General features: G+C 69.2%; 195 protein-coding genes, 1 tRNA gene, 1 pseudogene and 1 CRISPR repeat array (2 of these 198 running past the window's edge). Of the genes and pseudogenes, 90 read left to right on the top strand and 107 right to left on the bottom strand.

The features are described from left to right. The 4 genes from BZB76_RS32770 to BZB76_RS32755 form a co-directional block, all read left to right on the top strand. Nucleotides 1-121, top strand: the 3' portion of a protein-coding gene (locus tag BZB76_RS32770) for a bifunctional cytidylyltransferase/SDR family oxidoreductase (protein ID WP_121438300.1). It extends 1298 nt beyond the left edge of the window; 121 of the gene's 1419 nt are visible here — the last part of the coding sequence; its start codon lies beyond the left edge, outside the window; it ends in the stop codon at nt 119-121. Between the two features lie 108 nt (nt 122-229). Then, nucleotides 230-2026: a CDP-glycerol glycerophosphotransferase family protein gene (locus tag BZB76_RS32765; protein ID WP_170180877.1), complete on the top strand. Its 1797-nt coding sequence runs from the start codon at nt 230-232 to the stop codon at nt 2024-2026. A 60-nt stretch (nt 2027-2086) separates the two neighbouring features. Then, complete coding sequence (locus BZB76_RS32760; protein ID WP_121438298.1) at nt 2087-4042, top strand: glycosyltransferase family 2 protein; 1956 nt, start codon at nt 2087-2089, stop codon at nt 4040-4042. A gap of 19 nt (nt 4043-4061) precedes the next feature. Next, nucleotides 4062-4682 carry an acyltransferase gene (locus BZB76_RS32755; protein WP_121438297.1) on the top strand — a complete coding sequence of 207 codons (621 nt, stop codon included), beginning with the start codon at nt 4062-4064 and terminating at the stop codon, nt 4680-4682. 12 nt (nt 4683-4694) lie between these two features. On the opposite strand, the gene BZB76_RS32750 is transcribed toward BZB76_RS32755, so the two are convergent. After that, entirely contained in the window at nt 4695-5237 is a 543-nt protein-coding gene (locus BZB76_RS32750) for a hypothetical protein (protein ID WP_121438296.1), read from the bottom strand. Between the two features lie 20 nt (nt 5238-5257). Continuing rightward, on the bottom strand, nt 5258-6634 hold the full coding sequence (locus BZB76_RS32745) for a glycosyltransferase (RefSeq protein ID WP_121438295.1): 1377 nt from the start codon (nt 6632-6634) through the stop codon (nt 5258-5260). Between the two features lie 224 nt (nt 6635-6858). Here BZB76_RS32745 and wecB point away from each other — a divergent pair, with 224 nt between their 5' ends. Beyond that, on the top strand, nt 6859-7956 hold the full coding sequence (wecB, locus tag BZB76_RS32740) for a non-hydrolyzing UDP-N-acetylglucosamine 2-epimerase (RefSeq protein WP_121438294.1): 1098 nt from the start codon (nt 6859-6861) through the stop codon (nt 7954-7956). 34 nt (nt 7957-7990) lie between these two features. Here the strand turns inward: wecB and BZB76_RS32735 are convergent, their stop codons facing one another. The 7 genes from BZB76_RS32735 to BZB76_RS32705 form a co-directional block, all read right to left on the bottom strand. Beyond that, nucleotides 7991-9577, bottom strand: coding sequence for a glycosyltransferase family 4 protein (locus BZB76_RS32735; protein WP_211343306.1), 1587 nt, complete (start codon nt 9575-9577; stop codon nt 7991-7993). 93 nt (nt 9578-9670) lie between these two features. Beyond that, nucleotides 9671-10162: a hypothetical protein gene (locus BZB76_RS32730; RefSeq protein WP_121438293.1), complete on the bottom strand. Its 492-nt coding sequence runs from the start codon at nt 10160-10162 to the stop codon at nt 9671-9673. Next, nucleotides 10159-11361, bottom strand: coding sequence for a glycosyltransferase (locus BZB76_RS32725; RefSeq protein WP_246007366.1), 1203 nt, complete (start codon nt 11359-11361; stop codon nt 10159-10161). The genes BZB76_RS32730 and BZB76_RS32725 overlap by 4 nt, the downstream gene beginning before the upstream one ends. Before the next feature lie 38 nt (nt 11362-11399). Further along, nucleotides 11400-12695, bottom strand: coding sequence for a nucleotide sugar dehydrogenase (locus BZB76_RS32720; protein ID WP_121438292.1), 1296 nt, complete (start codon nt 12693-12695; stop codon nt 11400-11402). A gap of 3 nt (nt 12696-12698) precedes the next feature. Further along, on the bottom strand, nt 12699-14321 hold the full coding sequence (locus tag BZB76_RS32715) for a glycosyltransferase family 2 protein (RefSeq protein WP_121438291.1): 1623 nt from the start codon (nt 14319-14321) through the stop codon (nt 12699-12701). Then, a complete protein-coding gene (locus tag BZB76_RS32710; RefSeq protein ID WP_121438290.1) occupies nt 14311-15327 on the bottom strand; it encodes a Gfo/Idh/MocA family protein in 1017 nt (338 codons plus the stop codon). Before BZB76_RS32710 ends, BZB76_RS32715 begins: the two co-directional genes overlap by 11 nt. Next, a complete protein-coding gene (locus BZB76_RS32705; protein ID WP_121438289.1) occupies nt 15324-16427 on the bottom strand; it encodes a DegT/DnrJ/EryC1/StrS family aminotransferase in 1104 nt (367 codons plus the stop codon). The genes BZB76_RS32710 and BZB76_RS32705 overlap by 4 nt, the downstream gene beginning before the upstream one ends. A 309-nt stretch (nt 16428-16736) precedes the next feature. On the opposite strand from BZB76_RS32705, the gene BZB76_RS32700 reads away from it, so the two are divergent. Next, nucleotides 16737-20114 (top strand): NACHT domain-containing protein, encoded by a 3378-nt coding sequence (locus BZB76_RS32700; RefSeq protein WP_170180876.1) that lies wholly within the window; start codon nt 16737-16739, stop codon nt 20112-20114. Between the two features lie 98 nt (nt 20115-20212). Then, nucleotides 20213-20923, top strand: coding sequence for an AfsR/SARP family transcriptional regulator (locus tag BZB76_RS32695; protein ID WP_121438287.1), 711 nt, complete (start codon nt 20213-20215; stop codon nt 20921-20923). A 17-nt stretch (nt 20924-20940) separates the two neighbouring features. Here the strand turns inward: BZB76_RS32695 and BZB76_RS32690 are convergent, their stop codons facing one another. The 3 genes from BZB76_RS32690 to BZB76_RS32680 form a co-directional block, all read right to left on the bottom strand. Continuing rightward, nucleotides 20941-21609, bottom strand: a complete 669-nt coding sequence (locus BZB76_RS32690; RefSeq protein ID WP_121438286.1) for a response regulator — start codon at nt 21607-21609, stop codon at nt 20941-20943. Beyond that, the gene (locus tag BZB76_RS32685; RefSeq protein ID WP_420534841.1) at nt 21606-23612 is read right to left on the bottom strand and encodes a sensor histidine kinase; all 2007 of its coding nucleotides are present in this window, start codon (nt 23610-23612) and stop codon (nt 21606-21608) included. Before BZB76_RS32685 ends, BZB76_RS32690 begins: the two co-directional genes overlap by 4 nt. 172 nt (nt 23613-23784) lie before the next feature. Further along, entirely contained in the window at nt 23785-24543 is a 759-nt protein-coding gene (locus BZB76_RS32680; RefSeq protein ID WP_147449642.1) for a hypothetical protein, read from the bottom strand. Nucleotides 24544-24609: 66 nt separating this feature from the next. Between BZB76_RS32680 and BZB76_RS36510 the strand changes: the two genes are divergently transcribed. Both BZB76_RS36510 and BZB76_RS32670 read left to right on the top strand, forming a co-directional pair. Further along, nucleotides 24610-27981, top strand: coding sequence for a helix-turn-helix transcriptional regulator (locus tag BZB76_RS36510; RefSeq protein WP_337959802.1), 3372 nt, complete (start codon nt 24610-24612; stop codon nt 27979-27981). 7 nt (nt 27982-27988) lie between these two features. After that, on the top strand, nt 27989-29275 hold the full coding sequence (locus tag BZB76_RS32670; RefSeq protein WP_121438282.1) for an SDR family NAD(P)-dependent oxidoreductase: 1287 nt from the start codon (nt 27989-27991) through the stop codon (nt 29273-29275). Here BZB76_RS32670 and BZB76_RS32665 read toward each other — a convergent pair. Continuing rightward, nucleotides 29265-30851 (bottom strand): hypothetical protein, encoded by a 1587-nt coding sequence (locus BZB76_RS32665; protein ID WP_121438281.1) that lies wholly within the window; start codon nt 30849-30851, stop codon nt 29265-29267. The two genes, BZB76_RS32670 and BZB76_RS32665, sit on opposite strands and share 11 nt — an antisense overlap. A gap of 117 nt (nt 30852-30968) precedes the next feature. Between BZB76_RS32665 and BZB76_RS32660 the strand changes: the two genes are divergently transcribed. Then, nucleotides 30969-32045 (top strand): isoaspartyl peptidase/L-asparaginase family protein, encoded by a 1077-nt coding sequence (locus BZB76_RS32660; RefSeq protein WP_121438280.1) that lies wholly within the window; start codon nt 30969-30971, stop codon nt 32043-32045. Here BZB76_RS32660 and BZB76_RS32655 read toward each other — a convergent pair. The 14 genes from BZB76_RS32655 to BZB76_RS32600 all read right to left on the bottom strand — a co-directional run bounded on the left by BZB76_RS32655 (nt 32042) and on the right by BZB76_RS32600 (nt 47468). Further along, nucleotides 32042-33214 (bottom strand): CaiB/BaiF CoA transferase family protein, encoded by a 1173-nt coding sequence (locus BZB76_RS32655; RefSeq protein WP_121438279.1) that lies wholly within the window; start codon nt 33212-33214, stop codon nt 32042-32044. The genes BZB76_RS32660 and BZB76_RS32655 overlap by 4 nt on opposite strands. Next, nucleotides 33196-34929: a urocanate hydratase gene (gene hutU, locus BZB76_RS32650; protein ID WP_121438278.1), complete on the bottom strand. Its 1734-nt coding sequence runs from the start codon at nt 34927-34929 to the stop codon at nt 33196-33198. The genes BZB76_RS32655 and hutU overlap by 19 nt, the downstream gene beginning before the upstream one ends. Nucleotides 34930-34956: 27 nt before the next feature. Then, nucleotides 34957-35835: an enoyl-CoA hydratase/isomerase family protein gene (locus BZB76_RS32645; protein WP_121438277.1), complete on the bottom strand. Its 879-nt coding sequence runs from the start codon at nt 35833-35835 to the stop codon at nt 34957-34959. 12 nt (nt 35836-35847) lie between these two features. Further along, complete coding sequence (locus BZB76_RS32640) at nt 35848-38019, bottom strand: acetate--CoA ligase family protein (protein ID WP_121438276.1); 2172 nt, start codon at nt 38017-38019, stop codon at nt 35848-35850. Then, entirely contained in the window at nt 38009-39151 is a 1143-nt protein-coding gene (locus BZB76_RS32635) for an ABC transporter ATP-binding protein (protein ID WP_121438275.1), read from the bottom strand. Before BZB76_RS32635 ends, BZB76_RS32640 begins: the two co-directional genes overlap by 11 nt. After that, on the bottom strand, nt 39148-40005 hold the full coding sequence (locus BZB76_RS32630; protein ID WP_121438274.1) for an ABC transporter permease: 858 nt from the start codon (nt 40003-40005) through the stop codon (nt 39148-39150). The genes BZB76_RS32635 and BZB76_RS32630 overlap by 4 nt, the downstream gene beginning before the upstream one ends. Continuing rightward, nucleotides 40002-40880, bottom strand: coding sequence for an ABC transporter permease (locus BZB76_RS32625; protein ID WP_121438273.1), 879 nt, complete (start codon nt 40878-40880; stop codon nt 40002-40004). The genes BZB76_RS32630 and BZB76_RS32625 overlap by 4 nt, the downstream gene beginning before the upstream one ends. 115 nt (nt 40881-40995) lie before the next feature. Beyond that, a complete protein-coding gene (locus BZB76_RS32620; RefSeq protein ID WP_121438272.1) occupies nt 40996-42120 on the bottom strand; it encodes an extracellular solute-binding protein in 1125 nt (374 codons plus the stop codon). Between the two features lies 1 nt (nt 42121). Beyond that, the gene (locus tag BZB76_RS32615; RefSeq protein ID WP_121438271.1) at nt 42122-43600 is read right to left on the bottom strand and encodes an amidase; all 1479 of its coding nucleotides are present in this window, start codon (nt 43598-43600) and stop codon (nt 42122-42124) included. Between the two features lie 339 nt (nt 43601-43939). Then, complete coding sequence (locus BZB76_RS35070; protein WP_170180875.1) at nt 43940-44110, bottom strand: hypothetical protein; 171 nt, start codon at nt 44108-44110, stop codon at nt 43940-43942. Next, nucleotides 44107-44316, bottom strand: a complete 210-nt coding sequence (locus tag BZB76_RS34430; protein ID WP_147449641.1) for a hypothetical protein — start codon at nt 44314-44316, stop codon at nt 44107-44109. The genes BZB76_RS35070 and BZB76_RS34430 overlap by 4 nt, the downstream gene beginning before the upstream one ends. Further along, on the bottom strand, nt 44313-45179 hold the full coding sequence (locus tag BZB76_RS32610) for a TauD/TfdA family dioxygenase (protein WP_147449640.1): 867 nt from the start codon (nt 45177-45179) through the stop codon (nt 44313-44315). Before BZB76_RS32610 ends, BZB76_RS34430 begins: the two co-directional genes overlap by 4 nt. Next, on the bottom strand, nt 45176-46180 hold the full coding sequence (locus BZB76_RS32605) for a TauD/TfdA family dioxygenase (RefSeq protein WP_121438269.1): 1005 nt from the start codon (nt 46178-46180) through the stop codon (nt 45176-45178). Before BZB76_RS32605 ends, BZB76_RS32610 begins: the two co-directional genes overlap by 4 nt. Before the next feature lie 124 nt (nt 46181-46304). Then, nucleotides 46305-47468, bottom strand: a complete 1164-nt coding sequence (locus BZB76_RS32600) for an acyl-CoA dehydrogenase family protein (protein ID WP_211343303.1) — start codon at nt 47466-47468, stop codon at nt 46305-46307. 164 nt (nt 47469-47632) lie between these two features. Between BZB76_RS32600 and BZB76_RS34425 the strand changes: the two genes are divergently transcribed. The 6 genes from BZB76_RS34425 to BZB76_RS32565 all read left to right on the top strand — a co-directional run bounded on the left by BZB76_RS34425 (nt 47633) and on the right by BZB76_RS32565 (nt 52898). Further along, nucleotides 47633-48328, top strand: a complete 696-nt coding sequence (locus BZB76_RS34425) for an IclR family transcriptional regulator (protein WP_170180874.1) — start codon at nt 47633-47635, stop codon at nt 48326-48328. 19 nt (nt 48329-48347) lie between these two features. Then, complete coding sequence (locus BZB76_RS32585; protein WP_121438267.1) at nt 48348-49103, top strand: hypothetical protein; 756 nt, start codon at nt 48348-48350, stop codon at nt 49101-49103. Continuing rightward, on the top strand, nt 49096-49902 hold the full coding sequence (locus tag BZB76_RS32580) for an alpha/beta fold hydrolase (RefSeq protein ID WP_121438266.1): 807 nt from the start codon (nt 49096-49098) through the stop codon (nt 49900-49902). The genes BZB76_RS32585 and BZB76_RS32580 overlap by 8 nt, the downstream gene beginning before the upstream one ends. Continuing rightward, the gene (locus BZB76_RS32575) at nt 49899-51065 is read left to right on the top strand and encodes a thiolase domain-containing protein (protein WP_121438265.1); all 1167 of its coding nucleotides are present in this window, start codon (nt 49899-49901) and stop codon (nt 51063-51065) included. Before BZB76_RS32580 ends, BZB76_RS32575 begins: the two co-directional genes overlap by 4 nt. Then, a complete protein-coding gene (locus tag BZB76_RS32570; protein ID WP_121438264.1) occupies nt 51062-51478 on the top strand; it encodes a Zn-ribbon domain-containing OB-fold protein in 417 nt (138 codons plus the stop codon). Before BZB76_RS32575 ends, BZB76_RS32570 begins: the two co-directional genes overlap by 4 nt. 103 nt (nt 51479-51581) lie before the next feature. Next, on the top strand, nt 51582-52898 hold the full coding sequence (locus BZB76_RS32565; protein ID WP_147449637.1) for an erythromycin esterase family protein: 1317 nt from the start codon (nt 51582-51584) through the stop codon (nt 52896-52898). A 9-nt stretch (nt 52899-52907) separates the two neighbouring features. Here BZB76_RS32565 and BZB76_RS32560 read toward each other — a convergent pair whose 3' ends face one another. Next, the gene (locus tag BZB76_RS32560; RefSeq protein WP_121438262.1) at nt 52908-53498 is read right to left on the bottom strand and encodes a TetR/AcrR family transcriptional regulator; all 591 of its coding nucleotides are present in this window, start codon (nt 53496-53498) and stop codon (nt 52908-52910) included. Between the two features lie 106 nt (nt 53499-53604). Here BZB76_RS32560 and BZB76_RS32555 point away from each other — a divergent pair, with 106 nt between their 5' ends. Further along, nucleotides 53605-55155 carry an amidohydrolase family protein gene (locus BZB76_RS32555; RefSeq protein WP_121438261.1) on the top strand — a complete coding sequence of 517 codons (1551 nt, stop codon included), beginning with the start codon at nt 53605-53607 and terminating at the stop codon, nt 55153-55155. Here the strand turns inward: BZB76_RS32555 and BZB76_RS32550 are convergent. The 3 genes from BZB76_RS32550 to BZB76_RS32540 form a co-directional block, all read right to left on the bottom strand. After that, on the bottom strand, nt 55131-55685 hold the full coding sequence (locus tag BZB76_RS32550) for a dihydrofolate reductase family protein (RefSeq protein ID WP_121438260.1): 555 nt from the start codon (nt 55683-55685) through the stop codon (nt 55131-55133). The genes BZB76_RS32555 and BZB76_RS32550 overlap by 25 nt on opposite strands. 60 nt (nt 55686-55745) lie before the next feature. After that, nucleotides 55746-56381 (bottom strand): helix-turn-helix domain-containing protein, encoded by a 636-nt coding sequence (locus BZB76_RS32545; RefSeq protein ID WP_211343302.1) that lies wholly within the window; start codon nt 56379-56381, stop codon nt 55746-55748. A gap of 275 nt (nt 56382-56656) precedes the next feature. Beyond that, the gene (locus BZB76_RS32540; RefSeq protein WP_121438258.1) at nt 56657-57055 is read right to left on the bottom strand and encodes a peptidase inhibitor family I36 protein; all 399 of its coding nucleotides are present in this window, start codon (nt 57053-57055) and stop codon (nt 56657-56659) included. A gap of 522 nt (nt 57056-57577) precedes the next feature. Here BZB76_RS32540 and BZB76_RS32535 point away from each other — a divergent pair. Continuing rightward, nucleotides 57578-58003, top strand: a complete 426-nt coding sequence (locus BZB76_RS32535) for a hypothetical protein (protein WP_147449636.1) — start codon at nt 57578-57580, stop codon at nt 58001-58003. 108 nt (nt 58004-58111) lie between these two features. Here BZB76_RS32535 and BZB76_RS32530 read toward each other — a convergent pair whose 3' ends face one another. Beyond that, nucleotides 58112-58588 carry a hypothetical protein gene (locus tag BZB76_RS32530; RefSeq protein WP_147449635.1) on the bottom strand — a complete coding sequence of 159 codons (477 nt, stop codon included), beginning with the start codon at nt 58586-58588 and terminating at the stop codon, nt 58112-58114. Nucleotides 58589-58736: 148 nt separating this feature from the next. Here BZB76_RS32530 and BZB76_RS32525 point away from each other — a divergent pair, with 148 nt between their 5' ends. The 3 genes from BZB76_RS32525 (at nt 58737) to BZB76_RS32515 (ending at nt 61595) form a co-directional block, all read left to right on the top strand. After that, complete coding sequence (locus tag BZB76_RS32525) at nt 58737-59870, top strand: sensor histidine kinase (protein WP_170180873.1); 1134 nt, start codon at nt 58737-58739, stop codon at nt 59868-59870. Continuing rightward, nucleotides 59867-60499: a response regulator gene (locus tag BZB76_RS32520; RefSeq protein WP_170180872.1), complete on the top strand. Its 633-nt coding sequence runs from the start codon at nt 59867-59869 to the stop codon at nt 60497-60499. Before BZB76_RS32525 ends, BZB76_RS32520 begins: the two co-directional genes overlap by 4 nt. A gap of 82 nt (nt 60500-60581) precedes the next feature. After that, the gene (locus BZB76_RS32515) at nt 60582-61595 is read left to right on the top strand and encodes a hypothetical protein (RefSeq protein WP_121438254.1); all 1014 of its coding nucleotides are present in this window, start codon (nt 60582-60584) and stop codon (nt 61593-61595) included. A 186-nt stretch (nt 61596-61781) separates the two neighbouring features. On the opposite strand, the gene BZB76_RS32510 is transcribed toward BZB76_RS32515, so the two are convergent. From BZB76_RS32510 to BZB76_RS32480, 7 genes are all read right to left on the bottom strand, one after another. Further along, on the bottom strand, nt 61782-63392 hold the full coding sequence (locus BZB76_RS32510) for a solute symporter family protein (RefSeq protein WP_121438253.1): 1611 nt from the start codon (nt 63390-63392) through the stop codon (nt 61782-61784). Next, nucleotides 63389-63751: a DUF485 domain-containing protein gene (locus BZB76_RS32505; protein ID WP_121438252.1), complete on the bottom strand. Its 363-nt coding sequence runs from the start codon at nt 63749-63751 to the stop codon at nt 63389-63391. Before BZB76_RS32505 ends, BZB76_RS32510 begins: the two co-directional genes overlap by 4 nt. A 158-nt stretch (nt 63752-63909) precedes the next feature. Continuing rightward, nucleotides 63910-65640, bottom strand: a complete 1731-nt coding sequence (locus tag BZB76_RS32500; RefSeq protein WP_121438251.1) for a sodium/solute symporter — start codon at nt 65638-65640, stop codon at nt 63910-63912. Beyond that, entirely contained in the window at nt 65637-66029 is a 393-nt protein-coding gene (locus tag BZB76_RS32495; protein WP_121438250.1) for a DUF485 domain-containing protein, read from the bottom strand. The genes BZB76_RS32500 and BZB76_RS32495 overlap by 4 nt, the downstream gene beginning before the upstream one ends. Nucleotides 66030-66070: 41 nt before the next feature. Continuing rightward, nucleotides 66071-66862, bottom strand: coding sequence for a LytR/AlgR family response regulator transcription factor (locus BZB76_RS32490; RefSeq protein ID WP_121438249.1), 792 nt, complete (start codon nt 66860-66862; stop codon nt 66071-66073). A 91-nt stretch (nt 66863-66953) separates the two neighbouring features. Then, nucleotides 66954-68150, bottom strand: a complete 1197-nt coding sequence (locus tag BZB76_RS32485) for a histidine kinase (RefSeq protein WP_121438248.1) — start codon at nt 68148-68150, stop codon at nt 66954-66956. Nucleotides 68151-68195: 45 nt separating this feature from the next. Continuing rightward, nucleotides 68196-68543: a DoxX family protein gene (locus BZB76_RS32480; protein WP_121438247.1), complete on the bottom strand. Its 348-nt coding sequence runs from the start codon at nt 68541-68543 to the stop codon at nt 68196-68198. A 62-nt stretch (nt 68544-68605) separates the two neighbouring features. Here BZB76_RS32480 and BZB76_RS32475 point away from each other — a divergent pair, with 62 nt between their 5' ends. The 3 genes from BZB76_RS32475 to BZB76_RS32465 are packed head-to-tail and all read left to right on the top strand — an operon-like array spanning nt 68606 to nt 70329. Further along, nucleotides 68606-69535, top strand: coding sequence for a LysR family transcriptional regulator (locus BZB76_RS32475; RefSeq protein ID WP_121438246.1), 930 nt, complete (start codon nt 68606-68608; stop codon nt 69533-69535). A 60-nt stretch (nt 69536-69595) separates the two neighbouring features. Then, on the top strand, nt 69596-69964 hold the full coding sequence (locus BZB76_RS32470; protein ID WP_211343328.1) for a type II toxin-antitoxin system RelE/ParE family toxin: 369 nt from the start codon (nt 69596-69598) through the stop codon (nt 69962-69964). Next, a complete protein-coding gene (locus BZB76_RS32465) occupies nt 69961-70329 on the top strand; it encodes a helix-turn-helix domain-containing protein (protein ID WP_121438244.1) in 369 nt (122 codons plus the stop codon). Before BZB76_RS32470 ends, BZB76_RS32465 begins: the two co-directional genes overlap by 4 nt. Nucleotides 70330-70338: 9 nt before the next feature. On the opposite strand, the gene BZB76_RS32460 is transcribed toward BZB76_RS32465, so the two are convergent. From BZB76_RS32460 to BZB76_RS32440, 5 genes are read right to left on the bottom strand one after another with little or no spacing between them, the layout of a single operon-like run. Then, nucleotides 70339-71421: an acyl-CoA dehydrogenase family protein gene (locus BZB76_RS32460; RefSeq protein WP_121438243.1), complete on the bottom strand. Its 1083-nt coding sequence runs from the start codon at nt 71419-71421 to the stop codon at nt 70339-70341. Next, the gene (locus tag BZB76_RS32455; RefSeq protein WP_121438242.1) at nt 71412-72344 is read right to left on the bottom strand and encodes a VOC family protein; all 933 of its coding nucleotides are present in this window, start codon (nt 72342-72344) and stop codon (nt 71412-71414) included. The genes BZB76_RS32460 and BZB76_RS32455 overlap by 10 nt, the downstream gene beginning before the upstream one ends. Before the next feature lie 8 nt (nt 72345-72352). After that, nucleotides 72353-73111, bottom strand: coding sequence for an enoyl-CoA hydratase/isomerase family protein (locus tag BZB76_RS32450; protein ID WP_121438241.1), 759 nt, complete (start codon nt 73109-73111; stop codon nt 72353-72355). 43 nt (nt 73112-73154) lie between these two features. Continuing rightward, on the bottom strand, nt 73155-74387 hold the full coding sequence (locus BZB76_RS32445) for an acyl-CoA dehydrogenase family protein (protein WP_121438240.1): 1233 nt from the start codon (nt 74385-74387) through the stop codon (nt 73155-73157). Then, a complete protein-coding gene (locus BZB76_RS32440; RefSeq protein WP_121438239.1) occupies nt 74384-75970 on the bottom strand; it encodes an AMP-binding protein in 1587 nt (528 codons plus the stop codon). The genes BZB76_RS32445 and BZB76_RS32440 overlap by 4 nt, the downstream gene beginning before the upstream one ends. Before the next feature lie 290 nt (nt 75971-76260). Here BZB76_RS32440 and BZB76_RS32435 point away from each other — a divergent pair, with 290 nt between their 5' ends. Both BZB76_RS32435 and BZB76_RS32430 read left to right on the top strand, forming a co-directional pair. Continuing rightward, the gene (locus BZB76_RS32435) at nt 76261-77034 is read left to right on the top strand and encodes a phytanoyl-CoA dioxygenase family protein (RefSeq protein WP_121438368.1); all 774 of its coding nucleotides are present in this window, start codon (nt 76261-76263) and stop codon (nt 77032-77034) included. 144 nt (nt 77035-77178) lie between these two features. Further along, entirely contained in the window at nt 77179-77607 is a 429-nt protein-coding gene (locus BZB76_RS32430; RefSeq protein ID WP_121438238.1) for a DUF7144 family membrane protein, read from the top strand. Between the two features lie 116 nt (nt 77608-77723). Here BZB76_RS32430 and BZB76_RS32425 read toward each other — a convergent pair whose 3' ends face one another. After that, a complete protein-coding gene (locus BZB76_RS32425; protein WP_121438237.1) occupies nt 77724-78950 on the bottom strand; it encodes a hypothetical protein in 1227 nt (408 codons plus the stop codon). 203 nt (nt 78951-79153) lie between these two features. Between BZB76_RS32425 and BZB76_RS32420 the strand changes: the two genes are divergently transcribed. Beyond that, nucleotides 79154-80866: a BCCT family transporter gene (locus tag BZB76_RS32420; protein ID WP_121438236.1), complete on the top strand. Its 1713-nt coding sequence runs from the start codon at nt 79154-79156 to the stop codon at nt 80864-80866. Here BZB76_RS32420 and BZB76_RS32415 read toward each other — a convergent pair. Further along, the gene (locus BZB76_RS32415; protein WP_121438235.1) at nt 80857-81588 is read right to left on the bottom strand and encodes an isocitrate lyase/PEP mutase family protein; all 732 of its coding nucleotides are present in this window, start codon (nt 81586-81588) and stop codon (nt 80857-80859) included. The two genes, BZB76_RS32420 and BZB76_RS32415, sit on opposite strands and share 10 nt — an antisense overlap. A 129-nt stretch (nt 81589-81717) precedes the next feature. Here BZB76_RS32415 and BZB76_RS32410 point away from each other — a divergent pair, with 129 nt between their 5' ends. The 4 genes from BZB76_RS32410 (at nt 81718) to BZB76_RS32395 (ending at nt 86272) form a co-directional block, all read left to right on the top strand. Further along, entirely contained in the window at nt 81718-82746 is a 1029-nt protein-coding gene (locus BZB76_RS32410) for an alpha/beta hydrolase (protein ID WP_121438234.1), read from the top strand. 290 nt (nt 82747-83036) lie between these two features. Continuing rightward, entirely contained in the window at nt 83037-84590 is a 1554-nt protein-coding gene (locus BZB76_RS32405; RefSeq protein ID WP_246007350.1) for a M4 family metallopeptidase, read from the top strand. Between the two features lie 110 nt (nt 84591-84700). Then, complete coding sequence (locus BZB76_RS32400; protein ID WP_121438233.1) at nt 84701-85702, top strand: M28 family metallopeptidase; 1002 nt, start codon at nt 84701-84703, stop codon at nt 85700-85702. Between the two features lie 351 nt (nt 85703-86053). Beyond that, nucleotides 86054-86272 carry a DUF2277 domain-containing protein gene (locus BZB76_RS32395; RefSeq protein WP_121438232.1) on the top strand — a complete coding sequence of 73 codons (219 nt, stop codon included), beginning with the start codon at nt 86054-86056 and terminating at the stop codon, nt 86270-86272. A gap of 55 nt (nt 86273-86327) precedes the next feature. Here BZB76_RS32395 and BZB76_RS32390 read toward each other — a convergent pair whose 3' ends face one another. Beyond that, nucleotides 86328-87347 (bottom strand): aspartate-semialdehyde dehydrogenase, encoded by a 1020-nt coding sequence (locus BZB76_RS32390; protein ID WP_121438231.1) that lies wholly within the window; start codon nt 87345-87347, stop codon nt 86328-86330. A 96-nt stretch (nt 87348-87443) separates the two neighbouring features. Continuing rightward, entirely contained in the window at nt 87444-88595 is a 1152-nt protein-coding gene (locus BZB76_RS32385) for an acyl-CoA dehydrogenase family protein (RefSeq protein ID WP_121438230.1), read from the bottom strand. A 134-nt stretch (nt 88596-88729) separates the two neighbouring features. Between BZB76_RS32385 and BZB76_RS32380 the strand changes: the two genes are divergently transcribed. After that, a complete protein-coding gene (locus tag BZB76_RS32380; RefSeq protein ID WP_121438229.1) occupies nt 88730-89053 on the top strand; it encodes a PspC domain-containing protein in 324 nt (107 codons plus the stop codon). On the opposite strand, the gene BZB76_RS32375 is transcribed toward BZB76_RS32380, so the two are convergent. Further along, complete coding sequence (locus BZB76_RS32375) at nt 89054-90382, bottom strand: MFS transporter (protein WP_121438228.1); 1329 nt, start codon at nt 90380-90382, stop codon at nt 89054-89056. A gap of 88 nt (nt 90383-90470) precedes the next feature. Next, complete coding sequence (locus BZB76_RS32370) at nt 90471-90812, bottom strand: metallopeptidase family protein (RefSeq protein WP_121438227.1); 342 nt, start codon at nt 90810-90812, stop codon at nt 90471-90473. A 32-nt stretch (nt 90813-90844) separates the two neighbouring features. Here BZB76_RS32370 and BZB76_RS32365 point away from each other — a divergent pair, with 32 nt between their 5' ends. Both BZB76_RS32365 and BZB76_RS32360 read left to right on the top strand, forming a co-directional pair. Next, a complete protein-coding gene (locus BZB76_RS32365; RefSeq protein ID WP_246007349.1) occupies nt 90845-92443 on the top strand; it encodes a metallophosphoesterase family protein in 1599 nt (532 codons plus the stop codon). A 72-nt stretch (nt 92444-92515) separates the two neighbouring features. Then, nucleotides 92516-92591 (top strand) — tRNA-Glu (locus BZB76_RS32360). Here the strand turns inward: BZB76_RS32360 and BZB76_RS36800 are convergent. The 3 genes from BZB76_RS36800 to BZB76_RS32345 form a co-directional block, all read right to left on the bottom strand. After that, the gene (locus BZB76_RS36800; RefSeq protein ID WP_420534844.1) at nt 92551-93852 is read right to left on the bottom strand and encodes a recombinase family protein; all 1302 of its coding nucleotides are present in this window, start codon (nt 93850-93852) and stop codon (nt 92551-92553) included. The genes BZB76_RS32360 and BZB76_RS36800 overlap by 41 nt on opposite strands. A gap of 769 nt (nt 93853-94621) precedes the next feature. Further along, nucleotides 94622-95521, bottom strand: coding sequence for a TRM11 family SAM-dependent methyltransferase (locus BZB76_RS32350; protein ID WP_121438226.1), 900 nt, complete (start codon nt 95519-95521; stop codon nt 94622-94624). Beyond that, nucleotides 95518-96429 (bottom strand): class I SAM-dependent methyltransferase, encoded by a 912-nt coding sequence (locus BZB76_RS32345; RefSeq protein WP_121438225.1) that lies wholly within the window; start codon nt 96427-96429, stop codon nt 95518-95520. The genes BZB76_RS32350 and BZB76_RS32345 overlap by 4 nt, the downstream gene beginning before the upstream one ends. Before the next feature lie 519 nt (nt 96430-96948). Between BZB76_RS32345 and BZB76_RS32340 the strand changes: the two genes are divergently transcribed. From BZB76_RS32340 to BZB76_RS32305, 8 genes are all read left to right on the top strand, one after another. Then, nucleotides 96949-97842 (top strand): hypothetical protein, encoded by an 894-nt coding sequence (locus tag BZB76_RS32340; protein ID WP_121438224.1) that lies wholly within the window; start codon nt 96949-96951, stop codon nt 97840-97842. Nucleotides 97843-98145: 303 nt separating this feature from the next. Beyond that, nucleotides 98146-98508: a pilin gene (locus BZB76_RS32335; protein ID WP_211343300.1), complete on the top strand. Its 363-nt coding sequence runs from the start codon at nt 98146-98148 to the stop codon at nt 98506-98508. A 32-nt stretch (nt 98509-98540) separates the two neighbouring features. Continuing rightward, nucleotides 98541-100235 carry a TrbL/VirB6 family protein gene (locus BZB76_RS32330; protein ID WP_147449634.1) on the top strand — a complete coding sequence of 565 codons (1695 nt, stop codon included), beginning with the start codon at nt 98541-98543 and terminating at the stop codon, nt 100233-100235. Further along, complete coding sequence (locus BZB76_RS32325; protein ID WP_121438222.1) at nt 100232-101209, top strand: PrgI family protein; 978 nt, start codon at nt 100232-100234, stop codon at nt 101207-101209. Before BZB76_RS32330 ends, BZB76_RS32325 begins: the two co-directional genes overlap by 4 nt. 100 nt (nt 101210-101309) lie before the next feature. Beyond that, nucleotides 101310-103136 carry a VirB4 family type IV secretion system protein gene (locus BZB76_RS32320; protein ID WP_121438221.1) on the top strand — a complete coding sequence of 609 codons (1827 nt, stop codon included), beginning with the start codon at nt 101310-101312 and terminating at the stop codon, nt 103134-103136. After that, on the top strand, nt 103133-105595 hold the full coding sequence (locus BZB76_RS32315) for a type IV secretory system conjugative DNA transfer family protein (protein WP_121438220.1): 2463 nt from the start codon (nt 103133-103135) through the stop codon (nt 105593-105595). The genes BZB76_RS32320 and BZB76_RS32315 overlap by 4 nt, the downstream gene beginning before the upstream one ends. Further along, on the top strand, nt 105592-106512 hold the full coding sequence (locus BZB76_RS32310; RefSeq protein ID WP_170180871.1) for a replication-relaxation family protein: 921 nt from the start codon (nt 105592-105594) through the stop codon (nt 106510-106512). Before BZB76_RS32315 ends, BZB76_RS32310 begins: the two co-directional genes overlap by 4 nt. Beyond that, entirely contained in the window at nt 106503-107489 is a 987-nt protein-coding gene (locus BZB76_RS32305; protein WP_246007348.1) for a C40 family peptidase, read from the top strand. The genes BZB76_RS32310 and BZB76_RS32305 overlap by 10 nt, the downstream gene beginning before the upstream one ends. A 342-nt stretch (nt 107490-107831) precedes the next feature. Here BZB76_RS32305 and BZB76_RS32300 read toward each other — a convergent pair whose 3' ends face one another. Both BZB76_RS32300 and BZB76_RS32295 read right to left on the bottom strand, forming a co-directional pair. Then, nucleotides 107832-108017, bottom strand: coding sequence for a DUF397 domain-containing protein (locus tag BZB76_RS32300; RefSeq protein ID WP_121438218.1), 186 nt, complete (start codon nt 108015-108017; stop codon nt 107832-107834). Then, complete coding sequence (locus tag BZB76_RS32295) at nt 108008-108829, bottom strand: helix-turn-helix domain-containing protein (protein ID WP_147449633.1); 822 nt, start codon at nt 108827-108829, stop codon at nt 108008-108010. Before BZB76_RS32295 ends, BZB76_RS32300 begins: the two co-directional genes overlap by 10 nt. A 193-nt stretch (nt 108830-109022) precedes the next feature. Between BZB76_RS32295 and BZB76_RS32290 the strand changes: the two genes are divergently transcribed. After that, nucleotides 109023-109421, top strand: coding sequence for an ATP-binding protein (locus tag BZB76_RS32290; protein WP_121438216.1), 399 nt, complete (start codon nt 109023-109025; stop codon nt 109419-109421). A gap of 59 nt (nt 109422-109480) precedes the next feature. Further along, nucleotides 109481-109801 carry a hypothetical protein gene (locus BZB76_RS32285; RefSeq protein ID WP_121438215.1) on the top strand — a complete coding sequence of 107 codons (321 nt, stop codon included), beginning with the start codon at nt 109481-109483 and terminating at the stop codon, nt 109799-109801. A gap of 488 nt (nt 109802-110289) precedes the next feature. Here the strand turns inward: BZB76_RS32285 and BZB76_RS32280 are convergent, their stop codons facing one another. From BZB76_RS32280 to BZB76_RS32250, 7 genes are all read right to left on the bottom strand, one after another. Beyond that, complete coding sequence (locus BZB76_RS32280) at nt 110290-110679, bottom strand: ParB N-terminal domain-containing protein (protein ID WP_121438214.1); 390 nt, start codon at nt 110677-110679, stop codon at nt 110290-110292. A 106-nt stretch (nt 110680-110785) separates the two neighbouring features. After that, nucleotides 110786-111739, bottom strand: coding sequence for a MarR family transcriptional regulator (locus BZB76_RS32275; RefSeq protein WP_170180870.1), 954 nt, complete (start codon nt 111737-111739; stop codon nt 110786-110788). A gap of 684 nt (nt 111740-112423) precedes the next feature. Then, nucleotides 112424-112912 (bottom strand): ATP-binding protein, encoded by a 489-nt coding sequence (locus tag BZB76_RS32270; protein ID WP_121438212.1) that lies wholly within the window; start codon nt 112910-112912, stop codon nt 112424-112426. Nucleotides 112913-113667: 755 nt separating this feature from the next. Further along, a complete protein-coding gene (locus tag BZB76_RS32265) occupies nt 113668-113871 on the bottom strand; it encodes a hypothetical protein (protein ID WP_121438211.1) in 204 nt (67 codons plus the stop codon). Next, entirely contained in the window at nt 113871-114365 is a 495-nt protein-coding gene (locus tag BZB76_RS32260; RefSeq protein WP_121438210.1) for a hypothetical protein, read from the bottom strand. Before BZB76_RS32260 ends, BZB76_RS32265 begins: the two co-directional genes overlap by 1 nt. A gap of 73 nt (nt 114366-114438) precedes the next feature. Further along, entirely contained in the window at nt 114439-115908 is a 1470-nt protein-coding gene (locus tag BZB76_RS32255; protein ID WP_121438209.1) for a NucA/NucB deoxyribonuclease domain-containing protein, read from the bottom strand. A 15-nt stretch (nt 115909-115923) separates the two neighbouring features. After that, a complete protein-coding gene (locus tag BZB76_RS32250) occupies nt 115924-116439 on the bottom strand; it encodes a peptidase inhibitor family I36 protein (protein ID WP_121438208.1) in 516 nt (171 codons plus the stop codon). 410 nt (nt 116440-116849) lie between these two features. On the opposite strand from BZB76_RS32250, the gene BZB76_RS32245 reads away from it, so the two are divergent. Then, nucleotides 116850-117599 carry an FkbM family methyltransferase gene (locus BZB76_RS32245; RefSeq protein ID WP_121438207.1) on the top strand — a complete coding sequence of 250 codons (750 nt, stop codon included), beginning with the start codon at nt 116850-116852 and terminating at the stop codon, nt 117597-117599. Here BZB76_RS32245 and BZB76_RS32240 read toward each other — a convergent pair. From BZB76_RS32240 to BZB76_RS32170, 17 genes are all read right to left on the bottom strand, one after another. After that, the gene (locus BZB76_RS32240; protein WP_121438206.1) at nt 117583-121044 is read right to left on the bottom strand and encodes a protein kinase family protein; all 3462 of its coding nucleotides are present in this window, start codon (nt 121042-121044) and stop codon (nt 117583-117585) included. The two genes, BZB76_RS32245 and BZB76_RS32240, sit on opposite strands and share 17 nt — an antisense overlap. Before the next feature lie 116 nt (nt 121045-121160). Further along, entirely contained in the window at nt 121161-123884 is a 2724-nt protein-coding gene (locus BZB76_RS32235) for a BTAD domain-containing putative transcriptional regulator (RefSeq protein WP_121438205.1), read from the bottom strand. After that, nucleotides 123881-124273, bottom strand: coding sequence for a pilus assembly protein TadG-related protein (locus tag BZB76_RS32230; RefSeq protein ID WP_170180869.1), 393 nt, complete (start codon nt 124271-124273; stop codon nt 123881-123883). The genes BZB76_RS32235 and BZB76_RS32230 overlap by 4 nt, the downstream gene beginning before the upstream one ends. A gap of 62 nt (nt 124274-124335) precedes the next feature. Next, the gene (locus BZB76_RS32225) at nt 124336-124725 is read right to left on the bottom strand and encodes a TadE/TadG family type IV pilus assembly protein (protein WP_170180868.1); all 390 of its coding nucleotides are present in this window, start codon (nt 124723-124725) and stop codon (nt 124336-124338) included. A 53-nt stretch (nt 124726-124778) separates the two neighbouring features. After that, nucleotides 124779-125174, bottom strand: a complete 396-nt coding sequence (locus BZB76_RS32220; RefSeq protein ID WP_121438202.1) for a TadE/TadG family type IV pilus assembly protein — start codon at nt 125172-125174, stop codon at nt 124779-124781. After that, the gene (locus tag BZB76_RS32215; RefSeq protein WP_121438201.1) at nt 125171-125395 is read right to left on the bottom strand and encodes a hypothetical protein; all 225 of its coding nucleotides are present in this window, start codon (nt 125393-125395) and stop codon (nt 125171-125173) included. The genes BZB76_RS32220 and BZB76_RS32215 overlap by 4 nt, the downstream gene beginning before the upstream one ends. A gap of 35 nt (nt 125396-125430) precedes the next feature. Continuing rightward, complete coding sequence (locus BZB76_RS32210; RefSeq protein WP_121438200.1) at nt 125431-126321, bottom strand: type II secretion system F family protein; 891 nt, start codon at nt 126319-126321, stop codon at nt 125431-125433. Further along, complete coding sequence (locus BZB76_RS32205) at nt 126318-127199, bottom strand: type II secretion system F family protein (RefSeq protein ID WP_121438199.1); 882 nt, start codon at nt 127197-127199, stop codon at nt 126318-126320. Before BZB76_RS32205 ends, BZB76_RS32210 begins: the two co-directional genes overlap by 4 nt. 2 nt (nt 127200-127201) lie before the next feature. Next, on the bottom strand, nt 127202-128497 hold the full coding sequence (locus tag BZB76_RS32200; RefSeq protein WP_170180866.1) for a TadA family conjugal transfer-associated ATPase: 1296 nt from the start codon (nt 128495-128497) through the stop codon (nt 127202-127204). A gap of 53 nt (nt 128498-128550) precedes the next feature. Then, a complete protein-coding gene (locus BZB76_RS34420; RefSeq protein WP_147449632.1) occupies nt 128551-129297 on the bottom strand; it encodes a hypothetical protein in 747 nt (248 codons plus the stop codon). 65 nt (nt 129298-129362) lie between these two features. Further along, complete coding sequence (locus BZB76_RS32195; RefSeq protein ID WP_170180865.1) at nt 129363-129986, bottom strand: SAF domain-containing protein; 624 nt, start codon at nt 129984-129986, stop codon at nt 129363-129365. 845 nt (nt 129987-130831) lie between these two features. After that, a complete protein-coding gene (locus BZB76_RS34415; RefSeq protein WP_147449631.1) occupies nt 130832-131269 on the bottom strand; it encodes a hypothetical protein in 438 nt (145 codons plus the stop codon). Nucleotides 131270-133337: 2068 nt separating this feature from the next. Next, nucleotides 133338-134285: a type I-G CRISPR-associated protein, Cas3-extension family gene (locus tag BZB76_RS32190; protein WP_121438196.1), complete on the bottom strand. Its 948-nt coding sequence runs from the start codon at nt 134283-134285 to the stop codon at nt 133338-133340. Continuing rightward, nucleotides 134282-137086, bottom strand: coding sequence for a type I-G CRISPR-associated helicase/endonuclease Cas3g (gene cas3g, locus BZB76_RS32185; protein ID WP_121438195.1), 2805 nt, complete (start codon nt 137084-137086; stop codon nt 134282-134284). Before cas3g ends, BZB76_RS32190 begins: the two co-directional genes overlap by 4 nt. Beyond that, nucleotides 137070-138488 (bottom strand): type I-G CRISPR-associated protein Csb2, encoded by a 1419-nt coding sequence (gene csb2, locus BZB76_RS32180; protein ID WP_121438194.1) that lies wholly within the window; start codon nt 138486-138488, stop codon nt 137070-137072. Before csb2 ends, cas3g begins: the two co-directional genes overlap by 17 nt. A gap of 3 nt (nt 138489-138491) precedes the next feature. Continuing rightward, entirely contained in the window at nt 138492-139631 is a 1140-nt protein-coding gene (gene cas7g, locus BZB76_RS32175; protein ID WP_121438193.1) for a type I-G CRISPR-associated RAMP protein Csb1/Cas7g, read from the bottom strand. A gap of 128 nt (nt 139632-139759) precedes the next feature. After that, a CRISPR array of direct repeats spans nt 139760-140240; the repeat unit is 37 nt; unit sequence CCCGCAATGAGGACCGACCCCTCAGGGTCGGTGACAC. Nucleotides 140241-140975: 735 nt separating this feature from the next. Then, a complete protein-coding gene (locus BZB76_RS32170; protein WP_170180844.1) occupies nt 140976-141134 on the bottom strand; it encodes a hypothetical protein in 159 nt (52 codons plus the stop codon). A 133-nt stretch (nt 141135-141267) separates the two neighbouring features. Here BZB76_RS32170 and BZB76_RS32165 point away from each other — a divergent pair, with 133 nt between their 5' ends. From BZB76_RS32165 to BZB76_RS32130, 8 genes are all read left to right on the top strand, one after another. Continuing rightward, nucleotides 141268-143526, top strand: a complete 2259-nt coding sequence (locus tag BZB76_RS32165) for a GDSL-type esterase/lipase family protein (protein WP_121438191.1) — start codon at nt 141268-141270, stop codon at nt 143524-143526. Nucleotides 143527-144533: 1007 nt separating this feature from the next. Next, nucleotides 144534-145991, top strand: coding sequence for a 4-hydroxyphenylacetate 3-hydroxylase family protein (locus BZB76_RS32160; RefSeq protein WP_246007347.1), 1458 nt, complete (start codon nt 144534-144536; stop codon nt 145989-145991). A gap of 32 nt (nt 145992-146023) precedes the next feature. Further along, a complete protein-coding gene (locus BZB76_RS32155; RefSeq protein ID WP_121438190.1) occupies nt 146024-147052 on the top strand; it encodes an amidohydrolase family protein in 1029 nt (342 codons plus the stop codon). A 10-nt stretch (nt 147053-147062) separates the two neighbouring features. Next, a complete protein-coding gene (locus BZB76_RS32150) occupies nt 147063-148082 on the top strand; it encodes a DODA-type extradiol aromatic ring-opening family dioxygenase (RefSeq protein WP_121438189.1) in 1020 nt (339 codons plus the stop codon). Beyond that, a complete protein-coding gene (locus BZB76_RS32145) occupies nt 148075-148770 on the top strand; it encodes an RraA family protein (RefSeq protein WP_121438188.1) in 696 nt (231 codons plus the stop codon). Before BZB76_RS32150 ends, BZB76_RS32145 begins: the two co-directional genes overlap by 8 nt. Further along, nucleotides 148767-149432: an RraA family protein gene (locus BZB76_RS32140; protein WP_121438187.1), complete on the top strand. Its 666-nt coding sequence runs from the start codon at nt 148767-148769 to the stop codon at nt 149430-149432. Before BZB76_RS32145 ends, BZB76_RS32140 begins: the two co-directional genes overlap by 4 nt. After that, nucleotides 149429-150055, top strand: coding sequence for a 4-carboxy-4-hydroxy-2-oxoadipate aldolase/oxaloacetate decarboxylase (locus tag BZB76_RS32135; RefSeq protein ID WP_121438186.1), 627 nt, complete (start codon nt 149429-149431; stop codon nt 150053-150055). The genes BZB76_RS32140 and BZB76_RS32135 overlap by 4 nt, the downstream gene beginning before the upstream one ends. Beyond that, nucleotides 150052-151011: a flavin reductase gene (locus BZB76_RS32130; RefSeq protein ID WP_121438185.1), complete on the top strand. Its 960-nt coding sequence runs from the start codon at nt 150052-150054 to the stop codon at nt 151009-151011. The genes BZB76_RS32135 and BZB76_RS32130 overlap by 4 nt, the downstream gene beginning before the upstream one ends. Nucleotides 151012-151026: 15 nt before the next feature. On the opposite strand, the gene BZB76_RS32125 is transcribed toward BZB76_RS32130, so the two are convergent. Continuing rightward, nucleotides 151027-152214 carry a PucR family transcriptional regulator gene (locus tag BZB76_RS32125; protein WP_147449630.1) on the bottom strand — a complete coding sequence of 396 codons (1188 nt, stop codon included), beginning with the start codon at nt 152212-152214 and terminating at the stop codon, nt 151027-151029. A 147-nt stretch (nt 152215-152361) separates the two neighbouring features. Here BZB76_RS32125 and BZB76_RS32120 point away from each other — a divergent pair, with 147 nt between their 5' ends. From BZB76_RS32120 to BZB76_RS32090, 7 genes are all read left to right on the top strand, one after another. After that, nucleotides 152362-153822 carry an aldehyde dehydrogenase family protein gene (locus BZB76_RS32120; RefSeq protein ID WP_246007346.1) on the top strand — a complete coding sequence of 487 codons (1461 nt, stop codon included), beginning with the start codon at nt 152362-152364 and terminating at the stop codon, nt 153820-153822. Nucleotides 153823-153871: 49 nt separating this feature from the next. Further along, nucleotides 153872-154066: a ferredoxin gene (locus tag BZB76_RS32115; RefSeq protein ID WP_121438182.1), complete on the top strand. Its 195-nt coding sequence runs from the start codon at nt 153872-153874 to the stop codon at nt 154064-154066. Then, a complete protein-coding gene (locus BZB76_RS32110; protein WP_121438181.1) occupies nt 154059-155210 on the top strand; it encodes an NAD(P)/FAD-dependent oxidoreductase in 1152 nt (383 codons plus the stop codon). The genes BZB76_RS32115 and BZB76_RS32110 overlap by 8 nt, the downstream gene beginning before the upstream one ends. Before the next feature lie 31 nt (nt 155211-155241). Continuing rightward, nucleotides 155242-156423 (top strand): cytochrome P450, encoded by a 1182-nt coding sequence (locus tag BZB76_RS32105; RefSeq protein WP_246007345.1) that lies wholly within the window; start codon nt 155242-155244, stop codon nt 156421-156423. A gap of 15 nt (nt 156424-156438) precedes the next feature. After that, on the top strand, nt 156439-157497 hold the full coding sequence (locus BZB76_RS32100; protein ID WP_121438180.1) for an alcohol dehydrogenase catalytic domain-containing protein: 1059 nt from the start codon (nt 156439-156441) through the stop codon (nt 157495-157497). Next, a complete protein-coding gene (locus BZB76_RS32095; protein WP_121438179.1) occupies nt 157487-158725 on the top strand; it encodes a flavin-dependent oxidoreductase in 1239 nt (412 codons plus the stop codon). The genes BZB76_RS32100 and BZB76_RS32095 overlap by 11 nt, the downstream gene beginning before the upstream one ends. A 189-nt stretch (nt 158726-158914) precedes the next feature. Further along, complete coding sequence (locus tag BZB76_RS32090; protein WP_121438178.1) at nt 158915-159214, top strand: hypothetical protein; 300 nt, start codon at nt 158915-158917, stop codon at nt 159212-159214. Between the two features lie 41 nt (nt 159215-159255). Here the strand turns inward: BZB76_RS32090 and BZB76_RS32085 are convergent, their stop codons facing one another. Together BZB76_RS32085 and BZB76_RS32080 are read right to left on the bottom strand one after the other, a co-directional pair. Beyond that, complete coding sequence (locus tag BZB76_RS32085; protein WP_246007344.1) at nt 159256-160014, bottom strand: aquaporin; 759 nt, start codon at nt 160012-160014, stop codon at nt 159256-159258. Between the two features lie 612 nt (nt 160015-160626). Continuing rightward, nucleotides 160627-161124, bottom strand: coding sequence for a hypothetical protein (locus BZB76_RS32080; protein WP_121438177.1), 498 nt, complete (start codon nt 161122-161124; stop codon nt 160627-160629). Between the two features lie 855 nt (nt 161125-161979). Here BZB76_RS32080 and BZB76_RS34410 point away from each other — a divergent pair. Further along, entirely contained in the window at nt 161980-162222 is a 243-nt protein-coding gene (locus BZB76_RS34410; RefSeq protein ID WP_147449629.1) for a hypothetical protein, read from the top strand. Nucleotides 162223-162360: 138 nt separating this feature from the next. On the opposite strand, the gene BZB76_RS35065 is transcribed toward BZB76_RS34410, so the two are convergent. After that, a complete protein-coding gene (locus BZB76_RS35065; protein ID WP_170180843.1) occupies nt 162361-162513 on the bottom strand; it encodes a hypothetical protein in 153 nt (50 codons plus the stop codon). A gap of 187 nt (nt 162514-162700) precedes the next feature. On the opposite strand from BZB76_RS35065, the pseudogene BZB76_RS36795 reads away from it, so the two are divergent. From BZB76_RS36795 to BZB76_RS32025, 9 genes and pseudogenes are all read left to right on the top strand, one after another. Next, nucleotides 162701-162970 (top strand): annotated as a pseudogene (locus BZB76_RS36795) (type III-B CRISPR-associated protein Cas10/Cmr2); the annotation flags it as partial. A gap of 907 nt (nt 162971-163877) precedes the next feature. Next, nucleotides 163878-164645 carry a Cas10/Cmr2 second palm domain-containing protein gene (locus tag BZB76_RS32060; protein ID WP_420534839.1) on the top strand — a complete coding sequence of 256 codons (768 nt, stop codon included), beginning with the start codon at nt 163878-163880 and terminating at the stop codon, nt 164643-164645. Beyond that, complete coding sequence (locus BZB76_RS32055) at nt 164642-165691, top strand: type III-B CRISPR module-associated Cmr3 family protein (RefSeq protein ID WP_121438172.1); 1050 nt, start codon at nt 164642-164644, stop codon at nt 165689-165691. The genes BZB76_RS32060 and BZB76_RS32055 overlap by 4 nt, the downstream gene beginning before the upstream one ends. Then, on the top strand, nt 165688-166620 hold the full coding sequence (gene cmr4, locus BZB76_RS32050; RefSeq protein ID WP_170180863.1) for a type III-B CRISPR module RAMP protein Cmr4: 933 nt from the start codon (nt 165688-165690) through the stop codon (nt 166618-166620). Before BZB76_RS32055 ends, cmr4 begins: the two co-directional genes overlap by 4 nt. Continuing rightward, entirely contained in the window at nt 166617-167042 is a 426-nt protein-coding gene (locus BZB76_RS32045) for a type III-B CRISPR module-associated protein Cmr5 (RefSeq protein ID WP_170180862.1), read from the top strand. The genes cmr4 and BZB76_RS32045 overlap by 4 nt, the downstream gene beginning before the upstream one ends. Then, nucleotides 167035-167931, top strand: a complete 897-nt coding sequence (cmr6, locus tag BZB76_RS32040; RefSeq protein ID WP_121438169.1) for a type III-B CRISPR module RAMP protein Cmr6 — start codon at nt 167035-167037, stop codon at nt 167929-167931. Before BZB76_RS32045 ends, cmr6 begins: the two co-directional genes overlap by 8 nt. Next, nucleotides 167928-168845 carry a hypothetical protein gene (locus BZB76_RS32035; protein WP_121438168.1) on the top strand — a complete coding sequence of 306 codons (918 nt, stop codon included), beginning with the start codon at nt 167928-167930 and terminating at the stop codon, nt 168843-168845. The genes cmr6 and BZB76_RS32035 overlap by 4 nt, the downstream gene beginning before the upstream one ends. After that, the gene (locus BZB76_RS32030) at nt 168842-170338 is read left to right on the top strand and encodes a hypothetical protein (RefSeq protein WP_121438167.1); all 1497 of its coding nucleotides are present in this window, start codon (nt 168842-168844) and stop codon (nt 170336-170338) included. Before BZB76_RS32035 ends, BZB76_RS32030 begins: the two co-directional genes overlap by 4 nt. 13 nt (nt 170339-170351) lie before the next feature. Continuing rightward, nucleotides 170352-171542: an RAMP superfamily CRISPR-associated protein gene (locus BZB76_RS32025; protein WP_121438166.1), complete on the top strand. Its 1191-nt coding sequence runs from the start codon at nt 170352-170354 to the stop codon at nt 171540-171542. A gap of 757 nt (nt 171543-172299) precedes the next feature. Here BZB76_RS32025 and cas2 read toward each other — a convergent pair. From cas2 to BZB76_RS32010, 3 genes are read right to left on the bottom strand one after another with little or no spacing between them, the layout of a single operon-like run. Then, nucleotides 172300-172587, bottom strand: a complete 288-nt coding sequence (gene cas2 / locus BZB76_RS32020) for a CRISPR-associated endonuclease Cas2 (RefSeq protein WP_121438165.1) — start codon at nt 172585-172587, stop codon at nt 172300-172302. A gap of 7 nt (nt 172588-172594) precedes the next feature. Then, complete coding sequence (gene cas1 / locus BZB76_RS32015) at nt 172595-173470, bottom strand: CRISPR-associated endonuclease Cas1 (RefSeq protein ID WP_121438164.1); 876 nt, start codon at nt 173468-173470, stop codon at nt 172595-172597. A 3-nt stretch (nt 173471-173473) separates the two neighbouring features. Beyond that, nucleotides 173474-174511, bottom strand: a complete 1038-nt coding sequence (locus BZB76_RS32010) for a reverse transcriptase domain-containing protein (RefSeq protein WP_170180860.1) — start codon at nt 174509-174511, stop codon at nt 173474-173476. On the opposite strand from BZB76_RS32010, the gene cas6 reads away from it, so the two are divergent. After that, entirely contained in the window at nt 174498-175301 is an 804-nt protein-coding gene (gene cas6, locus BZB76_RS32005; protein WP_170180859.1) for a CRISPR system precrRNA processing endoribonuclease RAMP protein Cas6, read from the top strand. The genes BZB76_RS32010 and cas6 overlap by 14 nt on opposite strands. 1085 nt (nt 175302-176386) lie before the next feature. On the opposite strand, the gene BZB76_RS32000 is transcribed toward cas6, so the two are convergent. From BZB76_RS32000 to BZB76_RS31980, 5 genes are all read right to left on the bottom strand, one after another. Then, complete coding sequence (locus BZB76_RS32000; protein WP_121438162.1) at nt 176387-176596, bottom strand: ATP-binding protein; 210 nt, start codon at nt 176594-176596, stop codon at nt 176387-176389. Further along, nucleotides 176593-176796 carry a hypothetical protein gene (locus BZB76_RS31995; RefSeq protein WP_121438161.1) on the bottom strand — a complete coding sequence of 68 codons (204 nt, stop codon included), beginning with the start codon at nt 176794-176796 and terminating at the stop codon, nt 176593-176595. Before BZB76_RS31995 ends, BZB76_RS32000 begins: the two co-directional genes overlap by 4 nt. Before the next feature lie 826 nt (nt 176797-177622). Continuing rightward, nucleotides 177623-179542: a hypothetical protein gene (locus tag BZB76_RS31990; protein WP_121438160.1), complete on the bottom strand. Its 1920-nt coding sequence runs from the start codon at nt 179540-179542 to the stop codon at nt 177623-177625. Between the two features lie 206 nt (nt 179543-179748). Next, nucleotides 179749-181788, bottom strand: coding sequence for a hypothetical protein (locus BZB76_RS31985; protein WP_121438159.1), 2040 nt, complete (start codon nt 181786-181788; stop codon nt 179749-179751). Then, nucleotides 181785-182411 carry a hypothetical protein gene (locus BZB76_RS31980; RefSeq protein ID WP_121438158.1) on the bottom strand — a complete coding sequence of 209 codons (627 nt, stop codon included), beginning with the start codon at nt 182409-182411 and terminating at the stop codon, nt 181785-181787. The genes BZB76_RS31985 and BZB76_RS31980 overlap by 4 nt, the downstream gene beginning before the upstream one ends. Before the next feature lie 872 nt (nt 182412-183283). Here BZB76_RS31980 and BZB76_RS31975 point away from each other — a divergent pair. Further along, nucleotides 183284-183925 carry a hypothetical protein gene (locus BZB76_RS31975; protein WP_147449625.1) on the top strand — a complete coding sequence of 214 codons (642 nt, stop codon included), beginning with the start codon at nt 183284-183286 and terminating at the stop codon, nt 183923-183925. Here the strand turns inward: BZB76_RS31975 and BZB76_RS34405 are convergent. The 6 genes from BZB76_RS34405 to BZB76_RS31940 form a co-directional block, all read right to left on the bottom strand. Continuing rightward, nucleotides 183849-185348, bottom strand: coding sequence for a hypothetical protein (locus BZB76_RS34405; RefSeq protein WP_147449624.1), 1500 nt, complete (start codon nt 185346-185348; stop codon nt 183849-183851). The genes BZB76_RS31975 and BZB76_RS34405 overlap by 77 nt on opposite strands. 727 nt (nt 185349-186075) lie before the next feature. Continuing rightward, a complete protein-coding gene (locus tag BZB76_RS31960) occupies nt 186076-187278 on the bottom strand; it encodes an ATP-grasp domain-containing protein (RefSeq protein WP_147449623.1) in 1203 nt (400 codons plus the stop codon). A gap of 19 nt (nt 187279-187297) precedes the next feature. Next, nucleotides 187298-188725: a coproporphyrinogen-III oxidase family protein gene (locus tag BZB76_RS31955; protein ID WP_121438153.1), complete on the bottom strand. Its 1428-nt coding sequence runs from the start codon at nt 188723-188725 to the stop codon at nt 187298-187300. Next, nucleotides 188726-189961, bottom strand: coding sequence for an ATP-grasp domain-containing protein (locus BZB76_RS31950; RefSeq protein ID WP_121438152.1), 1236 nt, complete (start codon nt 189959-189961; stop codon nt 188726-188728). After that, nucleotides 189958-191274, bottom strand: a complete 1317-nt coding sequence (locus BZB76_RS31945) for a metallopeptidase TldD-related protein (RefSeq protein ID WP_121438151.1) — start codon at nt 191272-191274, stop codon at nt 189958-189960. Before BZB76_RS31945 ends, BZB76_RS31950 begins: the two co-directional genes overlap by 4 nt. Further along, nucleotides 191274-192671, bottom strand: a complete 1398-nt coding sequence (locus BZB76_RS31940) for a TldD/PmbA family protein (protein WP_170180858.1) — start codon at nt 192669-192671, stop codon at nt 191274-191276. Before BZB76_RS31940 ends, BZB76_RS31945 begins: the two co-directional genes overlap by 1 nt. 175 nt (nt 192672-192846) lie before the next feature. On the opposite strand from BZB76_RS31940, the gene BZB76_RS31935 reads away from it, so the two are divergent. The 5 genes from BZB76_RS31935 (at nt 192847) to pepN (ending at nt 199171) form a co-directional block, all read left to right on the top strand. Beyond that, the gene (locus BZB76_RS31935) at nt 192847-194025 is read left to right on the top strand and encodes an ATP-grasp domain-containing protein (protein WP_170180857.1); all 1179 of its coding nucleotides are present in this window, start codon (nt 192847-192849) and stop codon (nt 194023-194025) included. Beyond that, the gene (locus BZB76_RS31930; protein WP_121438148.1) at nt 194022-195263 is read left to right on the top strand and encodes an MFS transporter; all 1242 of its coding nucleotides are present in this window, start codon (nt 194022-194024) and stop codon (nt 195261-195263) included. Before BZB76_RS31935 ends, BZB76_RS31930 begins: the two co-directional genes overlap by 4 nt. After that, nucleotides 195256-195702, top strand: coding sequence for an adenosylmethionine decarboxylase (gene speD / locus BZB76_RS31925; RefSeq protein ID WP_121438147.1), 447 nt, complete (start codon nt 195256-195258; stop codon nt 195700-195702). Before BZB76_RS31930 ends, speD begins: the two co-directional genes overlap by 8 nt. Nucleotides 195703-195770: 68 nt before the next feature. Then, nucleotides 195771-196562: an AlkZ-related protein gene (locus BZB76_RS31920; RefSeq protein ID WP_246007343.1), complete on the top strand. Its 792-nt coding sequence runs from the start codon at nt 195771-195773 to the stop codon at nt 196560-196562. A gap of 74 nt (nt 196563-196636) precedes the next feature. After that, a complete protein-coding gene (gene pepN / locus BZB76_RS31915; RefSeq protein WP_121438146.1) occupies nt 196637-199171 on the top strand; it encodes an aminopeptidase N in 2535 nt (844 codons plus the stop codon). A gap of 54 nt (nt 199172-199225) precedes the next feature. Here the strand turns inward: pepN and BZB76_RS31910 are convergent, their stop codons facing one another. From BZB76_RS31910 to mtnA, 5 genes are read right to left on the bottom strand one after another with little or no spacing between them, the layout of a single operon-like run. After that, nucleotides 199226-200050: an S-methyl-5'-thioadenosine phosphorylase gene (locus BZB76_RS31910; protein ID WP_121438145.1), complete on the bottom strand. Its 825-nt coding sequence runs from the start codon at nt 200048-200050 to the stop codon at nt 199226-199228. Beyond that, nucleotides 200005-200760 (bottom strand): acireductone synthase, encoded by a 756-nt coding sequence (gene mtnC, locus BZB76_RS31905; protein WP_211343299.1) that lies wholly within the window; start codon nt 200758-200760, stop codon nt 200005-200007. The genes BZB76_RS31910 and mtnC overlap by 46 nt, the downstream gene beginning before the upstream one ends. A gap of 20 nt (nt 200761-200780) precedes the next feature. Next, nucleotides 200781-201359 (bottom strand): 1,2-dihydroxy-3-keto-5-methylthiopentene dioxygenase, encoded by a 579-nt coding sequence (locus BZB76_RS31900; protein ID WP_121438143.1) that lies wholly within the window; start codon nt 201357-201359, stop codon nt 200781-200783. Then, complete coding sequence (gene mtnB / locus BZB76_RS31895; protein ID WP_121438142.1) at nt 201356-201997, bottom strand: methylthioribulose 1-phosphate dehydratase; 642 nt, start codon at nt 201995-201997, stop codon at nt 201356-201358. The genes BZB76_RS31900 and mtnB overlap by 4 nt, the downstream gene beginning before the upstream one ends. Further along, complete coding sequence (gene mtnA / locus BZB76_RS36215; protein ID WP_246007342.1) at nt 201994-203520, bottom strand: S-methyl-5-thioribose-1-phosphate isomerase; 1527 nt, start codon at nt 203518-203520, stop codon at nt 201994-201996. Before mtnA ends, mtnB begins: the two co-directional genes overlap by 4 nt. A 1894-nt stretch (nt 203521-205414) precedes the next feature. Between mtnA and BZB76_RS31885 the strand changes: the two genes are divergently transcribed. Next, nucleotides 205415-206011 (top strand): restriction endonuclease, encoded by a 597-nt coding sequence (locus BZB76_RS31885; RefSeq protein ID WP_170180856.1) that lies wholly within the window; start codon nt 205415-205417, stop codon nt 206009-206011. A 3-nt stretch (nt 206012-206014) separates the two neighbouring features. On the opposite strand, the gene BZB76_RS31880 is transcribed toward BZB76_RS31885, so the two are convergent. Then, a complete protein-coding gene (locus BZB76_RS31880) occupies nt 206015-208912 on the bottom strand; it encodes a helix-turn-helix transcriptional regulator (RefSeq protein ID WP_281273940.1) in 2898 nt (965 codons plus the stop codon). Between the two features lie 551 nt (nt 208913-209463). Beyond that, nucleotides 209464-210132, bottom strand: a complete 669-nt coding sequence (locus tag BZB76_RS31875) for a response regulator (RefSeq protein WP_246007341.1) — start codon at nt 210130-210132, stop codon at nt 209464-209466. A gap of 215 nt (nt 210133-210347) precedes the next feature. Here BZB76_RS31875 and BZB76_RS31870 point away from each other — a divergent pair, with 215 nt between their 5' ends. The 6 genes from BZB76_RS31870 to BZB76_RS31845 all read left to right on the top strand — a co-directional run bounded on the left by BZB76_RS31870 (nt 210348) and on the right by BZB76_RS31845 (nt 215832). Continuing rightward, nucleotides 210348-210557, top strand: coding sequence for a hypothetical protein (locus tag BZB76_RS31870; RefSeq protein WP_121438139.1), 210 nt, complete (start codon nt 210348-210350; stop codon nt 210555-210557). Next, nucleotides 210554-211537, top strand: coding sequence for a dTDP-glucose 4,6-dehydratase (gene rfbB / locus BZB76_RS31865; protein ID WP_121438138.1), 984 nt, complete (start codon nt 210554-210556; stop codon nt 211535-211537). Before BZB76_RS31870 ends, rfbB begins: the two co-directional genes overlap by 4 nt. 54 nt (nt 211538-211591) lie before the next feature. Continuing rightward, nucleotides 211592-212710, top strand: coding sequence for a DegT/DnrJ/EryC1/StrS family aminotransferase (locus BZB76_RS31860; protein WP_121438137.1), 1119 nt, complete (start codon nt 211592-211594; stop codon nt 212708-212710). A gap of 47 nt (nt 212711-212757) precedes the next feature. Continuing rightward, nucleotides 212758-213495 carry a class I SAM-dependent DNA methyltransferase gene (locus tag BZB76_RS31855; RefSeq protein ID WP_121438136.1) on the top strand — a complete coding sequence of 246 codons (738 nt, stop codon included), beginning with the start codon at nt 212758-212760 and terminating at the stop codon, nt 213493-213495. Nucleotides 213496-213593: 98 nt separating this feature from the next. Beyond that, on the top strand, nt 213594-214322 hold the full coding sequence (locus BZB76_RS31850; protein ID WP_121438135.1) for an ABC transporter ATP-binding protein: 729 nt from the start codon (nt 213594-213596) through the stop codon (nt 214320-214322). Continuing rightward, nucleotides 214315-215832, top strand: coding sequence for a hypothetical protein (locus tag BZB76_RS31845; RefSeq protein ID WP_121438134.1), 1518 nt, complete (start codon nt 214315-214317; stop codon nt 215830-215832). Before BZB76_RS31850 ends, BZB76_RS31845 begins: the two co-directional genes overlap by 8 nt. Here the strand turns inward: BZB76_RS31845 and BZB76_RS31840 are convergent. Both BZB76_RS31840 and BZB76_RS31835 read right to left on the bottom strand, forming a co-directional pair. Then, nucleotides 215802-217079, bottom strand: coding sequence for a sensor histidine kinase (locus BZB76_RS31840; RefSeq protein WP_211343298.1), 1278 nt, complete (start codon nt 217077-217079; stop codon nt 215802-215804). The two genes, BZB76_RS31845 and BZB76_RS31840, sit on opposite strands and share 31 nt — an antisense overlap. Before the next feature lie 63 nt (nt 217080-217142). Next, the gene (locus BZB76_RS31835) at nt 217143-218360 is read right to left on the bottom strand and encodes a cytochrome P450 (RefSeq protein WP_121438133.1); all 1218 of its coding nucleotides are present in this window, start codon (nt 218358-218360) and stop codon (nt 217143-217145) included. A 301-nt stretch (nt 218361-218661) separates the two neighbouring features. On the opposite strand from BZB76_RS31835, the gene BZB76_RS31830 reads away from it, so the two are divergent. The 3 genes from BZB76_RS31830 to BZB76_RS31820 all read left to right on the top strand — a co-directional run bounded on the left by BZB76_RS31830 (nt 218662) and on the right by BZB76_RS31820 (nt 222066). Then, nucleotides 218662-219825: a nucleotide disphospho-sugar-binding domain-containing protein gene (locus tag BZB76_RS31830; RefSeq protein ID WP_147449622.1), complete on the top strand. Its 1164-nt coding sequence runs from the start codon at nt 218662-218664 to the stop codon at nt 219823-219825. Nucleotides 219826-219922: 97 nt separating this feature from the next. Continuing rightward, the gene (locus tag BZB76_RS31825; protein WP_246007340.1) at nt 219923-220915 is read left to right on the top strand and encodes a ketoacyl-ACP synthase III family protein; all 993 of its coding nucleotides are present in this window, start codon (nt 219923-219925) and stop codon (nt 220913-220915) included. Beyond that, entirely contained in the window at nt 220912-222066 is a 1155-nt protein-coding gene (locus BZB76_RS31820) for a DegT/DnrJ/EryC1/StrS family aminotransferase (protein ID WP_121438355.1), read from the top strand. The genes BZB76_RS31825 and BZB76_RS31820 overlap by 4 nt, the downstream gene beginning before the upstream one ends. Before the next feature lie 159 nt (nt 222067-222225). On the opposite strand, the gene BZB76_RS31815 is transcribed toward BZB76_RS31820, so the two are convergent. Continuing rightward, the gene (locus BZB76_RS31815; RefSeq protein WP_121438130.1) at nt 222226-222786 is read right to left on the bottom strand and encodes an allene oxide cyclase barrel-like domain-containing protein; all 561 of its coding nucleotides are present in this window, start codon (nt 222784-222786) and stop codon (nt 222226-222228) included. Between the two features lie 251 nt (nt 222787-223037). Here BZB76_RS31815 and BZB76_RS31805 point away from each other — a divergent pair, with 251 nt between their 5' ends. The 3 genes in view from BZB76_RS31805 to BZB76_RS31795 are tightly spaced (at most 53 nt apart) and all read left to right on the top strand, a layout consistent with a single transcriptional unit that may run on beyond the window. Further along, the gene (locus tag BZB76_RS31805; protein ID WP_121438128.1) at nt 223038-224081 is read left to right on the top strand and encodes a ketoacyl-ACP synthase III family protein; all 1044 of its coding nucleotides are present in this window, start codon (nt 223038-223040) and stop codon (nt 224079-224081) included. A 53-nt stretch (nt 224082-224134) separates the two neighbouring features. Next, the gene (locus BZB76_RS31800; protein ID WP_121438127.1) at nt 224135-229492 is read left to right on the top strand and encodes a type I polyketide synthase; all 5358 of its coding nucleotides are present in this window, start codon (nt 224135-224137) and stop codon (nt 229490-229492) included. After that, nucleotides 229489-230686, top strand: the 5' portion of a protein-coding gene (locus BZB76_RS31795) for an NAD(P)/FAD-dependent oxidoreductase (RefSeq protein ID WP_121438126.1). The gene runs 164 nt beyond the window's last position; 1198 of the gene's 1362 nt are visible here — the first part of the coding sequence; its start codon is at nt 229489-229491; the stop codon falls past the right edge of the window. The genes BZB76_RS31800 and BZB76_RS31795 overlap by 4 nt, the downstream gene beginning before the upstream one ends.

Here is a 230686-nt window from a genome sequence, read left to right as displayed (position 1 = left end):
CACGCTGCTCAGCGCCGACCAGGTCGCGCGGACGTCGCTGAACGTCCTGCTGTCCGGCCTGACCGGCCAGGTCATCGACGTCCGTCGCGAAGACCCCCTCACCGGTGGCCGCACCACCTGACGGCCTCCGCCGTCCCCCGTCCCCCGCGCATCCGCCACCCCCGCGGGGCGGATGCCCCCGACCCCTCATCGCCGCCCCCAGGCCGCGCTGACCAGATGGAGGTGTACCGTGCGGCGACTCGTCCCCCGGTACTCGAAGCTTCTGCGGTTGTCCACGGTGTTGTCCCTGCCCGTCACGCTCACGCTGCTGATCGGGGCGGCCGTGGCGGGATCCCCCGGCTGGTTCCTGGCCGCCGCGGTCGCGACGTACCTGGCCGAGCCGACCGTCTTCCGGCTGTTCGCGGAGGCCGACCGGCCACTGCGCTGGGGTGACCTGGGCGCCGGCGCGCGCCTCCTGATCCGGCAGGGCGCGTTCGTGCTGCTGTTCGCCCAGGCCGGCGGCGTCGGCGACGCCACGGTCGCGACCGCCGCCATCGGCCTGTTCGCCCTCGACTGGCTGCGCGCCGGAACGCTGATCGGCGCCACCGCCCTGCGGCGCGGCAACTCGCTCCCGTACGCCACCCGCAACCTCGGCGCGGGCGAACCCGCCTACCCGAAGGCCGAGCCCCGCTGGCATGTGCGGCTGATCGCCCTGGTCGAGAGGTACGCCGACGCCCTTCCCGTCCTGGCCGGCGCGGTCGGGCTGCTGGTGGACGTCCCCGCGCTGCTGGTCGCCGGACTGGTGCTCGCCGCCGCCACGATGCTGGGCTCCGTCGGCTGGCAGACGCCGAGGCTGAAGCAGATGCGCCGCCTGGCCAACGGCAAGCGTGTCGGACGGGACGTCCAGCGCCGCGTGAGCGAGTACGGGCCCGAGGTCGTCCTGTACTTCACCGGCACCGCCGTGAACGCCTACCAGGGCAACATGTGGTTGGAGACCCTGGAGCGCCTCAACCGCAAGGCGATGGTCCTCGTCCGGTCGCCGGAGGTCGTGGCCGCGCTCGCCCCCACCCGGCTGCCGATCGTGTGCATCTCCCGGGCCGAGGACATGATGAACTTCGACTGGACCACCGTCCGGGTGGCCCTGTACACCGGCAACACCGGCAAGAACCTCCACCTGCTCCGCGAGCCGGACATCAAGCACGTGTTCGTCGGGCACGGAGACAGCGACAAGGACTCCAGCTCCAACCCGGTCAGCAAGGTGTTCGACGAGGTGTGGGTCGCGGGCCCGGCGGGCCGCGACCGTTACCGCAACTCCGAGGCGGGCGTCCGCGACGAGGCCATCGTCGAGGTCGGACGCCCGCAGCTCGCGGGCATCACCCAGGGGCCGACCGGCAACGAGGTGCCGACCGTCCTGTACGCGCCGACCTGGGAGGGCTGGGACAGCGACCACAGCTATTGCTCGCTGCTCCCGATGGGCGAAAAGATCATCGGCGCGCTGCTGGCGCAGGGCCCGGGACTCCGCGTCATCTACCGCCCGCACCCGTACACCGGCACGCGCATGGCGTCCGCCGCGGCGGCGCACCGGCGGATCGTGGCAATGATCGAGCAGGCGAACCAGGCGGGCGGCGCGCACCGGGTCGTCACGGGGGCCGAGGCGTCCCTGCACGACTGCTTCAACCGGTCCGACATGCTGATCACCGACATCTCCAGCGTGATCTCCGACTACATGCCGAGCCTGAAGCCGTACGTGGTCACCAACCCGCACGGGGTGGACGACGCGCGGTTCCGCGCCGACTTCCCGTCGGCCTCCGCCGCGTACCTGCTCGGTCCCGGCTGCGCCGAACTGACCGACATCCTCGCGGTCGCGACGACGCCCGGCCGTGACCCGCTCGCCGACGACCGCGCCGAACTCCGCGACTACCTGCTGGGCCCCGCGGAGCCGGACGCGATGACCCGGTTCGCCACGGCCGTCGACACGCTCGCCGAGGCGGGTCCGCGATCAACGAAGTACGCGCTACCAACTCCGCGGGTGCCCGACCCGGCATAAGGTGTCGGTTGACGGGTCGAAGACCCGTCAACACCCCGCTGTGACCCTGCCGAGGCACCCATGACACAACCGCTGGTCAGCGTGATCACCCCGGTCTACAACTGCCGGGACACGGTCGCCGCGGCGCTGGAGTCGGCGTTCGCCCAGTCGTTGCCCCCCGAGCAGATCGAAGTGATCGCCGTCGACGACGGGTCGACCGACGGCAGCGCCGAGCTGCTGGACGAGCTGGCCCGCGTCCACGACCGGTTGACGGTCATCCACCAGACGAACACGGGTGGGCCCGGCGCGCCCCGCAACCGGGGCCTGGAGGTGGCGACCGGGGAGTTCGTGTTCTTCCTGGACGCCGACGACGCGCTCGGGCCCGAGGCGCTGGAGCGGATGACGGCGATGGCGCAACGCAACGGCACCGACATCGTCCTCGGCAAACAGGTCGGAACGGGCGGACGCCGCGTGCCGCCGATCTTCGAGGAGACGATCGAGCGGACGCATGTGCTCGACGAGGACTGCGACCTGCTCCCCAGAATGTCGATGGCGGCGCTGCAACTGTTCCGCCGCTCGCTGATCGACAAGGCGGAGCTGCGTTTCACCGAGGGCATGCTGTCCCACGAAGACCATCTGTTCACCACCGGCGCGTACCTGAACGCGAGCGGGGTGTCCCTCCTCGCCGACTACGACTGCTACTACTGGGCCGCCAGGGCGGACGGGACGAGCACCACCCAGCTGGGCGGCGCCTCGACCGCCGACGTCCACGCCGTCACGGCGGAGGCGATGGCGATGATCGCCAAGCGCACCGACCCCGGGGAGAAGCGGGAGCGTCTGCACTACCGCTATCTCCACCAGGAGGTGTTCACCCGGCTCGAACGGCGCTACCTGGACGCCTCCGACGAGGAGCGCGAGACCGCCCGGAAGGGGTGCCGGGAGCTGCTCAACGCCTGGCTCACGCCTGGGCTGTTGGCTCGTTACAACACCCTGCGCCGCGTGGTCGCCCACTGCGTCCTGCAGAATCTCGACGCCGAACTCGAAGAGATCCTGCGGTTCCACCGCGATGGGCGGCGTCCGGAAGTCCTTCTTGAGGACGGGCGCGCGTACGCCCTGTACCCCTATTTCCGGCAGCGGGGCATCCCCGACGAGAGCTACGAGACGCCGGTGAAACTCCGGGCCACCGTGACCGGGGTCGCGGGAGGGCAGGCGGGGCTGGTGGTCGACGGTACCGTCCTGATCCCGGGCGTCACCGAGGGGACACCCGAGGTCCATCTGATCGCGGAGCACAGCACGGGTGCCCGCCACCGGTTCCCCTGTACGACCGGTGCCGGCGACCTGTCCGAGGCGGGACGCGCGACGGCCTTCACTGGAACGATCGATCCTCCGGCGGCCTCCTGGCCGGACGGCCGATGGGCGCTGAGCGTGGAGGCGGTCATCGAGGGCCACACGCTCACCGCGCCGCTGAGCAAGCCTGCGGACGTGCCCGTCCCGCACGCCTTCCTGGTCCCCGCGGACGGCGACACCGCGCGTCTCGTCCGTCCCCAGCCCGCCACCTCGGGGCATGGCAGGCTGCGGATGAACGTCGGCGCCACGCTCACCTCCTCCGATCTACGCGACGTCGAGGTCGGCTGGATGCCGCGCCGCCGGCTGCGGGTGGCGGTCGAGGCGCCGTCCGGTCCGGGGGCCGACATGAGTGTGGTGCTCCACCGTCCCGGCGCCGCCGACGCCGCGCTTCGCGTTCCGCTGACACCCGACCCGGACCGTCCGGCACGCCGTGTCGCCGAGATCCCGCTCGCCGGTGTCCGGCCCGGGTCGTGGCGGGTGGCGGTCCAGATCGACGGATCGGGGGACCCGGTCAAGCTCCGCGTTCCGGGCGGCGAGATCCTTGGACCGGTGACCGCGTCCGTGTTGCCGCCGCGCCGTGTCCATGTCAAGCCCGATCCGATGACCGTGCTGGTCAGGGTGCCGCTGGCGGCCCGGCTGAAGCGGGTGCTGCGGCGCCTGTCCCCCGGGCGGGCGCGGTCGGTCCGATGAACGATGGGAAAGGCGGGGCATGAGCCGGATCATTCCGAGCGCGCAGGTCGACCCGAGCGCCGAACTCGGTGCGGGCACCACGGTGTGGGACCTCGCCCAGATTCGCGAGGACGCGCGGCTGGGCACGGGCTGCATCGTGGGCCGTGGCGCCTACATCGGCGCCGGTGTGCGGATCGGCGACAACGTCAAGATCCAGAATCACGCGCTGGTCTACGAGCCCGCCGTCCTGGAGGACGGTGTCTTCGTCGGCCCGGCCGTCGTGCTCACCAACGACCGGGAGCCCCGCTCGGTGGACCCGGACGGGAAGCTCAAGCGCGGAAGCGACTGGGAGGCCGTCGGCGTGCACGTCGCCGAGGGCGCGTCGCTCGGCGCCCGGAGCGTGTGCGTCGCGCCGATCCGGATCGGCGCGTGGGCGATGGTCGCGGCGGGGGCGGTCGTCACCCGCGACGTGCCCGACTTCGCGTTGGTGGCCGGGGTCCCGGCGCGCCGGATCGGCTGGGTCGGCAGGGCCGGGGCCCGGCTCGTCCAGCTTCCGGACGGGACGTGGGAGTGCCCCCGCACCGGCGCCCTCCACGTCGAGAGCCCGGACGGTTCCTCCGGCACGGTCCTGGCGGAGAAGGCGCCCGGCACGCGCCCATAGCCGGAGTCGCGGTCAGGCCCGGCCGTCGAGGGTCTTGTCCATCCGCATCGTCACCGGGACGTCGGGGTGCCGGCGGGCCAGCCGCCAACCGAGCGGCACCCCCCACCGGTCGGCCACGATGACCCGGACGACCCCGGTCATGTCGATGCCGGGCATGACCCGCCGCCGGGCGATCCTGGCCAGGAGCAGCGGCCGGATGTGCTTGTAGACCGGCAGGTACAGCTTGCGGTGGACCCACTTGCTGCTCTTGCTCCGTACGCGGTCGAGCTTCCTGCCGGGGCGGCCGAGCAGCCTCGTCGGCAGGAAGACGACCCGGGGCGCCCGGATGACGACGGCGTTCTCCAGCCACGTCAGCGGGTGCTTGGCCTCGAGTTCGTGAAGCTGGTGCAGCCTTGCCCGCTCGTCCAGTTCGTCCCAGCCTCGTTTGGCGGTGACCAGCTCGACCTCGGCGCCCTCGTCCAGGAAATGGGCGGCCATGTCGATGACCGAGTCGCGCCTGCCGCGTCCGGGGGCCAGGGCCAGCAGCAGCACCCGCGGAGCCTGCACACCGCTCATTACGTCGCCTCCCACCGTGGTCATCCTCGTACGGCGCGCTTGCGGGCGGCCAGTTCCGTCAGCCGTTCGACGAGCGGTTCCAGCGTGACACCGCGCTCGTAGCGGTCCGCGCAGGCACGGGCCGCGTCCACCTGCCGCTGGTCGAGCCCGGTCGCCGCCTTCGCCGCCTCGACCATCGAGGAGGCGATGCCCGCCGGGTCGAGCCCGCCGGGGTTGAACCACAGCGGATAGTCCTTCAGCAGCGCCTCGGCCGCCCCGCCCGGCGCGTGGACCGACACGATGGGCCGGCCGGCCGCCATGTACTCGAAGATCTTTCCGGTGGTGACGTACTTTCCGCCGCCGTTGAGGAACACCAGCACGTCGGAGTCGCGGTAGACGTCGACGAGTTCGGTCTTGGACACCGGCCCGCAGTACCGCACGCCCGGCGCGAGGACCTGCTCGTCCTCGGACATCTCGATGCCGGTCGCCTCGGCGAACCGCCGCCGGATGACCTCCACCGAGCCCCGGAAGAACCCGAAGTATCCGTACAGGTTGAGTTCGGCGCCCGCCACGTCGGGATACTCGCGGGCGCGGGCGAAGCCCTCCAGCATCTCCTCGATGGGCTGCACGTCGGTGACCGTGCCGACGAAGGAGAACCGGAGTGGACGATCACCAGGTGCCCGCGCGATCGGAGGCGGCTCGACATGCCCGGCGAGCGTGTCGGCGTCCCATCCGTTCAGGACGGTCATCATCCGGTCGGCCGCCTCGGGGTACCGCTCGGCGTGCCACTCCCGCTGCGCGTCGTTCACGTACACCGAGTTGGCCGCCGCCTTGAGCATCCGGCGCTCCCACCGCCAGGCCGGATGGTCGTCCTCGTACCTCGCCTCGCCCTTGAACTGGTCGAGCGTCCACGAGTCGCGGTAGTCGATGATGTAGGGGGTGCGGGTCAGTTTGTTGAACAGCCACGCCGCGCCGAACGACGCGAACGGGTTCCCCGTCGCCAGCACCAGATCGAACCTGCGCCGCGCGTGCATTCGCAGTGCCTTGGCGACGCTGGCGCGCGCCCAGGACAGGTACCGGTCCGGGAAGACGCTGTTCTGGCCCCACATGTGCAGGGAGTGCGCCAGGTGCGGGAACCTGCCACGGAAGCCGCTGAAGTCGCGCAGGTCCGTCTGCCACGTGTACCGGTTCAGGTTGGGCCGCACCAGCCTGATCCGGGGGTCGATGGTGTCCATCAACTTCTCGTCGACCGACCCGATGGTGTCGTACAGGAACGGCAGCGGCGCCGCGAAGACCGTGACGTCCCAACCCTCTTCGACGAGCCGGTTGGCGGTGGCGCGTGGCCGGTAGACACCACTGGCACGGGACGGCGGAAAATAGAAGGCAAGGTAAAGCAGGCGCGGGCGGCGACGTGGCATGAAACCAGATTTTACAGGTGTCCGGAATCACATATGACATCACCCGGTCTAGTAGGTGCCTATTTGAGGGCAAATTCAGGGCGTTGTCGTCCACTGTGCCCGAATCGTGGGGTTCTGCCGTCGGTGGACCGTGCCGCGCGGCCCCCGCAACGATGAATCCGAGAACCCCCATAGGGTGGGCAGCGCCCGGACGGACACGGTGAATTCCCTACGGAGAAGGCACGATGACCCTCACTATCCTCAGCATCGTCGGCGCTCGGCCACAGTTGGTGAAGCTGGCGCCGATCGCCTCCGCGCTGGCCGCGGAAGGCCATCGGCATGTGATCGTGCACACCGGCCAGCACTATGACGCCGACCTGTCCGACGTCTTCTTCGCCGGGCTCGGCATCCCCGACCCTGACGTCCACCTCGGTGTGGGCTCGGGCAGCCACGGTGTCCAGACCGGTGCCGTGATGGCCGCGCTGGACCCCGTACTGGACGCCGAGCGCCCCGACTGGGTCCTGGTGTACGGGGACACCAACTCGACGCTGGCCGGGGCCGTGTCCGCCGTCAAGCAGCACCTCCCGGTCGCGCACCTGGAGGCGGGCCTGCGCTCCTTCAACCGCCGTATGCCGGAGGAGCACAACCGGGTCCTCACCGACCATGCCGCCGACCTGCTGCTGGCCCCCACGGAGGAGGCGGTTCGCCACCTGGCCGCCGAGGGCCTGGCGGAGCGGACCGTCCGTACCGGGGACGTGATGGTGGACGTGTGCCTGCGCGTGCGCGACGCGGTCCTGGCCGGCCAGGCCCCCGCCCCCGAGCTGCCCGAAGGGATCGACCCGGCCGAGCCGTACCTGGTGGCCACGCTGCACCGCGCGGAGAACACCGACGAGCCCGAACGGCTCGGGTCGCTCGTCGACGCCCTCGCCGCCCTGCCCACGCAGGTCGCGCTGCTCGCCCACCCCCGCCTGGTGGCCCGTGCCGAGCAGCACGGGATCAAACTCGCGCGCGGCGCCGTCCGGGTCGGACGGCCGCTGCCCTACGCCGGGCTGGTCGCGGCCGTGCTCGGCGCGCGGGGCGTCGTCACCGACTCCGGCGGCCTCCAGAAGGAGGCGTTCCTGCTCGGCCGCCCCTGCACGACCCTCCGGACCGAGACCGAATGGGTCGAGACCCTTGAGGACGGCTGGAACGAACTGGTCGCCGACCCGGGATCGCTGAGTCAGGCCGCCTGGACGGCCATCGCGACGCGCCCCGCGCCGGACGCGCCGCGCGGCACTCCCTACGGCGACGGCCGCGCCGCCGAAGCCGTCGTGCGGACACTGGTCGAGCACGCGCGCCGCTGACCCGGCGGCCGGGGCGGGGGCCCCGGCCCCTGTGTCAGGCGGTGCTGGAGGCGGTCTGGGCGGCCTTGGTCGGGACTTCGGGGAGAAGCCTGCTGTAGACGGTGTTGAGGATTTCGGCCTGCGCGTCCCACGTCCAGCTCTTCAGCAGGTCGGGACGGTCGTCGTACACGCGCCGGTACTTGTCGGGGTCGGCCAGGATCGCCTCGACGGCCCTGACGTAGTCGGCCACGTCCCCGGCCTGGAACACCTCGCCCTGCCCGGTCTTCCGGACGGTGTCGGCCATCGCCTTCACATCGCTGACGATGATGGGCAACCTCGCGTGCGAGTACTCGAAGAACTTGGTGCTCAGCGCGATCTCGTGGTTGAGCAGTCCCTGGTGGAGCGGCTGGACGCCGAAGTCCGCGGCCGACAGGAACTCCACGACCTGGTGGAACGGCACATAGCCCAGCACGGAGATGCGGTCGGCCACGCCGAGTTCCTTCGCGCGGGCGCGCAGCTCCTGCATGTACTCGCCCTTCGGCCTGTTCACCACGAACGCGAGGTGCAGGTCGGGCAGCTTCGGCAGCGCCTCGATCATCACGCCGAGCCCGCGCTTCGGGCTGGCGACACCGCTGTAGATCCCGAGCGGGGTTGAGGCGTCGATGCCGCACAGTTCCCGCAGGTCGGGCGCGGGCCGTTGGTCGTCCGCGGGCTCGCCGACGCCGGCGATCTGGGGCGCGTTGAGGACGACCGTGGGACGCTTCTTCAGCCCGTGATGGTCGATCAGGAGATCGACCAGCGGTTCCGACACCGTGAGCACCTCGTCGGCCATGCCGGAGTACTCCCGCTCGGTCGCGACCATCGCCGGCAGCCAGCGCGGGTCGGCGACCCACGGGTTCATACCGGGCAGGAACTCGTGCGCGTCCCACACCAGCTTCACGTCCCGGCCCTTGGCACGGGCCCGCAGGACGGCGCGGGCGCCGACGCCGACCATGCGGAAGTCGTTGGCGTGGATGATGTCCGGCTGAAGCTTGTCGATCACCGGCCCGAACGACAGTTCCCAGTCCCACAGGCTCCGGTCCAGCACCCGCCAGCAGCGGTCGCCGAGCACCTTCTGCCAGAAACGGGCGCCGAGCCGGTCGAACGAGGAGTCGAGATCGCTGCGCGCCGCGGCGAGGGACTTGGTCTGGCGCTCGCGCAGCGCGACCCACTTGCCCTGGACCTTCGTGGCGACCCGGCGGGCCATCAGCACCGGCTGAGGCGGCGTGGGGAAGCCGTTCGCGCGCGCGAGACGGCTCGCGGCGAGGTCGGACCTGCGGGACCGGACGAGCCTGCGACGGTAGGCCGCGGTCTCCGGGGTCGCGTACGCCAGCGGGCGGCGGAACTGGGTGCGGACCCAGCTCCGGGGACGTCCCTGGAGGGTCATGGGGACGGGCACGAGCCGCACCTTCGCCTTGCCCAGCGTCCAGGTGCGCGCCCTCGTCCCCGACGTGCTGCCGATGAGATGGACCTCCCAGCCGGCCTCCGCGGTCGAGTGCGCCGCCTTCTGCACCCGGGAGTCGTTCGTGACACCGTTGTCGACGAGCATCACGATCCGGCCCCGCGACGCCGTGGCCTCGGCGCCCTCTTCACCCTGCACCATTTCGTACTCCTCCACCGCAGTTGCGGACCCGCGCTCCCCGCCGGGTCCGTGTGCGACCGGCCCGTGCGCCCGGATCCGGTCGGAATGCTTGTGTCACCGGCTGTAGAAGGCCACGTTGAGGCCGCGTCCGGAGTCCTTGGACAGCAGCTCGGCGGCCGGTGCCAGGGACTGCGCGTCCGCGACCACGAGCAGGTCCGGGGACGCGCCGGCCCGCACGGCCAGGTTGAGGACCTCGTCGGAGGGAAGCCGGTAGAAGCGGCCCAGCCGCCGGTCGATCGGATCGGCGATCCGGCGCCGGTAGGCCTTGTCCCACCGTTCCCGCCGCCCGCGCAGGGGGCCGGACAGGAACACGCGCAGCAGCAGCCGCGGCACGCGGAACAGCAGCAGCCCGATCAGGCGTGGACGGGCCCGCTGGAACCTGTCCAGTTCGACGACCTCGACATCGGCGGGAAGCGGATTCTCCGCCCAGGCCCCGGGCTTGCGGATCACCACCGTGGCCGAGCCGCCGCCCGCGATGACCTTCCGGGTCTCGGCGATGACCGCTTCCCTGCGGGTGGCCCCGAGGGCCAGGAACACGACGTTCATGCCTCGTGACCTCCGTCGGGGAACCAGTGCCGGTAGTGGGCCTCGGCGACCGCTCGATAGCCGTAGCGTTCGTCCAGTGTTCGCTGCGCCCGGTCGAGGTCCAGGCCGTGCGGGAAGCGGTCGCGCAGCCGGCGGTACCCGGCGACGATGGACTCCGCGTTCTCCTCGACGTCGATCATCTGTCCGGCGGCGTCCTCGATCCCGGCGAGGGTGTGCTCGGGACCGCCGCAGCGGGTGACCAGCACCGGCATCCCCGCGGCGACCGCCTCGACGACCGTCACGCCGAAGGTCTCCCAGCGGGACGGGTGGACGAGCAGGTCGTGCTCGCGCATGAGCCGGGTCGCCACGTCGGGGGTGACCGCGCCGAGCATGGTCAGGGCGTGGTCGACCTGGAGTTCGGCGGCACGCGTGGTGAGCGTGTCCTCCAGGGGTCCGTCCCCGACGATCGTCAGGGTCAGTTCCGGGTCGTCCGCGTGGCACTTGGCGAACGCCTCCAGCAGCCACTCGACGCCCTTGCGCTCGATCAGGCCGCCCACGTACAGCCACCGGCGCAGTTCGGTGACGGGCTCCGGGCGCGGCACCTCGAAGGAGATCGGGTTGGAGATGATCTCGATCTTGTCCGCGAGCGACGGGAAGGTGGCGACGAGCTTGTCCCGCAGCGCGTCGGTCACCGCGAAGAAGGTGGTGCAGCGCTCGAGTATCTGCCCGTACATGTCGCGGCACCCGTCATGGGCCAGGACCTTGTCGATGTAGGACGCGTGTTCGGTGATGAAGACCCGCGCGTCCGGGCGGGCGTTCTCCAGCGCCGGCCATCCACCGCGCAACCCCACATGCGCGTGGACGACCGGCGCGGGGATCGGCTCGCCGCCCAACGCCTCACGCAGCCAGAGCGAGTGGCGCTGGGCGACCTGGTCGAAGCTGCCCCGGGGGGTGAGGACGGGAACGCGCAGCAGGTCGGCTCCCCCGACGGTCTTCCCGCGGTGCAGCGCGGCCGGGAAGAGGCTGCGGTGCGCCGCGTCGGCCTTGTCCGCGGCGGCCTTCTTCATCCGCGCCGGCCACGCGTCGGTGTGGTAGACGGTGACGTCGCCGCAGCCTGGAGCCGTCGCCTCGACCATCGCCTGGACGAAGGCCCCCAGAAACGGCTGGGGAGGGCTCGGATACCAGGGGGTGACGACTGCCACGTCCCGGTCGTGGGCCATGCTCACCTTCTCACCTCTCGTTCACCTCTCGGGGAACGTCACATGTGGTCGGGGGCGCCGATGACGACGCGGCGTACGCCGGACCAGCGGGCCGGGTCGGTGACGCGGCGGCCGTCGACGAGGGTCTTGACGCCCGGCAGGTCGTCCGGGGCGAGGTCGCGGTACTCGGCGTGGTCGGCCTGGACGATCGCCGCCGTGACCGACTCGTCCCGGTGCGGGGGCAGGCCCAGCGCGTCCAACTCCTCCGCCGTGTACATCGGGTCGGAGACGTACGGGACGGCTCCGCGCTTGCGCAGCGCCTCGACCGTGGGGAAGACGCCGGAGAACGCCGTCTCCTTGACGCCGCCCCGGTAGGCCGCGCCCAGCACGAGGACCCCGGCGCCGGTGAGGTCGCCGTGGGCGGCGGCGAGCAGGTCGACCGCGTGCTCGGGCATCGCGACGTTGGCTTCGCGGGCGGCGCTGACGATGGTCGCCCGCGGGTCGTTCCACAGGTACATCCGCGGGTAGACGGGGATGCAGTGCCCGCCGACCGCGATGCCGGGCCGGTGGATGTGGCTGTACGGCTGGGTGTTGCAGGCCTCGATCACCTTCATGACGTCCACACCGACCGTGTCGGCGTAGCGGGCGAACTGGTTGGCGAGGCCGATGTTGACGTCGCGGTAGGTCGTCTCGGCGAGCTTGGCGAGTTCGGCGGCCTCGGCGGAGCCGAGGTCCCACACGCCGTTGGGCCGGTCGAGGTCGGGACGGTCGTCGAAGTCGAGGACCTGCTCGTAGAACTCGACGCCGTGCCGGGCGGACGCGTCGTCGATGCCGCCGACGAGTTTCGGGTAGCGGCGCAGGTCGGCGAACACCCGGCCGGTCAGCACCCGCTCCGGGCTGAACACCAGGTGGAAGTCGGTTCCCGCGGTGAGACCCGAGCCCTCCGCCAGCATCGGCGCCCAACGGCTCCGGGTGGTGCCGACCGGCAGCGTCGTCTCGTAGCTGACCAGGGTTCCCGGGCGCAGACCGGCCGCGATCGAGCGGGTCGCGGCGTCCATCCAGCCGAAGTCGGGGACGCCCGCCTCGTCCACGAACAGCGGGACGACCACGACGACCGCGTCGGACTCGGCGACGGCCGCCGCCGTGTCCGTCGTCGCCGTGAGCAGCCCGGCCCGCACCGCCTCCGCGAGATGGACGTCCAGGTCGGCCTCGCCGGGGAACGGTTCGCGGCCGGCGTTCACCTCGGTGACGACGCGTTCGTCGACATCGGCGCCGGTCACCCGGTGGCCCTTGCGGGCGAACTGCACCGCGAGCGGAAGACCGATCTTGCCGAGCGCGACCACGCAGATCCGCATGTGTTATCTACCTCCAGGGAACGTCGCGCGCCGGAGCCGCCGGGCGGCGGCACGGGCGGGAAGGGCTGGGCGGGTCTCGATCGCCGTGTGGCCGCGCGCGTCGCCCCGCACCGACAGCCGGAACGGCCGGGCCCGATGCCAGATGACCGACTTGCACGGGCCGGGCAGGCCCGCGGGGACGACCGCGTCATGGGTGTCGCCTGACACCCGGACCATCAGTCTTAAAGTGCGTTTGTCCTTGCCTTCCGCGAAAAGCAGCGGCATGGGGATCCGCGCGGTCATCGTCAGCCCGTCCGCGGTGAGGGTGCGGTCGAGGGTCACACCGGACGCCTCGTCCAGGCCGACCCGCCGGTCCCGGCCGCGCGGGGCGTAGGCGAGGCGGACCGTCTCGGGGTCCTCGACATCGGCGCCGATGATCGCCGCCCGCACGGTGACCTCCAGCACGTCCCCGTCGCGTCGTGCCGCGACCGTCCGCGCCACCTCCATGAGGCGCCGGCGCAGCCCCTTCGCGATCTCGTAGAGGTCGTCGGGCAGGCCCGCGTCCGGGTCGTCGAACCCGTGGTAGGCGTAGTAGGCGCGGCCGTCCCGCAGCACGACCGGGTAGGTCGCGTCCGCGGCATCGGCCTCGATGAGCGCGCACAGCCCCGCGACGTCGCCGCGCTGCGCCATGCGGAGCCGGACCTTCCGCCGGATGGGCAGCAGGGCCAGCACATGATCGGGCACGTACCGGTCGACGATGGCGCCGACGCGCGTGCACACGTCCCGGCGCGCCTCGTCGTCGAGTTCGAGGAGGCTCTCGCGAATGGGCTTCGTCAGCTCCCATTTGGCGTGCCGGTGGACGATCGCGTCCCGCTCCGGGCCCGGCTCCAACAGTCCGGCGACGAACTCGAAGAGCCTCTCGGCGCACTCCAGGCGGGTGTAGACCTCCACGGTGCCCTGGGTGATGTTGCCGCCGTCCTCGCGGAGCATCGCGTAGTAGCAGGTGTAGTCGGCCAGCACCGAGATCCGTTCGGCGCGCACGCACGCCTCGATGGTGAACGGCTGGTCGCTGCCGATCCGCATGTCCTCGGGGAAGCGGAGTTTGTACCGCTCGACCAGATCGCGGCGGAAGAGTTTGCAGTTCGACAGCAGCCACGGGAGCGGCGAGTCGAAGAGGTCGATCTCGGCGCGGCTCTCGGTGAACAGTTCCTGCTTGACCTGCCGGCCGTTGACGCCCCGCATCTTGCCGACGAGGACGTCCGAGCCCCATTCGTCGGCCGCGGCGACCATCTTCTCCAGGGCCCGGCGCCCGAGGCGGTCGTCGGCTCCGACGAAGTACACGTACCGGCCGGTCGCGATGTCGAGGGCGCGGTTGCTGGGCGCGGCGGGACCGCCCGAGTTGGCCTGGTGCAGGACCTTCACGACGCCGGGATGCGCCGCGGCGAACCGGTCGAGTTCGGCGCCGCTGCCGTCGGTGGAGCCGTCGTCGACCGCGATGACCTCCATGCGGTCCGCGCCGATGCTCTGCTTCACCAGCGAGTTCAGGCAGTCGGTCAGGTACGGCATCGTGTTGTAGACGGCGACGATGACGGTCACGTCGACGGGGGCGTCGGCGTGGGGAGCGCCGCCACCGGTGTCAGACGGCACCCAGCACCCCCGACGGCCGGAGCGAGACGGTCTCGCCGCGTCTCGCCGATTCCAGCACGGCCGCCGAGACCTCGACCGTCCGCAGGCCCTGCCGCAGCGTCACGATGTCGTTCCCCTCGCCGCGGACGGCGTCGCGGAACCGTTCGTGTTCGACCAGCAGCGGTTCCCGCTTCGGGATCGCGTACCGGATCATGTCTCCCTCGGAGACACCGCGGAACGCCCGCAGCGCCTCCCATTCGGTGGACAGCTCCCCGTTCGCGTAGAACGTCAGGTCGGCCGTGAGCGTGTCGGCGACGAAGCAGCCGCGCTCACCGGTGACGACCGTGGTGCGCTCCTTGAGGGGGCTCAGCCAGTTCACCAGGTGGTTGACCATGGACCCGTCGGCGAGGCGTCCGACCGCGGCCACCATGTCCTCGTGCGGACGGCCGCTGCGCGCCACGGTGTGCGCGGTGATCGACACGTAGTCCTGGCCGGTGACCCACGCGGTCAGGTCGATGTCGTGGGTGGCGAGGTCCTTGACGACGCCGACGTCGGCGATGCGGTGCGGGAACGGGCCCTGCCGCCGCGTGACGACCTGGAACACCTCGCCCAGTTCGCCCGCCTCCAGCCGCGCCCGCATGCTCTGCAACGACGGGTTGTAGCGCTCGATGTGACCGACCCCGGCGACCAGACCGCGCGACTCGAACGCCTTCACCATCCGCTCCGCGGCCTCCACCGAGTCGGCGAGCGGCTTCTCGACCAGCGCGCCGACACCGGCCTCGGCCAGCGCCAGCCCGATCTCTTCATGCCGCGCCGTCGGGCACGCCACCACCGCGTAGTCGACGCCGAGTTCCAGCAGTTCGGGCAGGGACTTCAGTAGCGGGACGCCGTGCGGCACGTTCTCGGGCCGTGCCACCGGGTCGACGACGCCGACCAGGTCGACGCCGTCCAGACCGTTCAGGACGCGCGCGTGGTTGCGTCCCATCACCCCGAGTCCGACCAGCCCCGCCCGCAGCGGCGCGCTCACGACGCCGCCCCGTTCACGGCGTCGGCCACGCGCGCCAGGTCGTCCTCGGTGAGGGACGGGTGCACCGGCAGCGACAGCACCTGCTCCGCCGCCCGCTCCGTCTCCGGCAGGTCCCAGCGCGGATCCGGACGGCCGTCCTTCAGGAACGGCCGCAGCCGGTGGACGGGCGTCGGGTAGTAGACGGCACTGCCGATCTTCTTCTCCTCAAGGTGCCGCTGGACGGCGTCCCTGTCCCCGCGCACCCGGACGGTGTACTGGTGGTAGACGTGCCGGACGCCGTCCGCGACCGGCGGCGTCACCGCGCCGGTGATCTTCGCGTCCAGGAACCGGGCGTTGGCGATGCGCCGTTCCGTCCACTCCGGCAGCCGCTTGAGCTGCTCGCGCCCGACGGCCGCCGCGACATCGGTGAGCCGCATGTTCGCGCCGACGATCTCGTTGGCGTACCGCTGCTCCATGCCCTGGTTGCGCAGCAGCCGCAGCGTCCGCGCGGTCTCCGCGTCGGCGGTGGTGATCATGCCGCCCTCGAGCGCGTGCATGTTCTTGGTCGGGTAGAAGCTGAAGCAGCCGACCGTGCCGAGCGCGCCCGCCGGGGTCCCGTCGACGGCGGCGGCGTGCGCCTGGCAGGCGTCCTCCACGACGGCGAGGCCGTGCCGCTCCGCGAGGGGGCCGATGCGGTCCATGGCCGCCGGGTGCCCGTACAGGTGTACCGGCATGATCGCGGCGGTGCGCGGGCCGATCGCGGCGGCGACGGCGTCGGGATCGACGCAGAACGAGTCCGGGTCGATGTCGACGAACACCGGGTCGGCGCCGACGAGCCGGACGACGTTGGCGGTGGCCGCGAACGTGAACGACGGGACGATCACCTCGTCGCCGGGGCCGAGGCCCAGCGCGAGCAGGCTCAGATGCAGGGCGGAGGTCCCCGAGTTGACCGCCACGCAGTGCCGTCCCGCCACGATCTCGGAGAACCCCTCCTCGAACGCGGCGACCTCCGGCCCCTGGACGACCCGTCCGCTGCGGAGCACGCGCACCGCGGCCTCGATCTCCGCCTCCCCGATCACGGGACTCGCCGCCGGGACGAGCCCTTGGGATTCCACGGGCATGCACAGACTCCTTAGGGCATCGCGATGGAGCGGCTTCCCAGCGGGGAACGGAACACGAATCTCATGCTCACAAATTGGCGGAAGCCTCGCCTGATGGGCAGATTCTAGCCAAGCCGCACTACCGTACGGCCCTTACCCGATCATAAGCCGTCGAGCGCCCAGACTGGGGCAAGGTCGTGTCTGACCTGTTTCATCACAGGTATCAGATTGGCGACGGTACCCCCAGGACGTACCGCATCTCGCTTTAGTGGGATTGCACACCTTGTCTACATGGGAGTGGGGGCGGCCGCTGTGCCAAGCCTGAGGTCCGTGGGCCATGTGCTGGTCGGCGCGTCGCTGACGGTGGCGGCGGGGGTCGCCGTCAACCAAGTCCTCAACAACGGAAAGCCGAGTTGGAGCTGGGGCTACCTGGCGCTGACGTTCACCGTCCTCGGCCTGCTGATGCAGATGCCGCAGACGACACCGCCTCCTCCCGAGCCGCCCACGACACCGCCTCCGGAGACGGTGAGACATGCCAGGTGGGCACGACGCGCGTACCGCCGGCGAATGCGTTCGTCGGTGGACCAGATGGAGACCGTCGGGCTCATCACCCAGGCGGAGTTCGTCCTGCGCACCCGGCAGGTCTACGTCGACGTGATGCTCCAGCCCAAGCCGGTGACCGACACGGTGACCGACACGGGCATCGGCCCCACTCCTCCCGGTGCGGCCGGTCGGCGGGCCCCACTGGCGTCCTTCCTCGAACCGGGCCGCGTCCTCGCAGTCCTGGGCGCCGCCGGATCCGGTAAGACCACCCTGGCGCGCTACACCGCATTGGAACTGGCCGAGCAAGGGTGGTGGCGTCGAGGGCTGCTTCCGGTGCTGCTGTACCTGCGCGACCACGCCGAGGCGATCCAGGGCGAGCAGCCGGACAACCTCGCGCGGATCGGGGCGGCCGCACCTTGGCTCGACGGCGCGGTTGCGGCCGAGTGGCTGGAACGCAGGCTCGCGCGGGGCCGGTGCGTGGTGCTTCTGGACGGCCTGGACGAGGTCGCCGACGCCGGCGCCCGCAGGCGGGTGGTGCGCTGGGTCGAGGACCAGATCAGCCGCTACCCGGGAAACGCCTTCGTCGTCACGTCCCGGCCGCTGGGCTACGAGGGCAATCGGCTGTCCCGGGCGGACGTCTTACACGTGCAACGGTTCACCAGCGGGCAGATCCGCGCGTTCCTGCACACCTGGTACCGCGCCATTGAGCACCGTTCCCGGGAGGGCGACCCGCAGCAGATCGACCGGATCGCGGCCCGCGACGCCGACGACCTGTTCCAGCGGATCAGCGGCCGTTCCGCCCTGTACGACCTGGCCGCGAACCCGATGCTGCTCACCATGATCGCCAACGTGCACCGGTACCGGGCGGGCAGCCTGCCACGCAGCAGGGCCGCCCTGTACGAGGAGGTCTGCCAGGTCCTTCTCCACCGCCGCCAGGAGGCCAAGGGACTCCCCGACACCGAGTTGGAGGGGCTGAGCGGTGAACGGAAGGAACGCATAGTCCAGGAACTGGCGTGGTACATGATGCGCCACCACTTACGTGACATCCCCGTCGCGGATGCCGAGCGCGCGATCCGGACGATCCTGCGACGCACCGCGCCCGACCTCGCACCCCAGGCGTTCCTCAGCCACGTCCGACGCAGCGGCCTGCTCTTGGAGCATCAGCACGGACGGTACGGGTTCGCTCACCTCACCTTGCAGGAGTATCTGGCGGCAGCCCTGGTCCCGAATCACTCCACAAGGCGCCAGGTTCTGATCGACAACGTCGATGACGTCTGGTGGCGGGAGGTGACGCTGCTGTGGGCGGCCCGCGCGGACGCCGGCCCGATCGTCGAGGCGTGCCTGGCCACCCGTACCGTCACCGCGCTCAACCTCGCCTTCTCCTGCGCGTACGAGGCTCGCGAACTCGACCCCACGCTCCGCGCCGACCTCGACCGGCTGCTCAACACCGACCCGAGCGACCCCGAGGAGATCCGCCTACTGGACGGCGTCGCCGCGGCACGCGCCCTCCACGACACCCGCGCCCTCGACGACAACGGCACGCGCATCTGCGCCGACCCCGCCATCCCGAGCGACCTCTGGAACCGCTACACGCAGCACGCCGAGGGGAGCGGCCTCCCGGGGACTCGGGAGATCAAGGGCTTCGTCGGTTGGCTCAACAGCCTGTTCAGCGATGGCAGGAGCTACCGGCTGCCCACCTTGGACGAGGCCCGGCTGGCCCTCGACAACGGCCTGGCACCGGCCGACACGACGATCTTGTACGCCGCGGGCGAGGACTGGGGCAACGTACATGCCCAGGCCCGCCTGGTCCTCGGCGCGGCCGTCCAACATCCTCACTCGCCGACCCAGCGCCAGCTCGACGCGTATCCGGCCCTGATCGTCGAACACACACGGCTCGTCCGCCGAGTCGTCTACGCACGCACACAGGTTCCCTTCACGCATCTGCTCGCCTATGCGAGTTCTCGCGATCTCAGCAACCCGCTCCACCAACTGCTGCACATCATCGACCTGGCATTCGAGATCGCCTGCGGTGTGGCTCATCACCGCGCCATGACCGTCGCCTCCCTCGAACACGCCCCCCGCTCCCGCCTGTACAACGCGGATCGGTACGACGAGGGCTTCGTCCGGAAACTGGTCACCGACCTCGATAACGCTTTCGATCGTCCACGCTCGGAGGACGACGTTCTCTCCTATGTCTTCCGCAACGCGTCCAGGCTGGACACGGTCGACAACAACGCGTCCTTTCCCTCCGCCTTCGATCTGGCCGTCGTCGCCGTCCTCAACCTCGCCGAGCGGGTCGAGGACGTCGATTCCCTCCACGCCGATATCGGGGCTCTCGCCCAGGCGTACGCCAACGACCCCGGAAACGGTCGAACGGGACGCGATCCTTACCACCTGGACGCCTTTTACAATATCTTCCTGCGCCTTCTCAGCGTCGATCTGCGCCACGGGCTCGGCTCCACCGAATCCTCCCGCGACACCGACCTCGGTCCCGACGAACTCGACCGCCTTCTCGAACACCCCCGATACCGCGACGCGGCGGTGGCCCAAGCGCAGAGCTACGCCCGGCTGCTTGCGGATGTCGATGCCGGGACCGGCGCCTCCAACGTCTTCGCGGTCGGCATTGACGCTCTGATCCACGGGCTCGACTTCGCCAGCGATCTGGCGTATGCCCGCGCCCTGGCCGCCAGCGGCGTGTGCTCTCGGGGGATGAGTGCGGTCCTGGACCTTGGAGCGGCATGTGGCCAGTTGGTGCGCACACTCTCCCTGCAGTGGGACCCCCCGGGATCATCCCTCCCTCCTGACACGGACCGCTTCGCTCAGTATCTAAGATCGGAACTGGGCATGTCCGCCGCCGAACCTCCTGCCGATGACCCGGTCATGGCGCTGGAGCGCGCCCGGGATTTGACGAGGGAGCTCGGTGCGAGTAGCGCCGCAGAAAGGCTGATCTCGACCGCGTTGGCGTATGCGGCACCGTTGTGGGACGGGAGCGGTCCGGTCCGGCAGAGCGACATGGTGTTGGCGGTCACCGCGACCTTGGCGGCGGCCACCACCCATCAGGAACTGGCCCCGCTGCTGCACAGCGCCCTGCGCACGCTCATCACGTTGACTCCGGGCACGGACCGCGAACCCTCACATGCGACGCTCGTCCTGGTGCGGAACTGACAGACCCGCGTTAAGCGTCACGAGGAACTGTCGTATGCAACCTATTTCATCGTGGGGTTGCATGGAGAGCGACCGGCTTCGACGCAGGAAGGCTGCTTATGCACGAATCCGACGAGGACACGATCCAGTTACTTCCGTATTTCGTCTGCCGGTTGGCGGACCGGGACGTCGGCCCCGAAGAGTCCGTCGGCAGGCTGATCGTCCATCTCGCCCTGGAGGACGGCGGCCTCTCGCGGCACGTCATGGCGGCGCGGCTCTGGCCCGACCTGGACGCGGTGAGCTCCGCCAAGCGCCTGCGCCAACTGCTCTGGCGGATGCGGCCGGAAACCCGTTCCCTGCTCGTCATCGGCGCGGACTCGCTCCGTCTGGCCGAGGACGTGACCGTCGACTACCACGCGGCCAGGAGCCTGGCCCAGCACATCCTCCACACCGACCCGGGCGACCTGCACGACATCGACCCGTTGATCGTGCGGATGCTGAGCACCGAGTTGCTCCGCGACGGTCATGACGAGGAGATCCTGAACGAGCAAGGTCGCTGGGACCGGCTCCGCCTGCTCGCCCTCGAAAGGCTGGCCACGGCGGCCCTGGAGAGCGGCGACACCGAGAACGCCATCCTGCTGGCCACCCTCGGAGCCCAGGTGGACGAGTTGGCCGAGGGCCCGCCGCGCGCCCTCGTTCAGGCGCATCTGCGGCGCGGCGACACGGTGACCGCCTACCGCACCTATCTCGACTACGACGCCACGGTGCGCCGTGAACTGGGCGTGGAGCCGAGCCCGGCGCTGCGCGAGCTCGTCGCCGGGCTGCGCTGATCCGGCCCTCCGGGTGCTCAGCCGCCGCCGCGCGGGCTGGTGAGGCCCATGTCGTAGGCGAAGATCGTGGCCTGGACGCGGTCACGAAAGCCGAGCTTGCCGAAGATGGCGTTGACATGGGTCTTCACCGTCGCGGTGCCGATGTCGAGCGCGGCGGCGATCTCGGTGTTGTTGAGACCCCTGGCGACGTGCCGCAGAACGACGACCTCGCGGTCGGTGAGCAGCCCGAGGCGTTCGTCCGGACGGGGTCGCGCGCCGACCGAGCCCGTGACGAACGCGTCGATCAACTGGCGGGTCACCGTCGGGGCGAGCATCCCCTCCCCACCGGCCACGACACGGATGGCGTCCAGCAGTTCCCGCGGTTCGCAGTCCTTGAGGAGGAAGCCGGACGCTCCGGCGCGCAGGGCCCCGAACACGTACTCGTCGCGCCGGAACGTCGTGAGCACCAGCACCCGGGTGTCGGGCGCCACGGAGGCGAGTTCGCGGGTCGCCTCCAGGCCGTCCATGCCGGGCATCCGGATGTCCATGAGCACGACGTCGGGACGGAGGTCGGCGACCGTCCGGAGGACCTCGGCCCCGTCGCCCGCCTGTCCGACGACCGTCAGATCGGGCTCCTCATCGATGATCGCGGCGAATCCCACCCGGACCACGGCCTGGTCGTCCGCCACGAGTACGCGGATCGTCATGTCCGGGCCCCGGTCGCGTCCGCCGTCTCGTTCATGGGCTCCTCCATCGTTTCCAACAGGTCCCGCATCCCGGACAGGGCGGCCCGCGCCTCGGCGACCACCACGGTGAGGGCGTCCCGTCGGTCGTGCGCGGAACCGTCCCGCAGAGCCGACTCGCCGATGCGCGTCAGCCGGACCGTATGGTCGAGGACCGCGTCCCGCAACCCGACCGCGACCTGGTACCGCTCGGCCCGCACGATGTGGTCGGTGCGCTCGGCCACGGCCTCCACCATCGACCGCTCCCATTCGCGGCCCCGGCGCCGCCTCGCCCGGACGGCCGCGCCCCAGGCCCACAGCGGCAGCATCGCGAGCGTGGCGGGGATGCCGAAGAACATGACACCGGCGACGACGTCCACGCGGGTGAACGGTTGTTCCGTTGGATCGGTGCCGAGGGCCGCCACCGCGATCAGGCCACCGGCCGTCCCGACCGCGGTCGCTCCGAGGAACCCCATGCCGGCGGACGGTCCGTAGACGGTCAGCGAGTACACCGCGATCATCTCGGTCGTCCATGCCAGCCCGAGCGCCACCAGCCAGTTCCGGTCGATCACACCGGCCAGGGTCAGCCCGCACCAGAGGACGTCGACAACGACCACCCCCGCGAGGGTCGCCTCCGGCGCCTTCCGCCGCCACCACAGCATGCCCGCGTGCGCCGACAGCAGCCCGAACAGGGCGACCAGACTGAGCGGGGTGACGCTCAAGGCCTGGTCGGGCGGAATGATCGCGATCAGCGGCAGCCCGACGCACAGGCCGAACGCCATGACGTCGAGCAACTCGGACCAGCCGAACTCACGACGGCGCCGGGTCGGCGCCGGGAAGGCGGCATGGACCGACCAGCCGTCCTCGACCGGCCCGGCGTCCAGCGTGCCGCCGACGTCCGCCACCCGGTTCCGCATGCCCTCGACGCCGCGTCCACCGCTCAACTCCGCGCCGTCGTTCCAGGCCGCGCCCTTGTCGTTGCGCACGCGCACGTCGAGGGTGCCGGCGCCGTACTCGACCCGGACGCCGATGGGCGCTCCCCTCGCGTGCCGCATCGCGTTCGTCAGGGACTCCTGGACGACGCCGTAAGCGGCGGCGACCGTCTCGGCGGGCAGCGGACGCGCGCCGCCGGACACGGTCACCGACACGGGGATGCCGAGGCGTGCCAGTCCCGCGCACAGCGAGGAGAGGAGCTCGGGGAGATCCGCGTCCGGGGGCTCCTCGGAGGGCCTGCCCACGACGCCGACCATCCGGTTCAGCGCCGACAGAACCTCCCGGCCCGCCCCGACGGCGACCGCCAGAGCCTCCCTGACCATCTCGGGTCGCCGGTCCGCCAGGCTCAGGGCCGCGGTCGAATGCACGGTGACGGCGCTGAGATGGTGCCCGGCGACATCGTGCAGATCGCGGGCCAGCCGTTCCCGCTCGGCGGCGGCCAGCAGCACCCGTTCCCGCTCGGCCTCGTCCAGCCGCGCCGCGAGCGCGCGCCGCACCTCGACCCGCTGGCGGCGCAACTGGCCGAAGGCGATGACGACCACGTAGCAGGCCGTGAACAGCACGATGGTGGACACCACCTCCTCTGGCGGCGGGCCCGTCAGTGCGGTGGTGAAGCATCCGGCGGCGACGGCGAACGAGCCGCCGGTGACGGCGGTCCTGGCCGACCGGTGCACGGCCAACGAGTACAGCGCCACCAGATCGGCCACAATCAGCACGGGGGCGGCCGAGAACGAGGACAACGACATTTCGGCTGCCGCGCCGATCACCACCGCGACGGCCAGAACCGTCGCCGGGCGCTCCCTGCGCAGGCACAGCGCCGCCGCCACGACCGCACCGGCGACCAGCCCGAGCGTCCGTTCCCGCGCGCTGAGGGGCTCCTCGAGCATCGCCGCCAGGCTCGGACCCGTGACGAGTTGGGCCGCCAGTAGGAGCAGGGGAAGCACGACGTCTTTTACACGGGGGCGACGTCGTGTCAACTCGCCGAACGAGGGCACTTTGTGACTCTATTCCTGATCAACTCGGTGCTGTCAAAGCCAGGGACTCGCACTCCCACCGCGCTTTTCGCCGTTCCACCGGCCGGGCGGCCGATGTCATATCGGCCGAAGACGCGTCACTCCCAGTGGGTCACCGCAAGGCGGGCGAGACGCCTTTGCTCATCGGCCGCGGTCACAGTGCCCTGCGGCGCACGAGGGTCATGGCGAGGGTCAGGAGCACGGCCGCGACGGCGACGCAGTACACCGCACCGCCGACGACGCCCATCGGCGTGTCGATGCCCGCGGCGTCGATGAGGGTCAGCAACACGTTGAACGGCATCCATGGCCCCACGGAATCCCCGACCCGGGGGATCAAGCCGACCACGCTCTCTCCCAGCAACACCCAGATCAGCGCCCCGCCGACGGCGACCGCGCCGCTGCGGACGACCGCGCCGACGGCGACGCCGATCACCGCCGTGATCGCGTAGACCAGACCGACGGCCGCCACCTGCCGCCACTCCGCGGCGGCGTCCAGGCTCAGATCGAGCCCGGACGGCGCCAGCGCCACGGCCAGCCCGTAGGCGGCGAACCCGAACACGGACCCGACCACCCCGCCCGCGACACCCAGAACCGCGGCCTTGGCGGCGACCACCTGCCAGCGGCTCGGAATCGCCTGGAAGGCCGGCCGGACGGTGCCGAATCCGTGCTCGGACGTCATCGACAGCACTCCCAGCACCAGCAGGACCAGCTGACCGAACGTCACCCCTGAGACGACGTCGACGACGGTCGTGGCCTCCCCCTCCTCGGCCGGGAACCGGACCGCCAGCGCCGCCACCCCGAGGGCGAACGCCCCGGACATGGCGAGACACCACCAGGTCGACCTGCCGGCCACCAGGCGGATCCGTTCCGCGGCGATCGCGCCCCTCAACGCCGTGCCTCGCGCTCCGCTCATCGTTCCTCCACGCCCGCCGGGACGGCGTCCGCCGCCCGGTACTCCACGGCGTCATGGGTCGTCCGCATGAACGCCTCGTCCAGTGATCCGTGGTCGGTGCGCAGTTCTCGCAGCACCTCACCGCACCCGGCGGCGATCTCACCGACGCGCTCGGCGGTGGCCCCGAGGAAAGCCGGTCCACCGCCGTCTTATGAAACTTCTTGTCAAACCGTCAACGACAATCAAGGTCGCCTTCTCTCCGTACGAGCCCGGTCACTCGGTTGTTCGTTCGCCGTGGTCAAGTGCACCATTCATCGGTGGCCCCGACTTCCTCCGGCGGAACGGAAGGCGGGTCGATCCCAGGTCGGCGGGCGAGTCCACCCCAGGGTGGAGACGCGCCGATGGGGCGCCCCTTGTGCGGTCGTCGCGACGTCTCATGCCCGTCGCGTGGCAGCGCACAAGGCATCGTCGAAAACATGTTCGACACGAGAAGGGGGCGGCGTAATATGGGCGGCGCACGACCCCGCGCGTTATCGGACCAAGGTGAGCCGACCTCTCAGGAAGCGGGGCGCAAGCATGGGTGATTCGGGTCGGGAAACGGCGTATCCACGACGTCCCCTGGTGGGATGCGGGCATGCCCTCCGCACCATGGGCAAAGTACTGGACGACTCCGCGAATGGCGCGTTCCATTTTCTGAGCCTGGTCGGAGAACCGGGGGCGGGCAAAACGAGGTTGCTGGGGGAACTCGCCGCTTCGGCCCACGACCGCGGGCTGCCGGTGTTCTCCGGGAGCGCCTCCGAGTTCGAGCAGGAGCTGCCGTTCGGGGCGTTCGTCGACGCGCTGGACGACGCCGTGGCAGAGGGCCTTCCGGGGCTGGTCCCGGATCTGGGTCCCACCGCCCTCCGGCAGTTGGCGATGGTCTTCCCGGCGTTGTCGGCCTCCCACACCGGCGATCACGACGACCGGGACGCGGGGCACGACAGACCGGCCGGGCTGGTGCGCTACCGGCTCTACGGCGCCGTCCGCGATCTCATCGAGCGGCTGGCCGTCCCGAACGGCCTCGTCCTCGTCCTCGACGACCTGCACTGGGCCGACGACTCGTCCGTGGAGCTGGTGAACCATCTCGTCCGGCACCCGCCGCGCGCGGGGGTGCTCATCGCCGTGTCCTGCCGTCCGGCACAGGTCGGGCCCGCCCTGACGGCCCTGCTCCGCACCGCGGCCGAGCACGGGCCGAGCCTCACCGTCGCGCCGCTCACCCTCGACGAGGCGGCCGAGTTCCTGGGCCCGGACGTCTCCCGCGCGCGGCGGGAGGCCCTGTACGAGGCCAGCGGCGGCAACCCGTTCTATCTCGACGCGCTGGCCCGGATGGCGTCGACGGGCGACCATGACGCGCCGCCCCACGACGTCAAGACCACGATCCGGGCGGAGCTGAACGGGCTGTCGGAATCGTTGACGCTGGTCGCGCAGGCGGCCGCGATCGCCGCCGACGAGTTCGACCCGGCCCTCGTCGCCGCCGCGGCCGGGACCACCGTGCCCGACACGCTCACCGCGCTCGACCGGCTCGCCGCCCGCGACGTCGTCCGCCCGGCGGCCGGGGGCGTCCGGTTCCGGTTCCGGCATCCGCTGATCCGCCACGTCATCTACGACTCCACCCCGCCGGCCCGGCGACCGGCCGCGCATGCCCGTGTCGCCGCCCATCTCGCCGGTCTCGGCGTCCCCGCCGCCCAGCTCGCCCATCATGTGGAGCGTTCGGCGTCCCACGGCGACCGCGCCGCCGTCGAGACCCTCATCACCGCCGCCCGATCCGTGTCCCTGCAGGCCCCGCACACCGCGGCCGTGTGGTTCGCGTCCGCGCTGCGTCTCATGCCGCACGAGGCGCCGGAGCGGTTGACGCTGATGATCGAACTCGCCGAGCTCCAGTGTGTCAGCGGCCGTCTGGAGGAGGGCAGGGAGACCGCCACCGAGGTCCTCCGCCTGTTACCGGCCGGCGACCACGCCCGCCGTTCCGTCGCCGTCCGGCTCTCCGCCATCACCCAGCGGCTGCTGGGCAGGTTCGACCAGAGCCATGCCCTCCTGCTGAACGAGCTGGCGGCCATTCCCGACCAGCGGTCCGAGGCGGCGACCCGGCTGCGGGTGCGGCTGATCAGCGACATGTTCCTGAAGCTGGACCGCCGGGCGGCCCTGGACGAGCTGGCCCTGGTCCCCGAACCCGAGAACGGCTGGCACCCGAGCCTGGGCCTGTCGTTGCACGCGCTCCGGTCCATGGCCGACTACGTGCGGGGCGCCGTCGACGAGGCCCTCGCCGGCGTCCGGGCCGCGGACGAGATCCTCGCCGCCGCCCCGGACGACGACATCGTCGACTGCCTGGACGCCCTCACCTGGCTCGGTTGGACCGAATGCCTGATGGGCCTGCACGCCGGCGCGGTGCGGCATTTCGACCGGCTGATGGACGTGGCCCAGGCCACCGGGCGGCAGTACGTCATCCCCGTCGCCCTCGCCGGCAAGGCACGGTCCTACCTGAGGCTCGGCCGGCTCGTCGACGCGGCGCGAACCGTGGCGGCCGCCGCCGAGTCCGCCCGGCTGCTCGCCTCCCCCCAGCAACGGGTCTTCGTCTACACCGAACAGTGCCTCGTCGACCTGTGGAGCGGTGATGTCACGGCCGCCCTCGCCGGCGGCAGGGCGGCGGTCCAGACGTCGGGCGAGATCCGTGAGTGGTGGGGCAGGCAGGCCCAGTACGCCTACGGACTGGCGCTGGTCCATGCCGACCGGCCGGACGAGGGACGCGAACTGCTCGCCGCCGTGTGCCGTTCCCCGGGGCCCGTCGTCCTCGACCCGGACACGATCCTGCGCTCCGCCGTGCCGCTCGCCGCCCTGGACGCCGCGAACGGTCGTCCGGAGGAGGCGGCGCGGTGGGCGGACCGGGCCGCCGCCTGCGCCCACCCCCGCCTGCCCGGCACGGTCGGCCTCTCCGCTCTGGCGCGGGCGTACGCGCTGGGGCACACCGACCCGGGCGCGGCGGCGGCGAAGGCGCGGGAGGCGGCCGAGGCGTTGGCGGCGGCGGAGCTGCGGCTCGACACCGGTCAGGCGCTGCTCACCGCCGGGGTCGCCGCCGCGCGGGCCGGGGACCGTGAGCCCGCGCGGGAGTCGCTGGAGGCGGCCGTGGAGACGTTCGGCGAGTGCGGCGCCCATCTCCTCTCCCGGCGGGCCGTCCGGGAACTGCGCCGTCTCGGCGTTCCCGCGTCTCCCGGCCCGTCCGCCACCCCGTACGGGCTGTCGCGGCGCGAACTGGAGGTGGCGAACCTCGTCGCGAAAGGACGGACGAGCTCGCAGATCGCCGAGTCGCTCATCATCAGCGTCCGGGCGGTGGAAAGCCACCTCTGCCAGGTCTTCGCCAAACTCGGTGTCACGTCCCGCGCGGGTGTCGCCGCCGCCGTCCACCGCGCCGAGAACTCGGTTTAATGGCGCCATGCGGGACGACGATGTGCGGACATGTCTGCGCGTTCTCGCCGAACTGGCCGACGCGCCGGACGGCGACCCCGATCTGGAGCGGGTGCGGGCGGCCGTGGGCGCGTTCGCCCGCCGGACGCGGGAACGGGAGCGGGCGGCGGCACGGCGGCGGCGGGCGATCGCCGACGCGGAGATCCTGGCGGCGACGGCGACCGGCGCGCCGGAACGTCGTGAGGGCGTACCCGTCGAGGTGCCGGACGAGGTCGTCGCGCCGGGAACGCCGCTCAACGGGCTGCGCTCCTGCTATGCCTGCAGGGCGCGCTTCCGGGAGGCGGACGGGTTCTACCACCGGCTCTGCCCGCCCTGCGCGCAGGAACATCACCGGCGCCGGAACGCACGGGCCGACCTGACCGGACGGCGGGCGATCGTCACGGGCGGACGGGTCAAGGCCGGGTTCGAGCTGGTGCTGAAGCTGCTGCGGGACGGCGCGGCCGTGACCGCCCTCACCAGGTTCCCGGCCGACGCGCTCCGCCGGTTCTCCGAGGTCGCCGACCGGGACGACTGGTGGGACCGGCTCACGGTCACCGGCATGGACCTGCGGGACGTCCCCGCGCTCGTCCGCTGGTGCGACGCCCTGGTGGCGGCCGGGGAGCCGCTCGACATCCTGGTGAACCTGGCGGCGCAGACGCTGCGGCACCCGCCCGAGTCGTACGCGGCGCTGCTCGCGGGCGAGGACCTGCCCGCGCTCCCCGCGCCCGCGCTGCCGGTGGCGACCGGGTCGGGTGCGGTGGACGTCGCGGGTCTGCTGCCCGACCCGTCCCCGGTCAACTCGTGGACGCGGCTGGTGCACGAGGTCGATCCCGTGGAGCTGATCGAAGTGCAGCTCATCAACGTGTCGGCGCCGTTCCTGCTGCTGGGACGCCTGCGCCCGCTGCTCGAAGCGTCACCGCATCCCCGCCGGTACGTGGTGAACGTGTCGGCGGTCGAGGGGCAGTTCGACCGCGTCTACAAGAGCGCGGAGCATCCGCACACCAACATGGCGAAAGCTGCGCTGAACATGCTGACCAGGACGACGGCGTCCGAACTCGCCAAGAACGGTGTGTACGTGACGAGCGTCGATCCGGGTTGGTTCACCGACCAGCAGCCGGAGCCGGACCGTGAGCGTCGCGCCGCAGCCGGGTTCCGTCCGCCGCTGGACGTCGTCGACGCGGCCGCCCGCGTCTACGACCCGATCGTGCGCGGTGAACGCGACGGGAATCCTCCGCACGGCTGCCTGCTGAAGGACTACCGGGTCGTCAGCTGGTGACCTCCCCCGCCGTCACGAGCAACTCGGGGAAGCTGCCGACGTAACCCTCCTCCAGCAGGGTCAGCGCCGCGAGCCAGGCCTCGGGCCGGCCGCCGAGATGCCGGTCGACGTGCTCGGCGAGGCGGCGCAGCACGCGCGGGTCGGGCAGTCCCTCGGTCGGCGCGAGAACGGGGTCGGGGTCGGCCGCCCAGAGCACCTCGTCGGCCGTGACGACCGTCCCTTCGCGGAACAGGTCACCGGCCTTCCTTCCGTAGGCGAGCCCGGGGTCCCAGTGGGCCCGGACGCCCGGTTCGCGGAGGCGGCGGGTGCGGCCGAGCCCGGTCTCGTCCACGAACGCCGGGGTCAGCCGGACGTCGCCGTCCAGCCCGAGCAGGATCCTGATCCGCGCGGTGCCGCGCAGGCCGGGCAGCCACAGCGCGTCGGCGACGACCCGCAGGACCTCCTTCGGGACGGTCCCGACCACGAACTCGGCGTCGAACGTCCCCGCGACGAGGCCGTTCCCGACGACCTTGAGAATCACGTCGGCGCCCACCCGCGCGTCCCACCCGCACAGCGCGGCGAGGACCTCCGGCGCGGGATCGGCGATCAGAACGGCCAGTTCGGGATGCTCGACCACCGTTCGCATCACCAGGGCGGGCGGAGCGTCGGTACGCCGCAGGATGAACCGGGCGACCCGGTGGGAAATCGGTCCCGTGTCCGCGCCGACCGCGGCCCAGTCGACGCGCGGGATGCCCGGATGGCGGCGGTTCACCACCGTGCGGACGAGCGAACGCCCGTCCCGCCACGGTTCGCAGGCGTCGGTGTCGGCGATCTCGGCGATCGACCGGAGCATCTCGGGGCGGCGCACCCGCCCGGCCAGTTCCCGCAGTCGCCGCTCCCCGTCCACGCTCTTCAGCGCGGCCAGCGCGTACGCCAGGACGCTCGGCTCCGACCCGTCCGGCCCCCACCGGAACGCGGGCAGCCGCCCCTGCTCGACGAGTTCCCCGACCTCGTGCACCCGGTGGGCGTCGAGCAGGGTCCGGCAGGCCCAGACGGCGCCGTGCGGGTCGGCTCCGCCACCGAGCCGCCGCAGCGCGTCCCCCGCCAGAACCGGGTCGGCCGCGTACAGCATCACGTGATCGAGGCTGCTCTGGCGCCGGGTGTACAGGGGCGCCAGCGTCTCGTCCGGCAGCCGCACCGGCGTGACGCCGTCGCGGCGCGAGGTCTGGTGGGCGAGTTGGCGGCGCAGGTTCCGCGGCAGCCGCGTCAGCACGCCGTCGGCGCCGAGCAGGGTCGCGTTGACCTGGGGATCGTCCAGGTCGAGCAGCCGCCCCAGCAGGCTCGGCGGATCTCCGACGAGCAGGGCCTGCTGGACGAGGAAGTCAAGGTCGGCGACGCGCCCACGCCTCAGCAGGGCCTCAAGGACGACCCGGTTGGGCATTCCGTGGCCGGTCGCGAGGCGCTGGACTCGGTCGTCCGAAAGGTGGTCGAGCAGAGCGTCCATTTCCCGGGGCGTCGCGAACCGCAGGAGCCCGGCCGTACAGCGGACGATGTCGCGGGCGCGCGTCCTCTTCCAGGACTTCCGGTGAGAGGCCATGAACGATCATCGTAGGGGAACCGCCATACATAGGGATAAATGGTCCGTTTTGTCAGGAATTGCAGGTGTCGCAGAAAGGGGTCGGGGGACGACCAAGGTCATCACCGAGGAGGTTCCATGCCGTCTCCCAAGCGTTCCTTCCTGCTCTCCACCGGTCTCGCCCTGCTGGTCGTCGGGCTCTCCGGCTCCCAACTGACCGCCGGCGCCGCGACCGCACCCACACCCGTGTCCGCTCCCGGGCCGGAGTCGGGTGTCCGCGGCGTCGTCCTCGCGGTTCACGGCGGCGCGGGCTCGCTGCCACGCGGCAGCCTGACGCCCGAGCAGGAGAAGTCCTACCGGGACGGGCTCACCAGGGCCCTGCGCGCCGGATACACCCTGATCAAGGACGGTCGGCCCGCCCTCGACGCGGTCGAGGAGGCGGTGAAGGTCCTGGAGGACGACCCGAACTTCAACGCCGGAAAGGGCGCGGTGTTCAACACCGACGCCGAACACGAACTCGACGCCTCGATCATGAACGGCGCGGACCGCAGGTCCGGTGCCGTGGCCGGTGTCCGCCACACCAAGAACCCCATCTCCCTCGCCCGGCTGGTAATGGAGAAGTCGCCGCACGTATTCATGGCCGGAAAGGGCGCCGACGAATTCGCGCTCCGCAATGGCGTCCCCTACACCACCCAGGACCATTTCTGGACGCAACGCCGCTGGGACCAACTCCTGGCCGCCAAGGGCGGGCGCGGCGCCGCGACCGCGGGCGGCCGAACCGAGGTCGGCGGGACGGTCGGCGCGACCGCCGTCGACGGGTCGCGCAACCTGGCCGCGGCCACGTCGACGGGCGGTCTGACCAACAAGCAGGTCGGCCGGGTGGGCGACTCCCCGGTCATCGGCGCGGGCACGTACGCCGACAACCGCACCGTCGCCATCTCCTGCACCGGCACCGGCGAGGTCTTCATCCGCGGGGTCGCCGCCTACGACGTCTCCGCCCTCATGGAGTACGCGCGTATGCCCGTCACCAAGGCCGCCGCGACCGTCGTCAACCAGAAGATCCCGGCGCTCGGCGCGACCGGCGGAGCGATCGCGCTGGACGCCCGGGGCCGGCTCGCCGCACCGCACAGCACCAAGGGGATCATCAACGGCTATGTGACACGGGGCGGCGAGATCACGACAAGGCTCTACGACGACGAGACCCCCACCGGCTAGGCCGGATGGCGTACGGGGTCGCTCGGATCGACGCCGAGGATCTCCTCGGTGTGCGCCCCGATCGAGGGCGGCCCCGACGCGAACGCCGAGTCGACCACCGGCAGCGGCGACCCCGGCACGATCACCTCGCCGGACCCGCTCTCCATCGGGATCGACCGGACCATCCCGCGATGCCGGACATGCGGGTCGGCGGCCAGCGCGTCCACGCTGAAGATCGGGCTGGACGGCACCCCGACCTCGCCCATCCGCGCGACGACCTCCGCCACCGGATGCGCCCGGGTCCACGCCTCGATGACGCGGTCGAGTTCGTCGCGGTGCTCAAGCCGGGTGTCGGTGTCGGCGTCGGTGAAGTAGGGCAGCAGTTGCGGCGCGTCCACCACACCGGCCAGGGCCGTCCACATCCGCAGGGTCATCGGCGCGAGGTACACGTAGCCGTCCGCGGCGGTGTAGGTCCCGGCGTAGGAGCGCCTGACCTTGCTGCCGACCCGCATGGGGCTGACGCCGAGCTGGAGCGACTCGGCCAGGCACGGGCCGAGCAGCGACATCATGCTGTCGAGCATGCTCAGGTCCGTGAACGAGCCTTCGCCGGTGGACTGCCGCCGGGTGAGCCCGAACATCACGGCGAGCGCGGCGTAGAGGCCGGTGACGTGGTCGGGCACGAACAGGCCCGCCTGCATCGGCATCCCGTCCGGTTCCCCGGTCAGATGCACCAGGCCCGACATGGCCTGGATGATGCCGTCGAACGCGGGCCGCCTGGCGTACGGGCTGTCGTTGCCGAAACCGCTGGCGTGGACGTACACCAGCCCGGCATTGATCTCCCGGACCTGCTCGTAGCCGAAGCCGAGCCGCTCGGGGATGCCGACCGCGTAGTTGGTGACCAGCACATCGGCCGTGCGCAGCAACGGAACCAGGGACTCCTGCCCGCTCTCGGACTTCAGGTCGAGCATGACGCTGCGCTTGTTACGGTTCAGCGCGTGGAAGTACACGTCGTTGTACGACAGGGGCACGGTGCTCCGGCTTGCGTCGCCCTCGGGCGGCTCCACCTTGATCACGTCGGCGCCCTGGTCGGCGAGGATCTGGCTGCAGAACGGCCCGGCGATGTAGTGGCCGAACTCCAGCACGCGGATGTCGCTCAAGGGCGCGGTGTCACTCAAGGGCGCGGCGTCCATGCGGTCCCCTCCTCTCTACCGAGGCCGTCCAGGCTCGGCATCCAGATGCCCTGCTCGGCGGCGAACTCGACGGCGCGCTGGTAGCCGGCGTCGGCGTGGCGGACCACGCCGCTGCCGGGGTCGTTGGTCATCACCCGGTCCACGCGCAGTTCGGCCAGCGGCGTCCCGTCGGCGACCACCACCATCCCGGTGTGGACGGACCGGCCGATCCCGGTGCCGCCGCCGTGCTGCACGCCCACCCATGTCGCGCCGCTGGACGCGTTGAGCAGCGCGTTCAGCACCGGCCAGTCGGCGATGGCGTCACTGCCGTCGATCATGGCCTCGGTCTCCCGGTAGGGGGAGGCGACCGAGCCGGAATCGAGGTGCTCGCGCCCGAGCGCGACCGGCGCGCTCACCTTCCCGTCGCGGACGAGGTCGTTGATGAGCCGTCCAGCGCGGGCACGCTCGCCGTAGCCGAGCATGCAGGTGCGCGCGGGCAGACCCTGGACGCGGACATGCCGCGCGGCGAGCTTCAACCACCGGGTGACGGACGGGTTGTCGGCGAACTCCTCGAGCATCGCCGCGTCGATCGTCGCGATGTCGGCCGGGTCGCCGGACAGCGCGATCCAGCGGCAGTGCCCCTTCGCCTCACAGAACAGCGGACGGATGTAGGCCACGATGAAACCCGGGTAGTCCAGGGCCCGTTTGAAGCCGCCGAGGTCGGCCTCGACGCGAAGCCCGTTGCCGTACTCGAACACCTCGGCGCCACGGTCGAGCAGGTCGCACAGCGCCTTGACGTGGTCGGCCATGCTCGCGCGGGCGCGCAGCACATAGGTCTTCGGGTCGTGGACGCGCAGGTCGTCGGCGTCCTCCTGCGGCATGCCGGGCAGCGCGTACAGCAGCGGATCGTGCGCCGAGGTCTGGTCGGTGGCGATGTCGACGGACACGTCCCGGGCGACGATCTCGGGCAGGACCTCGGCCGCGTTGCCGCGCAGTCCGACCGACAGGGCCTTTCCCTCGGTACGGGCCGCGAGCACCAGCGCGAGCGCGCGGTCGAGGTCCTCGGCCTGGACGTCGAGATAGCCGAGCCGCATCCGCCGGTCGATCTTCGCCTGGTCGACCTCCAGGCACAGGGCCACCCCGCCGTTCATGGTGATCGCGAGGGGTTGCGCCCCGCCCATCCCGCCGAGACCGGCGGTGACGGTCAGCGTCCCGGCCAGGGTTCCGCCGAACCGCCGGTCGGCGACCGCCGCGAACGTCTCGAAGGTGCTCTGCAGGATGCCCTGCGACCCGATGTACGCCCACGAACCGGCGGTCATCTGGCCGAACATCGTCAGCCCGGCGTCCTCCAGGCGGCGGAACTCGTCCAGCGTCGCCCACTCCGGCACGATCATCGCGTTGGAGATGAGCACCCGGGGCGCCCACTCGTGCGTGCGGAACACCGCGACCGGACGGCCCGACTGCACCAGCATCGTCTCGTCGTCGCCGAGCCGCCGCAGCGTCGCGATGATCGTGTCGAAGTCCCGCCAGGATCGTGCCGCCCGGCCGTTGCCGCCGTAGACGACCAGGTCGTCCGGGCGTTCGGCGACATCGGGATCCAGGTTGTTCATCAGCAGCCGCAGCGCCGCCTCCTGCGCCCAACCCCGACATGTCAGATCGGTGCCGTGCGGCGCCCTCACCTCACGCGCCCCTCGCGACCGTGCCTCTCGCGACCGTGCCCCTGCCGTTCCCGCCATCGACTCTCCTCCGATCACGTGTGCCGCCTACTCGCCCGGCTTGGCGGACTTCGGTCCGAACGGTTCGGGCCGGAACGGTTCGTCGCGGGCGTTGAGGAACGCCCGGAGCCCGCCTTCGGCCTTCGCCTCGTTGAGCCGTTCGCGTTCCGGCCCGTAGGAGGAGTGCGCCATCGCGTTGAGCGCGCCGTTGAGCAGCAGGCCGCTGTCGATTCCGGCCGCCCGCAACCCCTGCATGGTGATCGCCTTGTTGAGCCGCACCGACGCCGCCGGGACCATCGCGATGCGCCGTCCGAGCTGCCGCGCGGTGGGCAGCAACTCGTCGGGCGCGACGACCTCGTTGACCACGCCCATCCGCAGCGCCTCGGCGGCGTCGAAGTGGTCGCCGGTCAGCGCGTAGCGGTTGGCGTTCTTCCAGCCGCACAGCGCGGCGAACAGGAAGATGGAGCTGGACGTCATCCGCACCTCGGGCTGGGCGAAGACGGCGTCGCTGGACGCGATGGTGATGTCGCAGGCCAGCCCGTACCAGAAGCCGCCGCCCATGCACCAGCCGTTGACCGCCGCGATCACCGGCTTGGGCAGGCTCCAAATCTCCCGGAGATGGTCGAGTTCCTCCTGGTTGCGGTCGTACCAGGTGCCGATGACGTCCGCCGGATACCGGGACGCCGCATTCGACGTGCTCGACGCGTTCGCCCCGTCAACGGCCGACATGTCGTACCCGGAGCAGAATGCTCGTCCGGCCCCGGTGAGGACGATCGCGCGGACGTCGTCGTCTTTACCGGCGCGGCGCAGCGCGTCGTGCAGTTCCCGTTCCATGTCCGCCGACAGGGCGTTCATGATCTCGGGCCGGTTGAGGGTGAGGGTGGCGACGGCGTCGTCCACCTCGTACAGGATCGATGTGTAATCCACGTTGGAGCGTTCCTAACGAGTCGGGGTCGGACGGACGATCCGGAGGTCGAGGACGCGCACGCCCCGTCCGCGCGGCAGCACGGCGACCGGGTTCAGGTCGATCTCCACGGCGGCCTCGCGCAGGTCGGCGGCCAGCCGTCCGACGCGCACGACGAGGTCGACGAACGCGTCGGCGTCGGCCGGGTCGGCGCCGCGATATCCGGCGAACAGGCGTTCCAGCGGCGTCTCGGCGACCAGCGCGCGGACGTCCTCCGGTGACACCGGCAGCAGCGACAGGGCCGGGTCGGGTTGGAGTTCGACGAGCGTCCCGCCGGTCCCGAGCGCCAGCAGCGGCCCGAACACGGGGTCGAGGACGCAGCCGACGAACGCCTCCACGCCGCCGGTGACCATCTCCTCCACCATGACCTGCGGCGCCGGTTCGCCGAGGTGCCGCGCCACCGACGACGTGACGGCCTCGTAGGCGTCGCGCACCTCCGTCGGCGTGGACGGCCCGACCGCGACGCCGCCGACGTCGCTCTTGTGCACGACCTTCGGCGACGCGGTCTTGAGCACCACCGGGAAGCCGACCGAGGCGGCGGCCGCGACGGCGTCACCCACCGAGGCGACCGCGGCCCGGCGCGGCAACGGCAGCCCGTACCGCGTGGCCAGGTCAGCGAGCACGTCGTGGGGAACCTGGCCCGCCGGTGACGCGTCCAGGGCCCGCCGCACCGCTCGCAGGGACTCCCCCGGGGTGCCGCCGAGGACGACAGGGCCGTCGTCCTCGGCGGCGAGTTCGGGGCGGTGCGCGGCGACGGTGGCCACGGCGGCGATCGCGGCCATTCCGGCGCGGGTGCCGTGCACGACGGGAATGTCCGAACCGGCCAGTGCCGAAGCGGCGAACGGGTGCAGCCCCCCGCCGTAGTTCGACAGCACGACGACCGGGGTGCCGCTGCGCTCCCGCACACCGGGCAGGGTCGCCAGAAGGCGGGTGTAGGACGCGGCGAGCCGTCCGCCCAGTGACGGCGGCGCGTCCAGGACGACGGCGAGGAGATCGACCCCGTCGTCGGTGGCGACGGCCGCCGCGAGCCGCCCGAACCGTTCGGGTTCGCCGACCAGCTGGCCGGTGCCGTCGAGCGGGTTCGCGATCGTGGCGAAGTCCGGCAGGATCCCCGCGACCTCGTCCCGGGTGCCCGCCGACAGCCGCGCCAGGTTCACCCGCCCGTCGGCGACATCGGCGACCACGCCCAGCTCACCGCCGGACAGGCCGAGGAACGCGACCCGATCCCCCTCCGGGACGGTGCGCAGGGTCGACAGCGCCACCAGCGCCTCGGTCAGCTCGTCGAAGTCGGTGACCGTCACGATCCCGGCCCGGCGGCAGAACGCCTCGAAGGCCCGCGCGTCCCCGGCGATCGCACCGGTGTGGGACGCGACGTTGCGGGCGCCCAGCTCCGTCCGGCCGACCTTCAGGGCGACCACCGCGACGCCGCGTTCGTGTCCCTTCCGGACCGCCGCCATGACACCGTCCGCGTCGCCGAGGCCCTCCACCACGATGCCCACGGCCCGGACGTCCGGGTCCTCGACGAAGTGGTCGAGATAGTCGGCCATCCCGGTCACGGTCTCGTTCCCGCTGGACACGACGTACGAAAGCCCGAGCCGCCCGGACCCGGCCAGCAGGATGCACCCCGACCCCGACTGCGACACCACGGCGACCGGCCCTGGACGCGGGTCCGTGCCGAAGTCGCCGCCGGTCAGCCACAGGCCGCGCCCGGGGTTGAACAGGCCCAGGCAGTTCGGGCCGACCAGGCTCATGTCGTACCGTCCGGCCAGCTCGCGCAGTTGCTCGGCCCGCGCCGCGCCGTCCGCGGTCTCCTCGAACCCGGAGGCGTAGACGACCACGCCCCGGCAGCCCTTCTCCCCGGCCTCCTCGACCAGCCCGGCCACGGTGTCGCTCGGCGTGCAGATCAGCGCCACGGTCGGGGTGTCAGGCACGTCGGCCAGTGACCGGTACACCGTGACGGCGTCGACGTCCCGGCCACCGGGATGCACCCCGTAGACCGCGCCGCCGAAGTCGAACCGCCGGAGGTTGTCGAGGATCCGGCGGCCGGTCGACCCGGCACGCGGCGACAACCCGACGATCGCGATGCTCTTCGGGTTCAGCAGGTCATGGAGCGCGGACCGTCGCCCACCCCCGTCGTCACCGCTCATGGGGCACCGCCGCCACCTGCGTCGTGTCGAGGTAGGCGGTCACCGTGCCGCCGTGCCGGATCGAGTCGCGGGCGTCCCGGGGCAGGACGGCCCGCAGCGTCACACCGTCGTCGGTGCGGACGGTGACGCGCACCGAGTTGCCCAGATACAGATCGTCCAGCACATGCAACTCAAGACGGGCCGGTGCAGCTCCGGTCGGCGTCAGACTCAACGCCTCCTCGGGGATGCTGAGGTCGACCCGCTCGGCTGTGGCGTCCAGGGGCTGCCCGCACACGACGTCCATGTCGCACCCCGCGAACCCGACGCGCGCCCGGTCCCCGGTGAGGCCCGCCATCGTCGCCTCGGCGACGTTGTGCCCGCCGAAGAAACTCGCGACGAAGCCGTTGCGCGGCCGGGTGTACAGCTCCTCGGCGGTGCCGACCGCGTCGATGCGGCCGTCGTGCATGATGACGATCCAGTCGGAGAGGGTCAGCGCCTCCTCCCGGTCGTGCGTGACGTACACGGTCGTCGCCGCCGCCTCCTGGTGGAGCCGGCGCAGTTCCACCGCCATCCGCATGCGCAGTTCGCGGTCGAGGGCGCCGAGCGGCTCGTCCATCAGCAGCAGATGCGGACGGAACGCCAGCGCGCGGGCGACCGCCACTCGCTGCTGCTGCCCGCCCGACAGTTCGCGCGGCAGCCGTCCGCCCAGCTCGCCCAGGCCGACCAGTTCCAGCATCTCCGCGACCCGCCGGGCCCGGTCCGCCTTCGGCCAGCGGCGCATCTTCAGGCCGTAGGCGATGTTGTCGGCGGCGGTCATGTGCGGGAACAGCGCGTAGTTCTGGAACACCATGCCGATCTCGCGGGACGCCGGAGGCACCCGAGTGACGTCCCGGCCGTCGATGAGCACCTCGCCCTCGTCCGGCGAGAGGAACCCGGCGACGACGCGCAGGATCGTGGTCTTCCCCGAACCGCTGGGGCCGAGGACGGTGACGAAGTTGCCGCGCTCGGCGACCAGGTCGATGCCGCGCAGCGCCTCCGTCCCGCCGAACCGCTTGATCAGCCCGCGCAGCTCCAGCCCGGCCGGTTCGGACGGCACGGGCTCGGGCGCGGCCGTGGTCTCCCCGCGCGGCTCCTTGCGTGCCCTGACGTTCATACCTTCCTCCGCAGCATGAAGGCGAGCGAGCCGACGACACCGGTGCCCGCCATGAGCAGGGTCGCGATCGCGGTGATGTTGGGATCGAGTCCGGTCTTGACGTTGTCGAAGATGGCCTTCGGGAGCGTCACGGTTCCCGGCCCGCCCAGGAAGTTGATCAGTACGGCCTCGTCGAAGCTGGTGATGAACGCGAAGATGTAGGACGCGCCGATCGCGGGCAGCAGCAGCCGCAGCGTGATCCCGACCATGGCGCGCGGCCGGGACGCGCCGAGGGTCATCGCGACCAGCTCCGTCTCGGCGGGCAGCCGCGCCATCGCCGACCCGAGGATCAGCAGCACGAACGGCAGCCCGTGCACCGCGTACGTGAACACCAGCGCCACCATGTTGCTGGTGAGCCGGAACTGCACGAACAGGGTGTAGAGCGCCACGGCGTAGGCGACGCCCGGGATCACGAGCGGGCTCAGCCCGATGGCCTGGAACAGCCCCTTCAACGGCAGCCGCGAACGGTACAGCGCGAACACGGCCGGGATGCCGATCAGCAGTGAGATCGCCGCCGACACGGTGGCCAGCTTGAACGACAGCACCATGGCGTCGATCCAGGTGTCCGAGCCGAAGAACGACCGGTACTGCCGCAGCCCCCACTCCTCCGGCGGGAACTGGAGCACCTCGGCGTTGGAGAACGACAGCACCACGACGCACACGATCGGCACGCCGAGGAACAGCACCGCGACGGCGCGCACCACCAGGTCGACCGCCCGGACGCCGTGGGTGAGGACGCGGCGTCCGGCGGTGTCGGGCACGGACCGTCGCTCGGTCTCCGCCGGGACGGACGAGGTCAGAGTGTCGGTCGTCATCCGAGGGCCCTCCGCATCCGTTCCTTGCCGACCAGACGCAGCCCGCCGAGGATGACGATTCCGGCGACGATCAGCAGCAGCACCGAGGACACGGCGGCCTGCTGCGGCTGGAACAGGTTGAAGATGTCGTCGGCGATGAGGCTCGCGGTGAACGGCGCCGTGGCACCGCCGAGCAGGACCGGCGTCAGGTAGTACCCGATGCAGATCACATAGACGATGACCGTCGAGGCCAGCAGCCCGGGGAGGGCCAGCGGCGTCACCACGTCCCGCAGCGCCCGCACGCGGGACGCGCCCATGCTCTCGGCGGCCTGGATCAGGTTCAGGTCGATCGTCACGTACACCGCGTACATGGGCAGCACCGCGTACGGCAGCATCTGGTACGTCATCCCGGCCACCACCGCGAACTGGGTGCGCAGCAGTTGCACGGGCTCGTCGATCAGACCGATGGACGTCAGGGTCCGGTTGACGACCCCGAACCGCTCCAGCAGCACGGTGAAGGCGTAGATCTTCATCACCGCGCCCATCCACAGCGGCACGAACACGGCCATGGCGATCACCATGCGGGTCAACCGGCTCCTGGTGGTGCGCAGCGACCAGGCCAGGACCGCGCCGAGCCCCACGACGATCACCGTGACGATCAGCGAGGTGAAACAGGTCGTCCACAGCGTGCGCCGTGCGGCCGGGCTCTTGAGGAAGTCACTGACGTTGCCGAACCCGTTGGGTTCACCGAACGCCGTCCGCAGCAGTTCGACGAACGGGTAGACGATGAACACGGCGGCCGCGACGAGGAAAGGCGCGATCATTGCCAGCCCGGTCGGGCCGGAGAACGTCGACTGCCATCCCCTGGTGCGTGTTCGGCGCCTCAACTGACGCATGCGCTCATCTCCTGGTCATCTCCCATCCGTGCTCGCCGTCTTCGAGGTCGAGGCTTCGGGCTCACCCGATCGAGGGCGTGCCGGCGGCGCCCCGCGGCCACCGGCACGCGCGCCATCAGCCGACGAGGATCTCCCGCAGCCTTTTGCCGAGTTCCTGCTGCTGCTTCGCGCCCGCCATACCGTCGACGAGGGTGACGCCGGCCTTGTTGATGGGCAGGTTCTTCAGCACCTCGGGCGACAGGTACTTCTCCATGTCACGTCCGGCGGTGCCGGCGCCGAGCTTCGTGGTGAACTTGGCCTGGAGTTCGCGCTTCTCGGCGTACCACTGGATGAACTTGAAGGCGGCCTCCTTGTTCTTCGCGCCCTTGGGCACGCACCAGCCCTCGTCGAAGAGCAGGCCGCCCTCCCAGTAGAGCTTCAGTTCGGGCACCGACTTCATCGCCGAGATCAGCACGGTGTTCGGCGCCTGCATGATCGCGACCTCGCCGTCCACGATGGCCTGCTGCATCTGCGCTGGGCTCGTCGCCCACACCGACACGTTCGGCTTGATCCGCTTGAGGGAGTTCATGGCACGGTCCACGTCGGCGGGGAAGTACTGCTGTGGCTGGACGCCGTCACCCGCCAGCCCGAACAGGCTGGTGAAGATGGGGTTGTTCGCCGTGATGCCCCGCGTCCCGGGGAAGGACTTCACGTCGAAGAACTCCCGCGGGTTCGTCGGACACTTCTTCACGAGCTTGGTGTTGCAGCCGATGAGGTTCACCGTGCCGCCGTGGTCGAGGTAGTACGGCTCGGCCGGGCTGGGACGGATCGCGCCGTCCGCCACCAGCGGCGTGACCGCCTGCACCAGCGACGCGGGGAACTTCTCCAGGTTGCCGTCCAGGACCAGCTTCGAGGTGTCGCCGCCGGGCGCCTCCAGCAGGTCCCACTCGATGTTGTTGCCCGCGCGCTGCGCGGCGACCTTGGCCGCGAACCCGCCGCCGGGCGTCGCGATCGTCACCTTGATGCCGGTCTCCTTCTCGAACTGGTCGTAGAAGGCCTCCTTGTTCGCGGCCGTGAACGAGCCGCCCCACCCGGCGATGACCAGGGACTTCGACTCGCCGCCCGAACCGGACTTCGAGCCGGAGTCGGAACCGCCGCAGGCGGACGCGAAGGTCGCGACGAGCGCCCCGACCATCAGCGCCGTCAGCGTGCCGGGCCGTCCACGCAAGCCTCGACGGGCGTGCGTTCTCTGGGAAGACATGTCATCCTGCCCCTTCTCGTGGTGTGTGCGATGACCGTGCGACCCTCTGGTGAGTGAGTTCTCGACACGCGAGCCCGTCGCGGACGGCGGGCGGCACCCGCAGGTGCCAGTCGGTGAGCCGTTGGTAGGTGTCGGCGACGCGCAGCACCGTGCTCTCGCCGAACTGCGGGCCGACCACCTGGAACGACAGCGGCAGCCCGGCGGAGTGGAACCCGCAGGGCGCGGCGAGCGCCGGGAGCCCGGCGGCGTTCCACAGGCCGTGGAAGCCCGGCCGGAACAGCGCCGCGGCCAGGTCCGCCGACGCGACGGGCGCGGGAGGCATGAGCGCCACGGGTGTGAGCAGAACGTCGACGCTCGCGAAGACGTCCGCGAGAGCCCGCCGAAACAACTCCCGGACCCGCTGCGCCTGGACGTAGTCGGCACCGGTGAAGAACGCGGCCCGCGCGAGCAACTCCCGCGTCGACCGCCCGTACTCGCCCCACCTTTCGACGAGGTTCGTCCGGTGGTAGGCGAACGCCTCGGACAGGTACGTGATGTTGTTGGCGTCGTTCGCCTCCTGCGCGTACGGCACGACGACGTCGACGAGCGTCGCGCCCGCCCGCTCCAGCTCGTGGGCGGCGCGCAGCACCCCGGCGTGGACCTCACCGTCCAGCAGCGGCGAGTCCAGGAAGTACCGGGTCGGCACCCCGATCCGCAGCGCCTCGACCCCACCACCGCGAGCGGCGTCCGCATAGCGGTCGACCGGCACGGGCGCGGAGTACGGGTCGCCGGGATCGTGCCCGGCGATGACGTCAAGGATCAGCGCGCAGTCATAGGCACTGCGGGCCATCGGCCCGACGGTGTCGAGAGTGAACGCCAGCGGGACGACACCGCTCTTCGGCACCCGCCCGAAGGTGACCTTCAGCCCGGTGACCCCGTTCGCACCGGCCGGCCCACGCACCGACCCGCCCGTGTCGCTGCCGAGCCCACCGAGAGCGAGCCCCGCGCTGGTCGCGATCGCCGTCCCCGAACTGGACCCCATCGGGGTGTGCTCGGGATTCCACGGATTCCGCGGAAACGGGAAGGGCGCCGTCCGGTCGGGCAGCCCGCACGCGAACTCGTTCGTCGTGGACTTGCCGACCAGAACACCGCCCGCAGCCCGCAGCCGCGCCACCGCCGGTGCATCGACGCCACCGCCCCACCCAGGTTCAAGCACCTGACTGTTGGCACGCGTGGGCGCGTCGCGAGTGGCGATGAGATCCTTGACGACCAGCGGAATCCCCTGAAGCGGCGACCGGTCCCGCCCCCGCGCGAAGTCGGCGTCGGCCTCGGCCGCCGCCGTCAGCGCCGCATCCTCAGACACGGCGACATACGCGCCAAGCCCACCATCAAGCCGCGAGATCCGCTCAAGCACGATCCGCGTCAGAACGGTCGAGGTCACCCCACCGTCCCGCAACGCAACGGCAGCGTCCTCAATGGTCAACGGAAGAAGCGCGTTCATCACGGCCCCCCGCCTTCACCACAAGACCCGCCCGGGTTAACCGGCGAGCCCTCACGCAGGTCCACCACCACCAGCGCACCGGTTCCCGCGCGCAACGCGTGTTCCGCCACGCGCCCGGCGTCCTCGATGACCAGCAGCCGGGACGTCGCTGTCGACACAGACGCGGTCATCGTGGGTGCCCGCCTTCACCAGAAGGCCCGACCGGGTTGACCAGCGGAACTCCGCGCAGATCCACCCCGGCCAACGCATCGGTTCCCGCGCGCAGCGCGTGGTCCGCCACGCGCCCGGCGCCCTCAATGACCAGCAGCCGGGACGTCGCTGTCGACACAGACGCGGTCATCACCGGCACCCGCCTTCACCGGAAGACGCGACCAGGTTGACCAGCGGAACTTCGCACAGGTCCACCCCGGCCAACGCATCGGTTCCCGCGCGCAGCGCGTGGTCCATCGCGCGCGCGGCGTCCTCAGTGGCCAGCAGCCGGGACGTGGTTGTCGAGACGGGCGGAGTCATCGTGGGTACTCGCCTTTGTCGGGAGGTGCGACAGGGTTGATCGGTGGGGCTTCGCGCAGGGCCAGTGCGGCGAGGGCGTCGGCCTTTGCGCGTAGGGCGCTGTAGCCGGTGGCGAGGCGGCTGGTTTCCTCGTCGGTGAGTCGCAGGCCGGACGCGCGCAGCGCTTGGTCCGCCGCGCGTGCGTCTGCTTCCGTTGGGGTGTTCATGAGACGTCGATCCAGAGGCGGCGTAGCTTGCGCTGGTGGGCGGGGTCGGACGGGTCGTCGACGAATCCGGTTCGTGAGTGGATCACCGTGTGGTTGTTGACGAACTCCATGTCGCCTGCTTCAAGTGCCACGTGGACCGCTGTGCCGGGGCGCCGGAGGAGGGACTCCAGGTACATGAGGCAGGTCATCTCCTCGGCGTCGAGGCGCGGGACGTCCTCGAACCGCATCGCGCTCATGATCCGCTTGGGGGAGAGTGAGCAGGTCAGCGTGCCGCCGCCGTTGGTGGAGAAGATCGGACGGGAAACCCAGCCGGGTTCGCCGGGGGGTTCCTGGCCCTCCCGGTCGGTGGCGTAGTCGCGGGAGACCAGGTCCAGCCATTCGGGGTGCTCGCGTGCCAGGGAGTTGTAGAGCGTTGCCGCGCTGGCCAGTACACGCGCGCCGCCGCTTCTGGCGGGGGCCAGGCACAGGTAGCTGACGATGTCGGTGGGATCGGTGTGGAACGGCGCACCGGCTTTGCTGGCGTAGGTTCCGCTGGGTTGGGCGGGGTGGCGGGCGTCCTCTAGGAGGATCGACAGGTCGCCGGTGCGGTTCTGCGGGACGATCTCGCCCAGCCGTTCGGCGAGCGTGCGGTGGAGTCGGGCCGCCTCCTCGGGCGTGTAGCGCGTCCCTACTGGGAGACCCCGCAGGAGCGCGTAGCCCATGCCGTTCTGGAGGCGGTCCGTTATGTCGGCGATCAGGTCCGTGAGGTCGGACGCGTTGTCGAGCGCGTCCAGGTCGGGTTCGGTTAGGTGTCGTACGTAGGGCTCGCCGGACTCCAGATCGGCGGCGGTCCACACGTTCGGGCCGGTCAGTAGACGTGTCATCGCGCCCACTCCAATCGTGCGATGCCGCCGCGCCAGTAGTGGTATTCGGGGCACACGACCCGGCCGGTGTCGGGACGGCTGATCCACAGCCGCAGCAGGTGCCGTTGGAACGTCGGGTCGTCGGGGTCGTCCTCGAATCCGGTGCGGCTGTGGACGGTCACGAAGTTGTTGACGAACTGGATGTCGCCGACCTCCAGCGTCATGTCCAGCGCGATGCCGGGCCGGGTCGGGATCTCGTCGAGGAACAGCAGGCACTCGACTTCTCGGGCGGTGAGGCGGGGGACGTCCGGAAATCGGGTGGCGCTGAGGATCCGGCCGGTGCGGTAGGCGGCCGACAGCAGGCCGTCGACGTAGGAATAGAGCCGGGAGTAGTACCAGCCGGGGCTGCCGGGGGGTTCCTCGCTGACCCAGTCGGTCGGGAAGCGCTTGTAGAGGATGTCGAGCCATTCCGGGTGTTCGTCCAGCACGATGTTGTAGGCGGTCATCGCGCTGGCGACGAGGCTGATGCCGCCGCTGCGGGCCTGGTTGAGGCACATCAGCCCGACGACGTCGGTCTGGTCGGTGTGGAACGCGGCGGCCGAGGCCGTCGCGTAGCCGCGGGCGTTGTGGCCCTTGGCGCCGAGGTTCTGGATGTGCCCGATCAGGTCGCCCCTGCGGTTCTGCGGGACCAGTTCGCCCATGTGCAGGCCGATCGCCCAGTAGATCTTGGCCGCCTCGTCGACGGTGTAGCGGTCGTGGATCGGCAGGCCGCGCAGCAGCACGAATCCGGTGCCGTGCTCCAGTTCGTCGAGGACGTCGCGGACCTTCTCCGCGAACGTCGGCAGCGGGAAGTCGCGCTTGGACAGCTCCTGTGCCGTCTTGTCGCGGACACCGGCGAGGGCCCGGTCGAACTCCAGGAGGTCGTCCTCGGTGAACCTCCGCGCGTAGGAGTCTTCGGCGCCGATGTCGGCGGCCGTCCATACGCTCCGTCCGGTCACCGGTTCCGTCAGTTTCTCTACCATCACGCGAACTCCAAGTAGAACGGCGGGCGCATGAAACGCGCCCCCGCACAGGCCGTCGTGAAATCTGTTCGTCGTTGAGCTGGCCGGACGTCTCGAAACGGCGGGAACCGGTGGTGGCTTGTGGCTACACCACGGTTCCGTGCCTGTCGTAGAGCCGGGCCAGAAGTTTCGCGATGGTGAGCAGCTGGATCTGCGAGGTGCCTTCGTAGATCCGGAAGATCCGGCAGTCTCGGTAGAGACGCTCGATCTCGCTCTCCTTCACATAGCCGTAGCCGCCATGGATCTGGAGTGCCTTGTCGACGGACTGGAAACAGTTCTCGCTCGCCACGTACTTGGCGATCGAGCCGGCCCGCCGGACGTCTTGGGACTGGTCGCGGAGCGCCGCCGCGTGGTAGGCGTGCAGGCGCCCGGAGTAGACGAGCGCGTCGATCTCGGCGAGCAGCAGCTGAATGGCCTGCAGCTCGCGGATCGGTCGTCCGAACTGGACCCGCGTGGACGCGTAGCCGGTCGCGAGGTCGAGGGCCCGCATCGCGACGCCGTTGGCCAGGGCCGCCACGTCGATACGGGCGCTGTTGAGGACTTCGAGCGCGATGCGTCCGCCGCCGCCGGGTTCGCCGAGGACGGCGTCCGGCTCGACCACGACGCCGTCGAGGGTGATCTCGTAGGCGTGCTCGCCGCGGATGCCAAGCTTCTCGATGGGTGCGGAGAACCCGAGACCGTCCGCGTCGGTGGGGACGAGGAACGCGGTGATGCCCCGGATGCCCGCACCGGGGTCGGTCATGGCGAACACGACGATCGCGTCGGATTCGCGGGCGTTGCTGATGAAGGTCTTGTTTCCTGAGATGGTCCAGCCGTCCGGCCCGGCGATGGCGCGGGTCCGGATCCGGCTGATGTCGGAACCGGCGTCCGGTTCCGTGAGGGCGAACGCGACCCGGAACGCTCCAGTGGCGAGGCCGGGGAGGTACCGCTCGCGCTGCTCATCCGACCCGAACCCGCGCAGGGTCTCCATGCCGAGGTAGTGCCCGGCGAAGACCGATCCGAGGGACGCGTCGGCGTAGGCGACCTCCTCCATGGCGAGCACCTGGGTCGCCATGTCGAGGCCGAGGCCGCCGTACTCCTCGGGGATCGTGATGCCGAGTAGTCCCATGTCGGCGAGCTGTGCGACCAGCGCGGCCGGGTACTCGGCGTCGACGTCGCGGCGGGCCGCGCCCGGCGTCACCTCCTTGCGGCAGAACTCCCGCAGGGTCTCGCGGAACTCCCGCCGCTGGTCGTCGAGAAGGTCGAACACCCGGGCCCCTCCCGTTCCTGTTCGGCGCTGGACAGTACGTCGATCATCTGCAACGCTGTCATCTAGTAAAAATCGAAGGTCACTGAATGAAAGCATATGGTCGAGGGTTGGGCAAGACCTCGGCACACGATGACCACGCACGACGACCACGGAGGACGAAGAGGGTGTCGACAGACAACGGCCCGGCGCCGACCCGCACCGTCGAGCGGGCGCTATCGCTGCTGGTGGAGGTCGCCACCAACGACGGCCTCGGCCTGGTGGACCTCGCACGGCGCGTCAACCTGTCCCCGGCGACCGCGTCGCGGCTGCTGCGCACGCTGGAGGCGACCGAGTTCGTCCGGCGCGACGAGGACGGCGCCTACCACGGCGCGAGCCGCCTGATCCAGGTGGCCGTGACGTTCACGAGCAACGTCCCGCTGTACCGGCTCGCCGAACCCCATCTCGCCGCGCTGCGGGACGAGGCCGGGGAGAGCGCCTACCTGGGCGTCGCCGGTCCGCAGGACACGGTGCTGTACGCGCGGATGGCCGAGAGCGACAAGTCGATCCGGCACAGCGGCTGGCTCGGCAAGACCGTGCCGACGAAGGGCACCGCGATCGGCGGCGCGCTGCGCGACAACTGCGGCGAGCACGGCTATGTCAGCGCGAGCCACGCCCTGGAGGACGGTGTGACGGCCGTCGCCGCGCCCGTGCGCTGGCCGGACGGCACCGTCGCCGCCGCGATCAGCGTCGTCGGCCCGACGTTCCGGATCTCCGACACGCAGGTGCACACGATCGGGAAGCTCGTCGCGGCGCGCGCCCAGGCCATGTCCCGTGAGCTCGGCACACCGGATTCCACCACCGGCACGAAGGAGGGAACGTGACGACCCCCGTGATGGCCCCATGATCTCCGAGGACGCCGCACCGCCCGTGGGCACGCGTTCGCGGAGCGCCCGTCACATCACCGATCACCGCGACATCGAACTGCCCGTTCTGCTGCGGTTGCTGGAGCAGGTCCGTCCGTCCGGCGACGCGGAGCTGGTGTCGTTGCGCTGGGACCGTGCGTTCTCATCGCTGAACGCCGGTACGGCCGTGCGGTTGGAGGCGACCGTCACCCGGCGGGTGCCCGACGCGGGCCCGGCACATGCGGCCATCCACCAGTCGGTCCATGTCGTGGACGACGATGACCGCGTCCGGTCACGGTCGTCGGTGGTCTGGAGCGCTCCAATCGACCTGTCCCCCGGCGTGGCCGCGGAGTGGGAGGCCGCCGACTTCGCGTCGGTGCGCTGGGGCGCGCGGCTGCGCGACCGGCTCTCCGCCGACCCCGCCTTCGCCCTCGCCGCGCGCAGCTTCGACGGCACGATCGCGTTCACGGCCCCCGACCGGCAGGTGCACTTCCGGATCTACCGGGGCGCGGTGATCGAGGTCGCCCGCAAGTCCCTGGACGGCGCGACGTTCGCGATCGACGGCCCGGACCTCGCCTGGGTCGAGCTGCTCGGCGCCGCGTCCAACGACTTCGTTCGCCGCACCAGCGAGGGTCGGTTCCGTGTTCATGGCAGTGGCTACCAGTACCTGCGCATGATCAAGACCGTGATGATCATGCTCGATCACGCCCGTGCGCTGGAACGGGAGACGGTCAGGGAGGCGACCCATGCATAACGCCGACTACCTGGAACTCGACGGCCGTCTGGCGTTCGTCGAGACCTGGCCGGGGAGCCGTCCGGCCGTCTTCTGCGTCCACACCGCCGGTCAGAGCGGCGTGCAATACCGGCACGCGGCGGCGGAACTCGCCGAACTAGGCTTCACGGTGGTCGTGCCCGACCTGCCCGGACACGGTCGTTCCGAACCGGCGGCGGACGGCCCGATCAGCGACCTGTCCTGGTACGCCGCCTGGTGCACGCGGCTGATCGCCGCGCTCGGGCTGGAACGTCCCTACCTGCTGGGCTGTTCGATCGGCGGCAGCATCGCGCTGGACATGGCCACGACGATGCCCGGCCTGTCCGGCGTGGTCGCGCTCGACCCGTCCGGCGTGCTGGGCAGCGACGGCAAACCGCCACCGCGCCCCGTCCTGGAGGACTCCGGCTCCCCGAGCATGCGCGACCGGACCTACTTCGGGACGGTCGAGGCATGCGGCCGGTCGGTGCCCACCGAACGGGTCGAGCTGATCGCGCAGATGCACTGCCGGGAGGACTGGCACATCACCGTCAGCGACATCCACGGCGCCCTCACCCACGACATCCGTGACGCGCTCGCCGACATCACCTGCCCGGTGCGGATCCTCACCGGGGAGGACGACTATTTCGTCCCGCCGAGCCGGGTCAGGCGGATCGCCGACCTCGTCCCGCACGCCGTCTTCGAGTTGATGCCCGGCATCGGGCACTACCCGATGGAGGAGCTGCCCGACTTCGCGGAGCGCTTCGACCGCTGGGTGAAGGACTTCGACGAGGTCGCGCCATGAGCCCGCGAAACGAGGCGTTCATCGTCGGCGCGTACGAGCATCCGCGCCGCGACATCCCCGACCTGTCGGTGGCGGAGATCCACGCCGAGGTGGCCCTGCGCGCGCTCGCCGACGCCGGGCTGGCCCCGTCCGACGTCGACGCGTACTTCTGCGACTCCGACGCGCCGGGCGTGGGGCCGCTGTCGATGGCGGAGTACCTGGGCCTGCGCTGCCGGTACCTCGACACGACCGAGACCGGCGGGGCCTCGTACCTGTCGCATGTCGGGCACGCCGCCGCCGCGATCGCCCTCGGCAAGTGCCGGGTCGCGCTGGTCGTCATGGGCGGACGGCCCCGCAGTCTGCGCCGCGCGTCCGGACCCGACCTGTCCGGGGCACCGGAGACGCGCCACGAGACGCACTGGGGGATCACCGACACCGTGCACAACTACGCGCTGGCGGCGATGCGGCACATGCACGAGTTCGGCACGACGTCCCGGCAGCTCGCCGAGGTGAAGGTGGCCGCGTCGCTGCACGCCCGGCACAACCCGAACGCGTTCCTGCGCACCCCGGTCACCATCGACGACGTGCTGTCCTCGCCCATGATCAGCGACCCGCTGCACCGGCTGGACTGCTGCGTCATGACCGACGGCGGCGGCGCGGTCGTCGTGGCCGGACGCGAGGTCGCCCGGCGGCTCCAGCGCCGATCGGTCACGATCCTCGGGCACGGCGAGGCCGCGAAGGGCACCGGCACCGGACGTCCCGACCTGACCCACACCGCGGCGGTCTGGTCCGGGCCCGCGGCTTTCACGGAGGCGGGCGTCACCCCGGCGGACATCGACTACGCGTCCATCTACGACTCGTTCACCATCACGGCGCTGATGGCCCTGGAAGACCTGGGGTTCTGCGAGAAGGGGAAGGGCGGACGGTTCGTCGAGGACGGCACGCTCGTCGCCCCCCACGGCCGTCTCCCCATGAACACCGACGGCGGCGGGCTGTGCAACAACCAGCCCGACAACCGGGGAGGGATGGCCCGGATGATCGAAGCGGTGCGCCAGTTGCGCGGGGAGGCCGCACCTGAGGTGCAGGTCCCCGACTGCCGCCTGGCGGTGGTGCACGGGTCGGGCGGTCGGCTCGCCACCCGGAGTTCGGCCGCCACGCTGATCCTGGGGCGGGAGGACGCATGAGCACACGACTGCCCCGGGCCGATTTCACACCGTCCGACGCGGACGAACCGTTCTGGGCCGCCACCACCGAGGGACGGCTCCTCCTCTCACGCTGCGAGTCGTGCGCCACGGTCATCTGGTATCCCCGACCGTTCTGCCCACGCTGCGGAGGCCGTGAAGTCACACGTTTCCCGGCGTCGGGTGTAGGGACCGTCTACACCTACACGGTCGTCCGCAAGGCGCGCGGCGAGTACCGCGACCTGACCCCGTACGTGGTCGCCTACGTCGAACTCGCCGAGGGTCCGCGCATCCTCACCAACATCGTCGACTGTGACGCGGCCGACGTGCACATCGGCCAACGCGTGGTTCTGTCCTTCGACGCCCCCGACGGTGCCCGCGCCCGGCTCTACCGCTTCCACCCGGAAACGGGGTGAGGGAAACCCGACGTGGATCTTGGTGGTGCCGGTACTGCTCACCGCACCCGTCCCCGCCGATCATGGTTCGGCCGAACGGTCGACCATCCGGACGAGGGGAACCATGCCGATCTCAGTACGGCGCCGTGCGACACCGGTGTTCGTCGGACTCGCGGCGCTGCTCACGACACTGGCCGTCCCGCAGACCGCGCGGGCCGAGCCCGCCGACCCGGTCGTGCGCGCCATCGCGTCCAGCGCCCATCCGCTGCGCTCCACCGAGCCCGCGGGCGACCCAAGGGACCTGAAGCCGCTGGGCGCGATGGTGGACGGCGCCACCGTGGTCGGGCTGGGCGAGGCCACGCACAACTCGCGGGAGTTCTTCACCATGAAACACCGGGTCTTCCGCTACCTGGTGCGGGAGAAGGGCTTCCGCGCGTTCAGCCAGGAGGTGCACGTCGCCGCCGGGCTGCGGATCAACGACTACGTCCTGCACGGCAAGGGCGACATCCGGAAGATCATGAACGAGGAGTTCCAGGGCGGTACCGGGCTCTGGAACACCCGCGAGTACCTCGACCTCTTCCGCTGGATGCGCGCCTACAACGCACGGCACACGGACCGGCTGCACTACGTCGGCAACGACCTCGACTTCCCCGGCGAAGAGCTGTTCGCGCGGGTGGACGGTTACGCCAAGCAACACGACCCCACCCTGCTCCCCCAGCTGACCGAGCTGTACCGGGGGCTGCGACCGACCACGGACATGGACACGTGGATCGAGCAGTATCCGCAACGGCCTTACGCCGAGCGCCGCGACCAGGCCGACCGCGCCACGCGCGCCGTGAACCTGCTGCGCGAACGGGGCGCCGACCCGATGACGGTCCAGTACGCGACGTTCATCTTCCAAGTCGCGAAGTTGTACTCCTACGACTTCGACGACGAGGCCGAGATGCTGAAGGCGACGCAGTACCGCGAGGAGGCGATGGCGGACAACACCGTTTGGTGGAGCCGCCAGACCGGCCGGACGCTGCTGTCCGCGCACAACGGCCACGTCGCGTACGGCAACTCTTATCCGCAGTTCCCGCGCCGCATCCAGGGCGACCTCATTCGTGAGCAGATCGGCCGCCGCTATGTCAGCGTCGGGTTCACCTTCTACCGTGGCGGGTTCAACGCGTCCCCGCCCGGCGGCGGCCCGTTCCGTAAGGTCGTCGTGGGCCCCGCCCCGGCGAACTACAACGAGGCCACACTCGACAAGGTTCGCTATCGCGATTTCATCTTCGACACCCGGACCGTCGCGCCCGTGGCCCGTAACTGGCTCGGCAAGTCGCGTCCCGCGTACGACTTCGGCACCGAGTACCCCGACTCGTTCAACTCGACCGTCGCCCTGGGCACCTTCTACGACGTCGTCATCCACCTGCACCGGGTACGAGCCGCGCGACTCCTGTAGCACGTCCCGCTAGGGGGCCTGGTCGCCATGGGCGGCCAGGCCCAACGCGCGTAGTGCCTCGGTGATGTCGCCGCTGGTCAACGCCCGCTCCGGATCGATCAGCCAGTGCATCATCAGCCCGGTCAGCAAGGTCTGACACAGCGACCCGACCATCCTGGCGGTCTCCGGATCACCGGACGCCGCGGCGCCACCGAAGATCTCCGCCAGCCCCGCGCGTCCCTCGGCCATGCTCGCCGTCAGGGCGTCGCGCAGCTCGGGGACGTGCTGCGCCTGCACCATCATCTCCGCCAGCACGGCCCACAGCGGACGGTCGGCCTCGAACGACGCGGTGATCTGCGCCCAGGCGACCTCGAAGCGCCGCGCCGGTGACGGGGCACGCTCGACGGCGTCCTCGATCATCCGCTCCAGCCGGTCGCCCCACTCCTCCATCGCCTGATGCAGGGCGGTGTTGAGCAGCGCCTCGGTCGAACCGAAGTGGTAGCCGATGGCGGCGAGGCTGGTCCCCGCGGTCTCGGTGAGGTCGCGGGCGGTCGTACGCGTGTATCCCTTGCGCTCCAGGCATTCCCGGGCGGCGAGCAGCAGTTTCTCTCGGTTTCCCACCCCTGAATGATATCAGCGTCTTAGACGAACGTCTTGAAATTTGTCTTAGACGCTGTATACGTTCGGTGGGCCGCCACCCACGCAGCGGCTCGAACAGGGGGAACCGATGTCACGACCGGTCTCACGCCGAGGCGTCCTCATCGGCGGCGCCGCCGCGGGCGCCGCACTGACCCTGGGGGCGGGACGCCCTCCAAAGACCGACCGCACCCGACGACGCCTGGCACTGCGCGGCGTCACCGTCATTGACGCCACCCGCCGCCGCCCCCAGCCGAACTCAACGATCCTGATCGAGGGCGACCGCATCATCGCCGTGGGACGACGCGACGAGATTCCCGTCCGCCACAACGTCACGGTCATCGACCTACCGGGCAGATACGTCATCCCCGGGCTGTGCGAGATGCACGCGCACAGCATCGGCACGCACCGGATCTCCCCGCCGCTCTACCTCGCCAACGGGGTGACGACCGTCCGGGAGATGAGCGGTTCGGACGTGGTGAGCCAGTGGCGAAAGGACATCCAGCGCGGCACCTTGGCGGGTCCCCGCTGGACGATCGCCAGCACGATCATCGACGGCTCCCCGTCCCTGCTGGCCGGACCGGACGATCCGGACAGCGCCCTCCTGGTCACCCGTCCGTCCGAGGCCCGCGCGGCGGTCCGCCGGGTCAAGGCCGAGGGCGCCGACTTCGCCAAGATCTACTCCAGACTGAGCCCCGAGGCCTTCGCGGCGGTCGCGGACGAGGCCAGGCGGCAGGGCCTACCGCTGGCCGGACACTGCCCCGACCGAGTGGCCCCCACCCAGGCCGCCCGCCTCGGCCAACGCAGCATCGAACACGTCCACTCACTGTGGTGCGCCACGTCCACCCGTGACCGGCAGGTACGAAAGGCCCTCGACGCCATCACGATCGGGCCGGGCGACTACGCCGCCTGGTTCCGCCAGTTCCACCCGGCGGAGTGGCTGGCGACCAGCCACTACAGCCCCCGCCGCGCCGCCACGCTCTTCGACCGCCTGAACACGAGCGGCACGTGGGTCACGCCCACGCTGAGCATGCACCTGATCGTTGACCGCCCCGAGGACCTCGTCCGGAACGACCCGCGCCTCAAGTACATCCCCGCCGCCGACCAGGAGTGGTGGCAGTGGGCGGTCGACAACATCTACCTCCCCGGCCGCCGCCCCGCGGAGATCAAGCAGCAGCGTGAACTGTTCGACCGCCGACTCCGCTTCATCGGCGCGATGCGACGCGCCGGGGTGCGCCTTCTCCCCGGCAGCGAGGCGGGCTTCATCTACGCCTACCCCGGTTTCAGCCTGCACGAGGAACTGGCCCTCCTGGTACGCGCGGGCCTGACACCCCTGGAGGCGATCGGCACGGCCACCCTGGAACCGGCCCGCTACCTCGGCGTCGAACGTGACCTGGGATCAATCCACCCGGGCAGGCTCGCCGACCTGGTCGTCCTGGACGCCGACCCCCTCGCCGACATCCGCAACACCACCAAGATCAACACCGTCGTGACGGGCGGCCGACTGATCACCTCCACCCAACGCAAACGGATGCTCGCCGACGTCGAGCGCGCCGCCGCCACACCGGACGACACCCTGCCCGCGGCCGCCGTCGGCTGCGGTTGCCACGCACCTCGTCACACGACCTTCCGGACGCTGTAACGCAGAAGCTGCGTACCGGTCGGGCTGGTACACGCCGACCGGAGTTCCAGCCCCCCGGTCGGCACGCCGTCGAACAGACGTCGGCCCTTGCCTGCCAGGTACGGGGTCATGACCAGCGCCAACTCGTCCACCAGATTCTGGGCGAGAAGAGACTGGGCCAGGGACACGCTGCCGTGGACGCCGATGTCACCCCCCGAGGCGGCACGAAGCGGCGCGAGCCGCTCCGCGAGGGACGCCCCCGGCTCCCCGCCGAGAACCTCGGCCCGGTTCCACGGCGTCTTCAGCGGCGTGGAGGTGACCACGACCTTCCGCACGTTGTTGATGAAGCTTGCGAACGGCTCCTCACTGGCCGTCGGCCAGTAGGACGCCCAGTCGTCGTAACCGGCCCGCCCGAGCAGCACGGTGTCCTGGGTGCCGATGACCTCCCCGAGGTTCTCCCGCATCATCTCGTCGAAGTCGTGGACGAACACCGGCGGGTCCTCGACCACACCGTCCACCGAGATGAACCCGTAGTAAACGATCTTGCGCACGGATGACGTCCTTCCTGTTCCAGGCCGGGCGTCGCCCGGCCCGATCGCCGACCTGGAACGTTAGGAGGACGCGAACACTCCGGTCTTGTACAGCAGCGACAGCGGCTCCACCGAATCTCCGTCCTTCAACCGGGTCGCCGTCCACCCGACGTAGCGGGTCAGCGACCGCGCCAGGTGCGCCTGGTCGAAGTACCCGAGCCCGTGGATCACATCGTGGACATGCGCGCCCCCCTGGATCAGGAGCGCCGCATGCCGGGCGCGGTCGATCCGCTGGATGGCGCCGTGCGCAAAGCCGGTCGTCGCCGCGAAACGCCGCTGGACGGTGCGTTCCGACACGTTCGGCGTCCGTCCGTCGAGCACCGTGGCAACGATGGGATCACGGACCAGGACACCTTCGCGCACCATCCGCCGGACGAACCACTCGGCGTTGTCATAGTCAGGGAGACACCAGGCGGAACCCTGCAACCAGAACGACCTGCGCGTCACATCGGGAATCTCCACGAACCCATCGACGAGCCGGTCGATCGGAAGGTGCGGCATCGTCGTGCCGAGCGAGAAGCTGATGCCGAAGAACACGGCGTCCTCGGGCACGGGGGCCGTACTCGCCCTGGACTCCGGCCCCTGGACGGCCGCACAGACCCGACCGGCCTGCTCCCAGAACACCAGATTCCACTCCGGAGACGCGATCGACATCATCCGTTCGACATCATGGCTACGACTCCGCCACACCCGCTGAATGTACGGCGATTCCGACGCCCGATGCTCGAAGTCCAACCCCATGACAGGCATCCCCAATGCCATCGACTTCCGCCCGAACCCCGAGTCTGGCACACACCAGGTCAAGCAGCCACCAACCCGACCGAGCACCGCGAACCCCGCTGACCTGGCCAGACGCACCAAGGACGCGGGTGCGCGCCCGAAGCCTGTGCGGGCAGGCACCGGGCGCACGCTGAGCGGAAAGGGTGAAGACCCTAGCTGTCGGGGTCGTAGAACCTGCCACAGCCGTAGCTGACGGCGTCCACCTCGTTGTTCCCGTAACCCACAAGAGTGCCCTTATCGCCGGGGAGCGCGGGATACACCACTCGCCACTCGTTCCATTTGGCATGCCAGTTCAACAGCAGGACATGCCTGTTGCCGTTGTTGTAGAACGCGGAGGCACGGTCGCCTCTACCACTGCGGCCGATATCGATGAGGGTATTACAGTCGGCGCTTCCCGCATAGAAGCGGCCGGTGCCGTCGGTGTAGTCATAGAGGCACAATAAGTAGCGATCGCACTGGTAGGCGGCCGCGTTGGCGGCAGGAGCGGGAAACAGGACCGATGCGGCAGCGACGGCCCCGGCGAGGGCGAAGGCCTTACGTCGAATCTTCATGGCACCCTTCTCCACAATTCAGGCAGAGCCAATGTTGCCGCAGGCGCGCTCGCCCCAACAGAAATCAACGATGACATTTCCCGCGAAATTCATGCACATCTGGGCATGGATGCGGCGACGACCGCACCGCGAACGAGGTGTACGGGATATTGACCTCGACGCGCTGCCCTGCCGCACACGCAAGGCCGCTCACGCGATCGAACAGGCGCACGTACTGGGATGCTCAGCCAGAACGAGAGCGCCGTCCGCCGAACCGCCGCGCCAAGAAAATGTCCCCAGCCAGAGTCCACAAGAACCCCTGGTCCGAGATCTGGTCGCCGACCTTCACAGCCGCGCCGCGAGCCGAGCACTGCGCGGTCTCGCCTGACGCACGAACCTGCCCGACGACAGTTTCCGTAAGGAAACGACCGCAGAACGTAGTGCGTAGTGTGCCGCCCTCAGGTGTCGCAACGACACAAAGGGCGGCCCCGAGCGGCGTTGCAGCGCCGCTCCCGGGGCCTTGGCCGGAAGGTGGGTTCACCCATGGCAAAACGTACGAGTTCCCTGGACCGGCACGTGGCGTTGAGGGTGTATCTGTCGGCCCGGCGGCTTGGGGTCGAGTTGACCTGGCGCGGGCTGCGTGTGTCGATGCCCGACGCCGACCCCGCAGGGATCGCGTGCCGCGCCCGCCCGGACGACGGCCGACGGCACGGGTTCTTCACGTCCACGGACGAACCCGTGGCCGAACTGGAGCGCAGGTTTCCCGGCGTATCGGCGTGGTGGGGTGAGTTCACCGGTCGTTGGTGGGCGGTAACCCGCGACGGGACGGGACAGTACCGCCTCGTCGAGGCGTCCACACCGGAGGAACTGGCCGTCCTGATCGCCGAACTGCGGCGGCCCATCCCCCACCCCGTGCCGAGGTACTCCAGGGACGAACTGCGCGCCGCGCCACCGCCGCGCCCCACTTGAATGGCTCGTCCTGCACCTGGCAGAACGGCCTCGACTGGGGGCCTCGTTGGGGGCCGATTCCGACAGGGCCGCCGACTTCGTCGTGAGCGCTCTCGGCGTGAGTTTTCACTAGGTGCCTTGGATGGTTCGTCCTGCCGGGGTTCCGAAGAGCCAGTGGCGGCCCGGAGGGGCAGGGGGAAGCGTGCCGTGAGTCAGGTCGACTATCGCTGTCGCCAGTTCGACGAGGGGCGCGGGGGTGATGTGTTCCGCGCCCCGCAACCAGCGGGTCGCGTCCTCCTCGATTTCGTCCCAGGCCGCGACCTCGTCTCGACTCACGCCGCCGCGGGCCTCGATGCGGCGGGCCGCTTCGGTGACGCAGTCCAACAGTAGGCGCCGCTGCTCGTCGTCGTAATGGTCGAGCAGGACGCTTGTGTTCACGACCAGCTGGGTTCGCAGGTCCTCCTCCAGGTCCGGCCACCACGCGGGGCGCGTGTCCGCCGGTGTCTCCGCGCCTACCCGCGCCGCCTCGAAGAACAGGATTCCGAGGGCGACGTCGTAGGCCCAGAACATGGCGTCGCCGGAGCACACCGGCACGGTCTTACTCATCGCTCCACCTCGACGGACTGATCGGTTCGGTACACACCCTGCCCGCGGCGACTCGAAGGGGTCATCTGAATTCCCCTTGAAGGGCTTGGGGCAGCGGCGCGACCTTTGGGGGATGTTCGGGGGGTGGGTGGAAGGCGAGGATGGGGGCGTGTTCACACAGGTACGCCGTCCGTCCATCGCCGATCTGGGGGTGGCGGCGGCGGTTGTTCTGCTCACGGTTCCGGTCTCGGTGGGTCTGCTGAGTCAGGCGGAGCCGTGGGTGAGGGTGGTCTTCTCGGTCCTTCTGGTCGTGTTCTCGGGATGCATGGTGTTCCGGCGGGTGTACCCGACGGGCGGTTTCTGCGTCGCGTGTCTGGTGATGCTCGCCTCGCTTGCGCTGCCGAACCTTCCGGACGGGCCGTCGATGATCTTCGCACCGGTCAGTCTTCTGTACCTGGTCTCGCTGTACACCGTGGTCGTGGAGACCGGCGCGCGGGCGCTGCCTCTCGCGGCGTCGGTCGTCGGGCTCGGTCTGGCCGTCGGGCGGACGGTCGTGGACCCGCCCGAGCCGCTGGACTGGAGCGCGCTCCTGGCGTTCGTTCCGGTGGTCATGGTCGCGGTGGGCGGGACGTGGGCGTTCGGGGCCTACCATCGGGCCCGCGCCGAACTGCGAAGGCGGAGAGCGCGGGAGGGGCTGCGGCGGGAGCGGGAGCTGATGGCCCGGGAGCTGCACGATGTGGTGGCGCATTCGCTGGCGGTGGTCGTGGCGCAGGCGGACGCCGCGTTGATGGTGTTGGACCGCGATCCGGCGAAGGCGCGGGCGATGATCGGTACCGCGCTGACAACCGGGCGGGGGGCGATGGTCGAGATGCGGCGGGTGGTGAGCACGCTGCGGGAGGAGCCCTTGGCGGAGCCGCCGGTGCGGTCGCTGCACGACCTTGAGGCGTTGGTCGACACGTTCCGGACCGAGGATGTGCGCGTGGAGCTGGTTCTTTCTGGTGAGGTCGAGATGGTGGACGGCGAGACCGCGCGGGCCGCGTACCGCATCGTGCAGGAATCCCTGACGAACGCGCTCAAGCATTCGCCGAGGCCGCTGCGGTGCCGGGTGGAGGTCGCCATCGAGTCCGGTGGCGTCGTCGTGTCCGTGCGGGACGACGGGCCGGGGTTCCGGGCCACCCGGCGGTCGAGTACCGGGCACGGCATCGTCGGGATGCGGGAGCGGGCGCGCGGGCTGGGTGGTCGCCTGGACGTCACCAGCGGCCCGTCCGGTACGCACGTCTCGGCCCACCTTCCCCGACCGTGATCCGCGTTCTGATCGCCGACGACCAGGAGCTGATGCGGTCGGCCCTGGAGACCGTCATCGACGTGCAGGACGACATGGAACTCGTCGGGTCTGTGCCGAACGGTGAGGCCGCCGTGGCCATGTGCGTCGAGCGCCGGGTCGACGTCGCGTTGATGGACATCCGGATGGGCGCGTTGGACGGCATCGAGGCCAGCGCGCAGATCCGGAGACTACGACCGGAGACCCGTGTCCTGATCCTGACGACCTTCGACCTCGACGAGAACCTGTTCCGGGCGGTGGCCGCCGGGGCGGGCGGGTTCCTGACGAAGGACACCCCTGGCTCGGAGGTCGCCGCCGCGATCCGGGAGGTGCACGCGGGCCGGTCGGTGGTCTCGCCCCGGGCGACCCGGGCGCTGATCGACAAGATCGCGGGCCGGGGGTCCGGAGAAGGCGCGGCCGTGGCGTTCTCCGAGCGGGAGCGGGAGGTCCTCGCCCTGCTGGCGCGCGGCTTCTCCAACGCCGAGATCGCCGACGAGCTGTTCATCGCCGAGTCCACGGTGAAGACGCATGTCGGCAGCCTGATCCGCAAGATCGGTGTGCGGGACCGGTTGCACATCGTCGTCTGGGCCTACCAGAACGGTGTCATCTGACGCGGTCTCACGACGTCTGGTGGAGCCGACCGGTACCTGTGGTGGAGCCGCCGCGGGGGCCCGGATCGCGAGCATCGAACACATGATGAGACTTCGCGACGGCTTGTTCGTCCTGCTCGCTCCACTCGCGCTCGTCGGGAGCACCGTGGGCGCCCTCGTGTCCGGTGGGCCACATCCGTTGGCGGACGCGGACGACAACTTCGGTCAGTCCTTCGAGCCGTTCGGTGGGGCGGTCGCCGGTGGCTGGTGCCTGCTCGCCGCGTTCGCCTTCCTGGTGGCGGGCCGGGCGCTGACGGGTCCGCCGTCCACATGGCTCCATCGGCACAGGCGCGTGGTATACGTCGCCGCCTCGGTCGTGGCCCTCCTCGGCCTCGACCACACCCTGCTGATGCTGCTCGGGTACCTGCCGATGGTGATCGTTCTCCTCCTCACCGGCGACACCGATCCGCTGGGCGACCTCACCTCCCCGGGGCTAGCGACGCAGGTCGCCGTGGCGGCGGGCATCATCGCCCTGCTGCGCGCCCTGCGGGCCTCGTCCGCCACCGCCGCGCCCGAGAGCACGGCGTACGATCCCGCCGCCGTGGCCGACGCGACCGAACGGACCAGGCGGTGGACCCGCATCGCGATGGAGGCGCCGCTGGCGTACGCCGTGACGCGGCTGCTGATGGTCGTGGAGGCGCCCGGCTTCCGCAGCCCCGACTTCGGCTCGGAGTTCCGGATCGCGGCCTTCGGCCTCGCCGTCATGTCCATCGGGGGCGCGGTCCTCACCTGGGGACTGACCCGGCCGTGGGGTGAGCGGTTCCCCCGCTGGATGATGGGACTGTCCGGCCGCCGCGTCCCGGTGGACCTCGCGGTCGTTCCCGCGCTCATCGTCTCCGCGCTGATCCTTGCGGCGTCGCGCGCCATCATCGTCGGCGCGATCGGCGCGGACGCCGAGGAGTGGCGCGAGCTGAGAGAGACCCCGCTGGTCGGCCTGCCGCATCTCCTGTGGCCGCTGTGGGCCGTGGCGCTGGCCAAGGCGGCCCTCGCCTACCAGCGGCGGCGCCGACTGTCGGACCGTGCCTTCGCGGACCCCGCGCCCGTCACCGTCCACTGAGCGGGGAGCGTCCCCCGGCGTCCGCTGCACGCCGGGGGACGCTGGTGCGGCCCGTCCCGGGTGGGCGGGACGGGCCGCGTGCCGTGCGGGACCGGGCGACGGCGCCCCGCGCGGCGGGTCATTGAGCCTTAGCGTCCCCCGAGCCTTGGGGAGGAGGGCTCGGGGCACACGCTGGACGGAAAAGGCTCAATGGTGGGTGGCGGACTCCGCGCCCGCTCCGGTGAGGGAGCGGACCTCGATCTCGGCGTACTTCTCGGCGTTGTGCTCCTTGCTGAGGATCGCGCCGAGCCAGCCGCACAGGAACCCGAACGGGATGGAGATGATCCCCGGGTTGCTCAGCGGGAACCAGCTGAAGTCCACGTCGGTGAACAGGGCCTTGTCGGAACCGGACACGACCGGGGAGAAGGTCACGAGGAACATCGCCGAGCCGAGGCCGCCGTAGATGGCGGCGACGGCGCCCGCGGTGTTGAACCTCTTCCAGAACAGGCTGTAGAGGATCGCGGGCAGGTTCCCGGACGCCGCCATCGCGAACGCCAGGGCGACGAGGAACGCGACGTTGAGCCGCTGGGCGTAGATGCCGAGGACGATCGCGACGGCGCCGATGACGAACGCGGAGATCCGGGCGACGCGCACCTCGTCCCGTTCGGTGGCCTTGCCCTTGCGGATGACGTGCGCGTACAGGTCGTGGGCGAAGGACGACGACGAGGCCAGGGTGAGGCCGGACACGACGGCGAGGATCGTCGCGAACGCGACCGCGGCGATGACGGCGAGAAGGATCGTGCCGCCCGCGTCGCCGAAGACGATGTCTCCGATCTTCTCGGCGAGCTGCGGCGCGGCGGTGTTGCCCGCCGGGTTCTCCTTCGCGATCTCCTTGCTGCCGACGAGCGCGGCGGCGCCGAAGCCGAGGACGAGGCTGATCAGGTAGAAGCCGCCGATGATGCCGATGCCCCACAGCACCGACTTGCGGGCGTCGCGGGAGGTCGGGACGGTGTAGAAGCGGATCAGGATGTGCGGCAGCCCGGCGGTGCCGAGGACGAGCGCGAGCCCGAGGCTGATCAGGTCGAGCTTGCCTTCCAGGCCCTGTTCGTCGGTGCCGTAGCGCAGTCCGGGCTCCAGGAACTTGTCGCCCTTGCCGCTCTGCTCGGCGGCGTCGTTGAGCAGGGACGACAGGTTGAAGCCGAACTCGCCCATCACCAGGACCGCGACGAGGACCGCGCCCGTCATCAGCAGGACGGCCTTGACGATCTGGACCCAGGTGGTGCCCTTCATCCCGCCGAACACCACGTACACGATCATGAGGACGCCGACCAGCGCGATCGTGGCGCCCTTGGCGAACTCGCTGGTGAAGCCGAACAGCAGCGCGACCAGGGCGCCCGCGCCGACCATCTGCGCCAGCAGGTAGAAGATCGACACGACGATGGTGGAGACACCGGCGGCGGTGCGGACGGGACGGGGACTCATCCGGAACGCCAGCACGTCCGCCATCGTGAACCGACCCGAGTTCCGCAGCAGCTCCGCGACCAGCAGCAGCGCCACCAGCCACGCGACGAGGAACCCGATCGAGTAGAGGAACCCGTCATAGCCGTAGAGGGCGATCAGTCCGGCGATGCCGAGGAAGGACGCGGCGGACATGTAGTCGCCGCCGATCGCGAGACCGTTCTGGACGCCGGTGAAGGACCGTCCGCCCGCGTAGAAGTCGGTGGCGTCCTTGGTGTGCCGACTCGCCCATACGGTGATCGCGAGTGTGGCGGCGATGAATCCCAGGAAAAGGATGATCGAGAGGGTCTCGTTGCTCATCGGGCCTCCTCCGCGGTCTCGGGCGCACCGGAGTCGTCGGCCTCGATCGCGGTGCGGAGCCTGGCGGCGACCGGGTCGAGTTTGCGGTCGGCGTGCCGCGCGTACAGCCACGCGATGATGAACGTCGACAGGAACTGGAGGAGGCCGAACACCAGCGCCACATTGATGGAGCCGACCAGTTCGGTTCCCATGAAGCCCCGCGCCCACCCGGACAGGACGACGTAGAGCAGGTACCAGCTGAGGAATGCCGCGGTCATGGGGAAGACGAAGCGGCGGAATCTCCGCCGGAGTTCCTGGAATTCCGTGTTGCCCTGGAACCGTTCATAGACGGTGCCGGAAGCACTCTTATCGACGGACACGACCGCCCCTCCTCTGTTGTGACGGTAGTCACGCGCCACGGTAAGGAGGGTGTGCCGGACGGGCGAAGAGGACTGGCCGTGAGGTGCGGTCAGCTGCCGTTCATCGTCGGCGGTCTGCGGGCCGTGTCGGTGAACGGTCCATTTCGCGCGACGAACGGTCAGACCCTCTTCGGACGCCAGGTGCCACGGTCGACGTCCAACGTCTCAGGGGTGTGCAGGCGCACCATCATCCGGGCCACCCCGGGCGGAACGCGTCCCGGCGTGCACCACGACACGACGATCATGACGGTGAACGCGACGGGGACCGTCCAGGCGGCGGGTTCCGCGAGCATCGCGCCGAGGGCGCCGCCCGGTGGCCCGGTCGCGATCGTGACGATGACGGCGGTGCCCGCGAGCAGGCCACCCGCGGTGAGCCCGGCGAACGCGCCCGGCACGGTCAGCCGCCGCCACCACACGCCGAGGACGAGCAGCGGGCAGAACGTGGACGCGGCGACCGCGAACGCGAGCCCGACGACGTCGGCGACCGCGAGGTGCCGGGCCGCGATGGCCAGGGCGAGCGGCACGGCGAGCGCGATCAGCGTCCCGGCGCGGAACGAGCGGACGCCGCCGCGCAGGATGTCCTGCGCCAGCACCCCGGCGACGGACACGGTGATCCCCGACGACGTCGACAGGAACGCCGCGACCGCGCCGCCCGTCACGAGCGCGCCGAGCAGGTCGCCGCCGACACCGCCGATGAGCCGCCCGGGGAGGGTGAGGACGACGGCGTCGGCCCGTCCCGTCATCAGCAGCTCGGGCGTGTACAAGCGTCCGAGCACCCCGTACAGGGCGGGGAACAGGTAGAACGCGCCGAGCAGCGACAGGACCAGCACGGTCGTGCGGCGCGCGGCACGCCCGTCGGGGTTGGTGTAGAAGCGGACGAGGACGTGCGGGAGCCCCATCGTTCCGAGGAACGTGGCGAGGATCAGCGAGTACGTGGCGTAGAGGGAGTGTTCTCGACCGTCGAGCGGCAGCGCCCATTCCCGGTCGGTGGTGGCTGGCCTGCCGGTGACGTGCGGGACGGCGGCGCCGCCGGGAAAGGTGACGGACGTGTCCTGGTCGAAGTGATGCTGCCCGGTGTTCAGTGTGAGCGGGGTGTGTTCGTAGGTACGGCCGTCGACCCGTCCGTCGACGACGACCTGTACAGGCGCGGTGACGTCCACGGTGACGCCCATCCCGACCGACACGGTCGTGCGTTCGTCGAACATCGGCGGGGTGTCCGACGCCAGACCGGGTGCGCCGTCGTACCGCCACGCCAGCAGCAGGAAGATGAGCGGAACGGTCAGCGCCGTGAGCTTCATCCAGTACTGGAACGCCTGGACGAGCGTGACACTGCGCATCCCACCGACGAGGACGTTGACGGCGACGACCACCGCGACGAGGACGCCGCCCGTCCACACCGGGGCGCCCGTGACCGTCCGCAGCACCAGCCCGGCGCTCTGAAACTGCGGCAGCAGGTACAGCCAACTGATCAGCACGACGAGGACGGACGCGACGCGCCGCACCGCCATCGACTCCAGCCGCGCCTCCGCGAAGTCCGGCAACGTGTACGCGCCGGAGCGCCGCAACGGCGCCGACACCAGCACGAGCAGGACGAGGTACCCGCCGGTCCAGCCGACGGGAAGCCACAGCATGTCGGCGCCGTAGACGAGGATCAGGCCCGCGATGCCGAGGAACGACGCGGCCGACAGGTACTCGCCGCCGATCGCCGACGCGTTCCGCAGCGGCGTCACCGTCCTGGACGCGACGTAGAAGTCCGACGTCGTCCGGGAGAACCGGACGCCGAGCACCCCGATGAGCACGGTCGCGACGACGACCAGCACGACGCCCGCGACCCCGTACGCGGCGCTCACGGGTCGTCCGCGCGGTCACCGGCGGAGGGCGACCGGTCGACGAGTTCGGCGAAGTCGGCCTCGTTGCGTTCGGCCTGCCGGACGTACCACCAGCCGCAGCCGACGAACCACGGGTAGATCAGCCCGCCGAGCACCACCCACGGCAGCGGCACCCCGAAGACCTCCTGCTCGCGGACCGCCGGGACCATCGCGAACAGCAGCGGCAGCCCCGCCACCACCACCGCGAGGACCGCGCACAGCCGCACCGCGAGCCGCAACTGGGTGCGGACCAGCGAACGCATGTACGCCTCGCCGAGCCCGGTCTGCTCGTCGATCTCCCGCGTGACGGGGTAGCGGGGACGGCGGACGGCACGCGTCCGCGGCCCGGTCACCAGCACCCGCTGCGGCATGTCACGCGCGGGGCGTTCGGCGCCGGGCCGCTCGCCGGGGCTCAGGAGGATCGCCTCGCCCTGCGGACCAGCAGGTCACGCAACTCCCGGACGTGTCTGCGGCTCACCGGCAACTCCGTGCCACCGACCAGCACCGTGCAGCGTCCCGAGTCCAACCGCAGCTCCTTGATCGCCGACAGGGCGACGAGGTGACTGCGATGCACCCGCACGAACCCGGCGCCGCTCCACCGCTCGTTCAACGCGGCCAGCGGAATCCGCACCAGATGGCTGCCGCCGGACGTGTGCAGCCGCGCGTAGTCGCCCTGCGCCTCGACGTACAGCACCTCGGCGGGCGTGACGAACCGGGTGACGCCACCGAGTTCGACGGGCATCGGCTCCGGCTCCCCCGACGGTGTCGAGGACGGCGACGCGGGCGTGGACGGCGCGGACGACCCGTCGTCCATCCAGTCCTCCGCCGCCTCCGTCACGCGCCTGATCGCCTCGTTCAAACGTTCCGGCCGTACCGGCTTGAGGATGTAGTCCGTCGCCTTGATCTCGAACGCGTCGACGGCATGGCCCTCGTACGCGGTGACGTAGACGATCTGTGGCGCGCGGGCGAACTGCGCGAGGACCCGGCCGAGGACGGTGCCGTCGATGCCGGGCATCCGGATGTCGAGGAACACGGCGGCGACGGGACGTCCGTCGGCGAGGGCCCGGTCGAGTTTGCGCAGCGCGGCGGCACCGTCCCTGGCCGTGTGGATCTCGCCGATTCTCGGGTCGGCGCGCAGCAGGTGGACGAGATCGTCCAGTGCGGGCGCCTCGTCATCGACCGCAAGGACACGCAGGCCCACCACAAACCCCGCCCTTCGTGTGCCGCCCGCCACATTTCAGTAAATGGACGGCCATGAGTCAAGGGCCGGCACGCGGTCGGACCTGGTCGACGACTCAGGACGCGGTCACTCCCGGCCGGTACTTCGGGACGCGGACGGTCACCTTCGTCCCCGCGCCGGGCCCGGTCTCCACGGCGAGACCGTACTCGTCGCCGTACACCTGCCGGAGCCGTCCATCGACGTTGGCGAGGCCGATTCCGGCCGCGTCACCGTCCGGTTCACCGAGCGCGGGCGTCTCCCCGGACAACAGCCGCCGCACGTCGTCGGGCTCCATCCCGATGCCGTCGTCGTCCACGCTGATCACACAGTCGGACCCGGCGTCCTCCGCGATGATCGTGATGAGGCCGGGCACCGACCTGTCCTGGAGCCCGTGCCGGACGGCGTTCTCCACCAGCGGCTGGAGGCACAGGAACGGCACCGCGACCGGCAGCACCTCCGGCGCGATCCGCAGCGTCACCCGCAACTGGTCCCCGAACCGGGCGCGCTGGAGCAGCAGGTACCGGTCGATGGACCGCAGTTCCTCCGCCAGCGTGGTGAAGTCACCGTGCCGCCGGAACGAGTACCGGGTGAACCCGGCGAACTCCAACAGCAGCTCCCGCGCCCGCTCCGGGTCGGACCGGACGAACGACGCGATCGTCGTCAGCGAGTTGTAGATGAAGTGCGGCGAGATCTGCGCCCGCAGCGCCCGCATCTCCGCCTCCATCAGCAGCGTCCGCGAATGGTCGAGTTCGGCGAGTTCCAGTTGCGCGTCCACCCACTGCGCCACCTCCTCGGCGGCGCGGATCAGCCCGGCGGGCACGTCCTCCCCGTACGCGGCGAGCGTCCCGACGACCCGGTCGTCGGTGGCGAGCGGCACCACGACGACCCGCCGGATCGGGCAGTCGAGCCGGTCGCAGTCCACGTCGTGCACCTGGGTACGGCCGCTCGCGAACGTCTCCTCGGCGTGCCGGGGACCCTCGGTCGCGTGATGGTCGTGCTCACCGTCCCAGGCGAGCAGCCGTTCCCCGTCCGTGATCGCGAGCGCGGCGCAGCCGAGCAGCGCCCGCAGATGCCGTGCCGCCTTCTGCGCGCCCTGCTCGGTCAGCCCGGCCCGGAACGCGGGCGCCGCCCGCGACGCGGTGTGCAGCGTCTCGAACGTCGCCCGCCGCGCGGGCCCGCCGAGATCACCGCCCCGGCCGCGCCACCGCCACCACACCAGCGCCGGAACCCACGTCACCACCAACGCGACAACGACCCCCACGCCCACATCCATACGGCGAAGCTACGCGCCGAACCACCTCCCTCCGCAACCCATGCGTCAGGAGACGGCGCCTAGTGCCAGCGAACCCGCCGCCGTCAGAAGGAAGGGAAGGGGGTACGGGATATGGGAGTAGAAGCGGGCACGGATGACGGTGACGATGGCCCCCAGGTAGAAGACGACCAGCCCGGTCGCGGCGACGATCGCCACGGGCCGGTAGGCAAGGCCGATCAGAAGACCGGCCACCCCCGCGGCCTTGAGGACCCCCAGCGGGGGAAGCCAGGCCAGGGGGACGCCGTATCCGGTGAAGTTCCGGACGATCCACTCCGGGCGGACGAAATGGTTGACGGTCGAGTACGCGCTCGCCGCCGCGGCGACGACGGTAACGACGATAAAGGCGATTTCCACTGTACCGACTCTGGCGAGGGTGCCCCTGCGCCGTCCAATAGCCGTAGTCATAGCCTGGCGGCATGGACATCGACACCCGCCTGCTCCGCTACTTCGCCGCGGTGGCAGAAGAGGGGCATCTGACGCGGGCGGCGGAACGGCTGTACGTGGCACAACCGACTCTGACCAAACAAATCAAGCAGTTGGAAAACCAGTTGGACGTCGAACTGTTCGAACGGTCGAGGACCGGAATGACCCTCACCGAAGGCGGACGGATACTGGCGACCCGGGTCGGCGCGCTCCTATCCGACTGGGACGACGTACTACGGGAGACCCAACGGGCCGCGAGCCAGGACAAGCGGACACTGCGCGTCGGCTTCATCGCGAACGCGGCCGGCGAGGCGACACAGCACATCATCACAGCCTTCACACGAATCCGCCCGGGCTGGCGGATCGAGATGCGCAACTCCGACTGGACCGACCCGACAGCCGGGCTCGCCGACGGCACGGTGGACGTCGCCCTGGTCCGACCGCATTCGTCCATGCGACAAGAGTTCCGAACCGAGGTGCTGTTCACCGAGCCTCGCTGGGTCGCACTCACAGACGACCACCCGCTGGCCGCACTCGAACAGATACCCCTCAGTTCCCTGCGAGACGAGCCGTTCGTCGCCGCACCCCCCGCGACGGGCTCATGGCGGGACTACTGGATGGGCGCCGACGAATGCGAGGACCACCACGCACGAGTCGGGGCCATCGCCCGCAACTCCGACGAATGGCTGACCGCGATCGCCAGCGGCTATGGAATCAGTCTCACCCCGGCGTCCTCGGCCAGCTTCTACCAGCGCCCCGGAATCACCTACCGGCCCTGCACCGGCATCAGCCCCACCCGCATGGCCGTCGCCTGGGCCGTCCGCTCAGAAGACAACCCCGCCCTGCGAGATTTCGTCCGCTGCTGCCTCTCGGCCGGGTCAAGGCCCCCAGGCGGCCAGGTTGGGTCGTCACCCACCGCCTAGCGTTTCAACGCGCGATAGCGAGCGTCGCCATATATTTCTTTGTATAATCGGAGCGTGAGCATGCTGTGGCGCATCGAGATCGAGTCGGAGGTTCGGCAATGGTTGTCCCTCCTCACCGACCGGCACTATGACAAGGCCGAACGAGCGGCCGACATGCTCGCGTCCCAGCCGACCACGCTCGGCGAACCGTACTCGCGTCACCTCGGCGGCAAGGTCCGCGAGTTACGCTTCATTTTGGATGGCAACTCCGTCCGCATCACCTACTGGCTCGCCCCGCAGCAACGGATCGTCCTGCTCACCGTGTTCCGCAAGACCCGACAACGTGAGGAGGCGGAGTTCGAACGAGCACGGCAGGCGCAGAAGGTATGCGAAGCCGAGCACGGCCTCGCCGAGCACACCTACGATCGGAGCAAGGAGGAGACGCCGTGAATCACGCCCAGTGGAAGACTCGCCGGACCAGGAGACTTCTCGGCGAAACGGTTCAGGAGTCCCCCGCCTACGTCGAGGCCGGACACGCGCTCGCGCTCGGCCAGGCCGTCCATGACCGTCGCGTCGCCCTCGGCATTTCCCAGGCCGAGCTGGCTCGTCGTGCGGGCATGACTCAGCCGCAGATCTCCAATATCGAGGGCGGCGACTCGGTGCCGACGCTGCCTTTGCTCACCCGCCTCGCCGACGCGCTGGACGCGTCCCTGACCATTCACCTAGAGGGCGGCGAATCCGATTTCCGTTTCACGCCCCACCACCCTTCCGGCCCCGCCGCGTCGTCCGATGGTGGGGCCACCTCGGTGGCGTGAGCGGGGCGGTCAGGGGAGGTTGAGGGTGGTGGCGAGGGTTTCGTAGTGGAGGTCGCCGTCGCCGAAGGCCAGGGACGTGGCCATGGCGTGGCGGGAGAAAAGGTGCAGGTCGTGTTCGGCGGTGAAGCCGATCGCGCCGTGCACCTGGTGGCCCAGGGCGCAGACGCGTTCGTACGCCTCGCTCACCCACGCCTTGGCCATGGACACCTCCTGTGTCGCGTCCCGGTTCGCCGACAGGAGCCAGATGGCCTCGAAGGCGATGAAGCGGGAGCCGAGCACGTCGATGGCCATGTCGGCGCAGTGGTGTTGGACGGCCTGGAACGACCCGATGGGACGGCCGAACTGTTCTCGTTCCGTCGCGTACTGGACCGTCATGTCCAGGACGCGTTGGGCGGCGCCGACCATTTCGGCGCAGGTGGCCGCCGCACCGAACAAAGGGATGGCGTCGGCGGCTTCCGTGTTGAGCACGTTGGCGGCAGGGACGCGGACGTTCGACAGGTCGATGTGGCAGGGACGGTCTATGCCGACCGTTTCGAGAGGGCGGATCGTCACCGACGAGGCGTCCACCCAGAAGGCGTGTGGTTCGCCGTCCAGGCGGGCCGCCACAAGGATGTTCTCGGCGGACGCCGCGTAGGGAACGAACGTCGCGGTGCCGTTCAGGACGGAATCGGTGCCGTCGCGGGTCGCTGTCGGGCCTTCGTCGGGACGGTCCCAAGGGAGCGGTGCGGCGGCGGCGATGTGGCCTTCAGAGATGGCGTTGAGCCAGTTCTCCTTTTGTTCGGACGTCCCGTACCGGGCGATCGGCATGCCGCAGGACGCGACGGAGGTCAGCAGCGGGCTCGGGACCTGGGCGTAGCCGAGTTGCTCGAACAGCAGGCAGACGTCGAGGAAGTCACCGCCCACGCCGCCGTGCTCCTCGGGGAACGCGAGGCCCGTCCAGCCGAGGTCCACCATCTCCTTCCACAGCGCGGCGGAGTATCCGGCGCGGTCGCCGTCCATCGCGCGGGCCCCGGCGGTCGCGGCCCGGGTCTCCAGGAGTTCGCGGGCGGTGGAGACGATCAGTTCCTGGTCTTCGGTGAGGCTCAGGTCCATCGCGGCGGCACCTTGTCAGAGCGGACCCACACACCCGGCCGTTCCTCCCAGAACAACTGGACCAGGACACCGCCGGTGTGCTTCGGGTGGATGAACGTGTCCTTCCACGCCGCGCCGTCCGTGCTGCCCTCGTTCTCGCCGAACGTCGGCGTGTCGTGGTGGTCGCAGGCCGCCAGCGCCGCGTCCCAGTCGGCCACCTCGAACGTGACATGGTGGGCGGCGGCGCCGTTGCGCTCCCAGAACCGTTCGATGAACGAGTCCTCGCCGCGCGGCATGATGACTTCCCAGCAGATCGACGAGCCGGGGATGTTCAGGACGAGGTCGGCCATGTCGGGATGTTCGTCGTCCGCGGTCCGCCACACCTGCACGAAACCGGCGAGGTCGTGGTACCAGCGGGCGAGGACGTCGCGGTCGGGGAACGCCTGGCAGATGTGGTCGAGCGCGACGATGCCGAGGGACGGCCCGTCCACGGTCGTCGTCTCGGCGACGGAGTCGGTGGAGTCGCCGCACATGTCGAGGCTGCCGGGGCCGCGGAAGCGGAACAGGACGCCGGGGCCGTGTTCGGGCGGGCTCAGTGACGCCTCCAGCCAGCGTCCCCCGTCGGTCGGTTTGATGCCGCGTCCTTCGAGTTCGGCGCGGACGGCCTCCAGGTCGGGCACCTCCGCGCCCACGTGGTGCAGGCCGGGGCGTCCGCCGTGGTCGTCCAGGAACGTCTGGAGCGCGGAGTCGTCACCGGCGGGCGCGACCACCTCCCACGCCTGACCGTGACTGCCGGGGATCTCCAGCCGGGTGCCGCGCACCCCTTCGGCCGGGTTGTTCCAGCTCCGGACGCGCCGGAACCCGAACAGGCCCTCCAGCAGCGCCACCTGCGCGTCGAGGTCGGGGGTCACCTGCGCGACATGGTCGATGCGGTAGATCTGCACGGGTCCTCCTAGCTCGGGTGCGGCTCGATCCAGTCGTAGCCGTAGGTGACCAGTTCCTTGACGAGACGCAGGTTGTAGCGGTTCATCGCGGCGATGCGTTCGGCCAGCTCACCGACCCGCTTGTCGAACTCGTCCGCCGGATACACGTCGTTGACCAGGCCCAGCTTGAAGGCGCGTTCGGCGTCGATCCGGGCGCCGGTGAACAGCAGTTCCTTCGCGCGGGCCTTGCCGATGCGTTCCGGCAGCCGTTTCACGCCGCCCCAGCCGGGCGCGGACCCGCCGAACTCGGGCTGGTCGGGATCACCGTCCTCGGTCATCTTCGGCCGGTACGGCGGACGCGCCGACAGCGTGATCTCGACGAGGCCGACCTTCGCGTTGTCGGACGCGACGATGAAGTCCGCCGCCAGCGCCAGTTCGAGGCCACCGCCGACCGCGTACCCGTGCACGGCCGCGATCACGGGGACCGACAGCCGCTCCATCATCGCGAACGTCTTCTCGCCGAGCCGTCCCTGCTCGATCCGTTCGCGCGGCGTCAGTTTCTCCGACCAGCCGAGGTCCATTCCGGCGCAGAACGCGCGTTCTCCGGCGCCGCGCAGCACCACCACGCAGACGTCCTCGTCGTCGTCGACGCGGGTGAAGATGTCGCGCAGTTCCGTCATCGTCGTCGGGGTCAGCGCGTTGAGCTTCTCCGGCCGGTTCAACGTCAGCCAGGCCACTCGTTCCTCGATCCGCAGATCGACGGTCTCGTAGGCGTTCCCGTCTGGCATGGGGTTCCGCTCCTCCTCGTGGTCGATGAACCGGTCGGTGTGTTCAGCTTCGGGGCAGGTTCAGGCCTCGGGTCGCGATGACGTTCCGCTGGATCTCGGTGGTGCCGCCGAGGAAGGTGGACGCGACCGAGTCTCTGCGCATGTGCGTGAACAGGGCGTTCATGGGGGCGCCGTCGCGTTCCCACAGCGCGGCCGACGAGCCAAACGCGCGGGCGCCCGTCGCGGCGAGGCGCTGGTGCAGTTCGGCGCCGAAGAGCTGGTTGATGGACGCCTCGAAGTCGGGCTCGGCACCCGCGGCCTGCCGCGACACGGTGTAGCGGGCCAGGTTGTACAGGACCCGGATCTCGGTCTGGCGGCGGGCGATCTCCTGGCGCAGCGCGGGGCTCGTGCGGGCGAAACGGCGTCCGTCCGGGGAGCGCAGGTAGGTGACGAGTTCGGCGAGGGCCTGCTCGTACTTGATCGTCGCGCCGATTCCGGCCCGTTCGAAGCCGAGCGCGGACATCGCCACGTACCAGCCGCGGTTCTCGTCCCCGACGCGGTTCGCCACGGGCACCCGGACGCCCTCGAAGAAGATCTCGCAGAACGGTGCCGCGCCTCGGATGTCGGTGATGGGACGGATCGTCACGCCCGGCGCGTTCGCCTCGACGAGCAGGAACGTGATGCCGCGGTGCGGACGTTCGGCGTCGGGATCGGTGCGTACCAGGACGAACAACCAGTCGGCGTACTGGCCGAGGGACGTCCACACCTTCTGCCCGTCGACGATGTACTCGTCACCGTCCCGGACTGCCCTGGTGCGCAGCGACGCCAGGTCGGAGCCGGAGCCCGGTTCGGAGAAGCCCTGCGCCCAGGTCGCCTCGCCCTTCGCGATCGCCGGGAGATGGGCGGCCTTCTGCTCGTCCGTGCCGTGCACCAGCAGGGTCGGCCCGAGGAGGAACGCGCCGATGCCGTTCACGACCGGCACCCGCGCCCGCATCATCTCCTCGTGCAGGATGAACTCCTCCATGGCCGACAACCCGGCGCCGCCGTACTCCTTCGGCCAGTGCGGCGCGATCCAGCCGCGCTCGGCCAGCGCCGCCGCCCACGCGCGGGCGCCCTCACGCCGCTCCGGGTCGTCCGCGACCCGGTCGACGGGCCAGTTGTAGCCCGCGACGTCCTCCGGTTCGAGGCTCTGCTCCTCGTCTTCCGCCGGACGGTACGACGCGGGGAACCTCTCCTGGACGAAGGCGCGCACCTCTTCACGGAAGGCGGCCTGTTCCGGTGTGTCGTCCCAGTTCACTGCGCCTCCCGGTCCCAGGTGGTCGCGGTGACGCCGTGCTCGCCCTGGGCCCGGAGCTTGTACTTGGCGACCTTGTCGGTGGGCGTGCGCGGGAGCGCCTCCACGAACTCGACGTAACGCGGCACCATGGAACGTGGCAACCGCTCCTCGCAGTAGGCCACCAGCTCCTCCGGGTCCAGCCCGGTGTCCGGCTGCACCACGATCGACACCTTGATGTCCTCGTCCTCCAGTTCCGAGGGCACGCCGATCGCGGCGCACTCCAACACCGCCGGATGCTGATTGATCTCCGTCTCCAGGTCGAAGGCGGAGATGTTCTCACCACGCCGGCGGATCGCGTCCTTCATCCGGTCAAGGAAGTAGAAGTAACCGTCGTCATCGCGCCATACCCGATCTCCGGTGTGGAACCACATGTTCCGGAAGCACTGCGTGGTCGCCTCCCAGTTCCCGTAGTAGCCGGTCGTGAGGACGAACGGCTGCTTCGGCCGCAGCACCAACTCCCCCGGCTCACCCGGGCCGAGTTCCCGGTCGTGCTCGTCGACCACCGCGACCTGGAACCGTTCCTCGTGCGCCTGCCCGCACGACCCGACCCGCCACTCCCCGTACGGGCTGCCCGTCGCGATCCCGGCCTCCGTGCTGGTGTACGTCTCCACCGACCGCACCCCGAACCGCTCCCGCATCGGCTCGTCCAGGCTGGACTTGCCCATATAGAAGGTCTCCAGCCGGTGGTCCTTGTCCCTGGACGTCGGCGGACGGTTCAGCAGGATCGGGATCATCGAGAACACGCTCATACAGACCTGGGCGTCGAAGCGGCGGACGTCGTCCCAGAACCGCGACGCGCTGAACCGCTCGACGATCGCGATGGACCCGCCGCCGAGCAGCGCGGACAGCATCCCGTCCCACAGCGCCGCCGCGTGGAACAGCGGCAGCGGACAGTAGATCGTCTTACCCCACCGGTCCAGGAAGTCCAGCGAGTCATAGGCGCAGGTCAGCGCCAGGGCGTGCGGCACCATCGCGCCCTTGGACGGGCCCGTCGTCCCGGACGTGTACATGATCGCCTGCATGTCACCGAAGCCGACCGGCACGTCCACACGGCCGTCGCCGTCCGGGGGCAGGGACGCCAGCTCCCGCGCGGGCTTGCCGAGCCGTTCCAGCAGCACGCCGTTCTCGGCGGCGTCCCGGACGATGACCCCGCCCAGTTTCGGCAGCCGTTCCGCGATCTCGGGGAGCCGCTCGGCGTAGGGCCCGTCCACGATGAGCCATCCGGCGTCGGAGCTGTCCAGCACATGCCGCAGCAGTTCGCCCCGATACGCGATGTTGATGGGGACGGCCACGGCGCCCAGCCGCGCCAACGCGAAGATCAGATGGACGAAGTCGGCGCAGTTGGGCAGCATCAGCCCGACATGGTCGCCGCGCCCGATGCCCGCGCCGCCGAGCGCTCGGGCCATCCGGTCGGCGGCGGCGTCGACCTCGCCGTAGGTGATCTCGCCGTCCCGGAACTTGAGAAACGTCTGGGTTCGATGGGCCTGCGCCTGCGACCGGAGAACGTCCCCGAGGACGAAGCTCTCCAGCGTCTCCTTGCGCATCCGGACCTCCGCTGTCGCTGCGTGCTGCGTGCGTGCGTCGTCGGTGGTGGGCGGGCGAAATCGACGGATGGCGTGTCTCAACCGGACATCACCGTAAATAGATGAACATGAAACACTGAACCCGGCAACAGTCGCGGACATCAACAAAGCTGCACTTCTATGGCCTTACTGGGACGATCGTCAACCCATGTGACGAGGGCCACACCCCATTGCGGCCAGACTTCTCCTACCCACCACTCAGCCCGAAAACGGTTCGCGTCCTTCGCGCACCGCCCGTCATCGTGGTCTTCATGCTCGACGCCGAACAGCGCAACGCCTTCATCGAGAACGGCTTCGTCGCCCTCAAGGAGGCGTTCCCCCGCGACCTCGCGGACCAGTGCCGCGCCATCATCTGGAACGACCTCGACGCCGAACCCGACGACCCGTCCACCTGGCCGCGCCCGATCGCCACCCGTCCCGGCTACGACCTGCCGCCGTTCGTCGCCGCCGCCACCACCCCGCGCCTCCATGGCGCGTTCGACGCCCTCGTCGGCGAGGGCCGCTGGCAGCCCCGCGCGTCCCTCGGCGGCTTCGTCGTCCGCTTTCCCCCCGATGAACCCTCCGTCGTGGACAACTGGCACGTCGACGTCAGCTTCCCCGGACCCGACTCCAGCCCGACCGACTACCTGACCTGGCGCGCGAACGTCCGCTCCCGGGACCGCGCGCTCCTGATGCTGTTCCTGCTCTCCGACGTCACCGAACGCGACGCCCCCACCCGTCTGCGCGTCGGCTCCCACCGGGACGTCGCCCGCGTCCTGGCTCCGCACCACGAGGACGGCCTGGACGCCGTCGCCCTCGCGACCCAGGCGGAAGCCGCCTCCGCCCACCGCCCGACGGCCTTCGCCACAGGCAGCGCGGGCGACGTCTATCTCTGCCACCCGTTCCTGGTCCACGCGGGCCGGCCCCACCTCGGCACGACGCCCCGATTTCTGGCCCAACCCCCGCTCCACCCGACCGTCCCGCTCAACCCGGAGGAGCCGACCGCGCCCGTGGAGATCGCGATCCAGAGGGCCCTCACGCCCTGACGACCGATTGGTCTACGACGGCTCAGATTTCCTTATGGACAGCCCCAAATACGGGTTGAGCAGGGTTTGCAACCACCTGGACAAGGGGGACTTTTCGGTCATCAAACCGCGGCCGGACCAGGCTGCGGGGTGGGGAGGCCCGAAATGACGAGCAAGACGACCCCTGGCAGGACCTCGGCGACGGCCCACCGGCAGTACCGGACGTCCGGGTGGCTCGCCTTCGCGGGCACGGTGGCGCTGGTGGTCGGCGCGTTCAACGTCATCGACGGACTGGTGGCCCTGTTCAAGGACGACTACTACCTCGTCGCCGACAACGAGATCATGGTGTTCGACTACACCGCGTGGGGCTGGATCTGGCTCATTCTCGGCATCATCCAGATCGGCGTCGGCGCCGCGATCATGAGCGGAAAGATGTGGGCACGCGCCATCGGCGTCGTGTTCGCCTTCCTCGCGGCCATCGGACACCTCGCGTTCCTGGTGGCGTTCCCCCTCTGGTCGGTACTCACCATTTCCCTGTGCATCCTGCTCATCTACGCCCTCACCGCGCCGCCACCCGGCGCACGAGCCGACTAAGCTGCATTCATCTGCTTCCGCTCAGGGCTCATTGTGCGAGCACGCGCCGCTTCGCGGTCTGGTCGAGAAGGCTCGCCTTCGGCGTCGCCTCCTCGACCAGGTAACGCGCTCGGCGCCTAGGACAGGTGGTCGGCCACGCGGAAGATCCCGTACCTGCGGATGAGTTCGCCCTCGATGCGCTCTATGACCTCCCTGGTGGTGAGTGGCGGCTCGCCTTGGTCCCGGAGCTGGTTGACGAAGTTCGTCACCTCGTCCGTGGTCGTGCCGCTCGCGCGGAGTGGCAGCACGACGGAGATGGGGCCTCTGGTCCTACTCTCCCCTCTGGCGCTTCTCGCCGCGGGGGCCTCACCGGCATACCGCCCTGCTCCGCCGTCTGGATAGTTGACGTCCTTGTCGTAGGACACGCTGTCCGAACTCAGCACGAGAACCGCCCGAACTCCGGCCTGGCTCGCGATGAGGTTCTCGTTCTTCTGGTTCGAGCCGGTCAGCACGTAGAAGTGATGCGGGTCCGGGTCTGCGGGCATGCCCGGTTCCGGATTGACGCCGATACCACCGGACCCCTGACTCGGCTTCAGGCCCCGCTGGTGAACGCCTCCGACGTTGCTGTCCGTGGTGAGGTGCAGGCGGACACGGACGCGCGCAGGCAACGGCGCGGCGTTCTTCCGCGCCTCGGCCTTGGCGACCACCCCGCCTTCATTCAGGTCGGGCGTTGGGGACCATGAGCGATCCGAGTCATCCAACGATCCGCCGTGTCCGGGCATGGTGTCTCCGGCTCGCGAGCCGCCCATCGGGATGCTCATCGCCGCGGACGGCGGTGCCGGTTCGGCCGGCCCGCTCGGCGTCTGCCGTTGACCGCGAATCTCGTCGCGTTCGCGACGGATCAGGTCCTCCAGGGCGCTGACGGCAGCTTGCCGGGCATTGGCGCTGCTCCAAGGTGCGCGGTGCCGCACCGTCTCCTGGTTCTGCCGCCAGTTGCCGATGGCTTGGGAGAGGGCGTCCAGGGCGGCGGCGCGGCCGGACAGGTCGTTGGGTGCGAGCCGACCGTAGGCGCGCACCGCCTGCGTCACCGCGGGCCAGCGGGACGACGGGGTCATCCCCCCGGTCTGTTGCAACGCCATTGTGACCGCCTCGGACTGCATCCAGGTCGCCGGTGAGCGTTGCACGACGTGCCCGTCGACGGGCTCGGAGCGATCGGCGTTTCCGAGCATCTGGACGACGGCGGCGTTGCCGGCCGCGCTCTGCAGGCCGAGAAGCCCTTGGGCGGGCGGCGGATGTCCGGCCGCCCGGGGTCCACTGCGAGGTGCCCTGATCTCGGCGCCTTTGGCCTGGTGCCGATCATGCATCCGACGGTCTCCTCCCGGAGCGAAGCCTTTCTCAGGGGTATACGCGCGCCGTCGTCCCGGGACCAGGCCCGGACGGGCAACCCGCAGGGTACGATCGCGCGAATTCCGGGCAAGTGAGCAAGGTCGGCCTCCCGATACCGATCATGAACGAATTACTCGTTCGTTGAACTCAGCTGTGATCTTTCGGGGAATGACGAAGGATCATGAAGACGCGCGCGAGCGGCTCCGGAGGATGGGACGACCAATCCGGAGACCTCCCTATATCGCTGGATAAACCGGGGCGGGCGCGTACCGACTGGTTCGTCTACGGCCTCACCGCCGGGCTGTCCACGGCGTTCGTGCTCTGGGGCGCCATCTGGACGGACAACCTCAGCTCGACGACCCAGTCGGCGCTCGACTGGCTTCTCGCGAACGTGGGCTGGCTGTTCGTCCTCGCCGCGACCGGGTTCGTGATCTTCTCGTTGTGGCTGGCGCTCAGCCGGTACGGCCGGATACCGCTCGGCCGGGAAGGCGACGAGCCCGAGTTCCGCACCGTCTCGTGGATCGCGATGATGTTCAGCGCGGGCATGGGCATCGGGCTGATGTTCTTCGGCGTCGCGGAGCCGCTCACGCACTACGTGAGCCCGCCGCCGGGCACCGACCCGGCGCAGAGCGAGCCGGCGATCGAGACGGCGATGGCCACGACGATGTTCCACTGGACGCTGCACCCATGGTCGATCTACGCGGTGCTCGGCCTCGCGATCGGGTACGGGCACTACCGCCGGGGACGCAGCCAGCTGATCAGCTCGGCGTTCGTGCCGCTGATCGGCAGGCGTGGCGTCGGACCCGTCGGCAAGCTGATCGACATCCTCGCCCTCTTCGCCACCCTGTTCGGCTCCGCCGCGTCCCTCGGCATCGGTGCCCTCCAGATCCGGACGGGCTTGCAGGAGGCCGGCTGGATCGAGACCCTCGGCACCGGCGTCCTCGTCGTGATCATCATGGTGTTGACGATCTGTTTCGTCCTGTCGGCGGTGTCGGGCATCGCGCGCGGCATCCAGTGGCTGTCGAACATCAACATGGTGCTGGCGGCCGTCCTCGCGGTCTTCGTGTTCGTCGTCGGCCCGACCGTGTTCGTCCTTCAGCTGCTGCCCACCTCGCTCGGCGTGTACCTGCGGGACTTCGGTGAGATGGCGTCCCGCTCGGGCGCGACGGGCGGCACCGCGATGCAGGAGTACCTCGCCGACTGGACGATCTTCTACTGGGCCTGGTGGATCTCCTGGTCCCCCTTCGTCGGCATGTTCCTCGCCCGGATCAGCCGCGGCCGCACCATCCGCCAGTTCGTCGCCGGTGTGATCATCGTGCCGAGCGCGGTCAGCCTGGTGTGGTTCGCGATCTTCGGCGGCACGGCCATCGACCAGCAGCGGGACGGGCTGAACCCGTACGGCGACGGCTCGGAGGAGCAGATCACCTTCAATGTGCTCGGAAACCTGCCGTGGGAGCTGCTCACCGCGATCGTCGTGATGGTCCTGGTGGCGATCTTCTTCGTGTCCGGCGCGGACGCGGCGTCGATCGTCATGGGCACGCTCTCGCAGCGCGGATCGACCTCCCCCACGCGCTGGATCGTCATCTTCTGGGGCGCGATGACCGGCGGCGTCGCCGCGATCATGCTGGTGATCGGTGGGGACAAGGCGCTCAGCGGCATCCAGAACGTCACGTTCATCGGCGCGCTGCCGTTCGCGGTCGTGCTGATCCTGCTGTGCTTCTCCGTGGCGAAGGACGTCCGCGAAGACCCGATGATGCGGCGCCAACTCAAGGGCGCCGAGGTCCTGGAGGACGCGGTCGTCTCCGGCACCGTCCGCCACGAGGGCGACTTCGAACTGGTCACCCGCCCGTCCCCCGACGGCGACACCTCCGAGCTGCCGGAGGGTCAGGCGTAGGGGCTCTCCCCGGATTTCACGCGGGTCGCGAACTCCTTCAGCGCGTCCAGGGCCCGCAGGTACGGCATCGGGCCGTAGGAGACGCGGGCGACTCCGGCGGAGGCCAGGTCGGCCAGGGACGAGCCCGGCATGTTGTTGGCGTTGATCGGGCCCGGCAGGCCCTTGACCAGGGTCGGGACGGCGTCCAGCGGCGCGGTGATCGGGTAGACGCAGTCGGCCCCGGCCTCGAAGTAGAGGCGGCCCCGGGCGATCGCGGCGTCCACCGGATCCGGCACCTTGGCGACGAACGTGTCGACCCGCGCGTTGATGACGAGCCGGTCACCGGTGGCGTCGCGGACGGCGGCGAGGTACTCGGCCTGGGTCTCGGGCTCGGCGAGTTCCCCGGCGTAGGTGTCCTCCAGGTTGCAGCCCGCGGCGCCGATGGCGAGGAGCCGTTCGACGAGTTCGGCGGGCTGGAGCCCGTAGCCGGCCTCGGCGTCCACGGTGACGGGGACGGTCGCGGCCCCGATGACGCGCCCCGCGGCGGCGAACATCTCCTCGGCGGGCGCCCCCTCGTGGTCGGGGTAGCCGAGCATCGCCGAAACGGCGGCGCTGGCGGTGGCGAGAGCGGGGAAACCCGCCTCCTGGACGACCTTGGCGCTGCCCGCGTCCCACACGTTGGGCAGCAGCAGCGGATCACCCGGGCGATGCAGGTCACGAAGCACGGTGGCGCGATCGGTCATCTCATTCCCCTTCCCTCCCCGAGGGAGACTGCACCGGCCGTCGAAGTGTGACATCCGCCTGCGACACTCTCGCCGCGCCGGGCCGGGCCGGGTTAGCGTCGAATGATCACTCGCGACGAAGGAGTACGCATGCTGCCGTGGTCGGTCGAGTTCGCCGGACGCCTGGAGGAGCACGTCGTCAGCAGTGAGCTGCTGCGCGGCAACCCGCTGAACGACCCGCACGAACGGCCCGTCCTGGTGTACGTCCCGCCGGGCTACGACGACGAGCCGGAGCGCCGCTATCCCAGCGTCTACGTGATCATGGGATACACCGGGCACGTGCAGATGTGGCGCAACCGGATGCCGTACCGGCAGCCGTTCCCGGAGACGGCGGACGCGGTGTTCGCGTCCGGTGAGGCCCCGCCCGCGATCGTGGTGTACGTGGACACCTGGACGGCGTACGGCGGCAGCCAGTACCTCGACTCGCCGGGCATGGGCCGCTACCACTCCTACCTGTGCGACGAGATCGTCCCGTGGGTGGACGCCCGCTACCGGACGCTGGACGTCCCGGAACATCGGGCGATCAGCGGCAAGTCCAGCGGCGGCTACGGCGCGATGATCACGCCGATGCTGCGGCCCGACCTGTTCGGCGCCCTGGCGACGCATGCGGGCGACGCCCTGTTCGAGTACAGCTACCTCCCCCATTTCCCCAAGTGCGTCCGGCATCTACGCAAATACGACGGTGACATCTGGCGCTGGTGGGACGACTTCAGGTCCCGCGCCTCCTTCACCAAGGACGAGGACATGGAGTTGCTGGAGATCCTCGGCATGGCGCTGTGCTACTCCGCACGCGACGACGGCACGCCCGAGCTGCCGTTCGACCCGGTCACCGGTGTGATCCGGGCGGACGTCTGGGAGCGCTGGCTGACCTTCGACCCGGTGCGGATGGCGCCGCGCCACGCCGACGCGCTGCGCTCGCTGCGGGCCGTCTGGATCGACGGCGGCACCCGCGACGAGTGGTTTCTGGACGTCGGCGCCCAGGCGTTCCGCGACGCGCTGCTGGACGTCGGCGTCCCCGAGGACGTGATTCATTTCGAACTGTTCGACGCGGGCCATGGTGGCATTGATTACCGTTATCCCCTCGCTCTCGCCTGGATCTGCCGCGCCATCGCCCCCTGACGGAGCGCCACCACCCGGATACCCGAACGGCCGGGCCGAACATTCGGCCCGGCCGTTCGCGCTGCTCAGAGCCCCTGTTTCAACCTTCTACTCGATGGCCTTCTAAATATTGAAAATCCAATACCAAATGGATTCATTGACACTATTCATATCTAGGAGTGCACTTCGGGACAGCTCATCCGCATGAGCCACCCAATTCCAAAGCCCGCCGGACGGGCGGCGGTCGCGTGGAGCGCTCCCCTTCGGCTCCACGTGCCGCGCCATGCCCGGCACGTGGAAGGAGCACCCCCGTGAGACACCAGACCGCGATCGGGGCGGCGGCGCTGTCCGTCGGCCTCGCCGTGGCGATGTCCGCCCCCGCCACAGGTGCGACGTCCCGCACCGCTCCCGCGGCCCCCGCCAAGCCGGACCCCCGCACCGTCGCCGCCAGTTCGGCGGACCGCGCGATCGCGGCACAGCCGTCGACGTTCAAGCTGGCCGCCGAGGACAAGATCGTTGACCTGGGCGTCACGTCCGGCCTGAGCGGGCTCCAGTACGTCGCCTACACGAGGACGCACGCCGGACTGCCCGTCGAGGGCGGCGACTTCGTCGTCGTCACCAACGCCGCCGGCAGCGTGCTGAGCACCCACGTCAACCAGACGAGGGAACTCGACGTCGACACCAAGGCGAAGATCTCGGCCGCGTCGGCCGCGAAGACCTCCCGCGGCCACGTGGCCAAGGTCGAGAAGGTCTCCACACCGAAGCTGACGGTGCTGGCCAACGGCGCCGGACGCCTCGTGTACGAGACGGTCGTCACCGGCACCAAGAAGAACAACGCCCCGACGATCATGCACGTGTACGTCGACGCCAAGAGCGGCAAGGTCGTCGAGTCGTGGGACCAGGTCCGTGACGCCGCCGACGACCGGAGCTTCTACCACGGCACCGTCGACATCAGCACCGCGGCCACCACGATGAGCGACCCGCAGCGTGGCAACGTCCAGTGCGGTGGCCAGAACGGCCGTGCCTACACCGGCGACAGCCAGTGGGGCAACGGCAGCGGCACCGACATGGAGACCGCCTGCGTCGACGCCATGTACGCGCACCAAAAAGAATGGGACATGCTGAAGGACTGGCTCGGCCGTAACGGGATCAACGGTCGCGGCGGCGGCTACCCGATGCGCGTCGCGCTCAACGCGGTGAACGCGTACTGGAACGGCAGCTACACCACCTACGGCCACAACCAGGCCAACAACAAGCAGGCCACGTCGGTGGACGTCGTCGGGCACGAGAACGGCCACGCCATCTTCACCACCACGCCCGGTGGCGACAGCGGCGGCGGCAACGAGAAGGGCGGCTTGAACGAGTCGACCGGTGACATCTTCGGAACGCTCACCGAGTTCTACATCAACGAGCCCGCGAACCTCGACCCGCCGGACTACCTGGTCGGCGAGGAGGTCGACCTGGTCGGCCGGGGCCCGATCCGCAACATGTACAACCCGCAGGCGCTGCAGCACCCGAACTGCTACTCGTCCCAGATCCCGCGCACCGAGGTGCACGCGGCGGCGGGCCCGCAGAACCACTGGTTCTACCTGCTCGCCGAGGGGTCGAACCCGGGCGGCGGCAAGCCGACCAGCCCGACGTGCAACAACTCGACCGTCACCGGAATCGGTATCCAGAAGGCCGGCAAGATCTTCATGGAGACCCTGAACCGGAAGACCTCGTCCTGGACGCACGCGCGGGTGCGCGCCGCCTCCGTCGCGGCGGCGAAGCAGCTGTTCCCCGGGAACAGCACCGAGTGCCAGACGGTCAAGGCCGCCTGGAGCGCCGTCAGCGTCCCGCAGGCGTCGGGCGAACCGGCCTGCTAGCCGACCGGCACCCTTCATGATCGTCATTCCCTGACCGCCCCTCGCCCGCGGCCCGTGACGGGGCCCGCTCCCCCGTCACGGGCCGCTTCCATTCCCGGAGGACAACACTCATGAGATCGCGCACGATGGCGACGGTGGGGGCGGCTGCCCTGACCCTGGCCGCCCTGCTCCCCAACGCCGCCGCGTCGGCCTCCCCGCCCGCGTCGATGCCCGCGCCGCCCGCGGTGCGCGCCGCCGCACCCGACATTCCGGTCGCGAACGTCAAGGCGCACCTGTCGCAGTTCCAGAGCATCGCCACGTCCAACGGCGGCAACCGCGCGCACGGCCGTCCCGGCTACCGCGCCTCCCTCGACTACGTGAAGTCCAAGCTGGACGCCGCCGGATACCAGACGTCCATCCAGTCGTTCAGCTACAACGGCGCCACCGGCTACAACCTGATCGCCGACTGGCCCGGCGGCGACACCGCCAACACGCTCATGGTCGGCGCGCACCTGGACAGCGTCACGGCGGGGCCCGGCATCAACGACAACGGCTCCGGCTCGGCCGCGAACCTCGAGGTGGCGCTCGCCGTCGCCAGCACCGGCTACAAGCCGGCCCGGCACCTGCGGTTCGGCTGGTGGGGCGCCGAGGAGCTGGGTCTCATCGGGTCCAAGTACTACGTGCAGAACCTGCCGTCGGCCGAACGGTCGAGGATCAAGGGCTACCTGAACTTCGACATGGTCGGCTCGCCCAACCCCGGCTACTTCGCCTACGACGGCGACGGTTCCAGCGGACGCGGCGGCCCCGCCGGATCCGCCGAGATCGAGCGGGTGCTCCGCGCCCACTTCGCCTCCATCAACGTGCCGGTGGAGGACACCGCGTTCGACGGACGCTCCGACTACGGCCCGTTCATCCAGTACAACATCGCCGCCGGGGGCCTGTTCACCGGCGCGGAGGGACGCAAGACGGCCGCGCAGGCGCAGAAGTGGGGCGGTCAGGCGAACGTCGCGTACGACCGGTGCTACCACGCGCGCTGCGACACGACGACCAACATCAACGACACAGCGCTGGACCGCAACTCCGACGCCATCGCCCACGCGGTGTGGACGCTTGGCGGCGGCACCCGCAGGTAGCTTCACCCCGCTGAGATCCGCGCAGGTCAGAGGGTGTTTTCAGAGATTTCCAGAGACACGTTCAACACATTGAAAATCCAGTGGCTCTTGGATCCGTTGACACCCGACCGGCCTGCGCGGTCCAATTTTGGACAGCCCAACCCCCTCCCCGAGGGCTGACCGAAGGCGGTTCCACGGGACGACTCTCGGCCCGGCCCGTGTGCGGCGCGCCGCCTTCCTTCCGGGGTCCCCGCCCCCCGCCGGGCCCCTGGCGCCCTCGTCCGACCCTGCTCCTACGGACGAGGGCCCGGGGCCCTCAGCCCCGGCGTCAGCCCGGTGCGGAACGTCGGCCCCACAGGTCACAATGGGGACATGTGCCGCAGCATCAAGACTCTCCGCCCGCCCTTCACCGAAGACGTGACCGACACCGACGTCCGGGCGGCCGCGCTCCAGTACGTCCGGAAGATCTCCGGGTTCCGCGCGCCCGCCGCCCACAACGCCGAGGCGTTCGACCGGGCCGTCGAGGAGATCGCCCAGAGCACCGCCGCCCTCCTGGACTCCCTGGAGGTCCGGGGCCGCCGCGCGAGTTGAGCGTTACCCGGCGGCGTTACCCGGCGGCGTTACTCGGCGGCGTTACTCGGCGGCGTTACTCGGCGGCGACGAGTTCGGCGATCTGGACCGTGTTGAGCGCCGCGCCCTTGCGGAGGTTGTCACCCGAACAGAACAGGGCGAGACCGTTCTCGACGGTCTCGTCGCGGCGGATACGGCCCACATAGGTCGGGTCCTGCCCGGCGGCCTGGAGCGGCGTCGGGACGTCCGACAGCACGACACCGGGCGCGTCCGCCAGCAGCTCACCCGCCCGCTCCGGGCTCAGCGGACGCTCGAACCGGGCGTTCACCTGCAACGAATGTCCGGTGAAGACGGGAACGCGCACGCACGTGCCCGACACCTTCAGCCCCGGAATCTCCAGGATCTTGCGGCTCTCGTTGCGGAGCTTCTGCTCCTCGTCGGTCTCGGCGAGGCCGTCGTCCACGATCGACCCGGCCATCGGCAGGACGTTGAACGCGATCGGCCGCACGTACACCGACGGCTCGGGGAACTCCACGGCCGCGCCGTCATGGGTCAGCTTCTCGGCGTTCTGGACGACCTTGGACGCCTGGTCGTGCAGTTCGGCGACGCCCGCGAGCCCGCTCCCGGACACGGCCTGGTAGGTGGACACGACGAGCGCGGTCAGCCCCGCCTCCTCGTGCAGCGGACGCAACACCGGCATCGCGGCCATCGTCGTACAGTTCGGGTTCGCGATGATCCCCTTGGGGCGGCGGGCCGCGGCGTGCGGATTGACCTCGGCGACGACGAGGGGAACGTCCGGGTCCATCCGCCAGCCCGACGAGTTGTCGATCACGACGGCGCCCGCGGCGGCGACCTTCGGGGCCAGTTCCTTGGACGTGGTCTTCCCCGCCGAGAACAGCACGATGTCGAGCCCGGAGTAGTCGGCGGTCGCCGCGTCCTCCACGGTGACCTCCGAGCCCTTCCACGGCAGCTTCCGTCCCGCCGACCGCGCGGAGGCGAACAGCCGCAGCTCGTCCACAGGAAATCCGCGTTCGGCCAGGATCTCGCGCATCACGCCTCCGACCTGGCCGGTCGCCCCGACGATCCCGATTCTCATGCCGCTCCCTCAGGTAGATCACTCGACCCGGGGAGTGTCACCCAGGCCGTACAGGTCGTCCAGTGAATAACCCTACGCAACAGGTTCAAGCGCTCCTTAACGGAACGCGTCCAGGCCGGTCACGGCCTTACCGAGCGTGAGCAGGTGAACCTCCTGCGTCCCCTCATAGGTCAGGACGCTCTCCAGGTTGTTCATATGCCGGATCACCGGATAGTCGAGCGTGATCCCGTTGGCGCCGAGGATCGTACGGGCCTCCCGCGCGACGTCCAGGGCCGCACGGACGTTCGCCAGCTTCCCGAACGACACCTGCTGCGGCGTGACGTTCCCCTCGTCCTTGCGGCGGCCGATGTGCAGCGCGACCAGGCCCGCCTGGCCCAGCGCGACCTCCATCCAGGCCAGTTTCTCCTGGGTGAGCTGGAACGACCCGATGGGCCTGCCGAACTGCTCACGGGTCTTGGCGTACCCGACGGCCGCCTCGTAGCAGGCCCGTCCCGCGCCGATCGCGCCCCACACGATGCCGTACCGGGCCTCCGACAGGCAGCCGAGCGGCCCCTTCAGGCCCCGCACACCGGGCAGCATCGCGTCCGCGGGAACCCTGACGTCGTCCAGGACGAGTTCGGACGTGACGGACGCCCGCAGCGACATCTTCCGGTGGATGTCACGGGCCATGAACCCGGGCGTGCCCCGCTCGACGAGGAACCCGCGTATCCCGTCGTCGGTCTGCGCCCACACCACGGCGACGTCCGCGAGCGACCCGTTGGTGATCCACATCTTGGAGCCGGTCAGGACCCAGTCGGAGCCGTCCCGCCGGGCCCGGGTCAGCATGTCGCCCGGGTCCGAGCCCCGGTCGGGCTCGGTCAGGCCGAAGCAGCCGAGCGCCTCCCCGGCCGCCATTCTCGGCAGCCACGCGGACTTCTGCTCCTCCGTCCCGTACTTGTGGACGGCCACCATCGCCAGCGACCCCTGCACCGACACGAAGCTACGCAGCCCCGAGTCGGCGGCCTCCAGTTCGCGGCACGCCACCCCGTAGGCGACGGCGCTCGTCCCGGCGCAGCCGTACCCGTCCAGATGCATGCCGAGCAGCCCGAGCCGTCCCAGTTCGGGGGCCAGTTCCTTGACGGGGAACGTGCCGTCCTCGAACCAGCCGGCCACGTGCGGCACGACGTGCTCCGTCACGAACTCCCGGACGGTATCGCGCACCATCCGTTCCTCGCCGGTGAGCTGATCGTCGACGCGCAGCACGTCCATCCGGATCTCCTCCCGCGGTTTCGCCCCCGAGCGTACGTCGGGGCCCCTCCCCGCGGCGGGCCAGGGTGCGCTCAGGGACATCTCAGGGCGAATCCGGATGTCATACCACCGCGCCACTGGGCAGTATCTAGGGCATGGACATGAACAAGGACACCACGACCACCCAGAAGAAGCTCCGCCGCACCCGCGACGACCGCGTCGTCGCCGGTGTCTGCTCGGGCGCCGCGCGCTTCTTCGACGTCGACGCCAATATCATTAGGATCGCCCTCGCGGTGTTCACCGTGTTCGGCGGCGCCGGGATCGCGCTCTACGTGATCGGCTGGGTGTTGATCCCCGAGGAGGGCGCCGAGAAGGCCATCGCCGAAGACATGATCAAGAAGGCGAGCGACTCCCCGGCCTTCCAGGACGCCGTCCAGAAGACCCGGGACGCCTTCAACAAGCCGCGCACGCACGCCTGATCAGGGCGCGGGGCGGCCGACCCCCGACAGCTCGTCGTCCCCCGCCGGGGAGACGACGACCGGCTCGACGCGCTCCCGCGTCCGGGCGATGACGCCGCCGCGGACCTGGTTCCAGCCGAACGTGAGCATCGCGGACACCGACAGCCCGAGCGCGCCCGCGAGCGCCACCACCGTCTCGGGCCCGAGCACCTGCGCCGCGGCGCCCCCGACGAGGATGCCGACGCCCTGCCCGGCGAGGATGCCGGACTGGGCCAGGCCGAACGCGCGTCCCCGTCCGGACGGCGGCACCGCGGCCACGAACGCGGCGTTCGCCGCGAGTTGGTAGGCGCTGCCGACGCCCGACAGCGCCCACAGCCCCACCACCGCCCACAGCGGCGGATGCAGGCTCGCGCCGACCAGCGGCAGGCAGGCCAGCATCGACATCCACCCCATCGCGTGCAGCCGGTTCGCGGGACGGACGAACCGGCTGAACAGGAACGCGCCGACGACCATCCCCGTCGGCATCGCCGACAGCAGCAGGCCCACCGTGGCCGCGCCGCCACCGAACGTCGCAGCGTACGGCGCGGCCAGGCCCTCGGGGATCACGTAGAACGCGCACAGCCACGCGAACAGCACCAGCGACCGCAGCACCGGGTCGCCGAACACGAGCCGCGCACCGTCCCGCGTCCCGCGCCACAGCCCGAACGACGCGCGTTCCCGCCGTCCCGGGGCTTCCCTCCCCCGCAGCCCGACCAGCAGGATCACGGCCGAGGCACCGAACGTCAGCGCGTCCAGGGCGAGCGCCTCCCGCGTCCCGACGACGGCGACGATCGCGCCGCCCGCGAGGAAACCGAGCATCTGCGTGGCCTGATGCGTGATGTTGGTGATCGCCGACCCGGCGACATACCGATCGCCCTCCAGCACGTCCGGCAAAACAGCCGCACGCGCCGCGGAGAACGGCGCGCCCAACAGCACCGTCAGGAACACCAGCGCAGACAGCCCACCGATGGGCAGCGCGACGACCGCCATCAGCGCGACCAGCCCCGCCCGCAGCACATCGCACACGATCATGACGGTGCGCCGGGGGAACAGGTCCGCCAGCCCGGACAGCACCGGCCCGCCCACGATCGGCGGAAGATACGTCAACGCGTACACCAGCGCCGTCAGCAGCGCCGACTTCGTCCGGTCGTACACGAGCACGGCCAGCGCGACCTGCGCCAACTGGTCGCCGACGAACGACAGCGCCTGCGCCGACCACAGGGCGCGGAACTCGCCCACCGCGAACACCTCACGGTAGGTCGCCTGCCGCTCCGGCGGACGCCGATGCCTGCCGGTCTGCCTTCCCGCCACACACGCTCCAGTTCGGCCCTTTCAACAGCCTCCCCATTAACTCACGCTGCGTGGCGTGCAGGTGACCTACAGTGCACAATTCGAGGACTCAGTAACCGAGCTCGTGCAACCGCTGGTCATCGATCCCGAAATGGTGGGCGATCTCGTGGACCACGGTGATCCTCACCTCTTCCACCACGTCGTCCGGGGTGTCGCAAATTTCGAGAATCTCATGACGGTAGATGGAAATGTGATCGGGCAGGACGCCGCCGTACCAGTCCCCACGTTCGGTAAGGGGTACGCCCTGGTACAAACCGAGTAGTCCGCGCTCGGGCGCATCGTCCTCGACGACGATGACGACGTTGCGCATGTGCGCGGTCAACTCAACGGGGATGGTGTCGAGGGCCTCGGCCACGAGGTCCTCGAACTCATCGCGCGACAACTCCATCACGCCGACAATTCTGCTCGACGGAAGGGGAACACGTGCGCCAGGTCCGCGCCGCGTTGACCGAAGCCATCACGACGCGCATCCCGCCGAGACTCACGGCCCACGCCCGAACCATCGTCACCAGCCGCTGGACACGGCTCGCCCTCACCGCCGCCATCGGCCTCGCCGCCGGCTACGCGGGCCTCCTCCTCGGCGGCCACGTCGTCACCGCCGTCGGCCCCACCGACGTCCAACTCGCCCTCCGCCCGTCCCTGCACGGCGGAACGACCCTCGAACTCCCACCCCTCGGCTCCCTCCGCCTCGACACCCACTGGGGCCCCGTCGCCCTGGAGGCGAGCCTCACCGACGTCCGCCCCGAACAGGCCCAGAACCTCATCGAGAACGACGCCGAGGTCGACCGCCTCACCGACCAGATCGCCGACCAGATCGCCGGCGGCGTGACCACCCTCCTCCTCCGCGCCACCCTCCTCGCCCTTCTCACCGGCTTCGTCGCCGCCCTCGTCCTCTTCCGCTCCCTCCGCCACGCCCTCCTCGGCCTCGCCTCCACCGCCCTCGGCCTCGTCGCCCTGACCCTCCTCACCTGGACGACCTTCAACCCCCAGTCCATCGCCGAACCCCGCTACACCGGCCTCCTCGCCAACGCCCCCCAGATCGTCGGCGACACCCGCAGCCTCGTCGAACGCTTCTCCGCCTACCGCGCCCAACTCGCCCACCTCGTCGGCAACGTCTCCGAGCTGTACGCCACCACCTCCACCCTCCCCACCTACGAACCGGACCCGTCCACCCTCCGCGTCCTGCACGTCTCCGACATCCACCTCAACCCCGCCGCCTGGAACGTAATAAAGTCCGTCACCACCCAGTTCAAGGTCGACCTCATCATCGACAGCGGCGACCTCATGGACCACGGCAGCAAGGCCGAGAACCGCTTCGCCGACGCCATCGCCGACCTGAAGGTCCCCTACGTCTACGTCCGCGGCAACCACGACTCCAGAAACACCCAGAAGGCCGTCGACCGCCAGAAGAACGCCATCGTCCTCGACGACGACACCCGCCAGGTCGAGGGCCTCAACATCTACGGCGTCGGCGACCCCCGCTTCACCCCCGACAAGAGCACCCGCGACGACTTCGTCGGCGCCGACCAGATGCGCGCCGAGGGCATCGTCCTCGCCGAGAGACTCCGCGCCTCCCGCACCACCCCCGACCTCGTCGTCGTCCACGACCCCGCCGAAGGCGAAGCCTTCTCCGGCCTGACCCCCCTCATCCTCTCCGGCCACGCCCACGCCCGCTCCACCAAACTCCTCCCCACCGGCACCCGCCTCTTCGTCCAGGGCTCCACCGGCGGCGCCGGCCTCCGCGGCCTCGAACACGAAAAACCCACCCCCATCGAACTCTCCGTCCTCTACTTCAGCCGCGCCACCCACCGCCTCCAGGGCTGGGACGACCTCCGCCTCGGCGGCCTGGGCCTCACCTCCGCCCAGATAGAACGCCACCTCGAACCCGACCCCGACCGCCCCCTCAAACCCCGCCCCCCGTCCACCCCACCGTCCCCCACCTCCCCCTTCCCCTCCGAATTCCCCTCCGACTGGCCGTCCCGCACCCCCACCCCCACCACCCGAACCCCCACTCCCCGCTAACGGTTTGCGCGCCTCCCCACAACGTCCTCTACACTGACCAGGTCGAGTGGCGACCATCTCCGCCACCACCGGGCCCCCTTCGTCTAGCGGCCTAGGACGCCGCCCTTTCAAGGCGGTAGCGCCGGTTCGAATCCGGTAGGGGGTACCACGCGCACGGCTGCATGATCGCCATCCGCCCCGTCACCATCCCCCGCAATCGCCGCGTGCGCCGCCCGTAGTTGGGTGTCCGCCGTTTCGGGCGTGATCGTGACCTGAACGGCGACCAGGTCACCCTCCGGGTCGTGACGCATCTGGACGGCGAAGGCGTCCAACAGTCGCCGCAGAGTCACCTCCGGCAACAACCCGAGATCGACCGTCCCGGTCGGGCAGCGATCCAACAACTCAGGACACGGCGCCACCGGAACCGCCTCCCGCAACTCCCGCAGAACCGCCTGCTTACCCTCCAACTCCGCACCGATCCGCGTCGTGCGTTCGTTGATGGAATTGACGAACGCAGGCGAGGGCTCATCAGCGGCCTCCAACGAGTCCAGGACACGTTCCTTACGGCGCTTGAGTTCCACGATCTGCCCCTCGACCGCCGCCAGCCGTTCCCGGTGCTCATGAAGGTGGCTGTCATCCAGCCGGGCGAGCAGGACATGCAACCGTTCACGACGGTGCGGGCCAAAGATTTCACGGTTGAAGAACTCGGTCAGACCCGCCATGAGGGGCTCCTCACGAACCCAGATACTCGCCGGGTGCCCTTCGGGACGGTAGGCGCGAGCGGGACGGCAGATGTAGTAGATCCGCCCCCGGCTCTCCTTGCCGAACATCCGCCGCCCGCACAACCCACAGACCATGTACGAGCGCAGCGCGTAGGAACGACGGGCGCCGGTCTGCGCGGTGTTGGGCCCCGGACGGCTACGTGACCCCTCCCGGTCACGCGCCACCTTCTGCGCGTCGGTAAAGGTCTCGACGCTCACCAGAGCGGGATGAGTGGGTGCACTGGACCAGACCCACGCCTCGGGCGGGTTGTTGCGGCCCCTGGCCGAGGTGGTGGCCTTACGGTTCCACACCATGTAACCGGTGTACTTCGGGTTAGTCAGCACCTCCCGCACCGAGGAATAGGTCCACCGGCCCACACTTCTGTGCTTCGCGGTCGCGACGGGCGGCGGGTACCGATCCAGATCACGGTTGAGCCGGTCGGCGATGGCCTGATAACCGAGACGCTCACCGGCGCGGATCTCGAAGACGGTCGCCACGACCGGGCCGCGTACCGGGTCAGGCGCCAGCACATGCTTGGTGGCTCCCTGCTCACGGCGAGCGGCGACCGGGTGCGGAACCTTCTGCGCCAGATACCCGTACGGAGGCCGCCCAACGTTGAAGCCCTGCTCGGTGTGGACCTCGAACCCGCCCCACGCCTTCTCCAGCATCTCCAGCACATACCACTCGGCAACCCCCTGCTTCACCCGCCGCGTCAACACCTGAGACGAGCGTTTCCCGTTCAGAGCGATCGGCTCATCGGACGCCCACAACGGGATGCCGAGCTTCTCCAGGGTGTTCTCGATCTGGGTACCGACGTAGGTCCGGCGCGCGATCCGGTCGACCGACTCGCAGATCACTGCGTCGAACCGCCGATCGGCCTGGGCCGCCTCCAGCAGCAGGTCCTGAATGCCGCCGTCACGCGGAATCGGAATGGTGAACCGCTCGTGCCCGCGCCCGAACCCGCGAGCGGCCAGGTCCTTGCGCCCAGACTCGATGTCATAGAAGTGCGCGACGATCACCGCCCGGCCCGGAAGGGCCGTGTGCAGGGCAGTCTGGCTGTTGGCGAGCTGACGCGGCAGCGACAGGGTCGGGTCCTGCTTGTCCTCGGTCGAGGTACGGCCCGCGAACGCCACTCGTAGCGGACCATCCGACCGGACTCCTCCGCCGGGTCCGGTCAGTCCTGCGGATCGGCTGCTGTGGGTTCCTTGGGTGAAGACGTCGAGCGGGATTGGGCTACGTGTCTGGTCCACCATTGCAGTACCTCCTTGATCGCGAGCGCCTGCGCGCGCTCCAGGTGTGCGGCCACGTCACCCTCGGCGGTGACGATCGTCCACGCCAAACCGGGACGGCTACCGGCCGCTGACCGGCCCGCCGTCCCGGTTGCGGAACGACGACATGGACGCTCGTCTCGTCCGTCCCAGTCAAGGCCGGGACCGCTCAACGCCCCCCTCCATCACCGAGGCTGGACGCTGGTCGGAACACCAACAGGTCCTCGTGGGCGACGGCCATCGCGGGGATGCCGTGTTCACGCAGACGGCGAGCCTCGACCATCTGGAAGAACGAGGCGCGAGTGACCAGATGCCCGTCGCGAAGGCCGCACAGCAGCGCGGCGAGCCGGTCGACCAGGACCAGCCCGTGGTCTTCGGCGGTGGTGACGATCTGGCCGGGCAGGTCGACCAGTTCCCCAGCCACACGGAAGGGCCGGGCGGTGACGGCGATGACGCCGCCAGGGCACAGCAGCGTGGCGCATCCGTTGAGGATCTGCGCGAACCCGGCGAGGAGTTCGGCGGTCGGGCGGTGGGCGAGGTTGGCGCGGTCGGTGGAGTAGCGGCCATGGAACTTGTCGATCTTTCCGCCGCTGTTGTCTCGGCCGGTGCGCACCTGCCCGTGCGTGGCCGCCCCGTAGGGCGGAGAGGTCAAGATGAGCGCGGCGGTACCGGCAAGGTCGGGTAGGGCGGTGGTGATCGTGCGGGCGTCGCCGTGGATGACCTCGCTCGCGGCGCTGGCGCCTTGGGTGCGGGCGTGGCGGAGGTTACCGGCGGCCATCCGCGCGAAGCGGGCCTCATACTCCACCCCGATCGCGGGGCGCCCTTGGTGGACGGCTTCGACCAGGGTGGTTCCGATCCCGCACATGGGGTCGATGACCAGGTCGTCGGGTTCGGTGTAGGCGGCGATGACCTGGGCGGCGATCGCGGGCAGCATTTTGGCCGGATGCGCCATCGACTCAGGCGTATACCGGCCCTTGCGCTGCAGCCGTGAGGGACGCTGACCGGTGCACAGCACGGACGTGAACACGCCAGGCCAGGTGCGGCTGTTCATGTTCATGTTCGTGTTCATCGGCCCTCCTCCTGGCCGCTGGTGCCGGGTCGAGTGAGCAAGCAGACGTCGGCGTGCACCCGCGCCGCGGGCGGCAGGGCACGGGAGCGGACGTCGCGGAGCTGACCCAGGCCACCGGGTGTGGCCTGGACCAGGAGGGTGTCGCCTTCGACGGGCACGCGGACGGCGATGGCGTGCTGGCTGTAACGGAACCCGGCCACGCGGGCCTGCCGAATGATCTCCGGTGCCGGGTCAACGAGACGGCCGTGGTGGTGTCTGGCTGTGGTGACGACCGCCAAGTGCCCGCCCGGCCGCAGGAGGCGGAACGCTGCGGGCAGGAATGAGCGGGCCTGGAAGGCGCTGCCCGCCAGGACGTCGGACAAGCACGCCGGGCACCCGCCGGGGGCTCTCCTGGTTCTGGTGCGGTCTTGGGCGCTCGTTCCGGATACCGGTGGGGTGGCGATCACGAGCGCGACCTGGCCGAGGTGGTCGGCGACGCCACGGTGCATCTGGTCGGCGCGGCACGGCCGCATCGCTACCCGGCCCAGCCGTTCACGGGGAAGTGTCGCGCGGAGTTGCGTGCCGATGTGCCGGGCCATCGGGGGGTGCGGGACGCAGGCGACGGCCCTGCGGCCCAGTTGCGCGGCAGCGGTCAGGGTGGCGTGGTTGGGGGTGAACGCCTCGGCGATCACCTCGCCTTCGCGGGTGGCGGCGTTGATGATGTGGCGGGCCAGCGCGGTGCTGATGCTCGCGCGGTGCCGGTCGCAGATTCTGGTGGGTGCGGCGTGGTGGGCCGGTCTCTGGCATGGCTGGCCGCTGGGTTTGGTGGGCTGGTCGGTGGTGTCGTCGGGGCACAGCCAGACGGTCAGCGGCAGGAGCTGCCGCGCGGGGGTGGCGGGTGTCGGAGTCGGTCCGTTGGTGCTGTTCATGATGGGTGACCCGTGATGGTCGCCCGGTCCCCTGTCTCACTAAGGAACAGACCCACCACGCCTGGGACTTGGACAACGAACGTCTCCGACCGCCCCCGCCGGGCCACACCGCACCAGGTGAAGGGGGGTACGGAGCAAGGGGCGACAGCGAGCAACCAAAGGGCCCTAGTCACAGCGTTCTGGGGGCGGTCGCCTCGGCCGGGTGGGTGCCGCAAGGAGGCGATTCAGGGTTTTGAATCTCCTTTGCAGCTCACACTCTGGCCCTATGTTCATGCAGGTCAGCGCGATTTTAAGCAGTTGCCGCGACTTGACCTGCGGAGGGTACCTCCGGCGTGCTCATGGTGAACACCTCGTGTTCTGGCTGGTCACCGCGATTTTGTGCAGATCGTGAGCAGGTCCGAGGCCGGTTCGGGTGTGGGGCTGTGCAAGGCGTCGACCCGGTTGGTGCTCATGATCTGCACATGGCCTCTGAGGAGATGTCGGCGTCCGATCCGCAAGCCGACCACTCAGGGGGTCCACATGCACACCACCACTCGCTCCGGCGGCGCTGTCCGTCTGACCGGCCGCCCAGGCACCAGCCAGGGACCGCGTTCTCGTGGCCACTCCTTCCGCACCGTCGAGGAGCGTCCCGGCCGCGCCGGTGCCGAGATCCCGCACGTCCTGGACGTGGCGGAGAGGGGATTCGCGGCGTTGACGCGGGGCCCGGCGCCGTTGACGGTGGACGGCGCAGCGCTCGGGCACGGGTTGCCCGCGCGTCTGATCGGGCTCGATGAGCTGCGGGCGATCCTGCTGCACCCGGCGACCACGCCCGAGACCCGCGACCTGGTGTGGAGGGACCTGGTCACGCGCGCCCGCCGCCACGGCCCGGCCTGGGTCGTCGGGTGCGTCGGCGTCGCCTTGCCGGGGTTGAAGGCGGCCGTGCGTGACCACCTGGCCCATCTGGACACCGGCGCGGAGGCCGGGACCGGGAGGGTCGCGGGTGATCTGCTGGCGGCGTTCTTCCACGCGTTGCCGCGCATCGATCTGGACCGGCCGAGGATCGCCCAGCGGCTGGTGTCACGGTCGGTCAAGGCCGTGGTGCGCGCCGACCAGGCCCATGTGCGGACGGTGCGCGTCGACCCGTCCGTCATGGCCGCGCTGGAACCCGCGGCGAACTCGACCAGTGGGCACCCCGAAATGTTGCTGGACGCGGCGGCCCGCCAAGGCGTGATCACTGCGGAGGAGGCCGAGCTCATCGCGGTGACCCGGTTGGAGCGCGTGCCCCCGGCCGTCCTGGCCGAGCGCTCGGGGACGTCCTACGAGGCGTTGATGAAGCGCCGTCGCCGGGCCGAGATGCGGCTGGTCGCAGCGATGCGCCGCGACGACGGTCTACGGGACGACTACGAGTACCTGATGTCCACAACCGGGGTCTGAACGGTCTCTTCCTTTACGAGAGGAGCCCCAGGGGCGAGGCAGGCGCCGGGGCCGGATGTTCACCCGGTCCCCACCGTCCGACCATCCGCCGAGTGCCCTTGAAGGAGGACACCCGCAAGGCCCTGGTCCCGCCTTCCCCTGAGGCTCCTCTCACCGGACGACATCGCCGTCCACACCTTGATTCGTGCTCCGCGTTCGCCGTCACCGTCCGCCGCGTCATGCTCGTGCTTGGAGGGCTCTCAGTTGAGCATCCGTCCACCGTCCTGGCTTCTCCCGTCCCGCTCTCGGTCCTGTCTCGTCCGCGTGAGCAAGACCCGTGTTGCCGCCGCCGTCCTGGTCGGCTGTATCGGTCTGCTGCTGTCCACCGCGGTGGTGGCGGTCACGCTGAACTCGGCGGCCCAGGCCGGAGGCGGTCCCGTCGTTCTGGCGGACAACGCCCGGCTTGAGCAGGTCATCGGGAATCTCCGCAACGTCATCGTCGGTCTGCTGGTCGCGCTGGCGACGCTGTTCGCCACGATCGGCGGTGTCCGTTACCTGCTGGCCGGGGGTGACCCTGGCGAGGCCGAGGCGGGTAAGCGCACCCTCCGCAACGCGGCGATCGGGTACGGCATCGCGGCCTTGGCTCCCGTGCTGGTGCAGATCCTGCAATACGTCGTCGGTATCTGACCGTGCGTGCCTTCCCGCCGAAGGGTTCGCGCGTGGCGGTCGCCTTCGGGGTCGTGTTGGTGGCGGGTGGCTGCGTGCTGGGCCTGGTCCGGCACGCGGACGCCGCCGCGCCACCACCGTCGCCGTCCCCAGCGCCGAGCGTGACCTCGCCTCCCACACCGCCGGTAACGCCCTCGGTTCCTGCGACCGAAGCACCGTCCACCACACCGTCCGAGGCGCCCTCCACGGCGCCGAGCGGTGGTGACACCGGTGAGGGAACCCCGGCTGGGGAAGGCGACGACGATTGCGGCTGGGCCGATTTCGGTTGCAAGGCCAAGCAGGCGATCACGGGTTGGTTCCAGACGCTGGCCAGCGCCGCTTTGGAGCCGGTGATGGGGACGCTAGCCGCGACTCAGTTCGCCACGCCGGAGATCGGCTCGGGGCCGATGCAGCGGACCGAACAGATCTGGACCACATCGCTGGCGATCGCCGACACCTGCTTCGTACTCCTGGTGACCTTCGCCGGTGTGCTGTTGATGACCGGTCAGACCTTCGCGGGCGAGACGTCACCGAGCCAGGTCGTCCCGCGTCTGGTGCTGGCGTTCATCGCGATGAACACCAGCCTCATCTGGATCGGCTACGGCATCCGGCTCGCCAACGGTCTCGCCTCAGCGATCTTGATGAACGGCACCGACAGGATCGACCCCGACCAGGCCGGAGCGGCGCTCGCCGGAGGCATCGAAGCCTCCATCAACACCGGCGGCGCGTTTTACACCATCGTTTCGCTGATCGTGGTGGTCCTCGCGGCGATTCTGCTGTTCCAGTACGTGACGCGCCTGGCGATCACCATGGTCTTGATCGCGCTGGCTCCGATCGCGCTGATGTTCCACGTCCTACCTCTCACCGATGGATTGGCTCGGCTGTGGTGGCGAGGTATCTCCGGGACGCTGGCGATCCAGGTCTGTCAATCGTTCGTGTTCATCACCGCGCTGCAACTGCTGCTATCCCAGGAAAGCGACAGCGAACAGTTCTTCGTCGGGCTTCCGACCAATCAGGCCGAGCTGGTCGACCTCCTGTTGATCATCGCGCTGCTGTTCATCTTGATTCGCATCCCGCGTTGGGTCGCGCGCACCGTGTGGCAGTCCACGCAATCGCGCACGCTCCGCCAACTCGTCAAAACGCTCGTCCTCTATAAGGCGGTCGGCGCCGTCACCCGCGCGACCCGCCGAGCCACTCACGGCGGGAAGGGGCCGCGGCCCTCGACCAGGAACGCGGGAGCCGGGCGCCCTCGCCCCGGCCCGGGGCCAGGTGGGCGAGGTCACGGGCGCGGCGGGCCGCAGGGCAGCCCGAACGGCGGACCAAACGGCGGGCCCGGTCCCCAACCCGATCGGGCCGGTGCCCAAGGTGGCCGTTCCGGTGAACGGCACAGCCCCGACCATCAGAACCGGGCACGTCACGCGGCCATTCCGCCGCCCCGCAACGGTCAGCACACGGCAGAACGCACGGGCACCGGCGCGCCCCATAGGCCCGGCCACGACGCCGCGTCACAGGCCATCCCACGGCCCCGCCCGTCCGGCCTATCCGGGCCCGGCCGCCCCACCGGCGACGGACGCCCACGGCCGCCTGTCCCACCGCACCAACCCGCCCGCCCCAACCGGCGAACCGGCAACCCGCACCGTCCGGCACCGCGCACGTTCGTGCGTCTGGATCCACCGCAACAGCGCCGTCACGCCAGGAGACACCGATGAACGACGCCCACGAGCCCTTGTCGGCGCGCATCCCCGCCGACATCGAACAACCCGACAAGATCATGTACGGGCTCACCGGCCGCCAGGTCGCCATCCTCGGCACGACCGCCGTGGTCACGGTGTCGGTCTTCATGGCGGCGGCGCCGGTCCTGCCGGTCCCGATCGTCGTCGGACTGTGCTTTCCGCTGGTGGCAGCCGGATGCTCGTTGGCGCTCGGCCGTCGCGACGGCATGAGCCTGGACAGGTTCGCGCTCGCCGCCCTGGAGCATTTGCGCCGTCGCCGGACGCTGGTCTGCGCGCCCGAAGGAGTGTTGGAACCTCCGGCGTGGTGCCAGGTACGCGGCAGACTCCCCGGACCGCTGCGGTTCCCGGTTCGCGCCATCCGACAGGACGGCGTCATGGAACTGGACGGGGGTGGAACCGCCGCGCTCGTCCGGGCGGGAACCATCTCGCTCGGGCTTCGTACCGCCGCTGAGCAGACCGCGCTCGTCGGGTTCTTCGGACGGTGGCTCAACTCCCTGGAATCTCCGGTGCAGATTGTTGTGCAGGCGCGTCCGGTGGATCTGTCCGAGCTCACCGACCGGGTCATGGAGGCCGCGTCCAGGTTGCCGCATCCCGCCTTACGGCAGGCCGCCGAGGGACACGCCGCCTACCTCGCCGAGCTGGGCACGTCCCGGAATCTGCTGGTGCGTGAGGTGCTGATCGTCCTGCGCGACCAGCCCGCAACGCCTGGCACGGGACGTCGAGGACGGGGCAAAGCACGGCAGGCCAGCGCCGTGATCGTCGCGCGCCGCGCCCTCGACACCGTCCGCGCACTGACCGGTTTCGGGGTCACCGCCCAAGCCCTGGACGCGGACGGGTGCGTTCGTGTCCTGTCCGAGGCGTTCTCGCCCAGCCAGACGCGCCCTTTCCCAGCCGCTGATCTCGACCAGCCCGTGACCGGCGACCACACGACCGAAGGATCCCAGACATGACCCGGCCCCGCCGCCAATTCCCGCAGGCCGACCTGATCAGCCTCGACCGCGGCGCCCTCCCAAAGGTCCTCATCGCGGACGACGCCCGCGGGGAGATCCGATGACCGCCGCTCATCCTTCGCTGGTCCGCACGGTGTGGTCCCGGATCACCGGCACCGCTGCGCGACCCCGCCGAGTCACCGGCGAAGAGGGTTCCACTGAATTGGGTGACCTGCTCGGGCCGTCCGCGCTGCGAATCAACGCCTCGTCGTTGGATCTGCCGGACGGGTGCTGTGCGTCGTTCGCGATCGCCGGATACCCGCGCGAGGTCGGCGCGGGCTGGCTGGAGCCGCTGCTCACCTACCCCGGCCGCCTGGACGTCTCGTTGCACGTCGAGCCGATTCCACCCATGGTCGCTGCGCAGCGGCTCCGGCGGCAGTTGGCGCGGCTGGAGTCGGGCGCCCGCGCGAATGCCGAGGCGGGACGCTTGGCCGATTTCAACGCCGAGGCCGCCGCCGATGACGCCGCCGAGTTGGCCTCCTCGCTGGCGCGCGGTCACGGTCGCCTGTTCCGTGTCGGGCTGTATCTAACCGTCCATGCGCTGGACGCCGCGGAACTGGAGGCCGAGGTCCAACAGGTGCGGGCCTTGGCCGCGTCGCTGCTGTTGGACGCCCAACCCACCACCTTCCGCACCCTCCAAGGCTGGACGACCAGTCTCCCTCTCGGCGCCGACGCGATCCGGCAACGCCGCACCTTCGACACCCAGGCGTTGGCCGCCTCGTTCCCGTTCGCCTCACCCGACCTCAACGCCCCCGCAGGACCGACCGGCGTCCTCTACGGCGTCAACGTCGCCAGCTCCGGGGTCGTGCTCTGGGACCGGTTCGCCCAGGACAACCACAACTCCGTCGTCCTGGCACGGTCCGGCGCGGGCAAGAGCTACTTCACCAAGCTCGAAGTGCTGCGGCTGCTCTACCACGGGGTCGAGATATCGGTGATCGACCCCGAAGACGAATACCGCGCCCTGGCCGAAACCACCGGCGGCGCCCACCTCGGTCTCGGCGCCCAAGGGGTCGCGTTCAACCCGTTCGACCTGCCCACCGACCAAGGTGACGACACCCTGATTCGACGGGCACTGTTCACCCAGACACTCGTCGCCGCCATGCTCGGCGAACCGCTGAAACCGTCCGCACGGGCCGTCCTCGACCGTGCCGTACTCGCCGCCTACGCCGCCCGAGGCATCAACTCCGCCCCGGCGACATGGTCACGCCCGGCGCCTCTCCTGGCCGACCTCGTGGAACACCTCTCGGCCGCTTCACACCCCGAGGGCGCGGCGATCGCCGACCGCCTCATCCCGTACGTCTCCGGCTCCTACAAGGAACTCTTCTCACAGGCCACGACGACACGGCCGGACGGGCACCTAGTGGTGTTCTCACTCCGGGACCTACCCGAGGAGATCAAGTCGGTCGGCGTCCTGTTGGCACTGGACGCGATCTGGCGCAAGGTCGCCAACCCCGCCGACCGCCGTCCCCGCCTGGTCATCGTTGACGAGGCGTGGATGCTGATGAAGGAGGCCGAAGGCGCCCGCTTCCTCTACCGGCTCGCCAAGTCCGCCCGCAAACACTGGGCCGGGCTGACCGTCGTCACCCAGGACGCCGCCGACCTGCTCGCCTCCGACCTCGGCCGTGCCGTGGTCGCCAACTCCGCGACTCAGATCCTGCTCCGCCAGGCACCCCAGGCCATCACCGCCGTAGGCGACGCGTTCGGCCTCTCCGAAGGCGAGCGGTCGTTCCTGTTGTCCGCGGAAAGGGGCGAGGGCCTCCTCTGCGGCGGAAACGCCAGTGATCGGGCCGCCTTCGCCGCCATCTCCTCACCCGCCGAACACCAGGTCATCACCACAGATCCCGCCGAGCTACTCGACCACTACGACGGAGAGGGCGACCCGCTGTGATCACGCTCAACGACGTCCCGAACTGGACGCACATCTTCGACAAGACCGAGCGCATCCCGGCACTCGTCGCGCACTACGGGCCGGCCCTCGCGTTCGGGACAGGAGTCGTCGTCCTGGCGTTCCGGGTCGCGCGTGCAATGCTGTGGCGCTGGCAAGCCCGGCGACTCGAACCCGACGCCCGCCTGATCACCGTGTCGGTGCCACCGCAGGTCGACCCGGCGAGCGCGCCCGCATGGTGGGCCCACCAGACCGGCCTACTCGTCCCGGCCTGGAAACGCTGGCTGTTCGGCCAACCGCACCTGGTCTTCGAGTACATCGCCGACGCCGCCGGGGTCCGCGTCCAGATCTGGGTTCCCGGCACGGTGCCGCCCGGGATGGTCGAGGAGACCATCCGGGCCGCCTGGCCAGGAGCCACCACCACGACCGGCCCCGCAACGTCGCCCATCCCGTTGGAGCGTCCGGCGGTCGGAGGCCGTCTCGTGCTGGCACGGGACGACTCGCACCCACTGAAGACCGATCACCACACCGACCCGATCCGCTCGCTCCTCGGCGCGGTGTCCGGGCTGGACGAAGGCCAGTACGCCGCCGTCCAGATCCTCGCCCGCCCCGTCACCGGCCGCCGCCTCGCACGGGCCCACCGCGTCGCGGCCTCTCTCAAGGGCGGAAGCCCCGCGTCCTCACGGGCCTTCTTCTTCGACCTCATCACACCCGGGGCCCGCACCAGCTCACCCGGCTACCCGGCCCACCACCTCCAGGCCAGCGCGCACCCGGAACGCGCAGAGCAGGTCCGAGCGATCCTCGCCAAGGCGGCGCAACCACGCTTCGCGGTCGACATCCGATACGCCGTCGCCGCGCCCGACACCGAACGCTCGCGCAAGTGGCTGCGCGGACGAGCCCACGCCGTCGCCGCGGTCGCCGCACTGTACGCCTCCGGCCACCAGCACCTACGCCGCCGGAGACTACGAGACCCCGCCTTCACCCTGCACGAGCGGCGGCTAGGACGCGGCTACCTGCTCGGCGCCGACGAGCTGGCGGCACTCGCTCATCTGCCCTTGGACGCGGACGCGCCCGCGATCGTCCGCGCGGGCGCTCAACCGGTCGCGCCGTCGCCGAACGTGCCCACCGGCCCGAACGCCATCACCGGGCCCGCACGACCACTCGGCGACGCCGACGCGGGCCACCCGCGCCCCGTCGCGCTACCGGTCACCGGGGCCCGGCAACACGTCCACGTCCTCGGGCAGACCGGCGTCGGCAAATCCACCCTTCTCGCCTCTCTCGTCCTAGCCGACGCACACGACGGACGAGGCGCCCTGGTCATCGATCCCAAAGGCGACCTGATCGCCGACGTCCTAGACCGGCTCCCGAACCGCATGGCAGGCCGAACGGTCGTGTTCGACCCGTCCGACCCGGCGCCGCCGCCCTCGGTCGGAATCCTGTCCGGCCCAGACCCTGCATTCGCCGTCGACTCGGTCGTGTCGATCTTCCACCGCTGTTTCCGGTCCTCCTGGGGGCCGCGGCTGGACGACCTGTTGCGCTCAGCCTGCCTGAGCCTCATGCGCGCCCACGGCTCCCGAGCCACCCTCGCCCAGATCCCGCAACTCCTCACCGACTCGGCTTTCCGTGCCCGTGTGGTCGGGCGCCTCTCCGACGATCTTCTACGCGGCTTCTGGGCTGGATACGACGAACTGTCACCGGCCGGACGAGCCGCAGCAATCGGCCCCGTGATGAACAAGCTCCGCGCCGTCCTGCTACGCCCGTTCGTCCATCAAGCCCTTTCGGCAACCGGCTCGACCGTCGACCTGGCCCGCCACATCGACAACGGCGGCCTCGTCCTGGCCCGCCTCCCCAAAGGCGTTCTCGGCGAGGACGCCGCCCGCCTCATGGGCTCGCTCCTCCTCGCGCACACCTGGCAGGGCATCACCCGCCGCGCCGCGCTGCCCGAACACCAGCGCCCGGACTCGTCCGCCTACATCGACGAATGCCACAACTTCCTCAACCTGCCCGGCTCGGTGAGCGACATCCTCGCCGAGGCCCGCGGTTACCGGCTCTCACTCGTTCTAGCCCACCAGCACCTGTCCCAACTGCCCAAGGACCTACGCGACGCCGTCTCCGCGGACGCCCGCAACAAGATCTACTTCGCGGCCTCGCCCGAGGACGCCACAGACCTTGCCCGCCACGTCGGCCCCGTCCTGTCCGCACACGACCTCGCCCACCTCGGCGCCTACCAGGCCACCGGACGCCTCGTCACCGCGGCGGGCCACCCCACCCAGGCATTCACCTTCCGAACTCGTCCACTCAGCGCCCCGATCCAGGACCGCGCCGACCAGATCCGCGCCGCCTCACGCGACCGCTTCACCCCACGCATGACGACTTCCAGGCCCACCACCGGCAAGACCAAACCACTCTCAGGCGACCCGCGCACCGAGCACCCGACCGCCACGGAGGGCCGGCCACAGTGAAGAAGACGATCCGTCACCGCCGAACACCCAGCACGCCCCTCCGGGCAACACCTGAACTCTTCCTCGAACTCCGCGCACGCCTCACCGACCGAGACCGGGCACTATTGGAACTGGTCTGGGAACACCGCGTCCTCACCACGCACCAACTCGCCGCCATCTTCTTCACCACACCCGGCAAGGCCCGCGACCGCCTCTTGAAACTCTTCCACCTCAAGGCCCTCGAACGATTCCAACCCTGGGTGCCCGTGGGAGCGGCGCCCTACCACTGGCTCATCGGCCCCCTAGGCGCCCAGCACCTGGCGGCCCATCACGACACCACCCTTGCCGGACTCGGCTACCGCCGCGCCACCGTCCTACAGATCAGCCATTCCCGGCACCTGGCCCACCAGGTCGGCGTCAACGAGTTCTTCACCCAACTCCACGCCCACGCCCGCCGAACACCTGACGCGCACCTCGACAAATGGTGGCCCGAACGCCGCTGCACCCAACTATGGGGAGACCTCGCCCGCCCAGACGCCTACGGCCGATGGACCGACACCACCCAAGACGACAAGAGCCCAACAACCATCGACTTCTTCCTCGAACACGACACCGGCAGCGTCACCCTCGCCAAAGTCGCCGCCAAACTCAACGGCTACGAGGCCCTCACCGAGGCCACCGGCATAACGACACCAGTCCTGTTCTGGCTTCCCAACGCCCGCCGCGAAGCCCATCTGCGCGTCCTACTGGGAACACCGCCGATCCCGGTCGCCACGGCCGTCCACACTTCCGCCAACACCACAACCGAGGGCCCCGCTGGACCGGTATGGCTCCCAGCGGGAAAGGACGGCCCCCGCAGCCGACTGACCGACCTCAAGCTCGCACCGCCATCACCGGAAACCCATCCCGCCCAGACGGAGGAGCCGGGTTGCCAGTAATCGCACTCATCATCGCCGTCGTGCTTCTAGCGGTCGTCTTCATCGGCGCCATCACCAGCCTCGCGCCCACATCCGACGCTTGCGCGCCGCAAGCCATGGGGCCACCAGTCGCCGGGATACCCGCCAACTACCTTGCCCTCTACCGCAAAGCCGCAGCCGACTACGGCATCCCTTGGGAGATCCTCGCCGCCATCGGGTCCGTCGAGTCCGATCACGGACGTTCGACCGCACCGGGCGTCCGTTCCGGCGCGAACCACGCAGGAGCCGGTGGCCCCATGCAGTTCCTACCCGCCACCTGGACCGCCTTCGGCGTCGACGGAAACCACGACGGCAGAAAAGACCGCTACGACCCCGCCGACGCCATCCCCGCAGCCGCCAACTACCTCCGCCACAACGGCGCACCAACCAAGATGCGCACAGCCCTCTTCGCCTACAACCACAGCAACACCTACGTCGACAACGTCCTCAGCCGCGCCCACAAGTACAAGACCACACCCACCACCAACACACCGACCGAGACCAGCCCACCCGCCGAGTGCGCCGAAGCCGCCGCCATCACCGCACCCAACGAGACCATCGCGAAAATCATCGCCTTCGCCATGGCCCAACGCGGCAAGCCCTACGTCTTCGGCGCCACCGGCCCCAACGCCTGGGACTGCTCCAGCCTCGTCCAAGCCGCCTACAAAGCCGCAGGCATCACCATCCCACGCACCACCTTCACCCAATGGCCCTTCGGCGTCCGCGTACCCAACAACCAAGCCCAACCCGGCGACCTCGTCTTCTTCAACTCCGGCCCCGGCACCTCCACCAACCGCCCCGGCCACGTCGGCCTCGTCATCGGACACGGCCGAATGATCGCCGCCCGCTGCTCCACCTGCCGCCCAGCCATCGGCGTAGAGCCCTACAACCGCCCCGACTGGACCGGCACCACCCGCCCCCTCCTACGAATCAGCCAAGGCCACAACAACCACACCTAATACTCATGGATGTAGCTCGAGGCGCTCGGCACCGTGGGCGCCGCCAAGATCAAGAGAGGGTCGGCGGACTAGTGGACGGCTTAGCGGGGTCGGCGAGCACGGGTACGACGTGGCGGATTCTAAGTACAGGATGCCCTCCGAAGCCTGTCCCACGGTGGTGTTACGGGTTTCGGGACATGAACCCAGTGGACTTCATGATCCGGCTTGCTACCAACCACCGCAAGTCGAACAGCCCGTGCCGTTCAAAAATTTCGACCGGCCGGGCATCTGATCTTCTTAGCCGGGTCGGGCCCGAACACGTGACCATGAGGCTCCCGGCGTCGCTTCGGGCCTCCATACAAACTAGATATTCTTGAGGGCCTCAGCAAAACGCCGAAAGTTCTCACGGCTTACAAGAATCTTGGGGCCATGAGGGTCCTTGCTGTCGCGAATTGCCACTGCATTCGCACCACTCGCAACCTCGACACAGTGGCCACCGTTGTCAGCGCTACGAGAAGCCTTGCGCCAGTTGGCGTCGATTAGGTCCATTTCGCTTTCGCCACTTTCTCAATCAGAGCCGCGGATTGACTTAGGGGGTACGCATGTGCCTGGATGAGAGCAAAGGTCTCCGTGAGGCTTGTGATGTCTCCGCGGTCGGTGGTCGTTTCGCCCCGAAGGATACCCTCTCGATATGCTATCTCGCTACCATTGGCCAGCGTACCGATAACAAAGCCACCCGCGAGACCGCCGTGCTGAATGCTGGGGACGACCTGGATTCTCACCTTGGATGATGACACCTCGATGAGGTGCATGAGCTGCTCGTGCATGGTCTCTGATCCACCGACATCGCGGTACAGGACGGATGCGTCGATCACACACAGCAGGGTAGGAGCGTTGTCTCGCGCCAGGATCTCCTGCCGCGACATGCGGGTTTCCACAGCCGCCTCGTTTCCGTCGAGCAACGCACGGGCGTAGGCGGGGGTCTGAAGTAGACCGTCCACGACGAGCGGCTGGTAGCTGCGGATGTGTGTCGAATCAGGCTCGTGCTTATACCAGTCTGAGAACCAGATGGGCACTGCTCCAGATCCTTTGAAGAGTCCGTCCCAGAGACGGGTGAGGGCGTTCCCTGTGTCGAGAACCGGATCGGCCGCGACCGCGAGGCTGCGGTCGCACCGGAGTTCGGCCCGCTCTACCGCGCTTATCGTGCTCTTCGAGAACGGGATCTTGTTGGCGAGTTGTGCGCAGGACATCTTCGCCGCCTCCCGGTAGTACCGCAGTTCACTTCCGAACAGGGCTTCCGGCGACTCCCACGGGTGGAGATCTCTCGGTCGCTGCGGCATCTTTCCACGCTCGCTTTCCACGCGTCTCGGCTTCTGATGGCCAGTGATGGCTAGCGATGACCAGTGACGGCTAGCCCATTCTGGAGAACGGCCCGCGTTTGGCTGGTCATCGTGAACACTTCACCACTCAGCGTGCCACAGCGGCAATGATTCGACTAGCCGTTACGGCGCAATCCAACCAAGCGCGCGCAATCGAGCCCGGAGGCGACTGGCCATGATCGATGCAGGGAGGAGGGTCGTGGTAAACGAGCTAGTCGTAGATTCCAACTTCCACGCACCACGGCACTCCAGAGACTTCCTCGCGAAGTGCTTCAGCGACCGCGGAATCGAGGACGACTACGTGGGGCGGACAGTCGTCAACGAATTGGTAACTAACGCCTACGAACACACCAGAACCGGACAAATTGTAGTCTGGATCTTCGAGGAAGAGTATGACGGCTCAGTGGTCGTGGCCGTCTGGGATCAGGGGCCCAATATGCCGGTCATTCAGGAGGCTGAGGAAACCGCGGAGTCGGGACGCGGCCTTCTCATGATGGCACTTCTAGTCCGTGAGTGGGGCGTGCAACCGATTAGCAAAGGGGGAAAGATCGTATGGGCCAAACTCGACCGCTGAGCGTCCGAGTTGAGCGGCGCGTGCTACGGCTGCGCACGCACCTCGGACGATCGACGGCCGTGCAGTACCTGGACTTGCTCAGCACGGCACTCAAACCCTTGGGTTACCGCGCTATCCGGCTCTACCGTCCTGAAGAGTTCCCGGTCCCGGTCGCCCTGCCCGCACTCTGGGAGCCGTTCCTCTGGGTGTACGTCCCTGGCCAGCACAAGCACGTGGGAACCATCGTGAGCGCCCGAGCCGTTTCGGGCGGAATGTGGGCCTACCACGAGGCCCAGCGCGGAAGGTTCGGCTACCTCTCACCGTGCGGAGACGTGAAGGCGGCGGCCGACCAGACCGACAAGCTGCTCAAACACAGGATGTTTCCAGGCAACGCCTGGTGAGACCAAACGAGGGACGGCGCCTGTCGGGGTGACAGGCCCTCCCTCTCCCGAGTTGAGGCAGTCGACCCATGGAGGGGAGTCATGGGTCCTGCTTCAACTCAGCCCCGTCCCTCCTCCCCCACTCGAGCGAGGGACGGGGCCACATTCGAACCCCCTGATCTTCGCTAGAAGGCGCGCGGCGAAGATCAGGGGGTTCTCTGATGCGTGCGGGGCCGCGCCCACGGCGGCGCGTGCGGGGCCGCGCCCACGGCGGCGCGTGCGGGGCCGCGCCCACGGCGGCGCGTGCGGGGCCGCGCCCACGGCGGCGCGTGCGGGGCCGCGCCCACGGCGGCGCGTGCGGGGCCGCGCCCACGGCGGCGCGTGCGGGGCCGCGCCCACGGCGGCGCGTGCGGGGCCGCGCCCACGGCGGCGCGTGCGGGGCCCGGGTGGCGTTCCGCCTACCCGGGCCCCTTGTCGCGCGTGGCGCGGTGTGTGCCGTCCCTGCCGGTCTACCAGCGGCGCCTGACACTGCCGCCCATGAGACGGCATGCGCGTTCGTCGTCGGCGTTCAGGAGGATGACCGGCAGTTCGGTGACGCCGGTTCGCTGCGCCTTGTGTATGCGGTGCCATCCGTCGATCACTAGGGGCGTTCCCGATCCGGGAAGCGGTACGGCCAACAGCGGTCGGGACAGGTCCACCGTTGCCGCGTAATCGGCGTCGATGCGTATAAGTGCGCCGAGCGCGCCGATTGTTGACACGGGCGCGTGCGTGACCGTGTAGCGGGTGGACGCCCGCGCGGCGGTTGCGACGTCCCACGCCCAACCGAGCAGGACGAACACCTGGTCGTAAGCGTCGTGTTCCGTGTCGTGCGAGGTCGTGCCGGTCCCGTCACCGGACATGTAGCGTCTCCTTCGTCATGACAGCCTCTTTCGCATTGGGGTGGGGTCGTGAGACCCGGGTCATGACGGGGCGGACGGGCCGCTACCCGTCCGCCCCGCCTACGGTTCACGGGGTGTTCGCGCTGTCCGCGTCGGCGCTAGCAGCGGCACGGAAGCGGCGCGGACTTTCACAGGTCAGGACCGCCTCGCCACGCGAGACGAGGGTGTCGAGAGCATTGGCGACCGCACCGGATGACCGGTCCAGGACCTTGGCGATCTCACCGGGCGTGAATTCCTTGTCCGGGTAGGCGATCAGGTGCTCGGCGACGAGGGGGCGCAACGGTGACGGCGCGCTACGGTCGCCGGTCGCGCGTGGCGTCCGCGTCCCGGTGGTGGCGCGATTGGTGCGGCGGACGCTACCGGCGTAGCGCGCTATGTCTTCCATGCCGCGCGTGATGCGCTCCTCGTCGTCGGCCGCTATCGCGGCGAGGGTGGTGGTGACCGTGCTCAGAAGGTCGGTCAGGATGACCCGGGCGGTTTCGCGCTGTTCGGCCTTACGAAGTTCGGCGTCGACCCGCGCGCGCCGTTCGGCCTCCTCTTTCTGCGCCTTGCGCAGTGACTCAGCCGCCGCCGCGCGCCGGTCGGCCTCATCTGACAGCACCTGCATGGCGTTCGCGAGGGTGTCCGGTGAGATGACGCCCGTCCCGGTGGCGTCCGGCGTGGTAGGGGCGTCGGTGCCTGCCGTGTCGTTCGTCGGGACGGCCGTGGCGGGGTCAGCGGCCCTGGTGGCGGCCGTGGTGGGGACCGGGGCCCACACGTCCGGGGTGCGGCCCCGTCCGGTGCCCTGACCAGGCGTCCGGGTGGCGAGTCCGGCGTCCGCGAACGCCGTCAGTGCCTTGGTTACGGTTGCGCGGCTGGTTCCGGACGCGACGGCCAACGCCGCCACGGTCGCACCGTCCGGCGCGGCGTTCAGCGCGTCCCAGACGGCCCCGGACGCGCCGCCCGGCCGTCCGTCCGCCGTGCCGTTCGCCGGGGCGGTGGTGGCCGTGTCCGGGGTCGCGGTGGTGTTGATGTTCGCCATTGTTTTGCCTCCTGAAATGACGGCCGATTCGGCGGGACTTTCCCGCCCGGCGTCGTCCGCCATGACGACCATTTCTCGATGACGCGGCGAATGCAACACGGAGCGCCGACGAATTTGGTAGCCGGAACGGCTGGAGAGGCTTACCTAAGTAAACAATGTTTTAATGGTTCGGGCCGCCCCGGCGTGCGCACCCAACCCCGGCACCTATCACGGAATTTGGCGACGCCGGGCTCGCGCGTTTCGGCCTCGGCCTTTTGGGATGTCACCTCGACCCGGTGCGGGGCCGCCTTGTCGCCGCGCCTTGATGCGACGCGGGGACGGCCTGTGTGCGGTGTGGTTTGGTGGTTGGCTTGGGAGCGGAAAGGGAATTGCTTTTTGGGGGATCGACGAAGTCTCAGCCCGGCGAGCGACCACACCTATCCATGCCCCCTTTGGGGGATATCCGGGCGCACCGTCGCCCCACCCGATCAGCGCCATGACCTGCGTAGATACCGGTGTGAGACAGGGGCGTCCATAGACAACCCCCCGGTCCCTCCCCCGATCACACCCCCGGTCGCCTCGTCCGTCCACGGAACCGTGAGTGAGCAAGACCCCGCCCGCGTTTGACTCGGTGTGCGGGCGGGGTCTGGGCTTGGCCCTTAAGCTGAGTGTGGGACCAGCCTGGTAAGGACAGGCTGGTCCCGCCTACGCAGCCGGGGTCTTCGGCGTGACCAGCGCCGGTTCCTCCGGCCGGTTGTCGGTACAGATCAGGTCCGCCCAGACGATGTGCCCTGTGCTCGGGCTTCCGTGGACACCCATCGTTGCGGCCACCTGCGAGACCGCCCGTAGGCCCCGACCGCCCTCATTGTCGAGGGGGCCGTCGATCGGGTCGTACCGCACCGTGGGGTATCCGCCGCCGCCGAGGTCGCTGACACCGACATAGGCCAGGCCGCCGACCACCAGCTCGACCGTGAACCAGCCCCCGCGCTCGCCCGACCGGGTGTGGCGGACGGCGTTCGAAGACAGCTCGGTCACCACGAAGCCCACGTCCGAGACGATCGAGGTCTCAGCGAACAGGAACATCGCGAACTGTCGCGCCATCGGAATCTGGTCCACCCGCCCCGGAAATGCGCGCCGCCAGGACATCGACGCGCAACGCAGCGGGCCCGCGGATTTGAGATCGAGTGTCGCCATTCCTTGGATCCTCCTGACCGGCCGCCCCGCCGCCGCGTTTCCATTAGCGGCGAATTAGCGCGGCGGACCGACCGCCATTAAGGAACACCTCGCATAAGTTCGTCAAGCCCGCTAACACTCGGACGCCGAATCAGTTCGTTCGATGAGTCCGCCGCCTGAACCGAGAAGTACATATGCATGTTTGCGGCGAGCGCGATCACGAAAGCAGCTACGGCAGATCTCCGATGGATGATTTACCGACGAAGGTTGACCCACAACCGGAGACCCGGTGGCTAACAACCTGACCGACGGGCAATGGGCGTTTCTATGGCCACTTTTACCTGTTTCCGGCGCCTGAGCCGACTTGTCAGAGCGGACCCATACGGCAACCCACCTACTACAGCCACTGGCGGGCTGTGGTGGACGCGACCGAGTGTTACGGTTCCTGGCGTGCGTCTATGGACTGGCGCGCAGCTGGCAGCGCACGGCGCCTGAGCATAGAACCTGCCTGCCCTACACGCCCGCGCCGGGTTGATCGCCTGGGATGCGGAGGTCGACTCCACGATCAGGTGGGCCCGCCAACACGCCGTCGAATCGGGACGATGCGGCGACCTGCACCGCGAGCCCCGGCGGAACGGTCGCCGAACCGGCCGATCACGCATTCGCCCGTCGTGCTCCTCGATGGGCTCCTAGCGCAAGTCCTGGAAGCCATGGAGTCCATCTGTATGGCCCGCCCCAACGGTCCGAGTACAGGCACTAAGGTACCTGGTGCTACTTCATCCCCTTGGTGCGCGTTCTCCCTCCGATGAGTCAGACTTGCGCTTGAACCACAGATAAGGCGCTCCAGACACGACAGCCAAGGCGAAGACGAAGAAGAACCAGCCGGGGTAGCTGGTCAGGAGCCCCAACAAGAAGATCGCGAGCGCCAGGCCGACCAGCGCGATGAGGAGCTTACGGACGATGGCAGCGGCCCGCGGCATCAGGTCTCCGGCCAGAACTGGATCAGATACCTCTCCTTGCCGGTGAGTCGCTGGTAAGCGGCAACGAAGTCGGGATCGGTGCGGTCGAAGTCGCTACGCTCACCGGCCTGCCGGTACTCGTCAGCGGTGGCTTGACGATCCCATGCCGATACGCGCACCAAGTAGCGGCCTTGGGGGATTTGAAAGATGTCGTGCTCGATCCCGCCGGCAAGCATGGAGTGGCTGATCGAACCGGTTGGTAGAGCCACCGTGGAAGTTTCGGTCACCTCATGGCCATCCGGGTTGGGAGGTGGCCCATCCCAGTATTCGAGGCGAACCTCTTTCTCTGGCAATTCGGTGATGACCGAGATCATCAAGCCATGGTCTCCCCAGCCGATCCATGAGCCCTCATCGGGCAGCAGCTCCGACGAGCCGATGGTTTGCTCGTCCTCGAACCCGAACATGTAGTGGTCGGCGCCGGTGAGCAAACTGGCGATCTTTAATAGCTGGTTCATTTCTTCCCTTTGTTAATTGGAAACGCCCAGGGCGAGCCCTGGAAGGGCTCACCCTGGGGGCTTGCTTGACGGGCTAGTCGACTGACCCAATCCGTACCCAGAAGCCGTCCCGCATCAGGCCGCTGGCGCTGGTGGAACTTGACCCACCGGTCGCCCAGTCGAGAATGCGGTCATTGCTGTACCAGGTCGATAGGTCACTTCCTCCCCAGTTGTTCTGCTGAGCGTTGATCTTACGGACGGAGAACTGGTTACCGATTCCCGTACCCTTCAGCCCTGCGAACTCGCTGGTGGGGAACTCCGAACGCGCTGCACCCTCATAGGTGGATGCGAACGGGAATTCGTCGCACTGCTTGGCTCCAGGTGTAGAGGTTTGCGGGGTGCTTGCGTTGCAGGCGCGGTCCTTGGCGTTACTGTTGGCTCTGTACCGCTCTTTGTGTCGGCTATTTGCGCCCGGCTGCGGCTTAGGCCAACCCACCTTCGACTGGGCGACCCGGTGAATGAGATGATCGATGTCACATCCGGGGATGTCTTTTGCTTGCGTCGTCGGCGGATAGGTGTTCTTGTTTCCATCTTTGTCGCAGGCGTCGCGGATATGCTCAGCGAGTTCCTTCCAGCGGGGCTTGCTGGGATCGTAACTGATGTGCGGCACGACGCCACGGAAGATGGCGCCTTGTCTGGTGGACAGGTACTTCGCCGAGTCGAAGCGGGCGTAGCCATTTACCGACACCGTATTAATGATGTCCGGTGGGGGGTCGACTTTTGCTTGCGGACCCGGTTTGAGGGAGGGAACGATACTGGTGACCTTCGGCTGGAATGCCGCCATCATCACCTTTTCCTCTCCGACCTGCGGCTCCCACTTCGGGTCGGCCAGCTCCTTTTCGTCCGACCAAAGTTTGGTATTCGCGTAGGGGTTGGACTGCCACTCCGAAAGCGTGCGGGTGGCGAACCAGGTGCCCTGGCATGCCTTGTTGGGGTCGATGCCCTTGGGAACCTGCACGTCGCAGCCGATCGATGCAGTGATCACCTTGTGCCTCGGCCACGGGAAGTCCGGGTCGGAGCGCATGTTCATCAGCTCTTGGTGGAGGGCGATGATGCGCTGACTTCCGCCGCCGACACTGCCTTCGCCGTAGACCAGCCAGTCGAACCAGACCACGCCGGGCTTGCCGTCGGGAGTGTCCAGCGTGGACAGGAAGTAGCGGCCGTGGTTGCAATAGTGCGAACGGTCTTTGACCTCCCCCACCTTGGTATCTTCGATCTTGGTTTTAAGGCACTCGTCGCGCCAGCTCTGCGCGCGCGGCAGCCGAGGGTCGCGCTGGGCCACGGTGGACATGTCCACCCCATAGGTATGGGTGCGTTCCCGTGCGAGCATCTCAGCGATCGACGGAGTCGGAGCTTCGCCACCTTGCACGTTCGCGAGCTTCGCGAAGTGCGTTCGGTAAGCAGCGTAGTCGCCATCGGAGGCCGAGGCGGAGGCGGGCGCGGCGAAGGCGGCAACCGCCGTGACACAGGCGACTGCTGTCGCCAACGACATGGTGAACTTCATTCCAGGGACCCCCGCTCAGCAGGTGGTGTTGAAGAAGTCCGCCTTGTTGTCAGCGGCGCTGCCCACGTTTACCGACGCCGCACCCGCATACTGGGTCCACAACAACTTCCACGGCTGCACGTTTTGGTCGTAGACCTCGATGGTGTGCTTGGTGGCGTTCGTCCAGGAGGAGGTCTTGTCCCCGAACCCGTAGTCGGTTAAGAACTGAGTGCTGTCGCAGTCGCGGAACGTGAGCTTGCGGCCGGTGAAGTTGGCGCCGTCGTAGAAGCAGTACGCACCCTTGGCACATGGGTTGGCAGATGTGTGACCGGGCTGGGGAAAGGTGAGCGTGACTTTCCCACCCTGATAGCTAATTTCGTTCGGTGCGGTCTGCACCCCACCCGGATGCGCCGTGAGCTGGGCGTCGATCTGATTCTGGAGAGAACTAGGGGCGGCGCTGACTGTTGACACCGTGCTGCCGACCACCGCCGTGGCGGCTGCCGCGACGAACACGACGGATGTGGCAGCGAGAGGGAACTTTCGGTCTGACATGTGTTTCCTCCTGGAGCGGCCGACCGGAGCACTACCGGACGGCAAAAGTCGCTCCTGAACAGAGCGGCGAAGCGAATCTCCGCGCCACCGACGCTAGGAAACATTCGAAAGTTGATCAACACCTCAGTCGATTGAAGAATTTTTACTAAACTTGTCACCCAAGACGACATGGGAAGTCATGGTCTGGCCGGATCAGGCCATGAGTAGACGTAAACCCGGGCAATCGACTTAACGTCCGAACTTCTGCTCGAATCGTTGACCAGCACTGACGCTACGAATCCGATTGAGTCCGAGCCAGAGTTATCTGATCCCCCGCCGATGGCCCTTGACTAGGCGCCGGGAGTGTTGACCTCGTCGTTGCCCTTTGGGCTTCTTCGTGGGTGGGGCGAGGTGGCCCGTAGATTGGCGGGGTGAGTGGGTATGACTTGATCGCGTACGCGGGGAATGCGGAGGATGTTGTGCTGATGCGCGCCTTCGCTGGCCAGCGGGGCGGGTTCTTTGTGGATGTTGGGGCCGGCGAGCCGGTCAGGGGGTCGCTGACCAAGAACCTGGTGGACGGTCTTGGGTGGCGGGGTGTCAACATCGATCCGTTGCCCGAGCGCCACGCACGTCTTGAGCGGGCTCGGCCGGGTGATGTGAACCTGCGTGTGGCTGTGGGAGACGAGCCGGGTTACGCGTCGTTCTTCCGCGTCGTTCCGGGTGCGGGGATGGCTGGTGGTGGTGGGCTTAGCACGTTGCGCAGGGATGTTCTGGAGGGGCATCTGGCGGACGGTTGGCGGTATGAGGAGTTGCGCGTCGAGGTCGTCACCTTGGAGGCGGTTCTGAACGCGTATGCCGAACCGGGGTTCGACCTGTTGAAGGTTGACGTGGAGGGGGCGGAGGCCGCCGTGTTGCGGTCGGCCGATCTGAGGGTTTGGCGGCCGCGGGTGATCGTGGTTGAGGCGACCGTTCCATTGACCACGCAGCCGAGTCACCAGGAGTGGGAGCCGCTCGTTCTGGCGGCCGGATACAAGGTGGCGCTGTTTGACGGCCTCAACCGCTTCTACGCCCGCGACGACGAGGACGAGCTTCGCGGGCGGCTTTCTGTGCCCGCGAATGTGCTGGACAACTACATTCCGTACGCGTGTGCCCGTCGGGCCGGGCTTATTGGGCCAGGGTGAGCAGGTCGGGATGGTGGTCGCGGAGCCATCGTGTGAGCCATGCGCCGTCGGTGTCGGCGAGGCCCAGGGACGGGGCGTCGATGAGGCGTCGCAGCATCATCAGTGGCAGCAGCGCGGCCAGGGCGTCGTGGTCGACGGCGTCGCTGCCGTAGCCGTCGATCAGCGGGCCGGGCTGGGCGCCACGTGGCATGTCGACGGCCAGGGCCCAGGCGAGGTCGAGCATCGGCGGCCCGGCCTCGGTTGCGCCCGGGTCGAGTAGTCCGGTGAGGGTCTCGCCGTCGAACAGGGTGTTGTGGCAGACCGCGACGTCGCCGTGGATCGCGGTCATGGGGAGTCCTCGGCAGGCCGCGGCGATGTGCTCGGCGAGGGCGGGGTAGGTGTCTGGGGTGGTCGATCGGGCCCAGCCCAGAAGGACGCCCAAGGCACCGGGGTCGTCCAGGCGCAGACCGTCGCCGGGAGGTTGCGAGTGCCATTGGCGCAGTTGGCGGCCGAGCTGGCGTTGGCGCGCGGGGGTGGGGTGATCTGCGGGCGTGCCGGGGAGGCGTTCCAGGACCGCCCACCACGCTTCTCCCGCGGCTCCCGCGTCCAGAAGTCGTGGGGCCTTAATGCCTGTCGTGGCGCGCAGCTTGTCGAAGTTGCGGACGGTCTCCAGCCGTTCGTGCATCCGTCGACGCACCTTCACCACCGTCCGCTCGCCCGACACGACACCGTCGGTGCCGAGCGTCCCCACCGCGTCGACCGGCTCGCGTGGGCCGTCGAATGCGGGGCTTCGCAGGGCATCGCGGATCGCCGTCTCGACGAGCGCGTCGGGCACCCGGCCGGTTGGGATCAAGGCGCGGTGGTCGCCGACGTCCAGCGGCCCGCAGCTCCGTTTCCGTAGCCGTGTCAGGGCCTGTGACCAGCGGCGCCGGGCCGCGTCCGGGTCGTCCAGCCAGGCGATGGCGGTGAAGTCGGCGTCCAGCCCGGCCCACGCGCGGGTCACCGGTGCCCACACGGGGAGGCAGTCGTCGGTCAGGCTTCGTGCCGTGCGGGTGGCTTCCGCCATTCGGCCGCCGGAGGCGTCCAGGAGGACTTGAAGCGCCTCGACGGGCAGTAGCTCACGGGAGGCGCCGAGTTCGCCGAACCGGCGTGCCGCTGCTTCTAGGAGGGCGGCGGCCGCGCGGTGCTCGCCGCGAAGGGCGCTGGCCATCGCCTCGGCCATGTCGCACTGGGCGAGGCCGATCGGTTCCCCGGCCGAACCGTTCAGCTCCCGGGCCCGGCCGAGCAGTGACATGGTGCGGTCCGGGTCGTACCACATCAGCGCCAGTAGGAGGTGTCGTAGTGCGCGCGCTTCCCATAGTGGGGCGTTGGCTTCGCGGGCCGCGTCCAGGGTCGTCTCGAAGAATTGGGCCGCTTCGGCGAAACGGGCGTTGTGCAGGTGGGTGTGGCCGAGCAGGTCAGCGGCGCGTACCTGATCGAGGCCCGCTTGTGAGGCGCCGTCCATCAGCCGCGCGACTGAGCGGTAGTCGCTGCGGCGTAGCGCGTTGTCGGCCAGCCCGAAGCGGCCGCTTGCACCGATCAGGGACGCGGGCTCGATTCCGGACAGGTGGGCGGCTGCCTCCTCGACCTTGCCGATGATGTGCGCGCGGCTGGCCAGCTCGTGCCGGTAGTAGTCGGCGTACGGGCCTTCCGGTTCACCGATCAGCTCGCGTAGCGCCTGGTAGCGGTCCTCGGCGTTGACGTCCGCGCGTGCCGTGAGTCGCGCGACCGCGGTCAGCCGATTCAGTTCCGGGGAGTCTGGTAGTTCAGGCAGGGACACCAGCACCTGCCAATGGCCGAGCACGGTGAGGCTGTAGGCGAGATCGCCCAACGTTCGCGGTGTCAGCCGGTGCTCGTGGGCGGCGTGCAGGACGAGTAGGAACGCCGCCACGCATCGCCTGCTCCGCACCCCCAACGGAACCGGATGGTCGGCGTCGTCGTCCCAGACCGTCAACGCGGCGCGTGCCAGGTGCTCGATGGCTCGTTCGGCGTTGTGCGCGCGTTCGGCCGGTGTCCAGCCGTCGTCGGTGTCGGCGTCGCATTCGGCCACGCTGCGGCGCAGGTTCTCGTGCAGCCGGTACGGCGGCCACACCGTCTCGTCTTGGCGGACGAACGGACGCTGTACGAATCGTTCGATCTGCCGGAGCCGCATCTGGGGTAGTACCGCGTGCAGGACGTCTTCGTCGAACGCCTCCAGCAGCGCCGCCGCCCGCAGCAGGTCACGGTCGGGGGCCGAGAGGTCCCGCATTGTTCGCAACACCAGCTCGGGGAACCCGAGCCCGAACGCCTCGGCGGGCGGTGCTTCCCCGCGTGCGAGGTACTGCCCGAACAGCCCGGCCGACAGATCGAGGTAGAGCGGAGATCCACCGGATCCCGCGACGATGCGTTCTCGGATGCCGGGCCCGATCGCGGGAGTCCCGTCCACGGTTAGTCGCGCGGTCAGGTACGCCTCGGCCGATGCGCGGTCGAAACCGTCCAGGCCGAGCTGGTCGTGTCCAGCCAGGCCCGGCCAGCGGCGTTCGCCGCCATAGGTGAGCGCGACGGCCTTGGCCTCTTCGTGCCAGCGCACCGCCAACCGTCCGGCCGCTACGAAGACGACGTTCGGCATCAGGTACACCAGCCGCGACACCAGGTCCTCCAGACCGCCGCGTTCGGCGGGAAGGCGCTGAACGTTCTCGAAGGTGTCCAGCACGCACAACGCCAGCGCTGGACGCTTACGACGCGCCCGCTCCAGGTCGGCGGCCAGGAGGACCGGCATGTAGCCGAGCATCCGATCGGGGTCCTGTTCGGACAAGATCGGATCGAGTGCGGGCAGGTCGGCCCGCAGACGTTTCAACCGTGCCTTCTGCGTGGCTGTCCGGCCCAGGAGGTTCAGCGCCCGATACGCCACCGACAGCGCGCCGAACCCGCCAAGGAGTTGATCCACGGCGGTGCCGACCTGGTCGGCGACCCCGAGGGAATCCGCCGTGTTGTCCTTGCGCAGGAAGGCTGTTAGCGACTCGCCGGGGTGCTTGCGCTGCCAGTACACCGCCAACGCGACATCGAACGCGGGCCATGACCTGGCCAGCGGCGCCAATGCCGCGCGAAGCCGCAGCAAGACAGCCTCGAAGCTCGAACTGGCAGGGTCGGCGAAGTCCAGTACCGCGTGCGCGCCATGGCGCGGCAGGCCCTCCAACTCGCCGCCTACTGCCAGGCCCGCGACGTGCCTGGCCAGCGTGGACTTACCGATCCCGCCCTCACCGCACAAGGTGATGATGTTGGACGCCGGACGTTGGAAGTCGAGCAGCTCATCGACAGTCCACGACCGTTCGGTCAGGCGGGCGAACCGGTCACGAAAGTCCCTGATCTGGGCTTCCCGGTCAGTGAAGACATTCCGTACTTCGAATGGAGCGCGCGGCCCGTAGCTGAAGAACTGGTCGACGTCCACGCCGATACCCGATCACATCCCTTCTGTCGTGACAACGCGCCTTCGTGGTCCGAGAGTCGGCCGGGTGATGGCGCGGAGCCGCCGTTCACGCGTTCGATGTGCGCCGGCCCTTGTCGTCAGTTTCGTTTGGACGTGGGTGTTGGGAGATTCACGAGCTTACGAGTTTCGTCATCGGGTTCGGCGTCGATGTCGTCCAGGCGTGCCGCGAGGAGTTGGTAAGTACGGCGGACGGCTTCAGGACGGTCGAGGCGGGCTTGTATCCGCATGAGGGACTGGTAGAGGGGCTCGGAGTAGGGGTCGTAGATGATGGCCTGTTCGAGCACCGTGAGCGCTTGCTCCGGGTGGTCCTCCTGGATGTGGCGTGCGAGGTCACTGGCGGCGGCGCTGGCCGTATGGCGGAGGTATTCGCGATGGGCTTCGGCCCACTGTTGGGTGAGGCCGCTGGCGAACTCGTCGGTGTAGCGGTCGGTGACGAGCGTGAGCGCTTTGATTCGAGCGGTGTCGTCCGCGGCATGCCGGACCTCGGTGAGGGCGGCGGTCAGTTGCCAGAGGTCGATGTCAATGAGATCTGGATCGAGGTGGTAGCGGCCTGCGTTGTGGATGACGTACATGGGCTCAGTCAGGCCGGTAGCGGCGCGGAGGACGCTGCGGATGTTCCCGACGGCGGTGTTGAACTTCGCGACGACGGTCTCAGGGCTGTCATCCGGCCACAGATCGGCGCTCGCCCGGTCGCGGGTCACGCCGTCCGGGTGCAAGGCAAGGTAAGTGAGCAGCTCGCGGGCGCGCTGGCGTAGCCCGGTGCTGATCGGACCGTCCTTGGTGTGCAGGCCGACGTGTCCGAGCACGTTGAGGCGGACCGGTGGACGCACGGACTCGTCCGAGGGGCGTGGGGGCGGGACGATGGGTGAGGTGGCGCGCATTTCCGGTTCGGGGGCGGCGTCCGTTGTTGATGGCGAGGGAACGACGTCCGGTTCGCTGCCGGTGGCGGTTCGGATGGTTCGCAACATTCCTGCGGCGTCGGCCGTGGTCAGTTCGAAGAGCTGGGTTCCGGTGAAACGCTCGGCGTCGGGGCCGTGAGCGTCCGTAACGGTCGCGTCGGCGGAGAGTTCCACGCTCGTGCCGGACGGCCAGAAACCGAGGGAGAGGACGCCGATGCAGTGTCGGCGGCCGAGTCCCGCGAGGGCCTGCACGGTGGGTTTGTTCGGGGGGACTGACGCAACCAGCAGCATGGTCGGCAGGGGTTCGGCTGGATCGTTGGTGCGCAACGTGGGCACGTCGGGCTGGTCGGTCATCTCCAGCACCCGGCCGCGGCGCAGTAGCTCCGTCTCCAGATGGCCGATGGCCTCGTCCAAGGTTGGTGTGATGATCAAGCCCTCGAGTGCCGTGGACAGGTGAGTGATGTCGTCGCCCGGGAAGAGGGCCTGTGCATCGGCCTGCGGGATGAGGACCGCCGCCCGGTCGCGGTGAGCCTTGGCCAGGAGTTCGACGGTGATGGCGCGGGCGGCGGCGTGCGCGCCGTCTCCGGACAGGCCCAGGCTGAGGCCCGGCAGGGTGACGGAGATGGCCTGGCCATCGCCGGTGCCGACGACGAGGTCGTCCGGTTGTGTGGCCACCAAATCCTTGCGGACGAGTTCCTCGTCGGACGGGATGGGCGCCTCGCGGGCGTCCGTGTCGTCCAGGTGCGCCTTCCGGGCTTTGAGTACCGGGACCGCGATTGGGGATTCGGGGGTGCGCTGGGAGGGGTCTGGATCGGTGTCGGGTAGGCGTCGGCGGCGCCGGTGCAGGCGGGTGGCTGCCACGGCCACGCTGAGCGCAGCGGCGAGCCCGAGACCGATACGGGAGCCCGGCGAAAGGGGAATCGCCAATGGCGAGTCTGGTTCGCCTTGGCTGCCTGGTGTCGGGTCGACGGGCGGTGCCACGATCGGGCTCGGCACCTCCGATGCCGTGGCCCTCTTGGACGTCGATCCGGGCGTGGTTGGTGCTCGGGTATCGCTCGCCTCGTCCCGCCCGGTCGAGTCTTCGGCATCTCCCGGACGGGACGAGGCCGTTCGCGACGGTGTGCGCCCGTCGGCGGGTGAGTTTGTTCGCGGAAGCCGTATGCGCTGGCCGGGGTAGAGAACGTCGGGATCGGTGAGGGCGGGCACTCCGGCGGGTTGATCGATGCCCCGACTGCTCTTGAAGATCTTGAGGTAGAGGGCGCCCGAACCGTAGGTACGACGGGCAAGACTCCAGAGGGTTTCGCCACGTTTGACGATGTGGTCTCGCCTATGGCGCGGGTCATGCTTCGGGGTGGGCGGGGGCTCGTCGGCCAACAGCGGAGTCCAATTGGGTGCGGCCGGTCCCTGCGAAGGCGTGCCTTCACCCGGCACCGGACGTTGCCGAGCACCCGGTTCCGGTTCTGCGACATGGACGCCGGTGGCGGCCTGCGCGTGCGGCACCGCGGAGGCAGAGGTGGCGAGGGACGCGGCGGCGGTGAAGGTGAGCGCTGCCGTGGCGATCAGGTCTCGGACCAGTTGCTGCACCGGCCGGACCGGTCGCGGCATTGGGGACCTGGATCGTCCGGCCAGATAGTTCATCACCTCGGCGCAGACGGTGACGATGAACAGGCACCACGCTCCCCAGCCGACGTACATGATCGTGGTGAGGAAGACGCTCTGGTCGGTGTCCTGCCGCATTAGAGTCGCGCTGATCTCCTCCCATGACGGAACACGGTCTGGGATGGGGGAACCACCCATGGCGTACATGGCGACCGGGAACCCGATCAGGAGGAACACGAAGGCCACGAGTGCGCTGAGTCCGCGCAGGAAGTCGATGAAGCAACGGCGCCCGGTGTCGGTCACGGCGGGGGTCCTTCAATTCCGGTGGTCAGGATCGCGGTCGCGGTGCCCTCGGCGTGAAGGGTGGATATCCCGATCACCGGCAAGAACCGCGCAGGTCGAGTAATGGAGACGTGGACGCGAATAGTGCGTCGTCCAACCGTGGTCACGGTGCCGCTGTGGCCACTGGCCCGCAGATAGGACCGCGCCGCTCGAACCGCAGACTCCTGGTCCACGACGAATTGCCCGCGGCTGTAGGCACGGTCCCGGTCGACGTGTCCGGCACCGGCACGGGCGGCTTCCTGGGCAATGGTGTTGGCGTCCTGCCGGGCTTCAAGAGCCTGCTCGAAGTCGACGACGGCACCAAAGAACACCACGACGACCAACGTGATGATGACGGCGAAGACGCTCACACTTCCGCACTCGGACGGCCGCCGGAGTACGCGCAGGCGTCGCCGTATCGACGTACCGACGCTCATCGAGCCGCCCGGTAAGGATCAATCGGCGACCGATGAATCTTGGTGACCGTCCGAGTACCGGGCATCCCAGGCAACCCGACGTCGCTGAGCTGGATAACGCAGGTCACCTGCGCGGACACCGTGGCCGGTTGCCCGACCGGACGATTGAAGCCGGACAGATCGAGATGGACGGACGGCATACAGCGCAGACCCCGGTCACGCAAGGTGTACATGGCGCTCGCGTGCGCCTCGGCCCGCGCCTGACGTGCGGTGCGGGCGATGGACGCTTGCCGGGCCGCGTCAGCGGCGGCCTGGGCGACCACGGCACTGCCATGCGTCACCCGCATCACCACGAGCAACCCCGCCAGGAACGTGAGGAACACCGGCGCGAGGATCGCGGTCTCCACCACCGCGTTACCCGCGTCCCGGCCCTCGCCGTCGGGCGTTCTCCTTCGCACGGTCACGCCGACCCTGGGGTGGTGAACCGTTCACGCGCACCGCGAACGGTCCTGGACACGGTGATGTTGACGCCAGGCAACAACGTCGGCGCGCGGCCGGTGACCCGCACAACGACGGTGTTGGCGCCGGACACCGTGACAGTGGGCCCTTGCAGGACGGGCTCGTCGCGGGCAAAGGACGCCGCGGCGGCCCGTCCATCGGCGAACGTGCCTTGGCGGGCGCGGGCAACGCGCAGCCCTTCCTCGGCGGCCGACTGCGCGACGTCCCGGGCCACTGACACCATCACCGCCTGCACGAGCGCCAGGAAAAGCAGCCCCACGACGGGAAAGGTGATGGCCGTGGCGACGGTCGCCGACCCCTTGTCGCTTCGCCTTCGACCTCGTTCGGGCGCCGTCATGGCCCGCTGGCACCAGGAATCTTGTTGATCCAGGCGTGCACCTTGCTCGACACCGCCAGGTACACGACGAACGCCAGCCCGGCGAAGCCAGCGACGATGATGATTGTCTCGACGACCCCGGAGCCCCGGTCGCCCCGGCCCCGCAAACGGGCGGCGAGCCGTCGGCCTCGGTCGTGGACGGCAAACGCGACGCGAAGCGCCGCAGTATCGAGCGTGTTCATGGTCCCCCGATGCGTTTGTGTTGAAGTTCAGGCGCTCAGCCGGACGCCAGGAGCTTGGAGAAGAACGGGAAGCCGACCAGGATCACGAATCCGAGCATGAGCAGGCTGGTCGGCACCCACATGGCGGTGGTGCGGGAGTTGGCCTCAGACCGCGCGGCGGCGGACGCCTCATGCCGCATGGAGGTGATCTTCGCGACCAGGACGTCATGCATTTTCGCGCCCTCGCTCCCGGCGATCTCCGCCGTGTGCGCGAGGTCGATCAGGTCACGGACGCCGATCTCTTCGCCGAGCCGGGCCAGGGCCCGCCATGGCTGCTGCTGTCCGTGCCGGGCACGCGTCAACGCCTCGTGAACACGGCGGAACGGCCACCCCTCGGTGATCTTCGCCGGGTTCTCCAGTGCGGCGTTCAACGCGGCGCCCGCTTCGCGTTCCAGGACGACGAGCTGGAGGTAGGACGTGAAGGCATACCGGAAGTCGCGGCGACGCTGACGAGCCTGGGACCGTACGTTCCAGTCCGGGACGAGCCACAGAATCGCCCCCAAGGCGAGCCCGGCGACGACCGGGAACATCCACGCCGGTGAGCCCCCGGCCAACGCCACCAGGCCACTGAACACCGGCGGCACCAGGAGCCCGGTGATGAACAGGGTCAGCTTGTCGAGCATGAACCGCTCGACGGAACGTCCGAGCAACGCCAGATCGGTCCGGGGCAACGCCAGCAGCCCCGCCGGACGGGCGACATGCTGGGCCAACCACCGTCCAACACCGTCGCGTGTGCTCACCCGCTCGACCGGCAGTGGAGAGTTCGGCACGGGCTGGATGCGAGCCAACGCGGCATCCAGACGAGGAGGCGCGGGCCGCAGCTCGCCGACGAGCATGATGACGCCCACGGCGCCCAGGCACCCGGCAACAGCGGCGAGCACGGTCACGCCCCGACCCCCTCCTCGGCGGGCGCGCGGCGGTTGGTGTGCAGGAACCTCGCGCCGGTCGACAGGACGGCCAACCGCCGCATCCACCAAAGCCCGGCCCCGTAGATCGTCGCGACCACCGCGAGTACCATCTGCCCCAGCGCGGTGCCGTACGGGGCGGCGAACGTTTGCGACGAGGCGAACAGCACGCTCAGGACGACCACGGACGCCACGATGACGACCAGCATCGTACGCAACCCGGCGCGTTCGGCCTCGACGTCCCGGCGGACGAGGACCTCGTGTTCCACCGCGTCGGCCAGCAGCCGCAACGCCTCCCGCGTACCAGGACCACGCCGACGCGCGGCCAACACCAGCGCGCAGGCGATCAGATCACCTATCGGGTCGTCCAGATCGTCGGCGAACACCCGGAGCGCCTGCTCGGTGTTGGCGTGATTGTTCAGCCGTTCCGCCAGCACCGACACCGGCTCGCGAATCGCCTCGGGCGCGATACGAGCACTGTCAGCCAGCGCCTGTTCCAGACCACGGCTGGCGCCCATCATCTCCGCCAACCGCCGCGACCACTGCGCCAGGGCCTCCAGCCGCGTTATCCGCTGCTGAGCCGCCCGTCCCGACAGCATCGGCGGAACCGCGTACACCCCGGCCCCCATAGCCAACGCCGCGACCGGCCACCCGGACAGCAACAGCACCACCAACGCCGCCACAGCAGCGGCGAGCAATCGATTACGGCGCCTCGGCCAGGCCGACGACCGCACAAGCAACCGCAACCGCGACGGCGGACGCACCCGCCGTTCCCCCGGCTCGGTTCCGCGCAGCCCGGCGACGACCATCAAGACGGCTCCGGCGGCGCACAGGCCGGCCAGCGCCGCAAGCACACTCACCGCTACCAGCCCCCCACATCAGAGCCGGGCCTCAACAACTCCGGGTCCAACCCCTGCGCGGCGAGTTCCCCCAGAAGGGCGGCGCTGATGTGCCCACCCGCGGGGGTGGCTCGCCCGTCCGACCCCGGGCTGAAGATCAGATTGCGGGTCGGTTCCACCGAGTCGGCCGGTGGCCCGATCTCCATCACCTGCGACACGAACCGCTCGTTGCTCGCCTGATCCCGCTCCAGGTAGACGATCAAGGGTTCGGCCAGCCCGAACATCAGGTGCACGTCATCGGCCCCGAGACCGAGGTCGGCGCGGCGCCCAAGCTGGACCACCCGACTGAACACGTGCTCGGGCCGGTGGACGTGCAGGGTGCACATCGAGCCGCGCGCCCCGGAGTACATCACCTCCAGCATCGGCGCCAGCTCCCCGTGCCGCGCCTCACCCACGATCACCCGGTCGGGATTCAAGCGCAGACACGCAGGCACCAGCTCCTGCAATCGGACCTCACCCGCGCCCTCGGCGTTGGCCTGCCGGGCCTCCAGGGCGACGACGTCGTAATGCCGGTGCGCCAGACGCGGATCGTCCAAGAACAACTCGAAGTCGCTCTCCAACGTGATGACCCGCTCCTCGGGCGGAATCTCGTTGGCCAACGCACGCACCAACGTCGTCTTACCGGTGTTGACCTCCCCGCACACGATCACGTTCCGCCGAGCCCGGATCGCCGCCTTTAGGAACGCCTCCAGCGGCTCGGTCAGGGTGCCGAGCTCGGTGAGCTGCCGCAGGGTGACATCGACCAGCCGATGCACCCGAATCGCCAGATGCGGGCGCCTGGACACCCAACCCACCACGGCCAACCGGACACCATCGGAGAGCGCGACGTCCAACAACGGCGAGGCATGGGAGAACTCCCGTCCCGTGTTCCCGCGGCGCGCCAGAAGTTGGACCCACTCAACGAGATCCTCATCGGTCTCGGCGACCGGTGGCCCCGGCCGCTTGGTGCCGTCGGTGTAACTAATCCAGGTCTGCCGACAGCCGTTGACGACGATGTTTTCCACATCGGACCGGTCCAGGTACGGCTGCAACGGCCCGAGCCCGAACCGCCGGTCGAAAACCAGCCGGGCAACATCGCGCAACGCCTCCCCGGACATCACCCGCCCGGACGCCAACAGCCCATGCGACCACGCCTGAACCTGCGCGTCGATCAACTGCCGTGCCCGAGCCCGGTCGACACCGTCGCCCAAGACATCCACGAGCTGCCCGGACACCTCACGGACCGCCGCCCACACCTGCGCTTCGTCCACCACGGACACCGCATCAGCGTGGGCGGCTCCCACCGGCCTGACGGACGCCCATCCCGGCGCACTCACCGTCTGCCCCTTCCGATGGAACCAACACCCGACAGGACCGCCAAGTCTTCGCCGCCAACACCTGGGGACGGCGCGTCGGCGGTCGAACGGATACGGCGTCCAAGACATGTGAGCGACCGCAGAAGCAGCGAGGTCTTGAACGACCGTCGGGGCCGAGCACCATCGGACAGAACCGCAGCATCGGCAAGCGAGCACGGCAATTCGGCCAACACCGGCGCCCCGAGTACACGCTCGACCTCCGCCGCGCTGTACGGCCCGTCCGCGATCAGACACAACCCGACAGACGCACGATCACCCACCAGACCCGCCAAGGCGTCAAGACGCGGCCCGGCGAGATCAACCTGTGTCAGCGTCGGCCGCAACACCACCACCACAGCCCGCGCCGCCCTCAACAAATCATCCGGCGTGTCCCGCCCACCGATCCGCCCAAGATCGGCGATCACATCACCCGACCGCTCCGCCAACACCTCAGCAAGTCGCCCCCACAACGACCCCAGACGCATCCCGTGCCGAGGATCACGAACCCCGTGCAACAGCTCCACCGAGCCCTCACCGGGGAGACGAAGCACATAATCCTCAACCGGAAGCCGACCCTGCGCCCCGCCCTCGGCGGCCATCGCCAAACCAAGCAGACCCGGACCGACCGCCTCACCGAGCCGATCCGCCAAGAAGCCCGGCAGCACACGCCGCCCCATCGGATCGCACTCGGCCAGCAGCACCTTGCCCGGCCACGTCATCGCCAAGCCCAACGCCGTAGTGGTCACACCCGGCGACCCGCCCGCCGAAACCACACAGTACAAAGCCATGATCAGCCCCGCCTCGCCGTCACCACGAGAACGACCATCCCGGCGGCCGCCTGCCGCGCCACCGCGCCGCTATCGGCATCGGGCACCATCAACGACACCGACATGACGCCCTCGGCGTCCGGCCCCTCCACCCCATCGACCACCGCGGCCACATCCCGCAGGCGAGTGATCTGCGCGCGCCCGTGCGCCGCCCCGGTCACGGGCCCCTGCCCCTGGGTGCCGTAGGTGAACACCACACGAACACCCCACCCCGCAGCCAACCCCGGCGGCACCACACCAGACTTCAACGGCACGACCACCAACGCCCGCCCCACCGGAGGACCCTGCTCCACCGTCAACTGCGAAGCCGCCAACAGCGTCCCCCGCCGCAACCCCACCGCAGCGCGCCGCCCCACCACCTGCCCAAGCTGCCGCCCCGGAACCACCGCCACACCCGGCGCCACCGCAACCCGCGCCACGTCCAGATCAGCCGAGACGACCTCGTGCCCCACCGCGACATCACGCGCAACCCGCACGACCGACACTCGTTCACCCGAAGAGCGAAACAGATACACGTTGGTCGCAACGGCCAGCACCAGCAACATCACCGCTGCCGCGATCACCCCGGGGCGACGCTGCCGCGCCAACCGCACGGACGATACAGAACCGGCCCCGCCCCCGACCTTCGAAACGGCAGCTCCCGCCAACGATCGACCACTGGTCCTCATACCGGCCCTCATCCGTACAGCGCCTGCGCCTCGGCGACCCGCAACCGGAAAGTCGTCGACCGACTCAACGGCGGAAGCACACCACCAGACCCATCAGACCCCCGCCATGTACCGCCCCACACCACAGTCACCCGCACCCGATAAGCCCCGCCAGGCTCATGTATCGAAGCCCGGGCAAAGGTGTACGAGCAATCGGTCCGCTGCGACGCAGCCGACCGTGACCTGTCATAGGCAGTACCAGGCCCAGAGCATCGAACAACCGGCTCAGGTCCTGGCGTGATCGTCATGCTCTGCGGACGAGCAGTGACCTCAACCCATACGTTCCGAGCCGAGACACGACCGTTCAACGGATGCCAGTTGGTTACCCAGAACCACTCCGGCAACCCCACTAGGCCACTGCTCTGGCGCGGCGGCGCCGTTCGCACCACCGGTTTCGGAACCGGCATATTCGCCCACTTGGTCAACGCGAGCGCGGCTGGCGAGACCGCGTCGTCACCCTTGTCAGGCTCATCTGAGCAGACCACCTGCACGTATTCACTCAACTCCTGGCAACTACGGGGCCTCGGTTCCGGAAGCGTGTCCACGCCGTTCCCCCTCGGCGGAGCGGCTGGAGCTTGCCCACCACGGGCTGGTACGCCGCCGACAGTGGCGCCATATTTGTAGCCGTAGGAGTTCATGCCTGGTGGTAGAGGGTCCAGCGGAGCCGACGCGAGAACGGAAATAAGGATCCCGGCTCCAAGTACGGGAGCAACAACTTCCACTCGTCAGCACCCTTCACCGAGCGTGGTCGACTTGCTGACCCGCCACTGCCCATCAGAACCCTTCACTAGCAATGCCTTGGTACGCTCCTGCTCGATTCCACGATTTATCTTCTTCTGCGAAACGGAGTTCAGAAGCCCCGCGTTACGGGTGTCTTGGCAGTCGTAAACTGTGGCGGCGCCACTCGCAGTGAGTTGTACGCTCTTAACGTGCACGACAATGTGACCGTAAGTCGCGATATTCTGACTCTTCATTTCATCCACCCGCCGCAGCACCCGCGACAACTGAGGATTCACCATGACCGTAGCGAGTTCCCGCTTGCGAGACTCAGCAGGCAGAGAATCCGCTCGATCCAGCATCGCAACGAACTTCACATAGGAGGCAACTACGATTTCCTCTTCGGTCGCAGCCGACGACGGCGGCAGCGTTCCTAAATCTGTCATGGAAGGCAATGCAACAGCATCCGGGCCACCGCCACAGCATGAGCAGAACAACGACGCAACCGCGACCCCCACCCAGCAGAAACGATGCGCCACTCGCGTACTAGCACCAGACAAGTTTCACCTTCGCAAACTTGATCATTCGCATGTTGCGCTTCGAGCACAACGATGAGCGATCGTAGACCTAGTCTGGCTCTCTGCCTACACCTCGCGGCGCGGCAAAGGTAAATCTTCCTACAACACTATTCAGACCATAGAGGACAATCTCTACAATTTCGGACTGCTATCGCCTACACAAGAGACAACAAGGTCCGCTAAAGCTAAATGCCATTTCAACTTGCCAGCCGGCCCATGAACGCCAATAGCGTGTGTGAGTACGCAACGCTACGATCGGCAGGCTAACTTCACCTGCCACGATAGGCACGGTGACGCCCCCGCAATAAGCACCGGCTGCTACAGGATACGAACGGTTTCACAAAGAACGGCTCACCCTACACCCGGACCTCAGCAAAGGTCGCTCGTCGCTTTGCATGAAGATGGCTGCCAGCCACAATTCGGACAACGAGGGCCGGTTTTGGCACGGAGTCCTCCCCGCAACGGAGATGGAGAAATCAGGACTCGCAATAAGGACCGGCCGACAAAGGTCGGTGTTGGATGTCACAGCACTCTCCATGGGAGGAGGAAGAGAGCCCGCAATGAGGACCGGCTGACGAGGGCCGGTGTTGGGCGAGCGCGGAGGTGATCCCGGTCAGCCCGGTGAACCCGCAATGAGGACCGGCTGACGAGAGCCGGTGTTGGGGTGATGGCCGCGTGAGCATCCGCATCCCCCGGCCGCCCCGCAATGAGGACCGGCTGACGAGAGCCGGTGTTGGGGGGGACCTGTCGATGCAGGCGGGCCGGGCGCTGGGCCCGCAATGAGGACCGGCTGACGAGAGCCGGTGTTGGCACCACCGGTGATCAGCCCGCCGCTGCGCGTACCCCGTGTACCCGCAATGAGGACCGGCTGACGAGAGCCGGTGTTGGTCGCCGGGGTCGACCTTTCCGCCTGGTAGTTCCCAGCCCGCAATGAGGACCGGCTGACGAGGGCCGGTGTTGGGACAGCGAGGCCACACCTCTTTCCTACGCGCAAGACCCGCAATGAGGACCGGCTGACGAGGGCCGGTGTGGGCAGGGCACGGGGCGCGTGCTCGGTCATCCTGGTCAGCCCGCAATGAGACCTGCTGACGAGGACCGGTGTTGGACGGACTGGTCGCACACTGGCTCAGCCGCGCAGAACCGCAATGAGGACCGGCTGACGAGGGCCGGTGTTGGAGCCGCACGATGCCGCTGTTGAAGACGGTGTTGACCACCCCGCAATGAGGACCGGCTGACGAGAGCCGGTGTTGGGGCCGACGAGCAGGCCGGTGCCGTCGTGGGTGAAAGCCCCCCAATGAGGACCGGCTGACGAGAGCCGGTGTTGGGTCGCCATCGCGTACCAGCGGACCGGGCGGAGGACGAACCCGCAATGAGGACCGGCTGACGAGAGCCGGTGTTGGCGTTGGCGGCGGCGACTCCCCACGCCATGAGCACCTGCCCGCAATGAGGACCGGCTGACGAGAGCCGGTGTTGGCTTCATGCGCCTGCGCCACGATCCGGGCCACCCACTCCCCGCAATGAGGACCGGCTGACGAGGGCCGGTGTTGATGCCATCGAGGTTCTGCTGTCAGGCCGGATGTTCGCCCGCAATGAGGACCGGCTGACGAGGGCCGGTGTTGTCTCCTCCACCTGCGTCGGCGCAGGCAGCGGGCCGACCCGCAATGAGGACCGGCTGACGAGGGCCGGTGTTGCGTGGTCGTACCCGGCCGCGATACCGGCGCACTCTATCCCGCAATGAGGACCGGCTGACGAGGGCCGGTGTTGGGCAACTGACCTGCGATGATGACCGTAAGTGACCGTCTTCATCGAAGTGACTGTCCGAATTGTGCCCCTGACAAACGCTATGCACTTCGGAACCTCCCGGGGTTTGTGTGGGCACTGGTGGTTCCGAAGTGGGATTTGAACCTCGCCGCTGCCACTCGAAGGCTTGCTGGGCTCACCAGTTCGTTTTGGCCGGTACGAGCACGCGGGCGCTTTTGGGGCCTCTGAGCTGTGTTCGTTCTGCAGCGGCGACTGTGAAGACGTTCATGTTGTGGAGGGTCGTTCGATCGAGTTCGGGGTTGATGGCAGGGTGGTCGAGCAGGGTCGCTACTGCTTGTAGGTCGAGTGGTTCGGTCCACAGGGGCCAAAGCATCAGATTGCGGCGTTGGTGCCGGTGCCAGAGGGTGGCGGTGACGTGCTCGCCGTCGCCAGAGATGCGGAGAAGGCGGAGCGCCTGGGTAGCGAGCCAGGTGGCGCCGGGGACGCCGGCCTCTGTCGATACTCCGTTGGGGTGGTCGGCGGCGCTTCGGATGACGCGGTGATCGAGGTACTCGCCGGTGAACTTGTCGACGCGCCTCCACGCGGTGAGGGCTTCGCGCAGGTAAGAGGGGTCTTTGCGGACCTCTTGGAGGGGGGTTGCAAAGAAGGAGCGCAGGCTTTGTTGCCCGACAGGGGCACAGTAGGGAGTGAGCGCGACGCGTTGTTGGGCGTCGGTTGCCAAGTCGGTGATGAGGCAATGGAACCAGCCTTTGGCCTCGTCACCCAGCTCGGTGATGCGGTCGGCCAGCGCGTGGTATTCGTCCCGTCGCACCCGCATGGGATCTTTCTGTCCGGCTCCTTGGCTGGCGGCCGCGGACTTTTTCGGTTTGGCCAAGGGGAACCGGTCGTCAACATCGACGATGGCGGTGGCGTCGCCTGCGCGGGCGACGATGTTGTTCAGTGTCGCGGTAATGGCGTCGATGGATTCGATGTCGCTGTGGATTATGGCTTTTGCGGTCCGGTCGGAGAAGCTCAGTGATACTTGGGTGCCTGTTTCGTTCGTCAGGAGCCGGTGGAGTCCGAGGGCGGCGAGAAAGCCCAGGGGGTCGCGGCCGTCGAGAGCGGGTAGTTCGATCGCGGTCATGGGGTGTTCTCGTCGGGGTGTTCGGAGCACCAGATATCGGCCAGTCGAACGATGGTTTCCAGGAGCGCCAGGTGCCAGCGGCCGTAGGTGCGGTTGAGTTCGTGGAAGCGGCGAGGGCCGTCCCAGTCGATGGTGTGGTCTGCGTCCAGTTCGGCCTTGGTGCCGTTGTGATCAATGCGAACGGTGCCGGGCGCTGGATCGTGCGTGGGTGGCAGCAGGGGTCGGCCACGGCCGTGGTGGGCGGCGACCAGGTGGATCAGCAGGTCGTCGGCGGGTCCAATGGCTTGGACGATTCTGGCCGATAGGGCTTCGTGGCGGAGTCCTGCGGGGTATTCGGCCAGGATACGGGCCCGTCGGAATGCGGCACGGTCGGCCGGGTCCATCCCGGACTTGGCCAGCAGCGGACCGCCCGGCAAGAAGGCGCGTAGCGGACGCTGGTGCAGCATGGCCTGAAACCGCTCATCGCGCTTGCCTTCGTCGTGGTGACGTGCGGCGGCGGTGACCACGACGCGGAGGGGCTCCGGAAGGCCGAGGTTGCGGGCGAATTCCTCGGCGCGTGCCGCTACGGCCTCCTGATGTTCGACCAGGCCGATCTGTTGTGCGGCGGTAGAGGATTCCAGTGATCCTTCGTCGCCGCGAAGTCCGCCGCCTCGTCCCGCAAGCAGAACAGGGAGGCGTTCCCCCAGCTCGGCGAGGGGTACCAGTGTGCAGCCTGCACTCAGCGTCTGCAGGTTCCGAAGGAACGGCAGGGCATCGTTGTCAGGGCAAGGGAGTGCACGACGAATCGATGCCGGTGGCGGGGGGTCTTGGGCGTCGCTGATCAAGGTGATCAGGTCTGCGAAGGCGGCGAAAAGATCGGGGTGGTAATCGCGCAAGGTGTCCAAGAGTTCGGGACGAATGCGCAGGAGGGGGTGTCCGCGTCGTTCGGCGAGATCGGCGAGATCGGTTACGGGCTCTTTCGATGCGGGGTGCCAACCATAGCGGTCGCAGCCGCCCCGATCACCGGACACGACGATGGTGTCGCCGGGGTTGATGTCAAGGACCGTGACCGGAACGACCGTGCGGTCGTGACCGTGGTAACGAACGCCGATCAGGCCCTCTTCCGTGGGGAGTGGGAGATCGTCGAATTGGCCCTCCAACGCCGAGACAGCCGTGTCCCCCTGTCCGCCCAGCCACCGACGGATGGCGGCGAGCGGCACGTCGACGGCCTCCTCGGTTGTAGGCGGGACGGCCTGCAACACCTCGCCCCATCGGGAGGGATCGTCGGGCAAACCGGAGCGCCACACGATCGACACGTCGGGCTGCCCTCGCCGTAGGCCGTGCAGATATGGAGCGACCGGCGGGTCCGGGTGTGGGGCCGGCGAGGTCCTCGTCCAGGCGTCCAACACGTCTTCGGTCAGTGCCGGGATGTAACTCGACTCTGCGCGCATGGTGACCTTGCGTTGCTCGGAAAGGGCACCGGTGAGGGCCCGCAGCGCCAGCGGATGGACGGGAAGGCCATCGCCGAGTTCTCCGGGCTTATTCCGCGAGATGGGTTCGGTCTGTTCACAGAGCCAGGACCAGGTTGCCTGCCGAGCCGCCCCATAGACCGGGTCCTCGGTCCCGGTGCTGGAGTCGTGGACGACCACAGCGTGGCTACGGTCGCGGTCACCGAGCCGGTTGAGGCGCCCCAAACGCTGGACGATCGCGGCCAGGTCAGCCGATTCGGTCACCAGCACGTCAAGGTCGATATTCGCGCCGACCTCGATCGTCTGGGTGGCCACCACGATGAGGGGCCGCCCATCTCCCCGGGCGCGACCGGCCCGTATGCGGTCGTAGTACCGGTCAAGCAGATAGGCGGCGTCCAGCGGGCGGGTTCGGCCGGTGAGCAACACCCGATCGAAGCGGGAGTCGGGGATCTGCTCGAAAGCCGCCCGTGCCCGGGCAACGGTGTTGCAAATGACGCCGACCACCGCGCCCGAGCCTTCGGAACCGGCGAGGGCGGTGGCCCATGCCACCAACAGACCGGGAATGGCCGAAGAGGCGTTGTTCTTGGTCACGCGCGGCTGTAGCAGATGGAGACGACGGTCGGCTCGAAGCCGCCGACCCGCTACCTCGTGGGCCTCGTCATCCCCGCTGATCCGGTGAACACGGCCGTCGTCGGCACCGGACGTGGTGGCCGACATCGTGATCAGCGTAGGGACCGGCCCGCCGGATTCGTGGGCCCGCAATGCCCGGACAGTCGCCTCGAACGGCGCGGCCAAATGCGCCTCATCAACAACGATCAGGCTGTTGGTCCCGACCAGGGCGGCGTCGATGGAGCGGAGATGCTCACCGACCCCGTAACCGCGGAACAGCAGGCGGCTTCCGACCTGGTCGATGGTCCCAACGACGACGGCGAAACGATCAGGACGCTCGAGCCACAGCCAGGACCACGTCACCCCGCCTCGCATCCGTGTCACCTGAAGCGGCATCGAGTCGCCGGGCTGACGCAGCGCCTCGGCTACCCGCCTCGTCCACGGACCCGCCGGTTCACGTAGCGCGCGGGCGAGGTGGGCAGCATGGTCGTATGCCTCGTCCACGATGAGTCGCCGGTCCACCACGAAGAACAACCGGCGCCGCGCAACCTGGGGACGGGCCGCCGCCACGAACGCGAACACGTCGATGATGGACGTCTTGCCCAACCCGGTAGGCACGTCCAACGCATCGGGCCAGCGTCCTTCACGCAGCACCCGCTCGACCAAGGCCCGCTGCCAGGGGAACGGCCGATGCCCGTGCACCTCGTACACGAACTCCGCGAACCCATCAGCGGTGAAGACCATACGGTTTCTCCTCCGCAGGTACGAACAACCCCAACCCCCCATATCTCATCGCCCCAGCCAGCACGGGACCGATGACCGGTCGGTCGAAGGTGACCCGCACATGAACGATCGGCTTGCAGGGGCGGTGCGAAGGAATCGTGTCGCGGCGCGGTCGATGCAACGCCCCTGGAATCATCGCCGCCGGTGAGAACTCCCACTCCACCGGCTCAGGTAGCCCCGCCCGTACCAAGGACCGGCCGACCTCCTTGATCACCCCATCGTCGCCTCTGGCCCTCTTGGGAAAACGGTCCAGCATCATCGGCGTGGCCGTGACCCAGGACGGACTCCCACCACGACCCGCAGCCGTCCACCGCTCAGCTTGCAGCCCCCACGTCAACGCCGTTGACGGTAGGTAATCCAGTTTCAGGACCTGATTGCGTCGCAAGGTCAGACGCTGCAACGGCCGTTCGACCAGCGCTCCCCACAAACGCGCGTACGCCTGGCGCCGCAATTCCCGCGGAACGGCCACCGCCACCCCCAGCAACCTGCCGTCCGCATGCCGGTTACCCACATTCGGCAACGCCAGATAGCCAACATGGGTGCTCGCATCAGCACCGTGACCCGAGACCTCCGGCGGCACGTCGGTACCAATCCGATCCAGCACAGCGGCACGCAACCGCTCCGTGACCGCCAACAACATCTCGCCGGCAGGTTTGACCGTGCCCGATTCGAAACCGAATATCAGCAACTCGTCGAAAGGGGAGACCGCCGGCGGCTCGGTCGGAGCCTGTTTGGGGTAGCTGTAAGGCTTAATGCAGTCCAGGTTCGCCTCCCAGGACCGTCCGCCTTCCGCGTATATCTGACGGAGGCGATCGACATAGCCACCATAAGGCGCCCGAAGCAAAATGGTGTTCGGGTCGCTGGGCTGCGCCGGCTCCAACGTCGTCCACTCGGCGCGCATCGGTGGCACCTCGTCCAGTACCTGCAAGGTCACCGGAGATGTCGAACGCCCCAAGTAAGGCACCCGGCGCGCCAAACTCCTCAAGACCCTGAGTGTGGTCGACGCGGGGGAGGAAGTCGGCCAGACGAAAGCGAACTCGTCACTTTCGGGCTCAGCACTCATCCTGATCTTGGCCTGGGCAGTCCGACCCAACTGATGCTGGCTCGTCCCCTTGCCAGCGGTGACGTTGGTAACCACAAACCCCTCACGGCGCTTTGAGGCATAGCCCGGCGCCGCCCACACCTGCGGTGCACCAGCGTTCTCCAACCACCGCAACGCGTCCCAATCTTCCTCCGCCATTACGGAGGCGACCATTGCGCAAAAGACCCGGGCCGGATGAGGAGGCCATTCAGGAAGGTGCTGCTCAGACCCACCCGCGTCATAGCGACCATCACGGAGCCGCACCACAATCGACAGCGGCACCGGTCAGCCCTCGGCGACGGCTTTGGTCACCGCATGCTCGAGCGCATCCGCCAACCCCTTGAACGGCGTCAGCCCGATCGTCCCGGTCTCCATCACCAGTCCGCTGGCCGCCGTCCGGTCACGCAGCTCGTGAAAGATCTCGATCGCCTCTCCCGCCGAGAGCGTGAACTCCTCGGCCTCGCCGCCGTCTTTCTCGAACGCCAGCGTCTCGCTCACACGCACCAAATCGCAGCCCGACCGAAGCCAGACGGAAGGACGATCGAACGCCAGCCGATCCCCGACCAGCGCCAGTGCCAGCAGCGTCGCCCGCGCCAGCCGCACGCACTCATCCGAAGCGTCGCCGAACCGGACCCGCTCCAAGCCCCCCAGCGAGATCCATGCATCCCGACGACCTTCACTGATGACCACACCACCAGGCGGCGGCGTTCTCGCCAACGCGCTGCCGTGCCCGATTTCACTCAGCCGAGTACCCCGAGACTTCTCCCCAGCTGCTCGGAACTCCCAATCCCCCTCGGCCTTACCTGCATCATCGACCCCACCGGTCATGTTCATCGGATCACGCCGCATACTGCGCCGCTCACCCTTCCTCGGGTCCAGACCGAACATCGAAGAAATGTAGAACCGGGCGAACTTAGGCCAGCGCCCTTTCCGGTGCGAATCCCACGCCCCGTAAATCAAAGAGCCAGGATCGAGCTCGAACAGGGGGCGGGCATCCTTCTGACTCACCTGCCGCAGCCGCTTCCCGACCTGGCTCTTGTCGAACCGAACCCCATCGACAAGGCTGTCCCTCAGGTAGGCATCGGCGTACCGGTGCGGGAACTCCAGCGAGGTAAGACGGACCGTCCCCCGACTCGTCGGCGCCTGCAACTCGAACAGCGGCAGCTCGATCTGACCCTTGTCCCGCGCCGCCAGCAGCGCCTCCTCAACCCGGTTCGCCTGAGACGGGACCTGATCCAGCACCACGGTCTCCCGCATCTCCCCGCCAACCCGGCGCCCCTCCATCAGGTACGGCCCCTCCGGGAACGTCGGCGGCATCACCTTGTCCTCACCCGCTGGCCGGTAGACACCGTGGATCGAGACCCCCGCATCGACCCGCTCACCATCGACCGCCACCAACAGCCGCTCAACGAATGCCGACTCCATGAGACCTCCCCGTGACAGTGAGTGCATCGCGTAACGCAGACGCTACGAGGAACCACCGACAGTCGCGGCGAAACGAACAAGAAACTTGGCCACTAACCGAAACCGGCCACGACTACCTCCGAAGGAACCCTGTAATGAGGACCGACCCGTCAGGGCCGGTGACACACCCGGCGGGCTGCGCGCGTTCGTCCGCGAGCTCCTCGGCCCCGCAATGAGGACCGACCCGTCAGGGTCGGTGACACTTGTACTTCTCGACCTCGCCGAGCGGAATCACGTCCCCGCAATGAGGACCGACCCGTCAGGGTCGGTGACACCGGACCGCGACTCGTTGTCCTTGCCCGCCAGCGCGGGCCCGCAATGAGGACCGACCCCTCAGGGTCGGTGACACGCGTGCGCGTGCGGGCTGAGGCTGTGTTGGTTGCAGCCCCGCAATGAGGACCGACCCCTCAGGGTCGGTGACACCTGGAGGGCCTCGCGGTCGACCACGGCGTGAAGCTCCCGCAATGAGGACCGACCCCTCAGGGTCGGTGACACCCCGTAACGACGGTCGCCCGGTCCCCCGGCGTCCACCCCCCGCAATGAGGACCGACCCCTCAGGGTCGGTGACACGTTCCGAAGCCGAAGCATGCCAGGCGCCACGATCTGCGGGTCAGGGGATTGGGAAGTGGGACGGGATTGTTAGTTGGCAGCGGTGGGTGGTGGGGTTGTGGGTGCAGCCGTGCGCGTGGTTTTCCGTAGGGGGTACACACAGCATGGGCGCGGGCCAATCACCAACGCGCCGAACGGCCAGGTGACGATCACCCGTATGCGCACCGTCGGCGATGCACCGCCACGCACCGTCACCTTGGGGTCCAGTACGGCGGGATGATCACAACCGCTTGCACAGGCCGACCACGACCTCGACCGGCGACGTCTACCGCGTACCGGTGTAGGCCAGCCGGCCAAGCGCACTTTCGTGACCACGATCCGGGCTCGTATGCAGAACACCATGCGTACGGGGCCCAACTGTTGGAAGCTGGATCGGATCGAGTTTCTGACAGCCTGAAGCCTTCTTAGTTCTTGGAATCCCGGGTCAATCCAGGCTCCAGAGTGATCAGAGGAAACTCAACCCTGCAGGATCCGCAGTTCGCTGCCTCGCCTCCCTCTGGTAGGGACGAGGACCATACCGTCCCCGCGATCATTCGGCACGGCGTCACGTCGCGACCCCTCGTAGGGCCAGGATCGGGTGCTGACCACACGGCGGCTTTAGACCACCCAAGTTGGGACCCTCGGAAGGGCGATGAGGATCCCCAGGGTAAGCCGCTGGTCATAGGTAGTGGAGCCAGTGGGTTGTGGGGGTGGTTTTCAGCGGAGGTCCGGTGGTGCGGGTGAGCCTGGTGTGTCGCTGAGGTAGAGGTGTTCGTCGTAGGTTACTGGGCGTGCCAGGGTACGGTGGGTGACGGTGACGGCGAGCTTGTTCCGGACGGTTTGGACGACGAGTTTGCGGCCTGTTTCGCTGAGCATTGCCTGGTTGGTGTGGTGGTGCTCCGGATGGACGCAAAGGCATCCGAATCTGCCTTCGCGCACTGATAAGAGTGCCCTTCATTTCGTCCGGCAGAGCATCGGTTAATTCCGGCCAGTAATTTAGCCTGCCGGTATGGACAAGATCATTTTAGCTGGTTGCCACGGCATCCGAAGAGCCCGGATGCCGTCGCGCCGTCTGGCCCAGGGGTTGGCCGCGGTGCTGATCGCGGTATCGGCCGTTGTGGCCGCCCCAGCGGCACCCCCCGCACGGGCCATCATCGACGGTCAAGAATCGGAACTACAGCATGGGCAAGTCGTGGTGTACGCGGATGGAGCGTATGCGTGCACCGGATCGCTCATCGCGCGGGATTGGGTCCTCACCGCGCGGCACTGCTTGAGGGACCAGCCGATGACGGTACGGATCGGCAGTCGGCTGCGCGGCCTCGGGGAGACCAGAGACGTGATCGCCCGGCGGGAACATGGAAGCGCTGATCTCGCGTTGCTCCAACTCGACCGTGATGTGACCAACGCCGGTGCGGTCATCGCCTACGACGACGCCCAGAGGCCGATCAACGGGCGCATCGTCGGGGTCAACGGGTGGGGAGTCACCACGGAGGGCGGGACCGCGCCGTCGATAGAACTCAGAAGCGCAAGGATCATCGTGCTGAATAACCACGCCGACCCTCCGCGTCCGGAGGAGGCTCCTCCCGGAGGAGCGATTGAGTCGGACACGGTTCGTGGGCGGACCGGCATGGGCGACTCCGGGGCCGGGGTGATCGAGGACGGCAGGGTCGTGGCGGTCCATACGTCCGTCCATGACGATCTCATGTACGCGGTGGCCTTGCAGGCCGTCCAGGGATGGATCTGGAGGCAGACCCGGCAATTGCCACGGTGGGAACCGCTCCAGCGGGAGAATCTGACGACGATGGCACTGGGTGATTCCATCACCTACGGCATCGGCCACTCTGGATTGTCCGGTTATCGGGACGAACTACGCCGCAGACTGGTCTCCGAGGCCCAGAGCATGGACTTCGTCGGTTCACAGCAGTCCGGAAACCTGCCCGACCGCGACAACGAGGGCCATCCCGGCGCGATGATCAACGATATCGCGCGCAGAGCCGACTCGGCGGTCCCGCTGCACAAACCCAACCTCGTCCTGCTGCACGCCGGGACCAATGACATGGACCGCGGCGACGCCGCCGGCGCGCCCGCCGCGCTGGGGTCGCTGATCGACCAGGTGATCGAGGACGCCCCCAACACCACCGTCCTGGTGTCCACGCTGGTGCCCTCGAAGAACGCGGCCGTCCAAGCCAGGATCGACGCCTTCAACAAGCAGATCCCCGGCGTGGTCGCCCAGCGGGCGAGGACCGGCAAGCACGTCGCCGTGGTCGACATGAACGAGGTCACGACCGGCGACCTGGCCGACTACCTCCACCCCAACGACCGCGGGTACGCCAAGATGGCCGACGAGTTCGGAGACGCCATCCGCGCGGTGGCGCAGGAGGGGTGGATCGCCGACCCCGACGACCGGATCTGCAAGGACACTCCGGGACGCTGGCTCCCCCGCGGGAAGATCGCCTCCGGCACCGGTCACACCGATGACGAGAGCGTCCAGTTCGCCGACATCAACGGCGACCGGCGCGACGACTACCTCGTGGTCAACAGCCGGTCCGGAGTCGTGAAGGCCTGGATCAACGCGGGCGGAGACCAGGACGGCAAACCCGGCTGGATCCCCCGAGGACAGATCGCCTCCGGCGTGGAGCTCGGCGAACAGGAAGATGTCGACTTCGCCGACATCAACGGCGACCGGCGCGACGACTATCTGGTGTACGACACCGAGTCCGGGGCGGTGAGGGCATGGATCAACATCGGCGGAGACCAGGACGGCAAGCCGGGCTGGATCCCCCGAGGACAGATCGCCTCCGGCGTGCCGGACGCCATCGCGCGACCGGTGTTCGCCGAGATAGACGGTGACGGACGTGACGACTACCTGGCGGTCGACCCCAGGACCGGGGTGGTGAGAGCCTGGATCAACGCCGGCGGCGACCAGGACGGCAAACCCGGCTGGATCCCCCGAGGACAGATCGCCTCCGGCGTGGGGTCGATCAAACACGGGCCGTACTTCCCCAACATCGACTGCGACCTACGCGACGACTATGTGGTGACCGACATCAACGGCGGGTCCGTGAGGGCGTGGCTGAACCGCGGCGGCGACCAGGACGGCAAGTCCGGCTGGATCGAACGCGGCCAGATCGCCTCGGGCGCCCTGCCGGACCGCCACATGCTCGCGTTCGCCGACATCGACGGTGACGGCCGCGACGATTACCTGGCCGTCAGCCTCGAGGACGGAAGCGTGCAGGCATGGATCAACAACGGCGGAGACCCGGCCTGACACCGGACTGACCGCCGTCCCCGCCATTTGCGACAGACGGGGTCCGCGGCCCGGACCGGGGGCCGCGGACCCCGCGAGCGTCGGTCTTTCCGGCGACGGCCACCGGACCCTCGGCCTCGTCGCGCCAGGCCAACCCGCATCCAGCACGCACCACCGGACGCCCCGCCCGACCGGCACCGGCTCTTCCTTGGACGACGACCCGATCTGCGCGCCCAGCGGTCTCACCCGCGTCCGCGCCCGGTTGGCCGAGGGCACAGCGTCCCGCTCGTGGCGACGTGGAGTTCGTCCAGAGCGACCAGGCCCTTGGCCTGTTGGAGCAGGCGGGGCCAGCGATCGCGGCACGTAGCGGGTGTCACGGCGGGCCTCGGTGCCGAAGTCGTAGCCCAGCGCGCCGAGCGCGTACACCAGCCTGCGCGCCGCGGACCTGCCCGGCTCGGGGGAGGTCACCACACCCACGCCACCACACCCACGCCGTCACACCCGTGGCCGCCGCCGACGCGGACACGGGCGCGGGGGCCTGAAGGGCGGTACCCGGCGGAGGCCGGGGTGGCCGCGGGCACGAACGCCTCCGCCGCGACCTGGTGTGGAACCTTCTGGGTCAGTTGACGGCCCGGACGTGGACAGCACCGTCCCGGAGTGCTGGCCCTCGTCCAGCAGCACCGTTGAGTTTCGGGATCGTGGAAACGAGCGATCGTAGGCCGCCCGGGTTCTGGGCGCTGCCACGCACACCTCATCCAAACGAAACCTCGGCCTGTCCCGGCTGACCCGTCGTTTGTGCGCGTACCTCACTTCTCTGGGCTGCCGGTGCGGGGACCACGGGGCAAGGACCGTTCTGCCGTGCACGGATCCCGACACCGTGTCGAAATCGGCGCCTGCCGGTTCCGTCACGACGCTCATGCGTGAAGCCGCGGTGCGCTCGTAGCGTCCTTTCGTACCAGCCGATCAGCCCCATTCAGGTGCGTCCTCGGCGGGATCTGTGGACTGCATATGAGACACACGCGAGGGACATGATGGATGTGAGCGACGCCAAGGGCGCCATGACCGGTGACACCTTTCGGGCGAGCCTGGATGATGGTCGCGAGGTGTGGCTGGGCGGCGAACGGGTTCGCAATGCCGCGACGCACCCGGAACTGCGGGGCGCGGTCGACGAGATCGCCCGGCTGCTGGATCTGCGCCTGTCGGACCCGGTCGCCCGGGAGCGCACGCTGACGACGTCGGCCGAGTCCGGCAACCTCGTCAGCCGCTCGTACAGTCTGCCCACGACCCCGGAGGAGCTGCGCGCCAAGTTCGCGGCCTCCCAATGGTGGATGGCCGAGAGCCTGGGCCAGCACGGCCGCGCTCCCGACTTCATGGCGAACGTCGTCGTCGGTCTGCGCGACTACCACGCGGAGCTGGAGACGAACCGTCCCGGCTTCGGGGCCAACGTGATCGACTACCACCGCTACGCCTCCGAACACGATCTGGTGCTCACGCACGCCCTCGGCGATCCGCAGATCGACCGTAGCGCCAGCCCCATGGACGACCCCGACCTCGCGCTGCGGGTGATCGAGGAGAACGACCGGGGCGTCGTCATCCGCGGCGCGAAGCAACTGGCGACCCTGGCGCCGTTCGCCCACGAGGTGCTCGTCTACCTCAACGGCGTCTCCGCGCAGCGAGGCGCCGAGGAGTTCGTCATCTGGTTCGCGCTGCCGATGAACACCCCCGGGCTGAAGACCCTGTGCCGTGAGCCGCTCGGCGGCTCCGGCGCCGGCCACGCGCACCCCCTCGCGCGGCGCTACGACGAGCAGGACGCCATGCTGTTCTTCGACGACGTCGAGATCCCGTGGGAGCGTGTGTTCCTCCTCGGCGACGGCCTGCTCGCGCTCAAGGGGCTCTCCAGGATCAACGCCTGGTCGATGCAGAGCACCCACATCCGCTTCCACGAGCGGTTGCGGACCTTCATCTCCGTGGCGGCCATGCTGGCCGACGGCATCGGGGTCGACGGATTCCGCGGCATCCAGGAGGACCTGGGCGAACTCATCTCCTACGCCGAGACGCTGCGGCTGGGCATCGCGGGTGCGGAGGCGACGGCGGCGCGCACGCCGAGCGGGCTGCTCGCGCCCGCGCCGTCGTACGGCCTCGGCTTCTGGTCCGCGGAGATATCGGCGCGGGTCGTCGGCATCGTGCGCCGCATCGGGGCGTCGGGGCTCGTCATGCAGCCGTCCGAGGCCGACCTGGCCAGTCCGGAACTGCGCCCCTTCATCGACCGGTACATGCGCGGCCGTGGCATGGCCGCCGACCACAAGGCGCGCCTGTTCCGGCTCGCCTGGGAACTGGTCGGCGACGGGTTCGGAGCCCGCCAGGAGCTGTACGAGTACCTGCACCGCGGTGACCCGGGCGCGGGCCGTACCCGGCTGCTGCGCAGCTACGACCGCGCCGAGACCGACGCCCGTGTCCGCCGGCTGATCTCCTCGCCGCTCGGCTGAGCCCGCCCCGACAACCCCGAAGAGGACGACTCGTGATCATCGATGTGCACGCGCACCTGAGCGCGCCCGCCGAACTGTACGCCTGGAAGTCGGGACTGCTGGCGCACCGCGGGGCCCACGGCCGCGGCGCCCCGCGCATCAGCGACGACCGGCTCCGGGCCGCTCACACCGAACCCCACCCCAGCTTCGGCAACGTCTCGCACATGGACCACATCGACGGCGCCGGCGTCGACGTCCAGCTCATCTCGCCGCGGCCCTACCAGATGATGCACAGCGAGCAGGGCAAGCTGGTGCAGTGGTTCACCGAGGAGAACAACGACCTCATCCACCGCACCACCCAGCTGTTCCCGGGCCGGTTCCTGGGCGTGGCCGGGCTGCCGCAGAGCCCGGAACTCGAACCGGCGCAGTGGGCCCGTGAGTTGCGGCGTGCCGTCACCGAACTCGGCTTCGTCGGGGCCATGCTCAATCCGGACCCGTTCGAGGGCACCGCGACGCCGCCGGCGCTCGGTGATCGGTACTGGTACCCGCTCTACGAGGCACTGTGCGAGCTCGGCGTCCCGGCGCTGATCCACGCCGCCGGATGCCGGCCGCCGGCACGCGAGCCCTACAGCCTTCACTTCATCCAGGAGGAGACGGTCGCGATCTGGAGCCTGCTCGACTCCTCGGTGCTGCGGGACTTCCCCGAGCTGAAGATCGTGGTCTCGCACGGCGGCGGCGCGATCCCCTACCAGGTGGGCCGGTTCCTGCCCTCCGGCGTCCGCTCCGGAGCGACGCCCTACCTGGACAGGCTCCGCAGGCTGTACTTCGACACATGCCTGTACACCCAGGACGCGATCGAACTGCTCATCCGCACCGTCGGCGTCGACCGCTGCCTGTTCGGCACCGAAAAGCCCGGAACCGGCTCGCAGATCAATCCGGAGAACGGCCGCTGGTTCGACGACATCCACCTGCTGGTGAACGACATCGGCTGGCTCACCGACGCCGACCGCACCGCCCTGTTCGAGGGCAACGCCCGCGCGGTCTTCCCCCTCGGCGCCGGCGGTCCGGCGCGGACGGCATGAGCGGCGCGCCATGGCGACCGTAGTCACCGGGATCGGCTGCTCGCACGGACCCCAGCTCAAGACGCCGCCGACCGGCTGGTCCGAGCGCGCGGTGGCCGACCGGCGTAACCAGGCCCTCGAATTCCGGGGACGCACCTACTCCTTCGCGTCACTCCGGACCCTGCGCAAGGATTTCTCCGAGCACTGCACACCCGAGGCGATGCAGGCCAACTGGGACGCCTCGCAGGAGGCGATGGACCGGCTGGGACGGCACGTGGCCGCCGCCGACGTCGACGTGCTCGTGATCGTCAGCAGCGACCACAAGGAGGTCTACGGCGACGAGCTACTGCCCACGTTCGCGATCTACTGGGGCGAGGACGTCGCGCACGTGCCGTTCACCGAGGCCCAGCTCGCGGCCATGGCGCCGGGACTGGCCGAGGCCGCGCTCGGCGATGTGCCCGCGCGGACGGTCGTGCGGGAGTGTCACCCGGACCTGGCCCGGCATCTGATCGAACAGGCCGGCGGGTCCGGCTTCGACGTGGCCGCGTCGCGCGCGCTGCCGCCGGGCCGGTACGCCAACCACGGCGTCCCGCACGGGTGGGGCTTCATCTACCAGCGGATACTCGGCGAGAAGTGCCGCCTCCCGTTCGTCCCGGTATTCATCAACACCTTCTACGAGCCCAACCCGCCATCGGCCGCGCGTAGCTACCAGTTCGGCCGCGCGCTCGGCCGGGCCCTGACGGACTTTCCCCAGGACCTGCGGGTCGGCGTGATCGCCTCCGGCGGGTTGTCGCACTTCGTCATCGACGAGGAACTCGACCGGCGCTTCCTCGCGGCCCTGGAGTCCGGCGACGAGCGGTACCTGACCTCCATCGACCCGGCCCTGCTGCGTTCGGGCACCTCCGAACTGCGCAGCTGGATCGCGGTGGCCGCCATCGCGGCCGAGACCGGGCTGACCGTCGCCTCCACTGCTTACCGTCCCTGCTACCGCACCGAGGCCGGCACTGGAAACGCCATGGGCTTCGTGACCTGGAGCCGTACCGATGACTGATTCCCTCGACGAACCCGGCACCGCGTCCGATGCGATCACGCGCCTGCGGTCGCTGGACGTGTGCGCCGTCTCCGACGCCCTGGACACCCTGGGGCTGCCCGGCGCCACCGTGGGACTCGCCCCGATGTGGCCGTCCCCGGGCACCGTCGCCGGACGGGTCCGCACCGTCAAGGCGGGCCCGAGGGCGGCGGCCGGTCCGACCACGCACATCGCGAGCCCCGCCGTCGCCTCCGCGCGTCCCGACGACGTCATCGTGATCGACAACCGTGGGCGCACCGACGTCTCATGCTGGGGCGGGCTGCTCGCCGAAGCCGCCGCGGCCGCGGGGGTCGCGGGGGTCGTCGTGGACGGCGCCTGCCGTGACGTACCCGAATGCGCCGGTCTCGACCTGCCGTTGTTCGCCAGGGCCGCCGTTCCGGTCAGTGCCCGGGGCCGGATCGTCCAGGACGCGATGGACGTGCCCGTCCAGATCCGCGGCGTCCGGGTCCGCTCCGGCGACCTGGTGGTCGCCGACCGCAACGGCGTGGCGTTCATCGCGGCCGAGCACGGCGAACGGGTGATCGCCCTCGCCGAACGCATCACCGCCCGGGAGGCCGCGATGGCGGCGGCGGTGCGGGCGGGCCGCTCGATCGTCGAGGTCATGCACGACAGCCAGTTTCCCGCCGCCACCGCCGAGGAGATCCCGTGACCGTGCCCGCCATCCCCGTCGACCCGCGGCTCGGGGACCTGTCGACCGCGACCCTCTCCGACGCGCTGGACAGGCTCGGACTGCCCGGCAGCCTGCACGGGCTCGCACCGCTCGGGCCGGGGCAGCGCCTGGTCGGACGCGCGTTCACCGTCCGCTACCGGCCGGCGGGCAACCCGCCCGGAACCGTCGGCGACTACCTCGACGACGTCGCACCGGGATCGGTTGTGGTCCTCGACAACCAGGGGCGCACCGACTGCACGGTGTGGGGCGACATCCTCACGGCCGTGGCGCACGCGAAGGGAGTCGCGGGCACCGTCATCGACGGCGTCTGCCGTGACGTACACCGCGCGCTCGGCCTCGGCTACCCGATCTACAGCCGCGGGCGGTTCATGCGCACCGGCAAGGACCGGGTCGAGGTCGCCGAGGTGGGCGGCCCGGTGCCCGTCGGCGGAGTGCAGATATGCCCGGGCGACCTGCTGGTCGGCGACCAGGACGGCGCCGTCGCGATCCCCTCGACGGCTCTCGCCGACGTCGTCGGCCTCGCCGTCGAGATCGCCGAGCGTGAGGAGCGGATCCTCGCCGGCGCGCTCGCCGGTGCCACCATCGCCGAAGCCCGGGCCGCCCACGGCTACCACGAACTGCAGCGCCGAGGAACACGATGAGCACCATCCCGTCCACCTACGACGAGACCGCGCTGCTGGCGATGGGCACCGCGACGCTGTTCGAGGCCGCCCGCCTGGACTGCGACCTCGACCCCGAGCTGCGGCCGGTCTGGCCCGGCGCCCGCCTGTGCGGGGCCGCGTTGCCCGTGCTCGCCGCCGACGGCGACAACCTGCCGCTGCATTGGGCGCTGGAGCAGGCGGCACCCGGTGACGTACTGGTCGTCGACGCCGGGGGATCGCGCTGCGGGTTCTGGGGCGAGGTGCTGTCCGTCGCCGCCCAGGCCCGGGGGGTGCGCGGACTCGTCATCGACGGGGGTGTGCGCGACACCGCGCAGCTGGAGCAGCTCGGTTTCGCGGCGTTCTCCTCGTCGATCGCGATCCGCGGCACCAGAAAGGCGTGGCGAGGGACCGTCGGCGAGCCGATCACGGTGCGGGGACGCCCCGTGCGACGTGGCGATCTCGTCGTCGCCGACCAGGACGGCATCGTCGTCCTGCCGGCGGAGCGCGTGGACGACATCGTCGAGGCGGCCCGGGCCCGGGTCGAGAAGGAGGAGGCCTACATGGACAGGCTGCGGTCGGGCGAGCTGACCCTGGACATCTACGCGCTGCGGAACACGCGATGACCGCCACCGACCCGCAGACCGGGTTCAAGAAGGCCGCCGGGCACTTCGCATCCGGCGTCACGATCGTCACGACCCGCAACGGCGGCCACGTCTACGGCATCACCTGCTCGTCGTTCGTGTCGCTGTCGCTCAACCCGCTGCTGGTGACGGTGTCGGTCAATTCCCAGAGCCCGTTCCTCGCGGAGGTGCGCGAATCGGGGTGCCTCGCCGTGAGCGTCCTGGCCGATCAGCAGCAGGACGTGTCGCGGTACTTTGCGACCCGCGGACGGGGCCGGGCCGAGGGCGAGTTCCCGAATCTGGCGACGGAGTCGATGACCACCGGTGCGCCGATCGTGAGCGACTGCCTGAGCTGGTTCGACGCGAAGCTGCACGCGATCCTGCCCGGCGGCGACCACAAGATCCTCATCGGTGAGGTGGTGGCGGCGGGCGGACGGGACGGAGCGCCGCTGCTGTACTGGGCCGGGAACTACCGCACACTGGACGTGGCACCGCCCGTCGATCGCATCGAGCAGTACGCGGACGCGATGTCGGTCCAGCTGCATCTGATCGGCCTCGACAGCACCGGGCTCCTGGACGCGCAGCTCGCCCTCGAACCCGCCGCGGGCGCACTCGCCGCGCGTGTTCGCTCCGCGGCGGGGCTGTCCGCGCTTCGCGCCTCGCTGGCGGAGTCGCGCACCCTCACCGCCGACCCGGAGGCGTTCACCGAGTCCGCGCTGCGGTTCCACACCGCGCTGGGGGCGGCGTCGGAGAACCCCGCGGTCGCCGCGTCGGTCCAGGCGCTCGGGCGCTCCCGGCGGGCGCACTACGCGAACGGCACCACCCGAGAGTCCATGATCCGTACGATCGAGGCGCACGAGAGGATCTATCGCGCCATCGAGTCCGGCGACGCGGAGCGCACGCGGGCCCTGGTCACCGACCACCTCACCACGGTGGGCGCGCGGCTGTGCCACCAGTGAGGCGACGAACGGCCGTCAGTGCGTGCCGCGCAGGCGCGCCAGCGTCGCGACGCGCAGCGCCGTGTGCATCTCCCGGCGGGCGCTGCCCCGTCCCAGGTCGATCTCGCCGATCTTCTGGATGCGGTCCAGCCGGTAGTACACCGTGCTGCGGTGGACCATGAGTTCCCGCGCGGTCGCCTGCGCGTCGCAGGCGTTGTCGAGGTAGCACTCCAGCGTGGTGATGAGATCGGGCCCGTTCGCGACGGCCAGCAGTCTCTGCAGCGGTGGGGGCAGATCCCTGCGGGTGAGTGAGGCGAGCGGGAGCTGGACGAGTAGCCGGTCGAGTCCGAGGTCCGACCACTTCGCGATCGGGCCGTAGGTCGCCTCGTCCAGCGCGGCCGCCCGGGCCGCGACCAGGGCCTCCCGGTAGGACTCGACCGCGTCGGCGAGTTCTGCCCGCGGGTCACCGATGCCCGCGCGCAGCCGGGAGAGCCCGTCCGCGCCCAGGTGTTCGGCGATCCGTTCCTGGTTGACGCGGCGCGGCGTGATCGCGACGGCATGCGTGTCCAGGACCGTCCCCGTCACTTTCGAGGGCGACTTGCGCAGCAGATCCGCCATGCAGTCGTTGAGGACCAGCCGGTCCTCGATGGACAGTTCCCCCTCCGGCGTGCCGACGCTGAGCACCAGAGCCGTATAGCTCTCCGACGCACCGATCATGCGTGTGTCGCGCAGCACCTTCGCGGCCTCGGCCCGTGTCTCGGGATCGCCGGACAGGACACCTTTCAACTGCTCATTGACGTGTGCGAGCTCGCGTTTGCGGCTGAGTTCACGTTCGTGCAGCAACTCCTTGAGATCAGCAGCGGCCGCGTCGAGCGCGTCACGGTGCCAATCCGCTCCCTCATCATCAGGCGTGCCGGGATGAATGTAGGCGATGTACCCGACGAGGCGTTCGCCGCGCCGGATGGGGACGATCACCCGGGCCGGCGCGCCGGTCTTCTCGTCAGGTGGAATCACCACCGCGCCGTGGGCGCGGTGAGCGCCCGCCTGATGGATCATCTCCCGACCTCGCGCGGTACCACGACGGCTCAAGATCACCGTTCGGCGCACCTCGTCGATGTCGTCGTCGTGCGCGCTGAACGCCACGAGGTTCAGCTCGGTGTCATAGAGGACGAGTGAGCGATCGAGCTGCTCGGCGAGGTTCTGGATCACATCGTCAACGTTCAACTGCCGACCACCCATCCCGACACGGTGTCGGAAATTTTGAGCCGAGCTTAATACACCAGGTGAAGGCCCTGACCGTGGCCACGCACATACCGTTCGGCCAAGGCGTCCGGCGAGGACGGCTCGACGCCCGTCGAAATGGAGATCCACGTGAGCATCCTCGATCCTGTGACATGGACCGGCAGGCTGTACTCGTCCGGCTGGCGGGAGGGTTCCGGTGGGCCGGGCGCCGTCTCGGAGGCGGCGACCGGGATCCAGCTGGGCACCATCGGCACGGCTTCCGGCCCGGATGTCGAAGCGGCGGGCGCCACGGCCGCCGCGGCGCAGCCCGCTTGGGCGGCGACTTCGTTCAGGGAGCGGGGCGCGGTGCTGTATCGCGCCGCCGCGGCGCTGGAGGCCGACCGCGACGACATCGTCGCCTTCATGATCCGCGAGACCGGATGCACCCGCCCCAAGGCCGCGCAGGAGATCACCAAGGCCGTCGGCGAGCTCACCGCGGCCGCCGCCCTGGTCGACCAGCCCTGTGGCGACCTGCTCCCGCACGAGGTCTCCGGCGTGCTGTCGATGGCACGCCGCGTCCCGGTCGGCGTCGTGGGCGTCATCGCACCGTGGAACGCTCCACTCATGCTCGCGATCCGCGCCGTCGCACCGGCGCTGGCCCTGGGCAACGCGGTGCTGCTCAAGCCCGCACCGGAGTCCTCGGTCAGCGGCGGTGTGGTCCTCGCCCGGATGCTGGAGGAGGCCGGACTCCCCGACGGCCTGCTCCACGTCCTGCCGGGGGGCGCCGACGTCGGCGAGGCCGTCGTCCGGTCGCCGTACACCGCGGTGATCTCCTTCACCGGGTCCTCCGCGGCCGGGCGCCGGGTCGGTGAGATCGCGGGCGGCATGCTCAAACGCGTCGTCCTCGAACTCGGCGGCAACAACGCCTACATCGTCCTCGACGACGCCGACCTCGCGATGGCCGTCAACAACGCCGCCTGGGGCTCGCTCCTGCACCATGGGCAGATCTGCATGGCGACCGGCCGGCACCTCGTCCACGAGTCGCTCGCCGACGAGTACGTCGAGCGGCTCACCTCCTACGTGCGGTCGCTCGCCGTCGGCGATCCCACCCGCCCCGAGGTGCGGGTGGGGCCGCTGATCAGCAAGCGCCAGGCGGACCGGGTCCACGAGATCGTCGCCGAATCGGTGGAGGCCGGCTCGGTGTTGTGCGCCGGTGGCCGGCAGGACGGCCCCTTCTACAGCCCGACCGTCCTCGACCGGGTCACGCCCTCGGTCCGCGCCTTCAGCGAAGAGATCTTTGGTCCGGTGCTCCCCGTCACCCGTTTCTCCAGCGACGACGAGGCGGTCGAGCTCGCCAACGCCACCCGGTACGGGCTGTCGGCGGCGATCCACACCGCCTCGATGGGGCGCGGCCTCGACATGGCCACCCGCCTGCGCACCGGCATGGTGCACATCAACGGCCAGACCATCAACGACGCGCCGCACGTCCCGATGGGCGGCACCCGGGACTCCGGCAACGGTGGCCGCTACGGCGGGCACTGGAATCTCGACGAGTTCACCCAGTGGCAGTGGGTCACGGCCCGCAGCACTCCGGGCACCTACCCCGTCTGAACCAGCCCGGCACAGCCGCGATCCCGGAAAGCACGAAAGAAGAAGTCGCATGAAGATCTCAGTGGAACGCGCCCGCTGCGAGGGCTACGGGTTCTGCGAACAGTCCGCGCCAAACCTGCTGCGCCTCGACGAGGAAGGCGAACTCGAGATCCTCCTGGAGGAGGTCCCGGCCGCCGACATCGAGGGCGCCCAGGCCGCCGTACGCGTCTGCCCCGTCGCCGCGTTGAAGCTCACCGATGCGTAGCGGTACCGGCACGATCGTCATCGTCGGCGGTTCGGTCGCCGCGACGACCGCCTCGGACGCGCTGCGCCGGCAGGGACACGATGGCCCGATCACCGTCCTGAGCGAGGAGTCCTACGCACCGTATGTGCGGCCGCCGCTGTCGAAGGCCGTCCTGAAGGGCACCGAGCCGGTGGAGTCGGTGTTCATGACCGCCCTGCCCTCCGACGTCACGCTGCGCACCGGCGCGCGGGCGACCGGCCTGGACGCCGAACGCCGGCGCGTGCTGCTCGCCGGCGGCGAGGAGGTGCCCTACGACGGGCTCATCCTCGCGACCGGCGCCCGCGCCCGGCGCCTGGGCTCGTCTTCCGGCGAGCTGGTCGTTCGCGACCTCGACGACGCGCTGGCGCTGCGTGACCGGCTCACCACCGCGCGCTCCGCGCTGATCATCGGTGGTGGCTTCCTCGGCATGGAGATCGCTTCCTCCGCGCGCTCCCTCGGCATCGAGGTCACCGTCATCGATCAGGATCCGCATCTGGTCCGCCAGTTCGGCCGGCAGCTCGCGGCCCGACTGACCGCCGCCGCCACCGCCGCGGGCGTCGTCCTCGCCCGCGCCGCGGGCGGTGTCGAGTTGCTCGGCGGCGAGGAGGTCACGGGCGTGCGCACCGGCTCCGGGACCGTGCACGAGGCCGATGTCGTGATCACGGCGGCCGGCTGCCGGCCGAACGTCGAATGGCTCGCCGGCACCGGGCTCGCCTCGCCGGCCGGGGTCCGCGTGGACAGCCGCTGCCGGGTACGGCCGGACATCGTCGCCGCCGGTGACCTCGTCGCCCGGCCCCACGGTTCGGGCGGCCTGCGCCGGACCCCGCACTGGGCCAGCGCGCTCGACCAGGCCCGCGTCGCCGCGGCGGCGCTGGTACGCGGCGCCGAAGCCCCGGTCTACCGGCCCAGGCCGTTCTTCTGGACCGAGCAGTGGGGTCTGGACATCAAGATCGCGGGCGAGATCCGTCCCGGCACCGAACTCTCGGTCCTCGACGGCTCGCTCGAGGATGGCGACGCCCTCGTCCAGTGGGTCCTCGACGGCCGCCCGGTCGCCGCGGGCACCGTGAACCGCCGGGTCCCGATCGGCAGACTCCACAAGCTCGCCGCACCCGCGCCCGCGGCGTGACCTCCATTCCCACCTCGTCTCTGGAGCCACCTTGACCACCAGCCCCGTACCAGCCCTGGACCTCGATCTGTTCACCGACGAGGCGCTACTCGACCCGTGGCCGCTCTACCAGCGGATCCGCGACGCCGGGCCGGTCTGCTACCTCTCGCGCCTCAACGTCTGGGCCATGGGACGCTACGCCCAGGTCCGGGCCGCCCTCGGTGACTGGGAGACCTACTCCTCGGCCAGCGGCATCGGCCTCAACGAGATCGCGAACGAGGCCACCCGCGGCCTGATCATCGCCACCGATCCGCCCGAGCACGACCGGCTCCGCGGCGTCCTGGCGGAGCGCCTGTCGCCGCGCGAGATCCGCAAGCTCGGCGACGACATCCGGCGCCGGGCCGTCGAGCTGGTCGACGACCTGGTCGGGAAGGGCGGCTTCGACACGGTCACCGACCTCGCGCAGGACTTCCCGCTCTCCATCGTGCTCGACCTGATCGGGCTGCCCCAGGACGGCCGGGACAAGGTTCTCACCTGGGCCGACGCCGCCTTCTCCGCGAGCGGTCCCGAGGGCCCGCGCACCGAGGCGGCCCTCCCTCTGCTCCAGGACCAGCTGGTGTACCTCGCGACCCGGGCCACCCCCGACCAGCTGGCCCCGGGCAGCATGGGCCGGGCGATCTACGAGGCCGCCGAGGCCGGGAAGATCGAGCCCGAATCCTGCGTACCGCTGATGTCCGCCTACGTCACCGCCGGCCTGGACACCACGATCAACGCGATCAGCAACGCCGTCTGGTACTTCGCGACCTACCCCGACCAGTGGGACGCGGTCCGCGAAGACCGCGGCCTGATCCCGAGCGCGTTCAACGAGATCCTGCGCATCGAGTCGCCCGTCCAGTTCTTCTGCCGCGTCACCACCCGCGACGTGGACGTCGAGGGCATGGTGCTGCCCGAAGGCTCGCGGGTGATGATGCTGTACGCGTCGGCGAACCGGGACGAACGCCGCTGGCCGGACCCGGAGCGCTTCGACGTCCGCCGCAACCCCGCCGAGCACGTCGCCTTCGGTTACGGCATGCACGGCTGCGCCGGCCAGGGCCTGGCCCGGCTGGAGGGCCACTCCATCCTGGAGGCGCTGGCCGACCGCGTGGCGCGTTTCGAGGTCGGCACGCCGCAGCGGCGCATCAACCAGCTGATCCGCGGGCTGAGCGCGCTGCCCACCACCGTGCACGCGGCCTGAGAGGAGCGGCTGACCATGTTGGCCACGAGGTTCAACAAACCCTTCGACATCACGGTCGAGCAGTTTCCGGACCCGCGCCCGGTCGACCCCGCCGACGCGACCGTGGAGATCCTGTACTCCGCGATCTGCGGTTCCGACCTGTGGACCTACCGCGGCATCGTCCCCCACGCCCCCGGCGGCATCGGCCACGAGTTCATGGGACGCGTCCTGGACGTCGGCGCCGACGTGACATCGGTCCGGCCGGGTGACACCGTGATCGCGCCGTTCGCCTTCTCCGAGGGCCACTGCGACCAGTGCCGGAGTGGGCTGCAGCCCCTGTGCGAGGACTCGGGTATCTGGGGCAAGGACTGGGCGGGCGCACAGGCGCAGGCCATCCGGGTGCCTTTCGCGGACGCGACCCTGGTCCCTCTGCCGTGGTCGGCCGGCGAGCTCGACACGGAACTGGCCCGGCTTCTGATGCCGCTGTGCGATGTGTACGCCACCGGCACCCACGGCGCGGTCCTCGCAGGCGTCGGCCCCGGCGACACCGTGGTCGTCATCGGCGACGGGGCCGTCGGCATCTCGGCGGCCCACGCGGCACGCCGCATGGGTGCCGGGCGGGTGGTGCTGCTGGGCGAACAGCCGGCACGGCTGACGGTCGCCGAGGGGTTCGACGTCGAGACCCTGCGGGTGTCCCGCGACGAATCGCCGGTCGCGCGGGTGCGCGAGCTGCTCGGCGGCCGGCTGCCCGACCGGGTGGTGGAGTGCGTCGGCGCGCAGGCCGCCTTCGACACGGCGCTTGAGGTGGTCGCGCCCGGCGGAGCGGTGGGATACGTGGGCGTCCCGCACGGTGTGGAGCCGGTCGCGCCGATGCGGCTCTTCGCACGCCAGATCAACCTGTGCGGTGGGGTGGCGCCCGCCCGCCGCTATCTTCCCGGGCTGATCGACGAGGTACGCGCCGGCGGCCTCGACCTCTCAGCACTGATCGACCGCACGCTCGCGCTCGCCGACGCCCCCAAGGGCTACGCGGCGATGGACACCGGAACGGCACTGAAGGTGCTGCTGGAGACCACAGGAGGAAGCCATGGCGACTGAGCCGACGGTGGCCATCGCCGGTGCCGGTATCGGCGGCCTCACCCTGGCACTGGAACTGCACGACCGAGGCATCGAATGCGTCGTCCTCGAAGCCGCCCCGCAACTGGAGTCGCTCGGCGTCGGCATCAATCTCCTTCCGCACGCCACCCGCAACCTGTCCCGGCTGGGGCTGGAGAACGCGTTGGCGGCGGTCGCGGTGACAACGGCCGAATCCGCGTTCTTCAACCGGTTCGGGCAGCACATCTACAGCGAGCCCGTCGGCCGCCACGCCGGTTACACATGGCCGCAGTTCTCGATCCACCGCGGCGACCTGCAACTGGTGCTGCTGGATGCCGTGCGGGAACGCCTGGGCGCCGATGCGGTCCGCCTCGATCACCGGGTGGTGTCCGCCTCACAGGACGAAGACCGCGCGACCGTAGAGATACGGCATTCGGACGGATCGACCGACTTCACTTCCGCCGCCGTGGTCGTAGCCGCAGACGGTGTGCATTCGGCGATCCGCCGGCAGTTCCACCCCCAAGCGGCGCAGCCCAAGTACACCGGCTACATGATGTGGCGGGGCGTCACCGTGTGGCCGCCGTTCCTGTCAGGCGCATCGATGGTGCGCGCCGGGTGGCTCGCGACCGGAAAAATGGTGATCTACCCCATCCGCAACGCCGTCGACGAACGGGGACGCCAACTGGTGAACTGGGTCGCCGAATGCGAAGCGCCCATGCGCGACAAGCGCGACTGGAACACCCCAGGGCTCATCGAGGACTTCATCGGTCCGTTCGAGGACTGGCACTTCGACTGGCTCGACGTTCCGGCGCTGATCCGCGCAGCCGACGAAGTCCTGGAGTATCCGATGGTGGACCAGGACCCGCTGGACCACTGGACCGAGGGGAGGATCACCCTCCTGGGCGATGCGGCGCACCCGATGGTTCCACGCGGTTCCAACGGCGCCGCACAGGCCATCCTCGATGGTGGAGTGCTGGCCGAACACCTGGCCCGGACCGATCCGGTCACCGCACTGCGCCGCTACGAGGAAGCCCGCCTGCCGGCGACGGCGCAGGTGGTCCTCACCAACCGCAGGAATCCGCCGGACGCGATCCTTCGGGAGGTCTACAAACGTACCGGCGACCAGCCCTTCGATCACATCGACGATGTCCTCACCCGGGATGAGATCGTCGCCCTCAGCGAGGGGTACAAGACCATCGCCGGCTTCGACAAGGAGCAGTTGGCACAATGAAACGGACCACGCGCCGTCCGAGTGCCGATCGGCCCCCGGTCGCGCTTCGTAGGACATGGTCGTTGTGGAAGAGGCTGTGAGCGAGTTCCCTGGCGTCGGCGCCGCTGAACGCGGCTGACTCTGGTTCGTAGACGGCTTCACCAGAAGTCTGTCGAGACTGCCTGGTAGGAGGTCGAGAAGCTCCGGGCAGTGTTGCGGCGGCACGGTGTTCTCGAGCTGTTCGATCCGGGTGTTGCGTTCGGTGGAGCGCCTGCGGATGTCGTTCATGAGGTCGGCGACTCCGCCCGGGAGTTCGGGATTCTGGACGAGACGGCGTCGCCGGTCCTCGATCTCGGCCTCGCGTCCGCGTACCGCTCCGTCCACGCGATCGACCAGCGTTCACGCCGTGCTGGTGACGAGGTCCGGCACGTCCTGGCCAAGGCCCGCCAAGCGTTCGGTGGACCCCGTGTCGACGTCCATGGACATATGGAGCCCGGCTCCCACAGATGACAGAACCTCACCGAGGAAACGCTAGGTGCCGCGCGGCTCGGTCATCTGGCAACGCCTGCTTCTGGGACGGCGTCCTCCGGGGGCGGTAGCGGGGTCTCCTTGACCGGAGGCTGTAGGAAGGCGTGTGCGGCGGCGGCGACAATGGCGCCGGCGAGAGGGGCGATGATGAACAGCCACACCTGTTCCAGGGCGGTCCCGCCGACGACGAGGGCGGGGCCGAGGCTGCGGGCGGGGTTGACCGAGGTGCCCGTGATCGGGATGCCGATGAGGTGCACGGTGGTCAGCGCCAGGCCGATCGCGACGCCGCTGACGGACGGGATGGCGGCCTCGCTCGTCATCGCGAGGACGGCGAACACGAACAGCGCGGTCAGCACGACCTCAGCGAGGAACGCGCCGCCCACATTGATCCGGACGAGGCTGGCCGCGCCCCACCCGTCCGCGCCGAGCCCGGTCACGGACCGGCGGTAGACCGGCGAGCCGGTGAACGTCGCCCACAGCAGCAACGCGCCGAGGATCCCGCCCGCGAACTGGGCGGCCCAGTAGCCGACCGCCTCGACCGGCTTCATCCGGCGGGCGAGCAGCACACCGAGCGTGACCGCCGGATTGACGTGGCAACCTGAGATCGGGCCGATCGCGTAGACCAGGACGAGAAGCACGAGCCCGAACGCCAACGCCGTCGCGACCATACCCGCCGCGACGCTCCTGCCGGCGAGGCCGAAACCGAACGACAGGGTCGCCACACCCACCGCGAAATAGACGAGGAGCAGCGTCCCCACGAATTCGGCCGCATACTTCCTCACCACGGTCTCCACCCCCCGAGAACTGGTGCCGACGACCTACCCGGGTCGACGCAAGATCAACTCACAATGATCAACCGTGACCGAGACTTGGCCTGCCGGTAGACGAGCCTTCCGAACTCGTGCGTCCGCAGAACACGCCCGGCTCGTCCCGTCCCGCAACCACCACCTCGCCAAGCTCTGCGTGAGGCGAAGACCATCGACCCCGCGCTCCTCGGCATCGCCGACGATTTTCGGGCTCTGGCGCCCCCCCCCGCAACCATGACTCGCACATCGTGGCGGCCAGCGGGGCAGTCTCGGCGGGCACGCGGAACACCACACGGATGAAGAACTCATTCAGTTCCGCCACCAGTGGCTTCTCACGCACACGGACGACCGCGGGATGCCCCTCCCAGCAGGCGCCCTTCGGACCGCACACGTAGTAGACCTTGCCGCCGTCCTATTAGCCGAACACCACCGCCCGCGGGTCATGTAAGACCTCAACACACACGTGTGGGCAGACTCTTGGAGGTCGTCACGGTGACCCGGCCCCTCGAGTCCGTACGTTATCCCGGGCGACCCGAGATCATTCCAAGGTGAGTGAGTTCGCTGGGCCCCACCCATTCCCGGCCGGGTCTACCGGTAGGTGCGGCCGTACTCGTCGGGACCAACAAGCATGCTGGGAGTTTGTGGTGCGTCGGTCGGCCAGATCTGGAGGAGATGGGCTTCGATGGGCTCCTCCAGTGCCTTGTTGGCTCGCGCTTCGGCTCGGCCCCGAGCATGTACCCGAAGGCGAGCACGTCCCGGACGCACTCTGAGCCCGCCCGTGGCGCTGCTCTGGTACAGGTTCTCCACCGTCAGGACACCTTGACGGGCGAGGATGTCGCGTTCGACAACGATCTCCCAGCCTGGCTCTACCTCGTCAGGCGGTTGAGACAGATTCTGGGTATGGACCGTGACCGGACCCCAGGATGTCCCGGTGATCACGTAGACCCAGTGTTCCTCTCCTGTCGTGAGAGAGTCCTCCGGCTCGGGCCAGTCGTCGCCGTACTCGTCCGCCACCGCATCCACCATGTACTGCCCGTCCTGGACCTGGAGGATCACGGAGAGTCGCTCAGCGGATAAAGAAGCCATGCCTGCCAGGATTTCTTATCGTCACTCAAATCGCACGCACCCAGTAGGCGTCGTCGTGAATGACCTGGTTGTTCCTGCAGGAGTTGCTCCAGGTGCTCTGGCCTTCCCTGGCCAGCCCCCGCAGAAGTTGACCTCGAAACGTGGTAGAGGACTTCCAGGTGGCGGCGGCGGTGAAGGGGCGGGCGGCACAGATCCGGGAGCGTGAGCCGACCGAGCGGCGCGACGGTATCGCACTGGAGGTTGCTTGACGTCTCCCCTCCTGCCCCTGGCGGCATTGGTTGGGAACTGATCGACCTGGCACGCGGCGGCCGTCCGCGACGCCCGGCGGTGCCGGTGGTGTCGGTCCGGCGGGTGAGTGGTTCGGGTCGGACGGTGTGGTTCTTGCCGCTGCCATGGTGTTCGCGTTCGAACCACGTTTCTTCGGGCACTCCGTCCCCTAGGACCTGGCTCTGACCTGGAAGAACCTTCCGACAAGGGGGCCAGCCGATGAAGGTGAGCAGGCCAAGCGCGGACACGCGGATCTCCGAGTCCGAGCGCCGCGCCCCGAATGCGCTGCGTCAACAGGAGGCTCTCCCAGCGCCCGGCTCCCGGTCGGGTCGAAGCGCACCCGTCCAGAAGCCCGGCGTGAAGATCGCAATCGCAACGATCATGGGTGCGGCGGCGGTGCTGGCTTCCGGGTGCGCGCAAGAGAATCCGCCCGCTCCCCCGACGACCCGGACATCCCCGACCACTCAAGCGCCCACCCCGACGACGCCGGACCCGAGTCGGACTCGACAGGCTCCGAAATCGAGCCCTCAGCGGACGACCCAGGAGCCCGAGCGGAGCCTTCCAGCCGAGTGCAAACACCCTCAAGGATTGAGTGTTCGACAGAGCTGTATCGAGGAGTACGGGCCGGAGGGCGTTGGGTCGGTCGAGCCAGTGCAGCCGTCGGGCGACGAGACCGGAGAGGCGCCGGGGGTTCCCCCGACGGAAGAGCAGACCCGGCAGTGCATCGAGCAGGCAAGGGATCCGGAGGGCTGCCGGGAGAAGATCGACCCGCAGGATTCGGAGGACCCGTCGGAATCGCCGACCGGGCCGGACGACCGAGAGTCCGGGTAGACACTTTCCACCCAAAGTTGCACGTACATGCGGGCGCCGGTGAGCGTGATGGCCTCCAGAAAGTCACACCCTGGCAGCGCCTTGGCCTGCGAGCGCAGGAACCCGGACCAAGTGGTGGCGAAACGCTCGGGCGCCGGATCAATGCCGCCCCTGCAGGTCGGCCGTCAGGTCCCGCACGAGGGCTCGGCCCGCCTCCGGGCCGTCCGCCATGGCGACGGCGACGGCCCGGTTCGGGTGGACGGCCGGACTCGGGTTCAGATCGACCGGCCGTCTGTACAGGGCGGCTGCCACTACTTCGGTCGCTGTCTTGGCCGCTTCGGTCAGGACCGAGGTGACTAGGTGCCGGCCGTGGGCGCTGACCATCTTCGTCTCGGCTCTGCCGAGGGGCGCTGATCCGTGACGGAGGTGGGGGCGGCGAAGGTCGCTGTTTTCGACTGGTCTGCGCTGGGCCGGTCGGAATCTGCCTGACTTCGTCGCTGTGGGGGCGCCACCGGATTGCCGGTATCGGTCATCCTGTTACGTTCGGTGTGGGGGCGAGTGTGGTGTGCCATTAGCTTGGTGCTTCCTACTTCGGGCCTCCGGGCCTGGCGCGGAGGGGCGCTGTGGCGAACATTGGGTCGGCCGCGTGAATGCGGGCGATTTGGTCGTTTTCTCGGTGGCTGGTGTGCAGCCGTTCATCCTGGAATCTCGCTCGACCGCTGACCTGCATTCGGGGAGTGCGCTGGTGGCGCATCTGGCGCGGGCGGCCGTGACGGTCGCGCGGGGGCGTCCGGACACGGTGCCGATCATGCCTGGGGGTGATGCGGTGGCGGGGACGCCGAACCGGGTCGTCGTGCTGACCGCGTCGGGGCAGGGGCCTGAGCTGGGGAGGGCGATGGCGCGTGCGGTCACGGCGCTGTGGGAGTCGTACCTGGGTGAGACGTTCGCCGGTACAGAGCATCCGGTGCGGGAGACCTCGGGTTTTCCGGTGGTGCGTTGGGTTTCGGTGGCGGTGGGGAGCGGCGGATACCGGGAGCAGTGGGCGAGGGCGCTGGAGGCGTTGACGGCGCGCAAGCGGGTGCGGGAGTTCCCGGGCGTCGCGGTGACTCAGGCCCGGATCTGCGCTTTGACGGCGCGGTGGCCGGCCGTCGAGGACCGGCGGCGGCCTGCGGGGTTCGGTCCGCGTGCGGGTGAGCGGTTGTCGCCGGTCGGGCATGTGAAGCGGTGGTACGCGCGGACGCACGGGGAGCGGTTCGCCTCGACATGGTCGGTGGCCTCGGCGCCGTTCCGGGCCGCGGTGATCGAGGCGGCAGCGCGGAACCGGGAACTGCGGGATGAGGCAGAGTTTCTGCGGGAAACGGTGGAGGCGTTATGTGCCGATCATCATGGTCGGGAACGGGCGGCGCTGAGGCGGCGTGGCGGCGATCTGCCCGGTGTCCCACGATCTGATGATGAGGTGCTGGCGTGGCTGCGCCGGGTGGAGGGGGCATGGTGCGCGCCGGAGACGTGGGAACCGGGCGGGCTCCAGCGCGATCATGATCTGGCCGCTGCGCCGGACACCGATCTGTGTGCGCTGGGAGCGGAGGCGGCGGCCGACCTGAGCCGAGCGGCGAAGAAGGCGGGGGCTGGCTCCGCTGACCCCCTACCTGGCGATCGTCGCCCAGGACGCCGACCACATGGGCAGGCGCCTCGGTTCCTTCCCAACCGGCGAGGACGAGCCGTTGGACTGGCATCGGCGGGTTTCCGCCGGCATCGCCAGAGTTGGGGCGGCTCAGGCGGCGGCGATCCACGCCGAGTATCTGGGTCAGGTCGTGTACGCGGGTGGCGATGACCTTTTGGCGTTGGTGCCGGCGAGGACGGCGCTGGCCGCGGTCCGGCACGTCAACGGGCTGTTCGGGGACGACGAGGAGTTGCGCGGGCTGCTGCGGCGCCGCCAGTCGGCCAGTTCGGCGGTCGTGTTCTTCCACGCGTCCTGGCCGTTGCGGTCGGCGGTCGACACCGTGCACGGGCTGCTGGCGGAGGCCAAGGAGCGGGAGCGGCCTGGGCTGGGCGTGGCGGTGCTGAACCGGGGCGGTGAACGGACTCGGGTGGTGCTGCCGTGGTGGGATGTCACGGCGTTTCCCGAGGTTCCGACCGTCTCGCACCTTGAGGCGTTGGCGGCGGATCTGGCGGGCTCCCTGTCGGGGCGGCTGGCGGCGGGGCTGGAGGCCGATCGGGTGGGGCTGGCCGAACTCGACCGGGAGTGGCGGTCGCGGGAGCTGGCGCGGCGGGCGGTCCGGCAGGGCGTCCCGCGCGCACGGGCGGCACGCGCCGGGGAGACGCTGTCGGCGCTCTGCGGTGCCGATCCGGCCGAGCGGCATGTGCTCGACGCGGCGAACGCCGTGCTGGTGGCACGGTTCCTGGCCAAGACGCGAGGTGCCGGTGAGGCGGAGGGAGCGGCGTGATCGCCGAGCGGTGGTTGCTGTTCGAGCCGCTGGACACCGTCACCGTCCGGGACGGCAGACCGTTCGACGCGGGCCAGGACTCGGTGGCGCGGACGGTGCTGCCGAGCCCCACGACGCTGGGCGGTGCGGTCGGCGCGGCTTACGGGGCGGCCCCCGGGGCGGGGCTGCGCGCCGACGCCCGGGGCGTTGAGGTTCCGTCGCGGCTGGCGGGCCCGTTCACGGTGACCGGTGACGGCCGCGTGGTGTGGCCCGTCCCGCGGGACGTGGTCGTGACCGATGCAGGGACGGCGGTCCCGCCCGAGCGTCTACGAGTCAAAACGGTTGTGCCCGACGGCGTCGTGGACGATCTGCGCCCATGCTCTGGACGGCTGGTGGGCGACGGCGACCCTGTCGAGGGTTGGTGGGACCTGCGGGCGTTACAGGGCTACCTGTCGATGGGGAAGGTGTCCCCCGACTACCGGCGCGAACCGCCATGGAAGGTGGAGCGGCGTGTGGGGCTGGCGGGCGAGGACGGCGGCGGGGCGGCGGACGGCTTGCTGTACGCGACCGAGCATCTGCGGCTGGACCCGGGCGCGGGCTTCGCGGTCCGCTGCCTGGACGGGCCGGACGTTCCCCCCGCGCGGACGGTGGCGTTCGGAGGCCGGGGTCGCGGCGCGCAGGTCCGCGAGCTGGCCGCGCCGGCCCTGCCCGAACCGGCCGCCACCGCGACCGGCGGCCGTCTCCTTTTGTATCTGGCGACACCGGCGGTGTTCACCGGCGGATGGCTGCCGGACCTGTCGGTGTGGCCGGGCTGCGAGCTGGTCGCCGCCGCGACCGGTGGGCCGCAGGTGATCACCACGATCACCGCCGACCGGTTCACGGGCGGGTTCCGCGGCAGGGGGCGGCTGTTGTGGGCGGTGCCCGCCGGGGGCGTCTACTACCTGCGGTTCCCCAGCGAGACGGCGGCGCTGGCGGCAGCCCGCGCACTGGCCCGCGAACCGCTACGGCAGGCCGAGGAGACGCTCGCCACGGCGGGCTTCGGATGGACCTTCACGGGGAGTTGGTGATCGGATCGATGGTGGCGACACCGCATCGTGCCCTGCTTTTCCTGTACGCCGAGACTCCGGTGCACGCCGGTGGTGAGGGTGCCTCGGGAGCGCTGGACCTGCCGATCCAGCGGGAGGTGGGAACCGGGTATCCCATCATCAAGGGCGAGAGCCTCAAGGGGGCGTTGCGCGAGCACACCAGATCCCGGCTGGATCCCGCGACCTGGACGACGATCTTCGGGGCGGAGCCGCCGAAGCGCGGGCAGGCGGCCGGGCCCCTGACACCGGGTTCGATCCGGGTCCATGAGGCGCAGTTGGTCGCGCTGCCGGTGCCGACGCTCGTCGACACCTTCGCCTGGGCGCTGTCGCCGCTGGTACGGGCCCGGCTCGCGCGCCGCGCATCGCTGGTGGGGGTGGAGATCGGCCCGGCCGACACACCGGACGATCCCGGCGACGACTCTGCCTGGGTCGTGGGCGGGACGAACGTCCGACAGAACGCGGTACTCGGTTCCTACCAGGTCACGGCCCAGGGGTCGCCGAACGTACGGGAGTGGGCCGCCGCGGTCGCCGATCTGGCGTTGCCGCCCACGCCCGAACACGCGTTCTTCCGCAATCTGCTCGCCAAGCGCCTGTACGTGGTGTCGGCCGACCTGTTCAAGGCGCTGTCGCGCGAGTGCACACCGGTGGTGGCCCGCGTCCAGCTCGGCGCCGAGGTCGACGGGGTGCCGACCAAGACGGTCGCGCACGGCCCGTTCTACAGCGAGTACCTGCCCGCCGAGACCGTCATGGTCGCGCTGCTGGAGACCCGCCGGGTCGCGGAGCTGGACACGCTGGCCGGTGAGCTGGACGGCCAGGTCGTGCAGGTCGGCGGGGACGAGACGGTCGGCAAGGGCCTGATGTGGTGCCGGGTCGTCCGCCCCGGCACCCAGGCAGGGGAGGCGGACTCGTGAGCCCCGTGCGCCTCGACCAGAGGCTGGCCGCGCAGGCGTCGCAGATCGTGGACGCCATCCGGCAGCAGGGCGGCTGGTCACCGGAGGTCGTGAGCCGCCTCAAGGGCCTGCCCGCGCAGCTGCGAACCGGTGGGCTGCCCGCCACGCTGGCGTTCCTGTACGCCAAGTCCACCGGGCCGGGCCCGCTGCCCGCCGCCTACGAGACGGTGCGGGCCGCGCTGGTGGAGGTGGTGTCGCGGGACCTCGGCTGGGCGGCGCCGCCCGCCGACGCGCTCGCCTTGTTCACCGCGCTGGGCGACCCCGCGGTCACCAGCGCGGGCGCGATGGCCCGCGCGTCGGAGCGGACCGAGCTGCTGGCGATATGGCTGCGCAGGCTCACCGAAGCGCTGGAGGGGCCGATGGCGGGAGGCGACGATGACTGAGCTGATCGCCGGTCCTCTGAACCGGCGCTACCAGATTCCCAGCGAGAAGGACGAACCCGCCGAGTTCCGCCCCCGCAGCGCCCACGGAACCCCGCTGCACGGCGCCAACGCCCGCCTGGTGCTGCTGCGCACCGCCGTCCTGGGCGGCGTCGAGAGCGGGGCCGACGCGCTGGACGACGAGCCCGTCCGCCGGTGGGCGACGGCGACGTCCCTGGGCCAGCACCGCCCCGGGGAAGGCCGCGCCGCGGGGGACCGGTCCCGCCCGCACAGGTTGCTGGAGGCCGTCCAGCTGCGCCGCCGCGCCGCCGTCGCCGCGCTGGCCGCCGCGGCCGAAGGGGCCGTGCGCATCATGCGGCTGGAGGCCCAGGGTGCGGTCGTGACGGGCACGGGCGACGCGGGCGTCCGCAATGTCGGCATCACCCTGCACGGCACCTACGGATGGCCGATGATCCCCGGCACCGCGCTCAAAGGCGTCGCTCACGCCTTCGCCCGCGATGTCGCCGGTACGGCCGAGGACGAGATCGTCCGGCTGTTCGGCGCGCCCCGGCCCGGCTCACGAGGCGACGCCGTCCAGGGAGCGGTCACGATACTGGACGCCCTACCGGGACCGGGCGGAGTCACCGTCACCGAACACGTCCTAACACCACACGCCCGCACCTACCGCGCACCGGGCGGCAACGCACCCGCCCCGCCCGCCGAATACCTCAACCCGATCCCGATCCCGTTCCTGGCCGTCGAGGACGGCGCGTTCGTCACCCACCTCATCGGCCCCGAACCGGACGTGGACCGGATGACCGAACTGCTGGGCGCCGCCGTCGACGAGATCGGCGTCGGCGCCAAGACCGCGTCCGGCTACGGCTACCTGACCGCCGGGACGGACGCGCCGTGACCGTCTATGTCGTGCCGTGCGGTATCTCCATCCTGCACTCTTTGCGCACCCGGACCGGGCCACTCGGGGCCACCGCCGCCGACTTCGCCGACCGGATCCATGGGCGGTTGCGCGCCCTGCCGCGCCTGCCCGACGAGCAGGTCACGGACTGGTGGGTCGAGCAGACGGGCGCCGACGCCGAGGACGTGCGGCTGGGCGCCTGGGACCCGGGGCCGCTGTCCGCCGAAACCCACACCCTGGCCGCCTCGACCACCGGCTCGCTCGCCGAAATGGCCTCGCGCGGCGACACCGTCACGCTGGTCGCCTCCGACACCGGCGCCGGGATCGCGTCCGCGCTGTGCGTGGCGCAGCACCTCACCGGCCCGGACCTGACCGGCGTCACCTACACCACCACACCCGCCGAACTGAAGGACGCCGCCGTCGACCCCCGGTACGCGGCCGGCCCGGTGTCGATCGTCCGGCTCCGCGGCCTGGACCCCAGACAGCCCCGCAACGGCTTCATCCTCGCCGTAGCGGGGATGGGCCTGGTGCTGCGCGCCGCGTTCGACACCGGCCGTCCCGTCCAGGTACACCTCACCGGCGGCTACAAGGCGACCCTGCTGCACACCCTGGCCATGTCCGAACTCCTGCACTCCCTGGCCCCGGACCGCGTGTCGGCCCGCTACGTCTACGAGGAGGCGGGCGCCGACGCCCAGACGCACCGCATCGAGCTGCGCCGCTTCTCCGCCGAGGTGATCGAGGACATGCGCGTCGAACTTAACCACGTCAAGGCGGGGCAGAGCCCGGGCCAGCCGCGGCTGCGCGGGGCGGCCTGGGACATCGAGCAAGGCACCCTGAGACTCAACGCCTTCGGCTACGGCTACCTCGCCGTCCTCGGCGAAGCGGTGGTCGGCTCGATCGGGGACACCGGTTGAGCGCCGACCACCGGGCGTGGGCCGAGCGGCTCGCCCGCTCGCTGCGGCTACCGGGCGTCCCACCCGCCGCGGCCGACACGGACGCCGCCCGCCAAGACCTGCTCGGCGGCTCCGCGGATGTGCAAGGCCGCGCCTCCTCCACCGAGCGGATCGCCGCATGGCGCGAGGCCATCCAGGCCATCGCGGCGCATCGTCCCGGCATCGTCCGCGTCCTGGCCTACCGCCCGGCCGACGTGGTCGAGCGGCTCACCCCGGCGGTGCTCAACACCTCCAAATGGTGCACTCTGGTCGAGTTGTACGAGGCGGTGTTCGAGCTCACCACGTCGGGGACGGTGCCGGGCCTGTCCGCCCACGGGCACCGGGTCGCCGCCGCCCACCTGACCCGAACCCGGTGGATCCTGCTGTCGCTGCCGTTCGCGCCGCCCCCCGTCCTGGACGCCGCCACACCGGTGCCCGGTATCAGCGTCCCCGCAGACGATCTTCGGCGCCTGGAGGACGGCTCCGGGACGGCCCCGGCCGCGCACCGGCGGCTGCTCTCCCTCGCCCAGCAGGCCCGCGACGACTGGGCCGCCGTCCTGGCCACCATCGAGGACCAGCCGCAGCTCGCGGCGCGCATCAGCGACCTCGAAACCGATCTGGTGCATCTGGCCTCGGCGCCGCTGCTGCCCTCCCGCCTCGGACCGCCCAACGACGGCCACACCGAACGCGACGCGCAGGCCGTCCACCGCGCCGTCGCCGGACACATCGTCCAGCGCCAGCTCCTCCCCCGCTTCGCCTGGTGGCCCGCCACACACGCGACGGTTCGGCTCCTCGGACGCTCCGCCCGGCTCACCACGGCCGCCGCGGCGACCGTTCTGGCCGCCTCGACCGCCCTGTTCGTCCTCGCGTCCATCAGCCCATCGACCTGGGCCCACACCGCCGCCGCAGGCACCGCCGCGGCCGGATACGCCCTCATCGTCGCCGCCACCGCGCTCGACCGCGCGGCGGCCTGGCCCTGGATGCTGCGCCAGCCCGCGGGTGCCGCCATCGGACTGGTCTCCCTGGCCGCGCTCGCACCCGACTGGTGGCGCGGCGGCCCCGGCGAGACGGGCCCCGCCGCCCTCGCCGCCCTCGGCATCGCCGCCACAGGCATCGGCTACCTCGTCATCGAGGCCGCCAACCACGGCGTCACCGGCCTCCGGCTCGCCCGCCGCCCCCTGGGCATCGGGCTCCTCGGCCTCGCCCACGCCTTCTGGGTCGCCCTCGTCGGGCTGCGCTTCCTGCTCCCGGTGTTCGCCGAGAACCCCGACACCCAGCCTGGCGAACCCGCTCCGCTCAGCGTCGCCTGTTGGTACGCCGACACCGGCTGCCAAGGGCAGGGCCTACCGATCCTGACCATGGTGGCCGTGGCCACCGCGTGGAGCTTCGCCGCGGGCGTCTTCCTCCAGATCGTCTGGGACGACCAGCCCGCCACAGCACCTCTGGCCCACGTTTCCTGGCGACGAACAGGCTGACAAGGGAGGCCCCATGACCGCACCCCGCTGGCACGATCTGACCCTGCGGATCGTCACTCCCGCCTTCCTCGGCACCTTCCCCGACGAGGCCGTCAAAGGCGACCGCACCACACGGCAGACCATTCCGTTCCCCATACCGAGCCTGCGGGGCGCTCTCGGCTACTGGCTTCGCGCCCTGGCAGGCGCCCACCTCGGCAACGACCTCACCGCCCTCCTCACCGCCGAATCGGCCGTCTTCGGCGCCGCCCGCACCGCCACCACCGGCGGCCCCTCCCCCCTCCTGCTCCGCGGCCCCCGCATCGGCCTCACCGCCTACCCGGTCAAGCAAGCCGCGTTCGGCACCAAATACCTGCTCGGCCCCGGCCTGCTCGGCTCACCGCCGCCCCGCTGCCTGCCCGACGGGACCACCCTGAACCTGCGAGTGAAGAACACCGGCACCGCCCTGCACGCCGACCTGTTCCTCGCCGCACTTTGGGGACTGCGGACGTTCGGCGGCCTCGGCGCCCGCACCCGACGCGGCCTCGGCACCCTCGCGGTCACCACCGTCCCGGCACTGGACACCCGCCACTTCGACCCGGCCTGGCTGGCAACGGACTCACCCAGCGACCTGGGCGCCGTCCTGAACTGCGTGCGCAACGTCCTGAACGACCTGGCCATCCCGACCACACCGAACCAGAACCAGCCCCGCTACCCCTGCTTCGCCGAAAACCACTACACCACCGCCCCCGACGACGACCTCGGCTCCGGCTCCACCGCGAACGCACTCGCCACCACCGGCGAATGGTGGCGCAACTTCCGCCTCGGCGGCGACCGCCACGGCCCCGGCGCCGCCCGCACCGCCACCTACGACACCGTCGCCAAGCCCTTCCTCGACGGCGGACACCCACAAGCCCCCCTCCTGGCAGGGGCCCTCGGCCTCCCCATCCCTTACCAGGACAAACGAGCCGGACGAACCGCCATAGCCGAAACCGTCCTCGACGGAGCCCCGGCCCGCCGCGCCTCCCCGATCTGGCTGCGCGTCACCAAACGCGGCCCGGCCTGGAAACTGCGCTCCCTCGCCTTCCACGCCGAATGGCTACCCCCCGAAGCGAACCTGCGAATCCGCAACCCCAAAACCCACCACACCATCAACATCACCGCCCCAACCCCCGAACAGATACGCACCGAAATCAACCGCTGGTTCCACCACCCCGACCACACCTGAACGAACGAACTCTCCAACAAAGAACTACTCTTTTCGTTTTCTTCGCCACACCACGACAGCCCGAAGGCTGACGCTCAAACACGGCCAAGAACCCGCCTGTCGTACCATCTTTGCACTCCGGACAGATCGTAAAAACGGTTGGCCCAGACGGTGCGCGACTTCGGGCGTTTCCAAGTCCTGGGACCGGCTATTCTCTGGAACTGCCGGCCACGCCCTAAACACGTGCATAACCTTAGTCTCCATGCCTCTGGGCGGTCTGTGTATTGGAAACTGCGAGGTCCAGATCATGACGAACCACGCCGGTCGCGTTATGCTTCTACGCCCTCTCGGCAGGCGGTTCTTTGGGGCTTCAAGTCACACTCACGGGCCGCGAGGGCATGATCAAGCTTTCTACGCCCTTTGGGCGGGCTGTTCGTTGGAACTCTGACCGGAAGCGCGGCTGCTGCTGTCGCTGCGTTTCTATGCCCTCTGGACGGGCTGTTCGTGGAACGAGGGGATCGACGGTCACATGATCCGCTTTGAGTTTCTATGCCCTCTGGGCGGGCTGTTCGTTGGAACCCTTCCGGGTTTTTGGGTGTTCTGAGCTGCGGCGATAAAGATCGTTGCACGGATTCGTCCTGTCAAGGTGTGGCTTCACTGAAGTGGGCACCTCTGGATGGTGTGATCACTCATCTAACGCGCAGTGATGCGCTTGCACGTACCTTGGTTTACTGTGGCCTGTTAACAAGTATTCGGTTTAAGTTTACGGTGGGCGGCTTCAGACTATCCAGAAGTCGACGCGTTCTTCCAGGGTTCGGTTGCCGATGATCAGGCGCTGGGTGAGGCGGTCACGGCTGAGGCGGTAGAGCCGAATCTGGTCGTCGTCCGGGTTGATGAGCCGGCGAAGGCGGTCACGGAAGGTGGCGGCCTCGGTCTTGGAGAGTTCGACCTCGAATACCGAGAGTTGCACGCGCGGGCCATTCCCGGACAGGAACAAGGAGACATCGTTCTGACGTTCATCGTCTGCGATGTCGTAGGCGACGAGGTAGTGGATGCGGTTGTTCACGGGTGTGTCACCGCCAGTTGACGGTTGTGTAGCTGGTGGCCCGGTCCTCGAAAGCTGCCGCGAGTTGGCGGGCTTGGGCGTGCAGGACTTGTCGCCAGGAAATCCTGCGGCCTTCTGCCGGGTGGTGCACGAGGGTGAGCATCCGCTTCTCGAAAGCGGCCAGGAACCGCCGCCGCGCGGCGTCGTCGAGTCGGCAGCCGTTCTCTGTGGTGGTGAAGTCGGCCGGGGTCAGCTGGCGGGTGCGGATCAACCGGACGACGACGGCGTCGGCGATCACGGGGCGCACCTCCTCGATCAGGTCCAAGGCGAGTGAGGGACGGTCGTTCTTGGGGGTGTGCAGGACACCCAGATGCGGGTCGAGGCCCGCGAGTGCGCAAGCGCTGACGGCTTCGGAAAGCAGGAGGGTGTAGGCGAAGGAAAGCATCGCGTTGACGGGGTCGGGCGGCGGACGGCGTTGACGCGAGGTGAAGTCCCATTCTTCGCCGAGCGTGGAGGCCAGACCGGTGAAGTAGTCGCGGGTCGCCGCCCCCTCGTGGCCCAGCAGCCGGGTCGCCGAGTCGGCGTCGAGTGCTTGCAGACGGGCGGCGGCGAGGCGACCAGTGTGGGCGGCGATGTCGGGATGCTGCTGGGACCGTGCGGCACGCATCAGGCCCGAGCGCATGTTGGCGATCTTGCCCCCGACCATCTGCCGTGCGATGGCCAGCGCCGCCGGGGGGTCGGTGACGGTGCCGTACTGACAGAGTCTGCGGGTGCTGTCACCACCGGTCAGCGGGGCCAGCCGAGCGGCGTAGCGGCCGTCGTCGTGGAGCCAGACCAAGTCGAGGCGCTGTTCGGCGAAGCGTTGTAGCAGGGTGGAGGTCACCCCGACCCTGCCTTGGCAGATGACCTATCGGACGCGGTTGAGGTGGACATTGGCCAGCAGTTCCTCACCCTTCTCCACCCGAAGCCTTTGCCCCTTGACCCGCAGCAGAGCGTCCTCGGTCGCCACATACACGGTGGTGCGCTGCGGGTGGGAGAGCGCCTCCGCAGCGCAACCGGTGGTCGTGATTATCCGCTGCCCCAGGAAAGCGACACCGTCGTCGAAGGAGACGACCCTGCTGTCCTCAACGTTGAGTCCGAGGCGCAGCTTGCGGGCCTCGGCGTGAGCGAGTTCCAGCGCCCGTTCGGCGGTGGGTCGGTCGACCGCCGGAATCGCGATGTCGTCGCCGTAACGGACAACCTGGTGGCCCAGGGCCAGCACGGCCCGGTCGAAGGCGTCCAGGTACAGGTTGGCCAGCAGCGGAGACAGTGAGCTTCCCTGATGCAGGCCCACGCCACGGTTGCCCTTCTCACCTATAATCGGCCGTGTGATCAGGCGTTGTACCAGCCCGACGAACTCAACGTCGGGAATCAACGGGCGTAGCCGCTCCAGCACCGGCCACCGGGGGATAGAGGGGAAGCAGTCGTCCACATCGGTTCGCGCCACGTATGTCGCACCCGCGTCCCGCGCCGTGGTCAGCGCCCGGATGGCGTCCTTGACGCCCAGCCCCCGCCGATAGGCGAAACTCCAAGGTGACAGCACCGGATCGACCAGCGGGTCGACAACGCTCAGGACGGCGCGTTCCACTATCCGGTCCGGAACCGATCCGATCGCCAATTCGCGCGTACCACCCGAGGGCTTGGCGATCGTTATCCGCGCCATCGGCTCGGGTTCGTGCCGTCCGGCGGCCAACCGTTCGGTCAGGTCGGCCAGGTGACGCAGGGTGCGTTTCTCGAACGCCGCGACGGCCGCACCCGGCTCCCCATCGGCATAGGCGGACTCACGAACCGACTCCCACGCCGATAGCAGGACCTGCTCACGGCACACCCGAGCCAGCAATTCCCCCATCGCACCCCCGCCGTAGGCAACCGCAACCATGTTACGAAGGTCCTTGGGCAGGACCACCGGCCTGTTCCGGCCACCGAAGAGCGCCCTGCGAGCGGTTTCACCAGTCTGGGATTGCCCGTGGGCACCGCTGTATCGACACTTTGGAGGCCGCATGCCGCGCCAGTGGATTCTGAACCTGGCCGCTGAGCCACAACGCCCCCTGGCCTGGCGATTCGACGTGCTGCACGCGATCGCCTGCGCGGTCTTCGAACAATCCGGCAGCGCACACGACGCGGCCGACAAACCCTTCGCGGTGCGCACCCACGCTGACCACCCACGTCAGATCACCCTCACCTGGCTGGACGACCGGAAGCCACCCGCCCCGCACATCCCGGAACGCGTCGAGGTCGGGGATGAGACCATTCCCGTCGCCGATGTCCTGGAGACAACGCACGGCTATGACCAGATCGAGAGCACACCACCGACGATCGAATTGCGATTCGTGATGTGGACTCCCACGTTGTTCCGGCACAACGGGCACAACTACCCGCTCCCCGACCCCTATGTCACCTTCGCGAGCCTGGCCCGCCGCTATCGGACCTACCGGCCCCACAGGGCACTCGACGACGACATCACCAAAGAACTCGCCAAGTCCACGATGGTGGCCTGGCACCGGATCAAAACCCAACGGTTCTCCTGGCACGGCCGAACCGACTCGGGCTTTACCGGCCACGTCGCCTTCAGAATCGCCGCACGCGCCGAGCGCCCGATTCACAAGATGTTCGGGACCCTCGGTGCCTTCGCCGAACTCGCCGGTATGGGACGCGGGACCACCCACGGCCTCGGCGCCACCACGCCGCTGTCCTGAGCTTGCCCCCAGGGGCCCGGAACGGACGCCAACACGCGAAGTCCGCGCCCTGTAAAGTAGAGAGCCGAATCCGCTGGCCTGACAACCACTGACCAAGGAAGCCACCAAAACCAGACCACCCCTGACAGAGCCCAGTTAAGCGAGGTGCACGCAACCATGTATCTGCACTCAAACGCCCTAAGGCAAACAGATGCAAGATCAAATCCAGGCAGCCTTGACCTTGACAGTAGTGGTGCGCGCATCGATCTTCATCACCGCAGCTCACAAGCTCAGAAATCCCAGAAGAGTTCCACCGGAACCCCGCCTTTGAGGGCATAGAAACGAGGCGTCCGTCCGCCGTCAGGCAGATGACGTCGTTCCATGGAAAGCCCGCCTCTAAGAGCATAGAACCCTTCCATGGCAACGCGCGCCCTGGTGGAGGTTCCACAGGAAGCCCGCCTCCGAGGATAGAACGAGCCGGGTTATCCACCAGCAGGTTGAACAGCTCGACGTTCTACAGGAGCCAACATCTGAGGGCATGGAAACAAGAGAATTACGTTTGACGCCATGTACCACCCGAGTTTCGCAGGTAGCCCCGCATTGGAGGGCATAGAAACTCCTTGATGACTGGCGAGATCATGTTGACCCGGCGCTTCCGCATGTAATACGTCTTCGGCGGCAAGGACAGCGATAAGTTTCGGTGGGGCCTCCGCCGCCTGATGTGGGATGGTTTCGATTACCTGCCCGGCATTGCCGCTGAGCACATAGCACGGGTTTCGGTTGCTGGTCAACTCGGCGGCTGGTGGACGCGGCACTGGCTGTCAGTTAGTTCAGGGTGGATGACCGTCCTGAAGCTCCCTACTTCGCCTCGGCGTCCTCCACCGGGCCGTCGCCATCCACCGCGCTTGCGAGGTTCGTCAACCGAGCAGGCAGCGACGGTTCGGACTCCCGGCGGGGAAGAGCGTCTGAGCGTAGAGACGGGCTCGCTTGGCAACTTCTCCACGTCCACGCTGACCCCGCCACCGAGCCAGGGACCTCTGCACGAGTCGGAGACGGGCGTGAAGACGTGGAGGGACGGCCCCTCCGACCGCCCCTTCACGTGATCTTCACGGATGGAGGATGGCGAAGACGACCTTGCCCGCGTTGTCTCCGAGGTGGCGGACACCCCAGCTGCGGGAGAGGTAGGCCACGAGCATCAGGCCGCGGCCGACCTCGCTGATAAGTTCCGGGTTCCGCAGGTACGGGAGCTCGGACGTGCCGTCCTGAATCTCCAACCAGAGCGCCTTGTCCTCGGTACGGTCGAGCCGCAGGGTCACGTCGCCGTTCTGCTGGGACGCGTGTCACAGTGCGTTAGTGACCAGTTCGCTTGCCACCAGGCACGGCACGAAATCGTCATGCCCCACTGGCCGATCACCAGCCGCACGAACTCCCGCACCTCCGGCAACATGCTGGAATGCCCGAGCATGTCCTGCACCAACTTCGATTCCACGTTGGCGGCCAGCGCCAGTGTCGCCACGCGCGCCGCAGGTCATGCAGTCGCACCTGCGGCAGCGGTACTCCGCTAGCAGGCCCTGGAACACGTGCGTGAGCCGCCTTGGAGATCGGGTCGCCGTCGAGGTTGGTGAACACATACCGGCTGTCGCGGTACCGGTCCACGTACGCGGCGGCCTCAGCCTGCTGCTAGTCTCGGTGCACTCGCAGGTTCGAATACGCAGTCGTGATCTGCTCAGGGCTCGTGTAGGCGTTCGCGGTCGTCACGTAGGTTATTCCGCACCGCAGTAGCGGGCGCAGGGTGGCTTCGGGATGGCCAAGATTTCCGCGTCCTTGTCCCGGTCGCTCATCGGGAGGTAATGAAGCACCTCGGACGTGTTCGACACCGTCAAGTAGCTAGTCGCAACAACACGGCAGATCATCATTCCGGGCTACAGCGTCGCCACGCCCGCTTCCGGCGGGGTTGACTGAGCCGTCATGCCGCGTGTGCCGGCGTCGGCGACCGTAGCTTTCACCCGCACATATGCAGGTTTCGGCAGGGGCACTGTTGGCCCAGAGAACCTCTTCTGAGCGGCAGCTCGCCTCAAGAGGGCTCACAGAAACTCGCGCGTACTCCATATGCAAGACCGTGCCGTCCGGCGGAGCGCACCGTGTGGCCGGTCGCCCTTCCGATGTGCACGGTGCGCGAAACGGCGTTCATGAGGGGCGATCGTGCTCGTCTGCTGGCCACATGAAGCACAAGCCCACTGGACTTCAGTCCCAACATAAGAGCCCCGCCCGAACTCCTGGATGTCTGCGGGAGCGGGATCCAAGTAGGGACCGGGCTGGAAACCGAGTCGAGATGCTGCAGGCTATACGTCGCTTGGGTCTCGTTTGTTGCCCTGGACTCGGACCATGATGAGGGTGCGGGGGCGGGGGTCGCCGGCAGGGCCGGGCAGGGTGCGGACCTCGATACACGCAGGGATGGCCGCGAGGCCCTGTGGCTTCGGGGCGAGATCCAGGACGACGAGGAAGTTCACAGGCGGGCCGGCGACCTGATATGAGATCGCCTGGGGCCCGTAGGCGGTTGCGTACGCATCCCACGAGGAATCGGCCCAGTCTCGTTTGAGTTCAAGAGTGATGAGCTCGGTGTGCGGCTGCCAGGCGATGTCCACGCGTCCACCGCCGACATTAGTTTCCTCCATCCGTACCCGCAGGCCCTGGCCGCGGAGGAAGTCCCGCAGGTCGCGGCCGAGTTCGGCTTCCCGCGGTTTGTCCTCGTTCTTCTTGAGCTGGCGGAGGTAGGCCCGTGCCTGTCCGCCGTATTTCTGCGTCTCGGACAGCCGCAGCTCTACGAATCGGAGCAGGTGCAGGAGCATGCGATCCACGTCGGCGGCGAATTGGCCGATGTACCCGTCCGGACACTGTTCCTTCAGTTGGTCGTGGGTGTCGCGGAACACAGTGGCAATGATGGGCACCTCGTCGACCGGCTGGGCGGCATTTCGGGCGGCGAGCATCGCGGCGATCCGGTCGCTCAATTCGGGGGTGCCAGCCAGCAGGTTCTGCAGGTGCTCGGTGTCTGTCGCGGAGAGCCCGAGCCCGGCGAGGGATGACGCCGGGCGGTTAGTTTTTGGGGATGGGGAACCGCCTCCGGTGTCCAGCAACCGGCGGAGTCGGGCTGCCTGTTCCCGGACGATGGACGTGGTCGGGTCTTGGTCGCCGCCGGAATCTTCGGCTAGCTCTTCGAGCCATTCGTCCAGAAGGGCGAGACCGCCCTCGTGTGCGAGGAGGGTGGCCTCTACTCGAGGGGCGAGGAGTGCGTGCAGGCCGTACGCGGTCGCTGGTGCCGCGGATCCCGGCTGAGCGGTGGCCAGGCGGGCCTGGGAGGGGGCAAATAGGTCGAGCGTGCGGTGGGCTGTGTAGACGTCCACAAGATCACTGATCACGGCGGCGGCGTAGAGCCAGGCGCCGGGGCGATCCGCGTCCGTTGCCCGGGTAAGGGTATCGAGGAGGCGTTGCCAGGCGGTGAGGGTGTCCAGCCGAGGGGTGCGCCAGCCGGGCGGCAGGCCCAGGAGGTTGAGGCGCAGTTCCGGGACGGCTTCGTCGAGCTGGGTTCTGACGGAGTCGGGCACAGGAGCGCCAGCGGAGTAAGCGAGGATCGCATCGATGGCGGCGCCGAAGGCTGTGGCGTCGGGGCGTTCTTCGTCTTGGTGGGCGTCGCTGAGGCGTTGGCGGGCTTCCAGGAGGAGGGGACGGGCGTGGTCGGGGTCGTCGGTGTGCAGTGCTTTGCGCATGGTTAGCATGCCGAGTTCGAAGGCGGCGTCCTCGGCGACGTCGTCGCGTTCGAGCAGCTGGTTCAGAAGCCGAGCGGGGTCGGGCGAATCGAAGTGCTCGGCGACGGCGCCGGCGACTCTGACGGTGCGCAGGGCGTAGCCGTCGTCGATCTGGGCGAGTTCCTGTTGCCGGTTCAGGCGGCGTAGCCGGTCTAGGAGTCCGTATTCGACGGCGGCGCCGGACAGGACGATGCGGGCGGCGCCTTCCAGGGCGATGCCGCCGATAAGGTCGGTGTGGCTGCGGCTAGCGTCCAGCCAGACGTCGGCCAGGTCGTTACCAAGTTCGTGGACGACTTCGGGGCATGCGAGGAGCGAGGTGATGACGTCCTCTAGGCGGAGCGGGTCCTGCCGGGCCTCGGCGGCGGTGAGGAGGAAGGCGCGGGCCTGGTCGTCCTGGATGGCTGTGTGGTCGGCGCACATTAGGGCTACGAGCAGGGGCAGTTCGTCGTGGTCGAGCAAGCTTACGGTGTCCTGCAGGAGGTGGCCGAGTCCGCCAAGGTCGGTAAGGGACGGTGTGGGGGCACCGGCACGGTGGGCGTTTACAAGCGGTTGCAGTGGATCGGGAGCACCAGGAGACACCGGTCACCATCTCCTCACTGCGCTCGGCGACCTGTGGAGCGTAGAAGGCCTCGTCGATGACCAGAGAACCTTCCGGAATGGGTGGATCACCACAGGCGTTCCCCTGCCGGGGCAAGGCGCAGCTGGTCCGCCGGGATGACCGAGGCCACTTCCTGGCCGCGGGCGGTGGCGATGATGACCTGGAGCTGTGGCGCCATTTCGGTGAGCTGGACGAGCCCTTGCAGCATGAGTTCCAGGTCTCCACGGTCGACCTCTTCGGCTCCGGGCGAGTCGATGATGAGCAGCCCTGGGTGTCTGCCAACGCCGGTGCGGATGCCGTGCCGCAGGAGGGCGGTTATGGTGACGATCTTCAGGCGAAGCTGCTCACCCTCGGTGAGGCTGCCGTGGGGCTGGTGCTGACCGCCCTTCCAGACCTTCAGGGTGGCGCTGGTGCCGAGTTCGACAGCCTCGAGCATCTCCAGACCCAGCTGGCGTCCCATCGTGACGATGTCGGCCTGGACGGCTTGAAGGACCCCCTTGAGTGCCTGCGTGCGCCGGGTGTGGGCGGCTTTCTCGGCGGCCTTGAGGATGTCCTGGTCTCGTTGGAGCGGGGCGAGACCGGCTGGATCGCCGAGGTCGTCGAATCGGCCTCGACGTTCGTCGAGGGCGCCCCTCAGCCGGGCGATCTCAAGCTCGGCTGCTCGGCGGTCGCCCGCTGCCGGGCGGGCCAGCGCATCTTGGAGCGCGCTCTGGGCCTGGCCGAGCGCGGCCGCCGCGTCGGCGGCTACGACCTGTTTGCCAGCCAGTACCGTTGCCGCCGTCTCGACGGCCTGCTGGACCTGAGTGAGTGTCTGACGCAGTTCCTGGTCGTCGTTGACGTCGTCGAAGCTTTCTTCGTCGGCCGGGATGCCGTCGTACTGCGTGGTGGCTGGGTGGAGTTCCGAGGTGCAGAGGGAGCAGTGACCTTCGTCTTCCCGGGCCCATTGGGCCTGGGTGACTTGCGCGTCGCAGCGGGGGCACACCGTCGGTTTCAGGATGTGGAAGAAGGCCTTGGCGAGGGCCGCTTCGCGTCCAGCGTGGACCATTGCGGCAAGGGCCTGGCGCTGTTGCTCGAGTTCGTCGTGCTGCTTGCGTGCTTCGGCGAGCTCGCATTGTACGGTGCCGGCCGCTTCGGTCGCCTCGGCGAAGGCCTGGTACGAGACGTTCAGGTCAGTGGCGTTCTGGCCGAGGTCCGGTAGGGCGTCCAACTGATGTTGGGCCCGTTTCAGGCTGCGGTCGAGTTCGTCGATCTTGCTGCGGCGTTCGGCCGCCTCGGCTTGGGCACGAGCCTTGGCCGCGGACAGTTGCGCCGCGACGAGTTTCTGCGCGACTGCGGCGGAGACCATCGTGGCGGCCCATGGTGCTCCGAGGAAAAGTTCGAGAAGCCGGGTCGGCAGGGCGTTGCGGGCTTCGTTGCCCAGCAGGTGGCCCAGGCCGGAGCGGTTGATGTGGAGGGCACTGGCGTACGCCGGCCAGGACAACTCGCCGGTCAGTGGCGGTCCTTCAACTCCATCGGGTCGCTTCTGCTGGGTGCGCAGCGGTTCCAGGCCGAGGCGCTCCAACATGAAGGCATCCATCAGCTCTTCGAACGTGGCGGCGTTGTCGAAGGAGAACAGCGGTGCTCCGGTGCCCTTCGAAACTACGGTTCCCGTCGGCTTGCTGTTGCTGATGGTCATCTCGACGATAAGGGCCGCGTCGTCGAGGACGAACTCGGTGCGCACCCGGCGCAGCCAGCTTTGCACGTCGCGGTGAAGCCCGCTGCGGCCGCGCAGGCACCACAGGACGATCTCCAGCACGCTGGACTTGCCAGCCTCGTTCTTGCCCGAGGAGGCCAGACACCAGACGCCCGGTCCGGGTTTCCACTGGAAGTGGAAGGAATCGCCTTTTTCGCCAGCGTCGCCGCCGTGTTCACCGGCCGGTGCGGGGCGCACACCTTCGAACTCCATTTCGGTCACCCGCAGCGAGTGTGGCCTCGGGAGCGCGGTCTGCGGACGCACGCCGTGCTCGGCGAGGACCGCCTTGACCACGTCCATCTCTTGGCCGGTCGCCTTGACGATCTCTTCCAACCACGCCTCGACCGGCCCCAGGGCATCGCTCTGTGTGCTCATGCCAATCCCTCCTGGGCCAGTGCCGCGTCCAGGCGTTCGCGGACCCGCTCGGTGATGCCGCCGATCATCTGGTGTACGGGGGTAGCGGCGTATTCGGGCTGCCCGTACTGTTGTTGCTTCAGCTGGGCTCCGGTCATACCCGTGACTGCGGCCGCCACGTAGGCGGTCTGCTGGTCGTACCAGGCAAGGACTTCTTCGTCCTCGCGGAGCCGCTGGGCTTGGTCCGCTCCAGTCTGGAGGAGGAAGTAGTCCCTGCGCCGGACGCGTTCGTCAGAGACGCTTCCTGCGCGCCTTACCGCGATGAGCCCCAGATGGCGCAGCATGCTGAGGGCGTTGTCCAGCGCTTCATAGGCTCCGTGGTCATTTCGGAGCATCCGGTAAGTGTGCAGCTCCGGCTCGCGTTCCTTGAACACCGCCCGGGCATCGAGTAGCCGCTCCGGTGGCAGGCAACCATCCTGCCACCTTGAGATGATCAGGTCCGCGAGATAGTCGGGGTTCCGTATCAGGAAGTCCAGCTTCTGCAGCTTGCGCTGGGACTGAATCGCTCGAACAGCCGTGCTGGGCGCCTGCGGCCAGTGGATACATGCCTCGCCCAGTCGGTCCAGGATGAACAGGACTCGCACGGCCGTCTGGCCCGAGGTTGGTGGAGGACTGACAGCAACCACCCCCTTGGACCTGCCGGAAAGTCCGGCCCTCTCACCGATTGCTAATCACCGACTACGCACCATACAAGCGAACATCGTCGAATTGCCCCAGCGTTCCAGTACCGGCCAGGAAATCTTGCGCGGCCAACGGGATGGTTCGCTGCCGGCGAAGGCCATGTCGGAGAGCGGCCCTCGGCCCCGCGCCTGCGGGATGGTTCCAGGACGGAGCTGATCTAGTACAGATTGACTTCGTCGGTCCCGTATCCGCGGGACTAGTTCCGAGCTGTAGATCACGATCGGCTGGTGTCCGGCGTCGGCCCCGCAGGCCCCGGGGATGGTTCGCACAGTCGATGGTCGATGGGAACCGCTCTAATTAGAACTCCCGCGTCTCGGCCGCGCAACACCACCAGTGAGCTTTGTCCACAGATGCAGACGGAGCCTTTGGAAGGCAACGCTGCCTGTTTTCTAGAGCGCCTTCTCGCGCGAGCGGCTCGAATCAGTCCACGGCATGGCAACGGCGATCGCCGCGGCTCTGTGATGGACGATCGTCTGACGAGACTCGCACAACGACCCAACGATTTTTCTAAAGGACTCACCTGTACGAGGTGCAGGGAATTTTAATGTGAGGTATGGACGCAGGACAAGTCTGGGCCTACCGGGAACGGCCGCATAGTTCGGATTGTCCCTTTGAGCGGGTCGAGTACCTGGAGCCAGCTTCAAAGGGGAACAAATGTTTGATTCGCTTCCTTGATCGCGATGGACGCGAGGCGTGGGTTTCGCGAGGGCGTTTAATCGTTTGGTGGGACGATCGCGGAGCTTGGCTGGACCGGGAGCGCCGGTGGGACGCAGTCGTGAGCGTATCCGCGCATGCCTATGAGACTCCCCAGTACGATGCCGTGTCATCACTTGTGAGGGATGAGTTCATCGATGGGGTTGAGCTCGGGCTCTCACAGAATGAGTTGTGCACGGTTCTGATCTCGGACCTGTCGGCCGTATGTGCGCGCCTGGACATGAATCCCGATGAGCTACGACAGGAGCCCCTCGCCTTTACTGAGGAGGACGGTCTGTTCGTTGGACCCTGGTCGCTCGCCGTGAAGATCGCTAGACGTGTCGCAGAGCTCAACGGCGAAGCCGTGATGCAGCAGGTCATCGAGAAGGAGGAGCGGATTGAGCTGGAGTCGGTTCACGGCAGGACGTACACGGTCGGACGCGAACGCGAGAAGCGCTGGGTACCGCCGGAGCATCTGAAGGAACGGCACGCGAAGCAGCTCATGGCCGTGAACATCGTGCGGGAATGGTGCGGTAAGGAGGTCATCGAGCGGCTGGACGAACTGGAAGCCCTACGGGAGGAAGTACGCCGCCTCGGGCTGCTCGTCGAGCGCGCCATCGCCGAACTGCGTCAATGCGGGCAGACCACTATCGCCGCCACCATGGAAAGCGACCTTGGCGTGCCAGTATCCAGGTTGGTACTTCGGAGGCGTAAGAAGAAGTAGGACGACCGGCGGGCTCGCTGCGAGGAGGCCGGTACTCTTTCCTGGGGCCGAAGGGGCTCCAATCCCCCAGGTAGGCACGCAGGTCGTCCGGGCCTGGGTCAGGATAAAAGCGCGTAGCGAAGGCCAGCAGATCGAGAGTCGGATCGAGCCGGTCCGCTTGTGCCCTTGCCCAGCTCACCCATTCCCTGGCCGCGTCCGGCATGTCGCCAGCTGCGGCAGCGTGGTCGACCTCGTCGCAGAATTCACGGATCTGTCGGGCGCACAGCCACCCCCACAGCGCGTCACCGAAGTTCTTCCGGCGCAGTTCCTCGGTCGCGAGCTCGCGGGCATGGTCCATTGCCGCTTCCCAATCGGCTTTGGCTTTCGTCTGCCTGCGCTCCTCGTCCGCCTGCCGCTTCCGTTGCTCGACGAGCCATTCCTGGTGCTGACGCGCCCGCTCACGTGCCTGCACATCAGCCTGTTCGGCCTGCCGCTCGGCTTCGTCTATGACCTCGGTGAGCTTCTTTTCGACCTTGGCTCTGCCGTGATCCACCCACTCCCGGGCTTCGGGGGTACGCGGTGACAGCTCGATGCGCAGACGTCCGGACGGAACCGAGTCGTACTCAGGGGGCTTGATCCGTTGCCAGTCGTAGGCGTGGCGCAGTCGAGGGTCGCTGGCCGGCAGGCGCCGCGGGACCTCGTCCACGTCCTCGGAGATCTTGATGACGAATGAGTGCTCACGAACCTGTAGAGACAACTGCCGGCTCTTCCGGGAGACCGCCATCGCGTGTCCACGACGTTCTGCCCGCCGGGCGAGAACCTTCACGAGATCGACGGCACGGTCTCGGGCCGCGTCGCCGACTTTGAGGAGTTGGTGATCCCGCCTGAGCAGTTCGAGCAGGGCGCTCCCGGTGGCCTCGTCGCGGGCACGCAACCGGATGCGGTTCCAGTCGGTCGCGGCCGTCGGCCCCTCTTCGCTCAGCTTGATGATCAGGGGCCCTACGTCCCTTCCCGTGTGAAAGAGCTGTTTACCCTCCGGCACCAGTCCTCGTCGCTTAGCCGCGTTGATCGCCTTCCGATAGCGAGCACGTGTCTCATCGTCCGGTTGCTCGATGCGGATCGTCCCGCCTTCGACCCGGTCAAGCTCAGCGATCAGGTCAGCGGCAGCGTCCATCGCAGGACCACGCTTCGGCACGACGGCGACCCGGTCGTTCGGATCTGGGCGATCCGGGTGATGGCCATGCTGGAGATAGAACGTCCCGGCCTCGGTGATCTCGACACACCAGGCGCCGTCGCGCCGAGATGTCTTCACCAATCCGCGATTCTGCAGTGCGTAAACGGTCGTCCCCAGCTCAGAGCGCTTGGCACTCACCTCATCCGCGTCATCCCCCACGCGCTGCAACACCGACAACTGCCTGGCGTTCAACGCCGCCCAACGCTGCATGCTTGCAGGTCATCGCACTCCACCTGCCCTCGCAAGCCGAATGACTGATTCAGTAGGTGACCTCGCGGTAACGCCTCGCAGCATCGCACGACGGTCCGGGCCACAGCGTGTCCACCTGCACCTGAGCACGCTGAGCCCCTCCCAAGGAGGAACCGCTTAACTCAGAGTAGGACGCAACACCGAGGCCCTCCCTAGTCGGGCAGGGGCACTCCAACAAACATCCATCCGATTACGGCATCGGAAAGCGGGACACAACGGTTAGGCGGGCGCCGGGTGGGGCGGGAACGAGCGCCGGTCTGCGGCGGATCCCGTAGGGGGTACCGCAAGCATGGCTGCGTGACTGCCATCAAACCGTCACCATTCCACACAATCGCCGCACGCGCGGCCTACACCCCATCTCCGGTGTGATCGTCACCTGCACGGCGTCCTGATCACCCACCAGGTCATGACGCATCCGGACGGCACCACCACCTCGCCCACAGGGGTGGGTGTCCTGCGGTCACTCCGGAGGGAGGAGGCGGTGCCCGTAGATGCCCCCGGCTACTTCCTCGATCGCGCCCCCGGTTGCCACACCTGGCTGGGACGTGTGGAGCAGCGGGGCCCCGTCTGTACCTGCGCGAGGCGCAGACGGGGCCTCCAAATGTGCCGGAGTAGACCGTTGGCTCATCGTCCACTGGGTAGAGATGAGCCAACCGTCCGGTCTCGACGCGGGAATGATCAGTCGTGTTCAGCGCCAGGTGAGGATGGATCGTGAGAGCGCTACGCACTCGTCGATCCGTTTGACCACTTCCGCGCTGTCCGCGCCCTCCACGACGAATCCGAGGACCGAGTCCACGCTGTTGGCCGCGCCCCCGAATGTCCGTGGCACTGCGGTTTTGACATAGAAGTGACGGACGAACGAGGGCAGGTCTGGCTCAGCGACGGCCACAAGTTCGCCGGGGCGCGGTGGGATCAGCACCCATCCGTACAGGTTCTTGTCCAGGCTGAATGCGCCGTCGGCCGGCCCGGGCAGGCCCGCCTGTGCGCGGACCCAGGCGCGGGCCGGATTCGTGCCGGTGCGCAAGGTGAGCGTTTCCATCATGTGCCCGCCGCCGAGTCGGCAGGCGACCTCACAGAACACCAGGTCACCGGTGCGGTCGTCGACGATCACCTCCAGGTGGAACGGTGTCGGCGCGGTGGGCGGAAGCGCCGCCGCCACGCGGGCGGCGAACGAGTCCAAGGCGTGTGCCAGGCGGTCGTCCCCGTCGAGTTGCGCGCTGCCCAGCGGGGTACTGTCGTGGAACGCCAGGCAGTCGTTGACATATCGGGACGGACACGAGAACACGATCGAGGCGCCGGACATCAAGCCGTCGACGTGGAAAACTTGGCCCGGAACGAACTCCTCGACCATTACGTCTTGCGGATCGCGCGCACCGTACTCCTCGACAAGGCGGCTCGGGTCGTGCACGACGCGCACGTCCTTTGACGCGTAGCCCAGACGGGGCTTGATCACGACCGGCCAACCGTGCTGCTCGGCGAACTCCACCGCACGCTCCGCTGACTCCGGCGCGGCGAACGCGGGAACCCGCAGGCCCGCACGGGCGACCGCCTGCTTCATCAGAAGCTTGTCGCGGTAGGGAAGCGCCTCCGTGTGGGTCTGGCCCGTGATCCCGTGCCGGTCTCGGGCGGATGCGGCGCGCAGCACGTCCTCCTCGGTTATGTGCACGATTCGCCGGACACCACCGTCTGCGCAGAGTTCATCAAGCAGCGCGTCCATGCCAGGCCAGTGCGAGTAGTCCTGCACCACGGTGATCTCGGAGAGGGCCCCGACATAGCTATCCGCGACCGAGGCGTCGGTGACAAGGTGAACCCGGTCGGCGACCTCCGCCAACCATTCGCCAAGTGGTGTCACCGCTGCCGGGATCCTGTTGAGAACAATGATCCGGTCCACTGCCGTCGTCCGATCTTCGTTAGGCGTTCGCAAGAGGCAGGGTCATGCGGCGGTCACCGTCGGTGATGCCTTTTACTCGCCCCTTGAGAGCGACGAAGTCGTCTAGAATGCGCTGGTCGGTCTCGGGGGACAGGTAGTACATCATATTGACATACCAGTACCAGCCGAGCTCGGTGATCCGGTATTCGGTGGCATCCTCAACGATGAGTTCCTCGTCGATGAGTCGGTTGAGCCGCCCTAGGATTTCCGTCGGCACCTTGTCCCATTCGATCCTCGACTTGTCCAGCCAGCCGAAGTACGGCAAGTGGAACACTATGCCCTTTTCGTACGGGACGCCGTCCGCTACGGTCACATTAATCTTGAAGTCGTCGTCGTCGAGGAGCCGGCGCGTGTAGGTGGCGCGATTTTCGTCGTTCATGATGGTGTACTCGCCGCTCTGCGACACGGCAGAGTTACCGAACCCCATCAGGTCCACGTCGTGGTACGCCCAGAAGAACTTGTTGTAGACGTTGGTGTATCGGCGGGTGATGAAGTTGTCGGCGTCCGGGGTCGCGCCCTCCGGCAGCCGCAGGAAGCCGTGTCCGTTGTGCTGCTGGAACCCGGACGCGCGCATATACCGATCGAGGAACATACTCATCGACATCTTCTGCATGAAGCTGAGCGGCTGAAGGCCGGCCCTGACGTACCCGTGGTGTAGGGACGCCTGCGTGACGAGGTTTGTGATCGGATAGAACTCGATCGTCTCGGTGCCCATGTCGACAGCCTGTTGGACGTCGCTCGCGAAGCGCTCGATCGTCTGTCCGTGCAGTCCGTAGATGATGTCGAAGCTGGTGTAGTCGAAGGAGCGGCGCAGTAGTTCGGCCGCGGCGTACGTCTGTTCCAGTGTCGCCGTGATGTTGAATAACTCCCGATACTGGGGGTCGAACGTCTGTAAGCCGAACCGCGCCTTGTTCAGTCCGATATCGCGCATCGCGGCGACCTTCTCCTCGGAGAGGCTCTTCACCTCCATCTCGAAGGTGAACTCCTCCATCACCGACAGATCGAAGTGGTCGTGAATGGCGCGGCCGATCCGGCGGATCTGGTCAGCGGTGAGGATACTCGGTGTCCCGCCGCCGAAGAAGATCGCCGTGATCGGCAGCGAGGTGACCGAGGCGTACTGGCTCTTGATCTGAATCTCCCTGATCAGCGCCTGGACGTACAGTTCGATTGCCTCGTCACCCTCGTTCCCCAGGCCACGGTTGAGTGTGCAGAACGAGCAGATGGTCTGGCAGAACGGGATGTGGAAGTACAGTGCGCGCCCCCGGATGCCGGAGACGTCCAGGTCGTCGAACAGCTTCTTGTAAGAGGTGACGTCAAGGTCTTGGCCCTTCATCGGGTAGAGCCAGTTGTAGACCGGGAACTGCTCATCGAACTTCATCAGGGTCTTGCCGGGGAGAAGGTTCACCATCTACTCGATCTCCATTTCCACTTTTTGCCGGACGGTCGTCATCAGATCGGTGACAGAGGCGTGATCGGGTCCCGAGACGAGGACCTTGGCGACCACGGTGTCGAGGTCGCAGGTGCGCGGCACCCGCTCTCCCGGGACGTAGCGGAGCTGGATCTCGTCCACTCCGCGTAACTCGCGCAGCCCGTCCAGGCCATGGACGGCGTGGAGCCTTCCGGCCGGGCCGTCGTTGCGCAGGCAGCAGATGCCGAGGACCGCGTCGAAACGCGGATCGAGCCGGTCTCGCGGCATTCCGAGATAGGCGTCGAGGGTCGCCTCGAAGGGCTGGAAGGAGGCGTGCCGCTCCCAGTGGTCTGCCATCTTCGCACCAGGCAGCCGACCCCCGATTTCCATCATGAACAGGCCGCTCGCATTTCCCTTGACCTCGGTGTGACTTGGCCCGTTCCGCATTCCGAACACCTCCAGCACACGGACGGCGAGGTCGGCTGCGGGGCCCCACGCCGGGTCCGCGTGGGGTAACTGGATGAGATCCCAGTAGGGCTGGTCGTAATCGGCGTCCCAGGGCTGCCGGTACTCCCAGATGTCGATCACCTCGTGCCGGCCGTTCAGGGAGAACGCGTTCACTGCGAACTCGCGGCCGCGGACATAACGTTCCACCAGCCACTCCTGGATCGGCGCCCCGAACAAATCTCGAGATGCGGACGCCGCGATGGCGTCGGGCAGATCGCCGACGGTCGGAACGAGCCGCACGTCGCGTGCGGACGCGCCGGTGGCAGGTTTGAGAATCAGCGGGTAGCCGATCTCCGTTGCAGCGTCCGGCACCTCCGAGAGGTCGGTGACCACCAGAAAGTCGGGTACCGGTACACCGCCGGAGACCGCGAGCCGCCGCATCGCGGTCTTGTTTCGACGAGCCGACGCGGTCGCCGGATCGTTACCGGGCAGACCGAGCTTGGCGGCGAGCACGTCCGCAACGTGGACGGCGGGCTCTGTGGCCGGGACGACTGCTCTGATCTCCATCGGGACGGCCGTCACCAGTGCGTACGCCTCGTCCGGATCGGCGGCGTACAAGGTGACGTCGTTGCCCTCGGCGTGATCGGGGGCGATTTCCGCCAGCACGGACGGGCTGATGGTGTAGAGCGACACGACCGCGTGTCCGCGTGCCCGGCACACCCGCTTGAACGGCAGCCCTGTGATCACAGGGTCGACGAGCAACACCGCCGTGGGTCCCGCCGCCTTCATCTCCCGACCACCAGGCCGGTCACCAGCAGGTCTGGTGCGCCGAACGAGGACTCTCCATCGTCACACCAGGACGGCACCCCGCCGATGCCGCGGACATTGCGCAGAAGATCCAACACATTGCCGGTGACGCTCAGCCCGGAGACCTGATGGACCTGCCCATCCGTATGGACCGTCGCGGTCGCGCCCGTGGAGAACTCGCCGGTGATCCCGTTGGACAGATGCATGCCGTGGGTTTGAGTGATCCGTACGGTGGGCTCGTCGAGGGAAAGTTCCCTGGTTCCCGGTCGGATGTACAGGTTGCTCCCTCCCGGGCGAGGCGGCGACATCACGTCCGGGCGACGCGCATTGCCGAGCGCGCTTCCGGTGACTCCAGATGAGTAGTCGCGCGAGCCGAGGAAGCCGCGCAGTCGGCCCGCATCGATCAACACCCGTTCGGCCGCCCGGACACCTTCGTCGTCGAATGGAAGCAGGCGCGGGCCGTCCCCGAGCAAGGGGTCGTCGACGACCGTGACGAGCTCGTCGCCGATGGACGCGCCGAGCCGGCTCGCGAGTCTGCTGCTACCCTGCTCGACGGCTTCGGCTGAGAGCGCCTCGCTGAGCAGGCACACGAGCTGCGCCGCGACACTGCCGGCCAGGACCACTCGGCTGGGCAGGGCCGCCTCGGCCGCCAGCTCCGGCGCCGACAGTTGACGGTGGGCGTCCCGCAGCATCCGATCCTCGAACCGCCGCAGCAACCAGCTTACGTCGGGGCCCGATTCCGACCGGTCAACATGTGAGACGCGCCCGTCAGAGCCGACCATGGTCGCGCGCAGGACGAGGGAACCGTGGGTGGTCGGGAAAGACTGTGCAACGTGCGGGGTGAAATGGTGGACGGTGCGGCGCACTTGCACGGCGCGCACCTCACACTCCCTCGCATCCGGCAGAGCCGCCGAGGCGTCAACGAGATCTTCCAGGACCGCATCCAGGCTGAGGGTCTCGCGGCCGGAGAGAGTCACCACCGTACGGGCCGCGGCGACGGGCGGTTCGCCACCGCCAGGTGCGTCCACCCCTCGTCCGGGCCTGGTCACCAGGGCGTGGCCTTCTGCCACGACCGTCGCGACGTCAGCCTCGACACCGGCCGCAAGCACCGCCTTGTGCCCACCCGCGGCGACGGTCAAGCCGATCACGGTCTCGTCCGCTCGCCCCTTGGAATCGATGAGCCCGTTTCGGGTGACCAGTTCCTCGCGGCTCTCCTCGATCACCCGGATCTCGCCGTCGATTCCGCGGCGGCTGCATTCGGCCAGGTAGCTCGACGCCAGCTTGTCGATCAGCATCAGTCCGTCCCCCCCACCAGTAACGATTCGATGCGCAGCGTCGGGCCCTGGACACCGACCGGCACGAGTTGATTGAACTTGCCGCACTTGGCCGCCCCGAGCTTCACATCGCGCCCGACCGCGTCGATCGCGCGCAGTACCTCGACACCGTTTCCCTGGACTGTCGTCTCCTGGATCGGATCCGTAAGCCGGCCGTTCTCGATGAGGAAGCCGCTGTGCACCCGGAACACGAAGTCGCCGGTCGACTCGATGACCTCACCACCCCCGACGTGCTGCGCGTACAGCCCGTACTCGGTGTCGGCGATGATCTCCTCAGGGGACAATGGCCCCGGCCGGACGCAGGTGTTGCTCATCCGTGGAATCGGTACGTCCCGGAAGCTTTCCCGTCGCCCGTTACCGGAGCTCGCGACGGCGAGTCTCGCGGCGGTGTCGCAGTCGGTCAGGTACGACGCGAGCATCCCGTCGTCCACCATCACGGTCGGGCTCGCCGCAGTGCCTTCGTCGTCGTGGGCGTAGGAACCGGCCCCTCCCCGCACCAGCGGGTCGTCGACGATGGTGACACCGGATGTGGCGACACGTTCCCCGATCCGACCCGCATAGACGGAGCCGCGTGTGATCTCATCGCCTTCCAGCGGGTGACAGCACGCCTCGTGGATCAGGACCGTTCCGCGGCCGGGGCCGACGACGACAGGCATGCGGCTCATCGGAACCGGGCGTCCCGACAGCGAGGTCACTGCCCGGCGTGCGGTCTCGACGCCGATCTCGTCGGCGTCGAGGAGTTCGTCAGGGTCCGAGGTCGCCGGGGTGTAGAAGCCGGTGACGATCCGGTCGCCCTCTTCGGCCACCACGCGGATCGTCAAGTAGCGCAGGTGGCGCTGTTCGGCGGCGATGCTCTCGCGCCGGACGGTGACCACCGACTGTCGGTGCCATTCGGCGTCGATCAGGACCTGCCGCACTCGGGAGTCATGGCCGCGGGCCGCCTTGTCGATCGCGCCCAGGAGGCCGTCCAACTCACCGGTGATAGGGACCAGGCTCTCCTCGGTCGAGTCCGCCCCCGAGGTGCCCGATCCGGTGACGGACCGCGGCCTCGCGTCGGCGGGACGGCCGTCCAGGAGTACGGCGATGACCTCGGGATCCGCGCTGTCCAAGGCGCGATACCCGGACTCGGACGGCGATATCCAGCGAGCGCACGATCCGATCTGTCGGCCCACCGTCATGTCGTTCACCTTGCCATCGGCGAAACGCGCGGTGACGAGGCTACGTCGTTCTATGAACACGTTGGCGGTGTGCGCCTTGGCGGGAGTGAATCTCGCAAGGGCCCGTCGCACGTCTTCGTAATCGGCAACGTCGTCCGAACTTGATGGGTATTTGCCTGATCTAGGATCGCTGTGCGGCATAGGCGGCATTCTGATGCTAGAGGTTGCGCTCTGTCAAGATCTTGAAAATATGCCTCGGTCCGGGCAAGATTCAGCGCTGTCGCCACGTTCTAAGGAGGTGCACTTGAGTCGCTTGTTGATGGTTGGATGCGGCTGGATGGGGCGGCCATATCTGCGTCGTGCCCATGACCGTGGCATGGAGGTCGCGATCCTGGATACACCACAAGGACTAAAGTGGGCAGAAGACGCATTAATTGCCCAAGATCGGACATATGCCCTAATCGGGAACGGCGAGGAAGCATGGCAGAAGGCCGCAGCCCAGGCCCTCGCCGACGGATCCGTTGACGCGGTTCTCCCTTTCTCCGAGCAGCACGTGACCACTGCGGCCCGGATCACCGACGAACTCGACCTCCCGGGCACAGGCCTTAGGGCGGCACTGACATCGCGTAACAAGTATCTGCAACGCGACCTATTCTCCCGTCACGGTTTGCCACAGCCTGACTACGCTCTGACACAAACTGCAAAAGAAGCGGTATCCTGGGCGTGCGGCCATTACCCGGTGGTCGTCAAGCCACTATCAGAGATGGGAAGTGCCGGGGTACGCATCGTTTTCAACGAAGTTGAGATGGTCGCCTGGTGGGAGGAACATGCAGGTCTCACACCCTTCCTTGTCGAACGCTACGTCGCCGGGCCCGAACACAGCGTCGAAGCGGTGATTCATGCCGGCGAGGTGGTATTCGCTGGACTCACTGCGAAGACCACCACGTCACCGCCCTACTGCGTGGAACTCGGCCACAGCTACCCCGCCGTGGTCAGCGCGGGTCAGAGGGCCGAGATCGATCGGGTACTCGCGGGAGTCGTCCACGCACTCGGCATGGGCAGCGGGATCATGCATCTGGAGTTACGGTCGGGAACGGGCGGTCCCCGCATCATGGAGGTCGCCGTCCGCACCCCAGGCGATCGCATCCTCGACGTCGTCGAGGCGGCGAGCGGCATCGACCTCTACGATGCCGTCCTCGACGTCGTCCTTGGCCGTCGGCCGGCCCTGGCCGGGGCTGACACCGCCGTGGCCTGCGCCTGGTTTCCCGAACTGCCCGCCGGTACGGTGACCGCGATTCACGGCGCCGACACGGTGACCAGGCTCGAAGGCGTTGTGGACGTCGAGGTGGACGTCGAACCCGGGGGCACCATCGCCCCGCTGCGATCCTCAATGGACCGAATGGCCATGGTCCTCGTGCGGGCTCCCGACGAAGGCACGCTGGACGCGCGGCTCAAGTCCGTCCGCGACATGCTCCGCTTCGACATCACCCCACTGGACGACCACGACGGTCACGCGTCGAGTGACGCCCTCGCCGGCGCAGAGGACGGCCGATGAGCGCGGAAGCGGGCGAACGGATCCCGCTGTGGCGGCTCAGTGGCCCGCAGCGATTACTCGAAGCGGGAGCGCTGCTCAACTCGATCGCATACTTCGCGGCGATGCCATTCGCGGCTCTGTACGTGGACGAGCACACCGGGCTCAGCAAACCGCTCGTCGGCGCCGTCGTCGGCGGTGTCGCGCTCACCTCGGCCTTCGGTGGGCTGATCGGCGGACTGATCGTCGACCGCTTCGGCGCGCTGCGGCTGATGCGCGCGGGCCTCGCCTTCTACGTCCTCGTCTACGGCCTGCTCGCCACGCTGCGGAGCCCGGCCGCCATCGTCATTCTCATCCTGCTACTCGGCGTCGCCCGCCTCACAGTGGAGCCAGGCTCCAAGAAGCTGCTGTCGCACATCGCCGACGAGGACGGGCGCGTCTTCCGTGTCCGTTACATGACCCTGTGCCTCGCCGCGATCGTCGGACCGGCGATCGGTGGCGCGATCTACCATGTCAGCCAGGTCGCCTTCTTCGCCGTCCCGGCGCTGTTCTACGCGCTGTACCTGATCCTGTTCCTCGTGCGCAACCACACTCTCGTCGCGCTCGATCCGCCCGCCGGAAAGGAGGCGGAAAGCGCGACGGCCGGCGTCCTCACCGCAACTCTGCGGGACCGGCGCCTGCTCGCTGTGATCATTGCCGGCGTGGTCATCTTCTTCGTGTTCTCCCAGCTGGAGTCCATGATCCCGCTCTACATGCGGAGCCGGTATGGGGACAGGACCGAGGGCCTGTTCGCAGTCTTGTTCATCGCCAACGCCATCCTCGCACTGGCACTGCAAATCCCCATCGACAGGCTCTCCGGCAAACTGAGCCGCAACGCGATGGTGTTGCTCGGCGCCGTGATGTTCGCGGTCTCGTTCCTGTGCTTTTGGTCCAGTTCTGCCGGGCTCGCGATGCTGTACCTCGGAATCGTGTTCTGGACGATCGGCGAGGGCATCCTGCTTCCGATGCCCGACATGGCAGTCCATGAGATGGTCGACAGCCGCAACCGGGGTGCCTACTTCGGGCTGTCGGAGATCCGCCAGCTCGGCTTCTTCATCGGTCCGTTCGCGGGCGGGTTCCTGCTCGGCGGCGGAACCACGCTCTACTTCACGGCAATGAGCTTGACCATCTTCCTGTGCGTCCCGCTCTTGCTCCGCCGAACCTCCCCGCGCTCCAAGACCGACGCTTTCGAGGGCTCCCGGGAGGTCCCTGCCAATGGCTGACCAGATCGTCGACCAATCGATCTTCGGGTTCACAGGAACTCATGTCCTTAGCGATATCACCAATGTCGACCCCCTGCTCATCGCGGAGAACGGGGTCATTCTGGACGCGCTGCGGCGCGGCGTCGACGCGTCGGGTGCGACGCTGTGCGGCCTTCAGTTGGAGGAGTTCCAGCCGGTCGGGATGACGGCCGTGCTCGTTCTGTCCGAATCGCATGTGTCCGTGCACACCTACCCGGAGCAGCAGGCGATCTTCGTGGACGCATTCACCTGCGGAACCCGCTGCCGCCCAGAGTTGATTCTGGAGACTCTCCTGGAGACGCTCGGGCCCTGTGAACACCGCACGAGCGTCATCCATCGGGGGGCCGCCACACCCTTGGGAACGCTCCGAGAGACCGGACGGTGGCGGCGCTCAGCCCGGTCCGACCCGCAGCCCGCCTGATTCGGACTCGGCCTCGCACTGCGACGGATCGGGAGGGCCGCCGTGGGAAGCGTCCGCGGAGAACCACCGTGAGAACGGCCGACGAGAAGATCGACACGGAGCATACCTTGGACGACCTGGAGCAAGCCCGCCGCGAACGGTGGTGGTGCGACCAGCCGCCGCTGCGCGATATCGCCGAGGCACGCGAGTTCGTCGATGACCTCGGCTTCTGCCTGCTGTTCGGCGGGAACCAGGCGCGGTACCCGTCGCTGCGAGAGGCTTCCCGGAACGACACACTTCCGCGGCTGCCCGCCGGCTGGGGAGCGGACCTGGAGGCGATGTGGGAATGGAAGGACGAGTTGCCGGTCCGCGGCGAGGCGTGGCTGGGGAGATACCTGGTCGGCAAACAGACACTGATCTCCCCCGGCCTGCTGGCCGACCTGTACGAGTACGCAGGCCATCCCGAGGACTGCCTTACCGCGCGTGATTTCGACCCGATGGGTGTGAAGGTGGCCGCCCACCTGCTGCACGAGGGGCCCACCTCGACCCGGGTGCTCCGCAGATCGCTCGGCGAGTCGGCGAAGACGATCGACAGGGCCGTCGCCGCGTTGGGCCGCCGGCTGCTGATCACCAACCGCGGAGTCGAGGCGGGCGGCGGGGGCTGGGCGAGTTGCGTCATCGACCTCACCGCTCGGGCGTTCGATGTGCCGTCCGCGGGCGATCGCGCCGCGCGCGACATCCGCGCTGCCGCCCAGTTCGTCGACACGATGGTCACCGCCCGGCCGATCGACCTGCGCCGCGCCTTCGGCTGGTCGCGCGAGCGCGCCGTGGCGGCGCTCACGGCGGCCGGCCGGGCGCAGCGGTCCCATCCAGCCCCGTAAGCACGCTCAAGAGCACTGGGGGCGCTTCCAATAGCACGGCATGCACCAACAAGCGAACAGGAGCGAACAACGGTATGACGGCGAATCTCACGCGGGACGAGGCGATCGCACGGTCTCGGATGCTGGAAGTGGAGTCCTACACTGTCGAGATCGACCTCACACGCGGCGAGGACCGGTTCGGAAGCGAAACCGTGATGCGGTTCCGGTGCTCCGAGCCGAGCAAGGAGACCTTCGCCGATCTTGTGGCGGAGCATGTCCACGAGGTCACCCTGAACGGGACGCCGCTCGGGTCGTCCGCCTACGACATTGAGCGTGGGCGCCTCACGCTGGCGGGGCTCACCGAGTTCAACGAACTGCGCGTCGTGGCGGACTGCGCATATTCTGCATCCGGTGAAGGACTTCACCGAATGGTCGATCCCATGGACGGCGAGGCCTACCTGCATACTCAATTACAGACGGCCGACGCTCAGCGAGTGTTCGCTTGCTTCGACCAGCCCGACCTCAAAGCGACGTTCGACCTGACCGTCCTGGCCCCGGAGCACTGGCAGGTGGTCTCCAATACGTCGGCGGACGGGTTCGGCACGGGCGGGCGCTGGCACTTTCCTCCGCACGAGCCGCTCCCTACGTACCTGATGACGATCGTCGCGGGACCCTTCTATATGCTCCGCAGGGAGCATGACGGGATCCCCCTTGGCCTGTACTGCCGCAAGTCGCTGAGCCCGCACTTAGACGCCGAGGCGGACGAGTTGTTCGAGGTGACCGTCCAGGGCCTCGACTTCCTGCAGCGCGAGTTCTGTTTTCCCTACCCGTTCAAGAAGTACGACCAACTCTTCGTGCCCGGCCTCAAGGTCGGCGCTATGGAGAACCCGGCCTGCGTGACCTATTATGAAAACTTTCTTTTCCGCTCCCAGGTGACCGACGCCGAGCGGGAGGCACGCGCCTCGGTGATGTTGCACGAGATGTCACACATGTGGTTCGGCGACCTGGTCACCATGAAGTGGTGGGACGGGCTGTGGCTCAACGAGTCGTTCGCGACCTACCTCGGCACGACCGCCCAGGCGGCCGCGACCCGCTGGGGCGAGGATGTCTGGGCGACGTTCGTCGACGCCGACAAGGGCTGGGCCTACGACCAGGACCAGCGCCCGACGACTCATCCGATCGCCGCCGCGATACCCGACGTCCACTCCGCGGACGTCAACTTCGATGGCATCACCTACTCCAAAGGCGCGGCGGTGCTCAAGCTGCTCGGCGCCTGGGTTGGGCACGACTGCTTCTTAGCCGGGGTCCGTAACTACTTCACTCGGTTCGCTTGGAAGAACACCGAACTCCGGGACTTCCTAGGGGTGCTGGAGGAGGCGTCCGGCCGCGACTTGTCTCAGTGGTCGAAGGAGTGGCTGGAGACCGCCGGGGTCAACACGCTCCGGATCGAATTCAAGACCGACGAGGACGGCTGCTTCACGGACATCATGGTGCTCCAGGAGGGCGACGTCCTCCGTTCCCATCCCCTGGCGATCGGGCTGTACGAGCGCCAGGGGGACCGCCTGGTACGGCGCAGGAGGATCGAGACGGATGTCACCGGCGAGCGCACCTCGGTCGAGGCACTGGTCGGTGCTGCCCGTCCCGACCTTCTCCTACTTAACGACGATGACCTGACCTACGCGAAGGTGCGCCTGGACGCACACTCGGTGCGGACGCTGCTGGACGGTGGTATCGGGCGCTTGCCGTCCGCGCTACCGCGCGCCCTCTGCCGGGCCGCGCTCTGGGACCTCACCCGCGACGGTGAGCTGCCCGCGCACGAGTACGTCCGGCACATCATCACCGAACTTCCCACGCTCACCGACATCGGCGTCACCGAGAGTTTGCTGCGGCAGGCCGCCTTCGTCGTCCACAGGTACGTCAGCGACGAGCGGCGCGCAGGCATCCGCGCCGAGCTCGGCACCGCACTCCGGGACCTCGCGACCCAGGCCGAGCCGGGCGGCGACCACCAGCTCGCTTATGTCAAGGCGTTGGCCGAGGTGGTCGCGGCGGGCGACGAACTGGCATTCCTGCGCTCGTTGCTCGACCAAGAGGAGAAGCTGCCAGGCCTCACCGTCGGCGCCGACCTGCGCTGGACCCTGCTGGCGGCGCTGGCCGGCTGCGGAGCCGCTGATGAGCCTGAGATCGCGGCGGAACTCGCCGCCGACCCGACCGAGTCGGGCGAGCAGGCGGCTGCGGCCTGCCGCGCGGCCCTGCCGACGGCCGAGGCGAAAGCCGCGGCCTGGGCCGCCATCGCCGGCGGCGCCCTGGCCGGGACGGCGCTGCGCACATTGATCGCGGGCTTCACCGGCGCCGCGACGCGCGGCGGCCCGCAGCGCGACCTGCTCGAGCCGTACGCCACGCGGTACTTCGACGAGATCGAGGGGATCTGGGCCGGGCGGAGCCCGGGCGTCGCGCGCCAGTTCGTCAAGGGCTGCTACCCGGCGTTGTTCGCGTCCGAGTGGGTGCTGAAGCTGACCCAGGAGCGGGCGGACGCGGCCGACACGCCGGACAGCCTGAGGCGGCTGCTGCTGGAGGGCGCCGACGACGTCCGCAGGACGTTACGGGTCCGAGCTGCCACCGTGGCCGTCTGAGGCGGTCGGCGGCGCGGGCCGCTCGGCGCCCGCGCCGCCGACCGCCTTCCGTGCTCAGTCGTCGAGGACGATGGGCAGGTCGATCCCTTCGTGCGCCTTGGTGCACGCGCAGACCCGCGTCATCGGCAGCGCCGGGACCGCAGCCAGGACGAGCCGCCGCAGCCGCTCGATGTTCTCCGCGAAGGTGCGGAAGACCTCGGCCTGACGGACGGCGCTCCCCTCGTCGATCCCGGCGTCCAGGTCGGTTACCAGTGCGAGCGGCGTGTAGCACAGAGCGAGTTCCCGGGCGAGGACCGCCTCCGGATGGCCGGTCATGTTGATCAGCGACCACCCCTGCGCGGCGTACCATCGCGACTCGGCGCGGGTCGAGAAGCGCGGTCCCTCGACGACGACCATGGTCCCGGTGTCCACCACGTGTTCACCGGCCGCGTTCGCCGCGTCCATCACACACCCGCGGCCGGCCTCGCAGTAGGGATCGGCGAAGGGAACGTGCACCGCACCGCTCGCGAAATAGGTCTGGATCCGGCCGCTGGTCCGGTCCACGAGCTGGTCGGGCAGCACTATCGTGCCGGGCTTCAGGTCGGCATCGAGCCCGCCGACCGCGCAAGGCGCGAAGATCTGCCGGACGCCGACCGCGCGCAACGCCCATAAGTTGGCCTGATAGTTGATGCGGTGCGGTGGATAGCGGTGGTCGGCCCCGTGCCGGGGGAGGAAGGCGACCCGCCGGCCCGACACCTCCCCGATCGCGAGCGGAGCCGACGGATCGCCGTAGGGGGTGGTGACCTCGCGTTGGACGGCGTCGTCCAGCAGGGAGTAGAAGCCGCTGCCCCCGATCACCCCGATTTCGGCAGCCCGTGCTCCGGGAAGAGGTGTGCCCATGAGGACTCCTTGAGTCGGTCGAAGGTGTCGATCACTGGATGGTCGCCGAGGCCGGGCCGGTCACCCGGCACACGATGCACCCCGACCGTCCGCAGCCCCGCGGCCGCGGCCGCGTCAAGCTCTGCGCGGACATCGGACATGAACAGCACCGCCTCGCCGGGCAGGCCGATCGCCGCGGTGATCTTCTGGTAGGAGTCGCGCTCGTGTTTGGGCCCGACCGCCGGGATGTCGAAGAAGCGGTCGAAGTAAGGGAGCAGGTCGCCCACGGGTGTGTGCCGGAACCAGAGCTGCTGGGCGAGAATGGACCCGGACGAGTAGGAGCCCACCGTCAAGCCGGAGGCGCGCCAGCGGCGCAACGCGCGCGGCACGTCCGCGTACACGTGCGAGGAGATTTCGCCGGACTGGTACCCGTCAGCCCAGATCAGGCCTTGGATCTCTTTTAAAGGCGACGCCTTGCGGTCCGCGTCGATCCAGTTGCGCAGGATCTCGGCCACCTTGTCCAGACTGGCCCGAGGCAGGCCCGCCAACTTCCGGACGTCATCGATCAGCGGCATGTGCTCTGGACCGGCCGTCCACAACCAGTCGGCGACCCGGTCCCGGGAGTATGGGAACAGCACCCTGTGCACGTGCAGGATGGAACTCGTTGTGCCTTCGATGTCGGTCACCACCGCCCCGATCGGGGACGAGCTGCCCGCGGCTTTCCCAGGCACGTCGCTCTGATGTGCTGTCTTCATGGATGTGCGGAAGTCAGCTCGTCCAGCGAAGGAAAACCGGCGGCCACGCCGTCCTCGACGAAGTCGCCGATCCAGCCGTCCTCCTTCTGGAAGAAGCGGATCGCGCAGAATAAGGGACGGGTGCCCATGTCGAACCAGTGCCGCGTCCCGGCGGGCACAGAAAGCAGATCACCCGCCTCGCACACCACCGCGTGCACCCTTTCACCGAGGTGCAGGTAGAAGCAGCCCCGCCCCTCAACGAAGAACCTGACTTCGTCCTCCGTATGAGTGTGCTCTTCGAGGAACTTTCCGCGTGCCGCCCGAACTTTCTCTTCGCAGCCAGGCTCGTCGCTCGGAACCATCCGGACGATATCGACCAACCGGTAGCCGCCATCGGCGCAAAGCCGGTCGATGTCCTTGGCGTGGGCATCCAGGATGGCCTGCTCCCCGATCTCTGCGGGCAGTGGGTCATTCGCGGACCACCGTTCCCAGCCGATGCCGAGGGCGGCCAACTCCCTTCCGATCAGGTCCGGGTCACTCGTGCGGAGCAGGACCCGACCTGGGTCGTCGTCCGGCATGGTCTGCAGCAAGGTCATCTCGTGCCTCCTTCCGAAGCGATCAACTGGAGGTGGCAGAGCGCCTCCAGAGACTCCATGCGGTTGCGAGCGGTCGCCAGGTCCGGCCCCCACGTCGTGGCGCCGTGGTGGGCGATGAGAAATGCGGGGGTCACAGACATCGGACTTCCGCTGGCCAGGCGGTCCACTAGGTCCTCGGCTATACGCGCGACCTGCGGCCAGTTGGGGAACACCGGCACGGCGACGTGCGTGGGATCGGCGACGCCAAGGCCCTTGATGAACTCGAAATCGGTGAACTCCACGGCGGCCGCGTCCGCCGCCAGCGTGGCGACCGCCGTGGCGTATGGCGGATGAGCGTGCACCACGGCGCCACAATCGGCGAACAGGCGATATAGCGCGGCATGGATCGCGGTCTCAGCCGACGGCCGTGCCCCTCCTTCGAGCACGGCACATCCCGTGGCCACCTCGACGGCGGCCATGTCACCGGCCTGCAGTTCTCCCTTGCTCAGCCCGCTTCCAGTGATCACCAGGTACGCGGCACCCGGCGGCCGGATGGAGAGGTTCCCCGCCGTACCGACCATCCAGCCCCGCGCGTAGAACCGTGCGGACATCTCGGCCAGTTCGGCCCCGGCCCCGGTGACGTCGACGACGCCGGTCATTCGTCTTCCCCCAGAGTGAGGACGGCGTGGACCGCATGCGGGGCAAGCCGGTTCCGCCCGCCGAGGCCGTCGAGCTCCAGTGCCACGGCGCAGCCCGTAGAACGCCCGCCACAACGGGCCACGAGGTCCGCCGCGCAGGCCATCGTGCCGCCCGTCGCGAGAACATCGTCCACTATCAGGACCCGGTCACCCGGCGGCACGGCGGACCGCTGGATTTCGAGGACGTCCTCTCCGTACTCCAGGCCGTACGTCATGGCATGAAGCTCGCCCGGCAGCTTCCCCGGCTTCCGGATGGCGACGAACGGCGTACCCGCCACCTGTGCGACTGCGATGCCAAGCAGGAACCCGCGAGCCTCGATCCCTGCGACGAGGTCGAACCCACCGCGGAACCGCGCCGCCAATTCCGCCGCGACCGCGTTCACCAGACGAGGGTCGGCGTAGAACGCGGACAGATCCCGGAACAGGACGCCCGGCTCGGGGAAGCCAGGCACCGTCCGGACGCACCGAGCCAGCCGCTCGCCGAGGCTACCGCCCTGCGGGTGGATGATCCGCTCGTCGGTCACGATCGCGGTCACGAGGTCGGCGGGGGTGACATCGAAGGCCGGGTTGAAGACCTTCGCGCCGACCGGCGCGACCCGGGTCCGTGCGAGGCGGGCCACCTCGTCCGCGTCGCGCTCCTCGATCTCGATGCCGCCGCCGTCGGGTGTGGCGCCGTCCAAGGTCGACTCAGGGGCGACGACGATGAACGGCACCCCCGACCGTGCGCAGGCGACCGCCAACCCGTAGGTACCGATCTTGTTGGCGACATCCCCGTTGGCCGCGATCCAGTCGGCGCCGACGAGCACGCAGTCCACCATGCCGCGCGAGATCGCGGCGGCCGCAGCGGAGTCGACACACAGCCGGTAGGGGACACCCGCATTACCCAGTTCCCAGGCGGTCAGCCGTGCTCCCTGCAGCAGCGGGCGCGTCTCGTCCACCAGCACCTCTGCTACCCGGCCCATTTTCGCAAGCTCCAGAATCGCGCCGAGAGCCGTGCCGGTGGACGTGGTCGCGAGCCGACCGGTGTTGCAGTGGGTGAGAAGGCGCAGCGACCGTCCGGGGATGAGTCCGCCGACCAGATCGGCGGCGCGACCGGCGGCCGAACGATTGGCCGCTCCGTCCTCCGCCAGGATCGTCAACGCCTCGTTGAGGACGGCATCCGGCCCTTCCGGTAACCGCGCCACGGCCCGTTCCACGGCCCACCGCAGATTCCTTGCAGTGGGCCGAGCGGCGGTGATCCGGGCCGCCTCATCTCGCACTTGTTCCTCGGCGCCACCCGCGCGAGTGGCCAGCGCCACGCCGAACGCCCCGGCGACACCAATGGTCGGGGCACCGCGGACGGCAAGCGTTCTGATCGCCTCGATGACCTCGTCGACGTTCCGAAGGCGGAGTGTCAAACACTCATCCGGGAGCGCCCGTTGGTCAATGGTGACCGCGGCCTCGCCGTCCCAGCTGATCGAGCTCTCGATGGAAACTTCCTGCATCCCCAAGCGGACTCCACTCTGGTCCTTGACAGGCATGAAAGAAACGGTTACATGCGCGGGGTGGGGCGATAAGCATCGATCCCAAAGGCTAGGCTCCGCTCAATGAAGCCGCAAGAGGCACTTCGCGAAAATCGTCGGCAACGACGGCGCTAACCTCGTCTGAGCTGGCTAAACATCTTTGACCGTCCCGCGTCATCCATAAATGAGATCCCCGGCACACCACTACGCCCGGCGTGAGCCACCAAGGACGAATTCCAGTTGAGGATCGACGCTGGATACGTCACGAGTCCATACTGGTCGCCTACGGGTCGTGTTCACCGCCTCAGTTTTGCCGCGGTTCTCACGCACGGCGCTCGCCGCCAACGCGGCGTGTAACCACTAGGACGTCGAACTCCAACGGCACGGGTTGCCACCCCAGTGTGGGAAAAGTCTTGCAGGTAGCGCGGACGAAGGCGCCGCCCCGCTTGCTGCGACTGGGGCAGGCCAGGATCGAATGGCTCCGCACTGCGGCGAACAAGGAAAAGCGGGTCGACACCACCCTGGCCACGATGTGACCTAATCACAACAGTGCAGGTCTTCACAGATGAAGGTCGGCCCGAACGCCAACCGCCCGTGAGAGCGCGACAGCGGCCAATTGAGTAACTCCCGGAGACGGCTCACCTCTATGAGAACATTTTCGACATTTCACTCAACATGACAGTCCACGTCACGTTCGTACCGAATCCGTCCGGCATCGCGCCGGCGTGGGACGACCAGGTCCTGCCCACATCTTCGGCTCGGCCTGGCCGCGGTCCCGGAACGCCACCATGCTCGGTCGCCCCACTCTCTGCGCAGGCGCAGCCCTTAGCGGTCGGCCGTCCACGGGAACCGGGCTCGCCAGCGTCGTCCGCCGGTGGAAGCGGGTGAGCAGCCTCTTGTCAGCAGCGCAGGGTTGTGGTCGGCAAAGTCGTGGGGGATTAAAAGAGATGCGCAGTGGGACGAAGGCCCCTACTTACCGTGAGTCGTTGGCACGACCATCGTCGTACAGCGCTCCGCAACCAGGCAGAGGAGGCGTACAAGGCATCGGCTTCTTCTCCTCGACCACGGCCCTGACCGGGCCCACGTCCCTCGCTCGGTGTCCAAGAGGATTCATGAGTACAGCCCCCGACGGCATCCGCTCCGCCTACGTGCAGCTCACCGTCACCGACCTGGCGGCCCATTTGTCCAGGCGGAGCCTCGAACCAGGTCCAGGATGATCGACGAAAACGCCTTGTGTCATTGACTGTCGGCGCACCACAACTTGACCAAAAGCGCACTCGGAGCACGGCCCGTCGGCGTAGCCTGCCGAGCGTTCTGCCGGCGTAACGCAGCGCCATCACGGCTTCGTAGTGGGTGGTCCACCGCCCGCCGGGCGCGTCCGCTCACCAACGAGGCGCCTCGCCAAGGTGACCCCCGCGTCCCTGACGCTCTGCACAGAGTCGAGGTGGCTGGACCGCTGGGCTGGTTCTGGAGAGAATCGCGCGTTCTATGAACGCATCGGCTGGTGCTCCGTTGCTTCGCCGAGGCCGAGGTGAATGGTCTCGCGCCGAACCGGTTGCCCACGGGCGCCGGGTAGCAACGGGCGGCCCGCGACTGATCGGGGTGGAGCGGGGAGCTTGGGTGGCCTCTGGGGGAGGTGGGGGTGGCTTTTGGTTGAGGGGTTTCTTACCGTCCTGGGTCTGCGGTGAATCCTGTCGGTCCGGCGTGTTTCCATCCTGGAAGGGTTCCGGCGGCATGGGCGAGAGGACGGGAGTAGCGCATGGGCGGCGACCGGTCCGTGGACGAGTTCGGGGGCTTACGGCCTTGGTGGGTGCCGGGCTGGTTGGAGTGGCCCAGGAGACCGCAAAGTTTCGGTGGGTGGGCCGCATGGGGTCTTTTGCTGGTCGTCCTGATGTGGGTCCTGGCGTTCTTGTGGCGGTTGTCGATCGCCTACTGGTATCTGTCGTTGCCCGTTCTTGCGGGGGTCGCGTTCGGGGCCGATCGTTACTGGCGGTCGCTGTGGGCCGCAGAGTTGGAGCGTCGGGAGAGGGTCACGTCCTACAGCCTGACGTTCGACGAGATGCGAGACATGCACTGGCGTGACTTCGAAATCGCGGTCGTGCATCTGATGCGCCGCGACGGGATAGCCGCGGAGCACACCGGCAAGGCCGGGGACTTCTCCGGCGATGTCGTCGGTGACGACGCCGTGCTCGGTGAGCGCTGGATCGTCCAGGTCAAGCACTATGGCCCGAACAACAAGGTGAAGTCCGAGGACGTCCAGAAGGTCGCGGGCGCCGCCTGGCACATCTACCAGGCCCGGCTGATGCTCGTCGTCACCACCAGCGGGTTCACCCGTGACGCTGTGGCCTTCTCCGCCAAGGCCGGAATCCACCTGATCGGCAAGGCCGCTCTCGTCCGCTGGGCCAGCGACGGCGTTCACCTGCACGAACTCCTCGGGATCAAGGCGGACGCACGCCACGGGACCGGCACTTGACCCTCATCGTTTGATCGATGCCGGGTGGTGGCGGGAAAGGGGGAGCCGGTTTGTGCGGCGTTTGCTGCGGGACGTCACCTTGGCGACGCTTGGGTCCAGTTCCAGTGGGAGGTCCTTTCGGCGGGTCACTCTGAGCTTGCGGTAGACCTGCGTCAGGTGCTGTTCCACGGTGCTGACCGTGATGTAGAGCCTGCTCGCTATCTCGCGGTTGGTGTGTCCCTGGGCGGCGAGGCTGGCAACGCGAAGTTCGGCGTCGCTCAGCAGGGTGAGGGGGCCGGGCTCGGTCTCCTCCTCTTCGGGGGTCGCGTCCGGTGGTGTTCCGCCCTGCTTCGGTGACAGGACGTCGCTGGACAGTTCGACGCCGGCCTCCTCGGCGAGTCGGTGCGCGGTGGCGATGAGGGTGCGGGCCTGTTCGACCTCGCCGAGCGCATGGTGGCTGCGGCCGAGTTCGGCGGTCGCGAGGGCGAGTTCGAAACGGTCGCCCGCGGCCTGGAGGACGTCCACGGCCTCGCGGAGGGTCTCCGCTCGGCGCCTGGGTTCGGCGTTGGTCGCGAGGACGCGGAGGGCGACGCCGCGGGCCACGGTGGGTTCGGGGCCGAGTAGTTCCAGTTGGGCGCGTAGGAGGTCCTCGGCGCGGCGGTTCGCGCCCAGTGCAAGGTAGGCGCGGGCCGCGTCGATGCGCCATGGCAGCAGCGCGGGCGGGTCGCGGTCCCACTTGCGCACGAGTTCCCCGCAGTTGCGGAAGTCGTCGAGGGCCGCGTCCGGGGAGCCGATCGCGAGGTAGTACCGGCCGCGGGCCTGGAGGTAGTGCAGCCATCCGACGGTGTCGAACGCCGGCTCGGGGACGGGTGTGCTCAGGTACCCCGCCGCGTCCTCGAGTTTGCCCCGCGCGGTGGCGACCAGGACCATGGTGGCGATCGGCATCAGGATCATCACGCCCCAGTTCTCCGGCGGCATCAGGCTGAGCGCGGCGTGCGCGGACCGCTCCGCGGCGGCGAGTCGGCCGCGGCGGACGTCGATCCTCGCCCGGATGGACTCGAACATGGCGCGCCACATCGGGGCCCGTCGGGCGGTGGCCTCGGCGAGTTGGACGTCGCACCAGTGCGCGGCGGCGTCCACCCGGTCGGCCAGCAGCAGTGCCGTCACGGCCCCGACGATCGGGATCAGGGTGCCGTCGTCCAGGCGGTTGCGTTGCAGGATGCGCTCCACGGCAAGGTGGAGGTCGCCCTCGCGGGTCTCCGTCAGGAGTTCGCTCAGCCTGATCGGGTGGTTCGGGGGTGCGACGGCCGGCTCGGGCGGACGAGGAGCGTAGTCAGGGCAGAAACAGCTGAGACGGAAGCGAATGAGTGCTATATCACGTTCCATTTTGGCGGCACCCTCGACGGTGCTCGCCGCGTTCTTCTCGATGACCTCCAGAATCTCGACTGCCTCCTGGAAGGACCCGAACCAGAGGAGGTATTCGATCAGCGCGACCGCGTCCAGGTGCTTGAGCTGTCCCTTCCGGGCGGCCTCGGTGAGGCGGGGAAGGTACCGGACTCCGGCGGAGGGGCTGACGCGCCAGACCACCTTGACCAGCAGGGTCTCGGTCTCCAGGAGTTCCCGCTCGTCGGTGCAGGCCTTGCGGGCGGCCTGGAGGCAGGACGTGGCCAGGGTAAGGTCGTCGTCGGCGAGGGCGAGTTCGGCCGCCGTCCGCAGCACCGGGACCATCCACGGGATGCCGTCGGTCCCGCCGGCGAGCAGTTGCTCCGCCACGACGGTCGCGACCGCACCGTCGTCGTAGAGGACCTGGGCGGCGCGACGGTGCAGGGTGGCGCGCGCTCCCGACGGGATGTTCGTCAGCACCGCCGCCCGGACGGTGTCGTGCCGGAACCTGACCGAGTTCACCAGCCCGGCCGAGTCCAGGATGTCGAGCGCATGAGTGATCGCTTCGGAGGGCGCGTCCAGGAGCTTGCCGAGCAGGTCGACCCGTGCGTGCTCGCCGAGGACCGCGGCGGCGCCGGCCACCTCGTAGATCATCGGTTCGCACCGGAACATCAGGGCCGCCGCGGCGTGGCTCAGGCTGTGCGCGGAGATCGGGCCCGGCGCCCGGCCCGGTTCCGACTCCCGGAGGGCCTCGGCGAACGCCCGTACCAGGGCCGGATTCCCACCGGTCATCGCATAGCAGCCGGGTGCCAGCTCCTCGGCGTATCGTGCTCCGACGGCATCGGTGAGCATGGTCGTCACGCCGCCGAGCGACAGCACCCCGAGCCGCAGGTGGCAGCACCACGGCTGGCGAAGGAGTTCGCCGCGGAAGCGCAGGCTCTCCTGCCGCCGGGAGGCATAGCCGGTCAGGACGATCACGATGCGGGTGGACCGGACGCGGCGGACGAGATAGAGCAGGCACTCCATCGACTGCGCGTCGGCGTACTGGACGTCGTCCACCCCGATCACGACCGGGCCCCGTTCGGCGAGGTCGAGCAGCACGTTGCCGAGACCGCGCAGCACGTGCGCGGTGACACCGCCCGCCAATCCGGCGCGGCGCTCGTGGTGCGGCACGATGAGCGCCGCTGACTCCAGCAGCCGGGCGGTGCGCTCGCCGTCCCCCGCGGGAAGGCTGACGTTCTCCAGCAGTTGCGCCATCACGCCGAGCGGCAGTTCCTGCTCCGCCTGGGAACAGGTGGCCTGAAGGAACACGGCGTCCCGTGCCGCCGCGGTGTCGGCGAACGCGTGCAGTAGCGCGGACTTCCCGATCATCGGCGGGCCGTCGATCATCGCGATACCGCCCCGGCCTTGCGCGCAGGCGTCTAATAGGTTCCGGAGAACATCCATCTCCCCGGCGCGCTCTACCAGCTTCACAAATCTCCCCTGAGAATCGCATGACGCTAGGCTGCACACGTACTCGATCGCGAAAGTGGACCCCATGACCGGCGCCCGCCGGTTCATGAATCCAACGTCCAGACCCTGGACATGTTCGGCGACAAAGAAGTGTTGACCGCTAAGTCGGTGAAAGCCCGGCTGAGAGCATGCTCGCGCCCAGCCGACCATGGAAGGCTGCGATCGATTCCCACGCCGGGCTGAGCGCGGGCCGCCGCATTATCACATCGACCCGACGACCGAGGGCCGTCGGCCGTCACTATCTAATCGATATTATGAGATGAATTCACGACTCATGCGGCACTCAGTCCTATCCCCCGTAATAGCATTCGATCCCTCTCCTAGGAGACGGGCCGTACGTTAAACGTCACCCAACTTTCGTACCAGCCAGGAAGTACGACCGCAATGCCCACTTAAGATGGGTTGATCCCGCTAGGATCGTCATGCAATAATAAGCTCCACCCGGTGTGACTCTGCGCAATAGCTCGGACACGCTAGGTTCGGACGGCGACACGACCGCAACCAGGTCTCCGAACAAGGGTGGGACGTTCCAAAGACGCGAGGGGCGGCACCGGGCCGCCCCACGGGCGGGCGGCGGCTCAGCGAGGGACGAGGCCCATCTCGTACGCGAGCAGACCGGCCTGGGTGCGGTTCTCGAACTCGAGCTTGTCCAGCATTCGCGAGACATAGCCCTTGACCGTCGTCTCGGTGAGGTACAGCCGCCGCGCGATCTGGGCGTTGGACATCCCCTCGCCGAGACAGGCCAGTACCTCGGTCTCCCGATCGGTCAGCTTCTCCACCAGGTCCGACCGGTTCCTGCGCGCCTCCTGCCGGTTCGCCTCCTCCTCGGCGACCAGCAGATGTTGGGTGGCGGCCGGGGAGAGCACGGTGTGGCCGTCCGCGGCGACCCGCACCAGGTTGATGAGATCTTCCGGAGGCGTCGACTTCAGCAGGAAGCCCGCCGCGCCGGCGCGCAGGGCGCGAATGACATGTCCGTCCGCGTCGAACGTCGTCAGTGCCACGACCACGGGTGATCGGCGCAGGGTTCTGATGCGCTCGATGGCGGTCAACCCGTCGACTCCGGGCATCCGCAAGTCCATCAGGACCACGTCGGGAGCGTGCCGCACCACCGATTCCACCGCCGCCGCGCCGTCATGGCTCTGATCAACCACCTCGATGTCACTGGCGGAGTTGAAAATCGCCCGGAGGTGAGCGCAGACCATGGGGTCGTCGTCCACCAGGAGCAACCGGATCATCTCATCGTTCATTTCGCATGGCCTCCAGGCTGCGGCACCCGAACACACCAGGTCAGTATCACATAGGCGGGTAAGTGCACTTCCTTCCCGGCACGTCTTCACCAGCCGAAAGTCGGTGGGCGATCGAAAACGCGAGTCGACTCCCACTGATCATCCAAGAGGTGGGTTAGCGGCCCTTAAGACCGCGGCGGCACAGTCGGGATCAGCCCGTCCGGAAAGGACCACTGATGATCGACGAGCCGCCGTCCATGCCGCCTCCGGTTTCGCGCGCCGTGCCGTTCTGGTCCCGCCCGCGCCCGTCGAACGTCCGCGCCTTCGACGCCCGTTTCTCCGGAGTGCGCCGCGCCGGCCCGCGCGCGAGCGCGACCGCGAGTACGGCCGCGAGTACGGCCGCGAGTACGGCGCCGTCCCGCCCGGGCGACGAGGCCGCCGGATGAGGTTGCTGGTCACCGGGGCCGCCGGCTTCATCGGCTCCGCGTTCACCCGGGCCCTGCTGGACGGCACGCTCCCCGACGGCCGGGACGTCCGGGTCACCGCTCTCGACCTGCTGACCTACGCCGGAGATCGGAACAACCTGCCGGCGGACCATCCGCGCATGGAGTTCGTCCAGGCCGACATCCGCGACTACCGGACGCTGCGCGAGCTGCTCCCCGGCCACGACGCGGTCATCAACTTCGCCGCCGAGACGCATGTCGACCGCTCGATCGACGGGTCCGCGGTGTTCCTCTCGACGAACGTCGTCGGCACCCAGGTCCTGCTGGACGCGGTGCTGGAGAGCGGCGTCGAGCGTTTCGTCCAGGTCTCGACCGACGAGGTGTACGGCTCCATCGACAAGGGTTCGTGGACCGAGGACGCCCCGCTGCTGCCGAACAGCCCCTATTCGGCGTCCAAGGCGGCGGGAGACCTTCTGGCCCGCGCCTACTGGCGGACCCACGGCCTCGACCTGTCCATCACGCGGTGCTGTAACAACTACGGTCCACGCCAGCATCCGGAGAAGCTCATCCCCCGCTTCGTGACCAATCTGCTGGAGGGCGAGCAGGTCCCGCTGTATGGGGACGGTCTCAACGTCCGCGAATGGCTGCACGTCGACGACCACTGCCGGGCGCTGAACCTGGTCCTGCGGCACGGCCGCGCCGGTGAGGTCTACAACATCGGCGGCGGGGACGAGCGCACCAACCTCGCCCTCACCAACCGGCTGCTCGAACTGTGCGGCGCGGACCGGTCGGCGGTCCGTCCGGTCGCCGACCGTCCCGGGCACGACCGCCGCTACTCCCTCGACGACTCCAAGATCCGCGATGAGTTGGGGCATGCCCCGCTCGTCGAGTTCGAACGCGGGCTCGCCGACGTCGTCGGCTGGTACCGCGACAACCCCGACTGGTGGAAGCCCATCCGGGACGGCGCCCGCGTGGCGGGCTGACCGGGTGCCACATCGCCCGGGACGAGAACGAGCACAGAAACGTGGAGGTGGCCGGTGACGATCCGCGTGTGGGATTACCTGCCGGAGTACGAGAAGGAACGGGTCGACCTGCTCGACGCCGTCGACATGGTCTTCGGCTCGGGGCAGCTCGTGCTCGGCGAGAGTGTCCGGGGTTTCGAGGACGGCTTCGCCGCCTATCACGGCGTGCCCTACTGCACGGGGGTCGACAACGGCACCAACGCGGTCGCGCTGGGCCTGGAGGCGCTGGGCGTCGAACGGGGCGACGAGGTGATCACGGTGTCGAACACCGCGGCACCGACGGTCGTGGCCATCGACGCGGTGGGCGCGACACCGGTGTTCGTGGACGTCCGCGAGGACTACCTGATGGACGTGGACCAGGTCCGGGACGCGATCACCCCGCGCACCAAGGCCCTGCTCCCGGTGCACCTGTACGGGCAGTGCGTCGACATGGCGCCGCTCGAACGGCTCGCCGCCGAACACGGGCTGGTGATCCTCGAAGACTGCGCGCAGGCGCACGGCGCACGCCACCACGACCGGATCGCCGGGACCATGGGCGACGCCGCGGCCTTCTCCTTCTATCCGACGAAGGTGCTCGGGGCGTACGGCGACGGCGGGGCGGTCATCACCTCCACCGAGAGCGTGCACAAGGCCCTGCTTCGGCTGCGCTACTACGGCATGGAGGAGGTCTACTACGTCGTCCAGACGCCGGGGCACAACAGCCGTCTCGACGAGGTGCAGGCCGAGATCCTCCGCCGCAAGCTGACCCGCCTGGACGACTACATCGCCGGCCGGCGGGCGGTCGCACGGCGCTACGACGAGGCGCTGGCCGACCTCACCGGGCCCGGCGGGCTGACGCTGCCGACCACGAACCCCGGCAACGAGCACGTCTACTACCTGTACGTCGTGCGTCATCCGCGGCGCGACGAGATCCTCGAAGCGCTGAAGGGGCACGGGGTCTCGCTCAACATCAGCTACCCGTGGCCCGTCCACACCATGACCGGCTTCGCCCACCTCGGCTATGAACAGGGTTCGCTCCCGGTCACCGAGCGGCTGGCCGGTGAGATCTTCTCGCTGCCGATGTACCCGTCACTCCCCGAGGACCGGCAGAACACGGTGATCGAGGCCCTGCACAAGGTCATCGCCGCGCTCTGAGGTCGCCGCGTTCCGCACACACCGTTCACATGGAAGAGGAGAAGCACATGGGGAACGACGAGGACACCCGTCTCTTCGACCTCGCGGACGTCTACGAGGCGATCTACCGGGGCCGGGGCAAGGACTACGCGGGTGAGGCCGCGCTCACGACGAAGCTGATCAAGGAGCGTAATCCGGGCGCGTCCTCGCTGTTGGACGTCGCCTGCGGTCCCGGCGCGCATCTCGTCCACTTCGTCGGGTCGTTCGAACGGCTGGCGGGCGTGGACCTGTCGGCCGACATGGTCCGGGTGGCCCGGGAGAGGCTCGGCGAGAGCGTCCCGGTGTCCCAGGGGGACATGCGCGACTTCCGGCTCGGCCGCACGTTCGGGGCGGTCACCTGCATGTTCAGCTCGATCGCGTACTCGACCGACACGACCGAACTGGAGGCGGCGGTAAGCTGCCTCGCCGCGCACCTCGACCCCGGTGGCGTCGTCGTGGTCGAACCGTGGTGGTTCCCGGAGAACTTCGTGTCCGGATACGTCGGGGGCAGCCTCGTCGAGGTGGAGGGACGGACGATCGCGCGGGTCTCCCACTCGGTCGTGGAAGGACGGGCCACCCGTATGGACGTCCACTACACGGTGGCGTCCAGCGACGAGGGCATCCGGCATTTCGTGGACCGCCACCACATGTCGCTGTTCAGCAGGGCGGACTACGAGGCCGCGTTCACCCGGGCGGGCTGTTCGGTGGAGTACATCGAGTCCGAGATGGTCGGGCCGGGCCTGTTCGTCGGCGTCCGGCAACCCTGAGAGCGAGGACCGGGAGCACACCGCCGCCGCTAGACTTCGGGCGCTGACCCGCACCGCCCCCGTGACCGCCCCCGCGGTCACGCGACGGAGACCGGAGAATGACGACCCTGATCGTGGAGGATCTCCACAAGTCGTTCGGCGCGAAGCGAGCCGTGCGTGGGGTCTCCTTCGAGGGTCGGACGGGCGAGATCCTCGCCTTACTCGGTCCCAACGGCGCGGGAAAGACCACCACGCTGCGCTGTGTCGCGGGGCTCCTGCGGCCCGACTCGGGCACGGTGTCGCTGGCCGACGAGGACGGGACGCGCCGGGCCCCGCGCGGCGCGGTGGCCTTCACCCCGGACGAGCCGGACCTCTACCCGGGGCTCACGGTCGCCGAGCACCTCCGCTTCATCGCGCTGGCGCACCGCCTGCGCGACTGGAACGACCGCGCCGCCGGGCTCCTCGAACGGTTCCGGCTCACCGAGCAGGTGGACGCGCTGCCGGACGAGTTGTCGCACGGCATGCGCCGCAAGGTCGCCATCATCATGGCCCTCCTGCACGGCGCGCGGGTGCTGATCCTGGACGAGCCGTTCAACGGGCTCGACCCGCAGGCCGTCCGGGAACTGCGTGACCTGATGACCGACCTCGCCCGGGACGGTGCCGCCGTCGTCCTGTCCACGCACCGGCTCGAAGAGACCGAGCGGCTCGCCGACCGGATCGCCGTGGCGCACCAGGGACGTGTCGTCGCGCAGGGGACGCTCGCCGAGCTGTGGCAGGCCGCGGAACTCGAACCCGGCACCGAACTGGAGACGGTCTTCCTCACGCTGACCGACGGCCTCCGTGACTAGCACGCTGCGTGCCCTGTTCTACGGGACCGCCCGCGCGCTCGCGCGGCGCGTCCTCACGGTGGCGCGTTCCCCACGGCGGCTCACGGCGTTCGTCGCGGCGGTCGCGGCGTTCGTCGTCCTGCAGGGCCGTGGCGGCGGTGACCTGGGCGGTCCCCTTCTCACCACGGGCCGCCTGCCCTACGCGGCGGCCGGGCTCGCCGCCCTCCAGGGTGCGCTCGGCGCGCTGGCCGCGTTCCGCTGTCCGATCAGGCTGACCCCGGCGGACGTGGCCTGGGTCCTCCCGGCCCCGGACGGCCCGCGCGCGCTGGTGGCCCACCGGCTGGTCTGCATGTTCGGCGGGGTCCTCGCCGCCGGATGCGCCGGTGGCCTGGCCGGGTGGGCCGCCACGGGGAGGAACCCGGGCGTCCTCGGCGCGGCCCTCGCCCTCGCGCTGGTCGCCGCGCTGCTCCGGAGCACCGCCTACGTCTCGTTCGTCCTGGTCACGCGCGGGGTGCCGCGCGCCGTCCCGGCCGTGGTGTGGGGCGTCCTCGGGACGGTCCCGGTGGCGCTCGCGGTCGCACGCGGCACCGGCCACGACGACGACCCGTGGTGGCCGCCGTCCACGCTCCTGGAGGGAGTGCTCGCGCCGCTCGCGGGCGGCCCGGACGCCGTCGACTGGTCGGCGGCCGCCATCACGGGCGCGCTGGTCACCGTGCTCGGGACGGTCGCCGTCCTGCTCGCCGACCGCTACCACGACGACGCGGCCCGGCTCGCCTGGGAGTTCGCCGCGCTCCGGGCGGCGGTGCGCGGCGGCGACACCGGCGGGCCGGCGGCGCAGCTGGCGGCGCGGCGGCTGCGGCGGGGCGTCGTGTCGCTGGCGGCCGACGCCCGCTTCGCCGGGGAGGCGGCGTTCGCCTGGCGGGCCATCGCCCAGCTGCGCCGCACCTGGCGGCGTGATGCGGCGGGCGCCGTCCCGCTGGTGGCGGCGGCCGCGGCCGCCGCGCTCTGGGCCGAGTCCGGGGCGGCGACGGTCCCGTGGGGTGTGGCGGCGGTTCTGGCGCTGCTCGGTGCCGGCTCCACGGGCCTCGCGGACGAGGTGGACCGCACGTTCTTCCGCGCCGTCCCGGGACGCCTCGGCCGGCAGGTCCTGGCGATGGAGGCGGTGCCGTTCGCGATGACCGCGGCGACGCTCACCCTCGTGTGGCTGCCCGGCGCGGTTCTGGCCCCGGACATGAGCGCCACCGCCCGCGCCGGGGGCGTCGCGGCCTCGGTGGGGCTGGCGGCCGTCGTGGCCTGCGCCTCCTCGGCCGGCGCCGCCCGCGCCCGTTCGGTGTCACCGCGCCTCGGCATCGCCCTGGCCGGCACGGCGGTGACCGTCCTGTCCGCCTCGGCGGCGCAGTCGCTGACCGTCCCGGACGGGCCGCTGCCCGGCTTCGTCTTCGCGGGCGTGTGCTGCGGCGGGGCCGCCGTCCTGCACGGCGCCGCGGTCCGCTTCCTCCGTCAGGAGCTGGATCCGGGGACGGGCAGGTAGGTCGGGAGCCTCACGTCGACACGGAATCCGTCCTGGTCGGGTCCGGCGTCCAGACTGCCGTTGAGCAGCTCGACCCGCTGACGCAGCCCGAGCAGGCCGGTGCCCGAACCCGCCGACGTCAGCTCGACGTCGACGTCCTCGGTCGGCACGGTGTTGTGGACGGTGACCTGAATCGCGTCGGACAGGTACCGCAGGTTCACCCGCACCCGGGCGCCGGGGGCGTGTTTGCGCACGTTGGTGAGCGATTCCTGGACGACCCGGTACAGCGTCCGGCCGATCACCACCGAGGTCGGTGCCGGAGCGCCCTCCTCGACCAACTCCACCGGAACGCCCACCGACTCGGACTCGCTGATCAGCCCGCCCAGGTCGGGGACCGGCGCCACGGCGTCCTCGGCATGGTCGGGCTCGGCGCTCGCTCCGCCGCCGGCGCGCAGCAGCCCCACCACGTCGCGCAGCTCCTCCAGTGCCTTGCATCCGGTCGCGCGCATCTCCTCGGCCGCGCCCCGGACCTTCTCGTCCTGCGTGGTGACCCGTAACGCGCCGGCCTGCACCACCATCAGGCTCACCCGATGGGTGACCACGTCATGCATCTCCGCCGCCACCCGCGCCCGCTCCTCCGCGCGGACCTGCTCGGCGAGCAGGTGCCGCTCGCGCTCGGCCCGTTCGGCCCGTTCCAGCAGCCCGCGCAGCAGCCGCCGCCGGGCCGCGGTGTAGAGGCCGAGGAGCGCACCGCCGCCCACGAACACCACGCTGCGGAAGGCGACGCCGTCGGGGTTGCCGGCCGCGTCGGCGTAGTTCTGCGGCGGCACCTGGGGCAGCACCTGCACGATGAGGACCGCGCCGACGGCGCAGACCACCACCGGCGCCCACCGGGACCAGGCCGCATGCCGGTCGTCGGCGAACGCCATCACGCTGTAGGCGGCGAACGCCCCGGTCACCGGCCAGACCAGCAGGTTGCCGAACGCCTGCTGGTCGTCGATGTTCAGCAGGGCGCCCGGCTGCACCCATTCCACGATCGGCAGCGTCGCCGCCGTCACCGCGGCGATCCAGGCGACGGTCAGCGGCGCCCGGTGCCGCCAGAACAGGGAGCATGCGGACGCCACCAGCACCGCCGCGGAGAACCCGTGGTGGGGCTTCACCACCGGGTGGTCGCCCGCGACGGCGACGAGGCTGAGGAACAGGGCGATCGCCACCGCGACCACGTCGAACAGGACGTCCCGTACTGGTCGCTCGCCGGTGATCCTCACGGGCTCAGGTTAAAGGTTGCCGTCCCGGACGGCCTAGGCGGTCGCCGGCCATCGGCCGAAAGATCACCAACTGACCGGAAGGCGGTGCACACCGTAGGTGTTCATGTCCTCCCGCATCGGAATCCCGTCCGGCTCGGCGTCCAGGCGCAGGCCCGGGAACCGGTTGAGCAGCGCCAGGTAGCCGACCCGCATCTCGATGCGCGCCAGGGGCTGCCCGAGGCACTGGTGGACGCCGTGCCCGAACGCCAGGTGCCCGGTCGCCGGGGAGGCGAGGTCGAGGGCGTCGGGATCGGTGAACCGCGCCGGGTCACGGTTGGCGGCCGGCAGCGACACCGCGACCACCTCGCCCTCCTTGATCAGGTGGCCGTCCAGCTCGACGTCCTCCAGCGCGGCCCGGGTCGTGCCGTACTGGACGACGGTCAGGTAGCGCAGCAGTTCCTCCACCGCGCTCTCGGCCAGTGCGGGATCCGCGCGCAGCCGCTCCATCTGGGCGGGATGGCGGAGCAGGGCGTAGGTGCCGAGGGCCAGCATGTTCGTCGTCGTCTCGTGGCCCGCGCCGAGCAGCAGCATGCCGACGCCGGTGATCTCGTCGTCGGTCAGCTCGCCGCTGTTGACCAGGGCGCTGAGCAGGTCGTCGGTCGGCTCGGCGCGCTTGCGTCCGGCGAGTTCACGCAGGTACATCGCCGCCGTGATCATGGCCTCCCGCACCTGCTCGGGCGTGGAGCCGAGGCTGACCACGGTGGCGGCGGTCCGCTGGATGATCTCCTGGTCCGCGAGGGGCACACCGAGCAGCTCGCAGATCACCAGCAGCGGGATCGGCTGCGCGAACGCGGGAACCAGGTCGGTCGGCGGGCCGGCCTTCTCCATCGCGTCCAGGTGGTCGGCGACGATGGTCTCGATCCGCGGTTCGAGCGCCTTCATCCGGCGCGCGGTGAACTCGCGGGTGAGCAGCCGGCGGAACCGGGTGTGGTCCGGCGGGTCCATCGCGATGAACGTTCCGGGCGGCGCGGGCCTGCCCATGATCGCCTGTGCTCCCGCGCGCTGTACGGGTGAACGCTTGAGCTCCATCCGCGCGCTGAAACGGGAATCGGACAGGATCGTCCTGGCCAGGGCATGGCCCGTCACCAGCCAGCCGATATGGCCGTCGGGGTAGGCCAGCCGGCGCAGCGGGGACTCCTCCCGGTAGCGCCCCAGCTCGGGCGGCGGGTCGAACGGGTCGCTCCGCTCGATCGGCAGTTCGACCGGCGCCGCCGTCTCGGTGGAGGGCGAGCTGTCTGCCATGTGCCGTTCCTTTCTGGCTGAATTCCCGGCGTCCGGAGATCGTTTCGTTCGGTCGGCATTCCTGGTAATCGTCCGATGATGCGGCGCCGCTCTAAAGCGTCGGCAAATCGCCGGATTTAGCCCGGGACTGTCCATGCTTTAGCGGCACGGGATGCACTGCGGTTCCAGACTTGGGTCATCCTCCGGCCTCGACCGCTTTCGACGAGAGCGCCGACCGGGTCGGGCGCCGGCCGATCGAGGGGACGTGCACATCGTGAAGGTTCTTTTTCTGCCGTGGGCCATTCCCCCGCACTATTACCCGATGGTCCCGTTGATCTGGGCCAGCCGGCTGGCCGGGCACGAGGTGCGGGTGGCGGGGCAGAAATCGGTCGCCGGGGCGATCGCGGCGTCGGGGATGGCGGCCATCACCGTCGGCGAGGCCTACGACCCGATCAAGGTGTGGGACGAGCGCGCCCCGATCGCCGCCGCCCACTTCCAGCGTAAGGAGGGCGGCGCGGAGCCGACCCCGGAGGAGCGCGCGCGGCTCGCGGACCGGATCGACGAGCTGATGGGCGAGCCCTACATCCGCAGCGCCGAGGCCATGGCGGAGGATCTCGTCCCGTTCGCGCGGGCGTGGCGGCCCGACCTGGTCGTGTCGGATCCGCTGGTCCTGGCCGCGCCGGTCGTCGCGCAGGCGGTGGGCGTGCCGCTCGTCCATCACATGGACGGCACGCTCGTCACCCCGGAGTTCGGGTTCCCCGGACGCCGTCTGTACCAGGGGCCGTGGGCGGGCGACCTGGCCAAGGTCTACGCGCGGTACGGCCTGGAGATGGGCGGCGGCGAGGCGGTCCGCAACATCGATCCCTGCCCCGACGTCCTCCAGATCGACGGGATCCCGAACCGGGTCCCGATCCGGTACGTGCCGTACAACGGCTCGGCCGTCGCCCCGGACTGGCTGCGCGAGCCCACGACCCGCCCGCGGGTGTGCGTGACGCGCGGCATCACCACGTCCCAGGCCCTCGGCACCGTCGGTGATCTGGTGCCGCAGATCATTGCGAACCTGGCCGACCTGGACGTCGAGGTCGTCGTCACGGTCAAGAAGGCCGACGCGGGCCTGGTGACGGAGGAGCCGGGCAAGGTGCGGGTGGCCGAAGAGCTGCCGCTCAACGTGCTGCTGCCCGGTTGCGACGCGATCATCCACCAGGGCGGCACCGGCACGATGCTCACCGCCGCCCGGTACGGCGTTCCGCAGATCACCATCACGAAGATCCCCGGCCAGGTGGCCAACGGCGCCGCCCTCGCCGGCACCGGCGCGGGCCTGAACCTGCACCTCGACTCGGTGGAGCAGGCCGACATCAGGTCGGCCGCGGCGCAGGCGCTGTCGGACGGGCCGCTGCGGGAGTCCGCACGGCGGCTGGCCGACCAGGTGCTGGCCCAGCCGAGCCCGCCCGCCGAGGTGGTCGCCGTCCTGGAGGGGCTGGCCTGACCGCCGCAAGCACCGAACCGTCCATCGAAAGAGAGGCTCAGCGTTGGGAACGCCGAAGATTTTCCTCAAGGGGCTGGGAGTCCACATTCCCGCGAGGGTGAGCGTGGAGTCGGCCGTCGAGCAGGGACTCTGCTCCCCGGAGGAGGCCGCGGCGCACGGCATGACCTCCGCCGCGGTCGCCGGTGACGTCCCGGCGCCGGAGATGGCCCTGAGCGCGGCCCAGGAGGCCTTCAAACGGTCGGGGCACAGCCCGACGGACCTCGATCTGCTGCTCTACACCTACACCTGGCCGCAGGGACCGCAGGACTGGCTGCCGTGCTCGCTGCTCCAGGAGGACCTCGTCGGCGGCGAGGTCGAGGCAATGGAGGTCCGGCAGGGGTGCAGCGGCCTGTTCGCCTCGCTCAGCCTGGCCGCCGCGTACCTCACCGCCGACCCGGAGCGGAAGGCGGCCCTGCTGGTCGGCGCCGACAACTACGGCACGCCGCTCATCGACCGCTGGCGCGGGGGCCCGTTCGTCCTGGGCGACGCGGCCGCCGCGTTGCTGGTGACCAAGGAGCCGGGCTTCGCCGAGGTGCTGTCCGTCCGCTCCACGACCGTTCCCGAGGGCAAGGACCACCTCGCGCAGGGGATCTTCCCGCCGCCGATGACGGTCGGCAGGCCCCTGGAGACCAACGCCCGGCGGCAGAAGCTCGTCTCGCCGGAGCAGCAGGCCCAGATGGCGGCGCGGATCCTGGAGATGCAGGCCGCGGTGAAGCGGCTGGTGGACGGCACCCTGGAGGAGGCGGGCATCGCCGCGTCCGATGTCGCGCACCTGGCCGTGGTGAACTCGGCCGGCCATATCGTCAAGGCCCACGGCATGGCGATCATGGGGGTGGACAACTTCACCCCGTCCCTCGAGTACGGCCGCACCATCGGCCACTGCGGGACGACGGACCAGGTCCTCTCGCTGGAGCACCTGCTGAACTCCGGGGAACTCGGGCCCGGCGACCACTTCTGCATGCTCGGCGTCGGTCCCGGCATGGTCCTCTCCTGCGCCGTCATCAAGATCGTCGAAACGCCGCAGTGGGTGGCGTCCGGAGCGACGTCATGATCAATGTCTTCCAGCCGTGTCTCGGCGACGAGGAGCTTGAGGCCGTCCGCGAGACGTTCGCCGACAGTTGGGTCGGGCACGGGCCCCGGACCGTGGCGTTCGAGGAGCAGTTCGCCGCCCATCTGGGCGTGCCCGCGGAGCATGTCGTCTTCCTCAACTCGGCCACCTCCGGGCTGTTCCTCACGATGGAACTGCTGGAGGTCGGCCCCGGCGACGACGTGGTGCTCCCGTCCGTGAACTTCATCGCCGGGGCCAACGCGGTCATGGCGGCGGGCGGCCGTCCGGTCTTCTGCGACGTCGAGCCGCGGACGCTGAACCCCACCGTCGCGGACGTGGAGCGGGCGCTGACGCCGCGGACGAAGGCGGTGATGGTGCTGCACTACGGGGGCCGGCCCGGCGACATCGTCGGTATCGCCGCCCTCTGCCGGGAGCGGGGCATTCCGCTGATCGAGGACGCGGCGCTCTCGCTGGCGTCGGAGGTGGACGGCGCCAAGTGCGGCACCTTCGGCGACATCGCGGTGTGGAGCTTCGACTCCCGGAAGATCATCACCACCGGTGACGGCGGCATGATCTACGTCCGGGACCCGGATCTCGCGCGCCGCTCGTACCGGCTGGCCTATCACGGCCTTGAGGACCGCAGCGCGTTCATCACCGCGGGCCGGGGCAAGCCCCGCTGGTGGACGCCGGACGTCCAGGACTTCGGGCGACGGCTCATCGGCAACGACATGACCGCCGCGATCGGGATCGCGCAGCTACGGCGGCTGCCCGGGTTCATCGAACGGCGCAGGGAGATCGCCGCGGACTACGACCGGCTGCTGGCCGGGGCCGACGGTGTCAGCCTTCCGCCGCCGCTGCCCGACGGGCACACCACGTCGCACTACTTCTACTGGGTCCAGCTCGACGCGGCGATCCGCGACCAGGTCGCGGCGGAACTGCTCGCCCGCGGCATCTACACCGCCTACCGCTATTTCCCGCTGCACCGGGTGCCGCTGTACCGGGCCGGCGGGCACCTGCCCGGCACCGACGAGGCCGCCGGGAGGACGCTCCTGTTGCCCCTGCACCCGGCCCTGGACGACGCCGACGTGCGGACCGTCGCCGACGAACTTCTGAAGGTCGTCGGCGACCTCTCCCCGACGCCCGCGACCGCCTGAGACCGGCACCGTGTCGGCGCTCGCGTCGGCGCCCGTGTCGGCGCTCGCGTCGGCGCCCGTGTCGGTGCTCGCAGCGAAGAACCGGCCCCGGTTCGGAATCCGCTTCCGAACCGGGGCCGGTCCCTGTGCGCTCTCCGCGCGAGCGCGGGTCCGCGGCGTTCAGCCGCAGAGCACCATCTTGAGGTGGATCTTCACGTCTCCGCCTCCGGAGCCCGGCGGGGTGCCGGGAGGCGGCGGCGGGATGAACCACTTGCGGTATCCGACCTTGCCGCGGAACCTGCCGGTCAGTCCGTAGGCCCGGTACCGGACGGTCTTGTTCTGCCAGACCTTCGTCCGGTCGACCCAGCCCTCGGCCCGCACGATTCCGCCCGGCAACTTGACGGCCTCGGCGTACTTGGTCATCAGATGGCCGTCGGAGTTCTTGTAGACGGCCGTGACGACGCCGATGGCGTTGCCGATGGTCTTGCCGCTCGCGTCGTAGATGTTGTCGTAGTACGACCCCGAGTCGCCGACCTGCATCTCCAGGGAACCGCTGCCCAGCGACTCGAACCGGATGGTCTGCTCCCGGAGGTTGTCGAGGACCTCGCACCGGCGTTCGCCGGGCGAGCCCGTGCGATCGGCCGACGCGGGGACCGACTGCACCGCCCCCACCACGACGACCGCGGCGGTCACCGCGGTCAGCCGGGCGTATCTTCGCGGTCGCGGCGAGGAAAGCCCCATTACGTCTCCTTTACTGCTCGCCCTGTACGCGCGCCGAACATTTGCGCACGAGTCCGATCGCCAATCGCATCAACGACGGCTGAAGCACGAACAAATCGCAACTAAAGCCGTCCTCGAACGAGCCGGAGATCCACGGAAACGCTTCCGCCCTTTTCAGCGTTATGACCGGGGCCATCTTGAGCGAGCTTAGCCAGCCTTCAGAAGTGCCGGACATAGTTTGTCCGGCAGCCAATTCAGGAGGGTGGTGGGCTGTGCGCCCGGCCGACGTTTTCATCAAGGCGATCGGGGTCTTCCTGCCCCCGACGGTCGACATCGAACAGGCCGTCGCGCAGGGGCTGTATCCCGCCGAGGACGTCGAGCTGCACGAACTCGGCGGCGTGGCGGTGGCCGGAGACGTCCCCGCGCCGGAGATGGCGCTGCGGGCCGCCCAGTCGGCGTTCAAACGCTGCGGACGGCGTCCCGAGGACACCGGCCTGCTGCTCTACGCCGACTCCTGGCACCAGGGACCGGACGGCTGGCAGCCGCAGTACTACCTGCAACGGCATCTGCTCGGCGGGGACGTCCTCGCGGTGGAGACCCGGCACGGCTGCAACGGCATGTTCAGCGCGCTGGACCTCGCCGCCGGCTACCTGCGCGGCGATCCCCGGAGGCGACCGGCCCTGGTCGTCGCCGCCGACAACTTCGGCACCCCGATGATCGACCGGTGGCGCATGGGCCCCGGCTACATCGCCGGGGACGCGGCCAGCGCCGTCCTGCTCGACGCGGACGACGGCTTCGCCAGGTTGCGGTCGGTGGTGAACCGGGCGGTGCCGGAGGCCGAGGAGGTCCACCGCAGCGGCGAGCCGCTGTTTCCGCCCGGCCCCACCTCTGGGCGGCCGCTGGACTTCGCCGGCCGCGCCGCCGACTTCAACCGGCGCGCCATGGCGGACGGTTCCGGCACGGCGGTGTGGGTGACCGTGCACCGCACGCTGCTGAGCACGGTGGACCGGGCGCTCGAAGAGGCCGGGATCGAGCTCGGCGACATCACCCGCGTCGCGTTCATGAACTACTCCCGCGAGATCGTCGAGCAGCGATGCATGGGCGCGCTCGGCCTGCCCATGTCGATGTCCACCTGGGACTTCGGGCGGACCGTCGGTCATCTGGCCGCCAGCGACCAGATCGTCTCCCTCGACCATCTGCTCGACACCGGGCGGCTCGGCCCCGGCGACCACGCCCTGCTGGTCGGCGTCGGACCCGGCATCACCATCTCCGCCGCGGTCGTGGAGATCCTCACCCCTCCCCCGTGGCGTGACTGACCCGACGAACGCCGAAGCGACATCCATCATCCGGCACAAAGGACAGAGCACCGATGGTCGATGAAAACCAGGACGGGCGGCAGCCCGCGGCGGCCCCCGAACCCGTGGCGGTGATCGGGCTGGGCTGCCGACTGCCCGGCGGGGCGGACTCGCCCGACGGGCTGTGGACACTTCTGACCGCCGGCGGCACCGCCACCGGGACCGTGCCGGAGGAGCGGTGGCGCGGCTACGGCGATCTCGGCGCCGACCACGCGGCGGCCGTCCGCGGCGCCACCCGGTGGGGTTCGTTCCTGCCGGACGTGGAGGGGTTCGACGCCGAGTTCTTCGGCCTGTCCCCGCGCGAGGCCGAGCTCATGGACCCGCAGCAGCGGATCCTGCTGGAGGTCGCGTGGGAGGCGCTGGAGCACGCCGGGATCCTGCCGCGCGACCTGGCCGGCGACGATGTCGGCGTGTTCGTCGGCATCGGGTCCGACGACTACGGCCGGCGGATGCTGGAGGACCTGCCCCGCATCGACGCCTGGACGGGGATCGGCGCCGCCATGTGCGCGGCGTCCAACCGGATCTCGCACGCGCTCGACCTGCGGGGCCCGAGCATGTCGGTGGACACCGCGTGCTCGTCGTCCCTGGTGGCGACCCATCTCGCCTGCCAGAGCCTGCGGCTCGGCGAGAGCACGCTCGCGCTCGCCGCCGGGGTCAACCTGATCGTCTCACCGGGACTGACGCTCACCCTCGACGCCGCGGGCGCGATGGCGCCGGACGGTCGTTCCAAGTCGTTCGACGCGTCCGCCGACGGATACGGGCGCGGGGAGGGCTGCGGCGTCCTGGTGCTCAAGCGTCTCGCGGACGCCCGCCGCGACGGCGACCGCGTCCTCGCCCTCATCCGCGGCAGCGCGATCAACCAGGACGGTCGCACCAACGGGATCATGGCGCCGAGCGGCCCGGCCCAGCGGCATCTGCTGGAGCGCGCGTGCCGCCAGGCGGGCGTCGACCCGGCGTCGGTCGACTATGTCGAGGCGCACGGGACCGGGACCCGGCTGGGCGACCCGCTGGAGGTGTCGGCGCTGGGCGCGGTGTTCGGCGCGAACCGACCCGCCGACGAGCCGTGCCTGATCGGGTCGGTGAAATCCAACATCGGCCATCTGGAGGCCGGTGCCGGTGCGGCCGGGCTGGTCAAGACGGTGCTCGCCCTGCGGCACCGGGAGATCCCGCCGAGCGTCAACTTCACCAGCGGAAATCCCGCGATCGACTGGGCCGGGTCGGGGCTGCGCGTCGTCACCGAACGCACCGCCTGGCCGGACCGCGAGGGGCCGCGCCGGGCCGGTGTGTCCGGCTTCGGGTACGGCGGCACGATCGCCCACGTCCTGCTGGAAGAGGCGCCCGAACAGGTCGGGGACGAGCCCGCACAGGTCGGGGACGGGGACGCGGCGGCCGAGGCGAACGGCCCTCTGCTGTTCCCGCTGTCGGCCGGGTCGGAGACCGCGCTGCGTGAGCAGGCCGGCAGGCTCGCCGACTGGCTGGAAGGACCCGGCGGCGAGGTGCCGCTCACCTCCGTGGGGCACACCCTCGCGCGGCGCAGAAGCCATCTGGCGCACCGCGCGGCCGTGACGGCGACGGACCGGGCCGAGCTGGCGAAGGCGCTGCGCGGCGTCGCCGCCGACGACCCGCCCGCCACGGCGGTCACCGGTTCGGCGCCGGGGGAACGCGACGGCGGTCTGGTGTGGGTCTTCTCCGGGCACGGCTCCCACTGGGCGGGGATGGGACGCGAGCTGCTCGCGACCGAGCCGACGTTCGCGGCGGTGATCGACGACCTGGAGCCGGTGTTCCTGGAGGAGATCGGCTTCTCGCCGCGCCAGGTGCTGGACGAGGGCGATCTCGGTCCGGTCGACCGCGCCCAGACCATGATCTTCGCGATGCAGCTCGGGCTGGCCGAGCTGTGGCGCTCGTACGGGGTCGTCCCGGACGCGGTCATCGGCCACTCCGTCGGGGAGATCGCCGCGGCGGTGGTCACCGGTGCGCTGACCCGCCGGGACGGCGCGCGGCTCATCTGTCGGCGCTCGAAACTGCTGCGGCGCGTGGCCGGGCAGGGCGCGATGGTGATGGCGGCGCTCCCGTTCGACGAGGTGCGGGACCGGCTGGCGGGCCGGGACGGGCTCGTCGCCGCGATCTCGTCCTCCCCCGCCTCGACGGTCGTCGCGGGTGACCGCGCCGGGGTCGAGGCGCTGCTGGAGGAGTGGCGGGACGAGGGCGTGGTGATGCGCCGCGTCACCTCCGACGTCGCCTTCCACAGCCCGCAGATGGATCCGCTGCTCGCCGAGCTGACGGCCGCCGCCGCGGATCTGGAGCCCGTCCGGCCGCGAATCCGCATGTACTCGACCGCGCTGGAGGACCCGGACGGCATCACGGTGCCGGACGGCTCCTACTGGGCGACGAACCTGCGCAACCCGGTCCGGCTGACGGCCGCCGTCGAGGCCGCGGCGCGGGACGGGCACCGCGCCTTCCTGGAGATCTCCGCGCATCCCGTGGTCGCGCACTCCGTCAACGAGACCCTCGCCGAGCTGGGCCACGCGGACGCGTTCGTCGGCTCGTCCCTGCGCCGGAACCTGCCGGAGCGGGCCACGCTGCTGCTCAACGCGGGCGCGGCGCACTGCCACGGCATCGCGCTGGACTGGTCGGTCCAGCATCCCGGCGGCGACCTGGCCGACCTCCCCACCGTCGCGTGGCGGCATCGCCCGTACTGGTACGAGACGTCGATGACCGGGCGGGGCGCCGGGCTGGGCCACGACGCCGACGCCCACGCGCTGCTCGGCCCGCCGGTGCCGGTGGCCGGACGGTCGCTGCGGCTGTGGCGCACCCTGCTGGACGAGGAGTCGCGCCCCTACCCGGGCAGCCACTCGATCAACGGCGTGGAGATCGTGCCCGCCGCGGTGCTGATCAACAGTCTGATGTCGGCCGCCGCGGAGGACGAGGACGGCGCGGCCCTGCCGGTGCTCGCCGACGTGGACCTCCAGTTGCCGCTGACCGTCACCGGGCGCCGCGAGGTGCAGGTCGTCCGCGAGGACTCGGCGGTGCGGATCGCGTCCCGGACGCTCGACGACACCGAGCACGGCGGCGACGGCACATGGCTGACCCACACGACATGTTCGGCGCACGAAGACAAGCGACCCGAGACGGACCTGGGCGTCCTGCCCACGACGCCCCCGGGCGAACCGGTGGACACGGACGCGGTCACCGCGCATCTCGCCGCGGTCGGCGTGCCGTCGATGGCCTTCTCCTGGACGGTCGAGGAACTGTGGCGCGGCAACGGCGCGCTGCGGGCACGGATCAGCGCCGACCAGCCGGAGAACGCGCCGCCGACCTGGGCACCGGTCCTGGACGCCGCGCTGTCGGCGGCCCCGTTCGCCTTTCCGGGCGACGCGGTCCTGCGGATGGTCGCGCACGTCGCCGAGGTGACGCTGACCGGCCCTCCACCGGACGCCGCGCTGGTCGAGATCATCACCGACGACATGGGCGACGGCGCCATCGACACCGCCGAGGTGCTCATCGCCGACCTGGACGGCAGGGTCGTGGCACGCCTCACCGGCCTCGGCTATGCGGTGATGGACCGCGATCGGGTGTCGGCGGCGGGTCCGCGTTCGCTCGTGCACGAGATGGTCTGGCGACCGATCGACCTGCCCGCCGTCCCGGAGGGCGACGAGCGCCCCCTCGCCGTCATCGTCGCCGCGGACGCCGGGGCGGCCGAGTCGCTGCGCGCCGGGCTCACGGCCGTGGGCGTGGACGTGGAGATCGTCGACCGGCCGGAGGCACTGGCCGACCGGGCGACTCCGGACGCCGTGCTGGTCCCGGCGCCGCCGCCGTCGGGTGGGCCGGTCGCCGAGGACGCGCTGCGGGCCGCCTGGCTTCTCACCGAGGTCGCCCAGACCCTCGCGGGTCTCGACGCGAGCCGTCCGCCCAGGCTTTGGAGCCTCACCACCGGCGCGGCCGAGAGTCGGGACGAGTCCGGCCTGGCGCACTCCCCGCTCTGGGGCCTCGGCCGGATCATCGCCGGTGAACGTCCCGAACTCTGGGGCGGCACGATCGACCTCGCCCCCACCGACGACCCCATTGACCCGCACGACACGGCGGCTCTGGCGGCGTTGCTGCCGACCGGCCCCCGTGAAGAAGTGATCAAGGTGCGGGAGGGGGCGGTGTCGGTCGCCCGGCTGGCCCGCCCGGAAGGGGCCCCGGACGGAAACCGGCTGGAATGCCGGGCCGACGGGACGTATCTCATCACCGGCGGGCTGGGCGTGCTCGGTCTGGAGGTGGCGCGCAAGCTCGCCGAACGCGGCGCCCGGCGGCTGGTGCTCGCCGGCCGCCGACCGTTCCCGCACCGGGCGTCCTGGGACGCTCTCACCGACGCCGGCACCCGGCGGCAGGTCGAGGCGATCCGGGCGCTGGAGTCCGCCGGGGTCACGGTGCGCGTCGTGTCGCTCGACATCGCCGACGCCGAACAGGCCGCCGAGGCGCTGAACCCGGACGCGCTGGGCCTTCCCCCGATCCGGGGCGTGGTGCACGCGGCCGGCGTCCTCGACGACCGGCTGCTCCCGAACGTGGACGAGGAGTCGCTGCGCCGGGTGATGCGCCCGAAGGTCGAGGGGGCGTGGGTCCTGCACACCCTGTTCCCGCCGGGCTCGCTGGACTTCCTCGTCCTGTTCTCGTCCTGCGGGCAGCTGCTCGGCCTCCCCGGGCAGGCCGCCTACGGATCGGCGAACGCCTTCCTGGACGCGCTGGCCGCGCACCGCAACGCCACCGGGCACCGCAACGCCACCGGGCACGGCGACACCCTCAGCCTCGGCTGGACGTCCTGGCGCGGCAAGGGCATGGCCGTGAACGAGGTCGTCGACCTGGAGTTGGCCGCCCGTGGCGTCGGCGACATCTCGGCCGAGGAGGCCTTCGGCGCCTGGGACCTCGCGCTCGGGCACGGCCCCGGGTACTACGTCGTGCTGCGAACCCTGCCGCTCGGCCCCGGCGCGGAACCGCCCGCGGTGCTGGCGGAGGTGCCCGCAGAGGAGCCGGCCGCCGCGCCGTCCCCGGCCGCCGACCCCGGCCGGTTCGCCGAACTCTCGCCCGAGCGGCTCCAGGAGCTGCTGATGGAGGAGGTCGGCGGCCAGATCGCCACCGAGATGCGGCTGTCGGCCGCCGATCTCGACCCGCGCCGGTCGCTGACCGAGCAGGGGCTGGACTCGGTGATGACCCTCGTCATCCGGCGCCGGCTGGAGAAGCGGTTCGGGCAGAGCCTGCCGTCCACGCTGCTCTGGCACCAGCCGACCGTCTCCGCCATCGCCGAGCACCTGGCGGGGCTGCTGGCCGACGCCGCCCCACCGTCCACGACCACCGCCGATGGCACCCGCGAACCCGAGAGGACGAAGGCATGAACGAAGACACGACAAGGGACTTCGACGTCGCGATCATCGGAGGCGGTCCGGCCGGCTCCACCGTCGCGTCCTACCTCGCCGAGGCGGGGCTGCGCGTCGCGGTGTTCGAGAGCGAGCTGTTCCCCCGGCCGCATGTCGGCGAGTCGCTGGTCCCCGCGACCACCCCCGTGCTCGCGGAGATCGGCGTCCTCGACGAGATCGAGGCGGCCGGGTTCCCCCGCAAGTACGGCGCGGCCTGGACGTCGGCGGAGTCCCGCGACGTCCCGCACAACGGTTTTACCGGGCTGGACCACGACTTCCGCGCCGCGGAGATCATGTTCGTCGAGCGCGACCAGTCGGGCGTCGACCGCGACTACACCTTCCACGTCGACCGTGGGAAGTTCGACCTGATCCTGCTCAAGCACGCCGAGAAGAAGGGCGCCAACGTGTTCCCCGGCGTGCGGGTGCTCAAGGTGGATTTCGACAATCCGGACGCGGTCGTCCTGACCGGCCGGATGGGTTCCCGCGAGGTCGACTTCACAGCGGGGATGGTGGTGGACGCCTCCGGGCGGCACACGGTCCTCGGCCGGCAGCTCAAGCTGAAGGTCTCCGACCCGGTGTTCAACCAGTACGCGGTGCACACCTGGTTCGAGGGGCTGGACCGCTCGGCGCTGGCGGTGAGCCCGGAGAAGACGGACTACATCTACGTCCACTTCCTGCCCATCGAGAACAGCTGGATGTGGCAGATCCCCATCACCGACACCATCACCAGCGTGGGCGTGGTGACCCAGAAGGAACGCTTCTCCGCCGCGGCGGCGGGACGCGAGGAGTTCTTCTGGGACATCGTCTCCAAGCGCCCGGACCTCGCCGAGGCCCTCGGGGACGCCGAGCGCGTCCGTCCGTTCAAGGCCGAGGGCGACTACAGCTACGCGCTGCGGCAGGTCACCGGCGACCGGTTCGTCATGATCGGTGATGCCGCGCGGTTCGTCGACCCGATCTTCTCCAGCGGGGTGAGCGTCGCCGTGAACAGCGCGCGGCTCGCGGCGAAGGACATCATCGCCGCGCACCAGAACGGCGGCGACTTCTCGCGGGAGAGCTTCGCGGCGTTCGAGCACAAGCTCCGCAACGCGGTGAAGAACTGGTACGAGTTCATCTCGCTCTACTACCGGCTGAACATCCTGTTCACCGCGTTCGTCCAGGACCCCCGGTACCGCG

Source organism: Actinomadura pelletieri DSM 43383, assembly GCF_003634705.1.
Lineage (GTDB): Bacteria > Actinomycetota > Actinomycetes > Streptosporangiales > Streptosporangiaceae > Spirillospora > Spirillospora pelletieri.
The sequence above is the reverse complement of the archived record's forward strand: the minus strand, read 5'-3'. Positions and strand labels throughout refer to the sequence as shown.

Bases quoted from the DNA above. Each gene is read 5' to 3' on its own strand.
- BZB76_RS32620 (WP_121438272.1), bottom strand. From the start codon at position 42,120: ATGTCTTCCCAGAGAACGCACGCCCGTCGAGGCTTGCGTGGACGGCCC.
- BZB76_RS32280 (WP_121438214.1), bottom strand. From the start codon at position 110,679: ATGTCCGGTGACGGGACCGGCACGACCTCGCACGACACGGAACACGAC.
- BZB76_RS32570 (WP_121438264.1), top strand. From the start codon at position 51,062: ATGAGCACACGACTGCCCCGGGCCGATTTCACACCGTCCGACGCGGAC.
- BZB76_RS32160 (WP_246007347.1), top strand. From the start codon at position 144,534: ATGATGGATGTGAGCGACGCCAAGGGCGCCATGACCGGTGACACCTTT.
- cmr6 (WP_121438169.1), top strand. From the start codon at position 167,035: ATGACTGAGCTGATCGCCGGTCCTCTGAACCGGCGCTACCAGATTCCC.
- BZB76_RS32575 (WP_121438265.1), top strand. From the start codon at position 49,899: ATGAGCCCGCGAAACGAGGCGTTCATCGTCGGCGCGTACGAGCATCCG.
- BZB76_RS36800 (WP_420534844.1), bottom strand. From the start codon at position 93,852: ATGCTGGAGAAGGCGTGGGGCGGGTTCGAGGTCCACACCGAGCAGGGC.
- BZB76_RS32415 (WP_121438235.1), bottom strand. From the start codon at position 81,588: ATGACCGATCGCGCCACCGTGCTTCGTGACCTGCATCGCCCGGGTGAT.
- BZB76_RS32725 (WP_246007366.1), bottom strand. From the start codon at position 11,361: ATGGCCCACGACCGGGACGTGGCAGTCGTCACCCCCTGGTATCCGAGC.
- BZB76_RS32745 (WP_121438295.1), bottom strand. From the start codon at position 6,634: ATGCCACGTCGCCGCCCGCGCCTGCTTTACCTTGCCTTCTATTTTCCG.
- BZB76_RS32515 (WP_121438254.1), top strand. From the start codon at position 60,582: ATGATGAGACTTCGCGACGGCTTGTTCGTCCTGCTCGCTCCACTCGCG.
- BZB76_RS31800 (WP_121438127.1), top strand. From the start codon at position 224,135: ATGGTCGATGAAAACCAGGACGGGCGGCAGCCCGCGGCGGCCCCCGAA.
- BZB76_RS32555 (WP_121438261.1), top strand. From the start codon at position 53,605: ATGTCACGACCGGTCTCACGCCGAGGCGTCCTCATCGGCGGCGCCGCC.
- BZB76_RS31950 (WP_121438152.1), bottom strand. From the start codon at position 189,961: ATGAAGGCGGCGGGACCCACGGCGGTGTTGCTCGTCGACCCTGTGATC.
- BZB76_RS32390 (WP_121438231.1), bottom strand. From the start codon at position 87,347: ATGAGAATCGGGATCGTCGGGGCGACCGGCCAGGTCGGAGGCGTGATG.
- BZB76_RS32730 (WP_121438293.1), bottom strand. From the start codon at position 10,162: ATGAACGTCGTGTTCCTGGCCCTCGGGGCCACCCGCAGGGAAGCGGTC.
- BZB76_RS32325 (WP_121438222.1), top strand. From the start codon at position 100,232: ATGAACGACGCCCACGAGCCCTTGTCGGCGCGCATCCCCGCCGACATC.
- BZB76_RS32755 (WP_121438297.1), top strand. From the start codon at position 4,062: ATGAGCCGGATCATTCCGAGCGCGCAGGTCGACCCGAGCGCCGAACTC.
- BZB76_RS32100 (WP_121438180.1), top strand. From the start codon at position 156,439: ATGTTGGCCACGAGGTTCAACAAACCCTTCGACATCACGGTCGAGCAG.
- BZB76_RS31910 (WP_121438145.1), bottom strand. From the start codon at position 200,050: ATGGGCACACCTCTTCCCGGAGCACGGGCTGCCGAAATCGGGGTGATC.
- BZB76_RS32735 (WP_211343306.1), bottom strand. From the start codon at position 9,577: ATGGTGCAGGGTGAAGAGGGCGCCGAGGCCACGGCGTCGCGGGGCCGG.
- BZB76_RS32115 (WP_121438182.1), top strand. From the start codon at position 153,872: ATGAAGATCTCAGTGGAACGCGCCCGCTGCGAGGGCTACGGGTTCTGC.
- BZB76_RS31985 (WP_121438159.1), bottom strand. From the start codon at position 181,788: ATGAGCACACAGAGCGATGCCCTGGGGCCGGTCGAGGCGTGGTTGGAA.
- BZB76_RS32340 (WP_121438224.1), top strand. From the start codon at position 96,949: ATGCACACCACCACTCGCTCCGGCGGCGCTGTCCGTCTGACCGGCCGC.
- BZB76_RS32190 (WP_121438196.1), bottom strand. From the start codon at position 134,285: ATGACCGCGATCGAACTACCCGCTCTCGACGGCCGCGACCCCCTGGGC.
- BZB76_RS32485 (WP_121438248.1), bottom strand. From the start codon at position 68,150: ATGGATGTGGGCGTGGGGGTCGTTGTCGCGTTGGTGGTGACGTGGGTT.
- BZB76_RS32300 (WP_121438218.1), bottom strand. From the start codon at position 108,017: ATGGACCTAATCGACGCCAACTGGCGCAAGGCTTCTCGTAGCGCTGAC.
- BZB76_RS32255 (WP_121438209.1), bottom strand. From the start codon at position 115,908: ATGAAGTTCACCATGTCGTTGGCGACAGCAGTCGCCTGTGTCACGGCG.
- speD (WP_121438147.1), top strand. From the start codon at position 195,256: ATGGCTGACCAGATCGTCGACCAATCGATCTTCGGGTTCACAGGAACT.
- BZB76_RS31835 (WP_121438133.1), bottom strand. From the start codon at position 218,360: ATGGCAGACAGCTCGCCCTCCACCGAGACGGCGGCGCCGGTCGAACTG.
- BZB76_RS32510 (WP_121438253.1), bottom strand. From the start codon at position 63,392: ATGAGCAACGAGACCCTCTCGATCATCCTTTTCCTGGGATTCATCGCC.
- BZB76_RS32655 (WP_121438279.1), bottom strand. From the start codon at position 33,214: ATGGACGCCGCGCCCTTGAGTGACACCGCGCCCTTGAGCGACATCCGC.
- BZB76_RS31955 (WP_121438153.1), bottom strand. From the start codon at position 188,725: ATGGTGAACCTTCTCCCCGGCAAGACCCTGATGAAGTTCGATGAGCAG.
- BZB76_RS32495 (WP_121438250.1), bottom strand. From the start codon at position 66,029: ATGCCGCAGCGGGTGCTGGTGACCGGGCCGCGGACGCGTGCCGTCCGC.
- BZB76_RS32435 (WP_121438368.1), top strand. From the start codon at position 76,261: ATGCTCGACGCCGAACAGCGCAACGCCTTCATCGAGAACGGCTTCGTC.
- BZB76_RS32565 (WP_147449637.1), top strand. From the start codon at position 51,582: ATGCCGATCTCAGTACGGCGCCGTGCGACACCGGTGTTCGTCGGACTC.
- BZB76_RS32270 (WP_121438212.1), bottom strand. From the start codon at position 112,912: ATGGCGACACTCGATCTCAAATCCGCGGGCCCGCTGCGTTGCGCGTCG.
- BZB76_RS32625 (WP_121438273.1), bottom strand. From the start codon at position 40,880: ATGCGTCAGTTGAGGCGCCGAACACGCACCAGGGGATGGCAGTCGACG.
- BZB76_RS31855 (WP_121438136.1), top strand. From the start codon at position 212,758: ATGGGGAACGACGAGGACACCCGTCTCTTCGACCTCGCGGACGTCTAC.
- BZB76_RS32460 (WP_121438243.1), bottom strand. From the start codon at position 71,421: ATGGACCTGAGCCTCACCGAAGACCAGGAACTGATCGTCTCCACCGCC.
- BZB76_RS32635 (WP_121438275.1), bottom strand. From the start codon at position 39,151: ATGAACGTCAGGGCACGCAAGGAGCCGCGCGGGGAGACCACGGCCGCG.
- BZB76_RS32110 (WP_121438181.1), top strand. From the start codon at position 154,059: ATGCGTAGCGGTACCGGCACGATCGTCATCGTCGGCGGTTCGGTCGCC.
- BZB76_RS34430 (WP_147449641.1), bottom strand. From the start codon at position 44,316: ATGAACACCCCAACGGAAGCAGACGCACGCGCGGCGGACCAAGCGCTG.
- wecB (WP_121438294.1), top strand. From the start codon at position 6,859: ATGACCCTCACTATCCTCAGCATCGTCGGCGCTCGGCCACAGTTGGTG.
- BZB76_RS32080 (WP_121438177.1), bottom strand. From the start codon at position 161,124: ATGGCTTCTTTATCCGCTGAGCGACTCTCCGTGATCCTCCAGGTCCAG.
- BZB76_RS32585 (WP_121438267.1), top strand. From the start codon at position 48,348: ATGATCTCCGAGGACGCCGCACCGCCCGTGGGCACGCGTTCGCGGAGC.
- BZB76_RS32095 (WP_121438179.1), top strand. From the start codon at position 157,487: ATGGCGACTGAGCCGACGGTGGCCATCGCCGGTGCCGGTATCGGCGGC.
- BZB76_RS31815 (WP_121438130.1), bottom strand. From the start codon at position 222,786: ATGGGGCTTTCCTCGCCGCGACCGCGAAGATACGCCCGGCTGACCGCG.
- BZB76_RS32470 (WP_211343328.1), top strand. From the start codon at position 69,596: ATGCTGTGGCGCATCGAGATCGAGTCGGAGGTTCGGCAATGGTTGTCC.
- BZB76_RS32220 (WP_121438202.1), bottom strand. From the start codon at position 125,174: ATGACGGCGCCCGAACGAGGTCGAAGGCGAAGCGACAAGGGGTCGGCG.
- cas3g (WP_121438195.1), bottom strand. From the start codon at position 137,086: ATGGTCTTCACCGCTGATGGGTTCGCGGAGTTCGTGTACGAGGTGCAC.
- BZB76_RS32265 (WP_121438211.1), bottom strand. From the start codon at position 113,871: ATGCCGCGGGCCGCTGCCATCGTCCGTAAGCTCCTCATCGCGCTGGTC.
- BZB76_RS32260 (WP_121438210.1), bottom strand. From the start codon at position 114,365: ATGAACCAGCTATTAAAGATCGCCAGTTTGCTCACCGGCGCCGACCAC.
- BZB76_RS32150 (WP_121438189.1), top strand. From the start codon at position 147,063: ATGGCGACCGTAGTCACCGGGATCGGCTGCTCGCACGGACCCCAGCTC.
- BZB76_RS32680 (WP_147449642.1), bottom strand. From the start codon at position 24,543: ATGAGCGGAGCGCGAGGCACGGCGTTGAGGGGCGCGATCGCCGCGGAA.
- cas7g (WP_121438193.1), bottom strand. From the start codon at position 139,631: ATGGAGTCGGCATTCGTTGAGCGGCTGTTGGTGGCGGTCGATGGTGAG.
- BZB76_RS32605 (WP_121438269.1), bottom strand. From the start codon at position 46,180: ATGGTAGAGAAACTGACGGAACCGGTGACCGGACGGAGCGTATGGACG.
- BZB76_RS32250 (WP_121438208.1), bottom strand. From the start codon at position 116,439: ATGTCAGACCGAAAGTTCCCTCTCGCTGCCACATCCGTCGTGTTCGTC.
- BZB76_RS32385 (WP_121438230.1), bottom strand. From the start codon at position 88,595: ATGGACGTGCTGCGCGTCGACGATCAGCTCACCGGCGAGGAACGGATG.
- BZB76_RS32135 (WP_121438186.1), top strand. From the start codon at position 149,429: ATGAGCACCATCCCGTCCACCTACGACGAGACCGCGCTGCTGGCGATG.
- BZB76_RS32665 (WP_121438281.1), bottom strand. From the start codon at position 30,851: ATGGCCTCTCACCGGAAGTCCTGGAAGAGGACGCGCGCCCGCGACATC.
- BZB76_RS32760 (WP_121438298.1), top strand. From the start codon at position 2,087: ATGACACAACCGCTGGTCAGCGTGATCACCCCGGTCTACAACTGCCGG.
- BZB76_RS32615 (WP_121438271.1), bottom strand. From the start codon at position 43,600: ATGAACGCGCTTCTTCCGTTGACCATTGAGGACGCTGCCGTTGCGTTG.
- BZB76_RS31820 (WP_121438355.1), top strand. From the start codon at position 220,912: ATGATCAATGTCTTCCAGCCGTGTCTCGGCGACGAGGAGCTTGAGGCC.
- mtnB (WP_121438142.1), bottom strand. From the start codon at position 201,997: ATGACCGGCGTCGTCGACGTCACCGGGGCCGGGGCCGAACTGGCCGAG.
- BZB76_RS32475 (WP_121438246.1), top strand. From the start codon at position 68,606: ATGGACATCGACACCCGCCTGCTCCGCTACTTCGCCGCGGTGGCAGAA.
- BZB76_RS32395 (WP_121438232.1), top strand. From the start codon at position 86,054: ATGTGCCGCAGCATCAAGACTCTCCGCCCGCCCTTCACCGAAGACGTG.
- rfbB (WP_121438138.1), top strand. From the start codon at position 210,554: ATGAGGTTGCTGGTCACCGGGGCCGCCGGCTTCATCGGCTCCGCGTTC.
- BZB76_RS32535 (WP_147449636.1), top strand. From the start codon at position 57,578: ATGGCAAAACGTACGAGTTCCCTGGACCGGCACGTGGCGTTGAGGGTG.
- BZB76_RS32540 (WP_121438258.1), bottom strand. From the start codon at position 57,055: ATGAAGATTCGACGTAAGGCCTTCGCCCTCGCCGGGGCCGTCGCTGCC.
- BZB76_RS32380 (WP_121438229.1), top strand. From the start codon at position 88,730: ATGGACATGAACAAGGACACCACGACCACCCAGAAGAAGCTCCGCCGC.
- BZB76_RS32350 (WP_121438226.1), bottom strand. From the start codon at position 95,521: ATGAACACGAACATGAACATGAACAGCCGCACCTGGCCTGGCGTGTTC.
- BZB76_RS32060 (WP_420534839.1), top strand. From the start codon at position 163,878: ATGGGCAGGCGCCTCGGTTCCTTCCCAACCGGCGAGGACGAGCCGTTG.
- BZB76_RS31830 (WP_147449622.1), top strand. From the start codon at position 218,662: ATGGTCCCGTTGATCTGGGCCAGCCGGCTGGCCGGGCACGAGGTGCGG.
- BZB76_RS32145 (WP_121438188.1), top strand. From the start codon at position 148,075: ATGACTGATTCCCTCGACGAACCCGGCACCGCGTCCGATGCGATCACG.
- BZB76_RS31940 (WP_170180858.1), bottom strand. From the start codon at position 192,671: ATGCCGCACAGCGATCCTAGATCAGGCAAATACCCATCAAGTTCGGAC.
- pepN (WP_121438146.1), top strand. From the start codon at position 196,637: ATGACGGCGAATCTCACGCGGGACGAGGCGATCGCACGGTCTCGGATG.
- BZB76_RS34405 (WP_147449624.1), bottom strand. From the start codon at position 185,348: ATGCAGCGTTGGGCGGCGTTGAACGCCAGGCAGTTGTCGGTGTTGCAG.
- BZB76_RS35070 (WP_170180875.1), bottom strand. From the start codon at position 44,110: ATGACTCCGCCCGTCTCGACAACCACGTCCCGGCTGCTGGCCACTGAG.
- mtnA (WP_246007342.1), bottom strand. From the start codon at position 203,520: ATGCAGGAAGTTTCCATCGAGAGCTCGATCAGCTGGGACGGCGAGGCC.
- BZB76_RS32640 (WP_121438276.1), bottom strand. From the start codon at position 38,019: ATGAGCGGTGACGACGGGGGTGGGCGACGGTCCGCGCTCCATGACCTG.
- BZB76_RS32530 (WP_147449635.1), bottom strand. From the start codon at position 58,588: ATGAGTAAGACCGTGCCGGTGTGCTCCGGCGACGCCATGTTCTGGGCC.
- BZB76_RS32690 (WP_121438286.1), bottom strand. From the start codon at position 21,609: ATGACGATCCGCGTACTCGTGGCGGACGACCAGGCCGTGGTCCGGGTG.
- BZB76_RS32400 (WP_121438233.1), top strand. From the start codon at position 84,701: ATGAGATCGCGCACGATGGCGACGGTGGGGGCGGCTGCCCTGACCCTG.
- BZB76_RS32025 (WP_121438166.1), top strand. From the start codon at position 170,352: ATGACCGCACCCCGCTGGCACGATCTGACCCTGCGGATCGTCACTCCC.
- BZB76_RS31850 (WP_121438135.1), top strand. From the start codon at position 213,594: ATGACGACCCTGATCGTGGAGGATCTCCACAAGTCGTTCGGCGCGAAG.
- BZB76_RS31930 (WP_121438148.1), top strand. From the start codon at position 194,022: ATGAGCGCGGAAGCGGGCGAACGGATCCCGCTGTGGCGGCTCAGTGGC.
- BZB76_RS32720 (WP_121438292.1), bottom strand. From the start codon at position 12,695: ATGCGGATCTGCGTGGTCGCGCTCGGCAAGATCGGTCTTCCGCTCGCG.
- BZB76_RS32410 (WP_121438234.1), top strand. From the start codon at position 81,718: ATGCTGCCGTGGTCGGTCGAGTTCGCCGGACGCCTGGAGGAGCACGTC.
- BZB76_RS31900 (WP_121438143.1), bottom strand. From the start codon at position 201,359: ATGACCTTGCTGCAGACCATGCCGGACGACGACCCAGGTCGGGTCCTG.
- hutU (WP_121438278.1), bottom strand. From the start codon at position 34,929: ATGGCGGGAACGGCAGGGGCACGGTCGCGAGAGGCACGGTCGCGAGGG.
- BZB76_RS32425 (WP_121438237.1), bottom strand. From the start codon at position 78,950: ATGCATGATCGGCACCAGGCCAAAGGCGCCGAGATCAGGGCACCTCGC.
- BZB76_RS32430 (WP_121438238.1), top strand. From the start codon at position 77,179: ATGACGAGCAAGACGACCCCTGGCAGGACCTCGGCGACGGCCCACCGG.
- BZB76_RS32610 (WP_147449640.1), bottom strand. From the start codon at position 45,179: ATGACACGTCTACTGACCGGCCCGAACGTGTGGACCGCCGCCGATCTG.
- BZB76_RS32660 (WP_121438280.1), top strand. From the start codon at position 30,969: ATGCCGTCTCCCAAGCGTTCCTTCCTGCTCTCCACCGGTCTCGCCCTG.
- BZB76_RS32420 (WP_121438236.1), top strand. From the start codon at position 79,154: ATGAAGACGCGCGCGAGCGGCTCCGGAGGATGGGACGACCAATCCGGA.
- BZB76_RS32670 (WP_121438282.1), top strand. From the start codon at position 27,989: ATGCGGGACGACGATGTGCGGACATGTCTGCGCGTTCTCGCCGAACTG.
- BZB76_RS32275 (WP_170180870.1), bottom strand. From the start codon at position 111,739: ATGGCGAACATCAACACCACCGCGACCCCGGACACGGCCACCACCGCC.
- BZB76_RS32440 (WP_121438239.1), bottom strand. From the start codon at position 75,970: ATGCGCAAGGAGACGCTGGAGAGCTTCGTCCTCGGGGACGTTCTCCGG.
- BZB76_RS32345 (WP_121438225.1), bottom strand. From the start codon at position 96,429: ATGAACAGCACCAACGGACCGACTCCGACACCCGCCACCCCCGCGCGG.
- BZB76_RS31870 (WP_121438139.1), top strand. From the start codon at position 210,348: ATGATCGACGAGCCGCCGTCCATGCCGCCTCCGGTTTCGCGCGCCGTG.
- BZB76_RS32580 (WP_121438266.1), top strand. From the start codon at position 49,096: ATGCATAACGCCGACTACCTGGAACTCGACGGCCGTCTGGCGTTCGTC.
- BZB76_RS32705 (WP_121438289.1), bottom strand. From the start codon at position 16,427: ATGCCCGTGGAATCCCAAGGGCTCGTCCCGGCGGCGAGTCCCGTGATC.
- BZB76_RS31935 (WP_170180857.1), top strand. From the start codon at position 192,847: ATGGAGGTCGCGATCCTGGATACACCACAAGGACTAAAGTGGGCAGAA.
- BZB76_RS32170 (WP_170180844.1), bottom strand. From the start codon at position 141,134: ATGCTCAGCGAAACAGGCCGCAAACTCGTCGTCCAAACCGTCCGGAAC.
- BZB76_RS36510 (WP_337959802.1), top strand. From the start codon at position 24,610: ATGAACGCCTCGTCCAGTGATCCGTGGTCGGTGCGCAGTTCTCGCAGC.
- BZB76_RS32130 (WP_121438185.1), top strand. From the start codon at position 150,052: ATGACCGCCACCGACCCGCAGACCGGGTTCAAGAAGGCCGCCGGGCAC.
- BZB76_RS32630 (WP_121438274.1), bottom strand. From the start codon at position 40,005: ATGACGACCGACACTCTGACCTCGTCCGTCCCGGCGGAGACCGAGCGA.
- BZB76_RS32750 (WP_121438296.1), bottom strand. From the start codon at position 5,237: ATGAGCGGTGTGCAGGCTCCGCGGGTGCTGCTGCTGGCCCTGGCCCCC.
- BZB76_RS34415 (WP_147449631.1), bottom strand. From the start codon at position 131,269: ATGACAGATTTAGGAACGCTGCCGCCGTCGTCGGCTGCGACCGAAGAG.
- BZB76_RS32290 (WP_121438216.1), top strand. From the start codon at position 109,023: ATGATCGATGCAGGGAGGAGGGTCGTGGTAAACGAGCTAGTCGTAGAT.
- BZB76_RS32215 (WP_121438201.1), bottom strand. From the start codon at position 125,395: ATGAACACGCTCGATACTGCGGCGCTTCGCGTCGCGTTTGCCGTCCAC.
- BZB76_RS32165 (WP_121438191.1), top strand. From the start codon at position 141,268: ATGGACAAGATCATTTTAGCTGGTTGCCACGGCATCCGAAGAGCCCGG.
- BZB76_RS31880 (WP_281273940.1), bottom strand. From the start codon at position 208,912: ATGGGGTCCACTTTCGCGATCGAGTACGTGTGCAGCCTAGCGTCATGC.
- BZB76_RS32320 (WP_121438221.1), top strand. From the start codon at position 101,310: ATGACCGCCGCTCATCCTTCGCTGGTCCGCACGGTGTGGTCCCGGATC.
- BZB76_RS32695 (WP_121438287.1), top strand. From the start codon at position 20,213: ATGCACGAATCCGACGAGGACACGATCCAGTTACTTCCGTATTTCGTC.
- BZB76_RS31875 (WP_246007341.1), bottom strand. From the start codon at position 210,132: ATGAACGATGAGATGATCCGGTTGCTCCTGGTGGACGACGACCCCATG.
- BZB76_RS31945 (WP_121438151.1), bottom strand. From the start codon at position 191,274: ATGCTGATCGACAAGCTGGCGTCGAGCTACCTGGCCGAATGCAGCCGC.
- BZB76_RS32545 (WP_211343302.1), bottom strand. From the start codon at position 56,381: ATGATGTCGATCGCGTCTCCGGAGTGGAATCTGGTGTTCTGGGAGCAG.
- BZB76_RS32450 (WP_121438241.1), bottom strand. From the start codon at position 73,111: ATGCCAGACGGGAACGCCTACGAGACCGTCGATCTGCGGATCGAGGAA.